Annotated in this window: 250 protein-coding genes, 10 pseudogenes, 3 riboswitches and 2 other annotated features (2 of these 265 running past the window's edge); of the genes and pseudogenes, 120 read left to right on the top strand and 140 right to left on the bottom strand. The window is 32.8% G+C overall.

Features of this window, described 5'->3' with window-relative positions:
• Positions 1 to 374: the 3' portion of a helix-turn-helix domain-containing protein gene (locus FH036_RS04555; protein WP_139895417.1), read on the top strand. The gene continues 721 nt to the left of window position 1, outside the view; 374 of the gene's 1,095 nt are visible here — the last part of the coding sequence; its start codon lies beyond the left edge, outside the window; its stop codon occupies positions 372 to 374.
• Positions 375 to 388: 14 nt separating this feature from the next.
• Here FH036_RS04555 and FH036_RS04550 read toward each other — a convergent pair whose 3' ends face one another.
• On the bottom strand, positions 389 to 2,080 hold the full coding sequence (locus FH036_RS04550; protein ID WP_139895416.1) for a M3 family oligoendopeptidase: 1,692 nt from the start codon (positions 2,078 to 2,080) through the stop codon (positions 389 to 391).
• 169 nt (positions 2,081 to 2,249) lie between these two features.
• On the opposite strand from FH036_RS04550, the gene FH036_RS04545 reads away from it, so the two are divergent.
• The 3 genes and pseudogenes from FH036_RS04545 to FH036_RS04535 all read left to right on the top strand — a co-directional run bounded on the left by FH036_RS04545 (position 2,250) and on the right by FH036_RS04535 (position 4,643).
• Positions 2,250 to 2,843, top strand: a complete 594-nt coding sequence (locus FH036_RS04545; protein ID WP_139895415.1) for a DUF4030 domain-containing protein — start codon at positions 2,250 to 2,252, stop codon at positions 2,841 to 2,843.
• Positions 2,844 to 2,913: 70 nt separating this feature from the next.
• Positions 2,914 to 4,284 (top strand): annotated as a pseudogene (locus tag FH036_RS04540) (aminotransferase-like domain-containing protein).
• A gap of 20 nt (positions 4,285 to 4,304) precedes the next feature.
• On the top strand, positions 4,305 to 4,643 hold the full coding sequence (locus FH036_RS04535; RefSeq protein ID WP_139895414.1) for a carboxypeptidase regulatory-like domain-containing protein: 339 nt from the start codon (positions 4,305 to 4,307) through the stop codon (positions 4,641 to 4,643).
• A gap of 128 nt (positions 4,644 to 4,771) precedes the next feature.
• Here FH036_RS04535 and FH036_RS04530 read toward each other — a convergent pair whose 3' ends face one another.
• Both FH036_RS04530 and FH036_RS04525 read right to left on the bottom strand, forming a co-directional pair.
• Positions 4,772 to 6,202 (bottom strand): 4-hydroxyphenylacetate 3-hydroxylase family protein, encoded by a 1,431-nt coding sequence (locus tag FH036_RS04530; RefSeq protein WP_138321959.1) that lies wholly within the window; start codon positions 6,200 to 6,202, stop codon positions 4,772 to 4,774.
• Between the two features lie 18 nt (positions 6,203 to 6,220).
• The gene (locus tag FH036_RS04525) at positions 6,221 to 6,664 is read right to left on the bottom strand and encodes a cysteine dioxygenase (protein ID WP_001176001.1); all 444 of its coding nucleotides are present in this window, start codon (positions 6,662 to 6,664) and stop codon (positions 6,221 to 6,223) included.
• Between the two features lie 201 nt (positions 6,665 to 6,865).
• Here FH036_RS04525 and FH036_RS04520 point away from each other — a divergent pair, with 201 nt between their 5' ends.
• The 5 genes from FH036_RS04520 to FH036_RS04505 all read left to right on the top strand — a co-directional run bounded on the left by FH036_RS04520 (position 6,866) and on the right by FH036_RS04505 (position 9,654).
• Positions 6,866 to 7,066, top strand: a complete 201-nt coding sequence (locus FH036_RS04520) for a hypothetical protein (protein ID WP_000279697.1) — start codon at positions 6,866 to 6,868, stop codon at positions 7,064 to 7,066.
• A 346-nt stretch (positions 7,067 to 7,412) separates the two neighbouring features.
• Entirely contained in the window at positions 7,413 to 7,580 is a 168-nt protein-coding gene (locus tag FH036_RS26975) for a hypothetical protein (protein WP_000343607.1), read from the top strand.
• Between the two features lie 213 nt (positions 7,581 to 7,793).
• On the top strand, positions 7,794 to 8,291 hold the full coding sequence (locus tag FH036_RS04515; RefSeq protein ID WP_001055961.1) for a DUF421 domain-containing protein: 498 nt from the start codon (positions 7,794 to 7,796) through the stop codon (positions 8,289 to 8,291).
• A 233-nt stretch (positions 8,292 to 8,524) separates the two neighbouring features.
• Positions 8,525 to 9,154, top strand: coding sequence for a class I SAM-dependent methyltransferase (locus FH036_RS04510; RefSeq protein ID WP_139895413.1), 630 nt, complete (start codon positions 8,525 to 8,527; stop codon positions 9,152 to 9,154).
• A 218-nt stretch (positions 9,155 to 9,372) separates the two neighbouring features.
• Positions 9,373 to 9,654: a hypothetical protein gene (locus FH036_RS04505; RefSeq protein ID WP_000600372.1), complete on the top strand. Its 282-nt coding sequence runs from the start codon at positions 9,373 to 9,375 to the stop codon at positions 9,652 to 9,654.
• Positions 9,655 to 9,763: 109 nt separating this feature from the next.
• Here the strand turns inward: FH036_RS04505 and FH036_RS04500 are convergent, their stop codons facing one another.
• Positions 9,764 to 10,174: a hypothetical protein gene (locus FH036_RS04500; protein WP_044792396.1), complete on the bottom strand. Its 411-nt coding sequence runs from the start codon at positions 10,172 to 10,174 to the stop codon at positions 9,764 to 9,766.
• A gap of 568 nt (positions 10,175 to 10,742) precedes the next feature.
• Here FH036_RS04500 and FH036_RS04495 point away from each other — a divergent pair.
• Entirely contained in the window at positions 10,743 to 12,221 is a 1,479-nt protein-coding gene (locus FH036_RS04495; RefSeq protein WP_139895412.1) for a UDP-N-acetylmuramoyl-L-alanyl-D-glutamate--2,6-diaminopimelate ligase, read from the top strand.
• Between the two features lie 148 nt (positions 12,222 to 12,369).
• On the opposite strand, the gene FH036_RS04490 is transcribed toward FH036_RS04495, so the two are convergent.
• Positions 12,370 to 13,071, bottom strand: coding sequence for a class I SAM-dependent methyltransferase (locus FH036_RS04490; RefSeq protein WP_139895411.1), 702 nt, complete (start codon positions 13,069 to 13,071; stop codon positions 12,370 to 12,372).
• Positions 13,068 to 13,970: an SMP-30/gluconolactonase/LRE family protein gene (locus tag FH036_RS04485; RefSeq protein WP_139895410.1), complete on the bottom strand. Its 903-nt coding sequence runs from the start codon at positions 13,968 to 13,970 to the stop codon at positions 13,068 to 13,070. Before FH036_RS04485 ends, FH036_RS04490 begins: the two co-directional genes overlap by 4 nt.
• 142 nt (positions 13,971 to 14,112) lie before the next feature.
• Here FH036_RS04485 and FH036_RS04480 point away from each other — a divergent pair, with 142 nt between their 5' ends.
• The gene (locus FH036_RS04480) at positions 14,113 to 14,283 is read left to right on the top strand and encodes a DUF2197 domain-containing protein (RefSeq protein WP_000551046.1); all 171 of its coding nucleotides are present in this window, start codon (positions 14,113 to 14,115) and stop codon (positions 14,281 to 14,283) included.
• A gap of 72 nt (positions 14,284 to 14,355) precedes the next feature.
• Positions 14,356 to 14,612: a binding site (T-box leader), on the top strand.
• An 83-nt stretch (positions 14,613 to 14,695) separates the two neighbouring features.
• Positions 14,696 to 16,249, top strand: a complete 1,554-nt coding sequence (gene lysS, locus FH036_RS04475) for a lysine--tRNA ligase (RefSeq protein ID WP_139895409.1) — start codon at positions 14,696 to 14,698, stop codon at positions 16,247 to 16,249.
• Positions 16,250 to 16,308: 59 nt separating this feature from the next.
• Here the strand turns inward: lysS and FH036_RS04470 are convergent, their stop codons facing one another.
• Positions 16,309 to 16,737 carry a cell wall hydrolase gene (locus FH036_RS04470; RefSeq protein WP_001128420.1) on the bottom strand — a complete coding sequence of 143 codons (429 nt, stop codon included), beginning with the start codon at positions 16,735 to 16,737 and terminating at the stop codon, positions 16,309 to 16,311.
• A gap of 156 nt (positions 16,738 to 16,893) precedes the next feature.
• Between FH036_RS04470 and FH036_RS04465 the strand changes: the two genes are divergently transcribed.
• The 3 genes from FH036_RS04465 to FH036_RS04455 all read left to right on the top strand — a co-directional run bounded on the left by FH036_RS04465 (position 16,894) and on the right by FH036_RS04455 (position 19,616).
• Positions 16,894 to 17,808 carry an acetamidase/formamidase family protein gene (locus tag FH036_RS04465; RefSeq protein WP_139895408.1) on the top strand — a complete coding sequence of 305 codons (915 nt, stop codon included), beginning with the start codon at positions 16,894 to 16,896 and terminating at the stop codon, positions 17,806 to 17,808.
• A 120-nt stretch (positions 17,809 to 17,928) separates the two neighbouring features.
• Positions 17,929 to 18,636 carry a response regulator transcription factor gene (locus tag FH036_RS04460; protein ID WP_000238967.1) on the top strand — a complete coding sequence of 236 codons (708 nt, stop codon included), beginning with the start codon at positions 17,929 to 17,931 and terminating at the stop codon, positions 18,634 to 18,636.
• Positions 18,633 to 19,616, top strand: a complete 984-nt coding sequence (locus FH036_RS04455) for a sensor histidine kinase (RefSeq protein WP_014481678.1) — start codon at positions 18,633 to 18,635, stop codon at positions 19,614 to 19,616. The genes FH036_RS04460 and FH036_RS04455 overlap by 4 nt, the downstream gene beginning before the upstream one ends.
• Positions 19,617 to 19,918: 302 nt before the next feature.
• Here the strand turns inward: FH036_RS04455 and FH036_RS04445 are convergent, their stop codons facing one another.
• Entirely contained in the window at positions 19,919 to 20,545 is a 627-nt protein-coding gene (locus tag FH036_RS04445) for a DUF6518 family protein (protein ID WP_000376251.1), read from the bottom strand.
• A 531-nt stretch (positions 20,546 to 21,076) separates the two neighbouring features.
• Between FH036_RS04445 and abc-f the strand changes: the two genes are divergently transcribed.
• From abc-f to FH036_RS04415, 6 genes are all read left to right on the top strand, one after another.
• Positions 21,077 to 22,705: a ribosomal protection-like ABC-F family protein gene (gene abc-f / locus FH036_RS04440; RefSeq protein WP_139895407.1), complete on the top strand. Its 1,629-nt coding sequence runs from the start codon at positions 21,077 to 21,079 to the stop codon at positions 22,703 to 22,705.
• 20 nt (positions 22,706 to 22,725) lie between these two features.
• A complete protein-coding gene (locus FH036_RS04435) occupies positions 22,726 to 23,319 on the top strand; it encodes a GNAT family N-acetyltransferase (RefSeq protein WP_139895406.1) in 594 nt (197 codons plus the stop codon).
• A gap of 439 nt (positions 23,320 to 23,758) precedes the next feature.
• On the top strand, positions 23,759 to 24,295 hold the full coding sequence (locus FH036_RS04430; RefSeq protein WP_139895464.1) for a DUF3267 domain-containing protein: 537 nt from the start codon (positions 23,759 to 23,761) through the stop codon (positions 24,293 to 24,295).
• A gap of 314 nt (positions 24,296 to 24,609) precedes the next feature.
• On the top strand, positions 24,610 to 25,380 hold the full coding sequence (locus FH036_RS04425) for an ABC transporter ATP-binding protein (protein WP_070806108.1): 771 nt from the start codon (positions 24,610 to 24,612) through the stop codon (positions 25,378 to 25,380).
• Positions 25,355 to 27,289 carry an ABC transporter permease gene (locus FH036_RS04420; protein ID WP_000144185.1) on the top strand — a complete coding sequence of 645 codons (1,935 nt, stop codon included), beginning with the start codon at positions 25,355 to 25,357 and terminating at the stop codon, positions 27,287 to 27,289. The genes FH036_RS04425 and FH036_RS04420 overlap by 26 nt, the downstream gene beginning before the upstream one ends.
• A 67-nt stretch (positions 27,290 to 27,356) precedes the next feature.
• Positions 27,357 to 28,028, top strand: a complete 672-nt coding sequence (locus FH036_RS04415; RefSeq protein WP_044792391.1) for a lipoprotein BA_5634 family protein — start codon at positions 27,357 to 27,359, stop codon at positions 28,026 to 28,028.
• A gap of 74 nt (positions 28,029 to 28,102) precedes the next feature.
• Here FH036_RS04415 and FH036_RS04410 read toward each other — a convergent pair whose 3' ends face one another.
• Positions 28,103 to 28,444 (bottom strand): DUF3914 domain-containing protein, encoded by a 342-nt coding sequence (locus FH036_RS04410; RefSeq protein WP_044792390.1) that lies wholly within the window; start codon positions 28,442 to 28,444, stop codon positions 28,103 to 28,105.
• 254 nt (positions 28,445 to 28,698) lie between these two features.
• On the opposite strand from FH036_RS04410, the gene FH036_RS04405 reads away from it, so the two are divergent.
• The 13 genes and pseudogenes from FH036_RS04405 to FH036_RS04350 all read left to right on the top strand — a co-directional run bounded on the left by FH036_RS04405 (position 28,699) and on the right by FH036_RS04350 (position 40,931).
• A complete protein-coding gene (locus FH036_RS04405; protein WP_044792388.1) occupies positions 28,699 to 29,940 on the top strand; it encodes an esterase/lipase family protein in 1,242 nt (413 codons plus the stop codon).
• An 87-nt stretch (positions 29,941 to 30,027) separates the two neighbouring features.
• On the top strand, positions 30,028 to 31,071 hold the full coding sequence (locus FH036_RS04400; RefSeq protein ID WP_044792386.1) for a homoserine dehydrogenase: 1,044 nt from the start codon (positions 30,028 to 30,030) through the stop codon (positions 31,069 to 31,071).
• Positions 31,072 to 31,192: 121 nt separating this feature from the next.
• Complete coding sequence (gene pdxR, locus FH036_RS04395) at positions 31,193 to 32,641, top strand: MocR-like pyridoxine biosynthesis transcription factor PdxR (protein ID WP_044792384.1); 1,449 nt, start codon at positions 31,193 to 31,195, stop codon at positions 32,639 to 32,641.
• Positions 32,642 to 32,645: 4 nt separating this feature from the next.
• Positions 32,646 to 33,560 (top strand): D-alanine--D-alanine ligase, encoded by a 915-nt coding sequence (gene ddlB, locus FH036_RS04390; RefSeq protein WP_044792457.1) that lies wholly within the window; start codon positions 32,646 to 32,648, stop codon positions 33,558 to 33,560.
• A 72-nt stretch (positions 33,561 to 33,632) separates the two neighbouring features.
• Positions 33,633 to 33,738: riboswitch (TPP riboswitch) on the top strand.
• A 123-nt stretch (positions 33,739 to 33,861) separates the two neighbouring features.
• Complete coding sequence (gene tenA / locus FH036_RS04385) at positions 33,862 to 34,551, top strand: thiaminase II (RefSeq protein WP_044792383.1); 690 nt, start codon at positions 33,862 to 33,864, stop codon at positions 34,549 to 34,551.
• A gap of 314 nt (positions 34,552 to 34,865) precedes the next feature.
• Positions 34,866 to 34,988: pseudogene (locus FH036_RS04380) on the top strand (N-acetylmuramoyl-L-alanine amidase C-terminal domain-containing protein); the annotation flags it as partial.
• Between the two features lie 239 nt (positions 34,989 to 35,227).
• A complete protein-coding gene (locus FH036_RS04375) occupies positions 35,228 to 35,539 on the top strand; it encodes a heterocycloanthracin/sonorensin family bacteriocin (RefSeq protein WP_070806115.1) in 312 nt (103 codons plus the stop codon).
• Positions 35,540 to 35,555: 16 nt separating this feature from the next.
• Positions 35,556 to 35,663 (top strand): annotated as a pseudogene (locus FH036_RS27615) (site-specific integrase); the annotation flags it as partial.
• Between the two features lie 233 nt (positions 35,664 to 35,896).
• The gene (locus FH036_RS04370; RefSeq protein ID WP_172801685.1) at positions 35,897 to 36,376 is read left to right on the top strand and encodes a homoserine dehydrogenase; all 480 of its coding nucleotides are present in this window, start codon (positions 35,897 to 35,899) and stop codon (positions 36,374 to 36,376) included.
• Positions 36,377 to 36,675: 299 nt separating this feature from the next.
• Positions 36,676 to 39,063: an RNaseH domain-containing protein gene (locus FH036_RS04365; RefSeq protein WP_139895405.1), complete on the top strand. Its 2,388-nt coding sequence runs from the start codon at positions 36,676 to 36,678 to the stop codon at positions 39,061 to 39,063.
• A 211-nt stretch (positions 39,064 to 39,274) separates the two neighbouring features.
• Positions 39,275 to 40,045 carry a DUF3959 family protein gene (locus FH036_RS04360; RefSeq protein WP_139895404.1) on the top strand — a complete coding sequence of 257 codons (771 nt, stop codon included), beginning with the start codon at positions 39,275 to 39,277 and terminating at the stop codon, positions 40,043 to 40,045.
• A 133-nt stretch (positions 40,046 to 40,178) separates the two neighbouring features.
• Positions 40,179 to 40,595 carry a DUF3995 domain-containing protein gene (locus FH036_RS04355; protein WP_044792300.1) on the top strand — a complete coding sequence of 139 codons (417 nt, stop codon included), beginning with the start codon at positions 40,179 to 40,181 and terminating at the stop codon, positions 40,593 to 40,595.
• Positions 40,596 to 40,727: 132 nt separating this feature from the next.
• Positions 40,728 to 40,931, top strand: coding sequence for a hypothetical protein (locus FH036_RS04350; RefSeq protein ID WP_000878375.1), 204 nt, complete (start codon positions 40,728 to 40,730; stop codon positions 40,929 to 40,931).
• A gap of 243 nt (positions 40,932 to 41,174) precedes the next feature.
• Here FH036_RS04350 and FH036_RS04345 read toward each other — a convergent pair whose 3' ends face one another.
• Complete coding sequence (locus tag FH036_RS04345; protein WP_000416564.1) at positions 41,175 to 41,387, bottom strand: hypothetical protein; 213 nt, start codon at positions 41,385 to 41,387, stop codon at positions 41,175 to 41,177.
• Positions 41,388 to 41,564: 177 nt separating this feature from the next.
• Here FH036_RS04345 and FH036_RS04340 point away from each other — a divergent pair, with 177 nt between their 5' ends.
• The 6 genes from FH036_RS04340 (at position 41,565) to FH036_RS04315 (ending at position 46,916) form a co-directional block, all read left to right on the top strand.
• Positions 41,565 to 42,569 (top strand): DUF1835 domain-containing protein, encoded by a 1,005-nt coding sequence (locus tag FH036_RS04340; RefSeq protein ID WP_044792298.1) that lies wholly within the window; start codon positions 41,565 to 41,567, stop codon positions 42,567 to 42,569.
• A 147-nt stretch (positions 42,570 to 42,716) separates the two neighbouring features.
• Complete coding sequence (locus tag FH036_RS04335; RefSeq protein ID WP_044792297.1) at positions 42,717 to 43,121, top strand: hypothetical protein; 405 nt, start codon at positions 42,717 to 42,719, stop codon at positions 43,119 to 43,121.
• Between the two features lie 159 nt (positions 43,122 to 43,280).
• On the top strand, positions 43,281 to 44,516 hold the full coding sequence (gene cypA / locus FH036_RS04330) for a cytochrome P450 (RefSeq protein WP_000062102.1): 1,236 nt from the start codon (positions 43,281 to 43,283) through the stop codon (positions 44,514 to 44,516).
• 268 nt (positions 44,517 to 44,784) lie between these two features.
• Positions 44,785 to 46,068 (top strand): MFS transporter, encoded by a 1,284-nt coding sequence (locus tag FH036_RS04325; RefSeq protein WP_139895403.1) that lies wholly within the window; start codon positions 44,785 to 44,787, stop codon positions 46,066 to 46,068.
• Complete coding sequence (locus tag FH036_RS04320; RefSeq protein ID WP_139895402.1) at positions 46,058 to 46,690, top strand: Vat family streptogramin A O-acetyltransferase; 633 nt, start codon at positions 46,058 to 46,060, stop codon at positions 46,688 to 46,690. Before FH036_RS04325 ends, FH036_RS04320 begins: the two co-directional genes overlap by 11 nt.
• Before the next feature lie 70 nt (positions 46,691 to 46,760).
• Complete coding sequence (locus FH036_RS04315) at positions 46,761 to 46,916, top strand: DUF1540 domain-containing protein (protein WP_000046091.1); 156 nt, start codon at positions 46,761 to 46,763, stop codon at positions 46,914 to 46,916.
• A gap of 204 nt (positions 46,917 to 47,120) precedes the next feature.
• On the opposite strand, the pseudogene FH036_RS04310 reads toward FH036_RS04315, so the two are convergent.
• Positions 47,121 to 47,641 (bottom strand): annotated as a pseudogene (locus FH036_RS04310) (DinB family protein).
• Positions 47,642 to 47,846: 205 nt separating this feature from the next.
• Between FH036_RS04310 and FH036_RS04305 the strand changes: the two are divergent.
• The 7 genes and pseudogenes from FH036_RS04305 (at position 47,847) to FH036_RS04275 (ending at position 56,198) form a co-directional block, all read left to right on the top strand.
• Positions 47,847 to 48,149, top strand: a complete 303-nt coding sequence (locus FH036_RS04305) for a hypothetical protein (RefSeq protein ID WP_139895401.1) — start codon at positions 47,847 to 47,849, stop codon at positions 48,147 to 48,149.
• 7 nt (positions 48,150 to 48,156) lie between these two features.
• A pseudogene (locus FH036_RS04300) lies at positions 48,157 to 48,365 on the top strand (cytochrome P450); the annotation flags it as partial.
• Between the two features lie 113 nt (positions 48,366 to 48,478).
• On the top strand, positions 48,479 to 49,057 hold the full coding sequence (locus tag FH036_RS04295) for a cysteine dioxygenase family protein (protein WP_139895400.1): 579 nt from the start codon (positions 48,479 to 48,481) through the stop codon (positions 49,055 to 49,057).
• A 163-nt stretch (positions 49,058 to 49,220) separates the two neighbouring features.
• Positions 49,221 to 50,072, top strand: coding sequence for a Cof-type HAD-IIB family hydrolase (locus FH036_RS04290; protein ID WP_044792291.1), 852 nt, complete (start codon positions 49,221 to 49,223; stop codon positions 50,070 to 50,072).
• A gap of 474 nt (positions 50,073 to 50,546) precedes the next feature.
• On the top strand, positions 50,547 to 52,334 hold the full coding sequence (locus FH036_RS04285) for an ATP-binding protein (RefSeq protein WP_000994088.1): 1,788 nt from the start codon (positions 50,547 to 50,549) through the stop codon (positions 52,332 to 52,334).
• 222 nt (positions 52,335 to 52,556) lie between these two features.
• Complete coding sequence (locus FH036_RS04280; protein ID WP_139895399.1) at positions 52,557 to 54,683, top strand: peptidoglycan D,D-transpeptidase FtsI family protein; 2,127 nt, start codon at positions 52,557 to 52,559, stop codon at positions 54,681 to 54,683.
• A gap of 336 nt (positions 54,684 to 55,019) precedes the next feature.
• Complete coding sequence (locus FH036_RS04275; protein ID WP_139895398.1) at positions 55,020 to 56,198, top strand: macrolide family glycosyltransferase; 1,179 nt, start codon at positions 55,020 to 55,022, stop codon at positions 56,196 to 56,198.
• 49 nt (positions 56,199 to 56,247) lie between these two features.
• Here FH036_RS04275 and FH036_RS04270 read toward each other — a convergent pair whose 3' ends face one another.
• Positions 56,248 to 56,928 carry an aspartate/glutamate racemase family protein gene (locus FH036_RS04270; RefSeq protein WP_139895397.1) on the bottom strand — a complete coding sequence of 227 codons (681 nt, stop codon included), beginning with the start codon at positions 56,926 to 56,928 and terminating at the stop codon, positions 56,248 to 56,250.
• A gap of 153 nt (positions 56,929 to 57,081) precedes the next feature.
• Positions 57,082 to 57,197: riboswitch (SAM riboswitch) on the top strand.
• Positions 57,198 to 57,336: 139 nt separating this feature from the next.
• On the opposite strand from FH036_RS04270, the gene FH036_RS04265 reads away from it, so the two are divergent.
• The 4 genes from FH036_RS04265 to FH036_RS04250 all read left to right on the top strand — a co-directional run bounded on the left by FH036_RS04265 (position 57,337) and on the right by FH036_RS04250 (position 60,632).
• On the top strand, positions 57,337 to 57,885 hold the full coding sequence (locus FH036_RS04265; protein WP_001038202.1) for an ECF-type riboflavin transporter substrate-binding protein: 549 nt from the start codon (positions 57,337 to 57,339) through the stop codon (positions 57,883 to 57,885).
• A gap of 10 nt (positions 57,886 to 57,895) precedes the next feature.
• Entirely contained in the window at positions 57,896 to 59,596 is a 1,701-nt protein-coding gene (locus tag FH036_RS04260; protein ID WP_139895396.1) for an ABC transporter ATP-binding protein, read from the top strand.
• Positions 59,589 to 60,389 (top strand): energy-coupling factor transporter transmembrane component T family protein, encoded by an 801-nt coding sequence (locus FH036_RS04255; RefSeq protein ID WP_000287573.1) that lies wholly within the window; start codon positions 59,589 to 59,591, stop codon positions 60,387 to 60,389. Before FH036_RS04260 ends, FH036_RS04255 begins: the two co-directional genes overlap by 8 nt.
• Before the next feature lie 135 nt (positions 60,390 to 60,524).
• Entirely contained in the window at positions 60,525 to 60,632 is a 108-nt protein-coding gene (locus FH036_RS04250) for a YjcZ family sporulation protein (RefSeq protein WP_000120182.1), read from the top strand.
• 92 nt (positions 60,633 to 60,724) lie between these two features.
• On the opposite strand, the gene FH036_RS04245 is transcribed toward FH036_RS04250, so the two are convergent.
• Both FH036_RS04245 and FH036_RS04240 read right to left on the bottom strand, forming a co-directional pair.
• Positions 60,725 to 61,993, bottom strand: coding sequence for a sensor histidine kinase (locus FH036_RS04245; RefSeq protein ID WP_001012267.1), 1,269 nt, complete (start codon positions 61,991 to 61,993; stop codon positions 60,725 to 60,727).
• 106 nt (positions 61,994 to 62,099) lie between these two features.
• Entirely contained in the window at positions 62,100 to 62,963 is an 864-nt protein-coding gene (locus tag FH036_RS04240; RefSeq protein WP_000651949.1) for a protein kinase family protein, read from the bottom strand.
• Between the two features lie 128 nt (positions 62,964 to 63,091).
• Between FH036_RS04240 and FH036_RS04235 the strand changes: the two genes are divergently transcribed.
• The 10 genes and pseudogenes from FH036_RS04235 (at position 63,092) to FH036_RS04190 (ending at position 73,946) form a co-directional block, all read left to right on the top strand.
• On the top strand, positions 63,092 to 63,604 hold the full coding sequence (locus FH036_RS04235; protein WP_000437687.1) for a GrpB family protein: 513 nt from the start codon (positions 63,092 to 63,094) through the stop codon (positions 63,602 to 63,604).
• Between the two features lie 167 nt (positions 63,605 to 63,771).
• Complete coding sequence (locus FH036_RS04230) at positions 63,772 to 64,761, top strand: zinc-binding dehydrogenase (RefSeq protein WP_044792280.1); 990 nt, start codon at positions 63,772 to 63,774, stop codon at positions 64,759 to 64,761.
• A 261-nt stretch (positions 64,762 to 65,022) separates the two neighbouring features.
• Positions 65,023 to 65,622 (top strand): undecaprenyl-diphosphatase, encoded by a 600-nt coding sequence (locus FH036_RS04225; protein ID WP_001104981.1) that lies wholly within the window; start codon positions 65,023 to 65,025, stop codon positions 65,620 to 65,622.
• Positions 65,623 to 65,933: 311 nt separating this feature from the next.
• Positions 65,934 to 68,072, top strand: coding sequence for a penicillin-binding protein (locus FH036_RS04220; RefSeq protein WP_139895395.1), 2,139 nt, complete (start codon positions 65,934 to 65,936; stop codon positions 68,070 to 68,072).
• Positions 68,073 to 68,141: 69 nt separating this feature from the next.
• A pseudogene (locus FH036_RS04215) lies at positions 68,142 to 68,831 on the top strand (SDR family NAD(P)-dependent oxidoreductase); the annotation flags it as partial.
• A gap of 54 nt (positions 68,832 to 68,885) precedes the next feature.
• Positions 68,886 to 69,144: a binding site (T-box leader), on the top strand.
• A gap of 65 nt (positions 69,145 to 69,209) precedes the next feature.
• On the top strand, positions 69,210 to 70,448 hold the full coding sequence (locus tag FH036_RS04210) for an MFS transporter (protein ID WP_044792278.1): 1,239 nt from the start codon (positions 69,210 to 69,212) through the stop codon (positions 70,446 to 70,448).
• A gap of 111 nt (positions 70,449 to 70,559) precedes the next feature.
• Complete coding sequence (locus tag FH036_RS04205) at positions 70,560 to 71,582, top strand: serine hydrolase domain-containing protein (RefSeq protein ID WP_044792276.1); 1,023 nt, start codon at positions 70,560 to 70,562, stop codon at positions 71,580 to 71,582.
• 4 nt (positions 71,583 to 71,586) lie between these two features.
• Positions 71,587 to 72,180 carry a GNAT family N-acetyltransferase gene (locus FH036_RS04200; RefSeq protein WP_044792275.1) on the top strand — a complete coding sequence of 198 codons (594 nt, stop codon included), beginning with the start codon at positions 71,587 to 71,589 and terminating at the stop codon, positions 72,178 to 72,180.
• Positions 72,181 to 72,433: 253 nt separating this feature from the next.
• Complete coding sequence (locus FH036_RS04195) at positions 72,434 to 72,940, top strand: DUF3189 family protein (RefSeq protein ID WP_044792273.1); 507 nt, start codon at positions 72,434 to 72,436, stop codon at positions 72,938 to 72,940.
• 199 nt (positions 72,941 to 73,139) lie between these two features.
• Positions 73,140 to 73,946 (top strand): DegV family protein, encoded by an 807-nt coding sequence (locus FH036_RS04190; RefSeq protein WP_000831948.1) that lies wholly within the window; start codon positions 73,140 to 73,142, stop codon positions 73,944 to 73,946.
• A gap of 118 nt (positions 73,947 to 74,064) precedes the next feature.
• On the opposite strand, the gene FH036_RS04185 is transcribed toward FH036_RS04190, so the two are convergent.
• Positions 74,065 to 74,637, bottom strand: coding sequence for a DJ-1/PfpI family protein (locus tag FH036_RS04185; RefSeq protein WP_000684452.1), 573 nt, complete (start codon positions 74,635 to 74,637; stop codon positions 74,065 to 74,067).
• A 528-nt stretch (positions 74,638 to 75,165) separates the two neighbouring features.
• Here FH036_RS04185 and FH036_RS04180 point away from each other — a divergent pair.
• Both FH036_RS04180 and FH036_RS04175 read left to right on the top strand, forming a co-directional pair.
• Positions 75,166 to 76,113, top strand: coding sequence for a DUF7018 domain-containing (lipo)protein (locus tag FH036_RS04180; RefSeq protein ID WP_139895394.1), 948 nt, complete (start codon positions 75,166 to 75,168; stop codon positions 76,111 to 76,113).
• A gap of 399 nt (positions 76,114 to 76,512) precedes the next feature.
• A complete protein-coding gene (locus FH036_RS04175; protein ID WP_139895462.1) occupies positions 76,513 to 77,730 on the top strand; it encodes a MerR family transcriptional regulator in 1,218 nt (405 codons plus the stop codon).
• Positions 77,731 to 77,817: 87 nt separating this feature from the next.
• Here FH036_RS04175 and FH036_RS04170 read toward each other — a convergent pair whose 3' ends face one another.
• Positions 77,818 to 79,002, bottom strand: coding sequence for an MFS transporter (locus FH036_RS04170; protein WP_139895393.1), 1,185 nt, complete (start codon positions 79,000 to 79,002; stop codon positions 77,818 to 77,820).
• 58 nt (positions 79,003 to 79,060) lie between these two features.
• Positions 79,061 to 79,160, bottom strand: a riboswitch (purine riboswitch).
• Positions 79,161 to 79,405: 245 nt separating this feature from the next.
• Here FH036_RS04170 and FH036_RS04165 point away from each other — a divergent pair.
• Positions 79,406 to 80,701 (top strand): MFS transporter, encoded by a 1,296-nt coding sequence (locus tag FH036_RS04165; protein ID WP_001257236.1) that lies wholly within the window; start codon positions 79,406 to 79,408, stop codon positions 80,699 to 80,701.
• A gap of 138 nt (positions 80,702 to 80,839) precedes the next feature.
• Here the strand turns inward: FH036_RS04165 and FH036_RS04160 are convergent, their stop codons facing one another.
• Positions 80,840 to 81,538, bottom strand: a complete 699-nt coding sequence (locus tag FH036_RS04160; RefSeq protein WP_000035797.1) for a hypothetical protein — start codon at positions 81,536 to 81,538, stop codon at positions 80,840 to 80,842.
• A 509-nt stretch (positions 81,539 to 82,047) separates the two neighbouring features.
• Between FH036_RS04160 and FH036_RS04155 the strand changes: the two genes are divergently transcribed.
• The 3 genes from FH036_RS04155 (at position 82,048) to FH036_RS04145 (ending at position 84,200) form a co-directional block, all read left to right on the top strand.
• Positions 82,048 to 82,848 carry a GNAT family N-acetyltransferase gene (locus FH036_RS04155; RefSeq protein ID WP_001009624.1) on the top strand — a complete coding sequence of 267 codons (801 nt, stop codon included), beginning with the start codon at positions 82,048 to 82,050 and terminating at the stop codon, positions 82,846 to 82,848.
• A 45-nt stretch (positions 82,849 to 82,893) separates the two neighbouring features.
• The gene (locus tag FH036_RS04150) at positions 82,894 to 83,757 is read left to right on the top strand and encodes a glycerophosphodiester phosphodiesterase (RefSeq protein ID WP_000725538.1); all 864 of its coding nucleotides are present in this window, start codon (positions 82,894 to 82,896) and stop codon (positions 83,755 to 83,757) included.
• A 95-nt stretch (positions 83,758 to 83,852) separates the two neighbouring features.
• Positions 83,853 to 84,200 (top strand): VOC family protein, encoded by a 348-nt coding sequence (locus tag FH036_RS04145; RefSeq protein ID WP_139895392.1) that lies wholly within the window; start codon positions 83,853 to 83,855, stop codon positions 84,198 to 84,200.
• A gap of 156 nt (positions 84,201 to 84,356) precedes the next feature.
• Here FH036_RS04145 and FH036_RS04140 read toward each other — a convergent pair whose 3' ends face one another.
• The gene (locus tag FH036_RS04140; protein WP_000021743.1) at positions 84,357 to 84,818 is read right to left on the bottom strand and encodes a DUF2306 domain-containing protein; all 462 of its coding nucleotides are present in this window, start codon (positions 84,816 to 84,818) and stop codon (positions 84,357 to 84,359) included.
• Positions 84,819 to 84,991: 173 nt separating this feature from the next.
• Here FH036_RS04140 and FH036_RS04135 point away from each other — a divergent pair, with 173 nt between their 5' ends.
• Positions 84,992 to 85,522 carry a DUF4269 domain-containing protein gene (locus tag FH036_RS04135; RefSeq protein WP_139895391.1) on the top strand — a complete coding sequence of 177 codons (531 nt, stop codon included), beginning with the start codon at positions 84,992 to 84,994 and terminating at the stop codon, positions 85,520 to 85,522.
• A 44-nt stretch (positions 85,523 to 85,566) separates the two neighbouring features.
• Here FH036_RS04135 and norG read toward each other — a convergent pair whose 3' ends face one another.
• Positions 85,567 to 87,003 carry an efflux pump transcription regulator NorG gene (gene norG / locus FH036_RS04130; protein WP_483861236.1) on the bottom strand — a complete coding sequence of 479 codons (1,437 nt, stop codon included), beginning with the start codon at positions 87,001 to 87,003 and terminating at the stop codon, positions 85,567 to 85,569.
• A 145-nt stretch (positions 87,004 to 87,148) separates the two neighbouring features.
• On the opposite strand from norG, the gene FH036_RS04125 reads away from it, so the two are divergent.
• From FH036_RS04125 to FH036_RS04075, 13 genes and pseudogenes are all read left to right on the top strand, one after another.
• On the top strand, positions 87,149 to 88,060 hold the full coding sequence (locus tag FH036_RS04125) for a DMT family transporter (RefSeq protein WP_044792263.1): 912 nt from the start codon (positions 87,149 to 87,151) through the stop codon (positions 88,058 to 88,060).
• 108 nt (positions 88,061 to 88,168) lie between these two features.
• The gene (locus tag FH036_RS04120; protein ID WP_139895389.1) at positions 88,169 to 88,627 is read left to right on the top strand and encodes a GNAT family N-acetyltransferase; all 459 of its coding nucleotides are present in this window, start codon (positions 88,169 to 88,171) and stop codon (positions 88,625 to 88,627) included.
• A gap of 30 nt (positions 88,628 to 88,657) precedes the next feature.
• The gene (gene cutA / locus FH036_RS04115; protein WP_139895388.1) at positions 88,658 to 88,996 is read left to right on the top strand and encodes a divalent cation tolerance protein CutA; all 339 of its coding nucleotides are present in this window, start codon (positions 88,658 to 88,660) and stop codon (positions 88,994 to 88,996) included.
• A gap of 25 nt (positions 88,997 to 89,021) precedes the next feature.
• A complete protein-coding gene (locus FH036_RS04110; protein WP_139895387.1) occupies positions 89,022 to 89,468 on the top strand; it encodes an NUDIX domain-containing protein in 447 nt (148 codons plus the stop codon).
• Positions 89,469 to 89,667: 199 nt separating this feature from the next.
• Positions 89,668 to 89,934, top strand: a complete 267-nt coding sequence (locus tag FH036_RS04105; protein ID WP_001071384.1) for a heterocycloanthracin/sonorensin family bacteriocin — start codon at positions 89,668 to 89,670, stop codon at positions 89,932 to 89,934.
• A gap of 101 nt (positions 89,935 to 90,035) precedes the next feature.
• The gene (locus tag FH036_RS04100) at positions 90,036 to 91,052 is read left to right on the top strand and encodes a serine hydrolase domain-containing protein (RefSeq protein WP_139895386.1); all 1,017 of its coding nucleotides are present in this window, start codon (positions 90,036 to 90,038) and stop codon (positions 91,050 to 91,052) included.
• 31 nt (positions 91,053 to 91,083) lie between these two features.
• Entirely contained in the window at positions 91,084 to 91,227 is a 144-nt protein-coding gene (locus FH036_RS26970) for a hypothetical protein (RefSeq protein ID WP_180358371.1), read from the top strand.
• A 284-nt stretch (positions 91,228 to 91,511) separates the two neighbouring features.
• Complete coding sequence (locus FH036_RS04095; protein WP_138321927.1) at positions 91,512 to 92,720, top strand: L-lactate MFS transporter; 1,209 nt, start codon at positions 91,512 to 91,514, stop codon at positions 92,718 to 92,720.
• Between the two features lie 16 nt (positions 92,721 to 92,736).
• A pseudogene (locus FH036_RS27610) lies at positions 92,737 to 92,817 on the top strand (cadmium resistance transporter); the annotation flags it as partial.
• A gap of 314 nt (positions 92,818 to 93,131) precedes the next feature.
• Positions 93,132 to 93,575: an NUDIX hydrolase gene (locus FH036_RS04090; protein WP_000757633.1), complete on the top strand. Its 444-nt coding sequence runs from the start codon at positions 93,132 to 93,134 to the stop codon at positions 93,573 to 93,575.
• 30 nt (positions 93,576 to 93,605) lie between these two features.
• The gene (dnaN, locus tag FH036_RS04085; protein ID WP_139895385.1) at positions 93,606 to 94,736 is read left to right on the top strand and encodes a DNA polymerase III subunit beta; all 1,131 of its coding nucleotides are present in this window, start codon (positions 93,606 to 93,608) and stop codon (positions 94,734 to 94,736) included.
• A gap of 22 nt (positions 94,737 to 94,758) precedes the next feature.
• A complete protein-coding gene (locus FH036_RS04080; protein ID WP_139895384.1) occupies positions 94,759 to 95,271 on the top strand; it encodes an NUDIX hydrolase in 513 nt (170 codons plus the stop codon).
• Positions 95,272 to 95,368: 97 nt separating this feature from the next.
• Positions 95,369 to 96,307 carry a hypothetical protein gene (locus tag FH036_RS04075; protein WP_044792252.1) on the top strand — a complete coding sequence of 313 codons (939 nt, stop codon included), beginning with the start codon at positions 95,369 to 95,371 and terminating at the stop codon, positions 96,305 to 96,307.
• Between the two features lie 60 nt (positions 96,308 to 96,367).
• On the opposite strand, the gene FH036_RS04070 is transcribed toward FH036_RS04075, so the two are convergent.
• Positions 96,368 to 96,838 (bottom strand): MBL fold metallo-hydrolase, encoded by a 471-nt coding sequence (locus FH036_RS04070; RefSeq protein WP_139895383.1) that lies wholly within the window; start codon positions 96,836 to 96,838, stop codon positions 96,368 to 96,370.
• A gap of 296 nt (positions 96,839 to 97,134) precedes the next feature.
• Between FH036_RS04070 and FH036_RS04065 the strand changes: the two genes are divergently transcribed.
• Complete coding sequence (locus FH036_RS04065; RefSeq protein ID WP_130983707.1) at positions 97,135 to 97,905, top strand: LAGLIDADG family homing endonuclease; 771 nt, start codon at positions 97,135 to 97,137, stop codon at positions 97,903 to 97,905.
• Positions 97,906 to 98,727: 822 nt separating this feature from the next.
• On the opposite strand, the gene FH036_RS04060 is transcribed toward FH036_RS04065, so the two are convergent.
• The 6 genes from FH036_RS04060 to FH036_RS04035 form a co-directional block, all read right to left on the bottom strand.
• A complete protein-coding gene (locus FH036_RS04060) occupies positions 98,728 to 99,543 on the bottom strand; it encodes a YwqG family protein (protein ID WP_044792249.1) in 816 nt (271 codons plus the stop codon).
• 78 nt (positions 99,544 to 99,621) lie between these two features.
• Positions 99,622 to 100,029 carry a DnaJ family domain-containing protein gene (locus FH036_RS04055; RefSeq protein ID WP_139895382.1) on the bottom strand — a complete coding sequence of 136 codons (408 nt, stop codon included), beginning with the start codon at positions 100,027 to 100,029 and terminating at the stop codon, positions 99,622 to 99,624.
• A 21-nt stretch (positions 100,030 to 100,050) separates the two neighbouring features.
• Positions 100,051 to 101,247, bottom strand: coding sequence for an alpha/beta hydrolase-fold protein (locus FH036_RS04050; RefSeq protein ID WP_139895381.1), 1,197 nt, complete (start codon positions 101,245 to 101,247; stop codon positions 100,051 to 100,053).
• An 88-nt stretch (positions 101,248 to 101,335) separates the two neighbouring features.
• On the bottom strand, positions 101,336 to 101,701 hold the full coding sequence (locus FH036_RS04045) for a hypothetical protein (protein WP_000432682.1): 366 nt from the start codon (positions 101,699 to 101,701) through the stop codon (positions 101,336 to 101,338).
• A gap of 258 nt (positions 101,702 to 101,959) precedes the next feature.
• Positions 101,960 to 102,331 carry a YxiJ-like family protein gene (locus tag FH036_RS04040; RefSeq protein WP_138321918.1) on the bottom strand — a complete coding sequence of 124 codons (372 nt, stop codon included), beginning with the start codon at positions 102,329 to 102,331 and terminating at the stop codon, positions 101,960 to 101,962.
• Between the two features lie 12 nt (positions 102,332 to 102,343).
• Positions 102,344 to 103,195, bottom strand: coding sequence for a patatin-like phospholipase family protein (locus FH036_RS04035; RefSeq protein WP_070806167.1), 852 nt, complete (start codon positions 103,193 to 103,195; stop codon positions 102,344 to 102,346).
• A 179-nt stretch (positions 103,196 to 103,374) separates the two neighbouring features.
• Between FH036_RS04035 and FH036_RS04030 the strand changes: the two genes are divergently transcribed.
• Entirely contained in the window at positions 103,375 to 103,752 is a 378-nt protein-coding gene (locus FH036_RS04030) for a PH domain-containing protein (protein WP_000522462.1), read from the top strand.
• A 121-nt stretch (positions 103,753 to 103,873) separates the two neighbouring features.
• Here the strand turns inward: FH036_RS04030 and FH036_RS04025 are convergent, their stop codons facing one another.
• The 5 genes from FH036_RS04025 to FH036_RS04005 all read right to left on the bottom strand — a co-directional run bounded on the left by FH036_RS04025 (position 103,874) and on the right by FH036_RS04005 (position 107,662).
• Entirely contained in the window at positions 103,874 to 104,347 is a 474-nt protein-coding gene (locus tag FH036_RS04025; RefSeq protein WP_070806168.1) for a GNAT family N-acetyltransferase, read from the bottom strand.
• 1 nt (position 104,348) lies between these two features.
• On the bottom strand, positions 104,349 to 104,870 hold the full coding sequence (locus FH036_RS04020; protein ID WP_000999075.1) for a YfiT family bacillithiol transferase: 522 nt from the start codon (positions 104,868 to 104,870) through the stop codon (positions 104,349 to 104,351).
• 16 nt (positions 104,871 to 104,886) lie between these two features.
• Positions 104,887 to 105,414 (bottom strand): GNAT family N-acetyltransferase, encoded by a 528-nt coding sequence (locus FH036_RS04015; protein WP_044792242.1) that lies wholly within the window; start codon positions 105,412 to 105,414, stop codon positions 104,887 to 104,889.
• Positions 105,415 to 105,477: 63 nt separating this feature from the next.
• Positions 105,478 to 106,800 (bottom strand): FAD-dependent oxidoreductase, encoded by a 1,323-nt coding sequence (locus FH036_RS04010; protein WP_070806169.1) that lies wholly within the window; start codon positions 106,798 to 106,800, stop codon positions 105,478 to 105,480.
• A gap of 82 nt (positions 106,801 to 106,882) precedes the next feature.
• The gene (locus tag FH036_RS04005; RefSeq protein WP_070806170.1) at positions 106,883 to 107,662 is read right to left on the bottom strand and encodes an undecaprenyl-diphosphate phosphatase; all 780 of its coding nucleotides are present in this window, start codon (positions 107,660 to 107,662) and stop codon (positions 106,883 to 106,885) included.
• A gap of 132 nt (positions 107,663 to 107,794) precedes the next feature.
• On the opposite strand from FH036_RS04005, the gene FH036_RS04000 reads away from it, so the two are divergent.
• Positions 107,795 to 108,001 (top strand): hypothetical protein, encoded by a 207-nt coding sequence (locus tag FH036_RS04000; protein ID WP_070806171.1) that lies wholly within the window; start codon positions 107,795 to 107,797, stop codon positions 107,999 to 108,001.
• Between the two features lie 51 nt (positions 108,002 to 108,052).
• Here the strand turns inward: FH036_RS04000 and FH036_RS03995 are convergent, their stop codons facing one another.
• The 4 genes from FH036_RS03995 to FH036_RS03980 form a co-directional block, all read right to left on the bottom strand.
• Positions 108,053 to 108,433 (bottom strand): nucleotide excision repair endonuclease, encoded by a 381-nt coding sequence (locus FH036_RS03995; protein WP_001048949.1) that lies wholly within the window; start codon positions 108,431 to 108,433, stop codon positions 108,053 to 108,055.
• 77 nt (positions 108,434 to 108,510) lie between these two features.
• A complete protein-coding gene (locus tag FH036_RS03990) occupies positions 108,511 to 109,074 on the bottom strand; it encodes a GNAT family N-acetyltransferase (RefSeq protein ID WP_000282935.1) in 564 nt (187 codons plus the stop codon).
• Between the two features lie 27 nt (positions 109,075 to 109,101).
• Positions 109,102 to 109,674 (bottom strand): hypothetical protein, encoded by a 573-nt coding sequence (locus tag FH036_RS03985; RefSeq protein WP_001079215.1) that lies wholly within the window; start codon positions 109,672 to 109,674, stop codon positions 109,102 to 109,104.
• 181 nt (positions 109,675 to 109,855) lie between these two features.
• On the bottom strand, positions 109,856 to 111,286 hold the full coding sequence (locus FH036_RS03980; RefSeq protein WP_044792235.1) for a PQQ-dependent sugar dehydrogenase: 1,431 nt from the start codon (positions 111,284 to 111,286) through the stop codon (positions 109,856 to 109,858).
• 137 nt (positions 111,287 to 111,423) lie between these two features.
• Here FH036_RS03980 and FH036_RS03975 point away from each other — a divergent pair, with 137 nt between their 5' ends.
• Together FH036_RS03975 and FH036_RS03970 are read left to right on the top strand one after the other, a co-directional pair.
• Entirely contained in the window at positions 111,424 to 111,681 is a 258-nt protein-coding gene (locus FH036_RS03975) for a hypothetical protein (RefSeq protein WP_044792233.1), read from the top strand.
• 91 nt (positions 111,682 to 111,772) lie between these two features.
• Positions 111,773 to 111,952 carry a hypothetical protein gene (locus FH036_RS03970; RefSeq protein WP_000026319.1) on the top strand — a complete coding sequence of 60 codons (180 nt, stop codon included), beginning with the start codon at positions 111,773 to 111,775 and terminating at the stop codon, positions 111,950 to 111,952.
• Positions 111,953 to 112,063: 111 nt separating this feature from the next.
• Here the strand turns inward: FH036_RS03970 and FH036_RS03965 are convergent, their stop codons facing one another.
• From FH036_RS03965 to FH036_RS03930, 8 genes are all read right to left on the bottom strand, one after another.
• Positions 112,064 to 112,726: a protein kinase family protein gene (locus FH036_RS03965; RefSeq protein ID WP_029438549.1), complete on the bottom strand. Its 663-nt coding sequence runs from the start codon at positions 112,724 to 112,726 to the stop codon at positions 112,064 to 112,066.
• A 307-nt stretch (positions 112,727 to 113,033) separates the two neighbouring features.
• Complete coding sequence (locus FH036_RS03960; RefSeq protein WP_139895380.1) at positions 113,034 to 113,399, bottom strand: NUDIX hydrolase; 366 nt, start codon at positions 113,397 to 113,399, stop codon at positions 113,034 to 113,036.
• A gap of 203 nt (positions 113,400 to 113,602) precedes the next feature.
• Positions 113,603 to 114,718 carry an NAD(P)/FAD-dependent oxidoreductase gene (locus FH036_RS03955; protein ID WP_000844373.1) on the bottom strand — a complete coding sequence of 372 codons (1,116 nt, stop codon included), beginning with the start codon at positions 114,716 to 114,718 and terminating at the stop codon, positions 113,603 to 113,605.
• A 125-nt stretch (positions 114,719 to 114,843) separates the two neighbouring features.
• Positions 114,844 to 115,497 (bottom strand): YdeI/OmpD-associated family protein, encoded by a 654-nt coding sequence (locus tag FH036_RS03950; protein WP_139895379.1) that lies wholly within the window; start codon positions 115,495 to 115,497, stop codon positions 114,844 to 114,846.
• A 156-nt stretch (positions 115,498 to 115,653) separates the two neighbouring features.
• Positions 115,654 to 116,421, bottom strand: a complete 768-nt coding sequence (locus tag FH036_RS03945; protein ID WP_070806173.1) for an arylamine N-acetyltransferase family protein — start codon at positions 116,419 to 116,421, stop codon at positions 115,654 to 115,656.
• A gap of 138 nt (positions 116,422 to 116,559) precedes the next feature.
• A complete protein-coding gene (locus FH036_RS03940) occupies positions 116,560 to 117,063 on the bottom strand; it encodes a MepB family protein (RefSeq protein WP_139895378.1) in 504 nt (167 codons plus the stop codon).
• A gap of 109 nt (positions 117,064 to 117,172) precedes the next feature.
• A complete protein-coding gene (locus tag FH036_RS03935) occupies positions 117,173 to 117,541 on the bottom strand; it encodes a DUF4180 domain-containing protein (RefSeq protein ID WP_000403460.1) in 369 nt (122 codons plus the stop codon).
• Between the two features lie 136 nt (positions 117,542 to 117,677).
• A complete protein-coding gene (locus tag FH036_RS03930) occupies positions 117,678 to 118,370 on the bottom strand; it encodes an HAD family hydrolase (protein WP_000120531.1) in 693 nt (230 codons plus the stop codon).
• Positions 118,371 to 118,634: 264 nt separating this feature from the next.
• Between FH036_RS03930 and FH036_RS03925 the strand changes: the two genes are divergently transcribed.
• Entirely contained in the window at positions 118,635 to 119,171 is a 537-nt protein-coding gene (locus tag FH036_RS03925; protein WP_001167120.1) for a DinB family protein, read from the top strand.
• 505 nt (positions 119,172 to 119,676) lie between these two features.
• Positions 119,677 to 120,009: a DUF1904 family protein gene (locus FH036_RS03920; RefSeq protein WP_001120954.1), complete on the top strand. Its 333-nt coding sequence runs from the start codon at positions 119,677 to 119,679 to the stop codon at positions 120,007 to 120,009.
• Positions 120,010 to 120,440: 431 nt separating this feature from the next.
• On the opposite strand, the gene FH036_RS03915 is transcribed toward FH036_RS03920, so the two are convergent.
• The 4 genes from FH036_RS03915 to FH036_RS03895 all read right to left on the bottom strand — a co-directional run bounded on the left by FH036_RS03915 (position 120,441) and on the right by FH036_RS03895 (position 127,086).
• Positions 120,441 to 121,040 carry an undecaprenyl-diphosphatase gene (locus FH036_RS03915; protein WP_139895377.1) on the bottom strand — a complete coding sequence of 200 codons (600 nt, stop codon included), beginning with the start codon at positions 121,038 to 121,040 and terminating at the stop codon, positions 120,441 to 120,443.
• Between the two features lie 404 nt (positions 121,041 to 121,444).
• Positions 121,445 to 124,015 (bottom strand): type I pullulanase, encoded by a 2,571-nt coding sequence (pulA, locus tag FH036_RS03905; protein WP_139895376.1) that lies wholly within the window; start codon positions 124,013 to 124,015, stop codon positions 121,445 to 121,447.
• A gap of 484 nt (positions 124,016 to 124,499) precedes the next feature.
• Positions 124,500 to 126,203 (bottom strand): M4 family metallopeptidase, encoded by a 1,704-nt coding sequence (locus tag FH036_RS03900; RefSeq protein WP_000791433.1) that lies wholly within the window; start codon positions 126,201 to 126,203, stop codon positions 124,500 to 124,502.
• 382 nt (positions 126,204 to 126,585) lie between these two features.
• Complete coding sequence (locus tag FH036_RS03895) at positions 126,586 to 127,086, bottom strand: AraC family transcriptional regulator (RefSeq protein WP_139895375.1); 501 nt, start codon at positions 127,084 to 127,086, stop codon at positions 126,586 to 126,588.
• A gap of 179 nt (positions 127,087 to 127,265) precedes the next feature.
• On the opposite strand from FH036_RS03895, the pseudogene FH036_RS03890 reads away from it, so the two are divergent.
• A pseudogene (locus FH036_RS03890) lies at positions 127,266 to 127,451 on the top strand (VOC family protein); the annotation flags it as partial.
• Positions 127,452 to 127,805: 354 nt separating this feature from the next.
• Positions 127,806 to 129,110, top strand: a complete 1,305-nt coding sequence (secY, locus tag FH036_RS03885; protein ID WP_000490140.1) for a preprotein translocase subunit SecY — start codon at positions 127,806 to 127,808, stop codon at positions 129,108 to 129,110.
• Between the two features lie 18 nt (positions 129,111 to 129,128).
• On the opposite strand, the gene FH036_RS03880 is transcribed toward secY, so the two are convergent.
• Positions 129,129 to 130,154, bottom strand: coding sequence for a DnaA N-terminal domain-containing protein (locus FH036_RS03880; RefSeq protein WP_000700981.1), 1,026 nt, complete (start codon positions 130,152 to 130,154; stop codon positions 129,129 to 129,131).
• Between the two features lie 134 nt (positions 130,155 to 130,288).
• Positions 130,289 to 131,206: a DMT family transporter gene (locus tag FH036_RS03875; RefSeq protein WP_139895374.1), complete on the bottom strand. Its 918-nt coding sequence runs from the start codon at positions 131,204 to 131,206 to the stop codon at positions 130,289 to 130,291.
• 146 nt (positions 131,207 to 131,352) lie between these two features.
• Between FH036_RS03875 and pdxR (FH036_RS03870) the strand changes: the two genes are divergently transcribed.
• Positions 131,353 to 132,786, top strand: a complete 1,434-nt coding sequence (gene pdxR / locus FH036_RS03870; RefSeq protein WP_000706758.1) for a MocR-like pyridoxine biosynthesis transcription factor PdxR — start codon at positions 131,353 to 131,355, stop codon at positions 132,784 to 132,786.
• Between the two features lie 318 nt (positions 132,787 to 133,104).
• Positions 133,105 to 133,968: a BCA family alpha/beta fold macrolide esterase gene (mleBCA, locus tag FH036_RS03865; RefSeq protein WP_138321911.1), complete on the top strand. Its 864-nt coding sequence runs from the start codon at positions 133,105 to 133,107 to the stop codon at positions 133,966 to 133,968.
• A 110-nt stretch (positions 133,969 to 134,078) separates the two neighbouring features.
• Here the strand turns inward: mleBCA and FH036_RS03860 are convergent, their stop codons facing one another.
• Both FH036_RS03860 and FH036_RS03855 read right to left on the bottom strand, forming a co-directional pair.
• Positions 134,079 to 134,414 carry a hypothetical protein gene (locus tag FH036_RS03860; protein ID WP_001257749.1) on the bottom strand — a complete coding sequence of 112 codons (336 nt, stop codon included), beginning with the start codon at positions 134,412 to 134,414 and terminating at the stop codon, positions 134,079 to 134,081.
• Positions 134,415 to 134,425: 11 nt separating this feature from the next.
• Positions 134,426 to 135,595: a ParM/StbA family protein gene (locus FH036_RS03855; protein ID WP_000025610.1), complete on the bottom strand. Its 1,170-nt coding sequence runs from the start codon at positions 135,593 to 135,595 to the stop codon at positions 134,426 to 134,428.
• Between the two features lie 209 nt (positions 135,596 to 135,804).
• Here FH036_RS03855 and FH036_RS03850 point away from each other — a divergent pair, with 209 nt between their 5' ends.
• Entirely contained in the window at positions 135,805 to 136,209 is a 405-nt protein-coding gene (locus FH036_RS03850) for a DUF2178 domain-containing protein (protein ID WP_001080323.1), read from the top strand.
• 44 nt (positions 136,210 to 136,253) lie between these two features.
• Here FH036_RS03850 and FH036_RS03845 read toward each other — a convergent pair whose 3' ends face one another.
• The 7 genes from FH036_RS03845 to sleB all read right to left on the bottom strand — a co-directional run bounded on the left by FH036_RS03845 (position 136,254) and on the right by sleB (position 141,729).
• Positions 136,254 to 136,790 (bottom strand): DUF1697 domain-containing protein, encoded by a 537-nt coding sequence (locus FH036_RS03845; RefSeq protein WP_000158236.1) that lies wholly within the window; start codon positions 136,788 to 136,790, stop codon positions 136,254 to 136,256.
• Between the two features lie 16 nt (positions 136,791 to 136,806).
• The gene (locus tag FH036_RS03840; RefSeq protein ID WP_044792212.1) at positions 136,807 to 137,874 is read right to left on the bottom strand and encodes an aromatic acid exporter family protein; all 1,068 of its coding nucleotides are present in this window, start codon (positions 137,872 to 137,874) and stop codon (positions 136,807 to 136,809) included.
• 104 nt (positions 137,875 to 137,978) lie between these two features.
• Positions 137,979 to 138,476, bottom strand: a complete 498-nt coding sequence (locus tag FH036_RS03835; protein ID WP_044792210.1) for a GNAT family N-acetyltransferase — start codon at positions 138,474 to 138,476, stop codon at positions 137,979 to 137,981.
• A 25-nt stretch (positions 138,477 to 138,501) separates the two neighbouring features.
• Entirely contained in the window at positions 138,502 to 138,858 is a 357-nt protein-coding gene (locus FH036_RS03830) for a hypothetical protein (protein ID WP_000976535.1), read from the bottom strand.
• A gap of 112 nt (positions 138,859 to 138,970) precedes the next feature.
• Positions 138,971 to 139,567: a YhcN/YlaJ family sporulation lipoprotein gene (locus FH036_RS03825; RefSeq protein ID WP_139895373.1), complete on the bottom strand. Its 597-nt coding sequence runs from the start codon at positions 139,565 to 139,567 to the stop codon at positions 138,971 to 138,973.
• A gap of 26 nt (positions 139,568 to 139,593) precedes the next feature.
• The gene (gene ypeB, locus FH036_RS03820; protein WP_044792207.1) at positions 139,594 to 140,934 is read right to left on the bottom strand and encodes a germination protein YpeB; all 1,341 of its coding nucleotides are present in this window, start codon (positions 140,932 to 140,934) and stop codon (positions 139,594 to 139,596) included.
• A gap of 15 nt (positions 140,935 to 140,949) precedes the next feature.
• Positions 140,950 to 141,729 carry a spore cortex-lytic enzyme gene (gene sleB, locus FH036_RS03815; RefSeq protein WP_139895372.1) on the bottom strand — a complete coding sequence of 260 codons (780 nt, stop codon included), beginning with the start codon at positions 141,727 to 141,729 and terminating at the stop codon, positions 140,950 to 140,952.
• A 144-nt stretch (positions 141,730 to 141,873) separates the two neighbouring features.
• On the opposite strand from sleB, the gene FH036_RS03810 reads away from it, so the two are divergent.
• Complete coding sequence (locus tag FH036_RS03810) at positions 141,874 to 142,206, top strand: DUF3889 domain-containing protein (protein ID WP_139895371.1); 333 nt, start codon at positions 141,874 to 141,876, stop codon at positions 142,204 to 142,206.
• A gap of 27 nt (positions 142,207 to 142,233) precedes the next feature.
• On the opposite strand, the gene FH036_RS03805 is transcribed toward FH036_RS03810, so the two are convergent.
• The 5 genes from FH036_RS03805 to kynU all read right to left on the bottom strand — a co-directional run bounded on the left by FH036_RS03805 (position 142,234) and on the right by kynU (position 146,711).
• Complete coding sequence (locus tag FH036_RS03805; protein ID WP_070806192.1) at positions 142,234 to 142,869, bottom strand: Pr6Pr family membrane protein; 636 nt, start codon at positions 142,867 to 142,869, stop codon at positions 142,234 to 142,236.
• A 16-nt stretch (positions 142,870 to 142,885) separates the two neighbouring features.
• The gene (locus FH036_RS03800; protein ID WP_139895461.1) at positions 142,886 to 143,803 is read right to left on the bottom strand and encodes a serine hydrolase domain-containing protein; all 918 of its coding nucleotides are present in this window, start codon (positions 143,801 to 143,803) and stop codon (positions 142,886 to 142,888) included.
• A gap of 116 nt (positions 143,804 to 143,919) precedes the next feature.
• Complete coding sequence (kynA, locus tag FH036_RS03795) at positions 143,920 to 144,759, bottom strand: tryptophan 2,3-dioxygenase (RefSeq protein ID WP_139895370.1); 840 nt, start codon at positions 144,757 to 144,759, stop codon at positions 143,920 to 143,922.
• A 33-nt stretch (positions 144,760 to 144,792) separates the two neighbouring features.
• The gene (kynB, locus tag FH036_RS03790; protein ID WP_000858053.1) at positions 144,793 to 145,422 is read right to left on the bottom strand and encodes an arylformamidase; all 630 of its coding nucleotides are present in this window, start codon (positions 145,420 to 145,422) and stop codon (positions 144,793 to 144,795) included.
• Between the two features lie 2 nt (positions 145,423 to 145,424).
• Positions 145,425 to 146,711: a kynureninase gene (gene kynU, locus FH036_RS03785; RefSeq protein WP_044792197.1), complete on the bottom strand. Its 1,287-nt coding sequence runs from the start codon at positions 146,709 to 146,711 to the stop codon at positions 145,425 to 145,427.
• Positions 146,712 to 146,870: 159 nt separating this feature from the next.
• Here kynU and FH036_RS03780 point away from each other — a divergent pair, with 159 nt between their 5' ends.
• Positions 146,871 to 147,482, top strand: a complete 612-nt coding sequence (locus FH036_RS03780; protein WP_000799594.1) for a TetR/AcrR family transcriptional regulator — start codon at positions 146,871 to 146,873, stop codon at positions 147,480 to 147,482.
• Between the two features lie 150 nt (positions 147,483 to 147,632).
• Here FH036_RS03780 and FH036_RS03775 read toward each other — a convergent pair whose 3' ends face one another.
• The 8 genes from FH036_RS03775 to FH036_RS03745 form a co-directional block, all read right to left on the bottom strand.
• A complete protein-coding gene (locus tag FH036_RS03775) occupies positions 147,633 to 148,091 on the bottom strand; it encodes an SRPBCC family protein (RefSeq protein ID WP_000006424.1) in 459 nt (152 codons plus the stop codon).
• A gap of 152 nt (positions 148,092 to 148,243) precedes the next feature.
• A complete protein-coding gene (locus tag FH036_RS03770; RefSeq protein WP_138321903.1) occupies positions 148,244 to 148,477 on the bottom strand; it encodes a YczI family protein in 234 nt (77 codons plus the stop codon).
• A 136-nt stretch (positions 148,478 to 148,613) separates the two neighbouring features.
• The gene (locus FH036_RS03765) at positions 148,614 to 148,871 is read right to left on the bottom strand and encodes a DUF3977 family protein (protein WP_000873851.1); all 258 of its coding nucleotides are present in this window, start codon (positions 148,869 to 148,871) and stop codon (positions 148,614 to 148,616) included.
• Positions 148,872 to 148,983: 112 nt separating this feature from the next.
• Complete coding sequence (locus FH036_RS03760; protein WP_138321902.1) at positions 148,984 to 150,834, bottom strand: sigma-54-dependent Fis family transcriptional regulator; 1,851 nt, start codon at positions 150,832 to 150,834, stop codon at positions 148,984 to 148,986.
• Positions 150,835 to 150,957: 123 nt separating this feature from the next.
• Positions 150,958 to 151,125 carry a hypothetical protein gene (locus FH036_RS26965; RefSeq protein WP_078383688.1) on the bottom strand — a complete coding sequence of 56 codons (168 nt, stop codon included), beginning with the start codon at positions 151,123 to 151,125 and terminating at the stop codon, positions 150,958 to 150,960.
• A gap of 23 nt (positions 151,126 to 151,148) precedes the next feature.
• The gene (locus FH036_RS03755; protein WP_000499968.1) at positions 151,149 to 151,487 is read right to left on the bottom strand and encodes an NIPSNAP family protein; all 339 of its coding nucleotides are present in this window, start codon (positions 151,485 to 151,487) and stop codon (positions 151,149 to 151,151) included.
• Positions 151,488 to 151,514: 27 nt separating this feature from the next.
• Positions 151,515 to 152,057 carry a GNAT family N-acetyltransferase gene (locus FH036_RS03750; protein WP_000584319.1) on the bottom strand — a complete coding sequence of 181 codons (543 nt, stop codon included), beginning with the start codon at positions 152,055 to 152,057 and terminating at the stop codon, positions 151,515 to 151,517.
• Positions 152,058 to 152,069: 12 nt separating this feature from the next.
• On the bottom strand, positions 152,070 to 152,840 hold the full coding sequence (locus FH036_RS03745) for a DeoR/GlpR family DNA-binding transcription regulator (RefSeq protein ID WP_000493628.1): 771 nt from the start codon (positions 152,838 to 152,840) through the stop codon (positions 152,070 to 152,072).
• Between the two features lie 250 nt (positions 152,841 to 153,090).
• Between FH036_RS03745 and FH036_RS03740 the strand changes: the two genes are divergently transcribed.
• A complete protein-coding gene (locus FH036_RS03740) occupies positions 153,091 to 153,582 on the top strand; it encodes a hypothetical protein (RefSeq protein ID WP_139895369.1) in 492 nt (163 codons plus the stop codon).
• 40 nt (positions 153,583 to 153,622) lie between these two features.
• On the opposite strand, the gene FH036_RS03735 is transcribed toward FH036_RS03740, so the two are convergent.
• Positions 153,623 to 154,279 (bottom strand): DUF4085 family protein, encoded by a 657-nt coding sequence (locus FH036_RS03735; RefSeq protein WP_139895368.1) that lies wholly within the window; start codon positions 154,277 to 154,279, stop codon positions 153,623 to 153,625.
• A gap of 221 nt (positions 154,280 to 154,500) precedes the next feature.
• Between FH036_RS03735 and FH036_RS03730 the strand changes: the two genes are divergently transcribed.
• Positions 154,501 to 155,097, top strand: coding sequence for a hypothetical protein (locus tag FH036_RS03730; protein ID WP_139895367.1), 597 nt, complete (start codon positions 154,501 to 154,503; stop codon positions 155,095 to 155,097).
• Between the two features lie 82 nt (positions 155,098 to 155,179).
• Here the strand turns inward: FH036_RS03730 and lpdA are convergent, their stop codons facing one another.
• From lpdA to FH036_RS03705, 5 genes are all read right to left on the bottom strand, one after another.
• Positions 155,180 to 156,559: a dihydrolipoyl dehydrogenase gene (gene lpdA, locus FH036_RS03725; protein ID WP_139895366.1), complete on the bottom strand. Its 1,380-nt coding sequence runs from the start codon at positions 156,557 to 156,559 to the stop codon at positions 155,180 to 155,182.
• 15 nt (positions 156,560 to 156,574) lie between these two features.
• Positions 156,575 to 157,774, bottom strand: a complete 1,200-nt coding sequence (locus tag FH036_RS03720; RefSeq protein WP_000257751.1) for a dihydrolipoamide acetyltransferase family protein — start codon at positions 157,772 to 157,774, stop codon at positions 156,575 to 156,577.
• Positions 157,775 to 157,801: 27 nt separating this feature from the next.
• The gene (gene acoB, locus FH036_RS03715; protein ID WP_000198904.1) at positions 157,802 to 158,836 is read right to left on the bottom strand and encodes an acetoin:2,6-dichlorophenolindophenol oxidoreductase subunit beta; all 1,035 of its coding nucleotides are present in this window, start codon (positions 158,834 to 158,836) and stop codon (positions 157,802 to 157,804) included.
• A 17-nt stretch (positions 158,837 to 158,853) separates the two neighbouring features.
• Positions 158,854 to 159,852 carry an acetoin:2,6-dichlorophenolindophenol oxidoreductase subunit alpha gene (acoA, locus tag FH036_RS03710; RefSeq protein ID WP_000921306.1) on the bottom strand — a complete coding sequence of 333 codons (999 nt, stop codon included), beginning with the start codon at positions 159,850 to 159,852 and terminating at the stop codon, positions 158,854 to 158,856.
• Positions 159,853 to 160,021: 169 nt separating this feature from the next.
• Positions 160,022 to 160,501, bottom strand: a complete 480-nt coding sequence (locus FH036_RS03705; RefSeq protein WP_000951609.1) for a DinB family protein — start codon at positions 160,499 to 160,501, stop codon at positions 160,022 to 160,024.
• A 185-nt stretch (positions 160,502 to 160,686) separates the two neighbouring features.
• Between FH036_RS03705 and FH036_RS03700 the strand changes: the two genes are divergently transcribed.
• Both FH036_RS03700 and FH036_RS03695 read left to right on the top strand, forming a co-directional pair.
• Complete coding sequence (locus FH036_RS03700; RefSeq protein ID WP_218976260.1) at positions 160,687 to 161,532, top strand: oxidoreductase; 846 nt, start codon at positions 160,687 to 160,689, stop codon at positions 161,530 to 161,532.
• Positions 161,533 to 161,573: 41 nt separating this feature from the next.
• On the top strand, positions 161,574 to 162,080 hold the full coding sequence (locus tag FH036_RS03695; RefSeq protein WP_139895364.1) for a GrpB family protein: 507 nt from the start codon (positions 161,574 to 161,576) through the stop codon (positions 162,078 to 162,080).
• Positions 162,081 to 162,315: 235 nt separating this feature from the next.
• Here FH036_RS03695 and FH036_RS03690 read toward each other — a convergent pair whose 3' ends face one another.
• From FH036_RS03690 to FH036_RS03655, 8 genes are all read right to left on the bottom strand, one after another.
• Positions 162,316 to 162,696, bottom strand: coding sequence for a DUF4181 domain-containing protein (locus FH036_RS03690; RefSeq protein WP_000381558.1), 381 nt, complete (start codon positions 162,694 to 162,696; stop codon positions 162,316 to 162,318).
• Between the two features lie 19 nt (positions 162,697 to 162,715).
• Entirely contained in the window at positions 162,716 to 163,156 is a 441-nt protein-coding gene (locus FH036_RS03685; RefSeq protein WP_001082140.1) for an NUDIX domain-containing protein, read from the bottom strand.
• Between the two features lie 35 nt (positions 163,157 to 163,191).
• Positions 163,192 to 163,530, bottom strand: a complete 339-nt coding sequence (locus FH036_RS03680) for a DUF4181 domain-containing protein (protein WP_163262524.1) — start codon at positions 163,528 to 163,530, stop codon at positions 163,192 to 163,194.
• Positions 163,531 to 163,571: 41 nt separating this feature from the next.
• Positions 163,572 to 164,408: a PP2C family serine/threonine-protein phosphatase gene (locus tag FH036_RS03675; RefSeq protein ID WP_052587761.1), complete on the bottom strand. Its 837-nt coding sequence runs from the start codon at positions 164,406 to 164,408 to the stop codon at positions 163,572 to 163,574.
• The gene (locus FH036_RS03670; RefSeq protein WP_139895460.1) at positions 164,392 to 164,883 is read right to left on the bottom strand and encodes an HIT family protein; all 492 of its coding nucleotides are present in this window, start codon (positions 164,881 to 164,883) and stop codon (positions 164,392 to 164,394) included. Before FH036_RS03670 ends, FH036_RS03675 begins: the two co-directional genes overlap by 17 nt.
• Positions 164,884 to 164,983: 100 nt before the next feature.
• A complete protein-coding gene (locus tag FH036_RS03665) occupies positions 164,984 to 165,151 on the bottom strand; it encodes a glycine zipper domain-containing protein (protein ID WP_044792184.1) in 168 nt (55 codons plus the stop codon).
• 296 nt (positions 165,152 to 165,447) lie between these two features.
• A complete protein-coding gene (locus FH036_RS03660) occupies positions 165,448 to 166,284 on the bottom strand; it encodes an ABC transporter permease (RefSeq protein WP_001084764.1) in 837 nt (278 codons plus the stop codon).
• The gene (locus FH036_RS03655) at positions 166,277 to 167,482 is read right to left on the bottom strand and encodes a quaternary amine ABC transporter ATP-binding protein (RefSeq protein WP_000370624.1); all 1,206 of its coding nucleotides are present in this window, start codon (positions 167,480 to 167,482) and stop codon (positions 166,277 to 166,279) included. The genes FH036_RS03660 and FH036_RS03655 overlap by 8 nt, the downstream gene beginning before the upstream one ends.
• Before the next feature lie 170 nt (positions 167,483 to 167,652).
• Here FH036_RS03655 and FH036_RS03650 point away from each other — a divergent pair, with 170 nt between their 5' ends.
• Positions 167,653 to 168,510, top strand: coding sequence for a glycine betaine ABC transporter substrate-binding protein (locus FH036_RS03650; protein WP_001227646.1), 858 nt, complete (start codon positions 167,653 to 167,655; stop codon positions 168,508 to 168,510).
• A gap of 45 nt (positions 168,511 to 168,555) precedes the next feature.
• On the opposite strand, the gene clpP is transcribed toward FH036_RS03650, so the two are convergent.
• A complete protein-coding gene (gene clpP / locus FH036_RS03645) occupies positions 168,556 to 169,137 on the bottom strand; it encodes an ATP-dependent Clp endopeptidase proteolytic subunit ClpP (RefSeq protein ID WP_000991625.1) in 582 nt (193 codons plus the stop codon).
• Positions 169,138 to 169,158: 21 nt separating this feature from the next.
• A complete protein-coding gene (locus FH036_RS03640) occupies positions 169,159 to 169,845 on the bottom strand; it encodes an RNA polymerase subunit sigma-70 (RefSeq protein WP_000337496.1) in 687 nt (228 codons plus the stop codon).
• Positions 169,846 to 169,988: 143 nt separating this feature from the next.
• Between FH036_RS03640 and FH036_RS03635 the strand changes: the two genes are divergently transcribed.
• From FH036_RS03635 to FH036_RS03625, 3 genes are all read left to right on the top strand, one after another.
• A complete protein-coding gene (locus FH036_RS03635; protein ID WP_001125377.1) occupies positions 169,989 to 170,309 on the top strand; it encodes a 2Fe-2S iron-sulfur cluster-binding protein in 321 nt (106 codons plus the stop codon).
• Between the two features lie 4 nt (positions 170,310 to 170,313).
• Positions 170,314 to 170,976, top strand: a complete 663-nt coding sequence (rpiA, locus tag FH036_RS03630; RefSeq protein ID WP_139895363.1) for a ribose 5-phosphate isomerase A — start codon at positions 170,314 to 170,316, stop codon at positions 170,974 to 170,976.
• 107 nt (positions 170,977 to 171,083) lie between these two features.
• Positions 171,084 to 171,518, top strand: coding sequence for a GNAT family N-acetyltransferase (locus FH036_RS03625; RefSeq protein WP_000555718.1), 435 nt, complete (start codon positions 171,084 to 171,086; stop codon positions 171,516 to 171,518).
• A 130-nt stretch (positions 171,519 to 171,648) separates the two neighbouring features.
• On the opposite strand, the gene FH036_RS03620 is transcribed toward FH036_RS03625, so the two are convergent.
• The 9 genes from FH036_RS03620 to FH036_RS03580 form a co-directional block, all read right to left on the bottom strand.
• Positions 171,649 to 173,016, bottom strand: a complete 1,368-nt coding sequence (locus FH036_RS03620; protein ID WP_139895362.1) for a lytic polysaccharide monooxygenase — start codon at positions 173,014 to 173,016, stop codon at positions 171,649 to 171,651.
• 356 nt (positions 173,017 to 173,372) lie between these two features.
• The gene (locus tag FH036_RS03615) at positions 173,373 to 174,566 is read right to left on the bottom strand and encodes a macrolide family glycosyltransferase (protein WP_000124898.1); all 1,194 of its coding nucleotides are present in this window, start codon (positions 174,564 to 174,566) and stop codon (positions 173,373 to 173,375) included.
• A 55-nt stretch (positions 174,567 to 174,621) separates the two neighbouring features.
• On the bottom strand, positions 174,622 to 175,266 hold the full coding sequence (locus FH036_RS03610; RefSeq protein WP_373995678.1) for a formylglycine-generating enzyme family protein: 645 nt from the start codon (positions 175,264 to 175,266) through the stop codon (positions 174,622 to 174,624).
• A gap of 65 nt (positions 175,267 to 175,331) precedes the next feature.
• Positions 175,332 to 175,850, bottom strand: a complete 519-nt coding sequence (locus FH036_RS03605) for a DNA topology modulation protein (RefSeq protein ID WP_000720549.1) — start codon at positions 175,848 to 175,850, stop codon at positions 175,332 to 175,334.
• A complete protein-coding gene (locus FH036_RS03600; RefSeq protein ID WP_139895360.1) occupies positions 175,847 to 176,773 on the bottom strand; it encodes a phosphotransferase enzyme family protein in 927 nt (308 codons plus the stop codon). Before FH036_RS03600 ends, FH036_RS03605 begins: the two co-directional genes overlap by 4 nt.
• 15 nt (positions 176,774 to 176,788) lie before the next feature.
• A complete protein-coding gene (locus tag FH036_RS03595; protein ID WP_139895359.1) occupies positions 176,789 to 177,184 on the bottom strand; it encodes a ribosomal maturation YjgA family protein in 396 nt (131 codons plus the stop codon).
• Positions 177,185 to 177,249: 65 nt separating this feature from the next.
• A complete protein-coding gene (locus FH036_RS03590; protein ID WP_139895358.1) occupies positions 177,250 to 177,957 on the bottom strand; it encodes a class I SAM-dependent methyltransferase in 708 nt (235 codons plus the stop codon).
• Between the two features lie 21 nt (positions 177,958 to 177,978).
• Entirely contained in the window at positions 177,979 to 178,332 is a 354-nt protein-coding gene (locus tag FH036_RS03585; RefSeq protein ID WP_000562184.1) for an MmcQ/YjbR family DNA-binding protein, read from the bottom strand.
• A 15-nt stretch (positions 178,333 to 178,347) separates the two neighbouring features.
• Positions 178,348 to 178,752: a GNAT family N-acetyltransferase gene (locus tag FH036_RS03580; RefSeq protein WP_044792171.1), complete on the bottom strand. Its 405-nt coding sequence runs from the start codon at positions 178,750 to 178,752 to the stop codon at positions 178,348 to 178,350.
• A gap of 253 nt (positions 178,753 to 179,005) precedes the next feature.
• Here FH036_RS03580 and FH036_RS03575 point away from each other — a divergent pair, with 253 nt between their 5' ends.
• Together FH036_RS03575 and FH036_RS03570 are read left to right on the top strand one after the other, a co-directional pair.
• Positions 179,006 to 180,391, top strand: a complete 1,386-nt coding sequence (locus FH036_RS03575) for an S-layer homology domain-containing protein (protein WP_139895357.1) — start codon at positions 179,006 to 179,008, stop codon at positions 180,389 to 180,391.
• Between the two features lie 2 nt (positions 180,392 to 180,393).
• Positions 180,394 to 180,606, top strand: coding sequence for a DUF3006 domain-containing protein (locus FH036_RS03570; protein ID WP_000820164.1), 213 nt, complete (start codon positions 180,394 to 180,396; stop codon positions 180,604 to 180,606).
• A gap of 141 nt (positions 180,607 to 180,747) precedes the next feature.
• Here the strand turns inward: FH036_RS03570 and FH036_RS03565 are convergent, their stop codons facing one another.
• The 8 genes from FH036_RS03565 to FH036_RS03530 form a co-directional block, all read right to left on the bottom strand.
• The gene (locus tag FH036_RS03565) at positions 180,748 to 181,164 is read right to left on the bottom strand and encodes a GNAT family N-acetyltransferase (protein ID WP_044792169.1); all 417 of its coding nucleotides are present in this window, start codon (positions 181,162 to 181,164) and stop codon (positions 180,748 to 180,750) included.
• Between the two features lie 26 nt (positions 181,165 to 181,190).
• On the bottom strand, positions 181,191 to 181,553 hold the full coding sequence (locus FH036_RS03560) for a hypothetical protein (RefSeq protein WP_000828022.1): 363 nt from the start codon (positions 181,551 to 181,553) through the stop codon (positions 181,191 to 181,193).
• Positions 181,550 to 182,326 (bottom strand): serine hydrolase, encoded by a 777-nt coding sequence (locus FH036_RS03555; protein WP_139895356.1) that lies wholly within the window; start codon positions 182,324 to 182,326, stop codon positions 181,550 to 181,552. Before FH036_RS03555 ends, FH036_RS03560 begins: the two co-directional genes overlap by 4 nt.
• Positions 182,327 to 182,479: 153 nt before the next feature.
• Positions 182,480 to 182,992: a GNAT family N-acetyltransferase gene (locus tag FH036_RS03550; protein ID WP_000617502.1), complete on the bottom strand. Its 513-nt coding sequence runs from the start codon at positions 182,990 to 182,992 to the stop codon at positions 182,480 to 182,482.
• Between the two features lie 34 nt (positions 182,993 to 183,026).
• Positions 183,027 to 184,037, bottom strand: coding sequence for an HAAS signaling domain-containing protein (locus FH036_RS03545; protein ID WP_139895355.1), 1,011 nt, complete (start codon positions 184,035 to 184,037; stop codon positions 183,027 to 183,029).
• Positions 184,024 to 184,371 (bottom strand): PadR family transcriptional regulator, encoded by a 348-nt coding sequence (locus tag FH036_RS03540; RefSeq protein WP_000339349.1) that lies wholly within the window; start codon positions 184,369 to 184,371, stop codon positions 184,024 to 184,026. Before FH036_RS03540 ends, FH036_RS03545 begins: the two co-directional genes overlap by 14 nt.
• Positions 184,372 to 184,531: 160 nt before the next feature.
• Complete coding sequence (locus tag FH036_RS03535) at positions 184,532 to 184,864, bottom strand: DUF952 domain-containing protein (RefSeq protein ID WP_044792161.1); 333 nt, start codon at positions 184,862 to 184,864, stop codon at positions 184,532 to 184,534.
• An 82-nt stretch (positions 184,865 to 184,946) separates the two neighbouring features.
• Positions 184,947 to 187,022: a HelD family protein gene (locus FH036_RS03530; protein ID WP_139895354.1), complete on the bottom strand. Its 2,076-nt coding sequence runs from the start codon at positions 187,020 to 187,022 to the stop codon at positions 184,947 to 184,949.
• Positions 187,023 to 187,387: 365 nt separating this feature from the next.
• Here FH036_RS03530 and FH036_RS03525 point away from each other — a divergent pair, with 365 nt between their 5' ends.
• Complete coding sequence (locus FH036_RS03525; protein WP_000127500.1) at positions 187,388 to 188,242, top strand: CPBP family glutamic-type intramembrane protease; 855 nt, start codon at positions 187,388 to 187,390, stop codon at positions 188,240 to 188,242.
• 40 nt (positions 188,243 to 188,282) lie between these two features.
• On the opposite strand, the gene FH036_RS03520 is transcribed toward FH036_RS03525, so the two are convergent.
• The 3 genes from FH036_RS03520 to recQ all read right to left on the bottom strand — a co-directional run bounded on the left by FH036_RS03520 (position 188,283) and on the right by recQ (position 191,731).
• The gene (locus FH036_RS03520; protein ID WP_044792157.1) at positions 188,283 to 189,020 is read right to left on the bottom strand and encodes a class I SAM-dependent methyltransferase; all 738 of its coding nucleotides are present in this window, start codon (positions 189,018 to 189,020) and stop codon (positions 188,283 to 188,285) included.
• 184 nt (positions 189,021 to 189,204) lie between these two features.
• Positions 189,205 to 189,588, bottom strand: a complete 384-nt coding sequence (locus FH036_RS03515) for a gamma-glutamylcyclotransferase family protein (RefSeq protein ID WP_044792156.1) — start codon at positions 189,586 to 189,588, stop codon at positions 189,205 to 189,207.
• Positions 189,589 to 189,613: 25 nt separating this feature from the next.
• Positions 189,614 to 191,731 (bottom strand): DNA helicase RecQ, encoded by a 2,118-nt coding sequence (recQ, locus tag FH036_RS03510; RefSeq protein ID WP_070806230.1) that lies wholly within the window; start codon positions 191,729 to 191,731, stop codon positions 189,614 to 189,616.
• Between the two features lie 1,074 nt (positions 191,732 to 192,805).
• On the opposite strand from recQ, the gene FH036_RS03505 reads away from it, so the two are divergent.
• The 3 genes from FH036_RS03505 to FH036_RS03495 all read left to right on the top strand — a co-directional run bounded on the left by FH036_RS03505 (position 192,806) and on the right by FH036_RS03495 (position 194,500).
• Positions 192,806 to 193,429, top strand: a complete 624-nt coding sequence (locus FH036_RS03505) for an acetylglutamate kinase (protein ID WP_070806231.1) — start codon at positions 192,806 to 192,808, stop codon at positions 193,427 to 193,429.
• Between the two features lie 128 nt (positions 193,430 to 193,557).
• The gene (locus tag FH036_RS03500; RefSeq protein ID WP_000606237.1) at positions 193,558 to 193,914 is read left to right on the top strand and encodes a hypothetical protein; all 357 of its coding nucleotides are present in this window, start codon (positions 193,558 to 193,560) and stop codon (positions 193,912 to 193,914) included.
• 133 nt (positions 193,915 to 194,047) lie between these two features.
• Positions 194,048 to 194,500 carry a hypothetical protein gene (locus FH036_RS03495; protein WP_138321887.1) on the top strand — a complete coding sequence of 151 codons (453 nt, stop codon included), beginning with the start codon at positions 194,048 to 194,050 and terminating at the stop codon, positions 194,498 to 194,500.
• A gap of 391 nt (positions 194,501 to 194,891) precedes the next feature.
• Here the strand turns inward: FH036_RS03495 and FH036_RS03490 are convergent, their stop codons facing one another.
• From FH036_RS03490 to FH036_RS03480, 3 genes are all read right to left on the bottom strand, one after another.
• Positions 194,892 to 195,722, bottom strand: a complete 831-nt coding sequence (locus FH036_RS03490; protein ID WP_000540603.1) for a GH25 family lysozyme — start codon at positions 195,720 to 195,722, stop codon at positions 194,892 to 194,894.
• A 425-nt stretch (positions 195,723 to 196,147) separates the two neighbouring features.
• The gene (locus FH036_RS03485; RefSeq protein ID WP_000135293.1) at positions 196,148 to 196,882 is read right to left on the bottom strand and encodes an N-acetylmuramoyl-L-alanine amidase; all 735 of its coding nucleotides are present in this window, start codon (positions 196,880 to 196,882) and stop codon (positions 196,148 to 196,150) included.
• A 239-nt stretch (positions 196,883 to 197,121) separates the two neighbouring features.
• On the bottom strand, positions 197,122 to 197,571 hold the full coding sequence (locus FH036_RS03480) for a DUF6884 domain-containing protein (protein ID WP_000532994.1): 450 nt from the start codon (positions 197,569 to 197,571) through the stop codon (positions 197,122 to 197,124).
• A 294-nt stretch (positions 197,572 to 197,865) separates the two neighbouring features.
• Between FH036_RS03480 and FH036_RS03475 the strand changes: the two genes are divergently transcribed.
• Positions 197,866 to 198,063 (top strand): DUF4017 family protein, encoded by a 198-nt coding sequence (locus FH036_RS03475; protein ID WP_000789867.1) that lies wholly within the window; start codon positions 197,866 to 197,868, stop codon positions 198,061 to 198,063.
• Between the two features lie 18 nt (positions 198,064 to 198,081).
• Here FH036_RS03475 and FH036_RS03470 read toward each other — a convergent pair whose 3' ends face one another.
• The 4 genes from FH036_RS03470 to FH036_RS03455 all read right to left on the bottom strand — a co-directional run bounded on the left by FH036_RS03470 (position 198,082) and on the right by FH036_RS03455 (position 202,318).
• Positions 198,082 to 199,728: a M3 family oligoendopeptidase gene (locus FH036_RS03470; protein ID WP_139895353.1), complete on the bottom strand. Its 1,647-nt coding sequence runs from the start codon at positions 199,726 to 199,728 to the stop codon at positions 198,082 to 198,084.
• Between the two features lie 105 nt (positions 199,729 to 199,833).
• Positions 199,834 to 200,763 (bottom strand): manganese-dependent inorganic pyrophosphatase, encoded by a 930-nt coding sequence (ppaC, locus tag FH036_RS03465; RefSeq protein ID WP_000416850.1) that lies wholly within the window; start codon positions 200,761 to 200,763, stop codon positions 199,834 to 199,836.
• Positions 200,764 to 200,924: 161 nt separating this feature from the next.
• The gene (locus FH036_RS03460; protein ID WP_000850065.1) at positions 200,925 to 201,590 is read right to left on the bottom strand and encodes a lytic polysaccharide monooxygenase; all 666 of its coding nucleotides are present in this window, start codon (positions 201,588 to 201,590) and stop codon (positions 200,925 to 200,927) included.
• Positions 201,591 to 201,814: 224 nt separating this feature from the next.
• The gene (locus FH036_RS03455; RefSeq protein WP_139895352.1) at positions 201,815 to 202,318 is read right to left on the bottom strand and encodes a GNAT family N-acetyltransferase; all 504 of its coding nucleotides are present in this window, start codon (positions 202,316 to 202,318) and stop codon (positions 201,815 to 201,817) included.
• Between the two features lie 105 nt (positions 202,319 to 202,423).
• Between FH036_RS03455 and FH036_RS03450 the strand changes: the two genes are divergently transcribed.
• A complete protein-coding gene (locus FH036_RS03450) occupies positions 202,424 to 203,065 on the top strand; it encodes an HD domain-containing protein (RefSeq protein ID WP_000875267.1) in 642 nt (213 codons plus the stop codon).
• A 66-nt stretch (positions 203,066 to 203,131) separates the two neighbouring features.
• Here FH036_RS03450 and FH036_RS03445 read toward each other — a convergent pair whose 3' ends face one another.
• The 7 genes from FH036_RS03445 to FH036_RS03415 form a co-directional block, all read right to left on the bottom strand.
• Positions 203,132 to 203,572, bottom strand: a complete 441-nt coding sequence (locus FH036_RS03445; protein WP_162837647.1) for a carboxymuconolactone decarboxylase — start codon at positions 203,570 to 203,572, stop codon at positions 203,132 to 203,134.
• Positions 203,573 to 203,602: 30 nt separating this feature from the next.
• Positions 203,603 to 205,093 carry an alanine/glycine:cation symporter family protein gene (locus FH036_RS03440; RefSeq protein WP_139895351.1) on the bottom strand — a complete coding sequence of 497 codons (1,491 nt, stop codon included), beginning with the start codon at positions 205,091 to 205,093 and terminating at the stop codon, positions 203,603 to 203,605.
• A gap of 107 nt (positions 205,094 to 205,200) precedes the next feature.
• Positions 205,201 to 206,685 (bottom strand): aldehyde dehydrogenase family protein, encoded by a 1,485-nt coding sequence (locus FH036_RS03435; protein WP_139895350.1) that lies wholly within the window; start codon positions 206,683 to 206,685, stop codon positions 205,201 to 205,203.
• 18 nt (positions 206,686 to 206,703) lie between these two features.
• Positions 206,704 to 207,600 carry a 4-hydroxy-tetrahydrodipicolinate synthase gene (gene dapA, locus FH036_RS03430; protein ID WP_139895349.1) on the bottom strand — a complete coding sequence of 299 codons (897 nt, stop codon included), beginning with the start codon at positions 207,598 to 207,600 and terminating at the stop codon, positions 206,704 to 206,706.
• A 50-nt stretch (positions 207,601 to 207,650) separates the two neighbouring features.
• The gene (locus FH036_RS03425; RefSeq protein WP_138321880.1) at positions 207,651 to 208,592 is read right to left on the bottom strand and encodes a proline racemase family protein; all 942 of its coding nucleotides are present in this window, start codon (positions 208,590 to 208,592) and stop codon (positions 207,651 to 207,653) included.
• On the bottom strand, positions 208,589 to 209,626 hold the full coding sequence (locus FH036_RS03420; protein ID WP_139895348.1) for a proline racemase family protein: 1,038 nt from the start codon (positions 209,624 to 209,626) through the stop codon (positions 208,589 to 208,591). The genes FH036_RS03425 and FH036_RS03420 overlap by 4 nt, the downstream gene beginning before the upstream one ends.
• The gene (locus tag FH036_RS03415; RefSeq protein ID WP_139895347.1) at positions 209,623 to 210,798 is read right to left on the bottom strand and encodes an NAD(P)/FAD-dependent oxidoreductase; all 1,176 of its coding nucleotides are present in this window, start codon (positions 210,796 to 210,798) and stop codon (positions 209,623 to 209,625) included. Before FH036_RS03415 ends, FH036_RS03420 begins: the two co-directional genes overlap by 4 nt.
• A 180-nt stretch (positions 210,799 to 210,978) precedes the next feature.
• Between FH036_RS03415 and FH036_RS03410 the strand changes: the two genes are divergently transcribed.
• From FH036_RS03410 to FH036_RS03395, 4 genes are all read left to right on the top strand, one after another.
• On the top strand, positions 210,979 to 212,640 hold the full coding sequence (locus FH036_RS03410; protein ID WP_139895346.1) for a sigma-54 interaction domain-containing protein: 1,662 nt from the start codon (positions 210,979 to 210,981) through the stop codon (positions 212,638 to 212,640).
• 73 nt (positions 212,641 to 212,713) lie between these two features.
• The gene (locus FH036_RS03405; protein WP_098669746.1) at positions 212,714 to 212,986 is read left to right on the top strand and encodes a (2Fe-2S)-binding protein; all 273 of its coding nucleotides are present in this window, start codon (positions 212,714 to 212,716) and stop codon (positions 212,984 to 212,986) included.
• On the top strand, positions 212,983 to 213,315 hold the full coding sequence (locus FH036_RS03400; RefSeq protein WP_139895345.1) for a (2Fe-2S)-binding protein: 333 nt from the start codon (positions 212,983 to 212,985) through the stop codon (positions 213,313 to 213,315). Before FH036_RS03405 ends, FH036_RS03400 begins: the two co-directional genes overlap by 4 nt.
• Positions 213,312 to 214,547 carry an NAD(P)/FAD-dependent oxidoreductase gene (locus tag FH036_RS03395; RefSeq protein ID WP_139895344.1) on the top strand — a complete coding sequence of 412 codons (1,236 nt, stop codon included), beginning with the start codon at positions 213,312 to 213,314 and terminating at the stop codon, positions 214,545 to 214,547. Before FH036_RS03400 ends, FH036_RS03395 begins: the two co-directional genes overlap by 4 nt.
• 24 nt (positions 214,548 to 214,571) lie before the next feature.
• On the opposite strand, the gene FH036_RS03390 is transcribed toward FH036_RS03395, so the two are convergent.
• The gene (locus tag FH036_RS03390) at positions 214,572 to 214,880 is read right to left on the bottom strand and encodes a YxcD family protein (RefSeq protein WP_000447750.1); all 309 of its coding nucleotides are present in this window, start codon (positions 214,878 to 214,880) and stop codon (positions 214,572 to 214,574) included.
• Entirely contained in the window at positions 214,868 to 215,317 is a 450-nt protein-coding gene (locus tag FH036_RS03385) for a hypothetical protein (RefSeq protein ID WP_139895343.1), read from the bottom strand. Before FH036_RS03385 ends, FH036_RS03390 begins: the two co-directional genes overlap by 13 nt.
• A 259-nt stretch (positions 215,318 to 215,576) precedes the next feature.
• Between FH036_RS03385 and FH036_RS03380 the strand changes: the two genes are divergently transcribed.
• On the top strand, positions 215,577 to 216,341 hold the full coding sequence (locus FH036_RS03380; protein WP_000447235.1) for a DUF1836 domain-containing protein: 765 nt from the start codon (positions 215,577 to 215,579) through the stop codon (positions 216,339 to 216,341).
• A gap of 174 nt (positions 216,342 to 216,515) precedes the next feature.
• Here FH036_RS03380 and FH036_RS03375 read toward each other — a convergent pair whose 3' ends face one another.
• The 3 genes and pseudogenes from FH036_RS03375 to FH036_RS26960 all read right to left on the bottom strand — a co-directional run bounded on the left by FH036_RS03375 (position 216,516) and on the right by FH036_RS26960 (position 217,563).
• Positions 216,516 to 217,013 carry a GNAT family N-acetyltransferase gene (locus tag FH036_RS03375; protein WP_000262121.1) on the bottom strand — a complete coding sequence of 166 codons (498 nt, stop codon included), beginning with the start codon at positions 217,011 to 217,013 and terminating at the stop codon, positions 216,516 to 216,518.
• Between the two features lie 18 nt (positions 217,014 to 217,031).
• Positions 217,032 to 217,457, bottom strand: a pseudogene (locus FH036_RS03370) (HD domain-containing protein); the annotation flags it as partial.
• Positions 217,405 to 217,563: a hypothetical protein gene (locus FH036_RS26960; protein WP_164860971.1), complete on the bottom strand. Its 159-nt coding sequence runs from the start codon at positions 217,561 to 217,563 to the stop codon at positions 217,405 to 217,407. The gene FH036_RS26960 and the pseudogene FH036_RS03370, both read right to left, overlap by 53 nt.
• Before the next feature lie 269 nt (positions 217,564 to 217,832).
• Between FH036_RS26960 and uptA the strand changes: the two genes are divergently transcribed.
• Complete coding sequence (gene uptA / locus FH036_RS03365) at positions 217,833 to 218,438, top strand: undecaprenyl phosphate transporter UptA (protein ID WP_139895342.1); 606 nt, start codon at positions 217,833 to 217,835, stop codon at positions 218,436 to 218,438.
• A gap of 34 nt (positions 218,439 to 218,472) precedes the next feature.
• Here uptA and FH036_RS03360 read toward each other — a convergent pair whose 3' ends face one another.
• Positions 218,473 to 218,961: a DinB family protein gene (locus FH036_RS03360; RefSeq protein WP_000711952.1), complete on the bottom strand. Its 489-nt coding sequence runs from the start codon at positions 218,959 to 218,961 to the stop codon at positions 218,473 to 218,475.
• Between the two features lie 140 nt (positions 218,962 to 219,101).
• Between FH036_RS03360 and FH036_RS03355 the strand changes: the two genes are divergently transcribed.
• The gene (locus FH036_RS03355) at positions 219,102 to 219,326 is read left to right on the top strand and encodes a hypothetical protein (protein ID WP_000558704.1); all 225 of its coding nucleotides are present in this window, start codon (positions 219,102 to 219,104) and stop codon (positions 219,324 to 219,326) included.
• Positions 219,327 to 219,361: 35 nt separating this feature from the next.
• Here FH036_RS03355 and dltD read toward each other — a convergent pair whose 3' ends face one another.
• The 9 genes and pseudogenes from dltD to FH036_RS27340 form a co-directional block, all read right to left on the bottom strand.
• Positions 219,362 to 220,543 carry a D-alanyl-lipoteichoic acid biosynthesis protein DltD gene (gene dltD / locus FH036_RS03350; RefSeq protein WP_139895341.1) on the bottom strand — a complete coding sequence of 394 codons (1,182 nt, stop codon included), beginning with the start codon at positions 220,541 to 220,543 and terminating at the stop codon, positions 219,362 to 219,364.
• A 266-nt stretch (positions 220,544 to 220,809) separates the two neighbouring features.
• The gene (locus FH036_RS03345; protein ID WP_138321875.1) at positions 220,810 to 221,337 is read right to left on the bottom strand and encodes a GNAT family N-acetyltransferase; all 528 of its coding nucleotides are present in this window, start codon (positions 221,335 to 221,337) and stop codon (positions 220,810 to 220,812) included.
• 117 nt (positions 221,338 to 221,454) lie between these two features.
• On the bottom strand, positions 221,455 to 223,077 hold the full coding sequence (locus tag FH036_RS03340; protein WP_139895340.1) for a peptide ABC transporter substrate-binding protein: 1,623 nt from the start codon (positions 223,075 to 223,077) through the stop codon (positions 221,455 to 221,457).
• Between the two features lie 20 nt (positions 223,078 to 223,097).
• On the bottom strand, positions 223,098 to 224,099 hold the full coding sequence (locus tag FH036_RS03335) for a C40 family peptidase (protein ID WP_000755453.1): 1,002 nt from the start codon (positions 224,097 to 224,099) through the stop codon (positions 223,098 to 223,100).
• 39 nt (positions 224,100 to 224,138) lie between these two features.
• Positions 224,139 to 225,200 (bottom strand): dipeptide epimerase, encoded by a 1,062-nt coding sequence (locus FH036_RS03330; protein ID WP_139895339.1) that lies wholly within the window; start codon positions 225,198 to 225,200, stop codon positions 224,139 to 224,141.
• 143 nt (positions 225,201 to 225,343) lie between these two features.
• Positions 225,344 to 225,670: a DUF3870 domain-containing protein gene (locus FH036_RS03325; protein WP_000271328.1), complete on the bottom strand. Its 327-nt coding sequence runs from the start codon at positions 225,668 to 225,670 to the stop codon at positions 225,344 to 225,346.
• Positions 225,671 to 225,929: 259 nt separating this feature from the next.
• Complete coding sequence (locus FH036_RS03315; RefSeq protein WP_001228722.1) at positions 225,930 to 226,286, bottom strand: FtsB family cell division protein; 357 nt, start codon at positions 226,284 to 226,286, stop codon at positions 225,930 to 225,932.
• A gap of 388 nt (positions 226,287 to 226,674) precedes the next feature.
• Entirely contained in the window at positions 226,675 to 227,271 is a 597-nt protein-coding gene (locus FH036_RS03310; RefSeq protein ID WP_139895338.1) for a DJ-1/PfpI family protein, read from the bottom strand.
• Positions 227,268 to 227,354, bottom strand: a pseudogene (locus tag FH036_RS27340) (ankyrin repeat domain-containing protein); the annotation flags it as partial. The gene FH036_RS03310 and the pseudogene FH036_RS27340, both read right to left, overlap by 4 nt.
• A 152-nt stretch (positions 227,355 to 227,506) precedes the next feature.
• Between FH036_RS27340 and FH036_RS03300 the strand changes: the two are divergent.
• Entirely contained in the window at positions 227,507 to 227,905 is a 399-nt protein-coding gene (locus FH036_RS03300; protein WP_044792122.1) for a cytidine deaminase, read from the top strand.
• Between the two features lie 256 nt (positions 227,906 to 228,161).
• Here FH036_RS03300 and FH036_RS03295 read toward each other — a convergent pair whose 3' ends face one another.
• From FH036_RS03295 to FH036_RS03285, 3 genes are all read right to left on the bottom strand, one after another.
• The gene (locus FH036_RS03295; protein ID WP_000789033.1) at positions 228,162 to 228,392 is read right to left on the bottom strand and encodes a hypothetical protein; all 231 of its coding nucleotides are present in this window, start codon (positions 228,390 to 228,392) and stop codon (positions 228,162 to 228,164) included.
• Positions 228,393 to 228,595: 203 nt separating this feature from the next.
• Positions 228,596 to 228,859, bottom strand: coding sequence for a hypothetical protein (locus tag FH036_RS03290; RefSeq protein ID WP_098222009.1), 264 nt, complete (start codon positions 228,857 to 228,859; stop codon positions 228,596 to 228,598).
• A gap of 203 nt (positions 228,860 to 229,062) precedes the next feature.
• Positions 229,063 to 229,827: a class I SAM-dependent methyltransferase gene (locus FH036_RS03285; RefSeq protein WP_139895337.1), complete on the bottom strand. Its 765-nt coding sequence runs from the start codon at positions 229,825 to 229,827 to the stop codon at positions 229,063 to 229,065.
• A gap of 205 nt (positions 229,828 to 230,032) precedes the next feature.
• Here FH036_RS03285 and FH036_RS03280 point away from each other — a divergent pair, with 205 nt between their 5' ends.
• Positions 230,033 to 230,311, top strand: coding sequence for a hypothetical protein (locus FH036_RS03280; protein WP_139895336.1), 279 nt, complete (start codon positions 230,033 to 230,035; stop codon positions 230,309 to 230,311).
• 57 nt (positions 230,312 to 230,368) lie between these two features.
• Here FH036_RS03280 and FH036_RS03275 read toward each other — a convergent pair whose 3' ends face one another.
• Positions 230,369 to 230,686: the 3' portion of a Xaa-Pro dipeptidyl-peptidase gene (locus FH036_RS03275; RefSeq protein ID WP_044792117.1), read on the bottom strand. It continues 1,476 nt past the right edge of the window; 318 of the gene's 1,794 nt are visible here — the last part of the coding sequence; its start codon lies beyond the right edge, outside the window; it ends in the stop codon at positions 230,369 to 230,371.

Here is a 230,686-nt window from a genome sequence, read left to right as displayed (position 1 = left end):
CAATACTTTCATACCTTGAACAGTCTTATTATGAAGGGAAAGTATATTTGAATAGCTTCAGAGAGGATGAATTTAAAGTAAGTCAAACTGAAATAAAGTTAGAAAACTATCACTCTGCATATAAAGAAGTGCTCGTGAATCATGAAAAACCATCTGTTGAAACATTGCCAGTAATGTATCAGGCCATAGACTTATTTTTAGAAATGCTAAAAGAAGATAATGCTGTAATGAAATTTATCTCTAAAAATAAAGATTTATCAACTCAAGAATTATTAACGAAGTTGTTTCATCTTTTTCCTACAATCGGATATGGAGATACTCAGTACATAGAGCTGATTAATAAAATAAAGAAGAAAGCTGAACCTAAAATATAGGTGTAGTTTTCTTCTTATAATTGCTCAAGTAATTCTAATTCTTTTTCTACAAATGCCATTAGTTCCTTAATTGTTTCGCTAGAAAAATCAAAACGAATACCGGCTGCTTCATACACTTCTTTTATAGATTGCGAGCTTCCTAGTGATAATGCCTTTTTATAATTTTCTAGTGCTTGCTTGGGATCCTCTTTATATTGTTTATACATTTGTAATGCACCAAGTTGGGCGATCGCATATTCAATATAATAAAATGGTACTTCAAAAATATGGAGTACAGGTAACCAACTCGTTGCTATCCAGTTTTCGTAGCCATCAATATGTATGGCGTTAGACTGATAATGTTTTTGAAGTTGTAAGTATTTTTCATTTCTTTCTTCAGAAGTATGAGTTGGATTTTCATACAGCCAGTGCTGAAATTGATCGACAATAAGCATAACAGGTAAATATGAAATAACATCTTTAAAGTAGTTAATTTTTGCTTGTTTTAAATCTTTTTTGTCTGTATAGAAGCTATTCCAATAATTAAGCGAGAATAACTCCATTGTCATACTAGCTAGTTCAGCTGTTTCAGCTGGAATTTCTATATACTGTCGTAATTTTAATGGTTTTATAAGTTCGTTATGAATACTATGACCCATTTCATGTATAAAAGTGATAATATCATCTTGTGTATAATTTAAGTTCATAAAAATAAATGATAATTGTGAAGCTGGTAAGTACTCACAAAAGCCTCCAGATGCTTTTCCTTTGCGGCTTGTTAAATCAAGACAATTATGTTTATACATTCGGTTTAAAAGTGCTGAAAATTTAACATCTAGTTTATTAAAGATATGAGTGCTCTTTTCAATTAAATCATTTTCATTTGCAATTGGTTTAAGTACTTTTTGATCTGGAGTTACAGCTGATACATCCCACGGGCGAAGCGTATTGACTTGTAGTTTCTCTTTTTTCTCTAGTAATATTTTATCTTTAAGTGGCACAACATACTTGCGTATGGATTCAGCTAGTTCATAGCAATCCTTCGCTGAATAATCAAAACGTTCGTATTTCTTGAACATATAATCACGATAATTCTCTAGTTGAATATTTTTTGCTTTTTGATGGCGAATTTCAATTAATTGATTTAATATGTTTTGGAGTTCTTTTTCAACAGATAAAAATTGTTCGGAAATAATGGTTTTTGCCTTTTTACGGATGTCACGATTCGAATCTTGTAAATAGGATTGTAATTCTGTTATCGTTTTTTCTTCTCCGTCCCAAATTCCACTTAATCCTCCAGTGATTTCAAAATACTCTGTGACTAATTTGTCTTCCTTTATTTCTAATTCGATATTTTCCTCACAAAATAACTTTTGAGCATTTTTTATTTTTGTATCTAATAAACCATATACGTTAGAATCTAATTCCATTCGAAAAGGTGACTCTAAATATTTATTATCCAATAAATTTTGGTACCGTTTTAAAAGTGGCTTTACAAATTGTTGATCATGTTCAAAAGTATCTTTTATTTTTTCATCATCCGTATTACATTGAAAGGCGATATAATGTGATCTTAATTGTTCTTCGACTTCCCAAATCACTTTTGACTGCTCTTTTAACCAGTTTTCAAGGTCTAGTTTTGAAGAAATCATTTTATTTAATAAAGTCGAAAGTGTTTTTTCCAATTGTAGTACATTACTAATATCAATCGTATTTACACGTTGCATGACATATCCCTCACTTTTTATTTATTCATGAAGATATTCTATTTATTAATTATAATTTCCTTTTTAAGAGGAGAAAATGTGAAAAAATGTTAAATTTTAAAATTATAGAAGGTATTTATATGTGAAAGTAAAAGTTTATCGTAAATGAAAATTTACGGAGGGAAGTGCAATGAAAAGAGGAAAGAAGTTGATTGTATTTTTATTTTCAATTGCTTTATTGTGTGCTTGTGAGCCTGAAATGGAAGAATCCAAAAGTGAAGATTCTATAGTTATGGATATTGCTACAGCAGCGGTAAAGGAGGAATCTTTTTTTAGTGCTGTTAAATGGGATGAAAAAGCAAGAATAGTAGATTTAGAGATTGCTGATAGCGAAAATGCTAATGAAATAAAAAAAGAAATTAATAAAAGATTGCAAATTCAAGGCATTATGTCTTATAAAGTAAATATATCTCAAAGAAACAAGGAGATTGTAAATGCAGAACATAGATGGGAGTTAGTTTTTGGACAGATATTTGATGACGTATTCAGAAAAAATGGATATGAAGGGTTTGGGATTCAGCAAATAAATTATAAAAAGAATCAACCTGTTGCTATTGATATAAAAACTAAGATTAGCGATGATGAAGTAAGAACGAGGGAACTTGGGCAGAAAATAGAAAAAGAGATTGAAGGTGTACTTAAAACAGAAGCAGTAAAGAAATGGATTGAAAATGATTCATATGCTATTGGGATTTACGATATAGATAATCGAAAAATTAACTAATTGAGGAATGAATGCTATATGGATGAAAAATCGATGTAATTAAATACAAAATTGCTGAAGGAGGTGTAAAATGTATAAGTATTTACATATTTTAAATGATATAGAAAAAATGATTCAACATGGAGAGATAAAAGAAGGATAGAAATTACCATCAATACGGTCACTCGTAGCGCAATATGAATGCAATAAGGCAACAGTTATACGTGCGCTTCATGAATTAGAAAAGCGTCACATTATATATTCTGTCCCTCAAAGTGGATACTACGTTGTTAAGAAATCTGGGAGTACTATAGAAAATAAAGAGATAATTGATTTCGCTTCTTCAGCACCAGATCCTGATGTTTTCCCGTATTTAGATTTTCAGCATTGTATGAATAAGGCAATCGATACTTATAAAAATGATTTGTTCGTATACGGAACACCGAAAGGGTTACCATCTTTAATTCCAGTCATTCAAAAACAGTTGGCAAATTATCAAGTGTTCACGAAAGAAGACAATATTTTTATAACGTCAGGTGTGCAGCAGGCACTTGCAATATTAACTTCTATACCATTTTCAAATGAAAATGAAACAATATTAGTTGAACAGCCAACGTATCATTTATATATAGAATATCTAGAAATAAATAAAGTTCCTGTAATCGGTATTAAACGTACGAATGAAGGTATTGATTTAAATGAATTGGAGCGTATTTTTCGAACTGGTAAAATAAAATTCTTTTATACAATACCGAGATATCATCATCCACTTGGAACCTCTTATTCTAAAGATGAGAAAGAAAAAATTGTACTATTGGCTAAGAAATACAATGTATTTATAGTAGAAGATGATTATTTAGCAGATCTAGAAACAGATTCAAAAGCCGATCCGTTATATAGCTTGGATCATAGTAATCATGTCATATATTTGAAAAGTTATTCTAAAATTATTTTTCCGGGTTTACGAGTTGGTGTAGCAGTTATTCCACCGATTATTTCGAGTGCTTTCCATACATATAAAAAAATTTTAGATATAGATAGCCCAATGATATCCCAAGCTGCTTTAGAAATTTATATAAAGAGTGGCATGTTCGAACGCCATAAAAATAAAATTAAATCTTCCTATAATAATAGATCAAAAAAACTAGCAGAAGCATTAGAAAGAATGCAGAGTGAAAACCCGCTTTTATTCACATATAAAAAGCAAAATACAATTGGAATCCATACTTGTTTAGAAGTACATAAAACAAGTATTTCGGACATGTTGATACAAAGACTAAGTGAAATGCAAATCAGTGTTGATACGATTGATAAAAATTATTTGAAAGGTTTTCCGAAACAAAGACTATTAAAGTTGAACGTATCGAATGTAAAGGAAGATAGGATTGAGGAAGGAATTCGTAAAGTAGTGGAGGAAATCAAACAAGTGGAACGTCTAAATTTTCAATTTAAAAAAGAATAAATTGAATTAGGAGGTTTGTTGTGAGGCACAACATGATTCTCTTGTTTGTGTGTATCACTGCAATAATTGGGGCTATAGTTGTGACTAATTATTATAAAAAAGATGATCAATGCATTGCCGTTGGTAAGTATTCAAGAGGTATTATCATAGATCAAAATAACGAACCTATATTTAATGTGAAAATTTATGAAGATTCTATTAAAGGTAAGGAACGCAGTATTTCAAATGCAGAAGGTGAATTTGAAATACTAGATGGGGTATGTGGTGAGATTGTTTTACAATTCGTTACTCCAGATGGAGAAATCTATACGAGGAAATATGATAGGAAGCATATACCAAAAGTTATAAAGCTTAATTAGAAACATAAAGGTGAATAAGATGAAACCATTACGGAGAAAAGTAGCAGTTGTGGCCGGAGCAATTATATATATAACTGGATAATTATATATTTTTTAAGAGCACTCTTAGCAAAGGGTGCTCTTTTTCATCATAAATATTTACTTAGCATCTTTTTAAAGTGATTTTTATCATAATTTACATATTGTGTAGCTGTATTTCGTATGGGATCTCCCGCGTAAAATCTTTCGTATAATTCGTGTCTTGATCCTAATGGGCTTCCAATAATATCCCAGGCTAACTTAAATAATTTTGTGCGTTGTTCGGCATCTATATTTGTTCCTTTAAAGTGCTTTTTTAATAAATCAGCTATTGGACTCTGGAAATCAATCGAGCTTGAAGGAAGTTGAATGAAGCCACCTGCTCCAATTAATTGTAAAATTTCTATTGCACGGGGATAGTATTTAGAACCAAGATTCCTTGCAGTCTCGATATATTTAAAGTTTGGTAAATAAGTTTTTGTTTCATTTGTAGTACCTTCAACTTCTGCAGCAATTAAAAGTGCGCGAATTGTTTCGATTTGCATAATTAATTCTCCAAGTTTTTCTTGAATATGCAAATAAGTGTGGGCTCCAATTGCTTCAGCAATTTCAAAAGCAATCGCAGTTATAAATTCTAGCTTTATTAGTAATCGTACTATAGCTTGATGATAAGCTAAACTACTAGAAGCTGTATCTGATTTTATAGCCCAAATTGCTTCTGGATTGTTATAAAGTAAAACACGTTCCCAAGGGACAAATACATTATCGAAGATTAATAGTGCATCCATTTCATCATACTGTGAGCTAATAGGGGAATCAACTGTGCTTGAAGTTGTATTCGCATATGGTTCTCTACAAACCATATGTAATCCTGGAGAATTGGCTGCCACGATAAGAAAGTGAGCTAAATCTTTTTGAGCGTCAGTCAGTTTTGTTAATGGGTAGATTAATAAATCATTTGAATAAGGAGAAGCAGTTCCTATCATTTTCGCACCACTTAAATAAATTCCATCAGAAGTTTCCTTTGTAACTCTTAGCAACCCTAAGTCATTTGCATTTAACATTGATTCTGTTGAGCGATTTATTTGTGGATCACGTTGGACTACACTTAAAAACAAGTGATTATCCCTAGCTTTTTCGTAATAAGATGCGATTTTATTTGGAAACTGTGCATCGAACTTTTTATAAAAATCTCTTGATACGTACCAGCCAGTAAGTCTCGATCTTGCGTAATCAGATAGTCTACTCATTACACCGTCTGTAGCATAACTCCATGTTTCAAATGCAGTTCTTCTCATTAATAATTCATTATAGGAATTGGGAACTAAAAATGATTTATGAACAAAGTCTTTCGTTTTTGGGCTCACATATCCAATAGAATCTCTCTGTTTGGGATCATCAAATAACGAAAATAAATTAGAAATGGTACATAGTGTCCCCGCAAAATTGTTGTCTGTAGTTACATCTACTTTTTTTCCATAGAGCCAAACATTTCGACCATCTTGTAAGCTCTTTATATAGTGATCCTTTAAATTTTGCATATTTCCTCCTTTTAAAGACTACTCATATATTTGTACATCTTTTAATGGTGGTGAATATACGTGGAATGTTATTGCTGTTGAATCTGTACCATTATACATTTTATGCACAGTATCTTTTTTTACGGTGAAAATATTTCCCTCTGTAAACTCTTCAATCCGTTCGCTATTTTTTTCGTACGTAATATTTTGTAGCGTACCATTGACTATTAATATACATCCTATAGATATTCCATGATCATGAATAAGAGTCTTTGCTTTGCTAGGGAAATTTAATACTAAAATCTCCACAAATTCAGACTTATAGATAACATTTCTTCCGTATTCAAGGTTAAGTGGTGAAGTAATAAAAGGAGATATTTTATGAAGTGTAATATTTAATGATTGAATAGCGGATATTAGATTTGCCGTATCGTAGTCAAATAAGTTATGAAACGCTTTTTTTATGTTATGAATCAATTGCATGTAAAACTTCCTCCTAAGCATGTACATTAAAAGAAAAAGTATATAGAGCGTAGTGAATTACATAATATTGTATTGAAACATTTAAAAAAAGTGACTTCTTTTACTTAGGAAAATCATTTGATTTGAAAATTATGGTAATTAATTCCGTTAACATGATATGCTTGAACTATATACTTTTTTATTGGAAAGGTGATGAAATGAATGGCAGTTCTTTTAGTGGAAAATCTATATCAAATGTCTATTGTTTTACTAATCTTATGTTCATTTTGTTTTTATAGATATTTAAAGAAAATAAAAAGGGAAAGAAAACTTACAGGTTTTGAAATTACGATGTATATCGTGACGCAACTTGCGTATTTCATTTGGGCGGCAACAACTTTTTTGAAAATGTTATCAGAATAGTAATCGTAATGTATGGTTAATTGTTTTATTAAATGCTGGGCAGAAATGTACAATAAATAAAGGCAAAGGACAAGGATAGGCTTATCTATTAGGTAAATAAATATAGTCGTTATCTAAATCGATTACAATATCACTTATAACGTCTTTACAAAAAGAGCGGGGAATACGTTCATAATTATGTCAAACACAAAACAGATCGATAAATGACCAGGTACAACGAGTTGTGTAAACAAAGAAGAGGTTTTGCTTTTCCAATATGTACAAATAGTATATATAGTATATTATCTTTCTTAATGTACATATTAAGTAAAATGTTTCATATCATGTACATAAAAGGCGGGGTAATATGGATGAAAAAAAGAAAAATGAAGAATTGATTAAATTTAAGAAACAATGGTTTAATGAAGATAATCAACCAGTAGCTGGAATAGAGTTAGCTTTACCGCCTGATATAGGCAGCATGTTAGACTCCAAATCAGTTGATGATGAAAGTGTAGAAAGTAATAATGAATAAGTTTAATCTATATGCATCCATTCGGGTGCTTTTTATTTTTTTGACAATGGAAGATGGATTATCAAATCCTTATTGAAAAAAGGTTGATTAAAATAGGTTCTTTTTCAGTATATGTAAGTTTGATTTTTACAAAAAAGTTTAATTAAAATACATTTAGAATGCTATATGAAATGGGAATGCTAGTAACATTCACCATTAAAGGGTTGGGCTATTATGAATATGATTTTTGAAAGCATTATTTTAATTTTAACTGGAATTATTGCATTAAAAATGACAGGTAGTAAATCTGTTAGCCAAATGACAAGAGCTGAAATCATTATAGTAGTATCAATTGCACGTATCATTGTAGAACCGGTATTAAGTAGGAAAGTAGTCCCATCTATATTTGCAGCTGCAATATTTGCGTGCGTACTTCTTATCATTCATTTCTTTGAATTGAAATCAAAGAAGATGGAACAATTCCTAAATGGCAGTAGCATTATAATAGTAGAAAATGGAGAGATTGTAAAAGAGAATTTGATGAAGGCGAAAATGTCGGAACAACAACTATATATGCAACTAAGAGAAAAAGGGATTCATGATTTAAAAAGTTTACAGCAAGTTACAGCTGAACCAAATGGGCGGATTGGTTACCAATTAATAGAGAAAGCTCAGCCAATCACTTTAGAAGTGTTAGAAAAAGTAATAGATCAGTACAATATAAAAAGATAATTTCTTATGTGAAATGCCAATATACAATTGAAGTATTGGCATTTTTTATTTTTCTAAATGTAAAAGTTAATATTTAGAATAGATATTCAGCCAATCTTTAAATTAGATATAGGCTTATTAATATGATATATTCAATGGACCTATAGTGCATGTGGTGAAAAAAGCAGCGTTAAAATGAATAGGTCTTTCATGTGATATTAAACATGAGATAAAAATAAGGAGATAGAAATATAATGGAATTTTGGGAATCAAGTTTTATTGAGAAACAAACGATGTGGGGGTTTGAACCTACAGAATCTGCAATTTTGACAAAAGATTTTTTTCTAGAAAAGAATGTTAAGGATATATTAATTCCGGGTATTGGATATGGCAGAAACGCAAAGGTGTTTATCGATAATGATATAAATGTAACAGGGATTGAAATTTCAAAAACAGCTATTGATTTAGCAACACAAAATGGATTGGGGGATATTGGTATATATCACGGCTCGGTAAACGAAATGCCTTTTGATAATAAATCTTATGATGGGATATTTAGTCATGCTCTTCTTCATTTGTTAAGTGAGCAGGAAAGAGTGAAATTTATTAAAGATTGTTATAATCAGTTAAAACCTGGTGGATATATGGTTTTTACAACTGTTTCTAAAAAGGCTCCAATGTATGGCAAAGGAAAACAGTTGGATAAAGATTATTATGAGATAATGGAAGGTGTAAAAATGTTCTTCTATGATTCTGAATCTATAAAACAAGGTTTTGAAAAATATGGATTAGTACAAGTTTCGGAAATTGATGAACCAAATAAAAACATGGCAAATAAACCTGCAATTAATTTCTTAATGATAAAATGTAGAAAAGACCTGTGAAAAATTAGTATATATTAATTGTATATTCTGCATAAATAATAAAGGCAAACATACTAGGAATTATAAATGAACTAGAAGTCTGAATAAAGATAAATCTAGAGAAACAAGATTAGATAGCGCTTAAAATACGGGGAAATACAGTGATAAAATTAGAAACAAAATGTGTTTAATATTTTTTGTGGAGTTTTAATGTCAGAAAAAGAAGAAGAGGAGAAAATATGATTTTAGGGATTTCATATTTTGATATTTTTTGTATTATAAGTATTGTCTTGTTTTTTTTCGCTTTCTGGAGATTGAATGCTTGGTATAATAAGAAACATAATGTCCCTAAAGTTTTTCAATGGTTTCCTAGAAGGTGGGGGAAAAGAAAAGTTTCAGAGCATTTATCTCAACTAAATAAAAAGTTAAAAGCTGAAGGGAAAGGGATTTGGGTTACAATCTATGCTATAGATTTGTATATCGTAACTATTCCTTGTACAGTAAAAAAATATAAATCTTAATACATATATGTTTATAGAAGCGACTGTTTCTTTTAAAAGATACGATCGCTTCTATAAATTTGTCAATGTAATGCAATTAAGTGATGTATCGTTATCTCAAAGTATCGCTTTAAATACTTTTAATGAGTTTTATCCCCTCAACAAAGAAAAGTACTAAGTGTACAGTGTTCATTACAAACCATAACATGAGCTTTGAGTTCTTCACAGTTTTCAACTGATTTGATTTTGTATTAGACAATTCTATCTTTAAAGACATTAATATAATAGTATTAGACATAAAACCTAACAATATAAATCCGAATAAAGGTAAGTTTGTAATAGCGCCTATTATCATAATTCCTATGTATATTATAGTTAGCTTCTTAATATACTGTGTATCTTCTTTTAATTTATCTATATTTTTGGTTTTGAACCAGTTTCTTACTATTCTTACAAAAACAATAATTTGAAATACTAGGACAATTATACTTACAAAGAGAAGGAACAAAGTTCTTAAATTATTTTCCATTAAACCATTCATTTCATATGTACCCCTTTTATTTATGTTTATAGTATGAAAATGTAATTTTTATAGAACCTGCATGTGATTAGTAACGGTACTAGTTCTCTATTTTCATGTTACTCTATCCTTGTTAATTATGGAAAAGGACAAATCTAAGCATTTAACTGTTAGAATGGTATACCCTTTATATATTTTAGGTTAATTTTGATTGTTTGCATATAATTTTATATTTTAAAAATAGTTTTGGCTTATCTTTTTTAGGCTATTTGCAATGAGTTGAATAACCTTTATTCTAAAACAGTAATTAATAAAATTATTTAGTGTTAATATAAATTCTTAGATATTGATTGTGCACAAATAAAAAGGACAAGCATATAATATAAATACCTTTTAACTTTAAGTAACCTTAACTTTCGTTAATAGGGTATCTCAAAATCCCCAAAAGAGCACTTGCGGAAACAAGTGCTCTTTTATTTTTTGTTTATTTAAGATGAATAAATTTCTTTAAACCCGTATGGGATTTTAAGCCATTATTTTATATAAAGTGGTAAAATAAATAGGGGAAATGTTTAAGGGGGCGGGAGATTTGAAACTAAAAGAGCTGGCGAATTTGTTATTGATTAAAGAAACTATTGGCAATATGGATGTAGAAATTACAGGGTTAGAAATGGATTCTAGAAAGATAACTGATGGAGATCTATTTATATGTGTATCAGGTATCGATGGTTTTCTTGAAGATCGACATCAATTTGTTGAAGATGCAGTGAAGAATGGTGCTGTAGCGTTAATTGTAGAAAGGGATGTAAATATTGAGATACCTAAAATAATTGTTAAAGATGCTAGGTATGCTATGGCAGTTATTGCGTCACACTTCTATGGTTATCCATCTAATAAAATGAAGCTAATTGGAATTACAGGTACAAATGGAAAAACAACTACTTCCTATTTACTTGAAAAAATTTTAAGTGATTATGGATATCATACGGGGCTCATGGGGAATAACGGAGTGAAAGTTGGTTCAAAATGGTACCCTACTGATATTAATACGCAAGAACCTCCAACACTTCAACGGAATTTGCAAATGATGAAAAATCAAAATGCAGATTATTGTGTTATGGAAGTTACGTCACAAGGGTTACATATGGAAAGAGTTAAAGGGTGTAACTTTAAAATAGCTGTTTTCACAAATTTAACACAAGATCATTTAGATTATCATGGAACATTTGATGAATATAAGCATGTAAAAAGTCTTCTTTTTGCGAGATTAGGAAATGATTTATCTACTATAGATAAAAAAATAGCTGTTTTGAATGCAGATGATCCGTCGGTAGAATACTTTAAAAAAATTACTTCAGCCGAGGTTATCACATATGGAATACATAATGGAGCAGATGTTCAAGCGAAGAACATAACTTTAAGCCCAAAAGGAATTCGTTTTTTAGTTTCGTCCTTTAATGGAGAAATAGAGGTTAACCTTAATCTTGTAGGTCGTTTTAATGTTTATAATGCATTAGCAGCAATAACAGTTGCAATGGTTGAAGGTATTCCGCTTACAAACATTTGTGATAGCTTATCTAACTTAAATAGTATTGAAGGTAGAATGGAAATTATAGATGAAAATCAAGATTTTCTTGTAATAGTGGACTATGCTCATACACCAGATGCGTTAGAAAATGTTCTCTCTACAATTAGCGAGTTTGCAAAAGGTAAAGTTATTACTGTTTTCGGTTGTGGTGGGGATAGAGACGCAAAAAAACGATCTATAATGGGTGGAATTGCTGGAAGTTATAGCGATTTTGTTTTTATTACTTCTGACAATCCACGTTCGGAAGATCCGCAGGCAATAATGAAAGATATTGAAAAAGGATTTTTGCAAAATAATAATTTGAATTATAAAGTAGAAGTAAATCGTGAACTTGCAATAAATCACGCAATAAACATGGCATCTTCTAATGATATTGTTTTGATTGCAGGGAAAGGGCATGAAACGTATCAAATTTTAAAAGATTCAACTATTCATTTTGATGATAAAGAAAAAGCTCGACAAGCAATTATTAATAAATGAATGAATTCAATTACTAGCTGAATAGTATTTCTAATAAAAATAATGTTTTAGATGAAGTAATAACGAAGCAATTTTTTGAAGAATTTATAATTGAAAGGTAAGGGTGTTTCTCTGAATATATGAGGGAAAAACCTTACCTTTTATAGTTTTATTTCTGAACAACAAACGTAATAGCATTTGTTTTTAATTGAATATGCCTTTCATCGCGAACAATATTATAAACTAATTCTTTTATTTCAACTTTAATTTCTTTCCATTCCTTATAAATAGTTTTTAATAGATGTATCATATCTTCAGTAGGAAAGTTAATTTCAATTAAAGCATCTAATTCTTCATTTGTATGTAAGTCAATTTCTTGTATGTTCGAATTAATAATTAAACAATTCATACCGTCGCTTTTTGTACCTTCTTTCATAGAATGGAGCACGTTTTTTAAATCTTCTTCTGATTGAACATGCTCTAAACTGGATACTGCAACGATATAATCATAAGTATTAGGTTGGATATAGTAGTTTTCGATTGCTGCTTGTTCTATTTTAATATTATTAATTACACCATATTCTTTACTATAAGTTTGTAATTTTGTTAAAGCAGAATCAAGTAAATCCACACATGTAACAGTACCACTCGCATTTTGAATCTTTTGGGCAATGGGAATACTATTTCTTCCAACGCCAGAGCCGAGATCAAGTACTTGCAAGTTGTTGTTTCCTTCAAAATAATCCATCAAATCCATAACTGTTTTAACCGGCTTGTACAGCCAAGAACCAGTTTCAAATAGTTTATATTGTTCATAGCAAAGGTCATGATATTTCTTTTCTTCTTGTCTAATGTAATCGATACGATTCATAGTGTTTCAGCTCCAATATTATTATTGCAAAATGAATGGGTAGGACAACCTTTTACATTTGTTTGAATTCGAAAAATACCACCAGCATGTGGATATTGCTTTAATTCGTCATCCGTCATTCTTGTTCTGGCTGTTGTAACATATAGGTCGGTTAAATTAGGCCCTCCAAATGTACAAGATGTTACATATAGCGCTGGAATCGGGATACTTAATATTTGTTCACCAGTTGAAGGGTTCCATCTAGTAATTTTTGAACCTCCCCAATGCGCAATCCATAAACAACCTTCTTCATCAATTGTCATACCATCAGGTAAACCTTCATTCTCAGAGAAAAGGATTACATCGCTTGGATTGCAAATTTCTCCAGTACTTATATCATAATGAAAACGAACTACTTTTTTAGTAGGTGTATCGATATAGTAAAGGTATGTATGGTCAGGTGACCAAGCAATTCCATTTGATGTATTTACATGTGAAACTTTTTTCTCTACGCTCCAATTATTATTTAAACAATACAAGGAGCCAGCAGCATTAATACCGTATGTATCTGTAGTACCTGCCCAAAAACGTCCTGCCGGATCGCATTTTCCATCATTAAAACGATTTTTAAATAAATGTGGTTCAGGGTCAAAAATATGTGTCAGTTTTTCTGTTTTGATATTAATAGAATAAAAGCCATTTTCCATAGCTAGGAGTAGTACGTCATCTAAATATGGAACAACACAGCCAATTTGTTGATCGAGAGCAATTACTCGGTTTGTATTAGCGGTAGGACTAAATATGCATAATTGTTTCTCCACAATATCAACCCAGTATAAAAGTTGCTTTTTTTCATCCCAACATGGTCCTTCGGCTAAAATTGCTTTCGCATCTACAACTAATTCTATATTACTGTCCAAGATGTTCACCTCGCTTTATAAGATATTTATATAATTCGATAAGAATGAAGATAAACCTTTTAGTCAGAGGATATTAAGATTTGTACTATAGAAATTTGCTTTTCTTAAGTGATTAAAAAAATGTATATACCTGGAGAGGAAAATGCATATGATGTTTTATGAAATTGTTTGTTTTTCTTGTAAAAATATATTTCGTGTTTATGAAGGCAGTGAAAAATATAAGCGATTTAAAGAGAAACCAAAAGGGGTATATTGTTGTGATGAGTGTAGTCATAAAATTCAATTAGAGGCGATAAAGAATTTTTTTAGATAAGTATACGTTTTTGATTCGGAAAAGTTTGACAATAAAACTTTTTTAAATTATCATATGAAAAAACTAATATGTAAAATGGCATGGAAGAGAAGAGTAGTTAAGAAAGAATACGTACAGAGAGCTCTGGTAGCTGAGAAAGAGCAGTATACATCTTAATGAAAAAAGACTTGGAGCTGCGCAAGGAACTAATTTATTTAGGGATGGTGCGACGGGATCTCCCGTTATAGAGATAGGGTATAAGCATATTTTGCCGTACCTGAAGAGGTTAATATGGCGACATATTAACAAACTGAGGTGGTACCACGAAGCTAATAACTCTCGTCCTCAAGATGAATAATCTTGGGGGTGGGAGTTTTTTTAGTGCAAAAAAATGAAAATGTGAGAACAAAAATATAATTGAGGTGAGTAGTATATGCATTGGGCGTATGAAGTAGCACACGAATTAATTAGAAAACATCCAAACAAAGAAACTTTTGTTTGCGCATCTGGAATTAGTCCATCTGGTTCTGTTCATATTGGGAACTTTCGTGAAATCGTAACGACTTATTTTGTTGTAAGGGCGCTTCAAGATTTAGGGAAAAAGACTCGTTTTATATTTTCATGGGATGATTACGACAGATTTAGAAAAGTCCCTAAAAATGTTGATTCATCTTTTGTAAAGTATATCGGAATGCCATACTGTGATATACCAGATCCGTATGGATGTCATAATTCATATGCCGAGCATTTTGAAAAAGAGTTTGAGGAATCGCTTCAAGTATTTGGGATTGAAGTGGAATTCATATATCAACATGCTGAATATAGAAGTGGAAGATATAACAAAAACATATTGGAGGCTTTATATAAAAGAAAAGAAATATATGATATTTTAATGAGTTTTAAAACGGGAGAGTGTAGTGAAGAAGAGCGAGAGGGCTTTTATCCGGTTACATTATATTGTGAGAAATGCGGGAAAGATGCGACAACGATTACACATTTTGATGAAGTATTAAAAACAGTTCGGTATGAATGTGAATGCGGAAATCAAACTGAATTATCGGTATTAAATACAAATGAAATGAAACTGAATTGGAAAATCGATTGGCCGATGAGATGGATGATAGAGGATGTTGTTTTTGAGCCGGGCGGAAGAGATCATTCATCAGAAACGGGTAGTTATAATGTATCAAAAGAAATTGCGAGAAAAATATTCAATCGTGAAGCGCCTCATTACATTGCTTACGATTTTATTGGAATTAAAGGGCATCATGAAAAAATGTCTAGTTCCTCAGGGAATAGTATTACACCTAGCGAGTTGCTAAAAGTGTATTTGCCCGAAGTGATTCTATTTATGTTTGCAAAATATAGACCAGACGTAGCGTTTCATATCGGTCTTGATGAAGATGTGATTCGCAATTATACAGAGTATGAACGATTGAAAGATAGTTATGAAAATAAAACGCTCAAAAATGAAGATTTATTTGATGCAATTAAACTTTCTAGAGTTGATAGCGGATTTAAAGAATATCCGAAATTTAATCAAGTAGCAGGAACGTTGCCGTTATTAAATTTTGACTCATTTATTTTACAGGAGATATTAGAGAAAATAGATAGGAGCTATGCGTTAGATGAAATGAGAGCGATAAGTAATCGTGCAGAGCATTGGATAAGAAACTTTCAACCTGAAAAATTAATGGCGGTAAATCAGGAGAAAAATACAGAGTTTTATAACACATTAGAGGAAAGGCAAAAAAAATGGCTAGTAGAAGTTTGTAAAATACTGCGTTCAAATAAAGATTATTCAAACATAATGGAGCAATTTTATTCGATCTGTCATCATGAAAATAAAAAAATAATGAAAGAAAATCAAAAACAATTATTCACTATTATATATAAACTCATTATGAATCAATCAAATGGTCCTCGTATACCATTATTAATACATGTGGTAGGTATAGAAAAAACCATTGCATTATTAGAGTGCTAAAACAAAGTTAAAAGTAACGCAAATACCCACAGTTCTAAGTACTTGCGTTGCAAATTTTACTACCGTGAATACAATTTCGGACATTCGTCGCCACTAGGTTCATAAAAACAATGACTTTTAAACTGTCCTACAAACGGCTGGTTATACCATTGGGGCGGACAAGCTCCAACTGGACGGAAATACCAAAGAGCCCATCTTGCTGGCCAGCGCCACTCACCTTGTAAAACTTTTCGTGCGATTTCTTTTTCTGATTCACGAGCACGTTGATAAAAATATCCGTATTGTACAGCTTCAAATCCACCTGGGCTTTGATACACTGCATCACGTACGGTACGGAGTTGTTTAAAGTCTAAACAATCACAAAATACACGATTTACCACTACGCAGCCAACAAGTTGTTCACCTTGTCGACCTTCGCCTTCAGCTTCAGCACGCATTAAACGAGCTAGTAAATCAACATCGCTTTCGTTATATGGAATAAGGGGCATAGTGATACCACCTTTCTTTACCTGTTATAGTAAAGAGTGTATGTATGAAAATAAGCTAGGTGCTTTTCTATATGTAAATTTATTAATTTTTAACAGGAGCTTTTACGAAGAAAGCTAATTAGTAATTGTAGGTCAATATAAAAAGGGAGAGATAAAATGTTTCGAATTCAGAAAGAACATATCATTTACGCAATGTCACCCGAAAATAAACCATGTATAGAAGTGGAAATTGGGAGTCGCCTTATATTTGAAACATATGATTGCTTTGAAAATCAAATTGATTCTGAAGATGTTGTGTTCCAAGAATTAGATTGGAACCGGATTAATCCAGCGACTGGTCCAGTATATATTAATGGTGCAGAACCTGGTGACATATTAGTTGTTACGATTGAAAAGATAAAAATTGTAGAGCAAGGTGTTTTAACTACAGGTACGAATCTTGGTGTAATGGGTGAAGAGCTACATGAAAATACAGTGAAAATTGTCCCAATACATAATAAACATGTATTGTTTTCGAATGAACTACAAATCCCAATTAATCCAATGATCGGTGTAATTGGTACTGCACCGAAAGAAGAGAGTATTTCATGTGGCACACCGCATGATCACGGCGGGAATATGGACTGTAAAGAGATAAAAGAAGGGACAACATTATTATTACCTGTAAATGTTCCTGGTGCTTTATTAGCATTAGGTGACTTACACGCAGCGATGGGTGATGGTGAAATTGGTGTTAGTGGAGTAGAGGTTGCTGGTGAGGTGACGGTAACAGTTCAGATTATAAAAGGAAAGAAATGGCCACTGCCAATGGCTATTCAAAAAGAAAAAGTAATGACGATTGCTTCAGAGAAATTGCTAGATGATGCAGCGAATCGTGCTGTGCGTAATATGGTGACATTTTTACATGAAGAATTAGAAATGTCTAAAGCTGATGCCACGCTTTTATTATCAGCTGCCGGCGATTTAAAAGTTTGTCAAGTTGTGGACCCGCTTAAAACGGCACGAATGGAACTAAGTTTGGACTATGTGGAGAAGCTAGGTTTTAATTTGAGTAAATTTCATATTAAGTAAGAATAATAGAAGAAGGATGCTTTTGTATAAAAGTATCCTTTTTAAATTTACGGATTAAATAAAAAAAGGTATTATTTATATAATTGCATATAAGATTGCGGATCGAAAAAGGAGTAAATAATGGTTAAAATTATGATTGTAGAAGATGATTTGAAAATAGCAGAATTATTATCAACACATGTTGCGAAATACGGGTATGAAGGAATTATTGTATCGGATTTTCAAAATGTATTAAATATTTTTTTAGAAGAACAACCAGAGTTAGTTTTATTAGATATTAATTTACCGAGTTTTGATGGGTATTATTGGTGTCGTCAAATTCGCGGAGTTTCTACATGTCCGATATTATTTATTTCAGCCCGTGAAGGTACGATGGATCAAGTTATGGCGTTAGAAAACGGTGGAGATGATTTCATTTCAAAGCCCTTTCATTACGAGGTTGTAATGGCTAAAATTCGAAGTCATTTAAGACGTGCTTACGGAGATTATGCACCAAAAGTAGAAGAACGAATGGTTGAGCAACATGGTCTTTGTTTATATCCTGAAAGGCTTGTATTGAAGCTTAAGAATCAAGAAATTGATGTAACGAGAAATGAAGCTATTTTATTAGAAATGTTAATGAAAAATTATCCGCGTGTTGTGAGTAGAGAAGTGTTATTAAATAAATTATGGGATAGCGAATCCTATGTTGATGATAATACATTAAGTGTAAATACAACACGTGTGAGAAAAAAGTTAAAAACGTTACATATTGAGGATGCGATTGAAACGATTCGTAGTGTTGGATATAGATTGCATATTACTTGGGATACTGGTATGGAAAAATGATAAAGCTGTTTATACGTGATCATATACCACTTATTTGCTTTACAGCAATCCAACTACTAGCCATATTCCTCGTATATTGGTTTGATGGGCATAAGCATATCGCGACGGCATTGTATGCAATGTTTTTAGGTGCCTTTTTTATGGTAGGCTATTTAGTATTTCGTTACTTTACTCATCGTACTTTCTATGAACGATTAGCAAACCCGATGCAATCTTTAGATGAATCGGTTCAAAAATCTGATTTTGCAGCTATATCTGCTGCTCTTCAAGACTTGCTTGAGGTACAATATCGCCATTATCAAAATCAACTCCACATACAAGAGAGAAAAAATAATGATCATTTAACTTTTATGAATCAGTGGATTCATCAAATGAAAACACCTTTATCTGTAATAGAATTAATTACACAGGATGAAGTGGATCCACGTTTTGAAAGTATAAATGAGGAAACAGATAGGCTGAAAAAGGGGCTAGAGATGGCACTGTATGTCGCACGTTTAGAAGCATTTACACAAGATTTTTATGTGGAAAGAGTACAATTACATAAAATAGTGAATGATTCTGTGCATGAACATAAACGCTTCTTTATCCGGAATTTTGTATATCCAGAGCTTAAAATTGATAAGGACATTACAGTAGAAAGTGATGCGAAATGGTTACAATTTTTAATTGGACAAATACTATCAAATGCGATTAAATATTCATCTGGTAGTCGAGAGAAGATTAAAGTGAAAGCTTGTAAGGAAGGTAATAATGTTATACTTGAAATTGCTGATAACGGTGTAGGCATACCGAAGCAAGATTTGCCAAGAGTGTTTAAACCTTTCTTTACAGGAGAAAATGGTAGAGATTTTAAAGAATCAACTGGAATGGGGCTATATCTCGTATATGAAATTACGAAGCAATTAGGACATAATGTAGAAATCCATTCAGAAGTTGGTAAAGGTACTGTTGTACGTATTAAATTTTTTAATGTGTAAAAATAAGTAATCTAGGCTAAAGAACTTTGGAGTTAAGTTTTTTAGCCTTTTTGTATAGCGGTTATATGAAATGGTAAAACGTCATATTAGTATGTATAATGACACACTAATAAATACGATTGTTAAATTTGAAGGATTTAATAAAAAGCTGATAAATATTTTTGTAAGAAAAAAGCCACCCCCTTTGAAAGAGATAGCTTCATGGATCTATCCTATGTATAAGTGTAATGTTCGAATACGTGATATGTTTTGTGGACTATAATACAATTAGTCTTTTGTTTTTTCATGATACAGTATTGTAATTAAGTAAACAAACTTAATAATTTATACCCAATTAATCCTAAAATAGTGATAGGAATCATCATTAAGAAAGAAGACACACGATAAGCATTAGAGCGTTCTAATACAAGAATCAAGATAATTCCGACTATCACTTCCGTATATCCAACAGGTAACATGTGACTGTAATCTTCAAAGTTTAATAGAATGTGAAGTCCGTCCGTTACAAAAACTCCACTTAAAAGTGCGCTTCCGAATTTATGAAGTGGATTTGTAGTATCTTTCCATAGAAAACCTGCAATTCCAAAGATCGTTCCTCCTATACATGCACATACAATCCATACAGATATAAAATAAATAGAGTGAGCTACATTTTTAATAACTATTGCATAACCATAATAGCCTAATACCATACCGAGTAGTGCAAGGATACCAGAAAGCATAGCTGTACGCTTAGAATAACTAAGGCTAGCCACGAAAAAGGATGGAACTAACCAAACGCTTCCTAAGTTAGCTAATGAATGCCAATTTCCTGGAAGTATACCTTGCCCCAATTTCGTTAGTATACCAACAAGTATCCCTACTATAATCGGGAGGATAAAAATCCTTACAAACATATTTAACTTTGTGATTTCTAATGTCCTGTCCATAAATTCAATCCTTACATTAATATTTTCTGTAAAGATATAATAGCTTATTACAAGGGGATAATCAATAAAAATTTATCGAAAAACAATAAGTGATTATTGGATAACGAATAAGATTTTGTTTTTATATAAAATTTATTACTGGGGAAACCTAAAGGACGTATTACAATCAATGTAATTTGTGCTTATTCAACATGAAGTTAAGGAATGATAAATAAATTTAAAAAAAAGCAATCTTTTTAACAGCACATATAATTACATTTACTCATACAGTACTAGTATGGTACAATATGGTTATTAACGACGGAAAGGAATGATGGGTGGACGATGATTAACTAATCTTATTTTTAAATGTTGAAATTCAATACATTTCAATTTCTAAAAAATAGGATTAGTCTGCCCAATTTCCATACAACGGTATTGCTATTTATGTTGCGCAATAGCTTATTTGGGTATAAATATTTTAACGACTAATCCTGCCAAATTTATTTGGGAGGATTTTTTTATTCTCCCTTAATGAAAGGGATCGGTATTATGAAAGAACTATTAAAATTAAATGATGTTTATGTTGAAATAAAGGAAAATATGTTGTTAGAGAAAATGAATGTGACAGTAAAACAAGGGGATGTTATCGGATTAATTGGTAAAAATGGTGCCGGTAAATCAACGTTACTTCAATTAATAAATGGGAAGATTGAGCCTTCAAAAGGTACTGTTGAATGGATGCAAATGAACATGACAACAGCATATGTTGAACAAGAAAAAGAATCTTTTGTTAGTAAGGATATAATTGCAAAAGAAGCAGAACTTCTTGCGAAATGGGGCGTGCCAACGAATGATTTTCTTACTTTAAGTGGTGGTGAAAAGCTAAAAGTTCGATTAGCAAAAGGATTTGCTAAAAATCCTAATGTCTTAATATTAGACGAACCGACAAATCATCTAGATGAGATGAGTACGGAATTTCTTATTAAACAAATAAAAAATATGAAAGGTACAGTTATCGTCGTATCGCATGATCGATATTTTTTAGATGTTGTCGCGACTAGAATATGGTCAATTGAGGATAAGAAATTAATTGATCATAGCGGGAATTATACGAGTTATATGAAAGCACGTGAGCATAAAAGAATGACGCAGCAGCGTGAATATGAAAAACAACAAAAGAAGATAGAACAAGTAGAAACTCATATAAAAGAATTAAGCTCATGGTCACAAAAGGCACATGCGCAGTCCACAAAACAAGAAGGTGTGAAAGAGTTTTATCGTGTAAAGGCGAAGCGAATGGATGCGCAAGTAAAATCGAAACGAAAACGTCTTGAAAAAGAGCTTGAGAAAACGAAAGTTGAACGTGTGAAAGAAGATTATTCGGTTGAATTTTCTATTCAAGCGAATAAAAAAGTAGGGAAACGTTTTTTAGAAGTAAAACAATTACGGAAAGAATTTAATAATCGGATATTATTTGAAAACGTTAATTTTACAATTCAGCACGGTGAGAAGATTGCGATTGTTGGCCCAAACGGTAGCGGGAAAACAACTTTATTGAAGATGATCATGGGAAACGAAACTGCTGAAGGAGAAGTATGGATTTCACCTTCAGCAAACATCGGTTATTTAACACAAGAAGTATTTGATTTACCACTTGATAAAACACCAGAAGATTTATTTTATAAAGAGACATTTGAAGAAAGAGGAAAAGTCCAAAATTTAATGAAACATTTAGGGTTTGAATCTTCCCAATGGAAAGAGCCGATTCGATATATGAGTATGGGTGAACGAGTGAAATGTAAGCTAATGGCTTATATTTTAGATGAAAAAGATGTACTTATTTTAGATGAACCGACGAATCACCTTGATCTTCCTTCACGTGAACAGCTTGAAAATACTTTAGCTGAGTATAACGGAACGCTCGTTATCGTTTCTCACGATCGATATTTTCTGGAGAAAACAACTAATACAAAGCTTGTGTTTGTAAACAATACAATACAAAAGCAGCTCGAAGAACCTACGAAAACAAGAGATGAAATTGAAGAGCTACGTTTAACACTAGAAACAGAGAGGCAAGAAGTATTAGGTAAATTAAGCTTTTTAACTTCTAAAGACAAAGAATATAAAGAACTGGATGAACGGTTTATGGAACTTACGAAGCAGATTAAGGAGCTTTAATGTAAGTAAGGGTGATTAACATGGGAAAAGAGAGTTTGCCTAAGTTATTTAGAATAGATTGTGGAGATATATACCTGCGAGAGTTTACGATTACAGATGCAGAGAGTATTTATAACATATCCAATCAACCGGAAATAGAAAAGTTTTTGCCAGACTGGAAATCAACAAAAGAACAAAGGATTAATTGGGTTGTAAATTATGAAATACCAGAAAATAAAGCGTTTCTTCATGCAGTGAGAACTACGACTAACATAGATGATCACATATTAAAACTAGGAATATTTAAGAAAACCACAAATGAATTTATTGGATGGTGCTGCACAGGTATGAAAGATGAACTCCCTGCACCGAACAGAGAAATTATGTATGCAGTTTCAAGTGAATATCATAATAATGGTTATGCAACGAAAGCAACGAAAGGACTGATTAACTATTTGTTTGAAAAAACGAATGTAGATCTCCTTAACGCAATTGCTTTAATTAACAATGTAGCATCAAATAAAGTTATTGAAAAATGTAGATTTACTTATTTGGGTCAACAGACGATAGAAAATCAAATTTATAACCATTATATATTGAGTAAATCCGAATGGATAAAAAATAGTGCTCTGTAAAAGGAATTGAAACAAAATTATAAAAAAGCTTAGAGTTAAAACTCTAAGCTTTTTTACATTCATATTATAGCTGTTAACATATGAAAGCTACAATTGAGATGACTTATCGATGGAATTGCTTTTCGCCAAAACAGTGGCATCAAGCTGTAAATGTGATAACCATAAAAAAATCATTTACGAAAAGGGGATTGGAATGTTTTGTCGAATGCATAAAACTATAGAAATACCAATTTTTTACTTTAATTATCCTGCAAGTGAATTTCTTTAAGCACAAGTAGAAGAATGCAAGGGGAGAGTGGGATGGTATAAGGAAGAATTCTATCTTAGTCAAAAAAATATATTGTGGTAAGTCTAGTGAGAAAGGGGCATATAAAACTTACGGTTGAGTGCTAGTGGGATAAAATGTTTAATCTATGAAATAGTCTAAATGAAGGAGGAGATGTATATCATTATTTGGTTTCGCCACTTACCACAGATAAGTATGGATTTTTCAGAATGGACGCCTTTTATACAGAGTAATTGGTACCGAAAACATTATATGCAGTTTGTATATTTACTTCAGATAATCATTTTTATGATACCTTATTTTTTTGAAACAGGTTTCACTCATATTAATATATTTTATCTTATCATAATAGGTATCTTTGTCTTCATCATTCACGAATGTCTACATATTTTTGTCATAAGTAAAAAAGGTGATGTTAGCTTAACATTTAGTGGAATATTCTTTTGGTTAAATACAAATGCAATCTTATCTAAAATGAGATTTTGGATCTTTATGAGCCTACCCATTGTTGTATTATCAGTAGTTCCTGCCGTGATGTCGTTCTTTGTATCAGGAAATATCAAATCAATCATGTTATTTATATGTTGGTTAAACACATTCATTTCGGCTTCAGATATTTACAATTCAATATTAATTGCAATTAAACCGAAGAACGCTGTTTTTTGCAATGGCTATTATCAAGTGAAATAGTATTTTATTTGTACCTAAAATATGCTTCAACTAAATACAATAGTTAAAGATATAATATTTGAAAGTAAAAAGGCCGATAAAGCAATCGGTCTTTTATTATTATTATAAAGATTAGAAAATAGTATTGTATTTCAAACCACTATGCAAATATTATAAAATAGTTATACATCGATTATAGTATAAAACTAGTTTTATTATCAGTTTTTTTAGAAATCTTACAAGCGTGTAAGATAAATGAAAGACGAATCAATATGAACTGTAAGACAATTCATTTACACTCTGTTATGAGACGTGCAAATGAAGGGAGAATATACATGGAAATTTTACATGCAAAAAGTATTAGTAAAGTATATAAAGGGAAAGTACCTTATAAGGCATTAGTTGATATTGATTTATCAATTCAAGAAGGTGAATTTGTAGGGATTATGGGGCCATCTGGTAGTGGGAAAACAACGTTATTAAATATGGTATCTACTATTGATTCTCCATCATCGGGAGAAATTTTAATAAATGGCACAAATCCTTTCCAATTATCATCAGAAGATTTAGCGTTATTCCGCAGAAAACAATTAGGATTTGTTTTTCAATCATTTAATCTTCTTAGCACACTTACTGTAAAAGAAAACATCGTATTGCCAATGACTTTAGATGGTGTTTCTGTGAAAGAAATGAACAAACGAGTGGAAGAAATTGCAGAGAAATTAAACATTACAGAAATATTAAGTAAAAGAACGTTTGAAATATCAGGGGGACAAGCTCAAAGAACAGCAATCGCTCGCGCAATCGTTCATAAGCCGCAATTATTACTCGCAGATGAACCTACAGGGAATTTAGACTCTAAATCTTCAAATGATGTAATGGAGATGCTTGATACTCTAAATAAACAAGAAAAAGCTACGATGATGTTAGTTACTCATGATCCGTATGCAGCGAGTTTTTGCAGCCGAGTAATCTTTATTAAAGATGGTCAACTATATAACGAAATTTATTGCGGTGAAAGCAGGCAAGCGTTTTATCAAAAGATTATGGATGTCCTTTCTTTGTTAGGAGGGAAAAGGCATGACTTTTCGTCAGTTCGCATTTAATAATATTTTTCGTAATAAGCGTACATATGCAGGTCATTTTTTAAGTAGTGCATTTTCAATTATGATTTTCTTTACGTATGCACTTTTATTATTTCATCCTGATCTACAAGGGGAGTTGAAATCGACAAGTACAACAATCAGTGCATTTGGTACATTAGGATTTAAAGTTTCACAAGGGTTGATATTTGTATTTTCATTTTTCTTTATTTTATATTCAGTTAGTTCGTTTTTAAAAACACGTAAGAAAGAATTTGGCATTTTAATGATGCAAGGTATGTCAATGAGACAGCTTAAGAAGTTATTGTTAATTGAAAATATGCTAATTGGACTTGGTTCCATTTGTATAGGTATTCTTATTGGACTCATATTTTCTAAACTAGTTTTGTTAATAAGCGCAAGTGTATTAATGATTAGTAACGGCTTGCCTTTTTATATACCAGTACAGGCTGTATTATTAACAATCATTACATTTCTGTTCTTATTTTTAATTGTTTCGCTAGTAACATTTAAAATGATAAAAGTTACAGAGCTAGTGGAACTGATTCAAGCAGGAGAAAAGCCAAAACCTGAACCAAAATCGTCAATTTTATTATCAATTTTTTCTTTATTTAGTATAGGGTATGGCTATATGTTAGTATTTCGCTTTATCCCAAATCATAGTTTTATTCTGCTAGGCATAGGAGTATTCCTGGTGATTATTGGAACGTACTTTTTATATACACAGTGTAGCGTTTATATATTGCATCTTGCTAAAAGGAGAGAAACTTTCTTTTTAAAGAGAACAAATATACTAACATTTTCAGAATTAATTTATCGTATGAAAGATAATGCAACGATGTTTTTTATAGTATCTATTATTTCAGCAGTAGCTTTTACAGCAATTGGCACGACAGCTGCTCTTGGAAATAAAGATTTAGTAAGAATGACGAATCCGTATACATTACTATACATGGCTCCTGAAAACAACAAAATAGCGGATAAACATCTCTCTATTATAAAAAAACATCTGGCTGATGCTAATATTCCGTATCGAATGGCTTCATCTTCATATATATATACGGAAAGTAATGTATATGTAATGAAATTAAGTGAATATAACGAACTTGCGAGAGCGCTAGGGTATCAACAAGAAACGATTGAAAAAGAAGATGAAATGTTATTAATTCCTGGAATGGTATCACAAAAACAAGAATTTAAAAATGGTGATTATAAGAAGGATATTGAAGTCATTCAAGGCGATTGGACAAAGACATTTCATGTGAAAAAAACTGTCGATAATTTAGTTTTACCTCATGATACGGAAGGAATATATATTGCTATTCAAGATCATGTATATGACGGAATTCCACTTAATAGTGGTCCAGATAATGAAGATATTATTCAATATCGTACATACGGATTTGTTGTAGAAGATTGGATAAAAACGAAAGAGGTTTCAAACCAATTAAATAATATATTTAATCAAGATCCTAGAGATATACATTTTGAATTTAGAGCACTAACAATAGAGTTACTAAGTGCAAAACAAACGAATGGATTATTACTTATGGCTAGTGTTTTAGTCGGAATTGTTTTCTTCACATTTGCTGCTAGTTTTATTTATTTTCGATTATATACTGATTTGGACCGCGATCAACAGCAGTATAAAATGATTTCGAAAATGGGGTTAAGTAAACGGGAGCTAAAGAAAGTCGTAACGAGACAGTTATTATTAATGTTCTTTTTACCAATTATCATTGCAGTAATACATACTGTAGTAGCTTATACTGCATTACAACAATTAGTCGATTTTTCTATTCTAAATAGCTCTATCGTCATTTTAATTTCATTTATATGTATACAAGTTTTATATTTCTTTATAACTCGTTGGCGTTATTTACAAAAGCTTTATAAAACGATGGAACAATAGAGAATTTAAGCAAGTAAGCTTGCAGAAAAGCATGTATAAACCAATTTGAGTTATGAAAGGAACTGTAATGAAAAAAACATTATCTATTTTTATATTAAGTATATTATTGTTAATAAGTTTAAGCGCATGCTCTAAAAATGAAAACAGATTTCCAGCTAACGGTGTATTAATCATTGGAGATGAAAATAATACTTTATCAATTATGAATCGTTATCAGGAAATTACGAAAGAAAATGAAGTGTTTTCTGTGAAAACGGGTACATTTGGAAATGGACAAGTTTTAATTTTAAATGAATCTACAGCACAAGCGTTGATTAAAACAAAGATTTTTCGTGAAAGAGAGAACGGATCCAAATTTAGACCTATAGATACGTTACCTAAGTTACCAAAAGAAGGCTCGATTTTGTTGGCACAAGAAGATGAAAAAAATTTAAAAAGTATTCAATTAGAAGGAAAGGAGTTTGCTGTTAAATACGGTAGTGATGCTTGGATAGGTAACACTCGTAAATATCCAACACAAGCGTATGTAATTGTAGCAAAAGATAGTGTGTATAAAGAATTAAAAGCAAATGAAACGAAAATGCATCTTCTCCACCTGAACAAGTCTTTAGGTGATGAAAAACCTAAAATGTCAACAGATAATACATTAATAAATGAAAAAGTAAAAGTAGAAAAGTTAATTAAAGATCATCAAGGGGAAGTATCATTTCAGTTTGTAACGATTGGAGAAAAATCTTAAAAAAGAGTTCGAGGTTGATAGAAATTTTATCAATCTCGAACTCTTTTTACTTTAGAGCATTCATAAAACATAGATTACATTACTTCATTTAATCGAGTCTCACTTGTTTCTTCAATCGCATTTGAATTTTGAACTGAATTATTTTGTGCTTCTTTTTCTTTACGAGCCTTTTGTAGCATTTCAAGTATAATCCATAAAGGAACACCTTTATTTTTTAGCATCTTCCATAAATCTAATTCATTAAATTTATGCTCAGGCTGTTTCATTTCTTTTTCGGATGAACGAATATCGAACTTGATAGGATCATTTACTTTCTTACTTTCAAGTTTAGTAGAAGAGATAGTATTATGCTCAAGATTAGATGGAGTTATTTTAGTAGGTTGAGACAATGTATGAATATTTGATCCGATTTGCATGATTTTTCCTCCTTTTCAAGCAATGAGATTAGTTTTCTTATGGTTATTAAATCTTTTTAACATGAGGAAACTATATCTAATTATAAATTCAAATAAACAGATTTACAAGTTGTATTGTAAAAAGTAAATATTTATCAACATTTGTATATGTTTTCTATATATACAACGTATATAAAATACTTTACATTATGTTTAAGTTATTAAAGCATGCTGTAAATTTAAAAAATGTAAACGTTTTATTAGGGGGAGGAAGTATGGGGAAGTTATTTTTAAAAATATGTTTTTTTGTATTGATGACTGTATGTTCATTCGCCACGAAAGTAATATACGCTGAAGAGAGTCAACAAAATAATTATCCGATCATTTTAGTAAACGGATTTGCCGGATGGGGTAGAGAGGAAATGCTAGGGGTTAAATATTGGGGGGGTGTTCATGATATACAGGAAGATTTGAAACGCAATGGTTATACAGTTCATACCGCAGCCGTTGGGCCAGTTTCTAGTAATTGGGATCGTGCATGTGAATTATATGCCCAAATTAACGGTGGAACAGTAGACTACGGTGCCGCACATGCTGAGAAACATGGACATAATCGTTTTGGAAGAACTTATAGTGGTTTCATGCCGAGTTGGAGTGAAACAAATAAAGTACATTTAGTCGGACATAGCATGGGTGGACAAACGATTAGAACATTGGTACAGCTATTAAAAGAAGGCAGTTTTGAAGAAAAAAATTATGTGAAAAATCACCCAAACAACAAAATATCACCACTATTTGAGGGCGAGAAATCATATGTTCATAGTGTTACAACATTAGCAACCCCTCACAACGGTACAACACTTGCGGATGGTAGTCTTCTACTACCGTTCGTTAAAGATTTACTCATTACAGCTGCAAGTTTAGGAGGAAACAGTAATTTATCATTATATGATTTCAAATTGGATCAATGGGGGTTAAAGAAGAATGCTGGAGAGTCCTCTTTACAATATACTGATCGTATTTTAAATAGTTCAATTTGGAAAAATACAAAAGATATAAGTCAATGGGATTTAAGTACTGATGGTGCAAAGGAGTTAAATACTTGGGTAAAGACGCAACCGAATGTGTATTACTTATCCTATAGTGGACATGCATCACAAGCGGCACCTATAACAGGTTTACATTTGCCTCATATAACGATGAATAAAGTGTTAATGGGGAATGCATTTTTCTTAGGCTCTTATGCGAGATATGAAGAAAACCGCCCATTAATTAATACTTCTTGGTGGCAAAATGATGGTGTAGTAAATACAAATTCTATGATTGCACCATCATCTAATGCAACTGTAAATAATAATGAGTCATTACAGATTGGAAAATGGAATCATATCGAAATGAAAGCAAATTGGGACCATCTCGACATGGTGGGATTAAGTATTTCAGACACGTTAGGTTTTTCTAACATTCAAGAGTTTTATAGAACAATTGCTGAAAAGCTATTACGTTTACCGAAATAGGTAATAATAAAGCGCTCTCGATGGAATTCGGGGGCGCTTTATATTATATTGAAAGAGGGATTTGGTAGAAAAATATGGGGGGATATTATGAAAATTAAAGTTGTATTATCAGGATATGGAACAGTAGGAAGAGAGTTTATAAAATTACTACATGAAAAATGTTCATATATATATGAAACATATGGTATAGAGTTAGTTGTAAGTGGCGTATTAGGTAGAAATGTTGCAATACATAATGAGGATGGGTTATCTATTCAGAACTTATTAATGTATGGTAGCAGTAGCGCAGCAATTGAGAAGTATATAGAATATCATCCGAAGGAACGTGCAACAGATAACATAAGTGGTACAGTGCTGGTAGAATCAACAGTTACAAACCTTAAAGATGGAAATCCAGGGAAACAATATATAAAACAAGCGATTGAGAAACAAATGGATATAGTAGCTATTTCAAAAGGTGCGCTTGTTACAAACTGGAGAGAAATAAATGAAGCAGCAAAAATTGCGAATGTACGAATTCGATATAGTGGTGCAACTGCGGCCGCATTACCGACACTTGATATTGGTCAATTTAGTTTAGCTGGTTGCCATGTTGAAAAAATAGAAGGAATATTAAACGGGACAACAAATTATATTCTTACGAAAATGAATGAGGAAGCTATTACGTTTGAAGAAGCACTGAAAGAAGCGCAACGTAAAGGAATTGCTGAAACGAACCCAATATTAGATGTAAGTGGTTCTGATAGTGCGTGTAAATTGTTACTTTTGACAAACAGTTTAATGGGAACAGAGCATATGCTTACAGATATACATATAAAAGGAATTGAACATGTTACAAAACAACAAATTCGAAATGCTAAGGAACAAAATAAATTTATTAAATTAATTGCATCAGCATATAAAGATGAGGATGGCAATGTGAATTTAAATGTTGAACCGTGCGAAATAGATAAAGATCATGCGCTAGCAAATGTAAATGGGACAGAAAAAGGGATTACGTTCTTTACAGATACGATGGGCCAAGTTACTACAATTGGTGGTGCATCAAATCCACGCGGAGCCGCAGCAGCAGCTTTAAAAGATATAATTAATTTATATCGTAAAGATTTGTCACGTATTAACGGGGAGTAAAGTTACTAATTGATTAAAGTTGTATTTTATAAAACCGTACCGCCCTTTATAAAAAATACATATGTAGTGGACCTTTTGAGAATGAAATAATTATGCAAAAATGATTGCAGGGGGTAAGGAATTGTTTAAAGATTTTAAAGTTGTGAAAGATCGTCCCGTTTATATTCAATTAAAAGATTATTTAAAGAAGATGATTATGAAAGGGCATTTGCTCGGGGATCAAAAAATTCCTTCAACAAGGGAACTAAGTGAATTACTTAGTGTAAGCAGAAACACTGTACTCGCTGCTTATGCAGATTTAGAGCAAGAAGGGCTCATTTATGCAGTTAAAGGAAAAGGAAATTTTGTTGCGAAGGTTGATATATCGAACACTTCGTCTGTTGAAATAGATTGGAAAAATAAACTTAATACAGTTACTTTATTAGCGGATGAATTAGATTTAATGAAACATGGTGTTCGTTGGGAAAAAGGAATGATTGTTTTTAACAGCATTGCTCCGGACGAAAAGCTATTTGATGTGGAAAATTTCAAAAGAGCTTTTCTTACTCGTATGTCCATTGAAGGTGATGTCGTATTAAATTACGGATACGCAAAAGGCTATAGACCGTTAATGAAATATCTACTTCATTATATGGAAATGAAAGGTGTAGATATTTCGAACAAAGATATTTTAATTACAAATGGATTTACAGAAGGATTAGACATTGTAATATCCTCGTTATCAAAGAAATCAGGTCGAGTTATTTGTGAGAATCCAACTCACCATGCTGCGCTGAAGCTATTCCGCTTACATGGCCTTGAAGTTCATGGTATTGATATGAATGAAGATGGTATTGATACGAATCAAGTTGAAAAAAGCTTGCGTGAAAAAGAGTTTGATTTTGCGTATTTAATTCCTTCCTATCATAATCCAACCGGCATTGTGACGAGTTCAGAGAAAAGAACGGAACTGATGAGATTATTTTCAAAATATAAGATTCCTATTATAGAAGATGGATTTAATGAAGAGTTACGTTATTCAGGTTCACATTTAGCACCATTATTAACTTTTGCTGGTGCTGGTAATAATGTGATTTATATTAGTAGCTTTTCAAAGGTACTTTTCCCTGGCTTACGTGTAGGTTGGATCATTGCAGATAAAGAACTAATTCATTATTTAGAAAGTGTGAAAAGAGCAAGAACAATTCACACATCTACTTTAGATCAAGCTGTTCTGTTTCAATATTTACATGAAGGATATTTTGAAAAATATTTAAAAAAGGCAAGATCTGTTTATAAGAAAAAATATGAGTTAGCTGTTGGGATGTGTAACGAGTACATTCCGTTTCAAAGAATGACTGGTGATGGTGGACTTCATTTATTTATAGAGTTAGAAGAAAAAATTCATGCTCGTACACTTTTACAAAAATGTTATGAGCAAGGGGTTACTTTTTCTCCTGGAGATGTGTTTTATTCTGATGGAAGAGGAGCGAACACGTTTCGATTAGGATTTTCACGTTTGAAAGAAGACGAAATAGTTCGTGGAATTAAAATAATTGGTGATACAATAAAAAATGAAATTTGGAGTTGAGGAAATGAGAGTTGGCGTTATTATGGGAGGAGTATCCTCTGAAAAACAAGTATCAATTATGACTGGAAATGAAATGATTGCAAATTTAGATAAAAATAAATATGAAATAGTACCAATTACGTTAAATGAAAAAATGGATTTAATTGAAAAAGCGAAAGACATTGATTTTGCGCTGCTCGCATTACACGGAAAATACGGAGAAGATGGGACTGTTCAAGGAACGCTTGAAAGTTTAGGTATTCCTTATAGCGGGAGTAATATGTTATCTAGCGGTATATGTATGGATAAAAATATTTCGAAAAAGATTTTACGTTATGAAGGAATAGAAACACCAGATTGGATTGAACTTACAAAAATGGAGGATCTAAATGTTGATGAATTAGATAAGTTAGGATTTCCATTAGTGGTAAAACCAAACTCTGGTGGTTCGAGTGTGGGGGTAAAGATTGTCTATGATAAAGACGAACTAATTTCAATGCTGGAAACTGTGTTCGAATGGGATTCTGAAGTAGTAATAGAAAAGTACATTAAAGGTGATGAGATTACATGTTCCATTTTTGATGGAAAACAGTTACCTATCATTTCAATTCGACATGCGGCTGAGTTCTTTGATTACAATGCGAAATATGATGATACTAGTACAATTGAAGAAGTTATTGAACTTCCAGCTGAACTTAAGGAACGTGTAAACAAAGCGTCACTGGCTTGCTATAAAGCATTGAAATGCAGCGTTTATGCAAGGGTGGATATGATGGTGAAGGATGGTATTCCATATGTAATGGAGATTAATACATTACCAGGGATGACGCAAGCGAGTTTACTACCAAAAAGTGCAGCTGCAGCGGGAATTGAATATAGTAAACTATTAGATATGATTATTGAAACTTCATTGAGAGTAAGAAAAGAAGAAGGGTTTTAAGCAATGGTATCATGAATATTTTTGACAGTAACAAGAAGTATGTTATGATGAATACGATACGAAAATAAAATATTTATCCACTAGGGGGGCCTTTTATAGGCTGAGATCAAATTGGAATTTGAGACTCTTAGTACCTGATCTGGTTAATGCCAGCGTAGGGAAGTGGGAAAGACATTGCTGTTTCATGTATAAATACTGTCAATTTCACTTTCTTTACGCCTGTAAAGAAAGTTTTTTTATTATAAAGCGTTAATTGCTGTGGATAAATACTTATATGAAATGAATTATTGGAGGAAATAAAATGACTTTTTCACAATCATTACGTAAAGAAGTAGATTCAATTTGGGAAGCTAGTTTTCATCATCCTTTTGTAAAAAAACTCGGTGAAGGAACGTTAGATTTAGCTAATTTTCGCTATTACGTGCTTCAAGATTCATATTATTTAAGTCACTTTGCTAGAGTACAAACTTTAGGAGCTGCAAAAGCACTGGAATTAGAAACGACAGCTCGTATGGCACACCATGCCCAAAATACATATGAGGCGGAATTATCTTTACATGAGAATTTTGCGAAGAAATTAGGGATAACACAAGAAGAAAAAGATACTTTTATCCCTGCTCCAACTGCATATGCATATACTTCACATATGTACCGTGCTGCGTATGAAGGACATTTAGGCGATATTATTGCAGCCATTTTACCTTGCTATTGGTTGTATTATGAAATTGGTGAGCGTTTAAAAGAGTGCCAGCCAGAAGAGCCGATTTATAACGAATGGATTTCTGCTTATGGATCTGATTGGTTCCGAACATTAGTCGAAGAGCAAATTACAAGGTTAGATACTATCGCTGAAAAAGTAACTGAATCAGACCGTAAGCGAATGAAACAACATTTTATTATTAGTAGTCAATATGAATATTCATTTTGGGAAATGGCTTATACTTTAGAAAAGTGGCCAGTGGATACAGACGTAAAAGATGTAATTGGATAAAAATGAAAGTAACATTATAGATAGGTATGGATAATGCCTATCTATATATTTTTTCTTGCTAGATTTGCGTAAAGTTGATAGTGTTACGGATACGGCAAAATGTCATATCGATAAGTTAGTTAAGTTAATTTTTTGCGCATTAACTGGTTAAACTTCTGCCACATTTATCCCGCTTTAATGGGCAGTAAGAGCCCCACCGCAAAATTCAACGAAAGCAAAGAAGTTAGGCGGGGATCAACTGCCCATAAAAGTCCGATTGGTGAGGGCTGATAATCAGTGGGGATGAAGAAACCCCCCACTGATTAAAGTTTCACTTTATATTACAAACAAACGGATTAACATATTTCGTTACTGCTCCAACTTCAGATGAACAGCGTAATGGAATGAAATTCTACCTTGAACATAAAGGGTACGGCATCATGGTTATTGAGAAATGAATTGAACTTAGTAAGCATGAAGATATAACACTAGAATTCAAATTTTATAATTTCTATTTATAAAAATGAGCCCATAGTAAAAATAGGTACATAAACAAGGTGCATCATCTAGTGATAAGTCATACTTTGTTGGTGTATGAATTGAACTTAGTTTATAGCGCTATTTCTACTTAGATTTAACGAACAGAGATATAGGAAAGCATCGATGAGGTTTTATTTTATAAACGGAGGTTATGAAAATGAATCAGTTTCAACAAGAACTACAAGCGTTAAGCCTTAATGATTACCGGTCTGGAGATATTGTGTATTGGGATCAGCAAAACCAATATCCATATTACTATATTGAAGATGCTGCTCGTCGCTGTGGAGGTTGTGGTCGCTGTGGAGGTTGTGGTCGTTGTGGCGGTTGTGCAGGTCGCTGTGGTGGATTCCGTTGTTTTGGTTGCTTCGGTTGTTTTGGTTGTTTTAGTTGTGGAGGTTGTGGCAGCTGTGGTAGTTGCTCTAATTGTTTTAATGGTACTTCTGATGCTATTGTAATATATGAATATTGACTACATTTATTAATAAAAAACATTAGCTTTATACATGTACATGCCGACAAAGAATATAGCTATCGCTAATGGATATATAGGTGTAAATCAAGATGAGATAGATAAAGCAATGACTAGATTTTAAATCTAATTATTGTTTTTTTTTCTTATGATTTTACCATCAAATATCTGTCTAATTTAAGGAGTGATTTCTTTTAGTTAGTGTGTAGGTCATGAAATGATTACAATTGTGTAAGATTAATGTAATGTTTATCGATAGTAAATTAAGATACTTTAGTGTATTTTAAATAGGATTAAAAAGTACTGTTTATCTATAGAATAATGGGTAAATAATATTTAATTAGGAAGTGTATTAAAATGATTGAATTTAAATCTATTATCCATTCTTACAAACTAAAGAGAAAAATAGCTAAGGATTTATACGGAAAAAGAGATGAATTGACAATGTTATTAAATGAACTTAATTACATGAAAAGTACTGTAACATCTGAAAAGAAGAAAGATAATATATTATCTCGTTTAGAATTAATTTATCAAAATATGAAATTAGATAAGCTGTATCCTCTTCCAGTTGCTTGTAATAGTAAATTATTGGAACGATTAGAAAAAGAATCTCTACATACTATTGAGGATGGTGTAAACTGTCTACATTACATGTTAGATATGAATTATGAGAAAATAAAACAATATGGATCGAATACAAGTAGGTCATTTGTTCCGTTATCGCAGTCTTCCATTTGTCTTGCTGATTGTATTTGTTTAACAGGATTTGTATTAGGTTTACTAGGAGCAATTTCATTTGGAGGATTCATATTATCCTTATGTTCAATTACATAATGGTTCATATTTTTAAGAAGAGCACCGACTTAAGGTGTTCTTTTTTAGTTTTATTGTAAAGTTATTGTAAATGATAAATACATTAAGTTATTTATATTGTATAATTTGTATGTATTGAAATATTGTTTTAAGGGGGCTGTATATGATAATTACTTTTTATTTTAAAATGAGCTGTTTCAATAATATATGATTCGGAGAAATGTTTTTTACTTTTCTTTTAAATACTTGATTTAAATGGATTAGAGCAAGTGCTAGTTTTTTGACAATCAAGACAAATAAAGAAAGGAAGTAATGATTTTATGAACAAACTAAGACTGTTAACATTTGAAAATATAATAGAACCTCTTTTAAACGAAAGCGTATCATTTATATATTTTCCTATTGAATGGCTCGATATTGTAGAGATACATTATAAGACATTTTTATTAACGAGTAAGTTGAAACGATTGAATGAAAGATTATATGATATGTTTTCTGATATATTATTTATTCAGCATAATCCATATGTACTAAATGAAAATACACCATGGATTGTATGTAAAGAACCTATTAGAAAAGAACAACTTGATTATATTTTTCAAAGTTGGTATGAGATTATTCATGATTGGAAACCTAATAAATTAATAGAATCGCCAAAATATGAATGGCATTACGATTCAATTTCTAATTTAACAGTACTACATGATAAGGAAGTATATTCTAAATGGGTGCCCGCTTTAATTTCACATATTTTTTGTGAACGTCCTGTACAATTAGAAAATATAAATGAAGAAGATATATATTTTTCTCCTCTTAGATCACAAAATATTTGTGAGGCGATGTCAGAGCCTATTAAAGATGAAAAAACACAAGACTATTTCGCCTATGTATTTCGGTTCGAATATATAACGCGCGGAGGAGAGAACATTCCATTATTAAATGTTTCAATAGGAATTCGGAGGTTTTATCAAGAATATAACTATCCAGACATTCCTTTGCTATTAAGACGAAAACGGGGCATGATATTAATTTCTACCCCAGAATTTGCATCGAATAATAAGAAATTACGATTTGTAAAACTAAAAGTTCAGCAGGCTACAAACGGCATAAAATGGATTAAGATATTTAGAAATTTAAAAGATGATTTTCGTATAGGTGGAGAAGTTGAATTAGATCATATTCTTCAATATCCGAAAGATTATATGCTAGGAGCAAATCTTAGGGTACTTCTTCCATACAATGAGAGAATATATAAAGTTCAAGGTACTAAAATAAGATCTGGTATAAAAGCAAAAGAAAGAGAGTATCTATTTAAAGGGTTTCAGCAAAAATTTTCTTATTTCACATTACTACCGGAATGTGAAAAGATGGAAATAGGCAATGAGAAAGAAGTATTCCCTTTAATTGCACCAAAAGGATTAGAGACTATAACGCTAGAAATATGGTCTGAAAAAATATCTCTGGGAGTAGAACAAGCGTTATTTGAAAGTGAAATGGTGTTAGCTCAAATCAGTGAGTCATCATATATATTAAATGCAGATTCTCCAGTGTTGTTAAAAATAGTAAGATGTAATATTGAAAAGGTATTGCAAAATCCATATAAAATGCAATATTGCCAGAAGTATAAAACGAATTTAGTAGAGGATGTTATGAAAGCGGTTTATGCTACTGCAGGTGAGCGTAATGATGCGACATTGGCGTTAATTGCAATGAAAAATTGTGATGGACGTGAAAAAATTGATCCAAAGCAAATTGTTAGAGAAGGATTTGCACGAACAAACCGTATTTCAGCATTTATTAATTTATTTATAGGCCAAAGTGTGTCTCGTAAAACGATTATAAATGGTATTTTGAGTTTATTAGAACAAAAAGGATTTTTAAAACGTAGTTGGAATAAGATAAATTTACCTTGTACATATGTTAATTTATCAATTGAACGAATCTCGAAATTTGATTTCTTACCCATTTTTTCAAAAATAAAAGGAAAAGAAATTTCATATAAATTATATGGGAATATAGAGTGGCAAACGATTGATCGTTTATTATTAAATGTAGATAAACATAACACCTTTTTGCCGCAGCCTTCAAAAAGAAATGATATGGGTATTCAATTTAAACAATTTGTTTCTGAAACATTAGCGGAAATTTTACAACCTGCAAAAGAGCAAAATGAGCAAGTATACTTCATTATAGATGCGAATGTAAGAAAACATTGGATAAAAGAGTTACAAAATGAAAAAATTGATATAGATACTTTCCCTGACATTGTTCCAGATGTGCTAAAGGTTCCAAACTTAAATGCTGTAAGAATAAATACATCTTTTGATGTACCCAAATACGGTGTGATAGAATGTGATGACGTATTAGATAGTACGAGTTTATATATAGATCAAAAGGGAATGTATTATAGCACTGGTGAGTATCTGTGTAATGATAGTGAAACATTGCATCGATATATACTTGAAATATTACCTCTAGGTGTAAAAGCTGTTGAAAGGAACTATATTGCCAAAATGGTACATTACATGTGCTGTAATTCAAGTATGCTTTTGGAAAAGAATATACACATGCCATATTCTATGCATATGGCGAAAGTAATAAAGAGCTATATGACGGATATAGATGCAAGAGAGTTTAAAGAGTTTGATGATGAATTGGATGTAGATATTATAAAAATAGAAAAGAAAGATTCAATTATTCTACTTTAAATAATAATAATAGACAAATCCTGTTCATTATATAGGTCAGGATTTGTCATTTTTTCATGTAAATAAGGATATCTTTTGTCATGTATCTTCTCTTTTACATATTTACTTTATTTCCATACAGGATTAAGATGTTTTTTAGAAATGAAAAACTACACCATGTGGAAAAGCAATATGAATGAATTCAAAAGAAATTTGAAAGGAATGAGGAATTGTGAAGAAATTAGATGTGCTATTCATGCTATTAAGCGGCCTCTTTCCAGTTGCAGGAATTATGAAACAAATCCCACTTGAACAATCTTTATATATTGGAGGCCTTTTATTTTTCACCAGTTTCGGTAGTTATTTTGCGAAAAAAATATATTCACGTATATGTAGTTGGATAGCTTATGCGCCATTTATAACATTACTGCTAGTAATTTGGCATCAAGATATTTCAACAAGTTCAATTATAGCGAACGCGAAAATTGCCGCTTGTGTCGCTTTAATTCCATGTTTATTCCGTTTTCGTACATATGGACTTACTTTCGGTTTATTCGCATTATGGGCCGCTTTATTATGGGATATTAAAGAAGTGCAGTCGTTAGTCATACTTGAACGTATGTCGAGTTTAATGACAAGTCATTTCAAATATCTTATGCTTTTAGTTGGTGGACTTATATTAGGTGGATTAATTGCTATGTTATTACACCGTAAAGAAGAGGATTATAAAGAAAATATAACTTTATTTCAACAAAAAAAGAAACGTAAAAAGCGATCATTTAAGATTCCGATCCCAAGATTACCGAAATTTAAGTTAAAATTATTTAAGTTCGGTGGAAAAGTATCGAAACAAAAAACGCCTGAAAAAATACGTGAGCATAATTACGAAGAACCAACTGCAGTTGCAACATATGAAATGACAGAGCAAATACCTCAATATAAAGAAGAGACTGCTCAAGGACAAACGAGGATGGAACGTCGTAGAAATCGGTATAATGCATAATAAAGTTAAAACCCCTTAATCAATTTTAAGAAAAATCATTAAGGGGTTTTATGTTATTAAAAATAGATTGCTAAGGTGAAATTTATAGCATACTCTAAAGTTGAGGGCTTAAATAAAATAATAGGAGGACAAAATGCTTATTATTACATATATTTCTGTCTGTATATTATTTTTAGTTAGCTTTTTACATGTTTATTGGGCTTTTGGAGGTAAGTGGGCGACAAATAGTGTCATTCCAACAAAAGCTGGAGAAAAGGCATTTACACCAGGTACAGGGATGACTTTGTTCATTGCGTTATTACTAAGTATGGCCGCAATAATTTTATTACAACAAACAAATATTATTCATTTCGCATTTCCTAATATTATTGTTCAAATGGGATCCTGGGTTTGTATGGTTGTTTTTTTTATAAGAGTAATAGGTGAATTTCATTATTTTGGTATCTTCAAACGAAAAAAAGATACGCGTTTTGCTAGAATGGATACTGTTTTATTTATACCACTTTGTGCATTTCTATCTTTATCATTTTTACTCGCAATTATAATGTGAATAAAAAATAGTATCAGCTTTTTTCATATTAAATATAAACGTAAATTGGCAAGTGTAAAATCTAGTATTAAATAAAAAGGATGTAAGCGCCTTTTTATCGAATTATAGATTATTATGAAAGGCGGGTGCACGATGAAGTATGTAAAAGTCAGTATGAATGGCGGAAGTGAACATAAATTCTCGATGACTTTAGAACGGTTTGAAGAACTTATTACAACAGAGAATGGACTATTAGAAAATAAATTAGTTAGTATTGAAAATGTAATGATTAATCCTACTAATATATCTTCTGTAGTTGAAAAAATTGGTGTACCGGCTAAGTTTATGGAAGCTTAAAAATCGGTACATAAAAAAACATCCACGGGGGATGTTTTTTTATGTATAAATATGTTAATTGTACAAGGAATTTATGAGGAGAATTTATAGTGATACTTCGTACATGCACAAAAAATAAGTACAAGCATATATTAGATAGTGGGACAAGACCTTCGTGTCCTACTTAATACTCAGAAAAACCTCTATCACATGAGAGCATCTGATTGCAGGGTGCTCTTTTTTTATCCCACTTTATCCGGATCTTTAACTTTTAATTTTAAACATATCTTTGATGCTCATAAATATTAAAAATAAAATAATAGCAAAAATTAAGTTAGATAAATAGAAATCTTGATGAAATATTAATTCAAAGATGACATCAAAAGCAAATAAAAAGGCGATAGTAGGTAATATACAAATAAATATAAATCTCCAATTTTTTAGATAATGTTTATAATTAGGAAATACTTTCTCCATAAACATAGCTCCTATATTTTTTATTTTCTATATAATTATACATTTAAATAAAAGGATTTACAAAAGGTTATTTAGCAATCTTTCTAATACATGATTTGACTAAAAAACTTTTAAAGAGTAACACTTAAATGATACACTATAATCCACGTTATTTTTGAAATGAATTGAGGGGTTTACATGATAGATAAAATTAAAAATGCTGTAGAGGATATGCACGAAGATGAAGCAAAACATTTACTTCAAAGTATTCTAATCCAATTAAATTTATTAGAAGAAAAGTATAGTGAAGATACTATTAAAAATTTGATGGATATTTCTAAGCAACTAACGAGTAATACATCTTATAAAAGAAATGTAAAAGAAGTCTCACACGTACATATTGCATTTGATGATTCAACAGCTGGATGTTTAAAGCATATGCTTGGTCAAGAAGAACGATTGGAAGAGATGGTTGTTGCTTTTTCTGAATTCTTTTCAATTGGGCCGATAAATAAGTTACATATGAATGAAGGGCAACTAGCAAGACAGGAATGGTTAGTAAACAACTTAACTGCTTATGAAAATTATTTTGAAGAAGAGTATTTACCAAGGTTTTTAGAAACTATGGAAGAACTATACGCTATTCCTAGTGAAACGCCTATTACAATTTGGAAAGCCGATAACGCACATGAACATGTAGGTCTATGTTTTTTGATGGCACAGTTAAAAGATAAGAAAAACATTCGAGTTATAAATACATCTGAAGCAAGTAACGAAATATTAAAACTAGAATATGCGATTCGTGGAACGGGAGAGTTAGCACCTGAAAGTTTAGCTCTAATTCAAAAAAGTTTTGTAGAATCTCCGTATTTAACTGTAGAGAATCGTACGCAGTTTGAAAATGAGTGGGATAGTCTATCGAAAAGTACGGAATTTTTAAGAGTTTGGACAGACAATGAAGTGCGTTCTGTACAAGAAGATTATTTTGATCAATTTATTATTGAATGCGCGAAAAGTATAGGTGCTGATCGAGAATTCCTAAAAGCCCCTAGAGTAATTGGTGAAGCGCTAGGTCATGTAGAGCAGTTAGTTGGCGATACGTTTTTAGAATATCGCTTAAAAGAATTAATTAAACAAGAAGTATTTGAATTTGAAGGTTCATTAGATGAAATGCGTTTCTATAGTGTGAAATTAAGAAAATAATACATCTATTTCGTTTATGAAGAAGCTCGTATTTTTAAATACGAGCTTTATTTTTTGTTGAATTTAGGCTATACATAAGCTTCCTATAGAGCAATTATCACATATGAATGTTAAAGGTACTGAATGAAAAGTAGGTGATTTGTTAATATGTATAACCAGCAAAATTATTCATATGATCAAGGGATGTATTATAATCCACAAAACTACGGGTATGAACCTGTAAATGAAGTGAGAGATATGGAACAAGAAGATTATAGACCAGATGATGCGGAAGATGCTCCAACGTCACCACCACCATCTCAAGCTCCATCCTTACCATCCACATTTGCTTCTCCAGCACAACCAGGAAATATGAAATCATGGATGTGTAACTGTCTAGGAAGATGGGGCTTTTTACGTTTACATCGTCCAGGGCCTTTCGGGAGAGATTTATGGTTCTTTCCGACTGAAGTGAGAAGAAACGGAGTATCAGGTTACACTTGGCAAGGTGGTCGTCGTCGTAAAGTAAGTTACCGCTATCAACAAATTAGTAATTTTATGTGCTTCGCATAAAGAAAAGTGAGAGAGTAGAAAGATTTTACTCCCTCACTTTTTTATTTTTCAATATATGAAGTAAGATTTTGATTAAAAATTTACAATTTTCACGTTTTTATTAGAGTATAATGCATATGTTGGTTCGTTTTCAAAAACAAATGAGAGTGAGGGAATACGATGTCAATGAAAAATAAAGTTGGGCTAAGAATAGAGGATGGGATCAATTTAGCTTCAGCTCAGTTTAAAGAAGATGCATATGAAATTTATAAAGAATCTCGAAAAATGCAACCTATCTTATTTGTGAATAAAACTGAATTAGGTGCAGAGTGGCTTATTACAAGATATGAAGATGCTTTACCACTATTAAAAGATAATCGCTTAAAAAAAGATCCGGCCAATGTATTTTCTCAAGATACATTGAATGTCTTTCTTACTGTTGACAATAGTGATTATTTAACGACACACATGCTAAATTCAGATCCACCTAACCATAATCGTTTACGATCACTCGTACAAAAAGCTTTTACACCGAAGATGATCGCGCAATTGGAAGGAAGAATAAGGGATATTGCAGATGATTTGTTAAATGAAGTCGAGCGCAAAGGTTCATTAAATCTTGTTGATGATTACTCGTTTCCTTTACCGATTATTGTAATAAGTGAAATGCTCGGCATTCCAAAAGAAGATCAAGCGAAATTTAGAATTTGGTCCCATGCTGTCATTGCTTACCCAGAAACGCCAGAGGAAATAAAAGAAACCGAAAAGCAACTATCTGAATTTATTACATATCTCCAATATTTAGTTGATGTTAAAAGACAAGAACCAAAAGAGGACTTGGTGAGTGCTTTAATACTTGCAGAAAGTGAAGGTCATAAACTTAGCGCTCGGGAACTATATTCAATGATAATGTTACTAATTGTGGCGGGACACGAAACAACGGTAAATTTAATTACAAATACGGTATTAGCGCTTCTTGAAAACCCGGACCAATTACAGTTATTAAAAGAAAATCCAAAATTAATTGATGTAGCTATTGAGGAAGGATTACGCTATTATTCTCCAGTTGAGGTTACAACTTCAAGATGGGCAGATGAACCTTTTCAAATTCACGATCGAACAATTGAAAAAGGGGATATGGTTGTCATTGCATTAGCTTCGGCGAACCGTGATGAAACAGTATTTGAGAATCCAGAAGTATTTGATATTACTCGGGAGAATAATCGTCATATTGCATTTGGCCATGGGAGCCATTTCTGCTTAGGCGCTCCACTTGCTAGGCTGGAAGCAAAGATTGCTATTACTACTTTGTTTAATCGAATGCCTGATTTGCAAATAAAAGGAAGTCGTGAAGAAATTAAATGGCAAGGTAATTATTTAATGCGTTCTTTAGAGGAATTACCATTAACATTCTAGAATATTTATTGTAAGACATGCATACATCGAAAATACTTTACATAGAGTATGTATGTGTTATTTAAATTCGAAACGGAAGGGTGAAAACATCCCAATGATCAACTAATTCTATTTGTAAGAGATCTTCGTTAAAAAACGAAATATTCTTCTGAATAGGATTAGTCTGTACATTTATAGAAAAGGGATGTATTTCGCTTTGCGAAAAATATAGTCTTTTCATATGATTTGTGCTGCCTCCTGTTCAGAACATGAAATAGGGGGCTTTTTTATGTCGACAAATGTAGAAACGAAACAAAATAATGGGGTATCACAAGTATTAAAAAATCGGTTTGTTCAAGGGATTTTAGCATCAGCATTATTTTTACAAATTGGAATATGGGTTCGGAACTTTGCGGTATTACTTTACGTAATGGAAATGACAAAAGGTGATGCTTTTGCTATTTCGATGATTTCAGTGGCGGAGTTTGCTCCAATTTTCATCTTTTCCTTTATTGGTGGAACGTTTGCTGATAGGTGGAAGCCGAAGAGGACTATGATATGGTGTGAAACTTTAAGTTCTTTATCAGTATTTGCAGTATTAATTACTCTAATGTTTGGAACGTGGAAAATCGTGTTTTTTGTCACACTTATTTCTGCAATCCTTTCGCAATTTTCTCAGCCATCTGGCATGAAATTGTTTAAACAGCATTTATCGGCAGAACAAATTCAATTAGCAATGTCTATTTATCAAACAATATTTGCGATATTTATGGTGTTAGGACCGATTCTTGGAACATTTATTTTTCATAGTTTTGGAATTTATATTTCAATCATTATTACAGGTATCGCTTTTTTACTTGCAGCAGCTGTGTTGTTATTTCTTCCGAAAGATCTTGAGAATGATAATGAGAAGAAAGAAATCACTATATTACAGGAAATGCTTGATGGTATTAAATATGTGAAAAAGAAAAAAGCATTAACTTTGCTAGGGCTTTGTTTTATGGCAGCAGGACTAGGAATTGGTTTAATTCAGCCGTTAGGTATTTTTATTGTAACTGAGCAGTTAGGATTATCAAAAGAGAGTTTACAATGGTTACTAACAGTAAATGGTGCAGGAATGATTGTTGGCGGTGCTTTAGCGATGGTGTTTGCAAAAAACGTTGCGCCGCAAAAGATGTTAATTATCGGTATGCTTGGTCAGGCAATCGGCATCGGTATTATAGGTTATTCCACCAATTTATGGGTAACACTCACAGCACAACTTTTTAGCGGTTTAGCTCTTCCTTGTATTCAAATAGGTATTAATACGCTCATTATTCAAAATAGTGATACTGATTTTATCGGTCGTGTAAATGGCATTTTAAGTCCGCTATTCACCGGTTCAATGGTAGTAACAATGAGTATTGCTGGTTCATTAAAAGAAATGTTCTCATTAAGTACGATGTATGAAGGCACAGCTTTACTATTTATAATTGGATTATTATTTATTTTACCTATATACAATTTAAAGCCAGTAATAGCGGTAGAAAGTGAAATAAACAGTAAAGGAAGTGCTGTGCAACATGAATCCTAATCCAAATGTTAAATATCCCATTGAAGGAAATAAAAATGTTCACTTTATAAAAAATACAATAACGAAAGCTAATATACTCGCCGGAGATTATTCATATTATGATGCGAAAGATGGAGAAACATTTGAAGATCGAGTATTACATCATTATGAATTTCTTGGAGATCGCCTTATCATTGGAAAGTTTTGTTGTATTGCAAATGGAGTTACCTTTATTATGAACGGAGCGAATCATCGGATGGATGGATTTTCGGCATATCCATTTAATATATTTAGAAATGGGTGGGAGAAGTATACACCTAATTTGTCTGATTTACCATACAAAGGAGATACAGTTATAGGAAATGACGTTTGGATTGGTATGGATACAACGATTATGCCTGGGATAAACATAGGTGATGGTGCAATCATTGCTGCTAAATCTGTTGTGACTAGGGATGTCGCACCATATACAATTGTTGGTGGAAACCCTGCAAATAAAATAAAGGAACGATTTACAAATACAATAATAGAAGAATTATTGCAAATTCAATGGTGGCATTTTGACATTGAAAAAATAACTGAAAATATAGGTGCTATTGTACAAGGAGATATAGGGCCATTAAGAAAGCTAAAAAGGGAATAAAAAATGCATAACAAAAAGTATCATACCTCCGAATTTTGTTAATGATAATAGAACGAGGAGGTGTGATACTATGGCACAAGACGTTTTATGTGAAGTAAACAACTGTAAATTTTGGGCAAACGGCAATAAATGTAGTGCAGATGCAATTTATGTAGTAAGTCATAAAGGGAAACAAGCATCTACTACGGAAGAAACAGATTGCAAAACTTTCGATCCAGAAGTATAAATTTTTGAAGGGTAGCCAAATCGTGGTTGCCCTTTTATTAATTATAGTATTGATAATAAATCTCATTTTCATTCATTATTTTTAACTTTTCTTTTAATTTTTTCATATTTTCTTCATAAGTGATGTAATTGGGGGCAGTTCATAGTTATCATTTGACTCTTCTAGTGACTTTCTCAAGTAAAGCACCCTTTGGTTGAATAAGATTTATTTATTCATTCCCATCAATCGCTTAATTGTTCTTATTTGTCCACGATGATTAATTTCGTCTTCCATAACGTGAAACCACAAGTAGTAATTATTATAAGGCACACCATTATCCCACTTGTTTTCCTCGAATAACCAGCTATCTTGTTTTGATTTCAGATATGTTAGTGTATTTTCTCTAACTTGTGATAATTCATTCAAATAATAATCTAAAGATTGCTTTTTATTCCTTCCCTTGCTTTGTCTCCAAGTTCTAAAGAAATTCGCCACTTTAGATATTCACTTTCAGTTAAATCTCTTTTTTCAAACGAGATAACTTGATGAACAAACTTCATCGCTGCAATATGTGATAAGAGAGAACCAATAGTGTTTGAACTACCGTTTGGTAAGAAATCTAAATCACTTTGGTTTAAATTGGAGATTTCGCTCAATGTAACATCTCTTGTATGTTCAAGCATTGTTACAAGCTCTCCAATCCTATTTGAATAGTTTTTTCTTGAAATTATTCTATAATCTATCATATATATCCCTCCAATTCATGTAAAATAATGGTATAATTTAATTGAATATAAAGAAAAAGGAAACCTGTTTTTATCAGTGTTACCTTATCCAAGACTAAATTTAACCCATACATCATTTTTTTGATGTAGCTCTTGAAGATAAAAACTATTTAATTTTCAAGGAACAGTTATTAACTTAAAACTTATTATACGAGGAGGGTGTATCATGAAAAAAATATGCTTTGTATTAATTGTCGACGCTGGTATAAATTATGGTTCAATATTCTCTCTACCATTTTTAAGGAATCAGGATGATTGGAAGGAATATTTTTCTAAGTATTATGATGTTTCAATTAATTATATTAGGGATAAAAACTCAGTTGACTATTTGGTAGTTCCCAAACCGTGTCCACCTTTTGATAATGAAAATAATCTTCCAATAATTGAAGTACCAGCAATCTTATTTATGGAAAAGGATTTTGAAAAAATAAAGACTTGTATAGACAATTATTTTTCTAATAACTCATAAAGAAAATATAGGAAATGAAAAGCATTTAACATTTGGTAAAGGTGCTCACTTTTGCTTAGGGCACCACTTGCACGTTTAGAAGCTGAGATTGCATTAAGAACTTTCATAAATGCCTTTGAAAAAATAGAGTTATCTCCATCGTTCAATTTAGAAAAATGTCTATTGGAAAATGAACAAACGTTAAATTACTTACCTATTCTTTTGAAAACTAGGTAAATCGCTCAGCAAGGTGCAAATTTACTGTACCTTGTTTTTTTATTTCTCAATTGTAAAATTTTAGTTGGTTATTTAGTATGGAAGTGTGTGAATAAGAGTAGAGGAGGATGCTTATGTTAACGTGTAATGGAAGTAAGACGTTCCAAACATTTATTAAAGCTGTAACGGATTTAATAAATAGTAATTTGTTAGAAGATCAAATTGTTTGTGGGATTGAAAAATTACTAGAAGAACTTTTAGAAAAGAAAACATGGCTTCCGTTAGAAAAGCAGAAGGCGAATTCGGCTCAATATGCACGACACTTATTATATGAAGATCCTTTAAATCGTTTTGAAGTATTAGCTCTTGTATGGAAAGATGGACAATCGACTCCTTTGCATGATCATGATGGCACATGGGGAGTAGAAGGCGTATTTACAGGAAGAATAATGGTGCAGAACTTTATAAAAACGAAGCAACTTGAAAATTCACTTGTTTATTTAACTCATACAGGAAGTCTTTATTTGGGAGAAGGAGAAACAGATAAAGTCATTCCACCAGCTGATTGTCATATCCTTGAAATAGCCAAAAATGAAAGCGTTGTAACTATTCACGTTTACGGAAAACGTTTAGAAAAGTTTAAAGTATATATCCCAACTAAAGAAAAGAATGTATACACGTGTGAGACAAAATATATTTGTTATAATTCATAGTTTAAAATCCAAAGCTCTTGCTTTGGATTTTATTTATAATTATTTCTTGACCTGAAACGCTTTTCATAAATTATAAATAAGGAGTACTTTACGAGATCAGTATGAAAACGATACCTTTCATTTAATTTGAGCTCGTGTATATATAGAAAGTGGTGAAGAAATAATGAAATTAATCGCAATTGATTTAGATGGAACTCTTCTTTCGGGGAACAAAATGATTAGTAACGAGAATGCAGAAGCAATTCGAAAATGTCAGGAAGCTGGCCATGTTGTAGCAATTTGTACAGGACGTTCTATTGTCGATATTGAACGATTGTTGTTAGAAGTTAATTTGAAGTGTCCAATTATTGCCGAAAATGGTGCGCTTATATATAATGATAAAAAAATGATGAAGAGATATCCAATTCAAAATATGCAGGCACTCGAGATTGTGAATTATCTTGAAGAAAATGGATTGTATTATCAGCTTTATACTAATAAAGGTGTGTACGTACCGGAATATGGAGTAGAGAGTGTACGTAATGAAATCGCTTATGTGAAAAATTCAAATGAAAATATCGATTTGAAAGAGTTGGAAACGATCGCAGCATTATACCTTGAACATACAGCATTTCTTAGTGCAGAAAGTTGTAAACCAATTGTAGAAACAGATATACATGTTCATAAGCTTTTACCATTTTCTTATGACATGGAAAAATTAAAAAAGTTAAAAGAAACGTTTCTGCATAATACGGATTTAGCAATTACATCTTCATATTGGCATAATTTAGAGATTAATCATCGAGACGCTCAAAAAGGAAATGGACTATATACTTTAGCGGAACATTTAAATATTCCAGTTGAAAATACTGTAGCGATAGGTGATGGGCTAAACGATGTATCCATGATGGAAAAAGCAAACCTATCAATTGCAATGGGGAACGCAGTCGAAGAAATAAAAGCGATGTGTCAATATGAAACTTTGACTAATGAAGAACATGGTGTTGCACATGCTTTATATAAATATGTAATGTAATATAAAAAGAAAAAAAGAATCTAAATAGATTCTTTTTTTCTTTTTATTAGGGGTAAGGTATTCTATGAGATTCATAGAAGCCTTATTACATTTTATTATATAGAATATATTGGAATAAATGTTTATATTTTTCATAGTAATTGTGAAAATTTTATGAACTTTACATTTAATCCATTTTTATAATACAACTAATGCGTATGAATTCATGACAAAGCTTAACAAATGTAAGGAGCTAAGGAGAGTTTGTGCAACATAAAAGATCATGATTGGCACAGCTAATAATTAATCGGAGATGAAAAAACTTACTAATTAGAGTTTCAATTTTGCACGGATATATTTTTTGTTTTTAATTGAAAAATAAAATTTGTTCGAATAATTATTCTTCAGCTATATACCTACAGGCACATTCTTCGTATAATGGAGAAGTATGAATTTAAAATTTGTATGAATTTTACATATTGAGGTGAAAAAGGAATGAATGCGCGGCTAATGGAACTTATTGATGTGAGTACAATAGAAACCATGGCAGAACAATTTTATCAATTAACCAACATATCACATCAACTTCTTGATGCTGAAAAAGAATGTATATTTTCATTTGGAATAAATGAAAAGAAAATATGTAAACTTCCCAAACTTGAAATCCCCATTTTTTTATACAATCAATATTTAGGATCTTTTGTTGTATGGTCTCAGAAAAGCGAAATTTTCAATTGCCAAAAATACTTTGAAATGCTTTCAAATTTAATTATAGATGGAGTAATGAAAGGATTTCAAAATAAAAATACAACGTTACTTACTCGAAAAGAGGAGGAACTACATACAATCTTACAAAACATGCCTGTTATGGTTGATGCACTTGATTATAATGGAGATTTTGTTTTGTGGAATCGCGAATGTGAAATTGTGACAGGCTATACTGCGGAAGAGGTAATTGGAAATCCAAACGCACTTCGATTACTGTATCCGGATCATGATTATCGTCACGAGATACAAAAGAAATTTTTGACTCGTGGAAAGAACTTTAGAGACTGGGAAATGCGTTTAACTTGTAAAAATGGTGAAATTAAAACGATAATGTGGTCCAATATATCAGAACAGTTTCCTGTAAGTGGATTTAGTTATTGGGCTGTTGGTGTGGATATTACACATTTAAAAGCAATAGAAGAGAAATTAAAACAACAAACGTCTGAATTAGAAGTAATTTTTCAGGCTTTACCAGATTTATGTTTCTTAACGGAAGATGATGGAACAATTATTGATTATAAAGCAGGATCCCCTACAAAATTTTACGTACCCGCAGAAACTTTTATGGGAAAAAAGTTTTACGAAGTATTACCATCTACAGTAGCAAAAAAATTTCAAGAAGCAATTTGTCAAGTGAAAGAAAAAGGGACAAATGTAATTGTGGAATATCCACTTACAATTAATGAAAGTATCGATTTCTTCGAAGCTAGATGTTTACCGTTATTGCATGATAAAATTATGATTATTGTACGTGATATTACAGAGCGGAAAAAGACAGAAGAATTGCTAAATAAATCAGATACACTTGCAGCAATTGGTCAATTAGCAGCTGGTGTTGCTCATGAAGTTAGGAATCCATTAACAGTCATTAAAGGCTTTATACAGCTATTTCAAATTAATAAAGAAGATCAAGAAAAATATTTTGATCTAATGCTTTCTGAAATTGAAAGAATAGAAGCGATTCTTCAAGAATTTTTGTCGATTGCTAAAACAGATGAACTAAGCACGGAAAAGAAAAATCTTTATCAAATATTTAAAAATGTCGTTTCGTTAATAAATACAAAAGCAATTATGACAAATATTCAAGTTGAATTATATACAGATTCTAAAGATATAATCATTGAATGCTCAGAAAATCAACTGAAACAAGTATTTATTAACATTTTGCAAAATTCAATCGAAGCTATGCCAGATGGTGGGAGAATTTCAATTCACATAAAAGAAATAGGCAAAGATGGTATCATTATTAGTGTAATTGATAAAGGAATAGGAATACCTGAAGAACGAATTAAAAGATTAGGTGAACCTTTTTATAGTACGAAAGAAAAAGGTACCGGTATTGGATTGATGTTAAGTTATAAAATTATTGAAAGTCATCAAGGGAATATAAGTATTATGAGTGAGGTTGGCGTCGGAACAACAGTAACGATTTATTTGCCAAAATTTCAGAGTAAAAAGCCTTTATCAAATTATGATGATAGATTTGAATCGATACGTCCAATTATTAACTCTTAAATTATTAAATACCCAATAACCAAAAGCTAAGCTTTTGGTTATTGGGTATTTTTGTATTTAATTTAGAAAACTTTACCTTTTCTTTAGATTTGCTTTAATTTCTATTAAGTTTTTATCAATATATTAGTATTTGTGCAAAGTAATGTATAGAAAATGTGCATTACTTTTAATATATAGATTCAATTATTAATAGAAATACAGTAAGGAGGAGATTATGACAAGGTGAAAAAACAAGAGAAAAAAAGCGGTAGAGCAGTACCGATGCGGTTAAACATTTTATTCTTATGTGTATTTATATTGTTTTCTGCCATGATTATACAATTAGGTAAAGTACAAATTATCGATGGTGAGACGTATAAAAATGAAGTGGAGAAGAGAGAAAATGCAACCGTAAGCCTTTCTGTGCCGCGGGGAAAAATATTTGACCGAGAAGGGAATCCAGTAGTTGATAATAAGTCTTTACGTACAATTACATATACAAAGATGAAAGGTGTAAAATCAGAAGAAATATTAAAAACAGCAAGACAACTTGCAGACATAATTGAAATACCACAAGAAGATATAGACAAGCTAACTGAGACGGATAAGAAAGATTTTTGGATGCAATTAAATCCGAAACTAACTGAAAAATTAGTATCTAAAAAAGAAATAAATAAGTTCAGAGATAAAGATATTACCGGAAAAAATTTAGATAAAAAAATTGAAGAGTTAAAAAGAAAACGAGTTACAGATAAAAATCTTCAGGATTTAACAGATAAAGATATAAAAGTGCTAGCTATTAAAAGTAAAATGACTTCTGGTTATCAAATGGCTCCACAAATTATTAAAAAAGACGTTAGTGAAAAGGAATTTACTATAATTAGTGAAGGTTTAGCAAATCTCCCAGGTGTAGACGTGTCGGTTGATTGGGAGAGAGTGTATGTGAATGATGGATTATTCCGATCCGTTCTTGGAAATGTTTCTAATTCTGATGAAGGATTACCAAGTGAACGATTAGATTATTACTTAGTACGTGATTATAGCCGAAATGATAGGGTTGGAAAAAGTTATATCGAGCAGCAATATGAAGATGTACTTCATGGTACAAAAAAAGAAGTAAGAAGCGTTGCAGATAAACAAGGTACTACAATTAGAACGGAAACAATTTCGGAGGGAAAGAGCGGTAAGAACTTAACTTTAACAATAGATATGGAATTACAGAAAAAAGTAGAAGAAAGTATAGAAAAAATATTAAAAGCATATAAAGGATCAGAATCCATGTTGGACCGTGCTTTCGTTGTAATGATGAATCCGAAAAACGGACAAGTATTATCAATGGCTGGGAAAAGACTTGTAGAAAAAGACGGGAAAACAGAAATTGAAGACTATGCATTAGGTACAATGACTAGTTCATATGAGCTGGGATCAACAGTTAAAGGTGCCACCGTTTTAACTGGATTTGAAACGAAAGCTATAACACCAGGTACTTATTTTTATGATGCACCTATGAAGTTTAAAGGTACTAGGGAGAAGAAATCTTGGAAAGAGTTTGGAAACATTGATGATTTAAGAGCGTTACAAGTCTCTTCAAACGTTTATATGTTTCATACAGCATTAAAAATTGCAGGTGTGGATTATGTGAAAAATAGTTCATTAAATATTAAACAGGAATACTTTAATAAAATGAGGTACTATTTCAGACAATTCGGATTAGGTGTTCCAACGGGTATCGATTTACCGAATGAAACAGCTGGACAAATTGGTAAAAAAGATAATCAACCTGGGTTTTTATTAGACTACTCAATTGGCCAGTATGACACATATACACCACTCCAGCTCGTACAGTATATTTCAACAATTGCAAACGGTGGATATCGAATGAAGCCACAAATTGTTCAAGAGGTAAGAGAGCAAACGTCGCAAAAAGATGAGATTGGTAAAGTGGTACATGCAGTAGAGCCAATCGTTCTAAATAAAATAGATATGAAAGAGGAATATATAAATCAAGTAAAAGAAGGATTTAGAAAGGTATTCCAAGAAGGTGATGGAACAGGAGTAAGGGCGTTCCAAAAAGCCTCTTATAAACCAGCAGGTAAAACAGGGACAGCACAGACAGTTTACGGTGGAGAAAGTGATATCGGAAGAAATGAAAAGGGTGAAAGAAGAAAATGTTATAATTTAACGTTAGCAGGGTATGCGCCATATGATAATCCAGAAGTAGCATTCTCTGTAGTTGTGCCGTGGGTTATGAATGATAAATCTGGTATTAACTCTGATATTGGAAAAGAAGTTTTAGATGCTTATTTTGAATTGAAAAACAAGAGATTGACTGGAGAAAATTTACAAATAGATAGCTCTCAAGAAGGTTAAAACATATGAAATAATATAGAAACTAGAGTCATTTAATTTAGGGATAGATTCAAAATGGGTGATAGAAAGGTAAAATCATTCTATCAATTGTTCACGTTTTATAAAATAAATCATATATTGATAGCATAGGACAAGCTGAAAAGCTTATTCTAACCTCACAGAACACTCCTTATCACGGTTTGGCATCTACTTATGTAGATGCCTTTTTTAATTAAATAACTGATAATTATTTATCAATCTAAAGTAGCAAGTATATTAGGACTATTAGGGGAAGAGTGACGGTAATTATTACAGTATGATTATTAAGAGCGTTGAAATGTAAGGAGTGAGAAAGAAGTGCTAAATATTTTAATGATTAATTTTCCAGCAGAGGGACATGTAAATCCTACATTAAGTTTAGTCAAAGCCTTTACTGAACGGGGGGATCACGTACACTATATTACAACAGAACACTTTAAAGGCAGAATTGAAGATTTGGGAGCTACTGTATATACCCATCCAGATTTATTAAAGGATATTTCTATTGATACTGAAACTTCATATGGACTGAACTCTTTCTTTCATGTACATGTTCAAACTTCTTTATATATATTAGAAATTACGAAACAATTATGTGACAGCATACATTTTGATTTCGTAATGTATGATATATTTGGTGCTGGAGAGTTAGTAAAGGAGTATTTACAAATTCCAGGCATAGTTTCTTCTCCTATATTTTTAATTCCTACTGAATTTTTGGAGACTTTACCTTTTCATCCTAATGCAGAAATACCATTCCAACCTGATGAAATTTCTGAACAGTTACTATATCAAATGGAACATGAATTTGGAGTAAAGCCTAAAAACAATCTTCAATTTATGCATAACAAGGGAGATATTACTCTTGTGTACACAAGTCGTTACTTCCAACCTAATAGCGATTTGTTTGGAGAAAATAACATTTTTATTGGACCAAGTATTTCAAAGCGTAAAACAAATGTAGAGTTTCCACTTGAATTGCTTAAAGGTAAGAAAGTTATTTATATTTCAATGGGGACGCTGCTTGAAGGACTTGAACCATTCTTTAATATGTGTATTGATACTTTCTCAGATTTTAAAGGGGTAGTTGTAATGGCAATTGGTGATAGAAATGACCGTTCTAAAATTAAGGAAGCGCCAAACAATTTTATAATTACTTCATACGTACCTCAATCAGAAATATTAAATGAAGCAGATGTTTTTATTACACATGGCGGCATGAACAGTGTACACGACGCTATTTATTTTAATGTCCCATTTGTCATCATTCCACACGATAAAGACCAGCCAATGATAGCACAAAGATTAACTGAGCTTGAAGCAGCGCATCGGTTATTGAAAGAGAATGTTAATGTGCAAACGTTAAAAGAAGCGGTAACCGATGTTCTTTCAAATGAAAAGTATAAGCATGGAATACGAAAACTGAAAGATAGTTTTTTAGATTGTGGTGGTTCAAATGAAGCAATCACAGTGATTACATCTCTTTTAAATAAATAGTGTGTGTAATATAAAAGCATAGAGGCGGCACCTTTATGCTTTTATATGATTATCCCGCAAACTGCACAGCAGTATTTGCATGTAAAAAAGCGGTATCAAAAACAGGAACAGTAAGGTCGTTTTGGGAAATGAGCAACGGTATTTCGGTGCAACCTAGCAGTATACCTTCTGCGCCATTTTGAATTAATGATTTTGTAATTTGTAATAGTTTTTCTTTGGATGTTTCTGAAATAATTCCTTTACTTAATTCATTTAAAATAACATGATGGATAAAATTTCTTTCCTCTTCATTTGGAATGATTGTCTCAATGTTATAGTGTGCTAGACGTGATTTATAGAAGTCTTGTTCCATCGTTTGTTTCGTACCCAATAATCCGATACGCTTTATATTCTGTTCTACCATTTCTTTAGCACTTACATCACCGATGTGAAGAAGTGGAATGGATATTGCACTTTCTACTTCTTCAGCAAATAAATGGACCGTATTGGAACACATTAATAAACATTCAGCTCCGGATTTTTCAACCTTCTTTGCAACTGCGACTAATGCATTTTTCACTTCTTCATATTGATGATTTTGTAATAAAGTAGTTACTTCACCAAAGTCCATGCTATATAAAACAAGCTTTGCATTTTGATCATATTGAGAGAGTGTAAGTGTATTAATATGTTTATAATATAATGATGTAGATTCCCAACTTAGTCCGCCAATTAAACCGATTACTTTCATCGTACATTCCTCCCGTAACTATGTTAAATGTATTATTCCATAATTCCGATAAGAATACAATGATTTAAATGTGCTGTTGAACAAAAAATAAAAATAATTAGAAAAGTATTGAAATTTACAATTCTTAATGCCATAATACGAATTACAAATTAATACTTATCCAGAGAGGTGGAGGGAACGGCCCTATGAAACCTCAGCAACCCCTATGTAAATGTATAGGAAGGTGCTAATTCCGCAGAGGACACGATGTGTTTTTTGAAAGATAAGAGGATTCTTGAACGTGAAAGAAAATGACCTCTTATGTAAGAGGTCATTTTTTGTTGTATAGAAAGGGAGTGTCGATGCATAATTCATTTTCAAAATAAATATAGAGTAATAAAAGTTGACTCATATGAGAGGAGAATTGTAATGAACAAATTATCAACAAAGTTAGTAGTAGCAATCGGAATTGGAGCAGCATTGTACGGCATATTAGGACTTTGGGGCTTTTCTATTGCACCAAATACATTTATTAAACCTGCGTTAGCTATTTTAACCGTTTTTGGAGCGTTATTCGGTCCAGTGGCAGGACTGTTAATAGGGCTTATCGGTCATACCGTAACAGATACAATCGCTGGATGGGGTATTTGGTGGGGATGGGTTATTAGTTCAGGCATTATCGGTTTTGCAATGGGACTCATTCAAAAAAGAGTTGGATTTAGTGTGAAAAACGGGACGTATAATAAAGGCGATATTTCTTATTTAGCTATTACTGGGTTAATTGGTATCGTCATTGCTATTATATTTGCGGGTGCATTCGATATTATTGTCATGGGAGAACCGTTTGACAAAATTGTAATACAAGTATTAGGTGCAACAATTGCTGATGTTATCGTATTTTTAGTTCTTGGATTGCCAATTACAATAGGCCTAGCTAAATCGAATAAGAAACATACACAATTAAAAATTGAAAAGTAGGGATGTTAACATGCAACCAATTATTTCTTTTGAACAATTCAGCTTTCAATATAAGCATGCGGCGCAGCCTACTGTTAAAAACGTTACATTTCATATATATCCCGGAGAAAAAGTGCTAATTGCTGGACGAAGTGGTTCAGGAAAATCAACGTTAGCTCATTGTATCAATGGGCTAATCCCGTTTTCTTATGAAGGGACTAGTACTGGTACTATTTTGATTGACGGAAAAGACCCGAGGAAAGGGAGTATTTTTGAACAGAGTAAACAGGTTGGAACAATTTTGCAAGATCAAGATGCACAATTTATTGGTCTTACAGTAGAAGAAGATGTAGCTTTTTATTTAGAAAATGAATGTGTAAATCAGGATGAAATGAAAAAGATTGTCTCGGAGTCATTAAAAAAGGTAGGGATGCATACTTTTCATAAACAAAGTCCTCATGAATTATCAGGAGGGCAAAAACAAACTGTTTCTTTAGCGGGTTTGTTAACAACAAATGCTCCTATATTATTGTTCGATGAACCGTTAGCAAATTTAGATCCAGCTAGCAGCTTACATACAATTGAACTTATTAAAAATATACATAAGCAATATAATAAAACAATTGTAATTATTGAACATCGAATAGAAGAAATGTTAAATCTGGATTTAGATAAGATCATTTTAATTGATGAAGGGGAAATTGTTGCGATAGGGACACCAGATGAGATTTTAGCGTCAAATATATTACCCTCAATCGGATTAAGAGAACCTATGTACATAGAAGGATTAAAGAGATTGCAATTTGATAGTAATAATGACGTAATATACCCACTTGAAAATCTTCAAAGGGAAAATGTTAGTGGAGTAATAAATGAGTGGATGGAGAAGCAAACTTTTTGTAAAGATACTCCTACAAAAAAAGAATTATTGAAAGTAGAGGATTTGTCATTCTCATATCCTAATAAACAAAAAGTATTAGACAATATAAATTTCTCTCTATATAAAGGGGAAATAGTAGCACTTCTAGGCCATAATGGAGCTGGAAAATCAACATTAGCTCATAGTCTTATAGGGATAAATAAAACAAAAAATGATAGGATTTTAATTGATGGAGTAAATATCAATTCTTGGTCTATTCGTAAACGCGGTGAAGTTATATCTTATGTGATGCAAAATCCAAATCATATGATTACACAAGCTACTGTAATGGAAGAGATTTCATTTTCATTAAAATTAAAAAAATTTTCGAAGGAAGAAATTAAGCTTAGAGCAGAGGAAACATTAAAAATTTGTGGCTTGTTTCCATTTCGAAATTGGCCAATTCAGGCATTAAGTTATGGGCAAAAAAAGAGATTAACGATTGCATCTGTACTAACAACAAATCCAAAACTTATTATTTTAGATGAGCCGACAGCCGGACAAGATCATTATCATTATAAACAATTTATGACGTTTATTAGAAAACTAGCTGCAAAGGGAATGTCTTTTATTTTCATCACACACGATATGAATCTCGCATTAGAATATGCGGACAGAGCAATAGTTCTACATGAAGGGGAAATTATTGCGAATCATACCGCGTCTACTGTATTAGGGCATCCAGAAACATTAAAAAGAGCGAACTTAAAGGAGAGTTCTTTATTTAAACTCGTTAAATTTAGTGGTATTGCAAATCCTGAAAGATTTATGGAACTTTATTTTGATGTTATTAGGAGGGAGGAAGGTGTATAGTACATATTTTCATCGCATGGACGGAGCAGTGAAATTGTTGTTATTTATTTTTTGTATGACACTTACTTTTTTATTTTTTGATTTTCGCGTATTGTTATTTTTATTGTTCATTGGGTGTATCGGACTTGTAGTTGCTAAAATTCCATTTCGTAAAATTTTTATTGTTTTTACTGTTATATTTACATTTAGTTTATTAAATTCTGTCATGATCTTATTTATTACACCAACCCATGGATCTGAATTAATTGGATCGTATACTTCATTTATGTATATTGGATATGCAACAATTACATACGAAACATTATTTTATGCAGCTACACTTTCGTTAAAGTATTTTACGTTATTACCATTTACACTTATTTTTATTTATACGACTGATCCAAGCAAATTTGTGAGTAGCATAAGTAAATTTCGAATTCATTATAAAATTACTTATGCGATAAATATTGCATTACGTTATATACCTGATATTCAGTCCGAATATAAAGTTATTAAACATGCCCAAGAGGCGAGAGGAGTAGCTTTTGAAAAAGGAGAAGCAAGTTTATGGATTCGCATGCAAAACCGTGTCTTAATTTTCTGGCCTTTAATTATTCATTCTTTAGAGAGAATCGATACAGTTTCAAACGCAATGGATTTAAGAGGGTTTGGAAAGAAGGATACACGTACGTGGTTCTATACAAATAAAGCGAAAAGCCAGGATTTCATTGCTTTATTTGTAGGTGTTTTTATTTTAATTGCTGCAGTATATGTAAAGTTACATGTATTTCAAAATTTTTGGTATCCATTTTAAAGCACTCTCAAATGAGTGCTTTTACTTATTTTTATATAGACATGCTCAAAAAAGGGATATTTACATAATGTATAATACGAACCAGTTAAAATGATCAACTACCTATTAGTTTTCAAACCAAAAGGAGGAGAAAATATGAGTTACGGTGGTTCTTGTGGTTTTGGTGGAGGTTTCGCTTTATTAGTTGTGTTATTTATTTTATTAATTATCGTTGGATGCAGCTGCTGGGGCGGAGGTTACTAATTTTTAATTAGTCTCCACAAATGTAAAACTAAAAAACATAGAAGATACTTATGTATCGAAACAAATAAAAAAGGAGCATAATTGCTCCTTTTTTATTTGTTGTTAGATGCGTTTGTATTACATTTCGGAAATGTAATTGTCAAAGTAGTACCTTTATTTATAACGCTTCGGATTTTCAAATTACCTTGCATCGTTTCAATAATCTTAACAGCAACCATTGTACCTAAACCTGTACCTTTCGTTTTTGTACTAAAATACGGTTCGCCAAATCGATTTATTTGCTCTTGTGACATACCAATTCCGCTATCTTCAATTCGTATGATAACTTTATTATTACTAATAGAAGAGGAGATATTTAAAGTACCGCCATTAGGCATTGCTTCAATACCATTTTTTAATAAGTTTAAAAAACATTGCTGAAAGTGCTGTTTATTACCAACTATTGTTGCCGTAGAGAAATCTTTTGTAATATGGATCGTATTCATATTACATAAAGGTAAGATCATATTAATAACTCGATTTAATTCTTGTTCTACTGAAATCTCATCTAATTTTTCTGAAGCAGGTTTGGCAAACGTTAAATAATCATCAATAATTCCTTGGGCGTGATGTAATTCTTCCAGTATATGCTTAATATACTCGTCTCTTGATTCTGGAGTTAAATTTGGTGTTTTTAAAAGTTGTGTAAATCCTTTTACAACAGTTAAGGGATTTCTTACTTCGTGCGATATACTAGCAGCGAGTTGGCTAACAATCTCCATTTTTTCCATTTTAATTAACTTCGATCGCATGCATACTGCATCTTTTAAAACTTCATTAAAATAAACTACAAACAACATTAAAACGGTTGGTAATATTATGAAATAAATGATGTACAAATTATTCACTTCAAAATCTGATAAAGTTAATACAATTACAGTTGTAAATATTGCTAAGAAAAATGTTAAAAACATTGCATAAGCTACTTTAATTTTTCTATTATACGTATTAAATTTTGCGGATGCGAATGCTGTAATGATAAACATTGTTCCATACACTACTATTGTTAACATACTAAATCCATAAAATGAAAATCTTGTAATTAATAAAATAGCAAACAATGTTATACCGACAGGGAAGCCACCATAAAGCGTACCTACTATAACCGGTATTTGTCTTAAATCATGAATACAATTTTCATCCATATAGATAGGATAGCGCATACATAAAATAAGAGGGATACTTGTACAAAGTATAATAAGTAGTTTTTTATATTTCTTCACATAGCGCCCGCTATCATATATAAAATAAAAAATAAATATACTACTTAAAATGTATAAAAGATTATTTAACACGTGTTGATTGATATACACAAAGTTCATAATATTTGCCTCGTTATTTTTAATTTCCTTTTCATATATATTATCATGATAATAGTATAAACTATATATTTGTTTGAATAATATAGATTTATATCTTTTTAGTATTTTACACGTTTACCCACTCTTCATAAAATTCTTCAACTGATGCATATCGTTCGGTTCGGTTTTCATTTACAGCGCGATACGCTATTTCATATAAATCCCTACTTGCTTCCCATTTTGTAAAGGAGCGATCTTTTCCACCACCTAAAATCGCGAAAGCCATTGCCCCCATATTAAATACATTTGTTCTCGAATCAATTATAGCGTTTAGCTCGAATTCTTCAGGAGACATAAAACGTGAGGAACCCCATAATCTTCCCATTTTATTTACGTATGGTTTTTTAGAATATAAATCAATATCACAAATTTTTGTTTCATTTGTATTAAAATTATACATAATACTACCATCATAAAAATCTATCGCTACATAGTTTTTCTTTTCGACATATGTATGGAAAGAAAAAATGGAATTTAAGGATTGAACTCGTTTTCTAACAGGTAAATGTTTAAATTTATAAAATGGAGAGTTTGGATTTTTATATTTTTCAGGAGGCGGGAAACTCCAGTGCGAATGAAGACATTCACCATCAAACCAATCGAAAATTAATACATATCCAGATTGAACTGGAAAGTGTTCAATTAGTTTTATAAGCGAGTTGTGTTTTAATTCCTCGTATAGGAAAACTGAATTTTTCAAACGTTCAATAGCGTCGTTTATTGTTCCTTCGTATGCAATTGTTTGTGCTCCTGCGTATTTAATGAATTTCTTATGCCCATTTTTTTCTACACCAAAGCTTATATTACCTGAATCTTGTTGGTCAAAAACCGCAAATACGGTTCCTAATTTCAATAGCCAATCAAAATTATGATGTTCTTTTAACTGGAATGTAACTTGATTCAACTGAATTTCAACTGGAATATCTTTCATATTATACCTCGCATTTATTATAATTAAGTTATATATTTCAGTATTCGACACATTTTGTAAAAATCCTATGTGAATCACATGAAATTTATATAAATATAATAATAAATAATTATAAAAAGGTGGATAAAATGGAACAACAAATCGTTATTAAACCATATGAAAAAGAGTGGCACGAAGAGTATTTAATAGAAAAAGAGAAATTTATTTCTTTATTCGGGGAAGATTGTATTGCTATTGAACATATAGGGAGCACATCTGTACAAGGGTTAGGAGCGAAACCTTTAATTGATATGATGATTGGCGTAACAGATTTGCAAATTATCAAAAAGTGGATTGAAGATTTATTAAAAATTGGATATGAGTATGTTCCAAAAGAAACACCTAATTGGCGTTTTTTTAGAAAGGGAAAATGGAGAGCGGGTACTCATCATTTACATGTCTATATTTATAATAGTGACGAATGGAAAAACAATCTTTTATTTCGAGACTTTCTAATAAAGCATGAATGGGCACGTAAAGAATATAGAGAACTAAAAGAGAGACTTGCAGCTACATATCCTTTTGATCGTGTTTCTTATACAAATGCAAAAGCACCATTTATTCAAAAGATATTAGAATTAGCTAAAACTCAAAAGAATTAACATTACAGATTTTTATCTGAAAAAATTTAAAAAATCCCTTCCTACGTTATTTATAGGGAGGGATTTTTTCTTTTGTCATAACGATATACATCTAATTATTGGAGACAGATTAGTTTATTTATTTCGATATTTCTAGTACATTGAAAATATTAAGGGGGAATGAAGCAATGAAAGCAATTTTACATCAATATAAAAAAGGGGTAGAGGGGTTAGAATATAAATTTTTATCTGAAACAAACCCTAATGCCGGGGAAGTAAAAGTAAAGTTAAAAGCAGCAGGATTAAATCATAGGGATTTATTTATTATAAACAATAGAAAAGAAATGGATCTACCGTTAGTAATAGGGTCAGATGGTGCAGGTATTGTTACAGAAATAGGAGAAGGTGTTTCAGCTGATTTATTACAAGCCGAGGTTATTATTAATCCTAGTATTGGATGGGAGAATATTGCCGAAGTACCAGAATTACCAGAGGTGTTAGGGGGACCAAAAGATGGAACGTTTGCTGAATATGTAATAGTGCCCGCTGAAAATGTAGTAGGAAAACCGTCATATCTTACTTGGGAAGAGTCTGGCGTTTTGGCTTTATCGGCACTGACTGCATATAGAGCGCTTTTTACAAAGGGTAGATTGAAGTGTGGAGAACATGTTTTAATTCCGGGGATAGGCGGCGGTGTAGCGACATTTGCCATGTTATTTGCGAAAGCAATTGGCGCAAAAGTAAGTGTTACTTCAAGGGTAGAGAACAAAAGAAAGTTTGCCGAAACATATGGCGTAGATTTTTCTTTTAATAGTTCCGGAAATTGGGAAGAGAGTTTATGCGGAGAAAAAGTAGATTTAATAATCGATAGTATAGGTCCAGCAACATTCTTAAAATACTTTGATGTATTAAAACCAAATGGGAGAATTGTTAATTTTGGTGCAAGCTCCGGAGATAAAATTGAATTACCTTTACGAGCGTTATTTTATAATCAAATCGATATTATGGGGACATCTATGGGTAGCAGTGAAGAATTTAATGAAATGATTAAGTTTATAGAGAAATATAAGATCAAACCAATTATGGATAAAGTTTATTCGTTGGAAGAAGCGATTCAAGCGTTAAGACGTATGGAGCAGGGAGAACAGTTCGGTAATATCGCTCTACGTATGGAATAAAAATATGATTTAATAACCTATGTTTTTATATGTATATGTTATGTAATATATACACTTGTAGTTAGTGGGTTATATGATTTTAAAGGTTTTTCCATCATATATATTTTTAATGCGTGTAAATAGTTACATAATTGTCAAATGAAAAATAGTAACATGAATAAAGTGAAAATCTAAATGTGTGTAAATGTTGTATACTGTGTAAATCAAGTAAACTTGTATCTTAATTTCAAGCGAAATAAGAAATTATAAGGAGAGAGTAATTTGAATTACGCAGTATTTCAATGGATAAACAATTTAGCAGGTACATCTGTACTCTTAGATAAGGTAATGATTGCTATTACAAATAGTGCTGCATATGTGGCTATTCTATTCATGCTTATCTTATGGTTTCATAACGGAAAGAAAGAGAATGCGATAAGAAAACAATATACAGTGTTGTATACGACACTTTCAGTAATAATTGCATTGCTAGTAAATGTTTTTATTCATTTAGTATACTATCATCCACGTCCTTTTGTATCATATGATGTGAATCAATTAGTACCCCATGCAGAAAACTCATCCTTTGTTAGTGATCATTCTGTACTTGTATTATCGATTGCATTCATGTTTATTCTTAGAGGAGAAAAGTTAAGATATGTTGCACTTTTGTGGGCAGTATTAGTTTGTATATCACGTTTGTATGTAGGTGTTCATTTTCCTTTAGATGTAATGGGTGCGGCTGTAATAACGATTTTAACAAGCTGTTTATTATTGCAGAAAAAACGTATATTTGAACCAATAGCAAAACTTGTTTTCAAAATGTATGCATTCGTAGCGAAACGAATTCGTTTTTTAGAGAAATATAACCATGTAGCTTAAATTTCATAACTAGCCTTTTATAGCTTAGGAGAAAATCCCCCTTTGGAAATTCAGAGGAGGATTTTTTGTTGTATACAAGTGAATAGATTACTTGCAATAACAATTTGAGTGTTATGCAAAAGGAATGAATATTCTTAAATTTCACGTACTGTATTTTAAGTATTTAAATAACTGACAATAACTATAACTAGTTTCACACTGTTTTAAAGGAATTCATACGAAAACTTCGAAACATATAGTATTGAAAGTAAAAATTACATATTTTAAAGCACATCCTTGCATGTATCAATTAAAAAAGAAAGGAGCGAAATATGCATAAACTTCAAACGAATAAAGGCGCGCGGTATTTTATGATTGCTTTTATTGTTTTGTTTCTTATTATGCTTTTGCGTTTTTTCTATATTCAAGCAGTAGGAGTCGTGCATAATGTGAATGTAAAGGATTTAGCAAATGAACAACATAATAAAAATGGTGTTTTGGAAGCGAATCGTGGTACGATTTATGATCAAACTGGAAAAGTGCTCGTTCAAGATTCAACAACGTATCGTGTTGTTGTGAATTTGAAAGGTAATGGCAAATTGAAAAATAAAGATGAAACCGCAGCGCAATTAGCTGATGCGCTTGAAATTAATAAAGAAGATGTGTTAAAGAATTTCCATGAAGGGCGTACGCAAGTTGAAATCGGAAAAGTTGGCCGGAATTTGTCTCGGGAAAAGAAAGAACAAATTAAAAAATTGAAAATCCCAGGTGTTTCTTTTATGCCTGAGAAAGCAAGAGTGTATCCAAATGAAGATTTTGCATCTTATATACTTGGTTTTGCTAGACCAGACGATAAAGGAAATACAGAAGGGAAGTTTGGACTTGAAAAAAGTTTAGATAAATATTTGCGCTCGACAAATGGGAATATAGAATATGTGGGAGCGCGAGGAGGTATCCCGCTTACAAATGATATAGGAAAAATAGAACCCGCTAAACATGGAAATAACGTATATCTTACGCTCGATAAACAAATTAATAGTTTTTTAGAAGAAGCGATGAATAAGGCGCAAGAGCATTATGACCCTTCTATGCTAGTAGGTATTATAGCGGATCCCAAGACGGGGAAAGTTTTAGCTATGTCTAGTAAACCTAGTTTTAATCCTAATAAAGGGGATATTGAATACTTTTTAAATGATCCAATCGCAAATGCATATGAACCAGGTTCAACGATGAAAGTATTTACGTTAGCTGCTGCAATCAATGAAGGTGTATATAACGGGAAAGAATATTTTCAATCCGGCAAGTATTCAGTAGGTTCAGCGGATATAAAAGATCATAATGGTGGGTTTGGATGGGGATCTATAACATTTGATGAAGGTTTTGAAAGGTCATCAAACGTAGCTTTTTCTATTTTAGAAGATCAGTTATTAAAACCAAATAAATTTAAGCAATATATGAATAAATTTGGTTTTAACCAAAAAACGGGAATAGATTTACCTGGTGAAAGTAAAAATACTTTATTATTAAATACACAAATTCAACAAGTAACAACTTCTTTCGGACAAGGTTCTACAGTAACTCCAATTCAATTAATCCAAGCTGCAACCGCTATAGCAAATGACGGGAAAATGATGCAACCATATATCGTTGACAAAGTTGTAAATCCAACAAATAAGCAAGTTATTATGGAAAATCAACCGAAAGAAGTTGGCAATCCGATAAAAAAAGAGACTGCGGACAAGGTAAGAGACTTAATGGAGCGTGTTATTACGTCTTCAAAAGGTACAGGTACAATGTATAAAGTGGATGGTTATCCAATAGGAGGTAAGACAGGAACAGCGCAAATTCCGAATCCTGAAAATGGACGATATATGGAAGGAAAAGAAAATTATATTTTTTCATTTTTAGGTATGGCTCCAATTGATGATCCGGAGTTAATTGTATACTTGGCAATTAAACAACCAAAGTTAAAGGGAGACGAGTATGGAGCTCAGCCGCTTGCTGAAATATTTAAACCAGTTGTGAAAAATAGCCTTGAATATTTAAAGGTGAAACCATACACAGAAAAACAAATGGCCGATGCAACGAAAAAATCCCAATTAAAAGTGCAAAACTATGTGAATCAATCCATAGATACGGTAGAGAATAAGGTGAAAAAAGAGAAACTCCAGCCGATAATTTTAGGAGAAAGAAAAATAAAAAAACAATATCCGCAGTCTGGTGAAGTAATGAGTGAAGGTGATCGTATATTTTTATTAGGAAACAACGGAACAATGCCCAATTTACAAGGTTGGTCAATGCGTGATGTTATGTATTTTTCTAAACTATTAAAATTAGATTTAAAAACTTCAGGTACGGGATATGTAACAAATCAAAGTATTGAAAAAGGACAAGCTATACAAGAAGGCGATGCATTAGAACTAAAATTAGAACCACCGTTACAACCGTTAGCAGAGGCAAATACAAATTAATTCAGGAAATATGAAGGGTCTATATATAATAGACTCTTTTTTTTAATGATTCAAGTAATTTCACGCACCGTAATTTTTATAAAAAATAATAATCAACTAGCTAGGTTTGAATATTTAGATGTTACTAACGCTGAATCCGTAGAGGAACTTATTATAAAAATAGTTAATGAGTTTGGTAGAATTGATTATATGTTTAATAATGCTGGAATTGCTATGTATGGAGAAGTATTCGATATGTCTTTAGATAATTGGAAACATATTATTGAAATAAATTTATTAGGAGTAATTTACGGGACACAATTGGCTTACCAATTCATGAAAAAACAAGGATTTGGTCATATCATTAATACTGCGTCTGCAACAGGTTTAGGACCTGCTCCACTTTGTACCGCGTACGCAACAACAAAACATGCTATCGTCGGTTTAACAACGTCATTACATTATGAGGCAGAAGAATACGGTGTAAATGTAAGTGTACTTTGTCCAACTTTTGTAGATACACCCATATTTGAAAAATCAATTGCAATTCATATGAATAAGGGCCAAATTATAAAACAACTAAAAACAAATAAGCCGATTTCAGCAGACAAGTTTGCTGAAATTGCACTGAAAGCTATTCATAAAAATAAATTAGTTATATGTCCAATGCCGTTTAAAAAAACAATGGACGTATTCTTTACCTTATTTCCTTATCTTCATAAAAAGCTAATGCGTTTCATATGCCGAATTGGTCGAAAAGCAAAAATGACCCAACTATAAATATCTGATTATTTTTTATTTACAGTTAAATACAAATGTGATAATATGGAAAAATCAAATGCAGTGAAGAGAAGAGTAAATAAAATGAATTTTTCACAGAGAGCTCCATTTAGCTGAAAAGGAGTAAAAATTCTTTATTGAACCAAGCCTCTGAGCAGCGCATCGGAACCTATAATTAGGGGGTGGTGTGACGGGAGCTCCCGTTATAGAGCTATGGTATAAGCATGAATTAGAATGCAGTACCAGATAAGGTTAATATGGTGACATATTAACAAACTAGGGTGGCACCGCGATGATAAATCTCGTCCCTAAGACTAAAAGTCTTGGGGGTGGGATTTTTTTATTGGTTTAAAACACTTTGGAAAGCGGGGGCCTAAAATGAAAAACGTACTTAAAGATTGGAAATATCCTTTATTACTACTGTCCGGGGTTGGTATTGCAAATTTAGGGGCATGGATTTACTTAATAGCACTGAATGTACTTGTCTATAATATGGGCGGCTCAGCCCTAGCTGTTGCTACTTTATATGTAATTAAACCATTAGCTACTCTATTTACAAACGCTTGGTCAGGAAGTATGATTGATCGTTTAAATAAACGGAAATTAATGATTCACCTCGATATATATCGCGCGGTATGTATCGCTATTTTACCTTTACTTCCATCACTTTGGATCGTTTATGTATTTGTATTCTTTATTAGTATGGCAAATGCAATGTATGAGCCAACTGCGATGACGTATATGACGAAATTAATACCAGTTGAACAAAGACAACGTTTCAACTCATTGCGTAGTTTAATAGGGTCTGGTGCCTCTGTAATTGGTCCATCGATAGCGGGAGCATTGTTAATAGCAAGTACACCAGAGTTTGCTATATATATGAATGCTATAGCATTTCTTTTATCAGGAGTAATTACATTGCTGCTACCTAATCTTGATAAAAAATCTGATAGTCATACATCAAATGACACATTATCTTTAGCTGTACTAAAAAAAGATTGGAACATCGTTTTAAATTTTAGTAAAAAATCTTTGTATATTGTTTTCGTGTACTTCTTATTCCAAGGGATGATGGTGTTAGTTGCCGCAAATGATTCACTTGAATTGTCATTTGCGAAAGAAGTTTTATTGTTAACAGATAGTGAATATGGCTTTTTAGTTAGTATTGCTGGAGCTGGATTTATTTTAGGAGCAATTACAAATACAATTTTATCAAAAAAACTAATACCTTCATTGTTAATTGGGATAGGATCATTATTCATTGCAATCGGTTATATAATTTATGCTTTTTCAAATGAGTTTTTAATAGCTGCTATCGGATTTTTTATTTTATCTTTCTCTATGGCATATGCAAATACAGGGTTTAATACCTTTTATCAAAATAATGTCCCTGTCCATATAATGGGACGGATTGGGAGCATATATGGATTATTTATTGCAGGTATCACCATTTTAATTACGATTTTGTTTGGAGTTGCCACTCAATTTATTTCTATACAACTTGTGGTTATTGTAGGTTCTTTAGTAATGTTATTGATTACTATCATCTTGTGTGTGTTTACTTTATTGCCATCACATTCTAAAGTGCATTCTTCTGAGTCAATACATTCGAAATAATTCTCTTAGTTTTGATTTGAATCTTACGATGTTCAATAGGAGGGTTATCCCTCCTATATATGGAAATATAAAAAAGGAGAACAAAATTGATAAACGAGGGTGATTTTTGTAATGAAAACAAAAAATCAAATAGATAACATTGTAAAAGAAACAGATCGTCATATAGATTTCTCTGGGGTAATTTTAGTGAAAGAAAAAAAGGGCATAGTTTATGAAGAAGCGTTTGGTTATGCAAATCGAAATGAGTGTATAAACAATACGCTACAAACTAGGTTTGGAATTGCCTCCGGCTGTAAAATATTCACAGCAATTGGCATTTGTCAACTTGTTGAAAGAGGTGTAATTACTTTTCATACAAAGTTAAAAGATTGTTTAAGTATTAAATTTTCAAATTTCAATGAAGATATTACAATACATCACCTTCTGACACATAGTTCGGGTATTCCGGATTATTTTGATGAAAGTATTTTGGGTAACTTTGAGGATCTTTGGAAAGAAACTCCTATGTATCTATTAAAAAATTTAAAAGACTTTTTACCATTATTTCAAAACAGAGATATGATGTTTGCGCCTGGAAGTAAGTTTCACTACAACAATGCTGGTTTTATCATACTGGGGTTAATAATCGAAGAACAGACAGGACTTAAATTTACGGAGTATATAGAAACAAATATATTTAAACTAATTGGTATGAATGATTCTGGCTATTTTTCTTTAGATAGATTACCAAAGCAGACAGCTCTCGGATATATAAAAGATGAAATTAGCCAGACATGGAGAACAAATGCTTACTCTATTCCGATAAAAGGTGGTTCTGATGGTGGAGCTTTTATTACTGCGCCAGACATGATGAAGTTTTGGGAAGCGTTATTTAACTATGAAATCATAAGCCAAGAATATACAAAAATACTTTTAACTCCTCACATCCAAGTAAATAGTTATCAATCTTACGGCTATGGAATATGGATTGAAATAAGAGAAAACAAGATATTCAAATATCATGTAATGGGATATGATCCAGGCGTCAGTTTTCGCTCGGCCGTATATCCAGACTTAGAGATTACATTAGTTATTCCGTCAAATAAAGGAGCAGGACCCGAAAAATTAATGATAGAAATAGAAGGAGCTTTTTAATTATATGGATATAGAAATTAGATCGTATAGAAAAGAGGATGAAACCGGTTGGGTACGTTGCCGTGTGTTATCTTTTCTAGATACAGCATATTACGATAATGTATTTAGAGAGAAAGAAAAATATGAAAATCCTGCTATTGAATTAGTAGCTGTATATGAAAATCAAATTGTGGGTTTAATAGATATTGAATACGAATTAGAAGAACGTACAGTTTGTTCAAGAGGGACAGGTCTTGGCGGTATGATTTGGCATATTGCAGTTCATCCGGATTTCCGTAGAATGAAAATTGGTAATCAACTATTAAAGGAAGCGGAGAAGTTAGCGAATGAACGTAACCTAAATCGCCTAGAAGCATGGACTAGGGATAATCTATGGGTACATGGATGGTATGAAAAGAACGGTTTTGTAAACGTAGACTCCTATTTACACGTATATAGCGATCATACTGACGAGATGAAAGGTGTAATGAAAAGTAATATAGATCAGTTATATCCAGTTCAAACATTTGCTCATTATACAGGTGAAAATAAAGAAGAGATAAGAAAACAATTTAAACGGGTTCATGATTGTTTTTGTTTTGAAAAGTATTTTAATTAACAATTCATACTGGTTTAAGAATATATTTATTTTGAATAAAAATGATAAAAGACGTACGAGTCAAAAGTACGTCTTTTTACTTTATAAATAAGCTTATGGCTATTACATGGTGTAACATAATAAATAGACAATAGTATAATTGGAAATGAATAATACATTAATAAAAAAGTATAAATACATTCATCCCTTGTTTATCAATGCTGTGAACGGTAATACTAAATAACATTGAACTTTTATAACAAGGGATGATTATATGATATTCATTTACACGGATTTCGGCGGAACGCATTCAACTGCACTTGCAGCAGCTTATCATTTAAATAAATTACCAATGGATCGTAAGCTAACAAAAGAAGAAATATTAAATGTGGATTACTTTAATAAATTGAAAACTGAAGATATGGGGAAAATTATTTTTCATGGAGTAGATGAAAATGGTAACCCGGTTTATACGATTGGATGCGGCGCATCAAAAATCGTTGTACCTGCGATGAAGCATTTAGGAGAGATTCTGCAAAAACATTATCAAAGTCATGAAAAGATTGTTTTTTCTAATACATCACCAACAGTACCTTTACCAATGACTTTTGGCGGTCTGTTTTCTAGAAGGTTTCACATCGACTTTATCGGTGTACCATTACTCGTATGGGGTGCAAAACTTAGCTGTGATAATGTACAAAGACTTGTTAGTTATACGAAAGAAGCCGGACGATTAACAAATGATTATGTTGTGATTTTAGATAATGAAACTTTTAAATAACGTAAGATAAAAGGAAAATCAAGCAAATTTCTTGATTTTCTTTTTAATTTGTGAAAAAGACAAGAAATATTCACATTTATCATCTATCTACTATAGCCAAAACAATAAAGTCCTGTTACTATTACAGGGATATTCTCTTTTCATAACATAAATATATAGAAAAATTAGAAAAGAGGAATTGAATTAAGGGAGGAACAACATGAAGCGTGTTGCTTGGATTACTGATAGTACAACTGCGAGTTTTACAACAGAAGGAGATAACTTTGTTATCCCAATTGAAGTTATTATTGATGGTGTGTCGTACAAAGATTGTGAAGAAGGTGTGCGTGAGCGCGTTTATAATGCTTTAAACGAAGGTAAAACTGTCACTACATCACAACCTAACATAGGGGAAATGGTAGAGTTATTTTCGAAATGCAAAGAAGAATATGAAGAAGGATTTGCAGTTGCTATTAGCGGAAAAGTAAGTGGAACCTATCAAAATATGAAGTTAGCTGCAGAAATGGCAGGTTTCCCATTAACGGTATTAGATAGTGAAACAACAAGTTATCCAATGGACGAACTAATTAGAAAAGCAAAATCGTTATACAATGATGGTATGACTTTACAAGATATACACAAAACATTAGTAGATGAAAAAAGAAGACCTTTCCACGTATTCCCGAAAAGTTTAAAAGGCCTTTATGCAAGTGGACGTGTAAAGGGAGTTCAATTTTTACTTGGAAGTTTATTAAGTGTCAACTTAATATTAGAAGTAAAAGGCGGAGAGCTTTTACTTGAAAAGAAAGTTCGTAAAATCCAAAAATGTCGAGAATACATTAAAAATGAACTTGAAAAAGAATTACCAAAAGTACTTCACATGTTTCATGCTAACGATAAAGATGGAGCTGAAGAATGGATTTCAGATATTAGACAAGCATTCCCTGAAATGGATTTCAAATTATATCCATTACCAATTTCATTTGCGGTACATGCAGGTGAAGGTACAATAGCAATTAGTTATTAAGAAGAAAACCTGTGAATAATTCACGGGTTTTTTATTTGAAAATGGGGACACACCATGTCTACATTAAGCAAAAGAATTCATTTTATCGTTTCGAGGACTAACGGATCACTCGACTTGATTAAAAATATAAACCTTTGCCTACTGGTTGAACAGTTTCTAGTACGATTTCAACCATTTCTTCATTAATTAGAGTTCTTATAATCCAAGCTGAGAGTTCTTGAGCAGCAAAACAACCCGCAGCAGTTGAAATGTTTCCTTCGTTTACGAAACTTTTTTCAATAACGTCTACACCAAATTCTTTAAGTTGTTCTACTGCAGATGGATATGTAGTTGCTTTTTTTCCAACTAGCAATTTTTTAGCTCCTAATAGTAGTGAACCAGAACACATAGATCCTATTAATTGTCTTTGAGGATCTACATGAATGCTATTAATATATTCTTGGTTTTTATATAAATCTTGTACACCTTTACCGCTTGCAAATATTACAGCGTCAGCAGAAGGAAGATCAGATATACTTGCTGTCATGGGAATACGTAAGCCAGACATGGATATATGAGTTTTTTCCGTTCCTAAAAGCTGGACATCCCAATTAGAAATACCGCCAACTAAACGTACACGATTTAATAAATCCCATGGTAGGAAAACATCAATATCAGTAAAGTTATCGAAACAGACTATTGCAATTTTCATTTTCTAATCCCTCATTCCGTATGTATGTCCCCTTATTTATAATATAAACTTCTCCTTTTTATGTTCTATATTACGTTATAAATTCCTGTATATTCCATGCGTATGAAAAAGATATTAGCGGTTTTAAACTTCTCTAACATAAAAATAATAAAAATTTTCCTGGGTTTCTATCGATTTGTTGTACTCAACTAAAGTTTGTAACAATAACTCGTAAGTATTTGCAGATGAGAATCTTTAAAATTATCGAGGAAATAGATGTAATTCATCATACACACAACTAGAAATAAAAGCGTCATCCTTTTTTATACATTGACAGATATAAACACGTTTTTTCATTTTTAGGGGGGGATTATATAAATAGCGAGCAATTAATAAACCCTATAATTTTTGTAAAATAATTTTGACGTTTTTATTTTTTCACTATAAAATAATATTCGTTCATCCAAATTTAACCAACAGTATATAAAAAGATATATCTTTTTATATGCTTAGGTATGTATGTTTTAGTTTTAAGGGGGAAGGGTTAATATGAAAGTAAAGAAACTAGTTACGCTTGCAGTACCATTTATGCTATTAGTAGGTTGTGGATCGGAGAAAACAGATGCAAAACCGAATGAAAAAGTGGAATCAAAAGGAGAAACAAAAGAGAAGTTATCGAAAGACAAATATCCTGAGCGTATAACCGCTATATCTACTGAATTCTTGCAGAAAGTCACTGAAATGTCTGAAATAGCAAAAGATAGAACAACCAGTGATAAAGAAGTATCTATGAAAATATTAGCACAATTAAAGGATATACAGAAAACCATTAAGAAGTTTGATACTATTGAACCGCCAGTAGAGTATCAAGAAGCTCATAAAGACATATTAAAAGCAGTAGATTGTTATAAAGAATCATATTCGATTCAAGAAGAAATTTTAACATCGGATAAGAAAACAGACGAGAAAATACTTAAGGATAAAGCAGATAGGTCAAAAGAGTTAGTAAAAAAAGGTTCTGAACTTTGGGCATCCGGTTACAAACCAATTCAAGATGCGATAGTAGGTAAATCGAATGAAAATAAGGATAACTCAGAATCTAAAACTGACAGTCCGTCAACTTCTGATACTTCTACTTTTAGTAATAAAGATGTGCAACTATCAATAAGTGGTAAAGAGTTAGTAGGAGAATGGGGTAGCTATGAAGGTTCTGAATTCATTAAAGCAGTTGAGTTCCGTGAGGATGGTACATATATCGCTTATGATGACAAAGGTAAAACACCTTATGAGCAAAACCACATGGAAGGAAGTTGGTACTATACTCAAGAAAAAAAACAAGTTTCTTTAACAGCGAAAGAAGTTGTAAAAGATGGGAATAAGATTGATACAAGTCAGTTAAAGGTAGCAATAGACTACAATGTTGAGTCATTTAAAGATGGTTCGTTCAAGATGACAGACGTAAAGGGAAACAGTCTACAAGCAGTAAAACGTAAGTAATTTATGCTATTTGATTATAATTAATTCAAAAAAGACATTTACTTTTTCAGTAAGTGCCTTTTTTATATTAAGAAATAAATCTGCTTTCTCTTTAATTTTATAAAGCTAAAATAACTATGAACAGTATTTCCTCTTATTCCTTTTAAGAATTTTAACCTTTCCATTTTAGCATCTCATGTCCTATAAGTAGTAACACTGCTCCAATGGTTAAATACAAATAATGTTATGGTGTCCGTATATATGGAAATTTAATTAAACAAAAGGATTATACACCTATAAAATAAGTGACATTCAAATATCCCATACATAACGTAAATAATGTTGTTTAAAAAGTTTAAAGGTTTTTTTAATATAAAAATAGAAATCTGTATAAAAAAATATATAAATGGTAGTGATACAATGAAAATAGGTAAATTTGGAGAATTAAATAACATAAGTATTGATACAATAAGACATTACATGGATCTTGGTCTCATTATTCCTGAAAAAAAGGGAAGGCACTATTTTTTTGACGAGTATTGTCAAACCGATTTAGAGCTTATATTACAATACAAAGAGCTAGGATTTAGCTTGAATGAAATTAAAGAACTATTTTTTTATAAAAATTTAGCGAAATCTATGAATTACGAAAAAGATACTTTTTACCAATCTTTATTTAAACTGAAATATGACAAGGTGGAACAGGAAATAAAACTTTTGGAGAAGAAACGGGATAAATTAAAAGAAGTGTTACATGATTTATTATTAACAAATGAAACTTCCAATACAATGATAGGGATAGATTTAAGTGTACTACATTTACTGACATGTTCTAAGTGTAGCAAAAAATTAATTCTTCAAGATGGAATTATTAATAACAATCAAATTATTGAAGGAAAGTTAATTTGTAATTGTGGAGAAGAATACATTATTACTTTAGGAATTATATCTGCTGGTAAATTATTTAAAGCAAATGAGCAAACGTCACTTGAAAATATTATTTCGGATTATATTCATGAAACTGATAATGCATATTTGGAAAATATGCATAGAGAAGGGGAATGGGCGAAAAAGAAACTAATACATTTAGATTTAAATAACAAATTAATACTAGATATAGGATCAGGACTTGGGTTCTTTTTGAGGAGCATTTATGAAGAACTACCCGAAGATTGCCTATATATCGCAGTGGATCGAGATTTCAATAAACTTTTATTTTTAAAAGATGTATTAGCGAGAAAAAATCCGAGAAGAAATATTCTCTTTATCTGTGCGGATTTTTTGAACATCCCTATTCAAAATCGGTCAGTAGATATTGTAATTGATCACTCTGGTACGAGCAATTATAGTTTTGAGCATGAGAATTTTTTACTTCACGAATTAAATCCACTTTTTAAAACGGATTGTTATTTATTAAGTTTATTTATTTTATTTAAAAATTTCAGCTTAAATAGCCAAATTACAAATAACTTTCGAGCAAATTTTACACGTTCAAAAGTAACAAAAGAAATCCAAAATCTACAGTTTCAATTCATAGATGAAAGTACTTCAAATTATTTGAAACGAGGTGGAAAGTACGAGGATTTCTTTGTTCAAGGAGAAGAGATTTATACATATTCATTTTTCGGAAAAAGATAAGATTAACCTCAACATAAAAAGTCTGGCTATAAAACCGGACTTTTTATGTTGATTTATACTTTTTTTGATTAAAAGAAAAGGAGAATGTTAATCTACATATTTAGCACTTACATGACAGTCTCTTGTCGGTATATGTCTAGTAAGAGAAAAGATAGCCAAACCTAAAGATAATAAAACTAGAGATCCACCAACCCAGGCCATATTGGCGACATTATGTACTTGTTTTAATGCTATACCTCCAACTGCAGAGCCGAGTGAAATTCCTATTTGTAGGGCTGAATTATTAAAACTTTGCTGTATATCTGACGTATCTGGGGCAGTTTGGATTAAATAACTTTGTTGAGGTGGTGCAAGCCCCCAACTCAAAGCAGCCCAAACTATCATAACAGGAATAAACAGGATAATAGAAACTGCCGTGAATGGTAATATAAATAAGATTAGAGCAAATAAAGTAATAACTATCACAATACTTTTTGGAGCGCCTATTTTATCTGATAAAACACCACCGAACGCTCCGCCACTTACTGCAGCTATACCAAACACTAAATAAAATATGCTAATCCAATAAGGGCTTAGGTGAAACTTATCTTCTAAAAAAGGAGTAAAATAAGCATATAAAGTATAGTGTCCCGCTAACATAAACATGGTAGCTAGATGAGCAGCGCCTAGTTTTGGACTACACACGGCCTTTAATTGAATAGATAGAGGAGTTCGGTTTTCCTCTCCAGGTATTTTCTCTAAAAATACTGAGATTAAGATGATGGATCCCAATGATAAAATAGCAATACATAAAAAAATAACTCTCCAGCCAAATGTGTTTGAAATTAAAATCCCTAGTGGTACTCCTAGAACAAGTGAAGAGCTAATACCCATATAAATTAATCCTAATGCTTTTGCTCGGTAAGAGGGATGAACAATCTTTGCTGCAATTGTAAGGGAAAGTACTACAACTAAAGCTGTACTCATAGCAGTTAAAATTCTTGCTATCATCATAAAAGTAAAGTTTGGACTGAAATACGTAAGTATATTACCAATTAGAAAAATATAAAGTGAAATAACATACAATTTTTTTCTTTCCACTTTACTTGTGAAAATTAATAATGCAGGACCTGCTATTGCATAAGTAAAGGCGAAAATTGTAATTAATTGCCCAGCGGAACTTAATGAAACATTAAAATCTTTAGCGATGTCTGGCAATATTCCTCCAACAATAAGCTCTACAAGTCCTACTGCTATTGTTGCTAGAGCTAATATAAATACTTTGAAATTCATTTTATGTATTCCCTTCTCGTCATTATTTACCGTAGAACAAAAAAACTCCTGACTACAAACGCTATAATACGCATTTTGTAGTCAGGAGTTATTGGTTCCTGGTAGAGACCCCCAAGCCATATTCTTGGAGTTATACATGATTCTCATATGTAATTAATCAATGTAATAGAAGATACCATATTAAATTCTATATTTCAATAAAAAATTTTGTATTTGTACACGTAATCCTATTATTTATTTTTACCAACATAGAGAACGACAAAAATCTTTAGTTGATAAAGATGGGGTTAACCCTATCTTTTATTTATTTTCCCTTAAAACTTTTCAAATTGTACATATTGCTATTGGGTTGACCCAAGAACTTACAATGTACGTAACATATAGTTAGGCAGGGGGAAAAGTGATGAGAAGTTTACGATTACATATAGAAAATAAAAAAAGCAACCAAGAACTAAAAAATATTTGTCTCTATTCCATTGGGAAAACAGTATCAATACTCGGTAGCTCTATTTATAGTTTCGCATTAGGATTATATGTTTTACAAATCACCGGATCTGCGTTGAATTTCGCGATTACGCTCATTTTAGGAACAATTCCTATGATTGTTTTGAATCCATTTGCTGGTGTCATTGCTGATAAAGTTGATAAAAAGAAACTCGTCGTTTGTATGGATCTACTTAGTGGCTGCTCATTAATAACTGTTTATGTAGTAAGCAGCCACTATGGATTAAACTTATTCATCATTTATACTACAACCTTTCTTATGACGGTATTTACAACCTTTTTTGGAATAGGGTTAGAAGCTGCGAAACCGAATATCGTCTCTAAAGAGAGGCTTATGAGTATTAATTCTATAAGTAAAATTATCGATTCTGTATCTTTAATTCTTGGCCCTATGTTAGGTGGTATCGTTTTTTCAATATTTAATATTAAAACTTTTATAATTATAAACGGTATTTCTTTTATTCTTTCAGGGATAGCATTACTATTTATTCATTTTAGACTGTTCGAGTACAACATAAATGAGCGAAATTCAAAAAGAGAAGTTAATTTTATTAAAGATATAAAAGAGGGGTTTTCTTACTTACTTGAAAAGGAAAGCTTAAAGAATACGTTTCATATTTTAATTTCGTTTAATTTCTTCTTAGGCTTTGCTGTAACTGTTCCATTGCCATATATTATTAACACAGTACTCAATCTTGGTTCTAAGCAATTTGGTATCATTCAAGGGACTTTTCCAGTAGGGATGATAATCGGTGCAATTGTAGTAAAAAAGATAACTGATCGTTTTTCTTACTCTTATCTTTTGAAAAAACTAAGTTCTATGTTGTCAGTTTTTATGATTATTTTAGGAATTCCAGTTTTATTCAAAAGTTTTGAAGTGAATGATTTAGTATTCGTTATTACGTATTGTTTTGTTATGATCTTTTTAGGGTTTATTATAGCGCTAATTGATATTCCTTTAATTTATTTCATGCAAAATGAGATTCCCGATGAATACAGGGGAAGGGTTCTCAGTATTGGAATAAGTATAGGTAAAATGATGCTCCCTATAGCAATGGCACTATCCGGTCTATTATTAAATTATATCCCAGCGTACACCATTCCAATTGTAGGGGGATTCTTATATTTAATAGTAATTAAAGTTTCATCAAATCGTTTCATATTAGAGGTTCATTCGAAAGATTATAGTGCTTAATAGATTCTTAGATTATTTTTAGAATGGATACTGCTACTTCTTTCAAGCTAAGAAAAACAAATACTATAAAACGAAAATTTATTTGGTAAATCGGTTTCATAAATTATAAAAAGCGCAGGATCATCATCCTGCGCTTTTCTATCGTAATTCAGCTGTTTTTCTTATCACAATCTTATCAATATCATCTTCTTCATCACCAATAAATAACCCACGTTCTTTTAAATACGCCTCAAAATATAAATCTGCTTCTGCACGTTCATCATATGGTTTTACAGATAGAACGAAACCTAATTTGTTTTGTTCCTCTAAATGAGAAGTGGAAATGTATGCCGGTACATTGTGGCGTAAAAAGAGTTCTTTAACCGGAATAATCATATCTTTCATTAATTTTGTTAACATACCCATTTCAAACTCGAAATTAAATCGATCTATACTACATAAATCAGCGAATACTACACCAATAAAACCTGTATTATATACTTCTTGATATTCTACTTCCTCGTTACCGTAAAAATTCTTTTCGATTAAATAATTTATAAAGTAAGCAACACCGTCACTTTGTTCAAAAGGCTTCGTTGAAAGAACAAAGCCGATTTTCTTTTGTTTATGTAAATACACACAAGACATATATGCTGAAATGTTATGTTCTTTAAATAGAGAACTCGTTGCTCCAGAGAGACCATCTAGTACGTGATGCACAATTTGAAGTTTTTTACGAGCGAAATAATAGGATTTCTTTTGTAACTCCAATGTATCAATAAAGACAGAGCCGATAAAGCCTGTATTTGAAATGATAGGTGTTTGCTTTTTTCTTCCTCTGCGCTTTGCTTGAGCCATTGTAAAAATCATCCCTTCATGTACAATTAAAATAAAAAAAGAACGTTTGTTCGTATATTTATATTTTACTATTAAAACGCTCTAAAGTAAAGGGTTTTTGACGAAAAAACAACAAAAAAGACACCTATAAAAGGTGCCTTAAACGTTGTAGGGAAGAGGGTTCATCCCAACTATTTATATTATGATACAGAAACGATCTCTTCCGTATCTTCTACATCTAAATGACAGTCCATTGTACGAACATCTTGATCTTCATGACTTCCGAAATAAATAGTAATTTTCATATGTATCGCTCCTTTATTCTAGGAATACCTAAAATAATTACTAGTAATGTTAATATTTATTATATACCACTTTTTTCATTCCGACAACGTTATATCATATTTAATTCTTTTAGAAGACAAAGTGTGATTTATAGAGATATTTTTATAGAAATAGGTATATTTCTTATATGTTATATTTAATACTGAAAGATTCGAATTTGAATTTTTATGAAAGGGGCAAAATGAATGAATTTTAAAAAGTTACTAATAGATAATTTTACATATAAAACTTCATATATTGCGCGGCAGGCACAGGGAATGAATGTGAAAGAAACGAAGGATTACATTGCTGTCGACTGTGGTTTACCTGCAGATACATTTAATATCATTACTTTACTAAACAATAATGTAACAGAAGGGATCGAGAAATTATATAAAGAGGTAAACAACTATAATCAAAAGAAATTTCCAATGAGTGTTTGGTTTTGGGATGATAGGTACGAGCAGACTATAAAAAGCGAATTAATAAAACTGGACTTAAAAGAAGCAGAACAAAATATTGCAATGGTCGCAGAATTAAATACAATTCATCCGACAATAAACATGCCAGAAGGTTTTACAATACAAAAAGCATCTTCACCAGAACAAATTAAAAAGTTTGGAGAAACGTTAGCTAATTTGTTTGGTTCATCAGAGGAAGGTATACATGTACAAGCATTCTACAATCAAACTGCTTCTTTCGACTTATGGAATAGTGGGAATATGAACCTGTACTTAGGACTTTATAAAGATGAAGTCATATCGGTTGGTTCATTAGTATGTACAAAAGATAGTATTGGTATTTATGATATAGCAACGAAAGAAGAAATGAGAGGAAAAGGATTTGGCTCTACTATGTTTCATTACTTGCTGCAAGAAGCAAAGGAATTAAACGTTGCTCAATGCGTATTACAAGCTTCACCTGATGGGATTACTATTTATAAAAAGGCTGGTTTTCAATCTGTTGGACAAATGACGGTATTTGAAAATCGACATTTATTTGAATAAATTATCCAAGCCAAATTGCTTTCATGTAGGGGTTAATACATCATTATGAAAAAGATATATATCGTTACAATCATTTGTACATTTATAGTAATAGGTACTTTTGTTTTTCATAAAGTAAATGAACTTAAGTACACAAAAGCTATTAATCAATCGAATTATATAAAAAACATTGCACATAGAGGGGCTTCGGCGTATGCACCGGAACATACAATTGTTGCGTATAAATTGGGACAACAATTAAAAGGCGATTATATAGAAATAGATCTTCAAATGACAAAAGATGGACATTTAGTAGCTATGCATGATGAAACAGTAAATCGTACTACAAACGGTACAGGGCTAGTTAAGGAACATACATTAGAAGAATTAAAGAGATTAAATGCAGGTTCTTTTTTTAATGAAAAACATCCAACTTTAGCAAAGAAAGAATATGAAAATGCTAAAGTTCCAACACTAGAAGAAGTAATTGAAGTGTTTGGGCATGACGCGAACTATTATATTGAAACCAAATCACCTGATGAATATCCAGGAATGGAAGAAAAGTTATTGGAAATTATCAATCACTATGAAATACCGGATAAAGTTATTATTCAATCATTTAGTGAAGAAAGTCTGCAAAAGGTTCATAGTTTAAATGTTAATATACCTCTAGTACAATTATTATCCTACAAAAAGGTAGTTCAATTAACTGAATCAGAGATAAAAAAGTATAAAACATACTGCATTGGTCTTGGTATGAACTACAAATATATTGATGCAGCTTATGTAAAGAAAATAAAGAAACATGGATTAGAAGTTCATCCATTTACTGTAGATAATGAAACAGACATGAAAAAGCTAATTTTATGGGGCGTTGACGGGATGTTTACGAATTATCCGGATCGATTATATTCATTATTAAAGTCTTAATTAAAGATATTATTTTTAATGTAATAGTTTATAGAGGTTTCCGAGTAATATATAATTAAATTAATCTATTTAAACTAAAGAGGAGTGTAAGTAGGATGAATATATTAGCTGTTGTTCCACGCCTCTATGTTTCAGACTTACAAACTCATCTAGAATTTTACAAAATACTATTGGAACAAGAAACACCACATGAATTTCAAATGAATGGAACGCATGTGATTAGATTTACAAATTTACTTTTAATTGAAGAATTAAATGAAACAATTAAGAATCATGTTGCTGCAACGATTATAATTGATGATCTCAACGAAGTAAGAAAACTAATCTTAAACTATAACGGCGTAATGATTACTGAACCAATACAAGTACCCACAGGTATAAAAATGATAGTTCGTCATCCAGATGGTAATATCATTGAATATATAGAGCCGACATTGAAATGAAATCCGAAAAAGAATCCAATAAAAGTATTGGATTCTTTTTATTTAGCTGTAAGTGACTAACTTAAAGCAGTACAATTTTGAATTTATTAATAAAATATTACATTGAGTATAATTTTTTATAATAATCATCAGAAAGTAACGAAAATGTAATGAATTTTAACTACGCTTTTTATATTTTTTTGATACACTGGCTACGAGAGGAATACCGATTAATGTAGGTAAAAACCAAAACCATATAGGCGGCAATAAATTAATAATTGGAATATGAATACCGATGTTTACTAATAACGCGGTAACGGCACCAATATAAGAACCTAACATACCTCTAATATGGTGATGAAGCCAATTTTTCCAACGTTTTTTTCGTGCAAGGTAGCCATAAATCGCAAATGAATAAGAGAAAATTGCTACATAAAATAAATATGCGATTTTATCCCAGTTTATAATGGATAGTATAATTGCAGTAAGGGTGATCACAACATAGGATGCATGATATATTTCACCCCATTCCGTATGTTTTCCTTTCTTCTTTTGAGCAACCATCGCTACAATACCGGTAATTAAGCATATTGTTCCAAATAATATGTGGATGGTTAAAAGAATGTTAAAAATGCTCATAATAATTCCTCCTTTTTTATTTTTATAGTATTGCAGTATAGGAGAAAAGTTGAAAAACATCGTTTGTTCGTCTTAATATATTGAAATAAAGGTACTCTTAGAACAAATTTAAACGGACAAATTTTCTTGAATTTAGTGAAACACGTATTACGTGAAATGAAGGAGAGACTTCCATGTTTACATCTATTACATATTTACAATCAGGGAATGACAAGCAACAAAAAGTGTATGATGTTTTGAACAAACTAAATATAATGGAGGATTTAGCTTTGTATAGTCCCGTACTTTGTGGGACAATCCCTATAAGAATTGATACGCTTCAATCTGACTTAGATATAGTAATGGAAGTACATAACTTTGATGTTTTTGAACAAGAAATGAGATCTTTATATGGTTCTTATGAAGGGTTCAAAATAAAAAAGAAAAAAATTAAAAATACTGAATCGATAAAGGTAAATTTTAAATTTGAAGGTTTTGAATTTGAATTATTTGCTCAGCCTAAGCCAGTTCGTAACCAAAATGCATATAGACATATGATAGTAGAGCACATGTTATTAATGCAGCATCCTCATATAAGGGAAGAAATTCTTCTCTTAAAAGAGAACGGTTTAAAAACAGAACCTGCTTTTGCTCAAGTATTAAACATTGACGGGGATCCTTATGAAGGACTTATTGTGTTGGGGCAGGAAATGCGGTTGTGGTAAATAAAATACACAAAAACTCCTCTATAGAAAAAGAGGAGTTTTTGTTATGCCGTTAGCTTACGAATTAATTCACTCAACAATTTAACCCCGTTAGTCATTTGCTCTGGAGAAGCATATCCATATGATAAACGAATGTATCGATCTGATTCTTCTTCATAGATACGTCCCGGGTTTAAAAGAACTCCTTTTGATAGCGCCTCTGAAAATAATTTCTTCATCGGAATGCTAGGTATTACCTTTAGCCATATAAAAAATCCACCACTAGGTATATCCCAGGTGGCAATATCTGCACAATACTTATGTAAAGCTTGTATCATGATTTGTCTTCGTTCTTTTAATTGAATTCTTACATTTGCTACATGTTCTTCATAAAAACCTTTTTTTATCCATTCAGCAGCAACTCTTTGGGATAAAGAGCTTGATCCATAGTCTGTTTGCATTTTTATATCTGACAATCTTTCAATAACTGGTTCAGGTCCAATAATCCACCCAATTCTAAGTCCTGGGCTAAGTGTTTTAGATAGGCTCCCAATATATAATACATGTCCATGTTTATCTATCGACTTTAAAGGAGCTGGAGGTGGTTCATCAATCCATAACTCGCGGTAAATATCATCTTCAATAATAGGTAACTGGTCCTTTTCACATATTTTTATTATTTCTTTTCTTCGTTCTTGAGACATTAATATCCCAGTTGGGTTTTGAAAACTAGGGATAGAATATAAAATGTTTTTCTTTTTACTATATTTAATGCGTTTTAATAATTCGTTAGGTAAAACACCGTGATGATCCATAGCTATACCAGATAAATTTATATTTGCTGATTGAAATACATGAAGCGAATATAAGTAAGAAGGTTGTTCAAGTAAAACGGTGGACTCTCTATGTAAAAGACCAATTGATATTAATTGTAATGCTTGTAATGCACCCGAGACGATTAATATAGAACTCGGTGATGCATGTATTCCAAATGATTTTACGTATTTACTTATTGCTTTACGTAACGGATAAAACCCTTTTTGTTCCTCATATCCAAAATAATCTAATTCCTCACTTACTTTTTTCATAATGGACTGCATCGTTTCTAGCGGAAAAAGATGAGGAGCAAGTTCGCCTTTACTAAGATGGATAAGTTTGTTATTTGCTTCTGCTTCATTTATTTCTCGTACCATTAACTTGCTTGGTTTATGAATACCGGCTTTTACATATTCACTCCAATCGGGCGGGGGATTCGTCGCTAATAGTGACCATGTATTATTCGTTACAATTGTTCCTGCTCCAATTTTCCCTTGAATCAATCCATCAGCCATAAGTTCATCTAGTGCAGTTATTACAGTACTACGATTTACTTGAAATAATTTCGCTAACTGCCTTTGACTAGGGGTCTTACTTCCAATTGGCCATTCTCCATTTTCAATTTTTTCTTTCATATAATCTACTATTTGCCGATACTTAGGCAGTTTTTTACTAGTTGTCATCAAAAAACTCCTTCGTTCACTTGAAAAATACCAAGTGGTTGGTTTTTACGATAATAAACTGGTTGAAGACATTGTATCAACTATTACATATGATGAAAAGAAATAATTGGTAATTATAAAGTGGTTGGTTTGAAGGGGGAGAGAAAACATGAATTATAAAAAATGGGATTATCGAATTATATGTGCTCATTCTTTTACAATTTTAATTTGGGGAACGGCCTTTCCGGCAATTCGTATGGGTCTTGAATCTTACACACCTGAACATCTTACTTTACTTCGTTTGTTAATTGCTTCATTCATACTTCTTTTGTTTTCGTTTATATACAAACTACGATTACCTGATCTAAAAGATATTCCAGCGATTTTTTTATTTGGTGCTTTAGGATTTACTTTTTATCACATTGCACTAAACTATGGTGAAAAAACAGTAAATGCTGGATCGGCAAGTTTAATCGTTTCCGTCACACCTATAGTAACGGCAATTCTTGCTTTTGTTTTTTTGAATGAAAAAATGAAATTAAATGGATGGATCGGTGGTGTAATTAGCTTTATAGGAATTGCTTTCATATCATTTAGTCAAGGGGGTTCTATTCAATTTAATAGCGGGGGATTATTTATATTATTAGCAGCCGTTTCAGAAAGCCTATTTTTCGTTTTTCAAACATCTTACTTAAAAAAGTACGGCTTCTTACCATTTACCATATATACAATTTTATCTAGTACGGTATGTATGCTTATTTTCTTACCAGGAATGTATCAAGAAATACTAGTAGCTCCTCTTGAAGTGAATTTGAGCGTTATATATTTAGGTTTATTCCCAACAGTACTCCCGTATATTGCATTGGCCTATATTATATCTCATACTGGCGCTTCCGAGGCAACAAGTTCTTTATATTTAACGCCAGTAATTGCGTGTTTTATAGCTTGGGTATGGTTAGGTGAAGTACCTACTTTTATTTCGGTAGTTGGTGGAGTAATTACTATACTTGGAGTTTTAATAGCGCATGTATCATTAAAGAAAGATACTCGAAGTGAAATGTACAGCGATATAACTGGATAGATTTTTTAGAAGTGATAATTCAACACATTTCTTAAAATTAAGAAACAGGGAATTATTTTACTGCGTTGAATATATAAATACATTCTTTTTATAAAGGAGCTTACCATATTGAATATCCAGTTAAAGGTTGTTACGAGAGAGAATTGGGAAGATGCTTTAAAGCTGCAAGTTAAAGATAATCAGATGAAATTTGTTCCATCTGTAGCAGTTTCACTTGCTAAGGTATATATAAAACCAGATGGTGAAAATGTAGAATATATACCATTTGCGATATACAACGGCGATCTAATGGTCGGTTTTGTTATGCATGCTGTTATAAAAGAGACAGCAGATATGTATTGGATAAATGGATTTATTATCGATCAAAAGCAGCAAGGTAACGGTTATGGAAAAGCGGCATTACAAGAAAGTATACACTTAATAAAAAATACGTTTAAGGCGTGTAAAGAAATTAGATTAACAGTACATAAAGATAATATCTCTGCAAAGAAACTATATGAAAGTTCCGGTTTTCAGTCATTGGGACATGATTATGATGGCGAGCAAGTATATCGCTTATTCGTTTAATTATTATGTAGCAAAGGTGTGAAATGAATTATGCAATTTACTGAAGTCAAAATTGAAGTATTTATCCCTGAAGAATACATTGAAATACTGAGGAATGAGTTAAATAAACTTGGTGCTTGTAAAACGGGAGAATATGATCATTGTCTGTCCTATAGTTCTGTGAAAGGATACTGGAGACCGTTAAAAGGTGCATCACCTTTTAACGGGGAAATTGGTCAGATTTGTGAAGGGCAAGAATATAAAATTGAAATAAAGTGTAAACGAGAACTTGTAAAAAATGCTCTTGAAGTTATCAATAAAATTCATCCGTATGAAACACCTATGATTTATATTATCCCGATATTAAATGACTATTTTAATCAAATATAAAGTAAATGAATGGGAGGAATAACAATTGGAAAATAAATTTCATCATATTGTTCGAGCTGTTATGGTAAAGGATAAAAAATTGTTAGTGGCAGAATATATTGGCCATCATTATTTTTTACCAGGTGGTCATGTTGAAGTTGGCGAATCGGCTGAGAATGCATTAATAAGAGAACTACGAGAAGAAATCGGAGTAAATTGTAGTATAAAACAATTTTTAGGAGTCATAGAAAACAAATGGCAAGATCAAGAAGTTCTTCACCATGAAATCAATCATATTTTTGAGATAGATTCACAAGAGTTACACATTGATTTCATACCAAAATCTAAAGAATCCCATTTAGCGTTTCACTGGATAGATTATAATCAAGAAGCTTTACATACGTATAAAATCATGCCCGCACCTTCAGTTAAAGAGTTACTAGAAAGAAAGTTAAGTGATGAACTATTAAACTGTTGGATTAGCAATTTTTAAACGCCTCTATCAATAGTAAATCCGTCTGCCAAAAGGAAAGTAAGAAAATAGGCTAAAAAACAAGGTACATCACCTAGAGTAATTTCATATTTTGTTGATGTACGCATTTAGTCTATAGCCTTGTTTCTACTTTGGTTGCAAAAATATATTACTTTTCATATTTGAGCGGAATTTACATTTATAAATGGAGGGTTTCATAATGAATCAGTTTCAACAAGAATTACAATCATTGAACCTTAATGATTATCAAACTGGTAATGTTGTGTATTGGGATCAACAACAAAATCAATATCCATACTACTACATTCAAGACGATGCACGTCGTTGCGGTGGATGCGGAGGTTGTGGTGGACGCTGTGGCGGATGTGGCGGCAGATGTGGTGGTTGTGCAGGTCGTTGCGGCGGATGCATAGGATGCGCTGGATGTTTCGGTTGTTTTAACTGCTGGAACTGGTGGATCATTTAAGTATAGAACATCAAAGATATTTTGCTTGAAGGAAAGGTGTGAAAACTATTTTGCACTTTTCTTTCAAGCTGTAGTTTTTATGTGTATTAAGGGGGATTTATTTGTATACATATGATAAGTTGATTTCTTGGGTAGAGAATATAAAAGAACAAAACCATAGCTCTGCAGCAGCGCTTTGCATAATGAAAGATAACAAAATTGTACTGGAGCATTATAGTGGCTATCACTCAAATACATCTACAAGTAAGAAAGTAACAGCATCTTCACAATTTAATGTTGCTTCTGCGAGAAAAAGTTATTTAGGATTAATGATAGCGTATGCACTTTACGAGGGGAAAATAAACTCTATTGATGATGAAGCGGTAAAATATTTTAAAGACTTTGATCCTGTATTGCTCGGTAAAACAACGATAAAACATTTAGTAACACATTCGCACGGATTAGAAGAAACGAATGACGGGACAATTTTTCGTGAATTTGAACCGGGGCAAGGATGGGCGTATAGAGATATTAATGTAAGAATGATGACACGTCTTATTTATCAGCTATATAACAAAAGTTTTCCTGAATTGTTAAAAGAGCGTGTGTTTAAACCTGCTAATTTCCAAGAAACAGGATGGAGAATACAGCAAGATGACAATTTAGTTGCAGTTGTTGATGATCCAAATAAAGACGCAATTAGTGAAATTGGTACAGTAGATGACGGTACTGAAAAAAATCTATTTGTCTCCGCTAGAGAATTTGCACAGTGGGGCAACCTTCATTTAAATCAAGGTATGATAGATGATAAACAAATTGTTCCAAAAGAAGTTATAAAAATCGCTACGAGTTTGCAGAGTCCAACATATGTAAATAAAGAGCTACCACAAAATGGCTTGTTTTGGTTCGTTCAAAATGAACCTGCACAATTAAGTGAACTAGGCGAACGTGTACCAAAAGGCTCGTATCAAATATTAGGAATTACGGGACCAACTATATTAGTAATACCTGCATATAATGTAGTAGTTGCAAAAATGTACAATAAAAGATACAACTACGGCGGTGACAATTATTTATATTATTTACATGAATTTAGCAATTTAGTCGTTGATACATTTCGTAACAGTAATAGGGCATAATTACTCCTATAACAAAAAGGAGTGATTGAAAGTGAAAGATAAAGTGAACAAAAATAAAAAGCAAAATATAAAAGATGTAAATACAGAGCAAAATGCGATCTATAGCGATCCAAAAGATGCAGCTAATATGCAAACGGTACCGCAGTCGAAAGATTTTGATGAAATTGAATATTAATTTTTCGTTTATCCGACCATATGATGAATCAAAAATACATCTTAAGTCCCATCACATGATTGAAAAATTTTGGTACTCTATATACATAAGCATTTGAAAATGTCTTATCTTAACAAAGCTTTCTTTAAGTAAATCTAATATAACCTGCAGAAAGACACTTCATAATGGAGTGTCTTTTTGTGTACATGAATTCAATTTCCATTTTTCATGCAGTATCTTGCTTTTTATGATGGTTATACTAACTGTGAAACTTCATGTCACGATAAAAGAAGGGGACAGTTAGTATGAAACAAACTTCTACAAATCCGTTACTAATTGTTCTAGGTACAATCATTGTTCAAATTGGCCTTGGAACAATTTATACATGGAGTTTATTTAATCAGCCCCTTGTAAGTAAGTTTGGATGGAACCTTAATTCAGTTGCTATAACTTTCTCCATTACAAGCTTCTCTTTATCATTTTCAACATTATTTGCAGGAAAGTTACAGCAAAAATTAGGGCTTCGAAAACTCATCGCTACTGCAGGGATTGTGCTGGGACTCGGTTTAATACTTAGTTCGCAAGTTTCTTCCTTACCATTACTATATTTATTAGCCGGAGTCGTAGTTGGTTATGCAGATGGGACTGCTTATATTACATCACTATCTAATTTAATTAAATGGTTTCCGAATCGGAAAGGGCTTATTTCAGGTATATCTGTATCAGCATATGGAATGGGCAGCTTAATCTTTAGATATATAAACGGAAATCTTATCGACAGCCTTGGTGTATCACAAGCCTTTTTATATTGGGGCATTATCGTTTTGCTTTTAGTATTAATTGGATCGTTCTTCTTACGCGAGGCAATTGTAAGTAATGCTGTAACTGAAACATTACACAATGACTATACTCCGCGTGAAATGATGAGAACGAAACAAGTATATCTTTTGTTTTTTATGCTATTTACGTCGTGTATGGGTGGTCTATATTTAATCGGTATGGTAAAAGATATCGGAGTGCAGCTCGTTGGACTTAGCGCAGCAACTGCCGCTAACGCCGTTGCAATGATTGCAATTTTTAATACAGTAGGTCGTATTGTTCTTGGAACGTTATCAGATAAAATAGGTCGAATGAAAATCGTTTCTGCAACGTTTATTATTATTGGATTGTCAGTCTTTACTTTAAGTTACATTCCTCTAAATTATGGAATTTATTTTACTTGTGTAGCAAGTGTCGCCTTTTGTTTCGGTGGTAATATCACTATATTCCCAGCAATTGTCGGGGATTTCTTCGGATTAAAAAACCATAGTACAAATTACGGGATTGTATATCAAGGTTTCGGGTTTGGTGCACTTGCAGGAGCATTCATTGGAGCGTTACTTGGTGGATTTCGACCGACCTTTATTATAATCGGTGTTTTAAGCGTTATTTCCTTCATCATTTCGATATTAATTCGTCCACCTAAAGCAGAGAAGAAAAAAGAAACACAACATTTATATCGGAAAGTAGCTTAATTTTAAAAAGAGTCCTCATAATATCGTTCCAATCGTTCTAATTGGTTTAGGAATGTTCATTCTTTTTCGCAGTAATACAATAGAATTATTTTACTAATACGTTCAAACTAACGGAAGTTTTAATTAAAAAGAATCAAACGCGGTAAAAAGCCGTACTACAAATAAAATGTAGTACGGCTTTTTACAATTTTAGTGAAATGAAACAGTGCACTACGACTATTAAGTAGAGCATACGTTGAATAATTACTTTCAAAATACGTTCTTTTTATTTAGAAATGAAGGGGGATCAATTAATTACCTTTACTAAGGATAGATAAATGAAATACTCTATTAATTTTTTTATATTTTAAAACGATTAAATGGTAGAATGCAACAAAGATAGAAAATTCCCATTATTAGAGGTGGACTTAGATGAAGAAAGTAAATGTTACATATGCACTTTTATACGATAAAACAAACGAAAAGATCTTAATGGTTAAAAACAAAGGGAAGAATGGTTCTTATTACACACTACCAGGTGGCGCGGTTAAATTGGGAGAAACGTTAGAAGAGGCAGTCATTCGGGAAGTGAAAGAAGAAACCGGTCTACATATAACTGTAAAGGGTATTTGTTACATTAGCGAAGCTTTTTTCGAGGAGAGAGGACACCATGCAATATTCTTTAATTTTTTAGGTGAAATAATCGGTGGGGAAACAAATATAACAAGGCCAAAAGAAATTGAAGAGATTACTTGGATGGAATTACATAGAGCAGAACCGCATTTACGAATACCAGAACACTTATTAAATATATTACAAAGGAAAGAAACAGTACCTTACTTTTTTAACGGAACAATCATTCATCAATCTTCATAAAACTATCATTTCATGTAAGGCGGGGAAAAAATGGAGTTTATCGTTAATCATAAACATTTCACTCAAGCACTTTCAGAAGTAAGTAAAGCCATAGCTACCAAAGCTATAATTCCTATACTATCCGGTATAAAAATAACTGCAGATCAATCTGGAATTACTTTAATCGCAAGTAATTCAAATATTTTCATCGAAAAATTCATCCCTAGTTCCATGGATGACGAACAAATTACGACTACCTTAAAAGCAGGAACAATTGTTGTACCTGCAAAATACTTCATTGAAATTATAAAGAAAATGCCAAGCGATATAGTAATAAAAAGTAAGAATAAGCAAACAATTACCATACAATCAGAAGAAATCACATTAAACTTAAATGGCTTTCCAGCGAATGAATTTCCTAACGTACCACAAATAGACGATCATGCAGAAATACAAATAAAAACAAAACAATTGATTGATGCGTTTAAACAAACAGTCTTTGCAGTAGCGAAAAATGAATCTAGACCCGTTCTTACCGGAGTGCATATCGAGTTAGACTACAATAAATTAATATGCGCTGCAACTGACTCTCATAGACTAGCTATACGTGAAACATTAATTTCTACTAATGTGAAAGCGAATTGTATTGTACCAAGTGCAACCATTAATGAACTTTTAAAATTAATGAACAGCAATTTAGAATTCGTTTCTATTTATCTATCAGAAAGCCACATTATTTTTACATTCGGCACAACTACATTATATTCAAGATTAATTGAAGGGAAATATCCTAATATATCTAGTTTAATTCCAAATGAATTTCAAACAGTCATTAACATAGATAGACAAAGAATGTTACAAGGGGTAGATCGATCAAGCTTATTAGCAAGTGAATGGGCAAATAACAATGTTAACTTAGAAATTGTAAATGAATCTACAATTAAAGTTTCTTCTAATGCTTCTCAGATTGGAAAAATATCTGAGACACAACAGATAGATGCAATTCAAGGTGAAAAACAATTCAATATATCTTTCGATGGACGATTTATGTTGGATGCTTTAAGGGCAATAAAAGAAGAAACGGTTACTTTAAGTTTCAGCGGTTCTATGAGACCGATATTAGTTGAAGCAGGGACACACTCTGCAGCAATCCATCTTATATCTCCAGTAAGAGCTTATTAAAAACGGAGGAAGGAATCACATTATGTACAAGCACACTTTATGTTTTATAAAAAGAAATGAAGAGATACTTATGTTAAATAGAGAATATGATCCGGTAAAAGGATTATGGAATAGTGTAGGAGGAAAGATAGAAAAGGGCGAAACACCTTTAGAAAATGCGATTCGTGAAATAAAGGAAGAGACTAATATAAAAGTTACGTATGACCAAATTCAATTTAAAGGCATTATTACATGGGAGGATTCTTCATATTCTGGCGGTATGTATGTTTATCTAGTAGAGTTACTTCATGAATTTACATATCACACTCCAAAAAAAGTCTCAGAAGGAATTTTAGATTGGAAAGAGGTTTCTTGGATTCTTAGTGACTATAATTACGGCGTAGGAGAGATGATCCCTAAATTTTTAGTTGAAGTGCTCCACAATGAATTAATATTAGAGCATAATTTTATTTTATCTAATCATAAATTAATAGATTATAGGAATAAAGAATTAGCTAAGCAGGACAACTCTATAGATAATATAATTCCATTATAAAAAGTAAGAATCTTAATCTATCATACACAGCAAAATAATTATCACCTAAATATAAAAGCCATAGATTATTCGAAGAGTAGCTAAGGAGAAAATTTATATGAGGATGAGTGTGATGAAGAAAATAAGTACTTTACTTATAGGTATCGTTCTAATTACTATTGCTTTTTATCAATACAACAAAAAAGAAGGTTTAGCTAAAAATGATAAGGTGTATGTAGAAGACTTTAAAGGTAAAAATGATTCAAACAAAATACAATCTGCTATTAATAAAGCAGAATCTAGTAAAATTAAAACAGTATTGCTTGATGATAAGAAGTATAAAATCACGTCACCAATCGTAGTGAAACAGGGTGTAAAGTTATTATTTGGTTATGGAACACAATTTGTTGTTGAAGGTAATTTTAGAGTTCTAGAATTAGAAAAAAACGCTTCTATTGAAGGAGCTTATATAGCTATAGATGATCCTACATTTAATTCTGAAGTTATATATTTAGACGGAAAAAATAAGTATTATAACACTTGGCACAAAACAAAAATAAAAGATATAAATATTATCAATTGGACAGAAACGAATAAAGGTACCGGCATTTCTTTGTATTCTGGTGGGAAGGAAAATGAAATTTCATTTATTAATTTTGAAAATATAAAAGTTGTAGGAATGGAAACTGGGGTGAAATTAGTAGCAAAGAAACCACAATCTGGACATGCATGGATAAATGCCAACCGTTTTATGAACTTCTCTCTCGAAGATTGTGTAAATATGATTTATATGGATAGTAATGTAACAACGCCAAATGAAATTAGTGGTAACCTATTTACAAACCTTCAAATACAACCTACAAATAAAACGAAAAGTATTGCAAAGGTAAGTGGACAGCATAACGAGTTCAATGGAATGGTGTGGGATTTACAAAAAATCAATCACGAAAACGAACTCGTTGAACTAACTGATAAGAGTATAAATACAGTGATTGAAATGTCCAGTGTACCAGCAAATAGAATTTTAGATAGCGGGAAAGCAAATATAGTGAAATAAGTTTAAATACAGAAAAAGAGCGAATTCCTTATAAGAGAGTTCGCTCTTTTTTATTTATAATTAAATTTCTCTCCACCAAGCTGATGATGGATAATCTGTAGATTTTAACGTAATAGATTCGCCAATTTGAGGCGTTGTAATTTTAACTTCTAAACGTTTGGCTTCTTTCGTAACACGTTCTATTGGGTCACTCCATTCGTGTAATGCTAATGTAAAAGCACCCCAATGAATCGGAAGAAGGAGTTCTCCTTTAACATCCATATGAGCTTGTACCGTTTCTTCAGGCAACATATGAATCGCAGACCACCTCGGATCATATTGCCCACATTCCATTTTTAATAGTGAAGCAGAGTGCCCAAACCATGTCACACTCTCTAAAGACTCATTATTTTTATCCGATAAAACAATAGGTAAATTCTTTATAGGACGCAGCTTAGTTTTCATTTTAAAGTAATCCGTCATTAAACCTATAATATCTTTCGGTTTAAAACTTACATCAGTATGAATTTGATTTATATATTTCTTTTTCATTCGTTCTCCTTTTTACGTTTAACAATATACGTATGTTGTTATTGTAGCTATCTGCAGTTTAAACGAAATCATTTTACCTTTCACCTTAAATACAGTACATTTCATAAATTTGTCAAATTCATTATTTGTGTATATAAAATGTAAATCCTACAGCAGCAGATAAAAGGAATATGAAGTAAATGTAAATTGTTTTAATTTAGTAAAGTTCTTCTTATAAGCAACAAAGAACATATGTTTCGTTATATGTTATAGAAGAAAATATGTCTCTAATTATTAAAGGGAAGGAGAGGATGTAAGTGCAAATAGAGAGAAAAAAGAAATCAAAATGTAAACTATCAAAACCTGAAATCATTCATCTGTATGCGGAAGGGAAGGGTACCTCAGAAATCGCTATGCTTGCTAACGTATCTGCAAGGTATATTCGTATGGTTCTATCAGACAGCAACGTGCCAAGGCGCGCTATAGGGAGCTGGAAGAGAAAGTATGACATAACAGAAGATTATTTTAAAACGTGGTCAAATAATATGGCTTATATATTAGGATTTATAGCAGCAGATGGTGTCATACAAAAAGAAAATCAATGTGTGAGTATATCTCAAAAAGAAAGTTACATTTTAGAAGATATAAAACAAGAACTAAACACCAGCCAGCCACTGTATCAAAATAAAAAAACAGGCGTATATATGCTAAATATTAATAGCAAAACAATAAAAGACGACCTTATGAACATACACGGAATTAATCCATGTAAATCTTTTAACATCGAATTTCCATACGTGCCAGAAGAATATTTACATCATTTTGTTCGTGGGTATTTTGATGGGGACGGTCATGTGAACTCCCATAAATATTTCGTTAGCTTTGTTGGAGGATCATATAATTTTATGAATTCTTTTAAAGGTATCCTTGAGGATAATAAATTCCGATTGAGTTTTGTTGACAAAGAAAAACAATATCGTATATATCTAAGTGGTAAAAATAATGTTAATAAATTTTCACGGTGGATTTATAAAGATAAAGGTTTGTATTTAAAGCGTAAATACAATATTTTTCAAGAAAAAGAATAATTGTAATGATAATCGAATAATACGCGAGCAAGTTCAATTAAAAAATTTAAATTCACGATGAAGTATTAATCGAAATCAAAGTAATTGCTATAGCAAACTAATTATAAATATAGTTTGGTCAATCTAAAAACAACTTGTTTAATTATTAATTCTAAACAAGTTGTTTTTAATTTTGTTAATTTACATTATAGACAAGAAAATAAATTTCAAATTCCACAGCTATCAAATCACACCAATTCAAAAATAATGAACTAATCACTATAATCAATAAAGAAAAGGGGAGTGTAAAACACGAAACTAACATATAATAAGTTTATTACTTTTTACTAGTTGACATAATATATATTATAGGCAGTTATAAAAACAAAGCAATAACAGGTATCAAAAACCAAGTAAACTATACTTAATGAGACGAAACAGAGATTTTTAGTGAGATTCACATAAAATCGTATTTAAACGCATTTATACAGTTTTTTATCGTTTTTTAGTTATAAATTTATCACAGCAAATCTTAATTGATGATTGATTAAGATTTAACGAATCAAAAACATTTTTGATCAGTAATAATTTTTATGCGGAAAAATCTTTTTTACAAAATATAAATTAATAATTTTATTTTAGGTTTTACTTTATAAATTTATTGCTATTTACACACGTTTTACAACTTTACATTATTTCTTGTTATTTCTGTTATTTACGCTTGACTTTTATTATTCCTATTATTTTACACTCTAGTTAACATAACGTTTATTTTTAACATAAAAAAATCTCCCTCACCTTCAGGAAGATTTTTTAGCTTGCTAGTATTTCATTTATATCTTTTTAGTAGCAATCCCAGTTGTAAATAACATTGGAAAAATCTAGATTTAACAAATCTTCTTTTTTAATAAAGAAATTAGCAACACCAGAATCTCCCCACATAATATTTAATGAATCATCTGTATCGATTTGCAGCAATAACATGTCATGTTGCTGGTATTTTTCTTCCCATTCTCTTGGATCTGTCTGTGTGAAAAATGGATAACCGCCTATTTTATGCCCTTGACAAACATATATATCGTCATACAGTTCTCCTAATTCTGTATTATTTTCTTCATCAACAATTTCTTCCCAATCAATTTCCTCACTAAACATCTTTTCAAATCGATAATCACTTGATGTTATGGGTTGATAACTTAATTCAAACCGTAGTTTAGCTGCTTCAGGTATGATAAAGTCCTCTAATTCTAAAGTATTTAAATAACTAAAATCAGTAATAACCTTATTCAAATCTTCTGTAATTGTAGAATGATAAATAATCCGAAAGTCTTTTTGGATTGTTGGATAATCAAAATCTGCTCCATAAAGCTCATCATCTGCACTTACGAAAAACTGTAACATTCCCTCTTGAGGCATATATTCAACATGTGGCATTTCTTCAAAGTTTAACTGCGCAAGTAACATCATAGGTTGTCCATTTGAATCTTTAGGATGCTCTTGATCTATAGGTACATACGGATAACCACCAAACTTACTCTCAAAAAGAGTTGTCTCAGCCAATGTTCCAGACACTTTAACAAACGGTTTTACACTTTCTTCTAAAATAGTACGATACTGCTCTAGTTCTTTCGGAATTTGAAGTTGATACGTATTCTTCATTACATTTGCCTCCCTTTCATAATGAATTGAAAATGCCTTACTTAATTATATAGCAAGAGATGGCTTCTTTGAAAATTGTTAAAAGTCCGTTTTCACCCTTGTTTTTTGCGCACTTGGTGGACAAAGTAGATTATGTTCTAATACCTTTTTATTAATAGTTCGAATTAAATCCGCTGCTTCTGCAGTATTTGTATTTTCTTTTAGCTTTTCTTTTAAATTATCAATTTCCTTTGAAAGCTCAATCCACCTAGGTAAAACATAATTATTCTTTAACGTTCTATAAAGTTGCTTTTCAGGATTGTACGAAAGGTCGTTATCTAAATTAAGAGGCTTGCCTTTACCAGGCATATTATCAAAAGACCCTTTCTTTTCTGCTTCCTTCACGATAGAACTAATATGATCCTCATACGTATAGGACCAAACTTTCTCATCTTTTACTAAAATCTCTTGCTTTTTTAGTTTTTTATCTAGTTCTTCTTGATTCATAGAATCTCTCCTCTTTATATTTTATAGTAGCGTTTTTGTACGTTTCAATGCTTTCAACCCATCAAATAACTTTTCTCGCCACCAAACACCGTCATGGCCGCCTTGAAACTCTTCACAAGTAATTTGGTATTCTTTTTCTTTTAAAGCTTTATATAGGCGTCTATTAGCCGTTAAAAGAGGTTTGTTTTCAAGTTCGCCTGCTGCTAAATAAAATTGAGGCTGTGTCGCATTTGAATCTATAGATGAAATTTGATTTTCAATCCAAGGAATTTGATTTTCATATCCATCCTTTTTCCAATGTACAGATCCAGACATAGACAACACGTTCCCGAAAATGTGTGGATTTTGAAGCGCTGCATAACAAGCTGCTAGGCCACCAAGACTGAAACCGGCAATTGTTATATGTTTTACTTCTTGATGCACACGATACTTCGCCTGAATCCACGGAAGTAATTCCTCTGTTAAAAATGCATTCATTTTATCGTTATAAGTTAGCTCTTCTAGCCGATTAACTGGATCTATAGCAACAGCGATACAAGATGGGATTTCTTTTTCGTAAATTAAATAATTAAGTGTTTTTGTGATTGAAAGGTCATTAATGAATGAATTCCCATCAAATACAATGAGAAGTTCTTGAAGATGTGAAGTGCGAGAATAATCATGAGGCGTATAAATATAAATTTTACGTGTGTTATTTAAAATCGAACTATAAAAAGAATATGTTTCAATCTTTCCGGATGGATAATCATTTGAAGGAAAACGACTGCTATACTGCACTTCCATACCTATTTTTAACATAGACGCTTTATTGGCACCTTCTCCAAATATATTTTCATTGAATTGATCTAGTTGGTACTGTTCACTACGCTTTATCCAATCATTTTCGAAAAAATCATTTACTGTAAAATAATAAGTTGAAATAAAACTCTTATCCGTCCTAAACGTTACATACCAAATATCTGTCTGTAACAACCGTTGTAGTTGATTTACAGACAGATCCCAACCAGGAAAACTACCGAATATATAAACATTTTCAGTTTTTCGATCCCCTAACCATATATACGTTATAAGCTTATACTGATTATCTGCAGGGCATTGTTCTATTAGTGGCGTGTGATTTGACTTTATTTCATGCAAAAAAGTATAAAGAGCTTTTTCGTTTCCATTCTTTAATTGATTTTTAAGCTTCTCTAACTTAGGACTGATTATTGTAGTCACCTCTCTTTCTCCTTTGTAGTATTCTATATGTAGTTTTTTCATTAGAATCCCTATATAAAAGTAGTCGTAAGTTATTTGTTTAGCGAAGTTATTTATTAGAAAAATAATCAATTGCCTGAATAGAAAGTTCTAATGATTTTATTCTTCTTTCTAAAAGTGTTCTTTGAGGACTCCCAAGCTTTGACTTAACATAAATCTTTTCAATTGATGGAAGCAAACCAATTAGAACATTTCGAGCGTCTGCTAAATCCTCTTGCGTGTAATGATGGGTTTCTTGATTCCAAATACTTTCTAACATAGCTAAGCCGATACTAGCTGCTTTGAGTCTTTTTTTCACTAAAGTAGTGTTTGAGCCTTTTTGAGTCATCTGTGATAAGGCATTTTCTAGTTTACGGATTGTTGACTGTAAAGATTTAATTGATTCTACTTTATCTACATTTGATACGTTTTCCATATTAAACCTGTCCCTTCCTTGTTTCTAAATTAGTTTTCTTGATATTTGATAATACCATTTAGAAGCGAATTTTACTCGAAATATTTGAGTGGACATGAATTTAAAGGGAAACAGCTAACAAACCTCTCTCTCCTCCCTCACACCTATTCTATATGTACTTCTTTTTTCTCGTTAAAATACCTACATGGATAAGTTGTAAATATTGTATATTTTATGAACAAAAAACGTACAAGCAGCATCACTTGTACGTTTTAATTTTTATTCAGTAAGATAATAAAGTAATAGCTTACGGGTCTTTTCATAATTCATGAAATCTCTATATAAAATGGGATACTTCATAATCTCTGTTTCTAGAAAACAATATTGTGGAAACCATTCAAAAAACGATTTCCTTAGCCATTTTATTTGATTAAACACAATCTCCTGTTCATTATTATTAAGCACGTAACTTAAAGTACCTGCTGTATGCATCCAATAATAATTTAAATCAGCGCTTATACAATCATCTTCTGTAAACATAGTATTAAAATCTTTTCGTATTTTTCGAATGTCACAATTCGGAAACGGTTTATAAAGTGGACTATGCATTTTCTGCAATTCCTTAAAAATAATTTGTTTTCCTAACTTCAACTTTCCACCCCTTTACTTCTCTATCCAACTTAATAATTTTTCATAATGATATTGAGCATCTGTATAACCAAGATTATATAAATTAACGAGCTTTTCTTTACTTCTTTCTATTCCGCTTATTGGAAGCTGTACGCTAGGCTGAATAATATAAAAGTTGTCTTTTTGTTTTATTTGATGCATATAAGATATCGTCTCATTATAAAAACGATAATGTTCTACTAAAGATTGTGCGATATTCGGATATTTCCTATATAAAATTTTAGCTAGGCCTGAAAATTTATTACGTTGCTTCTCATATCCTTCTGGTTTTGTCATAATTACAACGTTCTTTTCATAACCATCAGTTTGCGCTTTTAACACCGGTATAGGATCTATAATCCCTCCATCTAGTAATTTGCGATTATCATATTCTACAGCAGGCGCTATAAACGGTACTGAGCTAGATGCACGAATGATTTTTAAAATATCATTTCCGTGTTCTGCTTTATTATAATAAATAGCTTGTCCCGATTCGCAATCAGTCGTCCCTATAACAAACTGTTCATTTGAGTTTAAGAAAGTTTGAAAATCAAATGGGACAATTTTATTAGGTACTTCATCAAATAAAAAGTCCATTCCGAATAATTCACGTTTTCGAATTAAATTTCGATAAGATATATAACGGTGATCTGCAACTAACTCTGTATTTACTTTTTTATTTCTCCCTTTTTGACGTGACAAATACGTTGCTCCCATACAAGCTCCAGCGGATACGCCAACTACATAAGGAAAGAATAAGTTCTTTTCCATAAAATATTCGAGTACGCCTGCCGTATATAAACCTTTCATTCCTCCGCCTTCTAATACTAAACCGATATTTTTCATGCTATATCCCTCTGCTTCTTTTTTCTTACTTTTATATTAGCATAAGATATTAAGACGAGGTTATATAAAAGGATTACAACAATAGCCAGAAACTACTAATGTAATATCATAACTTCACACTGAGTTGCATGGTACAATATAAGTAACACATTCCACAAATAATGGAGGAGGAATTTCCTATGGGTTTATTTAGCGGTATTTTAGGAAATGCATCAAATGCGAGTACAGAAAGTGTAGAACGTGATTTAGAGAAGATTATGTTAGACGATGAGAAAGTTGAACATGCTTATAAATTAATTCGTGATTTAATCGTATTTACAAATCGTCGTCTTATTTTAGTAGATAAACAAGGAATATCAGGTAAAAAAACAGAATACCATTCTATCCCTTATAAAAGCATTACACAATTCAGCATTGAAACAGCTGGGCATTTTGATTTGGATGCTGAACTTAAAATTTGGGTATCTAGTTTGAGCGCCCCAATTACGAAAGAATTTAAAGGTGACGATAGTGTTTTAAGCATTCAAAAAGCGTTAGTAACATATACGACAAAATAACGTCTTTCCGTATGTTTATTCATTTCCGAAATTACTAACCCGATTATTTTGGAAGAATATTCATCAATTTTGTATATTTAATCTAAAATAACAGAAAAAGGTAAAGCGTATTTTAAATGCTTTACCTTTCTTTTTTGTAATAAATAAGTGTAGTTTTATCATTTAATTTCTTTATTACTTCTGTTCTTTTATACCCCATCTTTTCGTATAGAAAACAATTTCTTTCTTCTTCTAAAATCGTAGCAAGTTCAAAGCTTCGTGCTTCTGGAAACATCTCTTCAATTAAAATAAGTACCTGCTGAGCAATTCCTTTCCCTTGATAGACTGGATGAATAAACATTGGACTAATCCAAAATTTATAAGGTAGTTCTTTTTTGGATATACATATCGCTCCAACAAGGTTAGAATCTATTATCATTTTATAATAGTTACTGCTGGGATTATTTATCCTCAAAATCGTTTTTTCAATAGATTCATTTGCTGGGTTTGTTTCGTAGTCTTTATATTTATGTAATAAAGGGCTAAATGAGTCTATTTGCATCTGAAATATAACTTCTGCGTCGGTTTCTTTCGCTTTCTCTAAATGCATCTCCATGTTACCAATTTAGTCGCTTTCTTAATGAAGTTATATGAGCTGTATGATGACGTCCGTGCCATGCGTATAGTCCTATTGCAGCAGCAAGTTTTGTTTCACCAGTATCTGGATGGTTAAATGTCTTTTCTAGATCTTCAAGTTCTAAGGAATATAAAAGGTTAACCCATCTTTTATGTAATGACTCTAACATTACTAGTGAAACATCTACTGGTAATTTAGAATCAGGTAATTCTGCCCACTTCTCTTCTTTATATGGTTTAATCGTTGGATTCTTTTCTGTTAGTGCTAATTTAAAACGTATGTAGCTATTCATATGGCTGTCAACAACGTGATGGACTACTTGACGAACTGTCCATCCACCAACGCGGTACGGTGTGTCTAACTGCTTCTGATCTAAATCTTTGATAGCCTTCGTTAGTTCATTAGGTAAATCTTCAATTTCTTGAATCCATGTATCTATCATTTCTTCCGTTATAGGACGTTTGTATGTAAATTGTCCAATTGGATAACGTAAATCATTCATGAATAAATCCCCCTTCTTATAAGCGCGAAGTATTTCTCCAAATATAATGTAAAAAATTCACCTGTTCCCCATTCAATTGTACAGATGTTGTATCTGCTTCGTTTTGATAAGAAGAAAACCCGCTTTTTTCTAGTACAATTTGTGATGCAAGATTATTAGAAGTTGTTTTAGCATGAACCTCATTAATTTCATTATTTTTTGCTACGTCTAAAATTAATTTTACGGCTGCAGTTGCAACTCCTTTTTTAGTAAATTTTTCTCCGACCCGATAACCTAACGAACTGATTCGAGTCTCCGAATCTATATCTACTAAATTTATTCTCCCTACAATTTCATTTTCTTCGTTACGAATTAAATAAAAATAAGATTCTCCATCCGCCTGTTCTATTAATAAATTATCTAGTAGTTTTTGGAAATATTCAAAATCAAAATATTGCGAGCCACGATTAGGTACCATTGTTTCAAAAAAAGACTTATTCGTAAGTTCAAACGTAAATAAATCCTTAGCATCGTGTTTCTTTAATTGTTCTATGTATATTTTCATCTCGATTACCCCTCCTATATCTACTAACTGCTATATATTCGTTTTTAATCAACTACTTTCCTGCTATTTCTTTTGTTTTAGTAACACAGCAAGTAGTACTTTTGGATGAAATAGGTGAAATGGACTACGAATTAAATTCATCACTCGTACTAACCGAATATAAACATCAGAATTACTTGCGGATAGTCGATATATTTGTTTTGTATACCATAGCTGAAATTTTTGTTTTGTAGTTAATGCTGTCTGTAGCTCCGGGTGACGCGATATTTCCGTTGTTGTCATATCCCAAGGGGTTTCTATTATAGTAGCTGCCTTTTTATAAAATTGTTGTGTAAATGTTTTATCAAGTTGTTTTCTACCTTGCAGAAGTAATTGCAACTGGTGAGCTTCCATAGCAGCAACGGAAACACCTTGACCGAAAACAGGATCAAAACGACAGTGTGCATCTCCAACTACTAACAATCTTTCGGGTAGATTATCCACTAAATCAAATCGCCTACGTACTTGATATGGAATTTTGTACGTTTTGGTATGTGAAATGGCTTCAGCTTTATTTAGAAAATCAGTAACATTAGAGATTGATAGGTTTTCAGCAAAATTATAAAATTCTTCATCTGTTTGTGGTGCTTTTTTATTTGCATATCCACTGAAAGTAACAAAATAACGATTATCCTCAATCGTTTGAATAAGAACGCCATACGGATTGTCAGGGAAACTTGGAGACATTAGCGTATTACAGTAATCTAATTTCTCATTTTCTTTAAGTTTAAACATTCTAGTTGTGTAAAATAAATCAATACGTGCTTTCTCTTCCTGCACTTCGATATTACATTCGCGTAACCATGCTATACTTTTTGAACCGAATCCACTTGCATCAACAACAATATCTGCATGTATTTCTTCTTGTGTGTCTGTCTCTAAACATTTCACTTTTACACCACATACTTTGTTAGCTTTTCTGTCTACTATTAACCCTTCCACTAGTGTTTTAAATTTACTAGTGATATTTGAAATTTGATGTATTCGTTTTTGAATATGCCATTCTAGCAAAGGACGACTTTGTTGAATCATATGTACTTCCCCTATGAACGGCTGTTTCCATAAACCAAATTGATGCCATTTTAAATCACGAGTAAAGTTATGTACGACACTACCTGCTTCTATTAATTCATTCGTAATATTAGGAAACAATTCCTCAATGGCGTTTTCTCCACCTTTTAATAACACATGAGGATGATTACTTTGTGGGACTCTTTTTCTCGAAGACTTTCCATCCCATCTTTCACCGGCTTCTATAATGATTACTTCTTTAAAAGCAGTTGATAATGCTTTTGCTGCGAGCTTTCCTGCAATACTTCCGCCAATAACGATAGCTTTATTAAACATATTTTCCTCCTTAATAAAAAGAGATCCTGTCTTTTATGAATGAAACAGGATCTTAAACTAATTAATTTCTTTACTATTATAATTAAAACACATGAGTATATTGCAACGTTATAATTAAAATACCTAATCCCCATACGTAATACGCAAATACTTTTAAAGAGTGACGTTTTAAGTATTGAATCATCCATGAAACAGCTATGTAACCAAAAAATGCTGCTGATAAAGTTCCGACAATTAAAGATGTACTAGAAATAGATTCTGCTTTCCCTTGAAAAACATCTGCAAATTGCAAAATAATAGCTCCGACAATGGCTGGTGTTGATAATAAAAAAGAAAAGTAAGCAGCAGTTTCGCGGTCTAACTTTCTCCATAATGCAGCGACGATTGTCATTCCAGAACGAGAAATTGCCGGAAAAATAGCAGCCGCTTGAAATGAACCAATGATAAATGCATCTTTATATGTAATGTTGACCATTTTTTTACGGCCATTCTTTTGTTTATCCGCCATGTAGAGAAAGAATCCTGTCACTAAAAACTCCCAACCAATCGTAATACCTGTTTTTGAAATATCCTCAAAAAAGTCTTTAAATAACAATCCGATTACAACTGCGGGTATCGTCCCGACAATAAGTAGTAGCATTAGTTTTGAAAATGGATTTTTAATTAAATATATAAATTCTTTTTTGTAATAAATAAACACAGCAAGTAAAGTCCCAATGTGCAGCATCGTATCTAAAAACAATCCTGCTTCATCTAATTGAAACAAATGCCTTCCTAAATAAAGATGACCTGTACTACTTATCGGTAAAAACTCTGTTAAACCTTGTATGATCCCTAATATAAAAGCTTCTAACCAATTCATGATGGTCCCCTTTCTTGTTTGCTTGTACCAATATATGAAGGTTAAATTTTCGATATGAAAAAAACTATATTTCTCTATGAATTTACTTTTAATTCATGGATATATATGTAAAAAGAGGTAAGGAGGCTTACTATGCGGAAACATACAAAATTCGGCAATGTATTACTGTGGGTAGGACCTATCCTCGTGTTTGTAGGGTTATGTATGACAAATGTTATTTCTGATATTCCTTTCTTTTTTGGAAAACATAAAACAATTGGAATTGTACTTATATGTATAGGTGTAGTTTGTTTTATTGCTGCTAATCATTTAAAAAAAGGAGGCAAATATGAGGAATAATTCTAAATAAAGAACAATCCCAGTATATGTACTAGGATTGTTTTTTATTACTTATTTATAGAATACTTTATCAACGTTATATTTTGCTTTGTATTCATTAATGATATATGTTTCGTAAATTTCTCTTTCTGTTGGATCTTCTACGATACATGCATCAATGCGGTATACTTCGTCACGGTGATTTTTAATTGGCGAAACGTTATCTTCGAAATGCTTCTTAATACGTTGTCTAATTTTACGAGCTTTACCTACGAAAAGAAGTTCGTCATTAATATTGTAAAACATAAAAATGCCGCCTTTATCTCGTGGGAACAAGTGGAAATCGATAAAACCATTGATTGGCGTAATTCTTGGCTCGTCTCCTCTAATAACTTGTTTACGTTCAGTAATTGTAACATCAACTTCAGGGATACTAATTTTAATCAAGTTCATTCACGTCCTCTTTTATTATAAAGGTAAATAATAGCATACATATGTAAGAAAAGCTACGTTCAGAGGCATTTTTCATTTTATAATTTAAATATTATAGGGGCATCATGTAAACTCTTCTTCCAAATCATATGATCACTTGATTCTCCCCAATAATCCTTCAGTACATAACTAGGCTCTCCAAACTTCTTCGTCCATATACTTTGCGCTTTTTTGTATCCACTATCTAAACAGTACTCTGTTATACCTTTGCTAAGTAACGTAAGAAATATTGCATTTAGTAGTAAACTCCCGATACCCTTTTTTTGATACTCCGGCAGTATAAAAACAGTTCCTATTTCATACAAATCCTTAAGTACACCGCCTGTACAACTATTAATTAATGTACTTGCTGGACCAACTTCGATTGTACCAATGATTTTATCGTTATTTGTATCTATTGCTAATAAAAAGTAACGTTTTTCTCCATTACTATCAAAATCTGTTTTTAAATATTGCTTTTTCGTGTTAATTTCATTTTCTATGTCATCCGATAATTGTGATAAACCTTCGTCTTTAAAGGTATTCGTAATAACTATACGAAAAAATGAGTGAAGTTCCTCTAAATCATCCGAATTCGGTCTCCTAATTTCAACGTTATACATGTTTTAAATCTCCATTCTATGCAATTGTTAAAACAATACTTTATATAACCTATTCAACAATATTCTACAAAGCCCTGCATAGATCCAGCAGTATAGAAAGCTCAGTATAAATATTGATAAAATAATTTTTATATCCATAGTTGTATGAATAGTAGGACCAAGCACGGGAAAGCGAAAAATATCTAGAACAATCGTAATTCCTATAAGTAGACAAATCGCAGAAAAGGAAATTACCCAAATTCTCCTCTTGAATTGTATAAAGGAAAGCCCTAAGGCTATACCTAATAAGCCTGTAGTAAATGGAAAAACAATTAGTTCACTTGGCTCAATAATAAATAATAGGAGGATAGTAAGGAGATAAGAAAGTACTCCCTCACGAATAGAGTAGCAAATAGCCAAAAAAATTGGTAACGTCGCAAAAGGGCTAATAAATAACCCTATACCAGGAATTAAGTTACCTGCTGCTTGAAACATGGTGGCCAAAGCACTCATTAAAGCGGTAATGACTACTTTATTTGCTAGGGATAATTTTCTTTTATGAACAAAGTCCCCATTATTCTCTATCATAAGTTGACACCAATAACGTACAAATCGATTCATCAAAATACCCCCTAAAGATATCTCATTCATCACTTTCTATCTTATTCATACACTAGTGGTTTATGAGCTGCTTTCTACTTGTTATGAGTTACTATACAATAAAAGGCTTTTAGGGGGAGAACTTGTACGTTTTAAAACAAAGGGAATTCCTTGTATGATTAAACTACGAGTGTATATCGTATTAAGGGATAATTTCAAAAATGGTACCTTTGTTAAAATCAGTTACTTTCATAGAACCGTAAACTCCTAAATATAACCTAGTTTGATCCAAATTTGTTCCTAAACTCATATAATAAGCTGCTTGCGTACCAAAATCATAATCAGTTTCAATAACATGAAAACCAGTATGTTTACCATCTGTACCTGCTTTAGTATATGCTAATACACCTTTAACTGGCGGCCGAGACTCTTCTTTTCTAGCAAGGTCGGTAAACACAACGCTACCATTTAAATTCGGGATTGCAGTTCCCATATATGGCTGAACTCCTGTTAGAGAAGTCCCGCCAAACTTATCTGGTCTCGGGTCTTTATGAAAATAACTAATGAGTGGCTGAATTCGCTTCGTTGATGTTTCTATTGTTTCATTATAATAAACCATTGTTCTCTCATCCAAAGTAGGATTTTCAGAACAGTGTTTTATAAAAGAAGTAGGCAATTCTCCTTCCCATCCTCTCCAACCAAAATTAATAAATCCATCTTGATTTGAAGTGAGTCTCATTACATGTATTTGAACAAGTTCGGTAACCGGTATTGGTTTATATTGAACAAATGAAAAAATAGACTCTACAATATCCTGTCCGACATTACCTACATATTTAATATACTGATTATAAAACCTTTGGAATGAAATACCGGTTATATTACGAATACCTTTCGCAATTACTGTAAGTGTTTCTTGTATAGATAGAGGAAGTTCATTAAAGCGTGTAACGACTGGAGGATTATTTATGAATGTATTTTTACTTACATCGATTTCAATAATTTTACCTGCTATTTCTAAATCATCTTGGCTTAAATTGAACGGATCATAACCCGAGCCACCATCTCCATTTGTAAAAACAAGTTTCCCCGTCTCTGGAGAAAAGTTTAAAGTATTTACCCCATTATGATTAAAAAATGGGCGTTTTATATTAAGTAATGTTCTACGTTTTTGAGGTTGACCGTTTGATTGTAAAATCCATTCTTCGATTGTATCGATATGATCATATTGCGTATCTCTATTTGTCCACTTTAAGTTTAACGTTTTTGGGTCACAAGGATTCGGTTTAAATTGTTCAGAAAGTGCACCTGGCCCTTGGGTTCCAGCGACAGAATAATGAAGATAAAATAAACCGTTTTGATAAAATTGTGGATGAAATGCTAGTCCAAGCAACCCTCGTTCATCATAACCACTACTAGAAACGCCTTCTTCAGATGTACCTAAATTTATAATTCGTTGACGAATATTTAAAAATGTTTTTATGACGCCATCTCCTATGTGAAAAACCTCTCCTAATTGCGTTGCGATAAATAGCTTTTCAGCCGATTCACCTGGAAGAATTGCTGTTTTTATTACAGTGGGTAAATTTATGTTATGAACAATGGGTCGTAAACGAACTTTAACTTTTGTCAATTAACTTTACACCCCTTTATATTCTTTTTAATAGAAGAATATGTTTAGAGTAATCTTATTAGTATCAAATAAGTCGCATTCCTTTTTATTACAATTTTGTATATAATATAATTATAGATAAATTAGGGGGCTACCTTATGACACTATTGCTACAAATCATCTTACCACTTATAGTTGCACTATATTTATTTACCCTCTATTGTAATACAGCTATTGGAAAAGCCGCTTTTCTTTTAGCAGTCATTATTGGAATTTATGGATTAGAGAACATTTTTCAACATGCTCATCTAACAGATCATGTTATTTATCCATATTGGGGCAGTTTAAAGGCAGTTATTATCGTTTTATTAGTCGTATTTCTATTTAAAAAAGGTGGTTTAACAGGAGAAACCTGATTTGTAATACTGTACATATTTTCTAGTTAAATTGCTTTCATTTTACAAAATAAGAAATGTTTATGTGAAAACAAAAAGGAAGGTGTTACATATGTCCATAAATATTATCTCGATAGTATCTATAATAATTTGGATTGTGTTGATTACAGAACTGATAAAACCTTCAAAAGAACAGAATGGACGAAAAATAATAATGTTATTAACTGCTGGTTGCGCATCAACATTTATTTTAACAGTTTCATTTATTCAAAATATCTCGTTTTGGAATTGATAGTGATATAACTAGCAAAAATATGTATACATAAAAAAGATTAGGACCGTACATATTAGACATATCTAAAATGTACGGTCCTTTTGTTTACTAGTGGTCCACTTATAAGTATTACAATTCGAATTTCTTTTTAAGTTTCTTATATTTTCTATACGAACGTCTAACAATGTTTAACATAAAATACGGTATTTTAACAGGGAAAGGTAGTTTATAAATGAAAGGCAAATAAAATGTAAAATATGCCTTTTCTAAGTCTCTCCATTTACTATCTTCTTTTGCTTTTAAGAAATCAGATACATCGACTACATAACCTCTTCCTTTTTCCATCATCACATTTTTTCCGTGAACATCACAAGGAGTTAATCCTTGTTTCCTTGCATACTCTAAAGCTTTATTTATATCAAGAATCACCTGCTTAGGAATTTTAATCCCCTTATGGATCGCATCGTATAAGGTAATTTCTTTTAAACGTTTCAATACTATGAAATTTTCTCCTTTATAAATAAGCTTTGAATAAGAAGGATGATTTCCGATTCTTCGGTATACTTCTGACTCTTTTTCAATTCCTTCTCCTTCGCGCGCGTAAACTTTTACTACCCAATCTTTGAATTCTCTGTGCATGAATACTGCGGCATAATTACCTTTCCCTAAACACTTCCAAAGTCTAGGAATATCTTTAACTACTACAGGCTCGAATTCATCCTCACTTCTTATGATTACCTCTTTTAATAATTCGTCCTTTATCAATCCCACAAAACTATTTATACTCATCATTTCCACTCCGGTTTTGCTAAAAGTGGGCCTGCCCACATTTTAGCGAAAATATACACTAAGCGAATTTTAGCATAAAACGAGTCATCTTTCTTCTTAAAATAAAAAATGACTCGTTCTATTTGAACTGTTGAATACTTAATATGTATTCCGTTATTCATAGTCAACAACCGTGCAACATAAAAATATTTCTAACTATTTTCATTTTTCCAGAGGCAACTGTATAGAAAAAACTTGCTACATATGAAGAATAGCAAGTTTTTTTAATTGTTCAATTCTTGTTCCACTAACGTCTTTGCTAATGCTTTTACTATTTTAATAGTCTTTTGTTTAATTCCCACAATGCTGTTTTGTTGCTATCCCATTTCAAAAACTTTACTGCCTCCTCAAAGCATAACCATTTATAATGTAAGTGTTCTTCAGATAATGAGATGTTTTTGGTAGGTACTTTAACTCCAAAAGAAAATTCTTTTATTACATAAACCTCATCTCCCCAAAGGAATCCTCCAACTACATCCTCTACTGGTAGTGAAGACACAGAATCTAATTGTATATATGGACATTCTCTTGAAATACCAGCTTCTTCAAATGCTTCCCGTTTTGCTGATTCAATAGGAATTTCACCATTATCAATTTTTATATAAGGAAATATTAATACTTGATATGGTGCTCTCATTGCTTAACCTCCTCTCGAAAATAAGCTTTAAACACATATGAATAAAGAGCCGACATCATAATTCTACATTAATAATGCAAGTTTATGGTGTCGGCTCTTTATTTTTAAAGAATTTCATTTTTCATAAACAGTCTTACTCTTAACGGAGAAAAAACTACTTATTTCCTATCGAATTTGCTTAGTGTATTTTTTCATACCCGATGTTATTCAATTGCGCCAGCAACGTCATAATCATTTAAATCTAAATCAATTGGTTGTCCCAGCGCTAACTTAGCAAGTTCTGATCCTAAATATGGACCAGCAGTTAAACCTGAAGCTCCTAATCCGTTCGCAACGAGAATACCGTCGAAGTTAGGAAGTGGTCCGATAACAGGTAAGAATCCTGGAGTAAACGGTCTAAATCCAACTCTCGTCTCAAGCATAGTAGCATCTTCTAAGCCAGGTGCAACTGTTAATGCTTTATGGAATACTTCATGTAAACCACCAGCCGTTACACGGTGATCGAAACCAGTATCATTCTCATGTGTTGCACCAATTACGACATGGCCATTGTCAAATGTTAAAATGTATTGATCATTTGGCGGCATAACAACTGGCATATTTTCTGTTGCTGTATTTTCCATTTGCAAGTGAACAATTTGTCCTTTTTGGAACGTAACTAAGAAATTAATTCCTAAAGGGCTTAAGATTTCGTTCGCCCATGCACCTGCCGTTACAATAACCTTCTCTGCTAAAATTGTTTCATCTTTTACTTTAACTCCCGTAATTTGACTACCTTCACGGACTAATACTGCATTGCCTTTTATAAAAGTTGCACCATGTTTTTTCGCAGCACTTATTAATGCATTACGTAATAACCTTCCATTTACTCGTGCAGCACCACTAACATGAACAGAACTATATTCTTCTGATAATGCTGGGAATAATTTTTTCGTTTCTTCAGCTGATAAACGAGTAATTTCACCAATCTCTGGTGCATCTTCACGGCGCTTATAAGCTCGCTCTTCCATTTGATTTAGTTTTTTCTCATCAGTATGTAAACTAATTGCACCTACACGGTTATAACCTGTATCCGTTTCACCGTCTTCTTCTAATTGCTGAATTAACGAAGAATAGTAACGTGCACCGCCTTTAACGATTTTATACCATGCTTTATTACGACGTTGTGAAAGCCATGGACAGACAATACCTGCTGCTGCATCTGTTGCTTGACCTACTTGTTGACGATCCACGATAGTAACGTTCACGCCAGCCTTAGCAAGATGATAAGCAGTAGACGCTCCTAAAATTCCAGCTCCAACTACAATATACGATTTCATTTCAAACACCTTTTCTCTTTTACTAATTATATAAATATAAGAACATCCCTTAGTATAATGGAAGAAATACTTTTTTCAATGTACTCATCGCAATTAATTGTTGCATCATTGTGACTTTCCTAATCTTATTTTTTCTTTTTGCGGAATAAATCAATTGTTTTATAGCCTTGTGATAGAACCTCAATCATCTTTTCAAAACGTTTTTCACGTGTTTTTTCTTGTTTGACAGAAAACAGATTACGTGCCCAATCTTTTTTGTATCCAGGTGTTAAACTTTGATAAAACTTAAGTTCATTTGGGTGATTAGCTAATAAAGCTTCAACATCTTGAATTCGATCTGCATAATCAGCTACACATTGGCTCATTGCAGGCGTTTTTGTCGCTTTTTTCTTCTCACGCTTTAAACCTACAACAGTAAAGATGTCATCCATACTTACCATTCGCGCAAATTTAATATCGCTTTCTCCCACATATCCATCTTCTCCAACGTTTAATGCTGGAAACATCTTATCACGGTGAATAAACGTACTGTAGCGAGAATTACCCTTTTTCGGATATGCGAAGAATATGTATCCTTTTTCAATTAATAATTCTTTATTACTAATAATATAATTCGTTTGTTTCACCATTTCATCCAGTGTTTCTACAAAAATAAAAATGGCATCGTGTTCTTTTGAAAATACAGTTTCTTTTCCTGTAAAAACTTCGTAATCACTTGGTTCATTAATAACAACCATATTCGTATACTTATTAAGTTTCAATTTATCGATAATTGACATGAAGATCTTCCTTTACATTCAAAATTCATTGTTTATACTTTTTCATACTGTTCTAGTGTATTATATCTATTAAGAAAATCAAACTTTAATAGTTGTTTTAAATTAAATTAATAAAATAGCCGGTTCTTATTCAGAACCGGCTAGCTATTCGCGTTATCATAACTCAATAGCAAATAAAGTATATAAAAGCTCTCTATATTGCTCTTCTGTAATTTCACGTTTCGTTTTTTCACCATGAACTATTTCAGTGAAACTAGTATTGGTTAAAGAGACATGACCAGATTCCGTTAATTTGGCTGCAATTGGTCCTTTATTAAAAATAGATTTCTCATCTTCTACTACTCTTTTTTGAACATCATTCACTACTGCCTCATCAATGATACGATTATAAAAAGCATGACATACTTTCCACTCACCGTTCGTATCTTTTCTTTCTAGAACGTAATTCCCTTTACTCGTATCTTTTCGTCTCACTCGATACGTACCATTTTTAGAAGAAACAGCCTCACCATTAAAAGGTACAGGGACTAGAGGTACTAATGAAGCAATACCTACATCAATTACGTATCGTACGTTATCATAATTTAGAATAATCGTTATATGTCCATTCTCAAGTGCCCATGCGTTTATATCATTTTTATATACGGTACCTAATGCGAGTTGTACATCATAACCACAATCTTTTAAAAAGTAGTACAAAAGCGTATTTAATTCATAACAAAGTCCGCCGCGGGATGTACTTAAAATTTTATTCTGTAAATTTTCCATAGTAATTGTATTCGTGTTACTTGCTATAACATCTAAATTCTCAAATGGTATAGTGTGTGCAAATGCAAAAAGAATTGTATTTAATTCTTCAAACTTCACTTCAGTACGCTTTGCAAGATTCAATCTTGTAAAAAGCTTATGTTGTAGACTTGTCATAGTCAGCACCCCTTAAAATGTATAAGTTAAACTAGTATATGCTGATTGTAATTTTGATGGGGTACTGAAACAATGTACATTTCGTTTAACTGTACCGGTACAAAAAGTCTAACTAACAAGATTACTTAAGATAAGAAGCTACGAATACAAATGTAATAGTTTGTCTATAGGTAAATTATTATGATCGCTTAAATCAACAAAATACTGAAGCTGCCACATTTGGCTCTTTTTAGCTTGGTTGCTAACAGGGGTATCCCAGATCGGATAAATCCTCATAGCCATCTTGCCTTTTTGATTTTGTGTTCTCAAGATTTTTTCCTTAAGAAGAATCTCTTTAGGGAAGATAAATTGTCCTAGTTTATTATCATCTATACAAGTGATAACTAATAAGTCAGGAGCAGCGTCATAAGAAAACGCTCGATTCTGCATATTGTCATCTTTCTCCCAAAAAGAAACAAATTGACCAATTTTATTAGGAGTAATTTTGGATTTTCTAAAACGAATGGTTTTGTTATTTAAGTGAAATAAATATCCTGCATATTCTGTGTTTTGCTTTTCTTCTTTTACATTCGCAATCAGTAAATTGTTAGGTTTGTAAATTATGTTGTTTAAGTTTTGTATCGCATCATTAAAATTGTTCAAAAAAAACTCCCCCTTTATTCAGTTCTTAGTTTACCACAAACGTCAGTTCTTCTATATCGTATATAATCATGAACTAAGTGAAATCGGGGGATTTAGCAGGATATACTTATTACTTTAATGTACTTAGTTTTTCAATTGCTTGTTGTTCAGTTGCTAAGTAAAAAATATCTTTACCTTTATTACATTCATAAATAAAATCCTTTAAGCTTTTACTAGTATACATAGAGAAATCTCCAACAATAGCAAATTTCACCTTGTAGTTTATAAACTTTTGAAGAATATCGCCCGCAAGACGTGTTTTTAGATCAAAGAAATCTTCACTTATTAAAGATTTATGGATAATAATATGCTTCGCATCTACCTCATATTGAACAGTTGCCATAGTATCTAATGCAGATTGAACATCGGATATTAATACCTTATCATTTCTAATGACCGCAATATTGATTCCATCGATTACTACTTTCTTTATTTCCATAGTCTCACCCCTTTATAATTTACACAGTATAAGTAAAATTGTTTTACAAAACTTCGTATGAATCATAGATTAAATTAGCCGCAGCTATTAAAATCGCATCTATTTTTTATTACTAATACGGTCAATGAAATTAATTTTACTTGTTAAAAAAATATTGTGGCGTAACATAACTTAACAAGCTATCCAAAGTGTTAATCTCGGCATATGGTTGTATTTTGGTAGTATTCTTGATTTTCTGAGGGTTAAACCACACACCTTTTATATTTACATTTTGAGGACCAGCAATATCCTTTTCTAAGTCATCCCCAACAAATAAAGTATTTTCCGGTTGTAAATTTAGCTTATTTAATGCTAGTTCGAATATACGTTTATCCGGTTTACTAAATCCCACTTCTTCAGAAATAATGATCGTATCAAAGTAATTGTTTAAATTTGTGTTAATTATTTTAGCCTTTTGCCTCTGCGTTGAGCCATTTGTTATAATTCCAACTTCAAAGTGCTTCTTTATATGATTTAAGAAATGGATTGTATTCTGGTCTATTGAAAAACATTTTGGGAAGTTTTCATTCCAAAAATCTTGGATATAATTGCGTGGCAATCTATACTTCGGCGGGAATTCATCAAACAACAATTCTAAAACTATCGTTTTATCACTCATGCCATATTCTCTTTTATCAAATTCTTTGAATTTCTGTAGCATATTGTTTTTGATTGTATCACTAACATCCTCATAACACTTTTCCAAAAGTAATAAAAACAGATTATCTACTGCCTTATCCCTATTAAGTAACGTATCATCTAAATCAAACAGCATAGCTTTATAACTCATCAAATAAATTCACAACCTTCCTATATTTCCTAGTTATAATCAAAAGTAATCAAAAAAACAATTCATCTCAAAGAACTTCTAATAGAACGATATTCTAAGAGTTAAATCAAAAACCCTTTTTCTATTTGTTAATTGATGTAAAAGTACACAATTTTAACTAAGTTAGTAGGTGAATTTTTTAATTGTAATTTCGAACTTTCAGATTAATTTGAAAGTCTTTTGTGATAAGCTGTACTTAAAGATTAAATATAAAGGATGATTCGTATGCAAATTAGACCAAAGGCAAGTGAATATAACTCTTATTATGCAACGTATGTTAACTTAGTATCAGACGGAAATATCATACAAATTTTAGCACAACAAATAGAGGAAACGAGTCTTTTATTAAAAGAGATTTCTGATAGTGAGGGACTTTTCCGATATGCTCCTACTAAATGGAGTATAAAAGAAGTAATCGGCCATATTGCGGATACAGAACGTGTTATGGCGTATCGCTTGTTATCTATTGCTCGAGGCGAGACAGCAGAACTTCCAGGCTATAACGATGATATGTACGTTCTTAAAGCAGCTTTTGATAAGCAATCTATGCAAGATCTTCTTGAGAATTTAATAGTTGTTCGCCAATCTACCTTGCATTTACTGAAAAGCTTAGATAAAGACACTTGGTTACAAAAAGGATATGCGAACAAATCTGAAGTTACAGTTCGTGCATTAGCATACATCATAGCTGGACATGAGCTTCATCATCTACAAATTATAAAAGAACGTTATCTAGGTTCTAATGCATATCCAGTAAGTTAATACTTGAAGAAAAAGAGTCCCATTTATATAGGACTCTTTTTCGCTATTTGTAAAATTCACCACATAAGATACAAACTAGCCCTTATAAGGGTACCGTCGCATATCCATTAACTTAAGAATTCAGAATTACCCCAAAACAAAAAAATGCACTTTTTGTTACAAGTTAACACAAAATTTCGTTCTGAAGGTACTAAAAAATTTAGCTTGATAGTGATCGGATAGCGTCAGGATTTTGCGCTTTTACAAAGTTAAAGATAAAAAGTCTTTTGTATCAATATTTTTTAGTTCGTTCCAATAGAGGAAAGCCTATTGAGACAAGGCTAATATAACGTGGAATAAGGCTTTTGAATGTCTCCTATGACTTATTTCAAAATTCAATCCGCCTTTTCGGGACGGGGCCCCATTCTGAAGAATGTCATTGAAATGTATCAATAGATTCTAGTGCAGCAAAATAAATTGTGCTATGATGTGAACAAATATAAAGCTATTTAACGGAGGGGTTCACATGCCGCATGTTGTGTTTCGTGGAATTACTACTGAACAATTAAAACACATAAGCAAGCCATTAGTAGAAGAGCTCGCAGAGATTTGTGAGTGTGGTACGGATAATTTTACGTTGGAACTACCAAGTTCTACGTTTGTATTTAATGGAGAAGAAATAGAAGCGTTTCCTCTTATTGAAGTGAAATGGTTCGAGCGTGGACAGGAAATTCGTGATCGATTTGCCAAGGCCATTACTACATATGTAATGGATTTTGGACTTCCAGAAGTAGAGGTTGTTTTTACGGTTTTCACAGAGTCAGCGTATTATATTAACGGGAAGCATTGCGCAAGTTAGATCTATTCGAAAGATTTTTGTAACCATTAAAAGGGGTAGAACCACATCACTATCAAGGTAATAAGACAAAATCTCCCCTAAAAAGAAAAAGGCGTTATTCTTTCTGAGAAATCATAGGAAAGGATAACGCCTTTATATCAATATGACGGTATCCTATATGAAAAATTAACATCGTTCCAAATTTATATATTGGGATCACGCCACCTGTCTATCCACTGAAGAAAATAAGTTACCTCAAAAACGATAAAAATACACTTCGGTGCTAACTAAATGTTTTGCGATATGGCCTTCATTGTTATCTAAATAGTAGGTAATAAACTGTTTTATTACCTAGACGTACTACCTATTCCTTTTCATCTTCATGGATGTAAATAAGTGCATTTAACATTCAACTTGTGGAGAATAGTAATGAGGGTGATAAAGGTCTATACTCACAATCCTTTTGATTTGTTTTTGGATGGTAAAACATGTTTCTCTACTCTTTCATATTGAGTAAGTAATTGCCTAATAAAAGATAATTTCGGTACTAACCAATGCGAAAATACCGCTGAAATACATCCTATTAAAGCCCCTACTGCAACATCAAAAGGATAATGAACCCCTACCCAAATACGAGAGATCGCTACACAAAGTGCAAGTATAAGCCATAGCCATCCAGTTTTTTTACGAACAAGCCAAAACGAAAAACAAATTGAAAAAAAGAGAATCGTATGGTCACTAGGAAATGAATTATCTACAGCATGGTCGACAAGTTTATTAACATCAGGCAATACTGCAAACGGTTGATAATTTAGATGGAATTTCCCTGCTATTTTCCCGATTACCTCAGCAATTACAAAAGCAACCATCGCTTGAATAACCATCATTCTACTTTTTCTGGACCTAGTAAACCAATAAGCTAAAATAATTAAAGCAAACATATATACCATATATTCTGCCAAAAATACGATGGCCGGGTTTAGGAATGAATATTGTTTACCTAAATCATTAATGGCTCGAAAAATATCGATATTGAATTGAGAAAAAGACATTTCAAATCCCTCCTTATTAGTAAGGTGTCTTACTGATTGCCATATACTTTTATTACATGGATAGTGTTGGTTATTGTCCACCATCTAAAAATACCAACCTCTTATGACACCGCTTTCCTCTTTTTCACTTTAATAAAAAAAGAAAAAGGAAAACATCGAACTTTCTTACAATCATTCATGCATTCTTACAGTTTTGTCATTTTCTCGTCACTTTGAAAATAGATTCATCGTCTAGCCTTTTGCTATATTCACAACCACAGAAAGAATAATTACACATAAAAAAGAGAAGAACCTTGGTGAGTTCTTCTCTTTTTTATTTATTAATTTGTAATATAATTACAGTATGTGAAATTATATCATTTTGATTTAAAAAGCGAAGTAAAAATACCCTTCACTCTTGGCATTTATTTAATCGGTTTCTCTGTTTTTAAAACTAAAGAACTTAACGCAGGAACTTTAATTTTATTATCATGAATAACATAAAGTGGTTTACTTCCCGCCTGCTTCCCGTCTACTAGTACTTTCCAAGGACCTTTCGATGGAAGCGAGATTTCAACGGATTCCCTATTTGCATTATGAGCCACTATAAAGTATTCATTTTTATTTCCTTTGCCCTTTCCATCTATTGAATAAGCTACTACATTTTTGGGAGTATCAATAAAAGATACTTGTTTTTTTATTTGTTCTGCAGATGTCATTCTAAAGGATGGGTACTTTTTGCGTAATTCTATTAAGCCCTTCATATAATCTACTTCATTATTAAACGCAGCACGGCGCAACCAGTCCATCTGGTTAATTGAATCCGGAGATTTGTAACTGTTATGATCACCATATTTCGTGCGCATAAACTCTTGTCCCGCATGTAAGAATGGAATACCTTGTGATGTTAATAAAATCGAAGAAGATAATTTATGCATTTGTTTTCGCACTTCTTCACTGTCACCTGAATTAGTCAACTCAAGTTTATCCCATAATGTATGATTATCATGCGCTTCCACATAAGTTAGCACCTGCTCTGGATCTTGATAAGTCGACTTATTTCTATCATAGTCAATGCCTGCCATAATCCCTTTTTTAATACGGGCTTCCATGTTTTCCTTTCCATTTACAAAGCCATTTTCTTTCTCCTCAAATACACTACCTTTTAATCCATCACGTATATTATCGTTAAAATGAGCAATTCCTTTCATTTTCTCCGCATTTTTTTGATTTGCTTTCAACTCTGCTGCAAGAGGTGTATTTAAATCCCAGCCTTCTCCATGCAATATAATGGAAGGATCGATTTGATTAACAGCTTTACGTATTTCATTCATCGTTTCATAATCATGAATACCCATTAAATCAAAACGGAATCCATCTAAATTGTATTCTTTTGCCCAATATGTGACCGAATCCACCATAAATTTTCGCATCATTTTTCGTTCTGAAGCTGTATCATTTCCTACTCCTGTTCCATTTGCAAATGTTCCATCTTCATTATAACGATAATAATAACCTGGAACTAACTTATGGAAATTAGATTCAGCAGCATTATACATATGGTTATAAACTACATCCATAACAACACGAAGATTATTATCATGTAGTGTTTGAATCATTTGTTTTAATTCAATGATTCGAACAGTTGGCTCGTATGGATTTGTAGAATAGGACCCCTCTGGAACGTTAAAGTTTTTTGGGTCATATCCCCAGTTATATTGTGGTTCGTTTACATTCTCTTCATTTACTGAAGCATAATCAAATATCGGTAAAAGCTGAACGTGTGTAACACCAAGATCTTTTATATGATCAAGTCCTGTTTTTACACTTTCTGGCCCTTTTGTTCCTTTTTCTGTTACACCTAAATACTTCCCTTTCTGTTTAATACCACTTTCAGGGTGAATGGAAAGATCGCGTACATGTAACTCATAAATAATAGCATCTTCCGGATTTTTTAATTTAGGCTTTTTGTTAGTGTTCCATTTTTTCGGATTTGTTTCTTCTAAATCAACAATCGCACCTTTATCTCCATTTACAGAAGCAGCACGTGCATAAGGATCAACGGCCTCTGTCCACTTATCACCAATTTTCACCTTATACGTATAATAGAGACCTTTTTGATTCCCTTTAAGTTCTGCTTTCCAGGTGCCCTTTTCACCTTGTTGCATATTTATTTCAGTACCGATTTTATCGTTCCATTTTTTATATGTAACTAACTTCGCTTCACTCGCAGTAGGAGCCCATACACGGAACTTTGTATGTTGCGCGGTATATGTATTTCCTAAATCGTTACCACCATAATAAAATAAATGATCAAATTCCTCGCTACGAATGACTTTACCAATTTCAGTATTCGTATCAGCTAAGTTTTCTATTTTAACTTTGTATGTTTGTTTTAAATCAATTTTCTGTTCTGTAATTATTTTCACCTTATTCGTAATATCTCCACTGTTTATATCATAAGGAGTAATACTCTTAATTTTAATGCCTTCCATTTCAATTTTCTTTTCCTTAATATGAAACGGGACATTCGTCGTTACAGTAATTTCATGGAAACTATCAATAGTTGCTTTTTGAATTGAGAGATCCGATGAAGGCTTAGCGTTATATACTTTTTCATCACCAGAAAAAACCCATACTTCAGCACGACCGTCCTTTATATTTTCAATCCAACGATCGCCACCATCTTTTTCCCACTCATTTGTACGAATAATAAATCCTAAACGGTTATAATCACCATCTATATTAATCTTTGCGTACTTTCCAAATTCATCTTCACCAGTAAATTCATATGATTTTCCATTTGCATTTTCTCCCCATATCCAAAGGTTCCAGTCTTTTGTATTTCCAGACTGCTCTTTGTAATGAATGATAACTTCAGTTGTTTTCGAATTTGAAACTGCCTTCACATTCTGAAAGGAGAAAACAGATGATAACATAACGATTAAAGTAAGTAATAAAACTGTTTTGTTAATTAATCTTTTTGTAATTTGCACCACATACACCCTTTCTTTAAATAGTACGAACGATTTATTATGCCCGTACTACATTACACAATTTAAATTAATCTAGAAATCTCTTTTGCTTCCCCCCTGTATTGGTTATTTTCACATATGTATTTCAATGATCTTTCCAATGCGAAAACGTTTGCATTAATTATTAAAAAAATAGTTTATTTGTGTCTTCATATATTTGTAAATACAAAAAGATCAGGGAAATTATTTTAAAGCAACCGTTTGTTATCGCTTTCATTTTATAGCACTTTCCGTTAAGAGGTCAATATATTATTAATTTTCTGTTTTTACATACTATAACCTTACATATTTGACGTAACTTTTAAAGATATCCTCCCTAATTATTGCTAAGTAAGTATATTTTCACTAATGCATAATTACGTAAAAAAACAGCTAATGTCCTTTTAAGGATGTTAGCTGTTTTTTCATAATGTAATAATATATGAATAAGAACTATATTTCTAACTTACTTAATTTTTGCTGCATCAAATGCCTTTTGTACCGCTTGAACTTCAGCTGAATTCGCACCATATTTATTAGTCGCCACTCGAATACATGCTGATCTCAATTCTTTGAAATTAGAAGTCATGTTTAACTCATCTGTATTGGCGTAATAGAAGATATCAAACATTTTATCTTCACCAATTCCTTTAACAGTTACACCGTTATGAGTTCCGCCTTTTGCGATGAGATACGCAACTTTATTAATAATGCTTGAATTAAAATGAACGCCACCTTGATCCCATCCATTAAAATCATTAAATTCACTGTAATCATCTGGATAAGGTACTCCAAGTGAAGATGGAACAGAAGCTGGGTTTTCCATATCACGGAAGACAGATCCAGTTTGTTCTCCCATCGTCCAGTTAAAGCTTCCATTATTTACGTATTTCTCAATAGATGTTCCCATAATATCAGATAGTGCCTCATTAATCGCACCAGATTCACCGTAATATTCAAGATTAGATTCACTAGAAGTAACAGCATGTGTAAATTCATGCCCAGCTACGTCATATGCTTTGACGATAGGATCTCCATATACAAGCATACTACCATTATTAGCACTTAACGCATTCTGCCAATTTTTCGGATCATTCGTATCTCCAGAATCCCAAGCGTGTACAACTGAAACTACCTTTTGTCCCTTATTATCAAAGCTATTACGATTGTATTTATCTTTATAAAAATCAAACACTTTTGTTGCTAAGTAATGGGCACTTACTGCTTTTGGATCGTTAAAGGTTGTCGAAGTACTAGTTGCTAATGTACCAGGATAATAGCTTTCTTCTTTCGTAATATCTCTGTAATTCACATCATATGTTTCAATTCCTTGCCCTCTTGTATAATCAGCAAGAGCATATTTGCCATTACTTTGTTTAGAAATACCAAATGAACGAGAGATCCCTAAATCATCTTTTCCAGTTCCCGTTAATGATGTAAGACTGCTTTTTTTACTTTTCTTTAAGGCTCCAACTAGTTTTTCGCTTGCTTTCAAGTTAGACTCTTGTACCATATTTTTTAACATATCACCATTTTGTGCATTTACTAAATATGTTCCGGAAACATATTTTGGTGTTGCCGCTTCAAATGTAACCTGGTATGCATTGCTAGCCTGTCCATTATTTTCATCAACAAAAATAACTTCCTTAACTTCTGGCTCCGAAATAAAATTGATATCGTTCCCGTACTTCGTATAAATATATTGTTTCGCTTCATCTTTTGATAGATTGATAGGCTTTTTCAATTCTTCTTGTTTTAAATTTTGCGCGCTATCGCCTGAAACACTTTTAATAACACCGTTATGATCTACGTGTGCAGTTAATTGATGGCCATATACTTCTTTTCCTTCATATGTTTGCTGTATACGTACAAGTGTAGTCCCATCATATGAACCACGTTTTTGAAGAACTTTATAATCTACTCCTGTTTCTCCATTGACTTGCTTTGGAGAAAGAGCTTGTTCTGTTTTCTCCTTCAGAGCATCTTTTACTACATTCTCTGGTGCCTTTTGTGACGGTTGTGTAAGTTCACCTGAACGGAATGATTCCTCCTGAATTTGAACTTGTAGTTGATCTGTTTCCTCTGCATGACCTACTCCGTATGGTGCTACTGCTGTTAAAGCTAAACCTGTTGTTAATGCTACCTTAGTTAACGTCTTTTTGTTTTTCATTTTTTCACCTCGTATAATTTTGAAATAGAAAGCTTGTACAAAGTATACTTGCTGTTCTTGTCGAAAAAAAGGGAAAATACACAATTTATGTAACATTATGCAAAATTACATAATATAAGGACGATGATTCAAATTAAGAACAACTTATATAAGTGCATGAATTTCAATAAAAAAAGAGCACTTTAAGGTGCTCTTCAAATACAATTATAAATTATGCATTGTGTCATTTATTAGTATATGCTCGTCTCATTTAATTGTTTATTTAATGTTTTCTCTACCCAATAATCTTTTAAAAATATATCATCCAATACGCCGGTATCCTCCGTTACTGTTTGATTAGCAAATAAAAAATATAGTAAAGATAATGCTAGATAGAAACATACTACTTATTTGCATTCATATTTATTGGTACTTTTTTAATTGGCACAAATAAATCAACCTTTAACTTTCCTTCTAAATCTTCTGCAACATTATTTAAGCAAAACTCTAAATTATCTCTATCATAATCTGCATCATACTCACTATTTGGTAGCCACTCTGCGTACATGTATTGATACACTACACTTAATTTATGAGGTTCATCATAGAATTCGTATAGAGCGTATAGACCTCCATCTACACTTTTAAATTGCACACCCTCATGTTGTTCTTTTTCAAAGTTTTCAGGTATGGTCACGCAAGCATCATGTCGGCACATATGGCTTGCAACAAGTTCAGGATTATCTAATGAGATTCCGATAAATGATTGCTCCGGTGGATAAAGTTTATTTTCAATAGACCAGTTCAATAACTTCCCCCAATGATCTTGTGGTTCAAAGTAACTACCAGTTCTTCTTATGAATGCCACTTCTAATGGTCGTAATTCTTTTACAACTACTTTCATTTATATCATCCCCTTATTAAGTATCTATTCAATTTATTTATCTTTCAATTTGATAAATCCCTTTTAAATAAACAAATTTCTTAATTGCATAAATCTTAATTGAAATAAGATTATTTACTACTAAAGTTGTATGTACTTTCATACTTTTACTCGATTCTATATTCTTTTTTAACAGCTATAGTAATGAATCTATTGCACCTTTTGTCCGTCCACATCAAGGTAATGCATCTGTTTATTTTATTGATCCAGATGGTAATAGCTTAGAACTTATTTGTCATATTATTGTACCTAATGCACTAAAACATATAACTAATAAATTATCCTTTAAAGATTGGGAGAAACTATTAGCTGACACATTCGAATGAATATTAGCTATAAATCATAATGTCTCACCTTTATTTTTATAACATGTATAACAATCCCTAATAATAATGTCCTATCAATTTATCATTAAATAAATGTAAAAAATGACCCTATTTATTCATTTTTCATGCGTATGTATGTACATTTGTTAATTTATTCGATATATTATGTGTATTGAATGATTACGAAAAGCTTATAGGTCGCTAAAAAACACCTTATATTTTTATATCCATGAAAACTACAAAATGTATAAAATTCCATTTGTCAAATGAATTTAATGCGGAAGGAGGTTTGTGGTTACTTCATCGGGATATAATAATCAGTTTTAAACTGATAAAAATATAGGAGGCGACATTATGTTTCGTACGATTTCAAATTTCATGAGAGTAGCTGAGATAAGAAGGAAAATCCTTTTTACATTAGCGATGTTAATCGTTTTTCGAATTGGCACGTTTATTCCAGTTCCTCATACTAACGCAGAGGTATTAAAAGTACAAGATCAAGCTAACGTTTTAGGTATGCTAAACGTATTTGGTGGAGGAGCATTGCAACACTTCTCAATCTTTGCTGTAGGTATTACACCATATATTACAGCTTCCATCATAGTACAATTACTACAAATGGACGTCATACCTAAATTTTCGGAATGGGCAAAGCAAGGAGAAATGGGCCGTAAGAAATCAGCTCAATTTACTCGATACTTTACAATCATTCTCGCATTCATACAAGCCATTGGGATGTCTTATGGCTTTAATAATATAGCAGGTGGACAATTAATAACAGATCAAAGCTGGACTACATACTTATTTATTGCGACAGTTTTAACTGCAGGTACTGCATTTTTACTTTGGTTAGGCGAACAAATTACCGCTAATGGAGTAGGTAATGGTATTTCAATGATTATCTTTGCAGGACTTGTAGCAGCGATTCCAAATGTTGCGAATCAAATTTATTTACAACAATTTCAAAATGCAGGCGATCAATTATTCATGCACATCATAAAAATGGTCTTAATTGGTCTTATAATTTTAGCGATAGTTGTTGGGGTTATTTACATTCAACAAGCTGTGCGTAAAATACCGATTCAATATGCAAAAGCTGTTTCAGGAAACAATCAATATCAAGGAGCAAAAAACACTCATTTACCTCTAAAAGTAAATAGTGCTGGTGTAATTCCAGTCATCTTTGCTTCCGCATTTTTAATGACGCCGCGTACAATTGCGCAGCTCTTCCCTGATTCAAGCGTATCAAAATGGTTAGTTGCAAACCTTGATTTCGCACATCCAATTGGAATGACACTTTATGTCGGTCTTATCGTTGCTTTCACATACTTCTATGCATTCATTCAAGTAAATCCTGAGCAAATGGCAGAGAATTTGAAAAAGCAAAATGGATATGTACCTGGTATTCGTCCTGGTAAATCAACAGAACAATATGTAACGAAAATTTTATACCGTTTAACATTTATCGGTGCAATTTTCTTAGGTGCAATTTCAATTTTACCGCTTGTATTCACAAAGATTGCTACATTACCACCTTCTGCACAAATTGGTGGTACAAGCTTACTGATCATTGTCGGTGTGGCACTTGAAACAATGAAAACGTTAGAAAGTCAGCTTGTAAAACGTCATTATAAAGGGTTTATAAAAAAAGCGAATTAAGTAAAAAAACACAGTTGGTTATTTTTCCAACTGTGTTTTTAATTCTACTGCATCTAATTTTTCTACTAATGTACCAATGACCTTTTCCAAGTTCATTATTTTTTCTTCTAACGCTCGAATACGTTTATTGCTCTCATCTACATCATTATATTTCAAACTGTTATTAGAGACTTTGAACTGCTCTCCTAATTCGGAAGTGATATCTTCAATTGTTGATTTTTCATTATTACTGGTTGTATTTGATTTTAATTCAAATTGAATTTCATATGTATTTCCAGTTAACTCTTTAGCTATTTGCGAAATTAAATCTTTATAAGACTTTTTAACCCACTCTTGTTGGAATTCGTTTTCAAAATAAATGATTAATGAATCTTCATTTATTCTAGCTGTCGTTTCTTTGACCCAAGTTTCATATGACGGTCTCGAAATTTTCAATTGCATTTTATCTTTTATTTTATTCCAAATTGTTTTTGATTCATCTTGTCCGGAAGTACGTTGATTATTTTTCACATGATGAACCTGTGCTTTAGAAGTAGCGCTTGATCCTATTTCGAACCAAATTTGATATTCTTCATCAGTAATTTTCTGTACGGTACTTGAAATTATATTTTTATACTCCCCTTCAAGCAAATCACGATGAAACGCATCTTCACAAAAGATTATTACTTTATTATCTTCTATCGTAGCGTTTGTATTTCTAATCCATGTCATAAATGTTTTCTCTGCTATTTTAGGTCTTAATGCTTTCTTTACTTCATCCCAGCTACTAAGCTTTTCTTTTTGGACATCTTTCAAGTTAGATAGTTCGCCATTACATAGATCAAACTGAATTTCAAACGTCGTATTAAACATTTCTCTTAATGTATTAAATACTAATTCTTTATAATGAGATTCTAACCAGTCACGTGCAAATTCATTTGGACAATAAATTGTTAATATATCATCCTCTAAATAAACAGTAGTATTCGTAAACCAAGTTTCATATGATGGTTTTGAAATTTGCGGCCGAATTTTTTCCTTTACTTCAGTCCAATTTATTTTCATAATAACTCCCCTCTTCTTACAGATCTCTTTCATATAGCTTAATAATATTACGCCTTTCCAATAAATAAAGTCAATCCGTATCATGAATAAAATGAAAGCAGCCCTCTTTTATACAAGGCTGCTTCTTTATACAACTACATTTCCTTCTCAAATAATCTCCCTTGTTTGAAATATGTACGGAGTGTGGATCGATTAGCTAAAAATACACCAACCAAAATGAAACAAGCACCTATTCCCATTATAGGATTTAAAGGCTCTCCTAATATGATGTATCCAACTATAATAGCAATTAATGGTGAGACATATAACCAGGTTGACGGGAATACAGGATTTGTTTTTGATAAGAGCCAATAATATAATCCGTGCCCACCAATTGATCCGATAAAGATAAGATATAAAATAGGCCACTGTACACTCCATGAAGCTAATACAGTTACATGCGGTTGTTCTACTATGATGGAGACGATTAGTAGTAACACTCCTCCATAAAACATTTGAATACCATTTATGAGAAATGGCGATACACTTTGTAAATCCGAAAGTATTTCTTTTGAGCGAATTGAGCCTATTCCGTAAAATAACTCTCCTATTATTAATACAAAACAAGCAATACTCCATATGAAACTTATTTCTTGGTGAATTCCAGGTAAAGAAACAAAAACAACACCTATTAGTGCAATAATTAAAGCAAGAAGTTGCTCCTTTTGTAATTTTGTCTTATTTCTCTTTGCCTGTAATAACAAAATCATCATCGGTCCCGTAGCAGATAACACAGCAGCTAACCCTGAAGAAATATATTGTTCTGCCCAATATAATGTTGCGAATGTCATAAATGTTAAGCAAAAACCAGCATATATAATTCGTCTTGAAAATATGTGTGGCATAATTTTTTTTCGTTTTATCTTAAATATAATCATTAAGATTACTCCTGCTAAAAAGAAACGAATTCCCGCTGAAAATAATGGGGGCGCTCCTGCTTCAATTCCGATTTTTATCGTTAAAAATGTTGTTCCGAAAATAATACATACTAAAATATAATTAAAAATGACCATTACTCTTCCTCCTTTTTACTCTTAACATGAGTATAGAAGGTATAGTGTATAACAGTGTATCTTTGTATATAACAGTTACCTAAAATTATAGTTGATTCTCTTTATATTTTTCGCTTAAATTAAATAAAAACGAAAAAGGTGAAACCATGAAGATTGTACTGCGTAAAGAATCCAACATACCGTATTACAAGCAAATATATATGCAAATCGTTGAAAGAATACAAAGTGGCATGCTTTCGCATGGTGACTCACTTCCATCTTTACGCTCTATGGCGGAAGATTTACAGATTAGCCTATTAACTGTTCGTAAGGCGTATAAACAGCTAGAAAAGAAAGAATATATACGCATCCAGCAAGGTAAAGGTGCTTATATACATAAACATGTAAAGAAAGATTCCAAACCAATTCCGTATAAATGGCAACAAACGAAAACGATTAATGTTATGCGATCTCAATATGCAATGAATCAGCACCGGAAATATTACGATTTTTCACAAGCGATTTTGTATCCACGTCTATTGCCAAATCCATTCTTGGCAGACGAAATGCATAAAATACTTAATAAAGACCAGATGATCCTAGCAACATATGGGCCAGTTCAAGGAGATTATGAACTACGAGTTGAAATAGCAAATTACTTAAATGAACATCAAAAATTAGTGACAGACCCATCCCAGTTATTAATTACAAGCGGCGCACAACAAGGAATTGATTTAATTGCTCAAACACTATTAAAACCTGGTGATATTGTATTAGTGGAAAGTCCGTGTTATAGTGCTGCACTTGATATTTTTATCAATAAAGGGGCTCAAATTATACCTGTTTCTCTAGATAATCACGGGGTTCGATCCGATTTAATCGATGATATTTGTCAAAGTAAAAATCCCGTTTTATTGTATACGAATCCAACGTTCCAGAACCCAACAGGTACCGTAATGAGTAAAGAACGGAGAATGGAACTTATAGAATTGGCACAGCTATATGAGTTTTTTATCATTGAAGATGATTCTTTCGGTGAAATATATTTTGAGGGTGCGACTGTTCCCCCTCCTATTAAAAATTTTGATACAAACGGCCACGTACTATATATAAAAGGATTTAGTAAAACGTTAGCACCAGGACTGCGTATCGCATCGCTTATTGCTGATGGCCCTATTTTCGAATGGTTATATGCTGTAAAAGGTTCAATGGATATCGGTAGTCCTTTATTAACACAAAAAGCACTTCTACCGTTTTTACGTGCAGAACGTATGAAACATCATTTAGAAAAATTACGTACGGCTTTACAAATTAGACGTGATATAACGATTGATATGTTATCACCACTTAAAGAAATGCACTTTGAAATACCAAATGGCGGCTTTAATTTATGGATTACTCTTCCTGATTCGATAGATCCCTTTACCTTATTACAAAAAGCAAATGAAGTAGATGTGTCTTTTTTACCAGGTACAGCTTGTCTATTAAATCCCGAAACAAATAATAATCATTTAAGAATTAGCTATTCAATGTTAAATGAAAAAGATATGATAAGTGGATTAGAGAGATTACATGATACAATGCGAAAGTTTATGCTATAAAAAACCTGATTTTATCCCTTTTACTTTTTGAATTGGTTCATGAACAATTGAAACTGAAACACCACCAGGTTTTAAAACTTGTTTTTCTTTTCATTCTTCAACACTATCATATTGATCTATAACAATTGCTTTCAATTCCTCATCTCCTTGCTGTTTATTGTAATAACATACAAATATTTCTCAATTTTTTTTGCCTTGAATTATCATAAACTTATTTTTGGGGGTAATTACGCAAAAAACAAAGCAAATCTAACACACAACTTAGAGTCATTCAAAATTTTATGTTTAATTACATTCAAAAGAAATGGAGAGAACTCTATGACTGAAAAGATATTTAAAATAAACGGGATTGATATATGTACAGAAAGCTTTGGAAACCCTAAAAATCCAGCTATTTTATTAATTATGGGTGCTACGTGTTCAATGGTTTATTGGGATGAAGAATTTTGTGAACAGTTGGCTAACACGGGGAAATTTGTTATTCGTTTTGATAACCGTGATGTCGGACGCTCTGTCGCATATGAACCAGGAACTTCCAATTATACCGTTACAAATATGGCTGAAGATGCAATTGGGGTATTAGATGCTTATCATATTGATAAGGCGCATCTATTTGGTATGTCATTAGGTGGTATGATTGCTCAAATCGCTGCTGTAAAACATCCCGAAAGAGTTTTAACGTTAACATTACTAGCTACAAGTATAATAGGCTCTGACAATAACACGCGCGATTTACCACCGATGGATGAAAGAATTTTAACACATCACGCAAATGGCAAGCATTTAGATTGGACAAATGAAAATATTGTAGCAGAATATTTAGTTTCAGGGTCCCGTCTATTATGCGGGTCCAAACGCACATTTGATGAAAAAAGAGTCTATAATCAAGTAAAACAAGAAATTGAACGAGCTAACAATTTATTAAGCATGTTTAATCACGCTTTACTTCAAGGCGATGATGCATATGAAGGGGTGCTTCACTCCATACAAGCACCTACATTAGTCATTCACGGAACAGACGATACCGCACTCCCTTTTGAACATGGCCTTGCACTTATTGATGAGATTCCTAACTCAGCTCTATTAACTCTTGAAGGCGCCGGACATGAGATTCATCCTGATGACTGGGAAGACATCATTCATACTGTTACTGAACATACAGCTAAAATAATAGAAAAATAATGAATAGGAGGGGCACGCCGCAATTTGTGTCCCCCCTATCTTTACATGTAAAAAAGCCCATCACTGTATCCGTATGTATAGTGATGGGCAATACTTATATTTTTCTATGTTTAAAAAAACGGACAATCTAATTGATCAACAGCTTCCCATGATTTTTTTTTAATATTTTCGGTGGATTTATTAGCATCTAGTGGTACGTTTTTAAAAGGATTTACTTCGACTTTTAATAAAGATGATGGTTCCACGTATAATGAGAAAACATGGCTACTTGGTATAGCTTTTGCCACATCAATATCTCCTACTTGTTTAAAAAGTTGCTGCGCAGCAAAGAAAAAGAAGTTGGTTGGATTTGATTGTTTATTCAGCCATGCAAGCATTTCAGGTGATACTGATTTATGAATATTGATTTTCACTCGATCACCACGTTTATATCGCCTAGATCGCATACTTCCACCAACTAACTTATCGTTAAGTTTGTAAATCCTAACTCTTTTTGCTTATGCTCTCTATATTTCGGTGAACAAGTGTAGACTAATAATCCACGTGCATTTGTAAATAATGGATTATCTACAAAAATTACATTTGTTAAACGCCCTTTTTGTTTTAAAATCATTTTCAGGCTATTTTTTATGATAACTGCGCCTCCGCCATAAATAAATACATATGGATCGTCTTTCATATCATCAATTTTGTTTATAATATCCGTTGCAACGCGCGCTGCTAAACCTAATAACGCTGGTTGTGATTCCTCAACTAATAATGCATTTCTAGGGTGTTTATCATTTAAATAAATTTGATTGAATTCTGTAATGCTATCAATCGTCTTTGTTGGATATTTCCGGTTCCATCTCGTAATAATTTGTAGTAACGTTTCTTTCACACCATATGATAAACCCTTACTTAATTGTGGTCTAAAATTAACACCTAATGAAACGACTTCTTCTGTCGTCCCTGCTCCAATATCAAAAGATAATAGTGTTTTATCAACAAAATCAATTTCTGAAACTTTATTTTGTTCACATTCTATTTTATGTTTCACAACATTTCCTTCTTCATCATATACAATGCCCCACGTCCCAGAAGCACCCTCAGGTAGACATTTGCAATATTCGATTGAAATATTAATTGTAACATCACGTCCGTTTGGATAATGGAACACAACTTTATGATTCCCCATATAACGTTTTGCATTTTCCGCCGCTATTTCTTGTGTAATAAGCTGCATAGGGAGAGCAACAGATAAATCATATCGAATGTTAATATGGCTAGAAGTTGGGCTTTGACGCATAGCACTTACGGCTAAACCAGATAGAATTGTAATAACCATTAACTCATCAGTTGACTTATTCGATTTCTTCTCAACCTCAGTACCTTTTAATTGATCTTGAATGACTTTTTCTCCAACGATATACCGCACATTATTTAACATTAACGATGGAGAACTAATGGTCACGTCAATGTGATTTTCTAATTCAGATAATGAAACATCTTCCTCATCTAAGAGTCCTGTAGGCTCTCCTATATATAAAGCATATATACTCGGAATAAAAATAGGATCTTGCCCTTTCACCATTAACTTCAAACCATTATTTCCTGCATCAGCACCAGCTTTTAAAAGAATAGACATAACTACCCCCTAAATTAATCTGACATCCCTTCCAAATATATGCGAGCCCATTCTTTTACATTCAAATGTAATGTAATTTTTTATTAACCGTACATACAAAATATTATTTTCTCGGCTCTATGTGTAAAAAGTATTTGACATTAAACTTTTCCAATTTTATACTATAGTTGTAAAGAGTTTTTTACAACAGTGGAGGTGCCATTTTTCATATGAATCGCAAAAAATTCATTTTAATAACAATCGTTTTATCATTACTTGGAGTGCTTATACACGGGGCTTATAAATACATCGCTGAAGGTGCGATTTTAGGTGGAACAATTTTCACAAGCGCTTTAATACTTAGCTACCTTATCAATCATATTACATGGGGAGATTCCCACGGTGTATCAGAAGAAAGTCAGGATGAAATGGGACAACAAATTACATATAAAAGCTCTAAAATTGCATATTTTACGCTCATAGTTGTAATGTTCCTTATATTACTCTTCTCTGAAGGGTTTTCTATGGGAGCTAATTTAAATGGGATTAAAAACTTCCCTCTTTTTATTGCACTGTGCTCTTCATTCTTTATTTACCCTATTGTCGAACTTATAGTCGCAAAACAATATAAATAAAAAGATGAGATTTTATTTATACAGAAAATCTCATCTTTTTATATTTACATCCCCTCAACTATCGCTTTTAATTTATTCACAGTCCGCCAATTTCTTACTGTAGCTGGTGTATGCAACTTCTGAAACTGGTTCATTAATTTAGAGTTTCGAATGCTATTTTTGAAAAATAAATACACAACTTTTTCATGAATACAACAATCTTCAATCTCATTTTTTTGCATAAGTAGCTGATCTTTTTCTGTTTTAGAAAGTTCATGTGCTAAGAAGGCAATATGTATACTTTCGCCTTCTCGCAATGAATTGACTTCATAGGGGCATCTTTTTGTAATGTTTATAAATTCCTCATGTGTTCTTAACATAACCGGAACATCAAAACCAAAAACGTTTTTAATTTCAGACTGTATTCGTTCCTTTAGAAATGTTATATCTTCCTCAGATTTGAATACGATATTCCCACTTTGAATATATGTTTTCACTTGTTTCAACCCTATTGATTCAAACGCTTGTTTTAAATCAGCCATTTTGATTATCTTATGCCCGCCTACATTGATTCCTCTTAGTAATGCAATATAAATTGTCATAGCAATCCTCCACATTTTAATGAACTGAACAATTGAGTTGATTTTCACCCTCATATTTCTCAGATATTTGTTTTAATTCCTCTAACATATCATGTATAGATAATACTTCAAATAAAATGATAGATTTGCTTGAAAAATGATGATGATATTGATTCGGTTTACAATGTGCTAAATCATTTTTATTAGTCCAAAATTGCTTATCTAATTCATCAATCAGTTTAAAATGTTCCTCATCTATTTTTTCACAATGATTTCTTAATATAGAAATTATAGAATGAATTGTTCGTCGCAAAATTTCTTTTTCATTTTGTGACCAATCACATGTTTCAATTGGTGCTCGAGCTAAATTATCTATATGATAAATAATTTGCTGTAATAAATGAAGTTGCTTTTGTACAAGTAAAAAACTTCTCATTTCTTTTTTTGTATGTCGATGGTATTTCCAATCTTTTTGCTCATATTGAACAAATTGTACTGCTTTATGTAATAATACAGTTAATTTAGAAAGAGTATAGGTTGTCTCCTTTTTTATAACTTTCCCATCCATTAACGCAGTAAGCCATTCCTCCATAACATTTGCCGTTTTAACAAATAGCTCCTCTGTACATCCCGAAATTGTTTTAACATAGTGTGGTGGCAAAATAAAAAAATTGACTACAGTAGACACTATAATACCAGTAGATGTAGTAGCTAATCGAATTAAAAATGCAGTAAAATAATGATCTGCCGTAATGGGAATCATTGCAACAGCAGTTAAAGTTGCGACTAACGTTCCAGCGTGTAGCCTTAGTTTTTGACATGTAACGATTGTAAACATTGCCGCTAACGCATAAGAAAGCGCCTGATGACCTAGGAAAAATGTGAAAGTCATTGCATACGCTGATCCAATTGTTGAAGCTGGAAAGCGAACCAGTCCTTTTTTTATAGAATCTGTTGCAGTTGGCTCAATCGTTACAATTGCGGTGATAACAGCAAATATAGTTGGAATATTGAAAAATTCACAAACTAGAACTGTAAGAAAAACCGCAATTCCTGTTTTTATCACCCTTCCACCAATAATATTCCATTTTCTAACTTGATTCATTTTGTATTTCCTTCATTTCTATTTCTTTTATTTATATATTCTATATTATATATCTTTCTAAATAAAAAACTTACTACTTTTGTACAAGAGTAAGTTTTTTCTCGTTATTTTATGATAGGTAAATGCATTATGATTTGTTGACCAATTGGTCCCATTCTTCTAAAACCTTTATCTTGGAAACCAACTTTTTCATATAAATTTTGTGCTGGAATATTTTTTTCATTCACAGCAAGTACAACTTCATTTTTTATCGGAAAATAACGTTGTACAAACTCTTGTAATAATGCCAGTGATTTTTTAGCATATCCTTTCCTTTGCCTATTGTGATTTATAGAAAATGAAGTTAAAAGTAAAGCGTTCTCATTTTCTGTGAATTCCTGTACTCTATCTCCCGTTTGCAATGCAAAAAGACCAACAGGTACCCCATTGTAATCTAAAATAACAATGACATTTTTTGTACGATCATTTTTTGCTTTTTTCAATAATTCAGCTGGGTCCGACGTAAATTGAACTTGTTCACTTGGTAAAGTAAATGTTTCTATAACTTCTTTATATTCCTCTTTATACGGAACTAATTGAATCTCCCCTGTATGTATGTCCATGCTAAACTCTCCCATTTTCAACTTATTAGCTTAAACCTTGCTGCATTTTAGAATGTACTTTTCCATCTAAAAAGGTAATTTCAACTAATGCAGTTGGATTGCTTCCCTTCCAAGCAAAAATTTGCTTAATTTGTGTAGAATGTTCTACACCTTCTTCTATGAGTAAATCCCCTTCAAAACCAATTAAATCTTTTACTTCTTTATAAGTCATTCCTTCATTTATATTTAAAAAATGATTTATATTGATAGATTCTTTCTTCTGATTTTCCATTACAGTAGAAGAAGTCGCTGTGTGCTTTTTTACTTCTTTCTTCTGTTCACACGCTGTCATACTGAAACCTAAGCATAAACTACATAATATTAATGTGCTTTTTTTCATCATAACAGTTGTCCCTCCCATAATAATTAAACCATATATTCCCTTAAAAATAAACTGAATATTTAATATTATATTGAAAAACCCTGCACAATTTAGTACAGGGTTAAGGTTATCTTTATTTATTCAAATGATTATTTGATTGATCATTCCGTTCTTTTCTTAGTTCTTGTTCTTCATCTTTTGGTAATTGTTTATCATTATCTTGAATTGGATTCGTTTCTTTATTTTCAATCATGTCATTTGGAACTTGTGGCATTACACGGCCAACAATTGCTGCTAACTCATCCAGTATACCTTCGCCTGTTTTTCCTTTTTTAATTTGCTTTCCAATTTGTTTCAGTCGTTCGTACGTATCAACATCTGCTACAACAACTGCATTAGCACCATCAGGATCGTTTTTCAAACTTTCTGCAACAGAGTATTTAATGGATTCAACACGAGTTCGATCAAGTTTCGCTTTTACATCAATTCCTACGATAGCATATTTCCCAACTACTACCGCTGTCGCATCATTCACACCTGGCACACTTGCTGCTAAAGATGCTAGATGGTCCGCCGCTTTTTCATTTGGCTTATTTGACTTGTTCGTATAATTAACATTTTTCATCGAAACATTTTTTTGCTCTGGCTTTTCGTTTGGACTATCTTTTTTTCCAATACTGCATCCAGTTATAAAAAAACAAACCATCAATAGATATATTAAGATTTTCATTATTCTCACCACTTTACCATTAAAGTTTAATCATAAATTTTTTCAACAGCTTGCATTTTCTTCACTTTTTCTTCTGCTCCGCTATTTGCATTAATGAAAATTTGGTACGTATCTTTCCCTAAAGTACCTACAAATTCATAACAAAGTACTTCGTTATGCAAATCATTTACTACCATTGCTTTTCGCTCTTCCATTACCTTTACATCAGGGTTTATTTTCTTTCTTGCTTCTGCTGCAGTTAGCTTTGCCGAAGGGATTGTTCGTTTTTGATGTGATGCTAAATATTCTTTCGCCGAAAATCCGACGATAGAACCGTCATCTAAAGCAATTTTCATTTGAATTGCCTCTGGATAAATTCGTACGCCATTCTCATTTACTACATACGTAAATACTCCAACATTATCATATTGTGAGCTATCATAAAGCTCCATATTATGAAACTTATGGTCCTTTAAGAATTTCAAACCTTTACTTCCTGCATCGTTTAAACTAATTTTCTGTTCTTTAATTTCTCGATTATTCATAACCCAAATTGGATATCCGCCTTTTCCGGTAATATCCATATAAAACTCATTATTCGTTGCCTCGTCTTTAATTTTCACACTATAGAAAGATTCTTTCGCACCTTTTCCACTTTTCTCGACTTCTACTTTTTCATTTCCTTTTAAATTCAAGAACGATTTTGCGATTTTCGCCGCTTCATCTTTTGAAATTGCTTTTCCTTCTGCTTCAAATCCACCTTTTTTATTTTTTTGTGCACTTGTAAAGGTAGGTCCGAAGTTTGTAGATGAATACGATGTTACATTTTTTTCTACTGTCTTTAGTCCGTCAATAATTGTATTGTCGGCAGGATCACGATTGGATGCGAGTGCCATCTCAACATCCATCCAGCGTAAATTGTTTTTCAAAACAAGATGTTGCACTTTTCTTAGTTCATCTTGTATATTTCCGGCATTTGAGTATAAAGTTTGCAACGTTTTGTATTCTTGATCATTTAACGGCTCTTTTTCTAAATCACGAATAGCTGCACGGTAACTAAAATCACCGATATTCGCTAAAAATTCTTCCGTTTTATTAAAAGGCATTAACGTTAAAGGAAGTTGCCCTACATCTGAACGAGCTTCAGATGTTAATCTCCATACATCTGCTAATGCAGGTGATAAAGATGCACGTGAATTCATGGCAAGCGTTGTGCCAATTTTATCGTGCAATAAATCTACCTCGTACGCTAAATCGTGAAACGCACGTTGATAGCTATTTTCAGCCCGAATTAATACTGCATTCTTCTCTTGATGCTCTTTATAGCCCCAGTACCCTGTGCCGACTACACCGATTGTTAATAATACGATTATAATACCTCGTAACATAGTTCCACCTCCGCTCTATTTACAGAAAATATGTTTCCCGATCTTTTTAATTTGTGGACGAGTCCAAATCCATTTACTTGTTGCAGTATCTGGATTGAAATAATACAATGCGTTTCCTGTTGGATCCCATCCATTAATTGCATCTAATACAGCTTTTTTCGCTGTTTCATTTGGTGTTAAATATATTTGTCCGTCTGCTACCGCTGTAAATGCTCTTGGCTCAAAAATCACACCCGAAACAGTATTTGGAAATGATGCACTTGTAACACGATTTAAAATAACTGCAGCGACTGCAACTTGTCCTAAGTACGGCTCACCACGAGATTCTCCATATACTGCGTTTGCCATAAGCTGAATGTCGTTTTGGGAATAACCATTTGGAACACTTGTCCCTTTATTTTGAGGTGGTTTATTTTCTTGTGCTGTACCACCACTATTTCCTTTATTCGTTGTCGTTCCTTTATTAGCAATTGACTTATCATACTTCGTTGCCTTCACGAGCATTTGCTTCGTTTTAGCTCCGGCTAAACCATCAACAGGTAAACCGAATTTCTCTTGAAAATTTCGAAGTGCCCAGTATGTACCCCAGCCGAAAACACCATCCACTTTTCCTGTATAAAATCCGTTATATTTCAAACGAGATTGCAGTTCAATGACATCTTCGCCAGATGCTCCTCTTTGAATGACTTGATTAGAAAAGGCTTCTACATTTTTTAGTTGTATACTACTGACCATGAAAGACAGTCCTATGAACGCAAGCAAAACTGCTATTTTAAAAACAGCTTTTTGGCGCATAATTTTCCCTCCTTAATTACGGAAATGATTTCTTGGTTATGTTTTGTAAAAGGCTCGCTTTTATGTAAAGAAGACAAAAAAATCCAAACTAATATCGTTGAAAAAGTATGTAAACAATATAAAAAAAGGTAAAAGGAGTTCATTATGAAAAAATTGTTAAAGCGTGTCGCACTCGTTATTCTGTTCCTAACAATATGTTCAAATGTATATACAGGCTCATCAATTGTTCATGCGCAGCCGCCGTATGCGAAATGGGGTAAACTTGCTGTAGAAAAGACGAAAGAACAATACCCAAAAGCAGAGATTATTGATTACCTTCATATAGGTAGAAAACCAAAAACCGTTCAAATAACAGTTGAAAAATTTAAATTATGGCTACGCGAGGATGGAAAAGAATATGGTATTTTTGTTGATGTAGAGTTTGAAACGAAGACGGAGAAATTTATTAAAATGTCGTTTCAGAAAACGAGTAGATAAAATGAAAGAAACCCGGCTGTTATGAATTTAAACAGCCGGGTTTCTTTCATTTCTAAAATTTCGATTCCCTAAAAATTTTACCAATATACAAATAGCGCCAATTACAACTGCTATACCTATACTGTATAAAAGTACTCTACCATATCCACCTATTCTCGGATCTAAAAACGGATAAGGATACCAATTCGCGATTGGACCACGTATTAAGCTATATAAAACATAAAAAAACGGGAATAAGAGCCAACTTGCGGCTTGTTTCCAAGTGATTTTCTTACTAGGCGGATTTAAAATCCAATCTAAAAGCATTGCGATTGGCATGATATAATGTAACACCGTATTTACCCATGGTATTGCGGTTTGAAGTGATTCTTCTAACCCTCTTAATAATAAAAAATAAATGAGTCCAGTCGTAAGTATGTATACAGTTGCTGCACCACGAAGTATACCAAACTGTTCTGATCGACCAAATGTAGCTGTTCCGATACTACTTAAAAGGAGAATACATGCAACTAAAATGTTACTTTCGATAGTGAAGAAACTAAAAAAGTTAACTGGATTGAACGGTTTCACTTGTGCCCGTATTATAAATTGCGTAATGATTGCACTAAATGCTAGAAGGCTTAAACATAGTCTAAATAGTGATAATGTTTTTACATCCCCCATACAGTCCCTCCTCTTCTCATACAAACTTATAATTCTCCTGTACATGCTCGATAAATAACTTTAATGGAACGAGCCCACGTTTAGGCATATGACTACTTATTACAGCAATGACCTCTAACTGCGGAATGATAACGATGTATTGCCCGCCATATCCCATAGCAAAGTACATACAGTACGGTATGTGAAATCTTTCGTTATTCAATACCCACCAGTGATATCCATATGCCCCGACATGTTCATACGTTTTAAATAGAGGTGTACTTGATTCTTCTAACCATTTCGATGATACAATTTCATTCCCTTGCCAATACCCATTCTGTAAACATAATATTCCTAACTTTAATAAATCTTTAGACTTCATTTTCATTCCGAAGCCGCCGACATGTATTCCTTGCGGATCTTGCTGCCACTCATATTCGGTAATTTCTAATGGATCAAATACATATTTTTTCGCAAACTGTTCTGTCGGCATTCCAGTAGCTTTTTGGATAATGTAACTAAGTAAATGCGAAGAACCTGAGTTATAATTCATTTTTGTAGCCGGTTCTTCAATTATTGGTTTTTCTAATATGTACTGCACCCAGTTATCCGATTCTACAAAATCATTTGGGAAAACGACCCCATTCCCAAACTCCTTCCAATCTTCTCCTGTAGTCATAGTTAATAAATGATATAGAGACAAATCCTGCTTTTCCTCAGATACATTTTCAATCCACTCTGTAATCGGTGTATGTATATCATTTATATATCCTTTATCGATTGCAATACCTATTAATATAGATACAATGCTTTTTGTAATCGAATTTATTTTATATAAATTACTTGCACATTCGGATGTTTTATAATACTCGGTTGTTAATTCTCCTTTTTGATAAACAAGAAATGTATTCACTTTTTTCTTTTCAAATTTATTTTCTAGCTGCTTGAAATCCAATACTTTACCTCCAATTAAATCATTACTTAATTTATTATATCTTGTAGCTTTCATTAAAACATACTTGGGTTCAAATAAAAAACAAACCTGCCAGTAATGAACTGACAGGTTTGTTTTTATAATTTCGTACGAACATTCCAAAGCTCTGGGAAGAAGCTTTGATCAAGTACTCGTTTTAAATAAGATACACCAGAAGAGCCACCTGTTCCCATTTTATGTCCGATAATGCGTTCTACTGTTTTCATATGACGGAAACGCCATTGTTGTAGCCAATCTTCAATATCGATTAATTTTTCAGCAAGCTGATATAAATTCCAATATTTTTTCACATCCGCATACACTTCAAGCCATGCTGCTTCTACTGTTGCATCTTCTTCGTATGGCTGTGTAATATCACGATTTAACACATCTTTATGAATTGGGAATCCTTCTTTTACAAGAGCTTGAATTGCGACATCATACAAACTTGGTGCATGTAGCGCTGTATGAAGTCGAGCGTGTAATTCTGGATCTTTTTCATAAATTTTTAAGGCATGCGGCGTTTTATAACCAAGTGCATACTCAATCATACGATATTGATACGATTGAAAACCTGAAGCTTGACCGAGCGAGTCACGAAACTCAATGTACTCGGATGGTGTTAATGTCGCAAGAATATCCCAAGATTGAATAATTTGAGACTGAATTTTTGATACACGTGCTAACATTTTAAAAGCTGGTTGTAATTTGTCTTGTTTAATAGATTCAATTGCTGCGTTTAACTCATGTAAAATAAGCTTCATCCAAAGTTCGCTTGCTTGGTGAATAACGATGAACAACATTTCATCATGGTGGTCTGATAATCTCTTTTGAGAAGATAGTAAACTATCTAATTGTAAATATTCCCCGTACGTCATATTCTCTTTAAAGTCCGTATGAATCCCTTTTTCCATAATTACCTTTTCATTTTCTTTCATATTAGCAAAACGCCCCTTTATATATATTTCTACTTATATTGGTCTAATAACTGCTCGAACTGGACTTCCATCTGCATCTGATAAGGCAAGTGGTAATGCGATCAATTCATAATCACCGTCTGCTACGTGATCTAGTACGACATTTTCTAAAATGTGTATACCATGTTTAAACAATTGATGATGCGCTGCTAATTCTTTATCATCTAATGGATCAACTGATGGTACATCCACTCCGATTAAACGTATACCTTTTTCTGAAAGAAATGGTGCTATATCCGCACGTAAATGTGGGATTACATCTGGGAATTCATTCGCTTTACCATGTGAAGATGTGCGTAACAACAAGCGTTCTACTCCTTCTAAATGAAATTTCTCTAATTCCTTTTTCCCAATGCTTTCAAGATTAGAAACATCAATGATTCGCGTAGGTCCGACATAAACTTGAATATCTAAATCGAACACTTTCTTTCCATCATTATCAAAATGAAACGGTGCATCAATATGAGTACCTGTATGAATACTCATCGTTAACTTTCCGACATTTACTGAACCACTCTCTTCTTTTGACCATGAAACTTCATACGAGAACGGTGTATCCCCTGGCCAAGTAGCAATATCATTATTTAGAGGTTGTGAAATATCAATCCACTCTGATGTTTTCATACTTATGCCACAACCTCTCGCTTATTTTCAAATTGCTTATACTCTTCATCTTTCATAATTTTCTTTAAAATCATAACAGACTGCCATACTTCTTCGTACGTATTATATAAAGCAACTGGCGCAAGTCTCACTCCATTTGGCGCTCTAAAATCTGGAATTACTCCATTTGCTTTTAACGCTTTACATATACGTGCTGCTTCTGCATGCTCTAAATAAATATGCCCGCCTCGTTTTTCATCCTCTAATGGATTTCCAATTGTAAATCCAAAATCACTTAATTCATGAGCAATTAAATTAAGCATGTATCTTGTAATATGTAAAGATTTTTCACGTAAACGTTCTATACCAGCCTCTTTAAACATTTCAAGAGAACCGATTAACGGCGCTGTACTTAATACGTGAGGGGTACCAATTTGATATGCACCTGCATGGTCTGCTGCAGTTAATGTATGTTCCATATCAAACTGCTTATCTTTTCTAGAACTAAACCAGCCAGACAAGCCTGGAAGTCTATTACAATGTTTTTTATTTACATAAAGGCCAGCAACACCACCAGGTCCTGCGTTTAAGTATTTATAATTACACCAAATAGCGAAATCAACATCCCATTCTTTGAAATGATGCGGAATAGAACCGATTGAGTGACATAAATCGAACCCGATATGAATACCACGCTTATGCGCTTCCGCTGTTAAACGTTTCATATCAAGAATTTGGCCGCTTCTATACAGTACAGAAGGCAATAAAATTAAAGCGACATCATCTGTCATCGCATGAATAATATCATCTTCAGAAAGTGTTCTACCATCTCGGCTCTTCACTCGTACTAAATGCTCATCTGGATCTAGGCCCTTTAAACGAATTTGACTTTGAAGTGCATATATATCTGACGGAAATGTTAATTCATCTGCAAGAATTTTTGTGCGTATTCCTTTCGGCTCATAGAAAGTTGCGATTACTTGATGAATATTCGTTGTCGTGGAACCGGTTACAATAGTTTCTTCTGGTAAAGCTCCAATAAGAGGTGCAGTCAATTCACCTAATTTTTCCGAAAGGAAAAACCACGGATGCTCACCCTCGGTCCAGCCGTCAATGCCATACTCTTTCCATGAATCTAGCAACGTAAGTAACGATTTCTCTGCTCTTTTTGAAAGTAGCCCTAATGAGTTTCCATCTAAATATATTGTTCCTTCTTTTTTATAAAATTCAGTTTGAAAATCTTTCAGTTCATCATGTTTATCACATTCAAGCGCATACTCATAAGTTGGTTGAAATGGTTCTTTATACATGGTGTCACCTTCTCTTAATTTTCTTTTTATTCTAACTAATTGAAATATATCACCTTAGTTGATATAACGTCAATGATATTATGTCAGTTGACTTTATATATGAATTTCTTTTACAATACAGTTATATTTTCAGATATTTCAGTATAAAGAGGTGATTCTTTGAAAAACACTACTCTTTCATCAAGAAAACACCGCTCCTTAGAAACTAAAAAGAAACTTTTACATTCCGGCTACATTGTTTTTATTAATAATGGATTTCAGAAAACAACCATTACACAAATTATTAAACACGCTGAAACCGGTTATGGCACGGCATATGTATACTTTAAAAACAAAGATGATCTTCTCATCGTTTTAATGGAAGATGTTATGAATCAATTTTATAATATCGCTGAGCGCTCTTTTTCGCCTCAAACGACAGAAGAAGCACGTACAATGATCCAAAATCAAGTTAAAGCATTTCTACAATTAGCAGAGAAAGAACGAGCAATTTTACAAGTTGTAGAAGAAGCAATTGGGTTATCAAAAGAGATACGTCAAAAATGGGACGAGATACGGGAACGCTTTATAAACAGTATTACGCAAGATATTACATACTCTCAAGAAAGTGGGTTAGCACATTCTAAATTGAATAAAGAAATTGTAGCACGTGCTTGGTTTGCGATGAATGAGATGTTTCTTTGGACGATTGTGCAAAATGATAAAAAGATCAACCTAGAAGAAATTGTGCATACATTGACGAAAATGTATACGACTGGTTTATATAAATAGCACACCTTCAATACATAAGGTGTGCTATTTTTGTATTGATAAAGAAATGTATGAAAAAGCTATTGAGGTTTTCAATAAAAAATCTTTAAACAGTAAAAGCGTTACTCATGAGATTGAGTAACGCTTTTACCTTCATACATATCTTTAATATTAATCTTCTTTATGATAAGCAGCTTCTACACATTCTGCTAGACGCTCAATTTGTTCCATAGTTAAACCTCGTGAAATCCAGCCTGTTAACTTATACATAATTTTATAGTAAAGATTACTAGGTTCATATTCTGAAATTAATGTCAGTGCTGTACCCTCCTCATCTTCTTCTAACATATAAGTCATTGCCGAATAACCTTGCTTCATTTCACTGCCAAGTGAAATAATATGGGGTGCATCGTATTCAAGAATTTCTACTTCTGCCTCCAATATTTTCTTACCGACTTTTTGAACAGAAATATATTTATCTCCTACACGTGGATTCTCTTTATCTATATTTGAAGGATAGCGATTTTCTATCATAAATGTATTCCATTCTTTTATTTTTTCATCTTCTATTATGTAGTCACATACAACATCCATTGGTGCTTTTATTACTATTTCAATTGCAAAACTCATTATACTGCCCCTCTCAAATACCCTATCCATTTCTATTTAACTAAATCATTATGCCATATTTTATATAGTGAAATACAAGTGGAATTTTAATTTTTATTACGAGAATATTTATCGTAATAAGGAAAGCATGAATAAGTCATTTAAATACTTATTCATGCCAAATATTTTACTAACGATACAACAATTAAATATAGCGCAACGAGTAGTAAAACGATACCCACACTTCTATTTTCTTTATTTTTAAAATTTTGCACCCCTAAACTACCTAACATAAACCCTAAAAGCGTTTGTAAAATTAACATACTCAGTTCCGAAGTATCATTCCAACTATAAATAGAATACCCCATTATAATAATTGCAAGTAAAACAGTTACGATCCTATTCATACGCAAATCCTCCCTTTTTAAAAAGAAACCGCTAAGTTTCCTTAGCGGTTTTATTAACAATTTATATTTATAAAAAGTGCTTTTCATGAATTTGATATAAGTCAAAAGAATTTCCTGGTCAATATAACTTCGCACGTTAGCCCACTTTTTCTTTATCCAGTCTACTCACAATTCCAAAAATAAATTTATATTCAATCCTCCTTTTTTTAACCTTTTTAAACCCTTCTTTCGTATCTAAAATTAAACACGTTTTTCGAAACCACACTCGTACATATAAAGACTCAAAATAAATAGGTTTTATAATTCCTCGTTCTTCAAATTCAGTTCCATCTTTATTTTCAGTTTCTGTTCGAACGAACCACCTATTTCCAATACCAATTTCAATATACTTCACATAAGTCCCCCTTTCGGAAATTTATTTTCAACTATTTTATTATTTCCCCGGTAAGCGCACATTCCGACAGAACATGAGCCCACAAAGAAAAAGTAGATTACAAAAATCTACTTTATAACTTATATTTTTGCATTCGTTTATAAAATGTACTTCGAGGTACATCTAACAGTTTTGCAGCTAACGAAACATTTCCGTTCGTCTTTTCTAGCGCTTCAATCATGCTATCACGCTGTATTTTTTCACGGAAATTTAATGTTTTCTCTGTTTTATTTTCTGCTTGCAATTCAAAATGAGGTTGATTTCCCATCATTGTTTGTAATAAAAAAGAGATTTGTTTTTCGCATATTTCTCGTCCTTGCGACAAAATGTAAATGCGTTCTAATACATTTAATAATTCTCGAATATTTCCGGGCCATGTATGCTGTGAAAACTGATTACAAATGCTCTTCGGAAATGCAACATTCCAATTCTTTCGTTCACAAAAATGTTGTATGAAGTAAGGAATATCCTCTTTTCTTTCTATTAACGATGGAACATATAGTGGATAAACATGTAAACGATAATATAAATCTTGGCGGAACTTGCCTTCCTCAACTAATCGCAATAAATCTTTATGTGTCGCAGTAATAATACGAATATTTACTGGTATCTCTTTTGAACTGCCAATTGGGGTTACTGTTCGTTCTTGTAAAACACGCAATAATGCGACTTGCATCTCTGGCGGCACTTCACCAATTTCATCTAAAAATATTGTCCCTCCGTCTGCTTGTTCGAATTTCCCTTTATATCCGTGGCGCCGCGCACCTGTAAATGCACCTTCAGCATAACCGAACAATTCACTTTCCATTAATTCTTTCGGTAATGAACCACAGTTAACAGCTATAAAAGGGCCATTTTTTCTTGGACTATTTTCATGAATCGCTCTCGCTACATATTCTTTCCCTACACCTGTTTCACCACAAACATATACACTTGCGTCAGTTGGTGATACGAGCTTAATTTCTTCTAAAGTATGTTGAAATGCACTGCTTGTCCCAATTACTCCAGGAAAAGTGATGCCATTTATAAATGGGGACGTTGAAAATGATTTTACTTGTTTATTTCCCTTTACATAAATACATTTCCCAATCATTCTATTATTACTGTATACTGGAACTTCTAATTTAGTTTTCAATCCATAGTGCATTAAATCTTCAAGTTTCATCCGTGACCAATTACATACTCGTTCCCGAACCCTCTTGCTTGCAGAAACGATAACATTACGATGATTACAAATTACAACTTGTTCATCACTGTCAATTACATCTAAAAAACGATGGATTAAATGTAATTCATTTTGATGCACTCGAATACTACATTCACGTTCAATCGCATGTGCAATCGAAGTTACCATCCCGAGCATATACGGATGGGAAAATTCAATGGGACAAGAGAAATCTAGAACTCCAATTAATTTCCCGTCATCATTATGAATGGGAGCAGCCGCACAGCTCCAGCTATGAGATGCGACAGAATAATGCTCTGTACCACTTATCATAATAGCCTCTTCAATCTCAAGCGCTGTTCCTATCGCATTTGTACCAACAGCTGCTTCCGTCCATTTCACACCTTCAATGAAGTTAATATGTTTTGCTCGTTTCAATGTTTGTTCATTTCCACTTAACGATAGAACATAACCATCTGGATCAATTAATAATGCCAACATTTGCAGTTCATCAATGGTTTTTCTCATATTTTGTATTTGAGGTATTGCTATATCGAGGAAGATTTCACTCTTTTTCTTTTGATCTTGAAAAACTTTAGAAGACAAAATTTTCTGACCTTTATTCATATGAGGATTCACATTTGCTTGTTTACATCGATGCCATGACTCTGAAATTCTCTCGTTCATACGGTTCGAATCAAGGACCCCTTCATCAACAAACTTTTTCCATGTATGTAAGTAAAACGGTGAAGCTAACATTGTATCATCTCCCTATTCATTGTTTTGGAGATCTGTAAAAACATACCTTTATTATAAAACTGAATAAAAGCGTTTTCAATAAAACTAGAAAGACGACACAAATATGTTAATAATTTGAATATCTTAATGCACTTCTTTATTCTTTTTTAGTAGCACTATGTTTTGTATAATGGACGCAAAGAAAATACATAACCAAAACCACATTTGTGGATTACCGTTTATAAAGAAAATAATTACGGCTATTGCAAATAAAATTGTGGATGCTACACTAAAATATAATTTTGTTTTCATTCCCACTATCTCTCACCTCTCTATCACTTTACAGTACATACTAACTCTTCGTTTTTCATCTCTACTATGTACTCCTGTAAAACATATTCCCTTCCGCCATGTTTTTCATACCATTCATGTATTTTTCTAATATGCTTCTCGTCATTTCTAATCTTTGATTCTATTTCTTTATACTGTTCATAACTATCATATTCCCATATGGCAAACACTTCAGTCGTACCATTCTTATTATCTTTCATCCAGCGTCCTATTAGCCTAGAGCCATGCTTTAACTGATTAGGTAAGTTCGTATGATTGAAATGATCATTAAAAATTTTAATAAATTCATTTTTTACTATATAGTACTTTCTTCTATAAAACATACATTTCCACCTCTTTAATGAACAGACTCAAATACACCTTCCCATTACAACCGTATTATAATACTTCCCATCCGACAGCCTTTTATCATTTTTTAAAATACCTTCTACTTCAAAACCTAATTTTTTATATAGCTGAATGGCTTTTTCGTTTGTCTCTAATACTTGTAATGATATCTTTTTAATCTCATTTTCATCAGCCCAATGAATAGATTGTTGCATGAGACTCTTCCCGATTCCATATCCCCAAAACTCTCTTAAAATACAAACGCCAAACTCTACTTTATGGGATAATCTTTTCAAATTTGACCCTTCACATCTTGAAAACCCTACGATTTGGTTGTGCACTTCTGCAACTAAAAAGAGATTCTTCACCTCTTCACTATCTGCTTTTATTATTTTTTGAAAACCTATTTTATCTATAAATCCCTCTCCAGCTTCTCTATCCATATTTTCAGTTTCGCCATCGATCTGAACTCTAATCTTCGATAATTGCTCCGCATCCGTTTCAGCTGCTGAACGAATTGTGTAAGTTAATCCATTTATGTGAAACTCTTGTTCTTTTATAATCATTTTAAACTCCTTTTAAATGCAATCTATTGATGCTATCAAAATTTCTTTGCCTTGTTTCTCAAATTGTTGAATTATTTCTTTAGGAGCTTCTTCATCTGTTATTATAAGTTCAATTTCTCTCAGTGACTCTCCTTTTATAAAGCAATCTCTTCCAAGTTTAGTATGCGGAGCTAAACAAATATTTCTTCTAGCAATTTTACTTACTGTTTTTCCAAAATAAGCAACTTCCGGCGTGGCAGTACTTATACCATCCAATGAAATGCCGCCACCTGTAGAGAAATACAAATCAATAGACAATCTATTGATCATTTCAGAGGCAAGTGTATCTGTCATATTTCCTGATGATTTCACCTTTCCACCAATTAAATATGTTTCTACATTCTTATACTCCCTTAACTTACTAGCAATTTCTAAAGCATTCGTAATCACTGTAAATGATGTTTCAGGTAAATATTTTAACATGGCATAATGGATAGAAGCTCCACCAATAAAAACGGAATCTCCTTCTTGTATGTAGGATGCAGCAACTTTCGCAATCGCTTCTTCACCTAGTGAACTATCACGATAACATTTCGATGGTTCAGCAGTTAAATTTCTTACTCTAGTAAGTTCGATTGCACCTCCATGTGTTCTTTTTAACAAGCCATCCTTCTCCATAATAGACAAATCTCTTCTTATAGAATCAATAGACATATCGAAACTTTCCGCAAGATCTTTAGCAATTACCCTTCCGTTTTTCTTAAGTAATTCTAAAATTTTCTCTCTGCGCTCTTCAGTAAACATGTATCCACCGCCGTCATTGAAGATTCTGAAACTTTATCTTTATTTTAATTATATGCATGTCTCTTCCGTGTTACAATATTTTTAATTCTTGTTCACTCTGTTTTATTCAGCTTTCTCCCTCTTTCTATTCCATTAACTTGACAACAAAATAAATGCATATTTGCATATTCTGCAAATATGCTTCCATTTCCTTTCCTATTCATGTAAAATTATTCCTATGTTTTACTTTTTAATACAGAAAGGAATTATTATGAAATCTATAATGAAAGTAACTTGTACAGCATTATTATTTACAGGACTTATGGCAGGATGTAGTGGGAATACTGCACCGAAACAAGAAAAGAGCGCTCTTGAAAAGAATGCAATGCACTATGGGGAAATAGTTAAAAATGAATACTATAGAGCAACTGTTGAAAATGCTAAATTCGAAAAAATAGACAAAGAGTGGCGTCTCACAGCTCGTGTTACTATAAATAACGCTCGTGCTGACGGACAAACGATAGATCTTTCAGAAATAAAATATTTCATAAAAGATGAAAAAACGGGTGAAAAATACGAAGGTGAAGTTATACAAAATGAAAATGCTAAAAAGGTTCCATCTGAGTTTTCTTTAACTACCGACATTGTATTTAATATGAAAACTTCACCAAAAGATTTAAATAATATGTATTTATACATAGATAGCAAATCTGCGCCGTTAACAGATACATATTGGAAACTTGATAATTTAGCAACTAAATAAAAAACAGTCAAATAAGACTGTTTTTTGTTTGTAAAGTTTACTAGTTACCTATCTTAAGCAATACATCTTTTGCACAAATCGTCACTTCTTCAAATGGGCAATCAAATAAAACACCCAATTCAAATCCTTCATGAATAAGATCTATTTCATGACATAACCACCAAGCACCTTCAAAATTTTCCGGGATAGAACATTTCGTTACTCCTGTAAAAGTTGCTTGTAGTTTATCAAATTCACTGAAAGTACCACTGCAATCTAAAGTTATAATTAGCGTAGCTTCTGATTTTTTCTCCACTGATTTGACTACACTGTCATGTAGTGAGTATTCATGTAGTTGAACGACATTCTGCGCGAGCTTTTCTTTTATAGAATTATAATTATCTATATAGGCTTGCTCTAAATCATTCATTCTTTTCTCATAATCTTTTGTCCACTCAAGCATAAGTCTCTTTAATTTTTCCGTTGGGTATTCTGAATTAATTGTATTGTCATGAATGTATGGATGCAGTGATTTAGGGAGGAACTTTAATAAATCTTCTTTCTTTTCTTCCACGTCTTCTCTTAAACTTTGCTTATAATCCATTCCTACCTTTTCGCTCTCTCGCAACATCTCTTCCCATTCTTCTACTGTTTCTGGGAAATTTAAAAAACCAGATACTTGCATTTCTTTATACCAATCTTTATTAAAATACTTCAAAAACTTTCCCCCTAAAATATTTTAAGATCTAACAAAAGCGATATATCTATTTATTATATCATTCCAATAACTATTTTTTCTAAAGAAAAAATGCAAAACTATAAATATTCCGCCTTTTATTTCTAAAACTTCAGAATATTTACAATAGTTGATAATTAGAATACATTTTACTAGTACAAATATTCACCTGTACAAAAATCTAAACAAAAAGGGATGGTTATATGTTGAAGAAATTAGTAGCAGGGACATTAGTAGCTGGATTTGCATTAACTGGGGGATTAGGTGCAGTAAGCGCTGAAGAAAAAAGTAACACAATTAAGTCTTTTGATTATTTAAAAGTGGATGAACAGAATGTTAATTCTCTTACAAAATTAAGTGATCAAGATAAGAAAGACATCCAAATTACTATGGTATTACCAGAGCAAAATGAAAATGGAGATTGGCTAGCTTATGGTTTTACTAGCCGCGAAACATTAGATGCTTATATTGAAAAGGATAAAAAAGTACTTAAAAATAAAATTAATCCTTTAGGTAGCGGTGCTGGTAGTACTGATTTTTATGAACATAAAGATAAAGGTGGCCAATATATTTACTGGAGCAGCGGCTTTAAAAACTTACCATCTAGCTGGAACGACAGAATTTCCTCTGTAAGTACAGCATCGCCTTCAGCAAGTTATTCAACGACACTTTGGGAGCATACTTCTACACAAGGCTATGGAAAAGGTGTTATATTTAAACATGCTGATTGGTACGGTAAAACTGCTAATTTAGCTGCTGATTGGAACGATATTACTTCAGCGATTGACGTAAAAAAATAATAGGATATTCAATTTTTTCTGTAAAAATGCAAACCACTATTCTCTTATTCATTTAGAGAATAGTGGTTTATTATATTTTCATTTAAGCATGTACAGCATGTCCTAAAGCTTGCAATAACGCTTCATGAATCGCTTCAGATAAAGTAGGGTGCGCTGCAATATAATCTCTCATAATATCGGCAGTAACTTCCGTATGAATCATTACAGTTCCTTGACCAATTAGTTCTGTTGCACGAGGACCAATAATAGAAATTCCAACAATTTCTTGATATTTAGGTTCCACAATAACTTTTACTTTCCCCGTTTGTTCTCCAATAATAAGCGCTTTTCCATTTGCTGTAAAAGGAAATTCTCCCATTTGTATGTCACCGTACTGCTCTCTTGCATCTTTTTCTGTTAAACCGACACTAGCAATTTCTGGAGCGGTATAAATACAGCGAGGTACAGCATGGTAGTTTACTTTTACATCTTCTCCACTCGCGTGTAATGCTGCCGTCGTTCCTTCATGGAAGGCAACGTGAGCAAGCTGGATTCCACCAATCACATCGCCTGCTGCATAAATATGTGATACATTGGTTTGCATATGTTCATTCACAGAAATTCCTTTATTTGAATATTGAATGCCTGCTTTTTCTAAATTTAATTGTTGTACACGTGGTTTTCGGCCGACAGAAACGAGAATAAATTCTGGATTAACTTCTTGGATACTTCCTTCATATTCAAATGAAGCCTGCTTCTTATAATTATTTAATCCTTTTAAAGCTGCTCCTGTAAATATTTCTACACCATCATTTTCTAGTTTCCCTCTTAAAATGTGTGAGATATCTTCATCTTCACCTGGTAATAATTGCGGTGCCATTTCAACAATCGTAACTTTTGTTCCAAGGCGACTATAAATACTTGCAAACTCGCATCCTATTACACCACCGCCAACGATTAATAATGATTTTGGTATATAATCTATGGACATTGCATGGCTGCTATTTAAAATCCACTTTCCGTCAAATGGAGCAAAGGGTAATGCAGTCGGTTCTGAACCTGTCGCTATAATGAACTGATCTCCATCTACTACATCTTCTTTATTACCGTTTGTAACTCGAACACGGTGATCCGTTTCAAATTTCGCTTTACCTTGTATAACTTTTATTTTATTTTTCTTCATTAAATATTGAATTCCTTGGACGAGCTGCGTTACGATTTGTGATTTCCTCGCCTGCATTTGCTTCCAATCAATTGATATACTTCCATTATTGAGTGTAACTCCATAATGATTCGCTTTTCTCACAATGTCATGCACTTCCGCACTTTCTAACAATGATTTTGTAGGCATACACCCAACATTTAAACAAGTCCCGCCAAGATCAGCTTCATCAATAAGAGTGACATCTTTTCCATTTTGAGCTGCGGTAATTGCCGCTACATAGCCAGCAGGTCCGCCACCAATAACGACTAGTTTACTCATTCTCTCACCTTCTCTTTATAAAAGAATTGTTACAGGTTCTTCTAAATAACGTTTAATTGTGCGTAAAAATGCAGCTGCTGGTGCACCATCTAATACACGATGATCGAATGTTAAACTTAAAGGTAACATACTGCCTTTTTTTATTTTCTTCCCTTTATATACTGGAACATGTTCAATTGCACCTACACCTAAAATACCAGTTTCAGGTGTATTTAATACTGGCGTAAAATATTCAATACCGAAGCTACCTAAATTACTAATTGTAAAGGTTGTCCCTTGCATATCATCACTACTTAAACTACCTTCTCTTGCTTTTTGTGCAACGTTTTTAATTTGTTTAGATAACTCTACTACAGATAGATTATTAGCAAAGCGAATAGCTGGAACGACTAATCCTTTTTCTAATGCGACTGCCATGCCTAAATGAACATGTTCAAATTGATGAATTGTATCATCCATATAAGCACTGTTCATTTCTTTATGCTCTCCAAGCGCTAATACAACAGCACGAGAAACGAAATCCGTAATAGTTAGTTTGTTATCGTATCGTTTTTGTACAACTGACGCTATTTCTTTATGTAAAGCAACTAAATCTGTAACATCTACTTTCATCGTTAATGTTAATTGCGCACTATTTTGTAAACTTGCATGCATACGGTTTGCGATTGCTTTCCGCATACCAGTAACAGGAATTACTTTACTTTCTTCTTGTTCAAGTACTTCTGGAATTGTTACTCTTTCTTCAATCGCTTTTAATACGTCTACTTTTGTAATCCTTCCGCCAGGGCCTGTACCAACTAATGCTTTGATATCTAGATTTTCAGACTTTGCAATTTTCTTCGCTACAGGTGAAATTTTGATTCTTTTCTTCGCCACTTCTTTCGCATATGGTTCTGGATGTTGGACCTTTTTAGGCTCTAGATTAGGTGCTTTTTCTTCTACAACATTTATACTTTCATTGATTTCTACTTTTTCGTTCAGCTTACCGATATAGCAAATGACAGTGCCAGGTGGAACTCCCTCATCTTCACTTACAGCTATATCAAGAACAGTTCCATCCGCTGGTGCTTCTATTTCAGTTTCGATTTTTTCCGAATTAATACTAGCAATTAGTTCACCTTTTGATACATGATCGCCTGCTTTAATATTCCAGCTCGTAATAATACCTTCTTTCATCGCCATACCTAACTTCGGCATTACAACTTCTACAGCCATATTTCTCTCTCCCTTCTCATCGTTTCATTACACATGTAATAAAGATTGGTCTCCAATCATTTCTGATACAGTTTCAATTACTTTCTCCGGCGTTGGTAAATATAACTTTTCAAGTGGTGGTGAGAACGGAACTGGTGTATGTGGTGCTGTAATTCGTTTAATTGGTGCATCTAACAAATCGAATCCTTTATCCGCTACAAGTGCCGCAATATCCGTTGCGATACTACATCTTGGATTTGCTTCATCAATAACAATAAGGCGATTTGTTTTTTCAACTGATGCTAAAATCGTATCTTCATCCAGTGGTGATAAAGAACGTGGATCAATTACTTCTACTTCAAGTCCTTTTTTCGATAATTGCTCAGCAGCTACAAGTGCTGTATGAACTTGTTTTCCAATGGCGACGATTGTTACATCAGAACCTTCTCGTTTAATATCTGCTTTACCTAATGGAATTGTATAATACCCTTCCGGCACTTCACCTTTCATATTGTAGAGTGTTTTATCTTCAAAGAAGATTACTGGATCATCATCTTCAATTGCCGCTAATAGTAAACCTTTTGCATCATACGGAGTAGAAGGAACGACAACTTTAATTCCTGGAATGCTCGTAAATAACGCATACAAACTTTGTGAATGTTGTGCAGCTGCGCTAAAACCTGCACCATGCATCGTACGTACTGTAACTGGCACTTTCGCTTTACCACCGAACATATAGCGGAACTTTGCACCTTGGTTTAATACTTGATCAAGACAACTACCGATAAAATCATTAAACATTAATTCAGCAATCGGACGTAGTCCTGTTGCCGCAGCTGCCATTGCCGCTCCCATGTAACCCGCTTCTGAAATTGGTGTATCTAAAATACGATTTCGGCCAAATTCTTGTACAAGGCCTTTCGTAACACCAAGAACACCGCCCCATGCTTCATCATCTTGCAAGTGATCAACTTGTGCACCACCTGCAACGTCTTCTCCTATTAAAATTACGTTTTCATCACGACGCATTGAGATTTTCATCGCTTCATTAATTGCAGTTGACATACTTACTGTTCTAGTCATTATTTTTCACCCTCCTCTTATTTGTAAGAAACGTATACATCTTTTAATAACTCTTCATCCTCTGGATATGGACTATTTTCACTAAATTCAATTGATTTTTGAACCGCTTCATCTACTGCCTTTTCCATATCTACAAGCTCAGATTCGGTTAATAAAGCTTCATGAATTAAATGCTTACGGAAATTCACAATCGCATCTTTTTCATTTAAATGTTCTTCTTTTTCTTCTGAAGTTTTATACGTTTGTGCTTCACCTTCGAAATGACCGTAATTACGATATGTCATACATTCAATTATTGTTGGACCACCGCCATTACGCGCACGTTCTACTGCTTCTTCAGCAGCTTTATATACAGCTAGCAGATCTTTTCCATCCACTTGAACACCTGGAATGTTATAAGCTTTTGCACGATCCGCAATAGAATCACAACTTGAAGCATATTCAAATGTCGTTGCTTCACCGTAACCGTTATTTTCAGCGATAAAAATAACTGGTAACTTCCAAATCGCCGCTAAGTTAACCCCTTCATGAAACGTTCCTTCATTATTTGCTCCATCACCGAAGAAACAAACACTTACATCTTTCGTTCCTTTATATTTAGCTGTTAATGCCGATCCGCAAGCAAGCGGGAAACCACCGCCTACAATACCATTTGCACCAAGCATTCCTTTATCTAAATCAGCAATATGCATGGATCCGCCTTTACCTTTACATAATCCTGTCGCTTTCCCGAAAAGTTCAGCCATCATACCGTTTAAATCACAACCTTTTGCGATACAATGCCCATGGCCTCTATGCGTACTTGTAATACTGTCACTATCCGTTAAGTGAGCACATACACCAACTGCTACCGCTTCTTCCCCAGCGTATAAATGAACGAAACCTGGCAGAACGCCTTGCGCGAATAATTCATGCACCTTATCTTCAAACTTACGAATCTCTAACATTTTTTCGTACATCCAGCGAGCTTGTTCTTTCGTAATTCCATTCCCTTTACTTTCAGTTGTTTTTAACATGTTCAGCCCTCCTATTTTCTTGTTCATCTTTTATATAGCAAGTACCGTGCCAATTTCCAATCCTTGATTTAATAGGTTTTCTCTCTATGTTGAAAATAAAAAAGTGGACAAAATGAGACATTAGTCTCGTTTTGTCCACTTTTGTTCACCTAATTTGAAAATTATTATCTTATTCACCATCAAAACTCTTCTGTAATTTTCGGATGTAAATAATTTGACCGATATGATATGCATTATGAGTAGTTACATTGGCTAGCACTTCCCACCACTTTGCAGAAACAGGAAATCCCACTACATCGCTTTCAACCTTTTCTTCATTTATGAGATTTTGCCATAGTAACAGTTTCTCTAGTAGTTTTTCTCGTAATTCATCGAAAGTTTGATTATTTGAAAGCATAAAACTTTTGTTATTATCTCCGATAGCAGGCACAGCATTCACATTCGATTCTTTATATCTAGTTTGCCACGTAGAATTCCAATACAATAAATGTTGTACAATTTCAGCTATACTGTTACTCTCTTCATTCGGTTTCCAGAAAGCTTCCCTCTCAGATAAACCCTTAACTGCATCTGAAAACGGAATATACCAACTAGGATCGTTTGCATTCGCTAATAACTGATCTGCTAATACATCTTTCACATGGGCCATCTCTCTTCCCTCATTTCATAAACGTATTCATACTCACTTCTCTATATACGATAAGTCCGTATAATTCCCTCTTTAAAAACCATAGAATATAGAATTAACATGAATAGCTTTCAAAGAAAGTATAAGAATAATAGATTTTCTTATCATAACTCGTTATGATAAAAGAAAAAGAAAGCTGGCAGAAAATGAATAAACAAATCGCGGTTATTACAGGAGCTTCAAGTGGATTCGGACTATTAACTACACTCGAACTCGCAAAAAAAGATTATTTAGTTATCGCAACAATGAGAAACCTTGAAAAACAAGGAAACTTATTATCTCAAGTTACTCAACTCAACTTACAGCAAAACATAAAAATTCAACAATTAGATGTAACCGATCAAAACTCTTTACATAACTTTCAATTATTTTTAAAAGAAATAAACAAAGTGGACCTCCTCATTAATAATGCAGGATATGCAAATGGTGGCTTTGTAGAAGAAATTCCAGTAGAGGAATACCGTAAACAATTTGAAACGAATCTTTTTGGTGCTATTTCAATCACTCAGCTTGTTTTACCATATATGAGAGAACAAAAAAGCGGAAAAATTATTAATATAAGCAGCATTAGTGGTCAAGTTGGATTCCCTGGTCTATCTCCTTACGTTTCTTCAAAACATGCATTAGAAGGATGGAGCGAATCCCTTCGTTTAGAAGTAAAACCGTTCGGAATAAATGTTGCTTTAGTGGAACCTGGTTCTTATAACACGAATATATGGGAAGTTGGTAAACAATTAGCAGAAAATCAATCTGAAACTACCTCTCCATACAAAGAATATATGGATAAAATACAAAAACATATTAATAGCGGCAGTGATACATTTGGTAATCCGATAGATGTTGCTAATAAAATTGTAGAAATTGCTGAGTCTAAGCGTACGAATTTACGTTATCCAATCGGTAAAGGTGTAAAATTTATGATCTTTGCAAAGAAAATTCTTCCTTGGAGATTGTGGGAATACCTTGTTTGGAGAAGCTTTAAGAAGATGTAATTCCCTTTATTAAAAACCATTTTGAAAGAGGTGCTAATTAAATGTTAGGTTTACCCTATGGTAAAGTGTTTTTAATTCCGTGGACTGAAGAGTGGGCAATTGAATTTATAAAGGAGAAACAATTCATTGAGGAACAAATTGGCGAACATATTTTAGCGATACACCATATTGGTAGTACTTCTATTCCACATTTAAGTGCAAAGCCCATTATTGATATAGCAATTGAATTAGAAAATTATAGGGATGGTATATATTGTATTAAAAAGTTAGAACTACTAAACTATAAATATAGAAAAGATGTATTGCCTGAACGATATTATTTTAATAAAGGTGAACCAAGAACTCATCAAATTCATATGTATGAACAAAGGAATAAACATTTAATAGAACAATTACAATTTCGTGATTACTTAATAAACAATAAAACTGCTCGTATACAGTATGAACAATTAAAGATTCAACTTTCACAAGCTAATCCTAATGATAAACATCAATATGCAGAGGATAAAACAAATTTCGTTACATCTATTTTAGCTAAAATAAAGTGAAACTTTAATCAGTGGGGGTTTTGTTCATCCCCCACTGATTATTAGTTGAACCAATCGGGCTTTTACGGGCAGTTGATCCCCCACCTAACTTCTTTGCTTCCGCTGAATTTTGAGGTGAGGATCTTACTGCCCGTTAATGCGGGATAAATGCTTAAATAAATAAGAAACCATTTAGCAGTAGATGGTTTCTTATTTATTGGTTATTTCATTATTTGTGCTATTATTAATGAATTTATTATGTAGCAGGTGGAACGAAATAAAATAGTATCGAGAGCATCAATATAAAAGAAACCATTCCCGTTATCGAAAGTATATATTCTTTTGATTCTCTATCATATTTCCATTCCATCCATGCTCTTAAAGTCCATGATATTCCTAAATAAGTGAACATGGCATAAGCCATTTTAGCGTTTTCAAATTTAAACATATAATAACAACTACTTATTACATAAATAATAATAAGACCTATTTCTAATTTTACATGTAAACTATTCACATGCTTATAACCAAAGAAGCCTCTTTTCTCCATATTTAATTTTCTTCTTAAAAACTGTTCTAAAAAGTAACCACCTATACCCAGTCCAATAATAATAATTAAAATTGTAGAGGTATCCATTGTTATCCCTCCAATTACTTTATATATTTTTAGAAACAAAGTGGACTATATTATGGTTATTCTCTTCTAAATAACTTACAATTCCTTCAGGATATGTTGGCTTCTCCTTTAATTCCTCTATGCTCTTCCATATTAATATAATATTCTCATGTTCTTTATGCCTTATTTCATTTGTAACCATCTCTTGAACAGTTCCCCAATGTATCAATGTACAATGATGTCCTTTTTCGTTGTTCCACTCGAAAATATACTCATTTACAACAGCTAGCTCTTGGACATCAATTTTCAAATCGTATTCTTCCATTAATTCTCGTATTATCGCTTCTTTTGCTGGTTCACCAAATTCAATAGAGCCTCCTGGAAAACGATAAAATGATTCATTTTCATCGCATTGAACGAGCACTTTTGAGTTATCTCCATTATAAATAATAACTTCTACACGTAATACAGATCTATTCATTATTTCCCTCCTTTAAATATTTAATTGAAAATTTATTAAAGAAAGAAATATATAATTAATCCTGTTATTATTAGCGCTGTAGCTGCAAATAATGAAATCAAGAACTCGCGCGATTCCTTATCATATTTCCACTCCATATATGATTGAAATCCATATAACGTGATAAAAAACAAAAGAGGTACATACCCCATAAATATACGGTTTGGAAAAAAAGCACTTATCGCAATAACAACTATATATGAGAAAATAATAATTCTATTCCCCCATTTATGTGTTTTATTCACATATTGATTATCCCATCCCTTTTGTTTCGGGATGTTTAATCTTTTTCTTGCTATTTTTTCAAAAACGAATATACATAGTACCCATAAAATTAATAGAGTTATTTTGGTAATTGACAGAAAACCCTCTCCTTTTATTTTCTTACTTTTATTTTCTCTGGCTGATCACTCGGATAAGTAGCCTTTCCTTTATTATCAATGTCCCAACTAATAATTGTCGCACTGTCGCGTCCGAATTGATGATGAACGTGCTCTAATACATGATGAACACTTTCTTCAAGTTTTATATTATTTCTATTCATATCACTATACAGATTTACAGGAGTTTCATACCGACGTTCCCCGCATTCTAATACTCCATCTGTCACCATTACAATTCGATTCTTTCCATTACGTAATTCACGAATCCCTGATGAATAGCACGGAACAGGTAAATCAAAAGTATTTACGTTACCAATCCATTCGTAAAAATGACGTTGATTTAGTGCGTATTGTCCTAATTTGTGTAATTCATCATGAAATACATACACTAAACAGTCTCCAATAGATAGCCACCATATATAATTTTCTTTTCTTACACATAGTAAGCAAGCTGTTTCACCTTTAATTCTTTGACACTTTTCCTTAAATGAAGAAGATTGAAAGATAGTAAGAATATGATTTTCAATAGATCGAAATACTATATCAATTGATTCATTCATCATTTCTTTTATATTTTCATATTCTTTTTGAATTGTATTTACTACTAAATCAACACTTTCTGCACTATTATGTCCATCTAATATAGCTGCAAATTCCCAATCACCATTTGACCAAACTAACGCACCATCTTCGTTCTTTTTTGCTCCGGCACTAATATTCCCACCATATGTACCGAGCACGATGTCACCATATTGTTTTACTGAAACTTCGTCTAAACACATTTCACTACTTCCAACCCATGAATGTTGTCTATTATTTGTTGTATGCATATTCACTCACCATATACTTTCGTAATCTTTCGCATAGTTTTTTGATTTTTTCTGCGTCACCATAAGGCGCACCGTTCCATTTCGCTACTTCAGTCGGTGACCAAAACTCTTTTGGTGTATTTTCATAACGTGGTATGATGTGCATATGCATATGTGATACACCATTTCCTGAAACAAAAGTGTAAATATGTTCCGCACCTTCACTTTCTTTTAGCGCTTTACTTACTCTACTTGTTATAAGTCCGAACCTTTTCGCTTCTTCATCTGTTAGTTCAGCGAGGCCAGGTACATGCCTTTTTATATCTATCATTACATAACCCAAGTATGTTTCTTCACTATCCCAGTGGACATGTCCAACGTAAACCAGTTCATCTTCGTAAATAGCTCCACCTGGAACTATAATATTTCCTTTATGCTTTTCACAAATAAAACAGTTTAGTTTTACTTGAACGTTTGTTGACATATTCATCACCATCCTTTTCATATATAATATCATAAAAAAAGGAAAAACAGGATTTATATTCCGAAGATTCACTCTTTTGATACAGCAATTTTTGAAATGAATTTAAACCTCATTATTTCTTCAAAACCACAACTCCAATTACAATCCCAATCACAATTCCGATTACTAAATTATTTGTAAAATAACCTTGGACTACACCGATTACAACCCCTATACCGACGCCTATTGCCAAGGCATCATTGCTTTTTTTCTTTTTAGACAAAATAGCATCTCCTCTCATAATTTCTTCCAAAATAATATCTATTTACATGACTTCACTGTCTCCTAATATATTCGCTATTCCACTTAATAATTTCCAAAAAATGTACTTTATTACTTATACTTTTCCACCACATAATCCTCTTCTTAAGAAGAGATTTTCAAGTCGCTATTAAACAAACATATCGTTATTCATCGAAGAATTAAATCAATGAAATAAAAAAACAAGTTTTTGCGTCAGCTGACGGTTCTGTTATCGTTCGAATATAATCTATTCAAACAAAAAACACACTTTGTATAATAAAGTGTGTTTTCTTGTTATCTTCTTTTTTGGTGAAATCCTTGTGTAATACGATCTAATATAATCGCAATGACAACAATGGCTAGTCCCGCTTCAAATCCCATCCCGATATTAACTTGTGTCACAGAGCGGTATACATCAACTCCAAGACCTGGAGCTCCTACAAGCGATGCTGTTACTACCATTGATAAAGAGAGCATAATACTTTGGTTCACACCAGCCATGATCGTTCCAGTTGCGAGTGGTAATTGTACTTTAAATAATTTTTGTGATGCGGTAGAGCCAAACGCATTCGCTGCTTCTATTAAATCTTCTGGAACTTGTCTAATTCCTAAGTCAGTAAAACGAATTGTCGGTGGCATTGCAAAGATTACCGATGCAATAATCCCAGGTACTACTCCTACTCCGAAAAATGTAATCGCGGGAATAAGATATACGAAAGCCGGCATTGTTTGCATAAAATCTAACGTTGGTTTTAAAAATTTTGAGAAACGCTCATTTTGAGATGCTAATATCCCAATTGGAATTCCGACAATAATTGAAATAATAACGGAAGTAAGTACGAGTGATAATGTTTGCATCGTTTGTGCCCAGTAGTTAATATTTAAAATAAATAATAACCCGATCAGTGTAAAAATGACTAAAGATACTTTTCTCGTTGTGTACCAAATGAGGAAACAAAGGATGATAATCATCAATATGGCTGGTATTATTGTTAAAAAATTAGTGAGTAAATCAACGAATCCGCCGATAATATAAGAGAATCCTCGGAATAAGCCTTCAAAGTGCTCATATAAACTTGCAACAAATGAGTCGACCCATTCCCCTAAAGGAATACGTGGTATACTATTCATCGTCTTTCACCTCTTCTTCAATATTACCTGCAAGAGCTTGAATGACACTTTCACGTTTAATAATTCCTCTTAACCTTTTCTTCTCATCAATTACTGGTAACGGATATTTCATCTCCGCCATTTTCGCATAAGTTTCTTCCAGTAAAGTATCTAAATACACGTGCGGAATATCGGTAAGTAATAAATCAGCAATCGGCCATTGCTTTTGTACTGCTTTACTCGCATCATCTGCCGTTAATATTCCTAAAAACTCATATTTTTTGTTAACAACATAAACTGTAGAAACTCCGGCATTTCTCATAATTTGAAGTGCTACACGTGGTCCACGGTCTATTAATAACGTCTCTGGTCGTTTTAATATAGATTCCGCCGTTATTACTTTTCCTAAATTCACATCCGCCACGAATTTCTCTACAAATTCATTCGCAGGACTCATCATAATTTCTTCTGGCGTTCCAATTTGGACAACTTCTCCATCTTTCATTAACGCAATTCGATCACCAATTCGAAGGGCTTCATCTAAATCATGCGTAATAAAAATAATTGTTTTTTCCATTTTATCTTGTAATTCTAACAGTTCATCTTGCATTTCTTTTCGAATCAGTGGATCTAATGCACTAAATGACTCATCCATAAGTAAAACATCCGGATTATTCGTAAGCGCTCTTGCAATGCCGACACGCTGTTGCATACCACCACTCAGTTGACTTGGATAATTATCTTTATGATGGTCTAATCCAACTAACTTCAAGGACTCTAACGCTTTTCTCTCTCGTTCCTCTACTGGAACTCCTTGTATTTCCAACCCATATGCAACATTTTGCAAAACGGTACGATGAGGGAATAGAGCGAATTTCTGAAACACCATGCTCATCTTCGTTCTTCTCACTCTTCGCAACTCTTCTTTTCCCATCGTTGCGATATCCTCTCCATCTATGTATATATGCCCCGCTGTTGGTCTAATCAGTTGGTTTAACATACGAACTAATGTCGATTTCCCGCTACCAGACAATCCCATAATAACGAAAATTTCTCCCGTATATACTTCGAACGTCGCCTTTTTTACGCCAACGTTCATTCCTGTCTCTTTCAAAATTTCCGATTTACTTTTTCCTTCTTTTAATAAGGTAAGCGCTCTTTGCGGGTGTTTCCCAAATACTTTTGTTACGTTTTCAACACGTACCTTTGTATTATCCATGTCACTACTCCTTTTCTACCCATCTATTCACATAGTGTTGCGATTTTGCAAAGAAATATTACATAAAAATAACATTTATAAGATTTCTTTAAAATTCTTTTTTCCGTTCATAATAAGAATGCTTACTTATACATTTATTTAAAAAGCAAACGTTTCTTAGGAGGTTTTTAATGAGAAAGAAAATATGGCTCATATGCCTTGCATTATTTATTACTATGATTTTCTCTTCATGTAATGCAACAAATGCAAATTCGAAAGGAAAAATTAAACTAGGTGTAACAAGTTGGAAAGAAAACATTGCAACTGCAAATATGTGGAAGGTACTACTAGAACAAAAAGGCTACAAAGTTGAACTCATGTATTTAGAAAAAGCGGCAATTTGGACTGGTGTTGCTCGCGGTGATGTTGATGCTAATTTAGAAGTATGGCTACCCGTTACGGATAAACCACTAAATGATCGTTATAAAGATGATATTGTCTTAAAATCAAAATGGTACGAAGGAACCGGACTAGGTTTAGTTGTTCCTTCTTATGTGAAAAACATAAACAGCATTGAAGATTTAAATGCACATAAAGATGAACTCGATAATAAAATTGTCGGAATTGAACCTGGCAGCAGTCTTATGAATTTAACGAATAAAGCGATGAAGGAATATGATATAAAGCTAAAACTTGTCCAGTCTTCTGAAGCTGCTTTGATGAGTGAACTAAAAAAAGCATATACGAAAAAGAAACCAATCGCTGTTACGCTTTGGAATCCACATTGGGGTTTTTCAGAATTTGACTTAAAATATTTAAAAGACCCTAAGAAAGTATATGGTGAAAAAGATGACATTTATTACTCCGTTCGTAAAGGTTTCGAAAAAGATCATCCAGATATCATAAAATACTTTGATAAATGGAAAATGAACGATGAACAGCTTGGTACATTAATGGTCGAGTTAAATAAAACGAAAGATCCCGAAGAAGCGGCGCGAAAATGGATTAAAAAGAATCAAACGTTAGTCGATGAATGGATAAAAGATTAATAAAACAGGCTAGAGAATATACTTTACTCTCTAGCCTGTTTTCTGCTATTTTTTCGTAACAACATCATCTACAATCCCATATGCCTTTGCTTCTTCTGCAGTCATAAAATAATCTCTTTCTGTATCATGTGCTACTCTTTCAATCGGTTGCCCTGTTTTTTCTGCAATCATTTTATTAATATCATGTTTTAACTTTAAAATTCTTTTTGCTGTGATTTCAATTTCCGTTGCTTGCCCTTGTGCACCACCAAGCGGCTGATGAATCATAATTTCACTATTTGGGAGTGCAAACCGTTTTCCTTTTGCACCTGATAATAATAGCAATGCACCAAATGATGCTGCAAAGCCCATGCATAGCGTTTGCACGTCTGGTTTAATTAAATTCATCGTATCCAATATGGCAAAACCTGCTGTCGTTGATCCGCCTGGACTATTAATGTATAAAAATATATCTTTCTCTGCATCTTCTGCTTCTAAAAATAATAATTGAGCTACGACACTACTCGCTACTTGATCATTTATTTCTGAACCGATAATAACAATACGGTCTTTTAATAACCTTGAGTATATATCATAGGAACGTTCTCCTAATTTCGTTTGTTCTACAACATATGGAATTGCATTCATTTTAAATCCCTCCAATAATTGTTATGCTGCTAAAAGCATACAACTGTAGGAAGAAGGTTGTTTCACATTAAATAATAAGACTGGCTGTTTAGATGGTAACTTAGTAAAATCTATTGTTGGAAGCAGTTTCGTTAATAATTCCGGTCTCTCTTCTCGAATAGACGTTACTACAACTTCCATATCGTCTGTGAATTCAACTATCTCTACCCCTTCTTCACTTACAGTTTTCAACCTATTTCTACTCCGAAACAAAGAAGCTTTTACTGCCCCTTCCGATACGGAACATACTTTAGCAATATCAGCGATACTATATTGAAAAACATCTTTTAATAATAAAATTGCGGATTGCTGTACATTTAATGAAGATAATACTTTCCCTACCATTTCATGCAAATCTGCAATTTTTTCATGGGGTTCTTCAAAAGTAATTTGGTCTCTTATTTTTTCATGAACTGATTTTGACTTTATTTGATCTAACCAACGATTTCTAGCTATTTTATATACGAGCGTCATACAAATATCTTTATTACTATATTTTTGAAGTACTTTACAAACTGTTTCTTGGGCAAGATCTTCGCCATCCCATTTATTTTTCGTTAAAAATGTACAGTATCTTTTCAACTCTCCGTATTGCTCAATTAAAAAAGTTATATTTGAATGATTCATATCGATATGATTTTTCAAAATATGAGTTACTTTTGTGCACAAAATAACCACTCCTTTTCAGCGCTTACTTAATTAACGATTCAACAAATAAAAAAGTTACGGGGCATATAAAAAAATTATGTTTATGTTCAATAATTCGCGGTCATAAATATGTTATGTACAATTTTACGTGAGGAGGAACAAATTTGCCAAAATTAACAATTGAAGGTGCGGGAACTTTTGATGTAAAAGAAGGCACAAAATTAGTATTAGCAATTGAAGATAACGGTGTAAACATACTCCATCGTTGCGGCGGAAAAGCACGTTGCACAACTTGTAGAGTAGAAATTATAGCCGGTGATTTTTGTGAAGCGAGTGCGAATGAAAAAAATGCGATGACAGAAAAAGGAATTGAAGATCATTTACGATTATCTTGTCAAATGCGTGTACATAAGGATATAGTAGTTCGTCCAGTACTTACAGCTGAAAGTTCAGGTCTTGATGCTGGGCCGCGTCCGGCGGAGTAAAGCGATGAATTTAAAACAGCTCGCTGGTGAATATGCTGCTTACTTTGTAAATGATGGCATGAAGATTGGGCTTGGTACAGGTTCTACTGTATATTGGACAATACAAAAATTAGGTGAGCGTGTAAAAGAAGGATTATCATTTCAAGCTGTACCGACATCAAAGGAAACTGAAGCATTAGCAAAGCAACTAAATATCCCCCTAATTTCGTTAAACGACGTACAAAGTCTTGATCTTACAATTGATGGAGCGGATGAAATTGATTCAAATTTACAACTTATAAAAGGAGGCGGTGGCGCATTACTTCGCGAAAAAATCGTTGCCTCTTCCTCTAAAGAACTACTTATCATTGCTGATGAATCGAAACTCGTAACGCATTTAGGTACTTTCCCATTACCTGTTGAAATTATACCTTTTTCATGGAAACAAACCGAAAGGAAAATTCAATCTTTAGGTTGTCAAACAACGTTACGCTTAAAAAATAATGAAACGTTTATAACCGATAATAATAACATGATTATCGATTGTATATTCCCTAATCATATACCTACTCCTTCCGATTTACACAAAAGATTAAAAATGATTACTGGTGTAGTTGAAACCGGATTGTTTGTTAATATGACTAGTAAGGCGATTATTGGAACAAAAAACGGGATACAGGAATTATAATGAACGCTGACTCTTACAGTCAGCTTTTTTATATTTTCTCGTTATTACGTAACGTTATGATATACTATGAAAACAAAAGCACATTACACTAGAAAGGATTGAACAATTTGCACTCCAAACTCATAACAGAACTTACAGATTTAGAAACTGCCTTTCATATTCGAAAAGAAGTATTTGTAAAAGAACAAAATGTTCCACTTGAAGATGAATTCGATATGTTTGATGAAATCGGGGAGAAATGTAAACATATTTTAGTTTATTATAACAATCTTCCTGTTGGTACAGGTCGCATACGATTTGTTGATGGAACTGGAAAATTAGAACGTATTTGTATTTTAAAAGACTATCGTAAATACGGTTTAGGAAAAGTAATTATTCAAACGTTAGAAGAAATTGCTCGTGAAAAAGAATCTACAAAAGTAAAACTACACGGTCAAACACAGGCTGAAGGATTTTATAAAAAACTAGGTTATCAAACCTCTTCTGATGTATTTATGGAAGATGGCATTCCGCATATACTTATGACGAAAATGTTATCATAATAAAAAAGGCAGTATATGAAACTACTTTATGTATTCATATACTGCCCTTTTTTATTTATAGAAAAATGAATTCTCAAGATGTCCTTTTGCATCAAAGCCCATTATCTCTTAGTTCATACCAAGGTAAATCTTACACTGTTTTCCATAATGATAAGGCATAAATCCAGTTTGGATCCCCATTTCCTTTATAACTTTGGACTGCTTCATATACTTTTCCCTCGTGTAGAACTTTATCTCCCTTTTCATATGCTTTCTTTGCATCCCATTCTTCATATGAAACGCTTTCAGTTTTTGTAGTAATTATGAATATATCACTCTGTACAGATTCATTTCCAGCTACATCAACAGCTTTCACTACATATTTATAAGTAGTATTAGAGAGTAAATATTTATCCATATAAGAAGTCGTATTGGATGTTGCAATTTTTTCCATTGATCCTTTTGTTTCTCTATAAATATCGTAATGGTCTACACCAATATTATCGTCAGAAGGACTCCACATTAGATCCACACTTGACGCTGTCGTTCCCATACTATGTAATCCTTTTGGTTGTGTTGGTGCTTCTGTATCAGGAGCCTCAACTGTTGTTTTCACTGTAAGCGTTGCACTTTCTTTCGATACATTTCCAGCTGTGTCAATTGCTTTTACAGTATAAGAGTATTCTGTACTTGGTTGTAATTTTTTATCAATAAAATGAGTTCCTGTTGCTGTATCAACCATCTCTCCGTTACGGAAAATTTGATATCCTTTTACCCCTATATTATCCGTAGAAGCGTTCCAAGCTAGTTCTATACTATTCGCTGTTATTTTTTGTGCCTGAATTCCATTTGGAATACTTGGGGCTTCTGTATCTGGTTTCACATCATTGATGAGATTAACATCAATTACATTATAAAATGCATTTGCAGTATCAGCTACATCCCATACTGCTAAAATTACATGATATCCACTTCTATCAGTAGGTACATTGATTTTGTGAGTTAAATGATTTGAGGCTGCAGAACCATCATGTTGCACAGTTCCAATTGGTTCAAAATCTGCTCTTGTGAGCGCTTTATTTGGATTCCATCCTTTTTTTGTAATATAGTAATGCCATTTGCTCGTTAAGTGAGGCGCTGTATATTTCCACGTAAATGTATTTTCCCCGCCTGTAATTGTATTTTTAAACCAACGATCGGCAGTTTGTTGATCTAAAATACCACCAAACTTACCACCTGCAGAAGCGATTTGACCATCAACTGGGCCAGTTTGCGGGAACCCTTTTGGAGCTTCCAAACTTTGTGGTTCATACATAACACTTCCGCAGTTTACATTTAGTGCACCATAAGTTGGACTACATAAAGCAGATCGGCTGCTCGGCTTTTCAACAAAACCGTGCGCGTATGCGTTTTGAGGAATAAGTGTCGTGCCAATAATTCCGGCTGTTAATGCTACAGCTCCTAAACTTTTTTTGTTCATTTTCATATTTTGTAGTTGTTTTAAAAAGCGATTCTTCATGTTCCTGTCCCCTTCTTGTTATAATTCGTAGTGTAATGTGGGCTTCGATGTAAAAGAATAACAAGAGACAATCTTGTAACGATGTATGTGTGTGTTATGCATACACCGCAGTGAAAATATATTTCATTTCTTGTGAAACATTTCACTTGATGAATATATCATGACATAGAAATCATCAAATTATGTGCAGAAGTTGTGCAGAAATGATGAAAGCATTAGTAACACGTAAAACTATGGTCCGAATTTACAAAACAGAATATTTAACATTTCAAAACAACGAATTCTCCGCTTCATATAAAAAAGAGTGTCTATTTCATTTCATATAGACACTCTTCTCATGTTTACTTTTCTATTTATTATTGACCTATAAATGTAAAAATCTCATCAGCAGCTTCCTGATAGCCACCAGATTTTCGGAAAGATTCCTTCAAATTCAATACAACTTCTTTATATGATGGATTATTTAATACAAGTTCTACACTTTCACGTAATTGTTCTTCAGTTAATTCTTTCATAGACAACTTAATCCCAGCCCCTAGATTCTCCACTTGCTTTGCGATTACTGGCTGATCTGCACTTTGCGGAATTACAATGAGTGGAATCCCGTTATATAGCCCTTCATGTGTACTGTTCATTCCACCATGTGTAATAAACAACTTTGTATATGCAAGTAGTTTCGTTTGTGATACATAGTTTTTCACAATGAAGTTTTTAGGAATTTCACCTAAATCACTTATGTTCGTTTTATTACCAATAGACATCACAATAGTATGCTCGCTATTCTCGAACGCCTTCATACAAAGTTTATAAAAATCAAGCGCTTCATTAAAAACAGTGCCTAGCGAAATGTAAATCGGGCTTTTTTCTTCAATTGAAGTAAAATCAAAGTCTTCATTTTTTACTTGTGCAGGGATGGATGGACCTACAAATTTAAATGTTTCATTAAACATATCTCCAAAAGGCTGGAACTCTTTTATTGTATATACAATAGTAAGTGACGCTGGATTACAGAAAACTTCATATGGTGAGTTTATTTCAACACTATACTTTTCCGCAACCTCCTTAGTTAATCTTTCAAAATCATTATGTATCCTCTCCTGAACTTTCACTGGGATACTTTTAGACAAGTGATCTAACATTTGTTGAAATGATTTTTCATCTTGTGCAAAAGATGTACAGGAATTTATTGCCGGAAGCTTTAAAATTTGAGCAATTATACGGCCACAGCCAAACATCGAATCATGAATCATATAATCAAAATGTTCTCCTTCAATTTGTTCAAGAACACTTGGTATAATAACATCTGCTGTATGTAGAAGGCCATTTATTCTTTCCTGCAAATAATTTCGGCCACCGGAAAGAAATGCTTTTATAAACCTTTGGTCGTCAATTGTTCTTACAATAGCCCCTGTTTTTTCAATACGTTCTCTGAAAGCTTCTATTGAAAAATAAACTACCTCTTCCCCACGCGAAACTAATTCTTCTACAACTTGCAACGTTGGATTTATATGTCCTTCTGATCCAGCATTAATGAATAAAACACGTGCCACTTAAAACACTCCTTACTTTAAATCTTATCTATATTATTTTGCTCTTATAATTTTTCTAAATGGACTTAGCGAGCCTAAATCCAAGGTCATCTATGTAAAATGTTGGATGACTACGGCGACGACAAGTCGCGCCACAACCTCTAGCTTCTTCAGCCCAGCTACCGCCTCGGAAAATTCGGTATGATCCATATACCTTTTCATCATACAAATCATAGCACCATTCCCAAACGTTGCCTAACATATCATACAAGCCCCATGCATTTGGCTCTTTTTTACCGACTTCATGAATACGTCCATCTGAATTTTCATTATACCAAGCAATCTCTTTCAGTTCACCGTATATGTATCCAGTAGTTCCTGCTTTACACGCATATTGCCACTCTGCTTCTGAAGGTAATCGGTACCCATTTGAATCTAAATTACAACTAACAATTTGACCACCATCATTAATAGAATAATATTCTTTTAATCCCGCTTTTTTTGACAGTAAATTACAAAACATAATGGCATCATTCCATGAGATATTTACAACTGGTTTATTTTTATCTTTGAATAGATTTGATGTATGATTCGTAATCGCATCATATAATTCCATCGTTACAACATACTTTGCAAGAAGAAACGAATTAACTTGGACTTTCCATTCTTTCTTTATTCGATCATCTCTTAATTCTACTTTTCCTGCTGGAATTTTCACCATATTAGAATCAACTAGCCTAATAAATCTATCCAATTCTATACCCCCAGGTTATTTCTTTTTATAATCTAACCATTTATAGCATTGTACTTCTCTAAAAATAGTCTTACTTCATTTGTAGATTTTAAAATAATAACATCTTTATCCTTACTCAATTGATTTAACTTCTTTAAAATTGTAGGTCGCTTCGTCTTAGGATATTCCCATATCCATTTAAAAAATTGCAAATCAAATCTTTCCTTACATCCCGCGCCCATATCCGGTCTTGTTTTATTCCGATATTGTATAACTCTTTTAAAAGCACGATAAGCACATATCGTTCTATGAATATCAAGAAAAATAATTGTATCAGCTGCGTTCATTCTTATATCCATTGTCCCACCATAATTCCCATCAATAATCCACTCATCTTCTTTAACTAATTCATTTTGAACCGTTCTTTGCTCCTCTTTCGGTACCCCTTCCCAATTCGGTTTCCAAAATAACGCATCAAGATGATGTACTTTAATATTTAATTTATTTCCTAACTGCCTTGCTAGTGTAGATTTTCCTGAACCACCAGAACCTATTAATATAATTTTTTTCATTTTCGTGCGATCCTTTCTATTGACTCTTCAATAGCCTCTTTATTAGCAAAAATCCAGAAAAACATCTCTTCATTTAACTTTAATAAATCTTTTAACTGAACAAAATAAGTAATAAAGATAACTTGAATCGAAAGCATGATATACCAAATAGACTGTAGTTCTTCTTTCATTAAAATGTTTTGTTTATTATATCCTTCAAAGATTGTGCTGATAATATGTTGCCACTTCCCTCTTAATACTTCATCACTATATAACTCACTCAAAATACTCGTACAGCAATAGCATAAATCGAATACTCTTACATTACTTTCTAATAGTTCAAAATCTATAAAACCTTGAAATTCATTATCTTTAAAGATTACATTGGATAAGTGCATATCACGATGAATAATTTGCTCTCGTAATGGGTGAACTATTTCTTTGAAAGCTGTATGTATTTGATTCATTTTTCGAATTACATCCTGATGAACATACTCATTCTTTTCTAAAATAGGTAAAGCCCATCCGTATACTACTTTATACAAATCTCTTTTTACTAACTCATTATTATTCACCGAATTAAGTGCTTGATGTAAATTAGCTATTTCTTCTCCAATTGTACTTCCTAGCTCCTTCAGATTTTCTGTATCTTTTATTTCAAGTCCACTTCCAGCAATATATTTGTACAAACAATAATACTTCTCTTTATAAAATACATACTTTTTACTATTACTCGTTTTCACTAATTTTTGTACTTTAACCCCTTTTTCCTCAAGCTGTTCTAATACATGTATTTCAACTAATAGTTGTTTTATCGATCCCTTTTCCTTCAAAATATAGGATTTATTATTACAATGAATCTTTGTTACGTTTGCTTTTATTTCAGTAGCTGTGACATCTTTATCTTCAAACCAAAAATTCACAATTTCTAATATATCCTCCATAATAAATACCTCCATTTAAAATCGCTTATTCGTCCTTAATATAAACTCAAAAAGAAATCCTACCCCAACACCAATTGTATAAGCAACTAAATCACTCCACAAAAATCCATAACCTAATACGAGTCCACCTAAAGTCGTTGCACGAATACTATCTATCCATTCAGCATGATACAATTGGCTCACTTCAATCCCGTAGCAAAACATTAAACTAATAAAAGCCAATTTCTTCGTCACTATTTTAGGAAATAAAAATCCAAATCCAATGAAAATCATTAACGCCCATAAAGCATCACCTAAATAATCATTTAATAGAGCCGGCAGCGCAAAAGCAAATTTTCTTGAACTAAGCCCTAAAATAATAACAAGGATTGTAAACATTGCGTATAGTAATCTATTTCGTTTCGTATTCATTTCAAAACTCCTAATTCATCATTTATAACTGCAAAATAGCTAGTAAAATATAATCATTTTACTAGCTATTTATTAACTGCTTTAACAATAAGAAAATGTGGATTTGTATTTAAATAGTAATAAGATTTTTCATTTACTTCTTTCATCTTTTCAACTGGCCTCGGTTCAACCATTTTTTCTAACACAAAATAATTTGTTGTTTCATTAATAATATCTTGAAGTGACCTTCTAAAAAATTCAACTTCAATTGTAATGTTTGGTTTAACCCAAGTATCTACTAATAATTGTTTTTCGAAATAATTTTTACAAGTAAACTTTGTAAAGTCCATAAAAGGATGATGAATGGAGTATATAAATTCTCCACCTGGCTTCAGTACTCGACGAAACTCCTGAAATACTTGATTCCAATTTTGTAAATAATGAAGAGTTAACGAACTTACAATTACATCAAAAGTATGATCTTCAAACGGTAATACTTCTTGCAAGTCATGACAAAGAAACGTTGCTTTATCCCCCATACTTTCCTTTGCAGCTTTTACCATTTCATAACTTACGTCAATTGCAGTAACATTTGCTCCTCTTTCTACAAATTGAGAAGTATACCATCCAGCTGCACATCCGGCATCTAGTATACTCTTCCCTTCTAATTTCTTTGGAACCATCTCCATCATCGCTGGTCTTTCATAATAGCTGTTATATGGATTTGCCACATCTAGATTTTCTTTATATGTACTCGCTAATTTATCATATGTATCTTTGATCGTGTCTTTCAATACATCCACCCCTTATACATATTAATCTAATAACTCTTGCTGCTTTTTCTTTGAAAATGACTGCAGAACTAAATCATACGACCAATCAATCATCTTATTAATTTGCACCTGTTCCACATCTTTATGTATATACACCGTATTCCAATGTTTTTTATTCATATGATAACCCGGAATGATTGTTTCTGGATACTCTTCTCTTAATCTTAGCGCAAGTTCTGGATCACATTTTAATGTTATTGCCGCTTTTTCGCCTTCTTCATGGTTCAATATCGCAAATATTTTATTATTAAGCCTCATACATGTTGCATTCCAACCATCAGGAGAATCTTCTGTCGCTTTTCTTTTCGATAAACAATACGCTCTTGTCGCAATCATTCTAATTGTCACCTCTTATTCTTTCACTATTTGATTACGGTGCATCACAATTTGTTGCGTCACTTGAAATTGCTGTTGACCATAAAACTTTATAAGTTTCTCTCCACAAAATAGGCTCACAATATTGATATGAGATATCTCTTCAAGCAACATTGTAAGCATCTTCTCACCAATACTTTTATTTCTTACACTCTCATGGACAACAACATCTTCTAAGTACGCTCGAAAAACACCATCTGAAACAACTCTAGCAAAACCAATTAACTCATTTTCTTTCCATACCCCAATTGCTATACTGTTTTTTAACATTTTTTGAATATCGATTTCTTTTCTTTCTGGCCACCAACCGACAGAATCGTAAAGCCTCTTTAATTTTTCTGAACAAATTGGTTTCTCATCTTGTAATTTATATGTATACATTTTCTTTCTCCCATTTAACATGATATAAATTATTATAAATGATTTTATAAATTTATAATATGGATTTTACAATTGCAATATAAACAATTCTCTAATACCTTTCCTATCTCCTCTGTTAAGTTAGATTATTTCAAATTAACGAATTTATGGAAATACAAAACAACTAATAAAATATTTACCTATTAAACTTTGAATTACTTGTAAGAAATGGTAAAGTTAATAAGGTAAAAAATACATTAAGTGAGGCGATTTTTTGAAAAAGTTTAGTTTATTACTAACGGCATTTGTCATGATTTTAACATTGTTCATTCCAAATCTTACAAGTGCTAAAGCTTTCCCAGATGTCCAATCTAATCATTGGGCAATTAAGGAAATTAACTATTTATCGGATAAAGGTATCATTAATGGTACGCCAGAAGGAACTTTTAAACCGGGTGATGATGTAACTCGTGGACAAATGGCCTTAATGCTAGATTTATCATTAAAATTAGAAAAACCATCTAGCTATAATCATATTTTTTCCGATGTAGCCAAAGGTATCTATTACTATGATTCTGTACATAAGTTAGCACATAATAACATTGTACAACGTGAAACAAACTATTTCCCTGACCGTTCATTAACTCGTGCAGAAATGGCAGTAGTTTTAGTTAAAACTTTTAATTTGCAACCTACAGGTGCAGACGTCAATTTCCCTGATGTTCCATCTACTCATTGGGGTTACAATTTTGTCAAAATTTTAGCTCAAAATAATATTACAGCTGGGTTTCCTGATGGCACATTTGGTCCAGACGTAAAAGTAACTCGTGAACAGTTCGCTGCATTTTTAGCTCGTGTATTAGAACCTAGTTTCCGTCCGGCTCTTCCTAAGCCTAAAGGAGAGTTAGAAGTTCATTATATAAATGTCGGACAAGGTGATGCGACGTTTATTAAATCTCCAAGTGGAGAAACGATTCTTATTGATGGCGGAAATAACGGGAAAGGTAAAGTAGTAGCAAACTATTTAAAAGGATTAGGATTCCAAACTATCGATTATATGATTGCCACTCATCCTGATGCTGATCATGTAGGTGGATTAGATGAAGTACTTTATGCTATGAAAGTAAAAAACGTTTACGCACCTAAAGTAAGTCATACGACACAAACGTTTAAAGACTTTTTAACTGCAGTAGCTAACAAAGGGTTAACTATTAAAGAAGCGAAGTCTGGAGTAACTTTACCAATCAATGGTTTAAACTCACAATTTTTAGCTCCTGTTAAAGAATACGGTAACGATCTAAATGAGTGGAGTGCTGTATTAAAAGTAACACATGGCAGCAAATCTTTCTTATTTACTGGTGATGCTGAATCTAAAAGTGAAAAAGATATGGTTGCAACGTATGGTTCCGGCCTAAAATCCGATGTATTAAAACCTGGCCATCACGGAAGTAAGACATCTTCTTCTCAGCCATTTTTAGATGCAGTGAAACCAAGTATCGCTGTAATCAGTGCAGGTGCAGGTAACCGATATGGCCATCCTACTCAAGAAACTTTAGCAAAGTTAAATGCAATGTCTGTTAAGGTATATAGAACTGATTTAAATGGAACTGTAATTATTAATAGTGATGGTTCTAACATTTCTGTAAGAACGGAGAGATAATTATGAAGAGAGGTATTATTGACCGTTTTGAAGGCGAACTAGCAGTTATTGAAGTGAATAACGTAACAATTGATGTACCTAAATCCAAACTCCCTTCCACTGCAAAAGAGGGTGATGTTCTTATAATAGAGGATGATACGTATACAATTGATAAGGATGAAACAGATAAAAGAAGACGTGAAATACAAGATTTAATGAATAAGCTATTTGAATAGTAAAAAAAGAAAATCCTTGTAATACGAATCGAACTATTTCTTCGCATAATTGCATCAGATTGATTAGTTTCTATAAACTAAAAAAAGCATCGCCTTATTGGCGATGCTTTTAAAAAACACTTTTCTCGCAAAACACGAATACTATAACCTCTTCTCTAAAAAGTGTTGACTATGCCCTTTAGGATGATCTTCAACAACACCATATTCTCGGTAGCCATGCTTTTTATAAAACTCTGGCGCTTGAAAACTAAATGAATCTAATAATATTAATCTACAACCTTTTTCCTTCGCAATATCTTCAATTTTATGTAATAGTTGACTACCATAACCATCATGACGAACTGAATCATCAACCCATAAAAAATCTATATGAAGATGATAAAAATACATCGTTCCTGTTACCCCGCCAAAGATTTTCCCAGCCTCATCTTTCAGAACAAAACTTACTTGTTCCATCGGCTGTTTTGCTTCATCTGTTAAAATAGACATGTTATATTGAATGACTTTATTCTTTATATATTCTCCTTCTATGCGAGTACCATTCTCTATGCGTTTCATATATCTCTTCCTTTCAACTTAGTAAGCTACCTCTCATTTTTACTTTTCCTTTTTAACATACTAATAAATACGAAACCACCATAAATAACAAAGCATGAAAAGCCAATTATACCTGGTACAGAAACATAGCCTATTCTTATGTAACTTATAACTGCAAAAGAAGCGATAGACAGTAAAATAGATGGCCAAAATAAAAGAGCTGTTTTTCTTCGTCTCTCTTTCTTCTCAGAAACACGTGTACCAAAAAGTAATACAATACAAATGAGGATCGCTGCAAAATAAATAGTATCTAATGACAAATTGTGATCGTATAGTGCGATACCCACTTCAAGAGCAATAATCGTTACAATTAACATAATGATTGTTGATGTCTTTAAGTTTCTTTTCAATTACTCACTCCTAGCATGCTTTCACTATATTCTTTGTATATGTACTTCAAAGCTACTGCAAAAGCTTCATCTACCTCTTTATTTTCACGTCGATTAGGTAAATCTTTTCCCCCAATAACATAAAGAAACGGGAATTTGTTAAATATTCCTATTATACCAATATTTATTGCAGCTGAAGATAGTCCACCTGTCATATGAGCTAAGTGATATGAATGTATTCCTTCATATTCACCTTGCTGTCTTACCATGCCGCCAATAATTGGTTCCCATAATTCTGCTTCTGATTTATAACCTTGAAAAATATGTACTAAAAGTGAAAGAACTTCATTTAATTCTCCAACATTTTTCTCATCTCTAGCGTCCTCTTGTATATGAATTTTTGAAAAATACGTTTGGACATACATTTTCACAGCATCCCATCCACCACAGTACATTACAACTGACTGTGCAACGTAACTATCATGACATGCTATCATCACTTCTACTGCTTTACTAAGTGTTAAATTCCTTCTTCCTTGTATATGTGGATACAACTGCGCACTATCTTCATTTGGATTAAATTTAACATGATGAAGTATATCATGCCAATTACGTTTATTTTCCTTCACCATTTGCGCTACTACAAATCCGATTACTACTTTTGCTGCCGATGCTAACGGAATATTTAATTCACTATTATATGAAGCAACCATACGATTACTTTTTGCAGAATAAATTGCTATCCCAACATGATCAGATTGTCTCTCTTTCATTTTTTGAATGACAGTTTCCATTTTCATTCCTCATTTCATATCGTTTTATCACCTTTAATCATTCAATCTAGAATGTAAAACCCCCTTTTTTGCAGATTAAATAGGCTTTTACAATAAAAAAGGTAGCATGAATTACTCCTTGCTACCTAAAAGATACATGTTTACGAAAAATCTCTATTCTTCTAAAGGATTTTTAGGACCATTAAGCTCCAATTGATAAAAAGCTAAATCTAGCCATTTATTAAACTTATAACCAGCCTTTTTAATCGTCCCAGCATGAACAAATCCATAGTTTTCATGTAAGGCAATACTTTTCTCGTTTTCCGCATCAATTCCAGCAATTAAAGTCATATATTCTCTTTCTTTGGCAATTGTGATCAATGCTCTCATCAAAGAAGTTCCAATCCCACATTTTCTATATTCCTTATCAACATACACAGAATGCTCAATTGAATATTTGTAGGCAGGCCAAGCTCTAAACGGACCGAATGTCGCAAATCCCACTACTTTATTATCTAGTTCGTATACAAAAATCGGATAACCATCAGCCTTTTTTTGTTCATACCAATCTATTCTATTTTCAAGGGTTACGGGTTTATACGTATATACAGCAGTTGTATTCAGTATCGCATCATTATAAATATCTAAAATGTATATTACATCTTTTTCCGTTGCTTCCCTTATCATCGTTTTCTTCCTTTCATATACGTTCTCTTTTTAACTACCTATTTGTTACACGAACACTAGCTTTTCGAAAGCCATCATAAATGTTTAATGCAGCAGATAAAACGTAAATGAGAATACCCCCACTAATTAGCCACTTTTTAAGTTCTTCCGGAGAAATAGTGAACACATTTGCCACAAACGTAATAAATCCATCGGTAAATATGTGCGGATTTACTACAATTATAATGAATACTATCGTTCCAGCTATTTGGAGAATAGTATTCCCGATTGCCAATCTTTTCGTCCATTGTCCCTGTACTAACTTATAAAGAGATATCGCTATTTCAAAAATAATTATCATCACAACGATTGGCCAATACTGAAGTAACACATCTTGATTAAACGTTGGCGCGACAAACTTCAATCCACTTCCCGTACCACTGTATACGCCAACGAGATGATTCGCATAAAAATAAAGTGTAGCCCATATTGCCGTCCACATTAACCCTCCAAAAACTTCAAACTTGGAGATTGCTTTTTTCTTCGGAATATGCGAAATGTTTTTCAAATCATCTGGCGTCCACTTTTTTAAACTTGTCGTCAACGGCTCGGTATCTTTGTTTTTATCCGTTCTTTCTAAAATAGCAAAAACGAGTGTTAACCAGAAAAATACATGGAAGGCTACTTCAAAAATTTCTCCAATGCCTTTACCTATTACTTGTAAAATAACATTTAATACAGCTTGATCACCAGTATAACTTAAAAAATTTTCTGCAACCATTGCAATGAGTGCAATAACAACTGCAATTGGAATGATCATTTTTAATAATGTCGTATATACATCAAAATAACGCGGTCCAATTAAATGCATCGGTCTATCCAAATATCCATTAGCTAATGAAACCGGACTCCCCAATTTTTCAAGAACCCTTTTTTCATCATCTTCATTATAATCATCAGGCAACATATCCTCAATTGTTGACCGTAGCTCAAGAATAATATCTTCACGATTTTTTTCAGGTAATCTCTTCGCTACTTCCTCCACATAAATATCAATCAAATTCATTCTTGTCCTCCTCCTTTAATAAGTTATAAAGTTCTTTCGAATCCTTTATCCATTCCTTTCTCAACTGCTGGAATATTTCTAATCCGTATTCAGTTAAAACATAATATTTACGAGGTCTACTCTCTGTTTTATCCCAACTACTCGTCACTAGCTCTTGCTTTTCTAACCGGCGAAGTAGTGGATATAAAGTACTTTGATCGATTACGATTCCTGATTTCTCTAATAATTGGACAAGTGAATATCCATACTGCGGCGTTCTTAATTGGCTTAAAACTGCTAATGTTAATGTGCCTCTTCTTAGTTCAGTAATTAACGAATTTAATAAAGCATCCATGTATTCACCTCATTTTCATTACTATATGTCATACAGTATATGTTTTATACTATGTGTCGTACAGTATTAGTGTGACAAAAACAACAATATTTTACCAAAAAACGGATAATAAAAAGCACAAATTTGTAATTTGTGCTTTTCTAGCTTACTTATAACACGCTTAACTTTGTAACTCTGGTAATATAAATTCCCCTTTTTCCTTAAGCAATGGAACAACATCTATAATCGCATCTATATTAATTGCTCCGTAAACATGCGGATATTCTTGGCCGTTAGAAGCAAGTTCATATTTTATTTCTGCTTTTAACAGAGTTAGATCAATTGTTAGTAATAAAACTTCTTCTTCATGACTAAAATGTTTTTCTGCGACTTTTAAAGCTTGTTCAAAAAACGAACAATGAATAAATCCCTCTTCTTTTAATGAGGCTTCATTAATTTCTCCATTTATCTTTGCGATTCCCCAGTTTCTTTTCGTTATTACTTTTGTAATCATTGTTATTCTCTCCACGAACCTTTATATGGAAAAACAAGAGGTCCTTCTTTTGGTTACTAGAAAAGCCTCTTGCGTTTCATTTTTATTTTAATCCGTTAATTAAAGGCGATGCTTCCCCACTATGGAAAATCCATAAATCATGAAGTGATCTCGTACATCCGACATATAGTAACTTTGCATCGTGTTTTGTATTTTTGTAATGTTCTTCATCAACATCAATTAGTAGAACAGCGTCAAATTCTAGCCCTTTTGCCAAGTATACAGGTACTACTGAAATACCACCTTCATATTTACTTTGATCTGCTTCAATGACGTTTACAGCTACTCCTGCCTTTTTTAATTTCTCATATATATCGCGACATTCATCGTCTGTTCTTCCTATTACCGCAATTGTTTTCACATCATCATTTTGTAAATGTTTTAACGTCTTCATAATCTCATTAAATTGATCTTCTGCTTGAATTACTTTGACCTCTTCACCACTACGAAAAACTGGTGTCGCAAGCCCTACTGGAATCTCGGCGTTTTTAATTATTTCGTTCGCAAATTCAATAATTTCTTTTGTAGAACGATAGCTCCTCGTCAGTTCATAATAGCCTGTTTCTTGGAATACTTCCTTAAAAGCACTCCAATCTTCAATCCCTTGGTAATCATAAATCGCTTGAGATAAATCACCTAATATAGTGAAAGAATTACCTAATGTAATTTCTTTTAATACATAAACTTGGAATGGTGAGAAATCTTGCGCTTCATCAATAACGACGTGATGAAATTTCTGCCCGATTTCAATACCTGTTATGCGATGATGTATGTAAATTAAAGCGGGTAAATCTTCTACATACACTTCTTTTTTACGACAACTCTTCTCAGTTTCTTTCACAAGTTCCTCGGGTAATACTTCGAGTATTTCTTTGCTTTTCAATATTGAACTATATATTGAAAGCGAGCTCATTTTCGGCCAAAACTTCATATAACTGTTCAATCTCTTTGTCGCTTCTTTTTTTAATAATTTCTTCTCGTTTGTTTCGCCATACTTTTTTAGTTCAATTTCAATCCAGCGCTTCATTCGGCCAACTAAACGTTCTCTTCTTTTCTTTAATGGATAATGTTTATACTCAACTTGCATCCATTTTTTTATATCTTCCACTGGAATAACAGCTTTATCCCATGCCTCAAAATTACTTGTTGGCACTAGTTCTTTTTCAAATTGAACCATTTGCTCTTCAATAAAGGACTTAAATTCTAGCGTACCTTTCAATTTACCAAGCATAACCTTTCTTTCATCACGATTAATAGAAAATGCTTCTTTCAACTTTTCTTCTGTCTGCTTCAGTTTCACCGAATCATCTAACGTACGTAATGCCCAGTCCGGAAATGTTGTTTGACTAATATTCCCGACACCTAATTCAGGAAGCACACTCGAAATATAGTCTAAAAACAAACTATTCGGAGCGAATACAATCATTCTTTCAGCTTCTAGCTGCTCACGATATTCATAAATTAAAAAAGCAAGGCGATGTAAAGCGATCGTTGTTTTACCGCTCCCTGCAACCCCTTGAATTAATAATGGCAAGTTTCTTTCCGCACGAATAATATCATTTTGCTCCGATTGTATCGTCGAAACAATATCCTTTAGTTTATTATCTTTATTCTCACCTAATCGATATAGAAGAAAATCATCGGCATGCGAGACATCTTCATTTCCTTTTACATATGTATCAACAACACGTTCTAATTCTCTTTTTCGAATAGAGATATTTCGCTTTAAATAAATATCACCCTCTACTAATCCATCTGGCGATTGATAAAATGCTAGTTCATCACCGCCGGTAAATGAATAAAACATACTTGCGACCGGTGCCCGCCAATCAATTACAATTGGCTTCATCGTATCTTTATCTGAAACACCAACTTTACCAATGTAAATCGGCATAACTTCTTCCTTGCCATCCTCTTGAAAATCTAATCTACCAAAGTACGGTTCTTGTACCCCAATACGTAAGTTTTGTATATTAGACTCCCTCATACTTTCAAGAATTTGCTCTTTAAAATCATCGCCGTAATAAACTGGAATTTCTTCAAGCTGTTCTAATTGATCATCCATCGTACGTAATGTATCTTTCATTTTTTGTAACTCTTCTTCAAAAATGTTGTTCATTTGATGATTCCCTCCTGTCCGTTCTAATTTTTCAGTCGAAATATAATTGTATTAAAAATCCAATTATAAAGTCAAGGACTTAATTTGTTTTTTCTGAAAAAACTTACTTTTCACCTTTCTAATATTGAAATTCCAATGAGATTTTTACATGATAAGAATATATAACATCTAAATCATACAACTACACATATAATAAAGTGGTTTATACAAAAGCCGCTATTTTCTATTGATTAAAAGGACTTTATACTATCTAACTAAGTTTCCCTTACATACTCTCCAGCTTCTTTTCTAGTTATCTATTATTTCATTGATAAAACACCCAAGGTCACAAAAGTCAAAAATAAGAGTAAAGGAGTCTATTGAAAATGACTGCTACCAAAAGAAAAACCCTTAAGTTACATTTACTTATTTTTGTGTTCATTGTATTGGCAAGTGGCTGGATTGGCGTAATTCTAGATTCTTTTCTAACAGATCAGCCTGAAGGAAACTCTTTAGGCATGGGACTGTGGCTAATATTACCTTTCCTCTCATGTATTTTCCTTAGAGTTATTAGCCGAGATTGGAATGATTTTAGTATAAAACTAAATTTGAAGGCAAACTTTAAATGGTACTTCGTTGCGATACTAATTTATCCGTTCGTTACAGTAATAACGATAAGTTTAGCACTTATTTTTGGAGTAGCTAACATAACTAGTTTTGAAATATATTCGTTATTGTCACTCATATTCATGTCTACTATTGGTAACTTTATTAAAAATATTTTTGAAGAGTTTTCATGGCGCGGTTATTTAACTCCTAAGCTCATTGAACTAAAGTTAAACGATTGGTTTATTTATATTATTTCTGGTTTAGTTTGGGCTCTTTGGCATGCCGCTTATTATTTAGTTTTTTTACCAAATGAATATTTCGAATCTATTTCAAGGTTACATATGCTTTTATCAGGCTGTCTACTTATGGTTTCTTGGTCTATTATGTATGTTGAAATATATAGACTTACAAAGTCAGTATGGCCATGCGTTATCATGCATGCAATTGAAGATGCCGTTCCTACTGTTTTAGTTACAATAACAGGGATTATTACACTTACTAACAGCAGTGATTTTTGGTTAAACCCTATTAGCGGAGTCGTTGCTACTATTATATTTCTTGGAATTGGGATCGTACTAAGATCTATAAGAATTAAAAACGAACGAAAGTTAAATACGAAAAACAGTCAATGATTTACACTATAAAAGCACAAAAAGAGTAAGGAATTAATCCCTACTCTTTTTTTACTTTTATTCGATATGATAAACATTCATTTAAAGACGCTTGCTCTTTATATTTCCTCTCTTCAAAGTCATACGCTCCTCCTGGGAAAATCCCAACTATACTGAAACCAGCCTCTGCACATAAATTACTAATCTCATCTATCGTATAGCAACGTAAAGATTGTGTCACGATATCATTTGAAGAATCCTTTTCCCACCAGTGGTCCAGCATCCTAGCATTTTCACTATCATATTCATATTTTCGCATTGCAGAATAAATCGGCATTTCTTGTCCATTTGCTTTTTCCCAATATAATGGTTGATAAATATCAATAAGTGCACACCCATCATCTTTCAACCAATTATGGATTCGTTTTAATAAAACCAATTGTTCTTCATCTGTCCCTACACCAAATCCATCTAAATAACTAACAACATCAAACTTTTCTTCAAAGTTAATTTCATAAAAATCAGCGCAATGAATCTCAATATCACTAGTAGAATGTTCTTTAGCAAACATAACTAACTCTGGTACAAGCTCAACAGTAGTCATTTTTACATCCAAATTAGACATCGCTCTTGCAAAACCACCATTTCCAGCTCCTAGTTCTAACATCGTTTGAAATGGATATCCAATTTGTTCTTGTACTTCTTTCGCAACTTCCTGCAACCAATTTTCATTTTTTATATCATAGCTTAGTAATTCAAATTGTTTTTTATAAAATTCTTTTACATTTAATTCGTTCATTATTATTCTCCTCCTGTACGTTATTTTTCTACTACAGGTGAGAAACTAAATTTCTGATACCCATGAAAAATCCTCCTTTTGATTTCCCTATATTTACATTTTATCTAAATAATAAGAATTTTTAAAGTACCAAAAATAAAAGAGCAGATAATGGACAATTCCACTATCTGCTCTATGGCTGCTATTATTTCCCTTGTTGATACTTCAACCAATCACCAGAAATGATAACTTTCTTTAGCATATTTTTATCTTGAGCGATATACACATATGCCTCTATTTCCCTATCACCATCAAATACTATTTGTGTGATTCGTTCATATAAATCCGTCTCTGCATTACCTGTATATTCTTCTAGTTCGTCTAACTTACGCAATATGTCATCATTTACTTCATAAACTTCTCCATACACCTTTTCTTCATTCGAATAAGTCATCGCCGGATACCCTTCGTTTGTATCAAATAATTCCCCATACGTCCATACTTCGTCTGCAATGCATATTGCACCTTGCATATAATGAGCATTCGTTTGCTCTTTTCTTAGCGTGCCATATACAAAAACGTGATGCATAAATCCCTATCCCCTTTACATGTCACTACTTTCTAATTTGTAAATAAGCACGAATCATAAAGTAACTCACTTCATTCGGAAGTTGTTCCTTGATCGATTTCAGACCACCATCAGCATTCTGCACAGCAGTTTCAATCAGTTGTTCGTATTCTGCAGGAACAAAACTGTTCCAGTCTACTTCCATTCCATCTTCAAAACAACGAATTAAATGATTTTCAATCGTTTGTCTTGATAATCCACGTTCTTTCGCAATTTCATCTAGATTAATACCTTGTTTATACATTTCATACGTTTCCAAATGAGAATTTGCTGAAGCTTTCCCTGATTTCTTCCGTTCTGTCACCACTTCTGTTTTAATAGTTTCAGCATAGTTTGGGTTTTCATCAATAAAGTGCTGAACTGCTTGTAAGAAGTGCGAACCATACTTCACAAGTTTGTGTTCACCAATCCCTTTCACAGTTAAAAGTTCAGAATCGCTTTGCGGCATTTTTGCGCACATATCTTTCAACGTTTGGTCAGAGAAAATAACGAATGGAGGTACCCCTTCTCCTTGCGCAATTTCTTTACGTACTTCGCGAAGTACTTCAAATAAAGGATGATCTTGAACGATTTGTCTTGTCTCTACTCGTTCTTTACGTAAAACATTCTCTTTACCAAGTAACACTTCTTTCCCTTTTTCCGTTACTTTTAGTGTCGGGTAAGTACCATGTTCAACTGCAATTAGCTCGTCTGAAATTAAAAACTCAATAAATTCACTCACTTCTTTTACACTACGATTTGATAAAAGTCCGTAAGTTGGCAAAGTATGAAAATTAAATTCAATGACTTTCTTATTTTTAGATCCAGTTAGTACTTGTGCAATCATTTGTTTACCAAATCGTTGGTTCGTCCTAATCATACAAGATAAAACCATTTGCGATTCTCTCGTCACATCGATACTTTCTCGGTCGTCTGTACAATTACCGCAGCGGCCACAATCTTCTTTTGGTTCTTCTCCAAAGTATTGCAAAATAAATGATTGTAAACATTGTTCTGTATGACAGTAGTCAGTCATATTTTGCAGTTTTTCAAGTTCATTTGAAAAACGAGACTCTCCTGTCGATTGATCAATTAAAAAGCGTTGTACTTGTACATCTTGAGAAGAATAAAGCAATATACATGCACTATCTAATCCGTCACGGCCAGCACGTCCTGCTTCTTGGTAATAACTTTCCATATTTTTTGGAAGTTGATAATGGATAACGTAACGAATATTCGATTTATCAATACCCATCCCAAACGCAGATGTGGCTACCATTACACTCACTTCATCACGTAAAAAGAGTTCTTGTTGCTCATTTCGATCGTTATCACTCATACCGGCATGATATTTTGATACAGAAACTCCCGCTTTCATTAAATCCTCATACAACTGATCAACTACTTTTCTAGTAGCTGCATATATAATCCCAGATTCCTTTTGATTTTGACGAATATAATCCGCTAAATATGCATTACGATCTTGTCCTTTAATAACAGAAAATGATAAGTTCTCGCGCTCAAACGTTGTCATAATCGTGTTTTCTTGATTAATCCCAAGCGTGTTGCAAATATCATCACGAACTTGTGGTGTTGCCGTAGCAGTTAATGCTAATACGAGCGGTTTTTCTGGAAGATAATCTAATATACGGTGTATATGTAAATAGCTCGGACGGAAATCATGTCCCCACTGCGAAATACAGTGCGCCTCATCAATGGCAATCATCGGGATTTTCATATCGATCAGTTGGTCAACAAATTCCATTGAATCAAGTCGCTCTGGCGCTACATAAAGTAACTTATAATGGCCCTGTTTCGCTAATTGAATTCGTTGATTCGCTTCTGTAATCGAAATAGAACTATTAATATATGTAGCTGAAATACCATTTTGTACTAATGTATCTACTTGGTCTTTCATAAGTGATATTAAAGGCGATATAACTAACGTTGTTCCTTCAAATACTAATGCGGGAATTTGATAACAAATTGACTTACCACCACCTGTAGGCATAATACAAACTGTATCTTTCCCATCTAATACATTTTTAATTGTTTCATCTTGTCCTCTTCGGAATGACGAATAACCGAAATAAGACGCTAAAAGTTCTTGTGCTTTTGTAAACAAAAAAGAGTCACCTGCTTTTCTTTATCTTTCATCTACTCCTATTATATCATCTCTTATGCGTCATGAAAGTGATGAATACATGACTAACGTCTTGCTTTTTCATTATTTTATGCTTCTTTACGTTTTAGAAATTGATTAACAACTATAACGAATTTCTAAATAAATACACATTTTATTAATTCTCCTTGAATACTACTAATCTTATACATATGAATTCAGGAGGTTACTATATGAAGCACCATAATATTAGTTTCATCAAACAGAAAGGCGTATCGAACCAACCCCAATTCTCAAATAATGAAGCGTGGAAATATGAATCATACTATAAGTACCAACCATTATTTTCTTATAGAAAGCTTTTTCATTTTCTTTCTCAACTTTTTAAACGTTAATACACGTGCGAAATAGATCGTTCATAATCATTTTCTCAATATGAACCTTATAGACTTAATACAATACAGTTGTTAACATATGAAATATTCTGTTTGATAACCCCCTTAAGTTGACCTGCTTATATAAGCGGGTCTTTTATTATTATTATATATTTCATAACACTATTAGATGTAATTATAAATCTTATCGCCATTTTATAATCTTAATCCACTCACTACAAATGGTGATAATCACAAAAGGTAAAATATAAATGCTTAACATTTAATTATCTAATTCTTTTTTCTCAATACACAAAACGAATTTCACTTGTTACTATAAAGGTACTCCAGATGAGTTTTTGCTCATCGACATTATCTAGTGAAAGGGATCTGCCGCGGGAAGCAGGTCCCTTTCACTTTATTAAAGACTCACTTTCAATTGGACACATTTACCAGGTTTTTTTAATAGAATTTTATGATAATATTACGTAGTCGAGTCCGACATCTCGGCAATACCCTTTTGAGGCTCTGCAACTTCCCTTGCAGAGCCTCTTTTACTTTATATTCAATTTATTTATATATAACGCAATAAAATTCCTCATCTTTTTCCATATCAATTTCTGAAAATAAACGAGGACACGTAACTAATTATAAATTCCCATCATACTTTGAGTTATACATGTTCAAAGGAGTGTTACCGTTTATGTATTCTTATTGGCAATCGTATTACTCCCCCTATCATAACCATTATCTACACTTTGATACATCTGTACGTAATTACAGAATTAGTAAAAATGAGAACTTTTTAAAAGGTTATATGCGTTCCTTATGGGAACAACATGTCGCTTGGACGAGATTAGCTATTATAAGTATTGTCTTTCATTTACCAGACGTAAACGTTACAGTTAAACGGCTTCTTCAAAATGCAACACATATGGGACTATCTCTTGAACCATTCTATGGTGAAGATGCAGTAAAAAAATATAGTGCATTAATTAAAGACCACTTAGTAATTGCAGCAGATCTTGTTAAAGCCGCAAAAGCTGGTGACCAAAACGCAGCTGTCGCTATAGAGAAAAAATGGTACGCTAACGGTGATGAAATTGTAGCGTTTCTTACTAGCATCAACCCATATATACAAAAAGAAGAATTTACACAAATGTTTTATGAACATCTAGCATTAACAAAAGCAGAAGCACTGGCATTTCTAAATAAAGATTATGAAGCAGGAGTAAAATTGTACGATAAAATTGAAAAAGAAGCTTTAGAAATGTCCGACATGATAACAAACGCAATCGTACAGCAATTCCCGCAAGTATTTCAATAACAATAAGCCGATTTGAAAACCAAATCGGCTTATCGAACTTTCTAGCAATGATATTTCACCTATCCTCTTTACATTTAACGTATATCGATATATTTTATTAATATCCGTTTTTTATAGGAGGAAATAGTTTGATTAACGCCATTGGTCTCGTATTTATACTTACAAATAAACATGAGAAAAAGAAGAAAGTTTATCTAAATGAAAAATTCGCATTAATAGACATTATTGATTCTAAAGAAGTAATTGATGATGAAGGAAACTCACTAGTAGAACTAACATGTAAATACAGTATATATTTAGATGAAAAATACTACTGTAAATCTCTTGATGATTATACTGGACAAGTCTTTCCTTTCTTAAGTGCTAAAATAGGAAAAGGAATTCTCAGAAACTTAAATTATTATTTTTCTTACGTTGATGTATACGATAAAAAACCACCGGTTAAAGAAATTAGACCACTTATGAAACAAGTAACGAACAGATAGCAAAAAATACAAAAAAGAAAGCATCTAACTCTGGATGTTTTCTTTTTTATTGAAAACTCATCAAATTTCATCCTCTTCTAAAAGTATGTATCCAAGCATATTTTAAATTAAAAACATTGGAGGATTAGACTGAATGAAATACTCAGAAACTATTGTAAGTAAACGACTACGAACGCTTAAAATGACGGGTATATTTTCCATGCTAGTATTAATAGCATGGATTGGATATACAAAATTACTTTATGAAAACGGATTTCTTCAAGAAAAAAAGAATTCAGTAGAAGTAATGAATACTAGCATTACAGGAGAAATAGAGCAGCTTTTTCATATCAACTTACAAGGCTATCGAAAAACGAACCTTGATGCTGTTATAGAAGCAAGTAAAACAGGTCCAAGCGAACTATCCCTAATTGAACTAGTCAACAAATCCTGCTCGCGAGATTGCATAGGCGAACCAGTCACATATGTAAACTCAAACAATGGATATATCTTTTATAAGGAATCTAATGGAACTAATGTAGCTATAACGATTAAAAAGAAAGACACATGGTTAATTGTAAAGAAATCTGTTCAACATGGAATATAATCACCCCAAAAAAGAGTACGTATCGTACTCCTTTTTATTATTAATACCCTTCCTCTTCATGCCTACAATGGCATTTCGCTTTTGTTTTACAATGACATTTTTCACACTCACACTTCGGTTTCTCTTTGCAACAACACTCGTGAAAATCATTGCGTTTACATCCATATCTCCCAAACATCAAATCATCCCAAAATTTTTTACAATCTTGAAAATGTCCACAATGACAAGTATTTCTCATAAATATGCTTCCTCCTTGATAGAATGCATCATATTCTATGTTTGAAAGTATACAATGGCTTGTTTGTTAATCTATTTTCTCCATATTATAAGTAGAGTTAAAAGATTACATAAAAATAAAAAACCGTCACATGACGGCTTTTTATTTAGCAAACTATTCTTTTGTATAAAAATATTTAAGTCCTTTAGCATCTAACCACGCTGTCGCTCGATCTAATTCATTCCCTTGGCGATATGCTGTTTCAAATCTAACTAATCCTTGTTTATCTCCATATGAGATAATACGAGATTCATACCCAAGAGCATCCATCATTCCTAACATTTCTACTACTAATGCTGTACCAAATTCATACGTAACAACTTTACTAAATTTATTCACTATAATTCCAACTCCTTCTTGTTTTGTCGATTGTTCAATAGTTTGATTAGTAAACCAAACTAACGGTTTATTTCCCATTAACTTATTTAAATCACATTTTCCTATACCGGCTACATTCCCTGTTTCTGTGTATTGCCAAATATCACATGGGTAGGCTGGTTTGTTACCACCATAACGAGGAATCCATACAAAATCACAATTGACATTTGCCATTCCAAATGGATCATACATATGATGAGCAATATATAAACCAACCTTCTTAGCTCCTAATCTGCGTAATTCATCAATAAAAGCTTGTGCACCCACTCTCATATCGTTCATTGTTTTTACTTCTACGTCAGCTACCCAAACTGTGGCATTTTTATCACCACGGTTCCAAAAGTCTCTCGCCTCTATCCGTGCATCCTCTACTGAAACGAAACGACAGAACGCATAATTACCAAACGGAATATTTTTTGCTTTCATTGCTTGTACATAATTTTTATATAAAGGATCTATATAATTTGAACCATCTTGCACACGTGCAATTACAAAATCTAATTGTGGTGCTGCAATATCCCAGTTAATGTCGCCATTCCATTTCGAAATATCTACAATATAACCCATTATTTAACATCTCCTTTTTCATTATTATATTCAAAGCTTGTTTTTTTGCTATTATCATCTAATAAATAGTATGAGAAGTATTGTATTATTTAGTAATAATTTAAAATTCGGCTTATGTATTGAGAAAATAAAATATTATTACGGGTTTAATAAGTAAAGACTTACAAAGCTCTAAACTATAATCAGTAGGAGGCCACAAGCAGTACAATTCCCAGCTAATTTCTTAGCTTCATCCGAATTTTGAGGTATGAATTTTACTGCCCATTAAAGCGGGATACACAAAACCACCTTTCTGACAGGTGGTTTTGTGTACTACTTTACATATACATTATCCATATTTATAGTTACATAATTATTAATTACTTAATATATTTGTTAGCTAAAAATAAGACAATTTTTAGTTTTTAATCAAACTAATTTTCGTTTTATCTCAAGTACTCATAGTACCATTTACGTGCATCTAACCAAGCTGTAAATTTATCGATATTTCCGGACGGATAGCCATTCGTTATAGCATAACCAATGCCATCTTTCTGAACGACAATTTGTCCATCAATACCCGCATCAACCATCGCCTGAGCCAAAGCTTGTAAATTGCTAAATGCTACACCACCAGTTTTTACTTTGAGCAAGTCCGTTGCACCTCCTCCAGTTTGTCCTGTAAGAGCAAATACAATAGAATTAGCGATTTTATCAACATTCCATTTTGCCATGTCGGATTCATTATCAATAAATCCTAATTCAATAAGAATAGCCGGTGCCTTCGTTCCATTTAATACCGCTAAATCTGTACGTTGTTTCGCACCTCGATCACGCCATCCAATATCTTTTGCTAGTTGAGCTGATATTTTAGCCGCCAAATCTTTCTGATCATAATACAAAACCTCAACACCCTGTCCATTTCCATCACTTGCATTAAGATGAAAAGAAATAACTAAATCCACAGCATGGGAATTGCTATTCCGAATGATATTATTTAAATTTTGTGATTGAGTTGTCCCTACCTCGTCCGTATCGTCATAAACCGTGTGTCCTAGGGATCTTAACTTAGCCGCCACAGCATCTTTAACTTGCCTATCTAGAACGTGTTCTTTCCGATTCCCAAAATTAGCCCCTTGAACAATACTATTGTGTCCTCCATGCAAACTATATCTGGCCATTATTTATCAACATCTCCTTTCTTAATATCATATTCAAAACTTGTCTTATTGCTATTCCCTCTTACAATCTTAACTGTCCCCATACATCCTACATTTTCTAAAGGTGAAGGCAAATCGTTTTCGATATAAAAAGTGGTGACACGAACAAAAAGCATCACCTTTTTGGCGATGCTTAAAAACTCTATTTTACGTTTTAATTCCCTAAAAACAGTTTAAGCTCATGGTGACCGAAACTATACTTATATTTCCTCCTCTTCCTTCACTGCCTCTTTCAACCTCTGCAACATATATCCAATTCCTTTACATCCTTCTAACGGATATGTAATCATTTCTTCTGGATATAGCTTTGTTACTACTTTTTTATGCTTTTTCCCTGCAAGTAAGACGATTTCGTCAAACTGTAGTAAACTTTTATCTACCATCTGTTTTTGTAATTGCTCTATACTTATTACCTTATCGCTCTTTGAATCAAACGCAAGATCATAGTTTTCTAGTACAATATCATTTGGCCTTAAAAATCCATGCTTCGCCGATAATATAACCCAACTCTCAAAAAACATTGTTGCATATGCCTGACATGCTTTTCCGAACGGGCTAATATATACATCTTTTGCCTCCATCGGTCCGTAATCAGGATACTTATCCCAAATTTTCTTCTTTCCGCATGGAATTATGCATAACCTTCCCATATATTTCTTACCTCTTCTCCTGCATAAGTAATGTTAATTATTTTATACATTTTGCCCTCAACATGCTATATAATGATATTAAATATAAAAATTACATCTTTTACCATATGACCATCTTCTTTACTAATAATTCACTTTTTTAAGATTTGAACCCCCATTACCCTATTTAAACATAGTACCTTCTTGTAAATATTATAATACTATAAACAATAGTATATTTACTTTTCAAAGCCCTTAATAATAATTAAAATATATAAATAATAAAATATTATATCTTTAGAAGGAGGTGAACAAATGAAAAATATACTCCCTGCACTAGTACTCTATATTATAATTTGCATAATCGCTATGATCGCTCCATCATCCCAAGGCTATAATCATATTGGCTGGAAATTGTTTGTTGGGCAAGCGTATGCCCTACCTATTTTCCTAATTACAGCTATTATTACATTTTATATAAACAAGAAAAAATCTACGAATAAACAGTTATAAGGATAGCGAATGCTATCCTTATTTTAATTCATTGATTACATCCAAAATAACACTTGCAGTACTTTCTATCCTTTCTTCCGAAAAATCAAACGTGACACCTGTTTTTTCATATATTTCTTGTATAGATAAATTCCAATCTGCATTCGCACCTTCTTTAAAGAAAGCAATCGCTTTTTCTGGGTCTTCCCGGTAAATTTGAAACAATTGCATTGCTCCTATTTGTGCAATTGCATATTCAATTTTGTAAAAAGGAAACTGAACATAGTGAAATGACTCTATCCAACTTGCACCGATTTCATCCTCTAATCCTGCAAGGTCGACTGTTGAATATTGATATCTTTTGCATAGTTCGGCGTATTTCTTATCACGTTCTTCTGGTGTATGGTTTGGATTCGCATAGATCCAGTGCTGGAATACATCTCCTACAATTGACGACATTAATAAAGACAAAACACGATATATTTGTACGCGTTGCACTTCTTTATATTCATCCTCTTGCTTATAAAAAACATTCAGCTTATCCATTACTAATAACTCAAGACTGAGGGAATAAAGTTCAGCCACCTCTTCGCGCAGATATCTTTCCTGCATACTACTATCGTTTTTAAATTGTTTATAAAAATGAAATGCATGCCCCACTTCGTGTATAAGTGCATTAATTGCATAAAATGAAGGACTAAAATTAGAATACACAAAAACCTCTTTACTATGAGGCAAGGTAAAACAAATAGCTCCTGGTGCTTTATTTTCACGTTCTTCTACGTCAATGCATCCAGCTTTCCTTATATGAATAAATTTCTCATAAAAATATAAATCTGTCTTTCGAAATATTTCTTCCACACCATTTAATAAATCAATCACATTTTGGAATGGGACTTTTGGTAAACTACATGGAGAAAGATCCCAAGGGCGATACGTTTTTACACCGAGATTCTTTTTAGAAATACTTCCTAACTGTTTCCAAATTGGTACAACATACTTTTCTATAGATTCATGGAGCTTATAGCAATCATCAATACTGTAATCTCTGTTTTTTTGTTTAAAAGCATATTCTCTATAATTATTAAACCCTGCATTTAAAGCTATCTCATTCCGCAATTGTATAAGTTCATTCATAATACGATCCACTTCTGGTTTCACTGCACTCCTTGCTTCACATAAAGCGTACCAAGCTTTTTCGCGAATAGCTCTATTTAGGTTATCTAGCTTTGCTTTAACGTGTGCATACGTCTTTTGCTCGCCTTCCCAATTAATTGTTATGTTAGACATTATTTCTCTATACTTCGCAATGCACTTTTGCTCTTTAATAGAAAGAGCAATGTTTTTTTCATTAAACATTTTACTCTTTACAAATCTTGCTTTTTTCATAAATCCATATTTCTGCTCATCTAATAAGTCGGAAAACTGACACTCTCTAAATTTCTGGTCAAATTTTGCATTGTATCTTTTTAAAAGTGGCTGAATTGTATTTTGGTTATACATATGTAAATCACGTATATTACTATCGTTTGTATCTCTATACATGGAAATTAAACTATTTGTTATCTTCTCTTCTACTTCAGCGGTTACACGCAGTTCATCGAAAAGCCAATTTTCTAATTCTAAAACAGAAGTAATATTTCGCTCTAAAAGTAATTGTAATTTACTCTCCAAATCATTAAACATACACAACTCTCCTTTTAAAATTCTAATTTTCTGTTTTTTAGAGAAAGAAAAAGACAAGTAGCCAATCTGACTACTTGTCTTTTTGTTAAATCATACTCAATAATATTAAGCTTGGAATGCTTCTGTTAATACTGGTACGATTTGTTTTTTACGAGATACTACACCTTTTAATGTAGCAGTATTGTTTTCTAGAGATACATTGTATGCTTTCTCAACAACGTTTGCTGCTTTACCGATCGCAAGACCGACAGAATCGTTAGTTAAGATATCAGTTACAACGAATAAGAATAGGTCTAAACCTTTTTCTTCTACTACTGCAGAGATAACTTTTTCAAGTTCAGCTTGGTGTACAAGAACGTCATTTGTATCAACAGCGTTTACTTGTGCGATTTCAACTTTCGCATTACCCATTTGGAATTCTTTAGCGTCAAGAGAGATTAATTGCTCCATTGTTTTTCCGCTTAAGTCAGCACCAGCTTTTAACATTTCTAAGCCGTATTTGTCAGCATCTACACCAGCGATTTCCGCTAATTCACGAGCTGCTGCTACGTCTTGCTCTGTGCAAGTTGGAGATTTGAATAGTAAAGAATCTGAAATGATTGCAGATAACATTAAACCTGCAACTTCTTTACGAATTGTAACACCGTTTTCTTTGTACATTTTGTTTAAGATTGTAGCTGTACAACCAACTGGCTCACAACGGTAGTAAATAGGATCGCTTGTTTCAAAGTTAGCAATACGGTGATGATCAATAACTTCTAACACACGAACAGATTCGATATCGTTAGCACTTTGTTGACGCTCGTTATGGTCTACTAAAATAACGTTGTCCACTTCGTTTGCAACTGTCTCAACAAAACGCGGTCCTTCTACTTTAAAATAGTCTAACGCAAATTGAGTTTCACCGCTGATTTCGCCTAAACGTACAGGCTCAGCATTCATTCCTAATTCTTTTTTCAATTCTGCATAAGCAATTGCAGAACAAATTGCATCTGTATCTGGGTTTTTATGCCCGAAAACTAGTACTTTTTCCATGTTTTCCACCTCTTCATGAAAAGGATATCTTAAAGAAGCAAATATGACAATATTTAAAGCATAATTTTTTATAAATAATTGCACTTTCTTCTATATTTTTCATCGTTTTTCGTAAAAAAGATCATCTAAAATGAATTAGATGATCGAAATGTATACTTTATTTAAAATAAAGTAGGAACTTGTGCTACATGATTTAGCACGTTATTTGATGGTAAACCGTTATTTACAAGGTTAACATCTATAACTTGATAAAATGCATTTCCAGTATCCGCTATTTCCCACACAGCTAAAATAAGGTGATATCCATTTCTATCAGTAGGCACATTTGCTTCATGTGTTACGGAAGTTCCAGGTCTAGCTCCTCCATCATTTTTCACATAGAAAGGCACTAAATCTAAATCAGACCTCGTTAAAGGCTTGTTTGGATTCCAATCTTTTTTCGTAATATAATATTTCCACTCTTTCGTACTATGAGGTGCGGTTAGTTTCCACTTAAATGTATTCGTCCCGCCGTTTAACGTAACTTTTTTCCACCTATCAACTGTTTGAACGTCTAAAGCAGGGAAATGGCCAGCTCCTGCGATTTGTCCATCAGAAGGTCCTAATTGCGGGAATCCACCTATTCCTTCTACACTTTGCGGCTCATATTGAATCGGACCACAATTTACATTTACCCCTTGCTTACATAAATAAGAACGGCTCGCTGGTGATTCTACGTATCCATGAGCTGAAGCTTTTTCTGAAAAACCGAAAGTTAACAATCCTGTAAGTAATATCCCACCACTTAATATAACTTTCTTCACCTTCTGTAAACCTTTCGTTTTCATCTCGTCATCCCCTTTCCCATAATAAAGCGAAAATAACTATAGTTGCCTAGTCATCTTCTCTACATCCATTATAAGTCGAGGAACATTACGAAAAGAACCCTCTAAAAACTTTCTCAAATTCAATTAGCACATTAATTAAATTCAAATAACACCGCTAGGGAAATATAGACGGTGTTAAAAATCAAACTTTATTATTTTAAGCATGACAGCATTTTAATCATCACTTATAAAAATTTATAATAAATAACTGTGGCATCTAAATTACCATTTGGAGAAATTGCGTATTCTGGTATTTTTCCAGCTTCTTGATAATCTAATGATTTATACAATTTATTCGAAGGATCTCCTTCTCTAGTATCTAGCACTAAAAGAGTCCTGTTTTCTTGCTTCGCTCGTTCCTCTGCTTTTTGCATAAGTGAACGTCCAATGCCATTACGTCTAAAGTTTGGATGAGTCATTAACTTACAAATTTCAGCTCTATGAATCCCATTAGGCTTTGTAACTAAATGTAATTGAATACTCCCTGCCACTTCATTATTTATTTTAGCAACATATAAGATCACTTCTGGTGCTAAAACAGTTTCCCAATATTTCGCTGATTCTTTTTGATCCAGTGGAGGTAAAAAACCAATTGACGCCCCATCATTTACAACCGTTTTCAAAAGTTCAGAAAGCTCTTCCATATCATCATTTATTTTCTTAATCTCTTCAATTACTAAATTTCGCATTACTAATCCCCCTTTTGTTTCATTGTACCAATTTTTAAAGCAGGAATAATGATATACTAAGATGAAATTCTTTAAAACATGATTTTTTAGGGAAAGGATAACGATATGAAATATATAGTAGATAGAACATATGCAAAAGAATTACTCGAATGGGCATATGAACAAAACCCCGGTCCTTGGTTTGAACATTCAATAAATGTTGCTCAGGCAACTGAAAACATAATTATAGAACTTATTAAAAATGGGTATAACCTAGATGCTGATATAGCATATAATGCTGCCCTTTTGCATGATATTGGAAGATACAAAGGTTTTACCAAATCGGTCATTCATTCCTATGATGGTTATATGTATATGAATGATTTAGGGTATACAGGAAACGCTGTTATTTGTGTTACACACTCATTCCCATGCAAAAATGAACATATAGATATCGCAGCGGAGTGGAGTCTCGTTCCTGACCATATGAGAATCCAATTAGTTGAAATATTGAATGAACATTGTAACTACGATTTATACAATAAAGTAATTACTCTTTGTGATGCTCTTGCTGACGCGGATGGTTTTACTACGCTGGAAAGAAGATTGATTTCCGTTGGTTTACGTCACGGTACAACGTCTCATACATCATTACATTGGAAAGGGTTTTATGCAATTAAGAAAGAATTAGAAGCTTTAATCAGTAAAAGCATATACACAGTTCTTCCTGATGTAGAGAATTCGATTTATGAAGAAATAAAATATTAAAATGAATACAAATGTAATTTCACATAAAAAACGTTTTAAACATAAAGTTTAAAACGTTTTTTCTATTCAATGCTTTTGATTTTTCAGTTCTGTTAAACACTCTTGCACTAAAGTTACCGCTTGACTCATTGCAGCTCCACCAGCAAATGCTGCTGATACACCACACGCTTCCAGAATTTCTTTATCTGAACACCCTTGATCAAGACACCCTTTTGTATGATAAACGGTACAATATTCATCTTGCGTTGCTAGACTAATTCCTAATGCAATAAGTTGTTTTTCCCTTTTTGTTAAAGAACCCTCTTGAAAACAAGCTTGCGTGAATGCATTATATGTTTCAGCAATTTCAGGAATTTGGTTTGTAAAACTACCGATACCTTCTTTATAATGATGTAGAACGTCATTTACTGAACTATGATGTTGTTCGTGTTCCATCTTATTATTACCTCCATTCAAATTATCTGTACCTACTGTAGTATGTGATGAAAAGAAGGCAATATACCTCATTCGATAGAACGAATATTCAGTTTATTTAAACTACAGTTTCAGACTATCATCCACTACCGCTTGTTCTTTAGAGTTTTTTCTTGCAACCTCTTTACTTCTTTCCTCCCAAAATGTTAAACCTTCAATTCCTACATTTTTAGGATCAAATACTGGATCTTTCCCTTCTTTTTTCTGCGCTTCATAATCTTTTAACACTTTTAATGCGATTTTACTTAATAGTAGAATCGCAATTAAGTTTAACCATGCCATACTACCAATTCCTAAATCCCCAAGATTCCATAAAAGCGACGCTGATTCTATGCTACCGATGTAAACCATAATTAAAAATCCAATTTTCAAAACTGGTTTTAACCAGCTATATTTAAGCTCACGATCTAAATAAGTAAGTGTCGTTTCAGCGATATAGTAGTATGCGAGTAAAGTTGTAAATGCGAAGAAGAAAATTGCGATTGAAATGAATAATGGACCAAACCCAGTCATAACAGTTTCAACTGCTTGTTGTGTATAGATTGGACCAGCATCGACATTCCCTATATTTTTTACAATAGCGCTTTTCCCTTCCGGTATAACATTATACATACCTGTTATTAAAATCATAAGAGCTGTTGCTGTACAAACAACAATTGTATCGATATATACAGAAAACGCTTGAACTAATCCTTGTTTTGCAGGATGGGATACTTCAGCAGCAGCGGAGCTATACGTCGCTTCTCCAACACCAGCAACATTCGAAAATACAGCACGCTTTACGCCCCATGCGATTGCTGCACCGACAATTCCGCCAAACATTTCATTTACACCAAAAGCACTAGAGAAAATTAATGCAAACATACTTGGAATTTCTGTTACGTTCGCAATTAATACGATACATGTAACAATTACATAACCAATTGCCATAAATGGAACAAGCATTTGCGAAACACCAGCAATTCTCTTTACGCCACCAAGAATGATTGCTGCTAATAATATGACTAACAATATACCAGTTATATATTTGCTAATACCATTAGAGTTTTCGAATCCAACTGCGATACTACTAGATTGAATACCTGGTAATAAAACACCATATGAAAGTGTTACAACGACTGCTACAATGATTGCAAACCATTTCATGTTTAAGCCTTTTTCAATGAAATACGGTGTACCACCGCGATATTCATTTCCAACTTTACTTTTATATATTTGAGATAATGTTGATTCGACAAAGGCACTAGCTGCTCCTAAAAGAGCCATTACCCACATCCAAAATACAGCTCCAGGTCCACCAAAAGCGATAGCTGTTGCGACCCCAGCAATATTACCTATTCCAACCCTACCTGATAAAGCTAAACAAAATGCTTGAAAGGATGATATTCCCGTTTCTGAGCTCTTCCCTTCAAATAATAGTTTAATCATCTCTTTAAAATAACGAATTTGTAGAAAACGAGTTGCAATTGTAAAATACACGCCTGCCCCTAATGCAAAAACAACTAACCCAATACTCCATACTTGCCCTACTAACCACTCTACTAACTGCTCCATCCAAATCCCCCTTATCATTCTTTTGAAAGCTATTTTATATATAAGAAAACGGACAACTATTATTAAAACTTCCAGTTGTCCGTCTATCTCATTATTTCATCTCTCTATTACTTTATATTTACCCAAACACTTTTCACTTCTGTGTAATTATCAAGCGCATATGAACCTAACTCACGACCGATACCAGATTGTTTAAATCCACCAAATGGTGCCGCTGCATTTTCTAAGTTATAATCATTAATCCATACCGTTCCTGCCTTTAATTTATTGGCAACTTGATGTCCTGTTTTAATATTTTGTGTCCATACGCCTGCAGCGAGTCCGTAAGAAGAGCGATTTGCTCTTTCGATTACTTCTTCCGTTGAATCAAATGGAAGTACAACGACAACTGGACCGAAGATTTCTTCCTTAACTATCGTCATATCGTCAGTAACATCTATGAATACTGTTGGCTGTACAAAATAACCTTTTTCAAATGCACGTTCACCACCAGCAGCAATAGTAGCGCCTTCAGCTTTTCCTTGTTCAATGTAATGTAGTACACGCTCTTGTTGCTTTTTAGATATGAGTGGACCCATTTCCGTTTCCTTCTCCATACCTGCTCCAAGTTTCACGTTATTCGCCATTTTTACTAGTTCATTTACGACTGTTTCGTAATGTTTTCGGTGAACGAATACGCGAGATCCAGCACTACAATTTTGGCCGTGATTATACATAATACCTTGGAATGCACCGTTAATCGCTTCTTCTAAATCAGCATCTTCTAAAATGATATTTGGTGATTTACCACCAAGTTCTAATGTTACATGTTTAATTGTTTCTGCAGATTGACGCATAATATATTTTCCTGTAACTGTTGAACCTGTGAAGGCTACCTTATCAATATCATGATGGTTTACAATTGCAGCTCCCGTTTCAGGGCCGAAACCTGGCACAAAGTTTACAACACCATCTGGAAAACCTGCTTCTTTAAAAAGTTTCGCTGCATATAATAAGGATAAAGGAGTTTGCTCTGCTGGTTTTAATACGATCGTACAACCTGTTGCTAGTGCAGCTCCCATTTTCCAAGAAGACATAACGAGCGGAAAATTCCAAGGAATAATTTGTCCTACAACGCCAACAGGTTCATGGCGTGTGTAATTTAAATAATCTTTTGAAATCGGAATGGTTTGTCCGATAATTTTCGTAGCCCACCCCGCATAATAGCGGTAATTTTCTACAGTCGCTGCAATATCATCATCCAGTGCTACTTGATATGGTTTCCCGTTATCTAAAGCTTCTAACTGCGCCAATTCTTCTCCATGCTCTTCAATTAAGTCTGCTAATTTATAAATAAGATGTGCTCTTTCAGCAGTAGTCATTTCTGCCCAAGGTCCTGATTCAAATGCAGATCGTGCCGCTTTAACTGCCGTATCAATATCCTCTTCTTGTGCTTCATAAACAACTGCAAGAACATCTTCTGTTGCTGGATTATATGTTTCAAACGTCTTTCCGCTAATTGAAGGAACAAATTCACCATTAATAAACATTTTAATCTCTTCGTCTAAAAACGCTTTCACTTTTGGCTTCAGCTCAATATTTGTCGTTAACATATACGCTCTCCTCCTTATTTAAACAGCTGCATGAGCTGCAATTTTTGAAATAATCATTTGAAGCTTTTGATCTTCTTCTTCAGTTAATCTGAGTCTCGGATAGCGAGAAGGCCCCCCAGCTTGCCCGTGTAATTCCATTGAGCGTTTCACGATTTGTACATATTTTCCGGACCCTTCAAGAAACTCACAAAGAGGTAAAATCGCATCGTTTATTTCCCAAGCTTTTTCTAATTCACCATTTTGGAAATGCTCATACATTTTCGTAACAAGTCCCGGTACGATATTTCCTGCTACTGAAACCCATCCCGTTGCACCAACTAAATAAGATTCCATAACTAAATCTTCAGATCCACAGAATACTTGAAAAGCACCTTCGCCTTGTCTTACTAAATCTCTCGCTTTTCGAATATCTCCGCTAGATTCTTTAATATGTGTAACATTTTCACACTCTTTTCCAATACGTAGCATGAGTTCTGTACTCATATCAACACCAGATGTAAACGGGTTATTGTATAACATAATTGGTATATTTACAGCGTTTGAGATTTCTTTAAAGTGAAAATAAATTTCCTCTTCTTTTGGCTTACAATAGTATGAGTTAATAATTAATGCACAGTCCGCTCCGTGCGCTTCCGCATGTTTCGTATATTCAATCGTCTCTTTCGTCGTCTCCGCAGCAGTCCCAACAATAACCGGAATACGGCCATCCACTTCTTTTAATACTGTTTCTACCATTTTAAATCGTTCTTCTTTTGATAAACTCACAAACTCTCCTGTACTTCCATTAATAATAATGCCAGCTACTTTTTGATTAATAAAATAATTTATGTTTTGCTTTACACCGTTCCAATTAATTTCTTGAAGCTCATCCATCGGTGTGATTAATACTGGAAATGCCCCTTTAATATTTTTCATATTTACCTCTCCCTTTAATATTTTTCATATTTACCTCTCCCTTTACTATTTTATTTTAATAAAAATCCTGTCGGAAACGGATCTGTAGGATCTAATAGAAACGTCTGCATCCCTGTAATAAATCCTCTACTTTCAAAACGGAAAATGTAACCTATTTCTTCCTTCTTCACTTTTTCAACAGTTATAAAGCTATTACATATACTTTCATTTATAAAAGGTTTATCCACTATATAATTATTTTTAAATAACGCGTGAACATAAGACACAATAGTAGAAACAAAACCTGGCGATCGTACGATAAAGTTATCTTCATGAAAGGTAATCGACTTTATATGGTTCTTTTCTTTTTGCGAAGAATCTACTAAAATAAGCCTTTTTATTAACGACTGTTTTTGTATAGCTTGTAGTGTACTTTCTCCCCATTTTTTCAATTCAGAAATGTTTTCAATATGAATTTCTGGTGAATACGCATCTTTTTCTACAACTGCGTATACTTTATCTGCCTGTATGAGAGAGTAACTTATATGTTCAACTTGTAAATTTTTCTCAATCATATAACATACTTTACTTTCAAACGAAACAGATACAACTTCATCATTCTCTACATGCGCATGGACTAAAAATATGCCAGATAACGTTTCGATTTTGTATTGATTCGTCTCTCTCTTTTTTAAATATCCGCTTTCTAGTAACATCGTTATGACTGCGACAATACCTCCGTAATGAAGAGGTATTGACCCTTCATGATTAAAAAATAATACAGCTGCATCGATTTCAGGATGAATAGAAGGAACGACGATACATCCATTTAAACCGATAAAACCACGCGGTTCATTTAATAAAAGCTGCATTTCTTCTGCTAATTCACCTGAAAATTGTTCGTTTAATTGTTCTAAATTGTAGTAGTACTTGCATGGTACATCTTTTATTACACGGAATGCCTCGCCATTTACGTGTACGTCTACTGCTGTATACATTTTTTGAATGTTCATTTTACATCCTCCGTTTCATGTTCCATCGGCGGAATTAGCAAAAATCCTTCTTTCAGTGGATCCTTTTCATTGTAAAAAAATTTATGCATCCCCATAAGCCAAGCTGAACCTGTAATTTTCGTTACGACAGCTTCCATATTTGCAACATTTGTCGTATTTATAACGCACCCTTTAAATAAAGAACCAACGATACTCTCATGAACAAACTCTTCATCAATCTCAATTTTTTGGTTCGCATATAATACCGCTAACTTCGCTGATGTTCCTGTACCACATGGAGAACGATCAATTCCTCCAGGCGGAACGACAACTGTATTTTTCACATGCGCACTTTCATGTGTAGGATCTGTATAAAACTCGACATGGGTTAATCCTCTAATAAACGAATGCTCTGGATGAATGATTTCAAATTTCTCATTAATGATATTTCTTATATGAATTGCCTTATCTATGATTGTAGATGCGTTTTCTGGTACTAACTCTAACCCTACTGATTTCGCATCGATAATGGCATAAAAGTTCCCTCCATACGCAATATCAGCCTCTACAGTTCCAATGTTCTCGACGTCTACCGTGATATGTTTCAATACAAAAGCTGGTATGTTACAAAAGGAGACTTCTTTCGCTTTTCCATCTTGAACAAAGATATCCACTTCAACTAAGCCAGCTGGCGTATCTAACTTTAACGAAGTAATCGGTTCAACTACCGGAATTAAACCTGATTCAATTAAAGCTGTACATACACCAATTGTATCGTGACCGCACATCGGTAAATATCCGCCTGTCTCTATGTATATAACACCAATATCGGCATCAGGGTGACATGGATCTGTTAATAGTGCTCCGGACATTACATCATGACCACGCGGTTCATTCATTAACAATTTGCGAATCCAGTCATACTCCTTTTTCATATGTAACATTTTCTCTGCCATCGTCTCTCCAAGTAACTTAGGTAGTCCGCTAATCAATGTTCTCGTTGGATTCCCACCCGTATGTGTATCAATCGTCGTAAAGACTCTTTGTGACCTCATCCGTTTAACACCCTTTCTGTAAAACGACTCAAACGAAGTGGTTCAATAGGAATGATTGTTTCTTTTTCATTTAATAACTCTTCAATCACTTTCCCTGTAACTGCGGCAAGACTAATGCCATCCCCTTCATGCCCTGCTGCAATAAAGTAATTCGGGATATGTTCCACACGTGAAATAATCGGCAAATGATCTTCTGTCCACGGACGTAACCCAGCATAGGAACGAATCACCATCATATCAACCATTTTTGGATAAAAGCGAATTGCTCTGTTCGCAATACATTTAATAACCTCGTTATTTATCCTCGTATGAAACCCTACAAATTCTCTACTACTACCAATTAAAAAATTTTGGCTTTCTGTGGGCTCAAATACGAGAGCTACTCCATATTTTTCAGTTAAAGCATCCACTTTTCGTTTTCCACCAAATTTAGAAATTAAATAACCAAATTCCATAACTTTACGACAACCAACGTGTTGTTGCCTTGAAGCTACAATAATATGCCCTTTTCTCGGTTCAATTGGGATATTTATATCCAACATTTGTCCGATTTTTGGAGCCCACACACCCGCTGCGTTCACCACTTGCTTCGCAGTAAACGTCCCATTTGTCGTTTCTACAATAAAGGAACCGTCTTTATCTCTTTTCATTTCTTTTACTTCCGTATGATTAAAAGCCTTCGTACCATATTTCTTCGATTCTGCAAGAAGTGAAAAAGCAAGAAGATATGGATTTACAGTCGAATCTGTTGCGCATTCTAACCCGCCTAATAAATCATCTGCAAAGAATGGCGATTCCGCTCTTATATCTTGCCTATCAAGCATTCGAAACGGTAAACCCGCTTCTTTTTGACGATTCACCCATTGCTGCGCTGCTTCCATTTCTTCGTCTGACTCACATACGAGAATACTTCCTGGCGCCCTATATTCAAATGAGTGCTCTAACTCTTCACTTAAATCCGTTACTAATTTTTGACTTACTAACGACATTTGACTATCAAACCCCGGGTCTTTATCAATAGCCAAAATATTTCCATCACAGCGTGAAGACGTCCCGCTGACAAATTCTCCTTTTTCAATGATTGTTACGTCTCTTCCGTATTTTGAAGTGTAATAAGCGATCGAGCAGCCAATAATACCACCGCCAATTATTAAAACGTCGCAGTGCCTCACAAAATACTCCTCCTTCCCCTAAACCTCTCACTTTCTTTTATGCAATTGACGTGCCAACTGTACATATATACAATTTTTACAAACAATATTTTTATTTGTAAAAATATTTTAAATTTATCGTAAATAAGTGTATTATTTTTTTATCACTGTCAAAATTTTTATACATAACAGGAGGACAATATGGCATTCTCATTTCCCACAATAAAAGAATTTCTAAAAACATTATCTATTGATCATACATATAGCACTCAACACATTGAACAAGTTGACGAAAAATTTTATTACCGACCTTCTACTACAGAAGAATATAATTGTGCAGTTATATATGAAGATGATTCGTTCACCACTTTAATCGACGGGGTTTCCAATGAACTAGCTGTTATCATAATGAACCGAAATAAAGAGCCAATATGCTGTATAACGGCACAGCAAATCATTCCGTTTCTTGTTAAGTCTTACAATGAACTCCAATCTTTTTACAACACCGTAATACAAACTACTGATTCTTCTGTTACAGTCATCGATGATAAAGAACGTGTCCGTACCTGGACAGATGGCGCCGAAAAGATTTTTTCAGTCAAGCATAATGAAATTATCGGACAACCTATCACTCGCTTTTTTGACTATAAAGATTTGGAAATTTTACAATCATTACATGACGGAAAAAGCATAATTGCTCAGTTCCATCAGCCCCGTCCAGATCTGTTCGTATTAATTAATTCAAACCCAGTGTATTGTAACGATGAAATTATTGGAGCCGTCGTTTCAGAAACTGATGTTACGAATCAAGTTGCTTTAAATGAAAAACTATTTAATATGTCACATGAAATGCACCGTTTAGAACAAGAGGTCGCAAAGTATAAAGATGAATCAGACCCTTTCCTTGCGATGAATGGAAAGAGCCCTGTTATACAAAGAACGATACAATTAGCTAGAAAAGTTTGTTCGGTGAAATCAACTGTTTTAATACTCGGCGAAAGTGGTGTTGGAAAAGAAGTATTTGCGAAAGCGATTCATGATGCAAGTGAAGCAGCTAAAGCTCCGTTCATTTCAATTAACTGCGGCGCCATTCCAGAAGCATTATTTGAAAGTGAATTATTCGGCTATGAGCGCGGGGCATTTTCTGGTGCAAATAGTAAAGGTAAGAAAGGTAAAATAGAGCTCGCACAAGGTGGCACATTATTTCTTGATGAAATAGGAGAAATGCCGCTCGATATGCAAGTAAAGCTTTTGCGTGTACTACAAGAAAGAAAATATTACCGAGTTGGTGGAGAAAAAGAAATAAAGATTGATTTCCGTATTATCGCTGCTACAAATCGTGATTTACAAGAAGAAATGAGAAAAGGCACGTTCCGAGAAGATTTATACTATCGCCTAAATGTAGTTAGTTTGCATATTCCACCGCTACGCGAAAGACGTGAGGATATTATTGAATTAACTTATTCTTTCTTAAACCATTTTTCAATCAACTATAACAGACCAATTCGTGACTTACCTTCCAGCATTATGCATGAACTGCTTCATTACAATTGGCCAGGTAATATTCGCGAGCTTCGTAACGTTGTTGAAAGACTTGTCGTATTTGCGACTGACGGCATTATAAAACAAGAGTATTTACCATTTCATACAACTGAAACGTTAGAGAATCATACGGCTCATTCCCTATTACTCAGCAACAATAATACGATTCTCTCTTTGCAAGAAGAGATGGATGAACATGAGAAGAAAGTCATTGAGAGGGCTTTACGCATTTTGAATGGGAATAAATTAGAATGCGCAAAACAGCTCGGTGTTACGAGGGCTACCTTATATAACCGTTTAAAAAAACTTGGGTTACAATAACCGTTTCCCTCCTCTATATTGGCATAGTTTTTGCATAATAATTTGTGCAAACCGAACTAGAGGAGGAATACATATGACGAATAAAGATCATGTAATTGTTTGTCGATGTGAAGAAGTTACATACGGTCAACTTCAATCGACAATTGCTGAATATAATTGCTCGGCAAGAGAATTAAAACTAAGAACACGTGCTGGTATGGGATTTTGCGGTGGCCGCACATGTAGAATGATGATAGATCGAATGATTGAAAGTGCAAATCCTGACGTAACTACTAATGAAATTCCATTAAAATATCAACCACCAGTGCGTGCAGTTACCTTTGGAGCGGTAGGTGAAAATAAATGAATAGAATTACCCATCACCCTGTTTTAGGGAGTTTAAATAGTAGTAAACGTATCACTTTCCAATTTAACGGTCAACAATATGAGGCATATGAACATGAAACGATTGCGGCCGCTTTACTTGCAAACGGAATAAGAACTTTAAGAGTGCATGAAGACAGCGGGACGCCGCGAGGTATTTACTGTAATATCGGACATTGTTCTGAGTGCCGCGTCACAGTAAATAATCAAACGAACGTACGAGCATGCTTAACTGTTGTAGAAAAAGATATGATTGTTGATAGCGGCAAACAACATCCAAATATCGTGAGAGAGATGGTGAAAAAACGATGAACGATGTCATTATTATCGGTGCTGGACCAGCAGGTTTATCAGCCTCCATCTCTTGCGCTCGATTTGGTTTCAATGTACTTGTTATTGATGAATTTATGAAGCCTGGCGGAAGGTTGCTCGGTCAATTACATCAAGAACCTACTGGAGAATGGTGGAACGGCATAGAAGAATCAAAACGCCTTCACGAAGAAGCAAAATCACTTTCAGTTGATATTCGATGTGGTATTTCCGTCTATAATTTAGATAAAGATGAAAGCACTTGGTTCGTACATACGAATATCGGTACGTTAGAAGCACCGTTCGTTCTACTTGCTACTGGCGCTGCTGAATACTCCATTCCCCTTCCTGGTTGGACACTTCCAGGAGTTATGTCAATCGGGGCAGCCCAAGTAATGACAAATGTACACCGCGTTCAAGTTGGGAAAAAAGGAGTAATTATTGGTGCTAACATTTTGTCATTCGCTATTTTAAATGAATTACAATTAGCGGGAATTAAAGTGGAACATATCGTGCTTCCTGAAAAAAATGAATTAAGTCAAAAGGCTGGTGAACCAGAAGAAGTATTAAATTCTCTCTTACATGCTGCTCATCTTGCCCCGTCACCTTTATTACGTATAGGTAGTCGATTGATGAAATATAATTGGGCGAAACAAGCTGGATTAAACTTCTATCCAAATAAAGGTATGAACATAAACGGCACACCTCTTCACCTTCGAAAAGCAGCTCTTGAAATTATCGGAACAGATCAAGTTGAAGGTGTACGGGTTGCTAATATTGATACGAAAGGAAATATAGTAACTGGATCGGAACAAATATATGAGGCAGACTTCGTTTGTATTGCCGGCGGCTTATATCCTCTTGCTGAGCTGGCCGCTGTAGCTGGTTGTCCGTTCCGTTACATTCCGGAATTAGGCGGTCATGTTCCTCTCCATTCCGAAACAATGGAAACCCCTCTTCCCGGTTTATTTGTAGCTGGCAATATAATTGGCATTGAAAGTGGGAAAATTGCAATGGCACAAGGGACTGTTGCTGGATATTCAATTGTAAAACAAGCAAATAAAAAATCTCATTCGGTTGAACAACACTTACAACAAGCGATCCAACATGTACATGCCGTACGTCAACAAGCTGCTATACAATTTAACCCGAACATTGATGTTGGTAGACGAAAAATGAATGAAATTTGGCGTGATTATTCCCTTGCATATGCACATACTAAAAAGAGCTGTTGAGAGTAATCTCAACAGCTCTTTTTCCTACTCATCTGAGTTATTAAATTTCGCTAATGCGTAAATGCCTTCTTCATCATCTAATTCAAGTTGTAATCTTGCCGCAAATGAATTGACATTATATTCTCTGTCCAGTAATAAGCGTAGTGCTTCGATTAAGTTCGCTTGAATTAAAATTTGCTGGCGACCATTTACCTCTACTTCAGCAGAGAAACCGTAGTCATCGTCGTACATGAGTTCAACTAAAACTTCTTCTGGGCCAACTTGTCTTTTTTCAGCAATATATATGCAAAGCGCATTTATTAATTCTTGTTCAGAAATTTTTATTGTTTCCATGCTACTTCATCTTCCTTTTTCTTACGTTGATCTTTGAAGTATTTAAATGCACGAACTGCTAACATTACGATACCAGCCATTACTAACATATTTACCATAAACGCTAATACAGAACCAAGAGCTCCCATATTTGCAAATAAGCTACCCATTAGTAAACCACCGAGACCACCTAGTAATAAACCTTTCATAAAGCTTCCTTTATTACTTTTTGGTGCTGTATTTGTTGCTTTTGTTTTTGAATCTGGAGTCGTTTTTTGAGAATTTACATTTGAATCTTTTTTGTTTAAATCAACTTTTGATTTTTGACCTGAACTTGGTGTAAATGATTTTTTACCAGATTTGTAACTTTTCGCTGCTGCGTGGTCTACAAACATAAAGCTACTAGCACCAAAGATAACCATGAATGCTGTCATGACTGCTACAAGTTTTTTCAACATATTATATCCATTCTCCTTTTATATAGATATATGTGAAATCTACCTTTCTAGTAAATTCAGAATGATAGATTTGTTTTTAAAAACATTTTAAAGGTTCTTATGAACTTATTATATGAACTTTTGTCGAAATATGCAAGTATTATTTACTTCCGACAGTTTGGTGACAAAGGAAAAATTAAGCAAAACAGAATTGACTTTAAATGAAACAAAACATATTATAGGTTCATAAGAACTTTTTATTATTTTTGGAGGTGAAAAGATGGAAACATTTCATCTCACACGAAACGAAATGGCTACCCTTCTTCTATCATTAAGAGGATGGAATACGAAAAAGCCTCTCGGTATTTTACAAGAAGCATGGGCGAAGTCACATAAAAAAGATATTGAAAGCGGACAAAGCGTAACTGCTTTTATTACTACCGCACTTTCACCTATTTTTGAAAAACTAATTAAGATTGAAGATACGGACGTTGGTTTTTCATTAAATGAAATAGTTGCGCTTGGAAATCAAATTGAAAACACAAGTTTCTCAGTAACGGCCATGCAAAACTGGGTGAAACGAGATATAAAAGAAATGATTGGCTCTCCTCAAAAAGGAAAAAAATATTCAATTGAACAAGCAGCCTTACTATTCATTGTCGAAGATTTAAAAACAGCACTTGATTTTGAATCCATTCGTAAGCTATTACGCCTTATCGTAAATGACCCAGCCGATCGAAGTGATGACTTAATCAATCCTGTTCATTTATATGGAGCATACTCTTCCCTATTTGAAGAACTCAATCAAGGGAATTGCTTACAACTAAATGCAACAGATACAATCCATACAATTGAAAACATCGTAAAAGAAAGAGCTGATAAAATTGCAAGCAAGTTCGATCAAGTTAACAACGAACAACGCGAAGCAATTCGTAACGCCATTATTATCGCCACACTTTCTGTACATACCGCTTATGTACAAATGTTAGCGAAACGTTACGTAACAGCAACGTTATTTTTACAAAATTTAGATGTGAAACCGTAAAAAAACAAGCATCCCCCTATCTTATATGTAGAACTGGGAGATGCTTGTTTTTTATATCAATATAAGATGCAAAAATCGTTTACATATAAGTTTCATTTTTTATGTTTCATGTATTTTATTCACTCTCCCTAATTCACGCTATATTCAGAATTAAATGCACACGCTTTTTTCTTTCTATACTGTTTCCTCTTTCTTAACTCTACGCATTTCGTACACTTTCACTTCATTCTCCACATACAATTTTACTTTTTCAAATCCAGCTTTCTCATAACAACGAATCGCCCTCTTGTTATCTTCCCTAACTTGCAATAGAACTGCTTCTATATCAGGGTCTAAAAATGATTTATTAATAAAATACTTTGTAATCTCCGTCCCAAGCCCTTTTGAATATAACTTCGAAACGCCAATGAGAATAGAGTATTCCATCACATATGTATCATCATATTTCGTCTTTTTTAATCCGACCCTCCCTATTACTTCATCCTTCACTACTATTACATGATAACTTGCATAAGAACGCGACAATTTTTCAGTCCAGTACTCACGAAGCTCTTCGATTGTATATCGCTTAAATGGTTTTATATCCGCTATGTTATGTAATTCTTCATCGTTATACCATTCTAATATAACTGGTAAATCATCCATTTCTAAAAGACGTTCTTTCCAAACCATATTTCCACCTCATCCATTTTAAATTGAATATGCATATTCTTTTTTAGGTAACCTTACTATCTCTCGAATAAAAAGGGATTTTTCTACAATGTCCTCTAACTGCTCCTCACTATAGACGTAAATACCACCTACATATGAACTGTACACCTTTTTCTCAGTTATTATCGCTAAATTGTTGTTTTCCTTTTTAAAATCACCCTCTACTCCTTTTTGAAATGATAAACTTTTAGCACCTGAAAAATAAAGTTGAATTAACGCCACTAATTGTTTGTCCTCTGATTTTGCAAAGCACTGAATTTCATGTAAAATCATTTCATCTTGTAATGGAAGAAAGTCTTCTACTAATAAATCTTCTTTATAAAAGAAATTTTGTAATTCAGGAGTATAGAACTTAAGATTTTTTTCCATTACCTTTCGAAAAATGGATTGCAACAATATGTCCTTGTTGTTTAATACACGCCAACCTTTGAAATGCTTTTGTATCTATCAATTGAAGAATATATCTATCCTGAATAGATATTGGTCCATAAATCGGATCTGTAATATACATACATTCTCCTCCTATTTTTGTAAATTAAAGACCTATACAATTATACTTAATTTTCAGTCTATTATCATTAGTATATGAGAAATTTTTAATAACCTTTTCATTACCTCTTCAGGAAAACCGAGCTTACATACTTTACTTATAAGAGACATAAAAGAATTGAAATAGCAATCCTCTATACAAATAAGGTATAATCTACACATAGTGAATCTTTTATGTTATTAAGTATAAGGTTCACCTATTCAAAAATACATAAACTAGAAGGTGCAACAATGGTAAGTAGTTTTATTCATTCAGTATTAACGTTTTTTGAGGGATTAGGTTATTGGGGCATTATGCTTGGACTTATGATTGAGATTATCCCAAGTGAGATTGTCCTTGCTTATGCGGGATTCCTAGTATTCAATGGTAGTATCTCATTTGTGGGTGCAGTTGTATTCGGTACAATTGGCGGCGTTATTGCTCAAATCTTTATTTATTGGCTTGGACGATATGGTGGACGACCTATATTAGAACGATACGGAAAATATATTTTCATTCATAAAAAACATATTGATGCAGCTGAAGATTGGTTTAACCGTTACGGAACTGGTGTAATTTTCACTGCCCGCTTTATTCCAGTAGTGCGTCATGCGATTTCAATTCCTGCTGGCATTACAAAAATGCCATTATTACGTTTCACTACATTAACAGCACTTGCAATCATTCCTTGGTCTATCATTTTCATTTATTTAGGTGAAAAACTAGGTGAGAATTGGGAGAATATTAACGATGTTGCAGGACCGTATGTGAAATCGTTCGCAATAGGTGGCATCATACTTATTCTCTTATACTTCGTCATTAAAAAATGGACAAAAAAACGTAAAAAGCTTGCTTAAAATAATAAAAACCGCTAAAAATTCATTACGAATGTTAGCGGTTTTTATTATAGACTGGATTATGTATTAAAAATTGGATTATTTCTTCTTTGTGTTTTAAGTCATGATGAATGAGTGATGAAAAATAATGATTCAGCCTTACTTTTTTAATACCAATTTGAAAGTCATTATAAAAATTATCGGTAGGAATCCGCTCAATTTCGTCTACTAATTGTTTACGGGTATAGCTAAACTGGTTGATAAGCTCTTCTCTTAAAATTCCAGATCTCGCATATTTTATTGCTCCCTTATTCATTTCCTCAACATCTATTGGAACATTTGGTACAGATCGTCCACTTATAAAGTATGGAATTCTATGCTTTATTAAAAACGTATCCCAAACGATAAAATGTGAAATCACATCTGCAATTCCCCACGAACCATTTTTAAATGATCGAAGCCACATATCATCACTTAATCCCTTCAATGTTTGACACCATTCTATTATATTTAATTTTTCTTCCAAAATATTCTCTTTCTTCATTATTCAATCCTTTCTCGCACTTATAATTCATTCATATTAATATCTTCTAGAAATTGTATAAAAAGCCTTCATACTTATGTGGATAAGCTACAATTCACTCATTCATTTCGTATATTATCTCAAAAAGGAGTGATTCCCCTATGCATTGGCAACAAAAAATACAATACTTAATCGGACGCCCTATCGGCATTTCCTTCATTAATGGCCAAGGAACTTCTGGTGTATTATGTTCAGCACATGATGGTCAATTATATGTGTATGAATACCTTTACCAAGCGCAATTCGCAATGAAGCATTATGATTTTAGACAAATTCAAGATATACATGCCTTCCCGAATTGCCCACATCAAAATACTCTATACTAAAAAAGGAACAGCTTATAGCCGTTCCTTCTTCACGCTTATTTTTCACTATAAAAGTTTTGCACTGCTTCATCAAAGTAAATCCAGCCTTTCCAGCCTAAATGAATTGTATCTTTTAAGAAATACTTATCATATTCATGGCCAGAGAAATCAACTACTGGGTATCCTGCTTTCTCAACTTGTTCTCGAACTTTTTTATAATACACTTCACGGCGTTCTTTCGGGAAGCCAGTATAATCATACCAAGGCCCGTTTACAGGTACAGAAATAAAGAGTGGTTTGACATTTTTCTCTTTAAATAAATCTAAAATAATTTGCAAATCACCATATTCTGGTGATTCATCATATGTTTCATTTGCTCTAAAGTTTTTTAAACCTTTTAGTTTTTTCTTCAGATTATTCTTATGATAATAGGGATTTTCAATTCCGAATGTATTTGTAGTAGACTCAGCCTTCCCTTCTTGTTCTGCATGTTTACGTGCATCTACCCAAGAAATTGAACGTAATCCCATATTTGTTTTTTCTTTCATCGGTTCAATCTTAAATAAGGAGTTAAATAAATCTCTATGATCTAAAATATTTCGATGCATATAAGCAAGTGGTTTAACCAATCCTGCTTTTATGTTATGTTTCGTATCATTATATACAATACCTTCTAATGAATTTTTTAATATATCATCTTCTTGAACAACTGTATAATCTAAAAGTCGTTTCGCAATTTGCTTCTTCATTTCAAAATTTATTTTATCGTTAAAAATAAAATGATATGCTTGTTGCTTCGAGAAGTTGTTCGTAAAATCCCCTTGTGATACCCCAGTCTTTGTAAACCATTGTGGTGATAAAACAAAGACTACTTTTTTACCTTCTAACTCATCCATTGTAGATGTCATATTTAATATATGAGCTAAACTTTGTGTACCGCCAATCCCAATTAAATATGGCGTAAAACCAGCGGGATTTACTTTGAAATAATTAGACGGATGATATGCATCCATTCGTAAAAATTCAGATGAACCGTACATCGGTAAATACTGCGAATTCTCTAACATTTTCTGTTGCAAGAATACACTTTGTAATTTTTCTTTTTGTAAGGAAGTTGCCGCATCTTCTACTTTCTTATCACTAATAAGTGATACTAAACTTTTCGATGGAATGAGTATGATAATGAAAAAAAGTACACACGCTAAAATTATCGGACCAAAAGCATGCTTCATTTTCATCGTCTCTTCCTCTTTCTCTCGCTATTAAATTGTAACCCTTGTCTTTGACACGCCATCATTTCTCTCCTTTTTCTCTATACATGTTCCATTCTATTTATCTATTATATACATGTATGTATTTCTTTCCTTGTTCTATTAAGTCCTATATTTAGCACAAGAAAATGTTTCCATAGAAACACGTTAATTATACAAGATTCTACATACATTTCACACTGGAATTTGAGTAATAATTTTATTTTTAAACAGTTAAAAAACATAAAAAATGTCTATAATTTATCCAATGATGTCTTGAGTTCAAAGTACGATAATAAACGGACACTATGATCAACATCATGAGTATATGTGAAACCTAAATTTCGTAAAAGTTTTTTCGAATTCTCATTTTCTACTTTTACTCTAGCAATTATTCTTTTTTCATTCATCATCTCTTTTGCATATTGAATGGACGCCTTTGCTGCTTCTGACGCATAGCCATTTCCCCAATACTCCGGATCAAGTAAATACATAATTTCTATTTCACCTGTTTCATCTATTTTTCTTAAACCGCAATGTCCTAAAAGCTTCCCTGTATTTCTATTAACTAACAACCATACCCCAAAATCATAATGTTCCCAATGTGATATTAGTTGCATAATATAGTCCTTTGCTTCTCCCTTTGACATTCCCCTTGATTTAGCAAGCCATTTGCCAACAGCCTCTTCTTTTACTATGCTATAAAATTGTTCAACATCTTCTATAAGTGGCTTTCTCATAAATAACCTTTTTGTATATATTACTTTCTTTTCTTCAAACATAAAACTTCATTCCCCTCCAAAGTTTTATACAGTCTAGTAAATTATACCATGTACTATTTACCCGACTTTAACTAAAAAAACAGACTACCACAAACGTGGAGTCTGTTGTCTCATCCTTTATTTTTGTACATCTGCCCATTTTAAGCTTGTTGCTGGTCCAAATTGATGTACGTATAAATCTTTCACATATGGCTTTTGTAAGTACGATAATCCGCGCTGGAATACGGGAGCAATTACCGCATCATCCAGCAACATTTTTTCAGCATCTTGCAGTGCTTTCCAACGAGCTTTTTCATCATTACCTAATTCTGTTTTAATCTTCTTAATTAACGCATCATATTCTGGATTCGTATATTCAGTATTGTTCACACTGCTTCCAGAAAGAAATACTTCTAAGTAAGTCATTGGATCTGGATAATCCGGTAACCAGCGTGATAGTGACATTTCATATTCTTTCTTCTTCTCTAACGCTAGTTTTTGCGTATGCGGTTGTAATTTTACATTTACCTTTAAGCCTGGTAAGTTTTTCTCTAGCTCTTCTTTAATGTATTCTCCTACTTTTTTGAAGTTTTCTAAATCATAGTTTAATAACTCAAGCGTTACTTCATTTGTACCAGTCTCTTGCTTCGCCTTTTCCCAATATTCTTTCGCCTGTTTTACATCCGTTTTATTAAACTCACCTGCTGTACTTCTAAAATCTTTTTTATCTGGACCTTTTAAAAATCCTTTTGGCACGTAATAGTTTGCAGCAACCGATCCATCATTTAAAAATGAAGTCGCAAGTCCTTTCTTATCAAACACTGTACTTAGTGCAAGACGTGCATTTTTATTTTTAAGAATCGGCACATTTTCATTAAATCGGAAGAAGTACATAACTGGATCTGTATATTGTTTTAGCTCTTTATTATTTTTATATTTATCTACGAATTCTGTAGAAATGACAGCTCTATCAACTTTATCTGTTTCATATAAATTTACCGCAGTTGAAATTTCTTTAACAATTTGATAGTTTACTTCATCTAGCTTCACTTCTTTTTTATCCCAATACTTATCGTTTTTCTTCATCGTAAAACTAGCTTCATGCTTCCAATCAGATAATGTAAATGGCCCATTATATACCGTTTTATTTGCTTCTAATCCATATTTATCGCCTTGCTCTTTCGCATATTTCTCGTTAATTGGATAGAAGGACGGTAAAATAAGTAGTTTCGTAAAATACGGTACAGGATGTTCCAACTCTACAACGAACGTTTTATCATCCTTCGCTTTTACTCCTAATTCCTCTAACCCTAGTTGTTTCTTATTTATTTTCTCCGCATTTTTCACATCGTACGCAATGTATGCATATTGAGAAGCAGTATCCGGATTAATAAGCTGCTTCCAAGCATATACGTAATCTTGCGCTGTTACTGGATCTCCGTTAGACCACTTCGCATCACGCAAGTGGAATGTATATGTTTTCCCATCTTTACTCACTTCATATTTTTGTGCTCCAGCCTCAATCACTTCATCGTTTTTCGATAAGCGGAATAATCCTTCCATGACGTTATTTAAAACGTTAAATGATACTGCATCTGTTACTTTCCCTGAATTTAATGACGGAATTTCACCCGTTTCTAGTAACTGTAATACTTTCTTCTCATCTTTCGGCTTTGTCGTTGTTTTTTCTTTTGCGCAGCCAACTAAAATTGAAGAAACGAATAGAGTACTAACTAATGAGTAGCGAACAAATTTTTTCATTTGAAAACCCCCTCTATTTTTTAAGGTAAGTAACGACGAGCACCAGCGTATTCTTCTATATATCCAGGTGTATTTAACGGTATAATCTCTACTGATCTTTCAGCTCTTGGTGAGTGAATCATATTTCCGTCACCAATATACATTCCCACATGATGGACACTACCTTTCCCTTGATCATATGCAAAGAAGATTAAATCTCCTTTTTGTAAATTTTCTTTATCCACTGCAACTCCATTTCTCGATTGCGGACCAGAATCTCGTGGAATTGTAATACCGTGCGATTTATAAATCGTATGTGTAAATCCAGAGCAATCAAATCCGAAACCACTTGTACCAGCCCAAATGTACGGTAATCCTAAAAACATTTTCCCTGTGTTTATTAAATCATCGGCCGTCGGGGTTGGAATATCATTTTGAGAACGGTAAACCGTTCCATCATTTTTTCGTAGCCAAGCTTTCTGCCCATTTGGTAGCAACACGCGGTATGAAATCGTATCTTCACTAAGTAGCGGCAGTCGCGTATTATAGCTCACTTCAAGCGATTTATGTTTTTCAGAAGGATTTATATATAAAATGGCTGTCGGTTTTGTTACTAATACGAAAGGTTCATTTGTTTTATCTGCAAATTCTTGATTATATGTTAACTGTTTTTCAGGCATCCATCCTGGGTAGCCTTCTTCATTTCGAGGTGTTGGCTGACCATGGACTAACACTTTCACCCAATCCCCTTTTTTATCTACAACTGTTACTTCTTGGCCTAATAACGCTTGCGTTTCTAATTTATTTGCACTTGTTAACCAAAGTTTCTCATCAAGCGTCATCGATTTCGTCCACTTCCACAAATCAACTGGATTTGTAGCACTTGGTGCATCAATTGGCCGTAATGAATCAGGCGTGGTCCAAAGTGTTGCAGCAGATACATCGATAAAAGCCTTACTATCTTTCTTTTCTTCAGCATTTGCTGATGTAAACGATGAAAATATAAATAAAGTTGTTAAAAATGCAGTTCCTACTTTTTTCATACATATCCCCCTTAAAAGATAATTTACTAGTCTCTTCTCCTAAGATTTACTATTCACTGTCGATTGAAGGTTTACCTTTGATCCAGAATAAGTCATTCCTTCCGGTTCTTCCATTAACCAAAGCGGTGCATCAAGATCGAAGTAATGAATATTAGGATGTGCAGCAGCTAAATGTGCAACAGCGCTAACAGAAAGTGAAGATTCCATCATACTACCGACCATACATTTTACACCAGCTGCTTCTGCAATATCGGCAATACGCCACGCTTCGCGAATGCCACCACATTTCATTAATTTAATATTGATTAAGTCTGCATATCTTCCTTGCACAATTTTTAATGCATCACTCGCTGAAAATATGCTTTCATCTGCCATAATAGGCGTTTGTACATGATCTTTGACGTACTTTAATCCATCCCAATCTTTCGCATGAACAGGTTGTTCAATAAATTCAATATTTAAATTGCGATTTTCCATCTCTTTAATGATAGAAACTGCCTCTTTTGGATTCCACCCTTGATTTGCATCTAATCGTAACGTCGTATTTTTTGGTACGCTATTTCGAATCGCTTCAATACGTTCTAAGTCTAAGTGTGCAGATTTCCCCACTTTAATTTTTAAAGTTTGAAATCCTTTTTCTACATGTTGCTTTGCCTCTTTCGCCATAATGAACGGTTCATCTACACTTACAGTAATATCTGTGTGAATTTCTTTTTTTCCACCTAATAATGCGTAAAGTGGAACGTTATGATACTGACAATACACATCATATAAAGCGATATCTACCGCCGCTTTCGCACTTGGATTTCCAATACAACTCATTTGAATGTGCTGCAGAAACTGCTGAAATTGAATGATATCTTGACCAATTAAACTTGAACGCATCGGCCCTAAAATTGCTTCTTCAATCCCACTAGCGAAATCCCCTGTAATAACTGGTGTTGCAGCTGCAGCACCCTTGCCAATAATTCCTTCATCTGTATGAATATATACGTCTATACTTTCTATTTCGGTTACAGTACGAAGCGCGGTTTTAAACGGTGTATGAAGATTTACACGTCTACGATTTACTTTTACATCGGTAATTTTCATTTTGTTCATCCTTTCTTTATCTAGCAAAATAGAGCCTTAATTCTTAACTTTTTTGGATCAAAAGATCTCCGGTTGTGCTTACTTTCCATGTAGAAGGTACATGTGAAATAAAAAAATCCAGCCATAAGAAGATTCTTACGGCTGGATTTTGTCTATGAATGTGTAGACAAAGCAGCGATTTGATTATATTTTTTCTGTGCATCTTTTAATGCTACAAGTAGTGCTTTTTGAGACGAACCGAAATAACGATCTTTTATTTCCATTACTAATTCTGGGTCATTAATATTTTTATGTAGAAATAAATATTTAACGAATTGAGATGTTAATGCAATTGTCGCTGAGCAATCTGCATCTACAATTTCCCCAGTCTCCTTAACAAGTACAAACGCTACAAAATAGCTTTTAAACTTTTCGGTAATGGGATTATTTTGAGGTGCTTTCGCATCCCCTACGACATAAATTGTATTTGAAGCGTACACAGCTCTCTTCCTTTCTAATACGGGATAACGGTTTTCTTAATAGTCGTATGAGTGATAAACTCAACATGGATTAAAAAATGTATCCGCTTACCTTGTATTATAATACAATTGACAGAATTTTAACAACATTTATTTTCGTATATATTCCATAAGTACAAAAACAGCTCGAGCTCTTCATTTTTACAATATGTAATTGTTTCTTGTACCATGACATTCATACATGAAAAAACAGCTAGCTATTGCTAACTGTTCTATTACACTACTTCGGCAACACAAATATAGTTTCATTTGATTTAGAAAATTGATATTCTTTTCTCGCAAACTTTAAAATTTCTTCTTCATCGTCTGTTAAATTTTCTATGTTAGTCTTTAAAGAAGCCTTATCTTTCTTTAAAGAAACCAATTGTTTTTTTTGGTTCGTTATTGTATCTTTTTTTTCTACAATTATTTCTTGTTGTTTCGTTAAAATAAATTGAACGTACAAAGTAGCCGCCGCAATAAATATAAACATGAATATAAATCGCCTTAGTTTTTTCTTATTAATTGCTCGATTTTCATTAGACTGTGATAGTTGTTCTTGTATATTAGGAACATTTATTCGCTTGAGTTTCCTCATTATGAAATCCCCCTAACACATATATTTTCACTACCATCGGCATGATTTCTTATTAACTTTAATTCTATTCTTATAAAATAAGCTCCTTCACAAAAATATCTCACTAATTAACCAATTAAAGATAGCATTCGACGACATTTCTGTATTTTTGTTGCATTTTTTTATGTATACTGCCATAAAATAGTAGTTTCTGTTATTCTTTTTCTACTATTGTAGAAGAGTTTTTTTACATACAAAGTTCTCCTTGTTTTAACATGGTTACAAGGAGAAAAGAGATGCATTTTCGTACATTCAATAAAACTAGAATGACTGTTTAAGAGCTTAAGTTTAGAGCATAGATCATACCTATATACACTCAAAATAAGAAAAAAGCCCAATTTGGGCTTTTTTAATTTTGTAAATCAATATCATATTCCATATTTTTGGCCGTTTCTTCAGCAATCTCCACACCTAACAAATTTTTCACAATATGAAATGACATGTTAATACCAGCTGAAATTCCGGCTGATGTAATGATGTGCCCTTCATCTACAAATTTCACATTCTCCATTACTTCTACATTCGGAAAATCTTTTTTAAAAGTTTGAATACTAGCCCAATGCGTTGTGGCTTTTAAGCCATCCAGTAAACCGGCTTTTGCAAGTAATAACGCTCCAGTACAAACTGAAGTTATTAGTTTTACTTCTTTCATTTGCTGACGAATCCAATTGATTATAATATCATTTTTCACTTCATTTTCCCGTGCACCTTTACCACCTGGAATGATTAATATATCAACTGGTGGTAAATCTTCAATACTATAATCAGGCTTTACCTTTAATCCATTCCTTGCTGTAATCATTTCTCCATTTTGGCTAACTGTATAAACAGTAAATGGTTTCTCTTCATGTACTTTAGTGATAGAAAAAACTTCAAATGGCCCTGCAAAATCTAACACTTCCACCTCATTAAATAAAAATATCCCTACACTCCATTTATTCATCACACGTTCACTCCCTGTTGCAAATAATGTAAAAGGTGAGTATGACCTTTTTCTAAGGCTATATCATAGGCTGTTTTCTCATCATCACACTCTTCTATATGTTCTGTTGATTATTATATATTCCTTTTTAATTATAGTTTACATAATAATATTATCTATTTAATATCTATCTTTTATTTTAAATATTAAAATTTTTCGCTAAAATAATACTAATCATGTTTAGTATGAAGGAGAAATTATGTTACACGTAATACGTTTAAATAGTGAAGACTATGATTTAATTAAAGCGGCTGAAAAAGTAATCAAAAAAAACTATAAATATGGCTGTCATCATATCGGTTCAGCAGTACATGTTGAAGCGAATGTCGGAAGAATAACAGTATGTGGTGAAGCTATGGCAATTGGAAAATCTATTTCAGAAGGTTATCATGAATTTGATACCATTGTAGCAGTCGCTCACCCACACCCCCATGAAGATATAGAAAAATGTTGGGTTGTTGCTCCATGTGGTATGTGTCGAGAATTAATAAGTGATTACGGAAAAAATACGAACGTTATACTTTCTTATAATGGTGAACTTGTAAAATGTAACGTAATGGAATTATTACCTGAAAAGTATACAAGTGAAGTAGAATAATTATTCCAGTTTTCCATTCATCTTATAATATTATTCCAATAAAAAAAACAATCCGTTTTAAAAACGGATTGTTTTTTTTATTTCTGTTTTATGCAGTTTATTTTATTTTTCTATTTTTAAAATGATTAAATTATCATTAACAAAAATGAAATTAAAAATATTTGAGTTTATTTTATTTTTCATTTGAAAACAAAAATACATTTTCTCCTTACATTCGATAAATATTAATATAAACTCTCTAAAATCAGCAGTTTTATCATACCAATCTATAACAATTCTGTCTTCTTCCCTTACCTGTTTCCTTTAACACATATGATTTTAAAACAAGCGATGTTAATGAATCTGTTAATGTTTTATAAGATAAATTAGATAATGCTAATAGATCGTTCGTATATAACATTCTATGCTTCTCTAATAATAATAGTACTAATCGTTCAGACGGTTTTAATGCTTCATCACTTTCTAGTATAAAGTCTATATTTTTCATTTCTCTAATTATTACTCCTTATATAAAAAAATACTTACATAGCTAATTTAATATAAAAATAATACACAACAAAACTTGAGGTATATTGAAATAACACTGTTCCAAAACACTATTATACTATAACATAGAAAAAGCATTTCCCGAAATAGGAAATGCTTTTTCTATGTTACTTATTGGTTTCTTCTCAATTAATATGTTCTACCTTAAATATTTCTTGCAATATGCGGCTTACTATAATGACTTGTTCCACCGCCGCCTACTACTACTTTACCACCTTTTTCAAAAATTAATAGTTTACTTGAACCATCTGCAAGAAGTACTATGACTTCAGCATTATTACTTGTTGCTACATAAATTACATAACCACTTTTTGATATACACGTTTCCCAATTCGCATCAAATTCTGATCTTACTACACGATTGGAATACACTTGATTTTCAAATCTGTCTTGCTCTACGTTTTCCAAATTTATCACCCCTACCGCTCTAAAATATCATTTATAGAAAAATAACAGTCCTATTTAAAATAGTGACTGCCTTTAATATAAGTAGTATATGTAATTAGTAGAAAGATGCTTGGACAATGAAAACGCAATAACATGTAAGTAATATACAATTGAAATAAGGCAATCGATACTGTATCGATTGCCTTATTTTCATAAATATTTCTTTATTTTTCGTTTCGCACAGCTTCAAAAGTAAACATTTGATTTGCATTTGATGGTTCTTTTCCATAAACATAGTCAGCGGAGCAAGTAATGTTAGAGAAACCTATACTTTCTAACAGAAGTTTAAACTCTTCTATTCCATACCAGCGCAACGCGAAGCGTTGTAGTTCTGTTTGTACTAACTGTCCTTTACTCCATTTTTCATATTTTAAATAGGATAGAGTAACTTGGTTCAGCCAATCTATTTCAATTGATTTATTTTCTAATGTAATTCCGTCTCCGCTCGGCAAAGAAAAAGTCGATGTATGAATCTCTCCTGTTTTCCAGTCATGCGGAAGCATAATATCTACGATTAATCGCCCGCCTGGATTAAGATGTTCATGAAAACATTTCAATGCGTTTATCGAATCCGTACGATTTTCAATTAAACAAAAAGATCCAGTTGGAATGATAATTGCCTCATATTTATGTGGCAGTGAAAATTGTTGTAAGCTTCCTTCATATAAGTGAGGATGTAAGCTTCTCTCTTTACATCGTATGCGGCACGATTCTAGCATTTCAGGTGAATAATCTATCCCATCTACTGTAAAACCAGCTTCAAGAAGCGGGATAATGACGCGCCCTGATCCTACCGCTGCTTCGAGAATTCTTCCGGTGCATTTTTTTAAACGTTCTTCGTAATACTCAATATCACCATTTAAAGAATAACCGACAGGCTTAGTGAAATCATAAAGTTCCGTGCAAAGTTTACTATAAAAACTAAACATTTATTTTTTCCTCCGTTTTTTACGTACGGAAGATTTTCTTTCAACTAATCTTCCTGCACCTTTATTTTTAATAAAAATTCGAAAGAGCTGACTGTCATACTATATCACTCGCTTTCCATAGAATATAATTATATTGTATAATATTTCCTTTAAAATGCCAATGTAAATAATGAAAATTCAAACTCTTTACCAAAAGGAGGATATGATGAATTCATTAATTATGTTTCTTTTACTTCTTATTGCTTTTAATGCTCTAATTTTCTTTATAGCGAAGAAATATAGGCAAGTATGGAAAATATCTAGTGGTATTTTCATTCTTGCTGCCCCCATTGTTTTCTTCGCCACTTTGCAAACAATTGGCGAAAAAGTAGGCGATGGATTCGCTGGAGGTTTTGCGGCCCTTATATTTAGTGGCCTATTGATCATGAATGCAATTTTCTTATTGGTTGTAAGTATTTTTGTATCTACCAATAAAAATTCATAATAAACTCCCCCTTTCAAAATATAAAGAGCTTACTATACGGTAAGCTCTTTATACTATTTATTTCACAATTGGCAATGTCACTTCACTTAATTTTACTGTAAGCTTCGTGCCCGCTTTCGGTCTAATTGTATAATCATAGTCACTAGCCATTAAAACGACCCCTATTTGATGCCCAGCTTTAAAGACATAATCATCTGGCTGCATATCCCATGTAAATGTATAATCTTTGCCCGGTTGAATCGCCGTTGAATTTTCTATACTCTTTACGTTTTGTGGATCCATCCAGCCTCTCGTTACGATTTCCGGCTTCGTTCCTCCATAATCAACAAGTAAAGCAGTTAAATTTGATACAGATCGATCAATATTTCCTGTAAT

This window comes from Bacillus sp. CD3-5 (assembly GCF_006349665.1).
Classification (GTDB): Bacteria; Bacillota; Bacilli; order Bacillales; family Bacillaceae_G; genus Bacillus_A; species Bacillus_A paranthracis.
This window is presented reverse-complemented; position numbering and strand designations above follow the sequence as displayed.

What these genes read in the sequence shown, in the direction of transcription:
- FH036_RS03930 (WP_000120531.1), bottom strand. Translation starts at nt 118,370, where the DNA reads ATGAGTTATAAAGCTATGCTGTTTGATTTAGATGATACGTTACTTAAT.
- FH036_RS03460 (WP_000850065.1), bottom strand. Translation starts at nt 201,590, where the DNA reads ATGAAAACGAAAGGTTTACAGAAGGTGAAGAAAGTTATATTAAGTGGT.
- FH036_RS03755 (WP_000499968.1), bottom strand. Translation starts at nt 151,487, where the DNA reads ATGTTTTATAGAAGAAAGTACTATATAGTAAAAAATGAATTTATTAAA.
- FH036_RS03745 (WP_000493628.1), bottom strand. Translation starts at nt 152,840, where the DNA reads ATGTTTACTGAAGAGCGCAGAGAGAAAATTTTAGAATTACTTAAGAAA.
- FH036_RS04230 (WP_044792280.1), top strand. Translation starts at nt 63,772, where the DNA reads ATGAAAGCAATTTTACATCAATATAAAAAAGGGGTAGAGGGGTTAGAA.
- FH036_RS03555 (WP_139895356.1), bottom strand. Translation starts at nt 182,326, where the DNA reads ATGGAAACTGTCATTCAAAAAATGAAAGAGAGACAATCTGATCATGTT.
- clpP (WP_000991625.1), bottom strand. Translation starts at nt 169,137, where the DNA reads ATGAATGCAATTCCATATGTTGTAGAACAAACGAAATTAGGAGAACGT.
- FH036_RS04015 (WP_044792242.1), bottom strand. Translation starts at nt 105,414, where the DNA reads ATGAAAATATACATAGAACAATTAAAGAAACACGATGCTAAGGATTTA.
- FH036_RS03650 (WP_001227646.1), top strand. Translation starts at nt 167,653, where the DNA reads ATGAGAAAGAAAATATGGCTCATATGCCTTGCATTATTTATTACTATG.
- FH036_RS04250 (WP_000120182.1), top strand. Translation starts at nt 60,525, where the DNA reads ATGAGTTACGGTGGTTCTTGTGGTTTTGGTGGAGGTTTCGCTTTATTA.
- FH036_RS03300 (WP_044792122.1), top strand. Translation starts at nt 227,507, where the DNA reads ATGTTACACGTAATACGTTTAAATAGTGAAGACTATGATTTAATTAAA.
- lysS (WP_139895409.1), top strand. Translation starts at nt 14,696, where the DNA reads ATGCATTGGGCGTATGAAGTAGCACACGAATTAATTAGAAAACATCCA.
- FH036_RS04465 (WP_139895408.1), top strand. Translation starts at nt 16,894, where the DNA reads ATGTTTCGAATTCAGAAAGAACATATCATTTACGCAATGTCACCCGAA.
- FH036_RS04365 (WP_139895405.1), top strand. Translation starts at nt 36,676, where the DNA reads ATGAACAAACTAAGACTGTTAACATTTGAAAATATAATAGAACCTCTT.
- FH036_RS04105 (WP_001071384.1), top strand. Translation starts at nt 89,668, where the DNA reads ATGAATCAGTTTCAACAAGAATTACAATCATTGAACCTTAATGATTAT.
- FH036_RS03600 (WP_139895360.1), bottom strand. Translation starts at nt 176,773, where the DNA reads ATGGAGGATATATTAGAAATTGTGAATTTTTGGTTTGAAGATAAAGAT.
- FH036_RS03400 (WP_139895345.1), top strand. Translation starts at nt 212,983, where the DNA reads ATGAATAGAATTACCCATCACCCTGTTTTAGGGAGTTTAAATAGTAGT.
- FH036_RS03450 (WP_000875267.1), top strand. Translation starts at nt 202,424, where the DNA reads ATGAAATATATAGTAGATAGAACATATGCAAAAGAATTACTCGAATGG.
- FH036_RS03390 (WP_000447750.1), bottom strand. Translation starts at nt 214,880, where the DNA reads ATGGAAACAATAAAAATTTCTGAACAAGAATTAATAAATGCGCTTTGC.
- FH036_RS04370 (WP_172801685.1), top strand. Translation starts at nt 35,897, where the DNA reads ATGATTGAATTTAAATCTATTATCCATTCTTACAAACTAAAGAGAAAA.
- FH036_RS03950 (WP_139895379.1), bottom strand. Translation starts at nt 115,497, where the DNA reads ATGTCAATTATCGATAAATTGAAACTTAATAAGTATACGAATATGGTT.
- FH036_RS03565 (WP_044792169.1), bottom strand. Translation starts at nt 181,164, where the DNA reads ATGAAACGCATAGAGAATGGTACTCGCATAGAAGGAGAATATATAAAG.
- FH036_RS03730 (WP_139895367.1), top strand. Translation starts at nt 154,501, where the DNA reads ATGTTGAAGAAATTAGTAGCAGGGACATTAGTAGCTGGATTTGCATTA.
- FH036_RS03315 (WP_001228722.1), bottom strand. Translation starts at nt 226,286, where the DNA reads ATGAGGAAACTCAAGCGAATAAATGTTCCTAATATACAAGAACAACTA.
- FH036_RS03825 (WP_139895373.1), bottom strand. Translation starts at nt 139,567, where the DNA reads ATGAAAATCTTAATATATCTATTGATGGTTTGTTTTTTTATAACTGGA.
- FH036_RS03580 (WP_044792171.1), bottom strand. Translation starts at nt 178,752, where the DNA reads ATGTATACATATAAATTACAAGATGAGAAACCAATTTGTTCAGAAAAA.
- FH036_RS03660 (WP_001084764.1), bottom strand. Translation starts at nt 166,284, where the DNA reads ATGAATAGTATACCACGTATTCCTTTAGGGGAATGGGTCGACTCATTT.
- FH036_RS04195 (WP_044792273.1), top strand. Translation starts at nt 72,434, where the DNA reads ATGATATTCATTTACACGGATTTCGGCGGAACGCATTCAACTGCACTT.
- FH036_RS04075 (WP_044792252.1), top strand. Translation starts at nt 95,369, where the DNA reads ATGAGGATGAGTGTGATGAAGAAAATAAGTACTTTACTTATAGGTATC.
- FH036_RS03995 (WP_001048949.1), bottom strand. Translation starts at nt 108,433, where the DNA reads ATGAACTTGATTAAAATTAGTATCCCTGAAGTTGATGTTACAATTACT.
- FH036_RS03490 (WP_000540603.1), bottom strand. Translation starts at nt 195,722, where the DNA reads ATGGGTTATATTGTAGATATTTCGAAATGGAATGGCGACATTAACTGG.
- FH036_RS04175 (WP_139895462.1), top strand. Translation starts at nt 76,513, where the DNA reads ATGAAAATAGGTAAATTTGGAGAATTAAATAACATAAGTATTGATACA.
- FH036_RS03495 (WP_138321887.1), top strand. Translation starts at nt 194,048, where the DNA reads ATGAAATACTCAGAAACTATTGTAAGTAAACGACTACGAACGCTTAAA.
- pdxR (WP_000706758.1), top strand. Translation starts at nt 131,353, where the DNA reads ATGAAGATTGTACTGCGTAAAGAATCCAACATACCGTATTACAAGCAA.
- FH036_RS03685 (WP_001082140.1), bottom strand. Translation starts at nt 163,156, where the DNA reads ATGAATAGATCTGTATTACGTGTAGAAGTTATTATTTATAATGGAGAT.
- FH036_RS04430 (WP_139895464.1), top strand. Translation starts at nt 23,759, where the DNA reads ATGTATATCATTATTTGGTTTCGCCACTTACCACAGATAAGTATGGAT.
- lpdA (WP_139895366.1), bottom strand. Translation starts at nt 156,559, where the DNA reads ATGAGTAAACTAGTCGTTATTGGTGGCGGACCTGCTGGCTATGTAGCG.
- FH036_RS03550 (WP_000617502.1), bottom strand. Translation starts at nt 182,992, where the DNA reads ATGATAAGGGAAGCAACGGAAAAAGATGTAATATACATTTTAGATATT.
- FH036_RS03770 (WP_138321903.1), bottom strand. Translation starts at nt 148,477, where the DNA reads ATGAATAGGATCGTAACTGTTTTACTTGCAATTATTATAATGGGGTAT.
- FH036_RS04405 (WP_044792388.1), top strand. Translation starts at nt 28,699, where the DNA reads ATGGGGAAGTTATTTTTAAAAATATGTTTTTTTGTATTGATGACTGTA.
- FH036_RS03505 (WP_070806231.1), top strand. Translation starts at nt 192,806, where the DNA reads ATGTATTCTTATTGGCAATCGTATTACTCCCCCTATCATAACCATTAT.
- FH036_RS04165 (WP_001257236.1), top strand. Translation starts at nt 79,406, where the DNA reads ATGAGAAGTTTACGATTACATATAGAAAATAAAAAAAGCAACCAAGAA.
- ypeB (WP_044792207.1), bottom strand. Translation starts at nt 140,934, where the DNA reads ATGTTACGAGGTATTATAATCGTATTATTAACAATCGGTGTAGTCGGC.
- FH036_RS04335 (WP_044792297.1), top strand. Translation starts at nt 42,717, where the DNA reads ATGTATAACCAGCAAAATTATTCATATGATCAAGGGATGTATTATAAT.
- dltD (WP_139895341.1), bottom strand. Translation starts at nt 220,543, where the DNA reads ATGAAAATGAAGCATGCTTTTGGTCCGATAATTTTAGCGTGTGTACTT.
- FH036_RS03545 (WP_139895355.1), bottom strand. Translation starts at nt 184,037, where the DNA reads ATGAATTTGATTGATATTTATGTGGAGGAAGTAGCGAAGAGATTACCT.
- FH036_RS04205 (WP_044792276.1), top strand. Translation starts at nt 70,560, where the DNA reads ATGAAAACAAAAAATCAAATAGATAACATTGTAAAAGAAACAGATCGT.
- FH036_RS03655 (WP_000370624.1), bottom strand. Translation starts at nt 167,482, where the DNA reads ATGGATAATACAAAGGTACGTGTTGAAAACGTAACAAAAGTATTTGGG.
- FH036_RS03665 (WP_044792184.1), bottom strand. Translation starts at nt 165,151, where the DNA reads ATGAGAGGAGATGCTATTTTGTCTAAAAAGAAAAAAAGCAATGATGCC.
- FH036_RS03970 (WP_000026319.1), top strand. Translation starts at nt 111,773, where the DNA reads ATGTCCATAAATATTATCTCGATAGTATCTATAATAATTTGGATTGTG.
- FH036_RS03835 (WP_044792210.1), bottom strand. Translation starts at nt 138,476, where the DNA reads ATGGACATACATACAGGGGAGATTCAATTAGTTCCGTATAAAGAGGAA.
- FH036_RS04190 (WP_000831948.1), top strand. Translation starts at nt 73,140, where the DNA reads ATGAAGCGTGTTGCTTGGATTACTGATAGTACAACTGCGAGTTTTACA.
- FH036_RS03690 (WP_000381558.1), bottom strand. Translation starts at nt 162,696, where the DNA reads ATGGATACCTCTACAATTTTAATTATTATTATTGGACTGGGTATAGGT.
- sleB (WP_139895372.1), bottom strand. Translation starts at nt 141,729, where the DNA reads ATGCGCCAAAAAGCTGTTTTTAAAATAGCAGTTTTGCTTGCGTTCATA.
- FH036_RS04455 (WP_014481678.1), top strand. Translation starts at nt 18,633, where the DNA reads ATGATAAAGCTGTTTATACGTGATCATATACCACTTATTTGCTTTACA.
- FH036_RS03410 (WP_139895346.1), top strand. Translation starts at nt 210,979, where the DNA reads ATGGCATTCTCATTTCCCACAATAAAAGAATTTCTAAAAACATTATCT.
- FH036_RS03860 (WP_001257749.1), bottom strand. Translation starts at nt 134,414, where the DNA reads ATGCGATCTAGGCGATATAAACGTGGTGATCGAGTGAAAATCAATATT.
- FH036_RS04180 (WP_139895394.1), top strand. Translation starts at nt 75,166, where the DNA reads ATGAAAGTAAAGAAACTAGTTACGCTTGCAGTACCATTTATGCTATTA.
- FH036_RS03435 (WP_139895350.1), bottom strand. Translation starts at nt 206,685, where the DNA reads ATGTTAACGACAAATATTGAGCTGAAGCCAAAAGTGAAAGCGTTTTTA.
- FH036_RS04520 (WP_000279697.1), top strand. Translation starts at nt 6,866, where the DNA reads ATGGCAGTTCTTTTAGTGGAAAATCTATATCAAATGTCTATTGTTTTA.
- uptA (WP_139895342.1), top strand. Translation starts at nt 217,833, where the DNA reads ATGGTAAGTAGTTTTATTCATTCAGTATTAACGTTTTTTGAGGGATTA.
- FH036_RS03925 (WP_001167120.1), top strand. Translation starts at nt 118,635, where the DNA reads ATGCAAATTAGACCAAAGGCAAGTGAATATAACTCTTATTATGCAACG.
- FH036_RS04510 (WP_139895413.1), top strand. Translation starts at nt 8,525, where the DNA reads ATGGAATTTTGGGAATCAAGTTTTATTGAGAAACAAACGATGTGGGGG.
- FH036_RS04070 (WP_139895383.1), bottom strand. Translation starts at nt 96,838, where the DNA reads ATGAAAAAGAAATATATAAATCAAATTCATACTGATGTAAGTTTTAAA.
- FH036_RS04045 (WP_000432682.1), bottom strand. Translation starts at nt 101,701, where the DNA reads ATGGAAAACGTATCAAATGTAGATAAAGTAGAATCAATTAAATCTTTA.
- FH036_RS04220 (WP_139895395.1), top strand. Translation starts at nt 65,934, where the DNA reads ATGCATAAACTTCAAACGAATAAAGGCGCGCGGTATTTTATGATTGCT.
- FH036_RS03915 (WP_139895377.1), bottom strand. Translation starts at nt 121,040, where the DNA reads ATGTCTTTTTCTCAATTCAATATCGATATTTTTCGAGCCATTAATGAT.
- FH036_RS04325 (WP_139895403.1), top strand. Translation starts at nt 44,785, where the DNA reads ATGTCGACAAATGTAGAAACGAAACAAAATAATGGGGTATCACAAGTA.
- FH036_RS04470 (WP_001128420.1), bottom strand. Translation starts at nt 16,737, where the DNA reads ATGCCCCTTATTCCATATAACGAAAGCGATGTTGATTTACTAGCTCGT.
- acoB (WP_000198904.1), bottom strand. Translation starts at nt 158,836, where the DNA reads ATGACTAGAACAGTAAGTATGTCAACTGCAATTAATGAAGCGATGAAA.
- FH036_RS26975 (WP_000343607.1), top strand. Translation starts at nt 7,413, where the DNA reads ATGGATGAAAAAAAGAAAAATGAAGAATTGATTAAATTTAAGAAACAA.
- FH036_RS03675 (WP_052587761.1), bottom strand. Translation starts at nt 164,408, where the DNA reads ATGCATACAACAAATAATAGACAACATTCATGGGTTGGAAGTAGTGAA.
- FH036_RS04420 (WP_000144185.1), top strand. Translation starts at nt 25,355, where the DNA reads ATGACTTTTCGTCAGTTCGCATTTAATAATATTTTTCGTAATAAGCGT.
- FH036_RS04340 (WP_044792298.1), top strand. Translation starts at nt 41,565, where the DNA reads ATGATAGATAAAATTAAAAATGCTGTAGAGGATATGCACGAAGATGAA.
- FH036_RS04030 (WP_000522462.1), top strand. Translation starts at nt 103,375, where the DNA reads ATGGGTTTATTTAGCGGTATTTTAGGAAATGCATCAAATGCGAGTACA.
- FH036_RS04005 (WP_070806170.1), bottom strand. Translation starts at nt 107,662, where the DNA reads ATGAATTGGTTAGAAGCTTTTATATTAGGGATCATACAAGGTTTAACA.
- FH036_RS04210 (WP_044792278.1), top strand. Translation starts at nt 69,210, where the DNA reads ATGAAAAACGTACTTAAAGATTGGAAATATCCTTTATTACTACTGTCC.
- FH036_RS03480 (WP_000532994.1), bottom strand. Translation starts at nt 197,571, where the DNA reads ATGGGAAGGTTATGCATAATTCCATGCGGAAAGAAGAAAATTTGGGAT.
- FH036_RS03425 (WP_138321880.1), bottom strand. Translation starts at nt 208,592, where the DNA reads ATGAACATTCAAAAAATGTATACAGCAGTAGACGTACACGTAAATGGC.
- FH036_RS04020 (WP_000999075.1), bottom strand. Translation starts at nt 104,870, where the DNA reads ATGAATGATTTACGTTATCCAATTGGACAATTTACATACAAACGTCCT.
- FH036_RS04060 (WP_044792249.1), bottom strand. Translation starts at nt 99,543, where the DNA reads ATGAAGAATACGTATCAACTTCAAATTCCGAAAGAACTAGAGCAGTAT.
- FH036_RS03570 (WP_000820164.1), top strand. Translation starts at nt 180,394, where the DNA reads ATGAAGAGAGGTATTATTGACCGTTTTGAAGGCGAACTAGCAGTTATT.
- FH036_RS03960 (WP_139895380.1), bottom strand. Translation starts at nt 113,399, where the DNA reads ATGAGAGCACCATATCAAGTATTAATATTTCCTTATATAAAAATTGAT.
- FH036_RS04530 (WP_138321959.1), bottom strand. Translation starts at nt 6,202, where the DNA reads ATGCAAAATTTAAAGGATCACTATATAAAGAGCTTACAAGATGGTCGA.
- FH036_RS04260 (WP_139895396.1), top strand. Translation starts at nt 57,896, where the DNA reads ATGCAACCAATTATTTCTTTTGAACAATTCAGCTTTCAATATAAGCAT.
- FH036_RS04160 (WP_000035797.1), bottom strand. Translation starts at nt 81,538, where the DNA reads ATGGCTCAAGCAAAGCGCAGAGGAAGAAAAAAGCAAACACCTATCATT.
- FH036_RS04290 (WP_044792291.1), top strand. Translation starts at nt 49,221, where the DNA reads ATGAAATTAATCGCAATTGATTTAGATGGAACTCTTCTTTCGGGGAAC.
- FH036_RS03620 (WP_139895362.1), bottom strand. Translation starts at nt 173,016, where the DNA reads ATGAAGAATCGCTTTTTAAAACAACTACAAAATATGAAAATGAACAAA.
- FH036_RS04235 (WP_000437687.1), top strand. Translation starts at nt 63,092, where the DNA reads ATGGAACAACAAATCGTTATTAAACCATATGAAAAAGAGTGGCACGAA.
- FH036_RS26965 (WP_078383688.1), bottom strand. Translation starts at nt 151,125, where the DNA reads ATGAAAACAAAATTATATTTTAGTGTAGCATCCACAATTTTATTTGCA.
- FH036_RS03850 (WP_001080323.1), top strand. Translation starts at nt 135,805, where the DNA reads ATGAATCGCAAAAAATTCATTTTAATAACAATCGTTTTATCATTACTT.
- FH036_RS03985 (WP_001079215.1), bottom strand. Translation starts at nt 109,674, where the DNA reads ATGAATCGATTTGTACGTTATTGGTGTCAACTTATGATAGAGAATAAT.
- FH036_RS03605 (WP_000720549.1), bottom strand. Translation starts at nt 175,850, where the DNA reads ATGAAAAAAATTATATTAATAGGTTCTGGTGGTTCAGGAAAATCTACA.
- FH036_RS03975 (WP_044792233.1), top strand. Translation starts at nt 111,424, where the DNA reads ATGACACTATTGCTACAAATCATCTTACCACTTATAGTTGCACTATAT.
- abc-f (WP_139895407.1), top strand. Translation starts at nt 21,077, where the DNA reads ATGAAAGAACTATTAAAATTAAATGATGTTTATGTTGAAATAAAGGAA.
- ddlB (WP_044792457.1), top strand. Translation starts at nt 32,646, where the DNA reads ATGAGAGTTGGCGTTATTATGGGAGGAGTATCCTCTGAAAAACAAGTA.
- FH036_RS03420 (WP_139895348.1), bottom strand. Translation starts at nt 209,626, where the DNA reads ATGAGGTCACAAAGAGTCTTTACGACGATTGATACACATACGGGTGGG.
- FH036_RS04025 (WP_070806168.1), bottom strand. Translation starts at nt 104,347, where the DNA reads ATGGAGATGCATTTAGAGAAAGCGAAAGAAACCGACGCAGAAGTTATA.
- FH036_RS03455 (WP_139895352.1), bottom strand. Translation starts at nt 202,318, where the DNA reads ATGCGAAATTTAGTAATTGAAGAGATTAAGAAAATAAATGATGATATG.
- FH036_RS04410 (WP_044792390.1), bottom strand. Translation starts at nt 28,444, where the DNA reads ATGCAAATCGGATCAAATATTCATACATTGTCTCAACCTACTAAAATA.
- FH036_RS04090 (WP_000757633.1), top strand. Translation starts at nt 93,132, where the DNA reads ATGAAGAAAGTAAATGTTACATATGCACTTTTATACGATAAAACAAAC.
- FH036_RS03520 (WP_044792157.1), bottom strand. Translation starts at nt 189,020, where the DNA reads ATGAACGAATTAAATGTAAAAGAATTTTATAAAAAACAATTTGAATTA.
- acoA (WP_000921306.1), bottom strand. Translation starts at nt 159,852, where the DNA reads ATGTTAAAAACAACTGAAAGTAAAGGGAATGGAATTACGAAAGAACAA.
- FH036_RS04150 (WP_000725538.1), top strand. Translation starts at nt 82,894, where the DNA reads ATGAAAAAGATATATATCGTTACAATCATTTGTACATTTATAGTAATA.
- FH036_RS04125 (WP_044792263.1), top strand. Translation starts at nt 87,149, where the DNA reads ATGAATTATAAAAAATGGGATTATCGAATTATATGTGCTCATTCTTTT.
- FH036_RS04515 (WP_001055961.1), top strand. Translation starts at nt 7,794, where the DNA reads ATGAATATGATTTTTGAAAGCATTATTTTAATTTTAACTGGAATTATT.
- FH036_RS04240 (WP_000651949.1), bottom strand. Translation starts at nt 62,963, where the DNA reads ATGAAAGATATTCCAGTTGAAATTCAGTTGAATCAAGTTACATTCCAG.
- FH036_RS03395 (WP_139895344.1), top strand. Translation starts at nt 213,312, where the DNA reads ATGAACGATGTCATTATTATCGGTGCTGGACCAGCAGGTTTATCAGCC.
- FH036_RS04400 (WP_044792386.1), top strand. Translation starts at nt 30,028, where the DNA reads ATGAAAATTAAAGTTGTATTATCAGGATATGGAACAGTAGGAAGAGAG.
- FH036_RS03760 (WP_138321902.1), bottom strand. Translation starts at nt 150,834, where the DNA reads ATGTTAGCTTCACCGTTTTACTTACATACATGGAAAAAGTTTGTTGAT.
- mleBCA (WP_138321911.1), top strand. Translation starts at nt 133,105, where the DNA reads ATGACTGAAAAGATATTTAAAATAAACGGGATTGATATATGTACAGAA.
- FH036_RS03595 (WP_139895359.1), bottom strand. Translation starts at nt 177,184, where the DNA reads ATGAATACGAAACGAAATAGATTACTATACGCAATGTTTACAATCCTT.
- FH036_RS03945 (WP_070806173.1), bottom strand. Translation starts at nt 116,421, where the DNA reads ATGACAAGTCTACAACATAAGCTTTTTACAAGATTGAATCTTGCAAAG.
- FH036_RS03900 (WP_000791433.1), bottom strand. Translation starts at nt 126,203, where the DNA reads ATGAAAAACAAAAAGACGTTAACTAAGGTAGCATTAACAACAGGTTTA.
- FH036_RS03355 (WP_000558704.1), top strand. Translation starts at nt 219,102, where the DNA reads ATGCATTGGCAACAAAAAATACAATACTTAATCGGACGCCCTATCGGC.
- FH036_RS04285 (WP_000994088.1), top strand. Translation starts at nt 50,547, where the DNA reads ATGAATGCGCGGCTAATGGAACTTATTGATGTGAGTACAATAGAAACC.
- FH036_RS04265 (WP_001038202.1), top strand. Translation starts at nt 57,337, where the DNA reads ATGAACAAATTATCAACAAAGTTAGTAGTAGCAATCGGAATTGGAGCA.
- FH036_RS03740 (WP_139895369.1), top strand. Translation starts at nt 153,091, where the DNA reads ATGAAATCTATAATGAAAGTAACTTGTACAGCATTATTATTTACAGGA.
- FH036_RS03875 (WP_139895374.1), bottom strand. Translation starts at nt 131,206, where the DNA reads ATGGTCATTTTTAATTATATTTTAGTATGTATTATTTTCGGAACAACA.
- FH036_RS26960 (WP_164860971.1), bottom strand. Translation starts at nt 217,563, where the DNA reads ATGTATATTACAGATCCGATTTATGGACCAATATCTATTCAGGATAGA.
- FH036_RS03880 (WP_000700981.1), bottom strand. Translation starts at nt 130,154, where the DNA reads ATGAAAATAAATTGGACTGAAGTAAAGGAAAAAATTCGGCCGCAAATT.
- FH036_RS04135 (WP_139895391.1), top strand. Translation starts at nt 84,992, where the DNA reads ATGTTTACATCTATTACATATTTACAATCAGGGAATGACAAGCAACAA.
- FH036_RS03700 (WP_218976260.1), top strand. Translation starts at nt 160,687, where the DNA reads ATGAATAAACAAATCGCGGTTATTACAGGAGCTTCAAGTGGATTCGGA.
- cypA (WP_000062102.1), top strand. Translation starts at nt 43,281, where the DNA reads ATGTCAATGAAAAATAAAGTTGGGCTAAGAATAGAGGATGGGATCAAT.
- FH036_RS03830 (WP_000976535.1), bottom strand. Translation starts at nt 138,858, where the DNA reads ATGATGAAAAAAAGCACATTAATATTATGTAGTTTATGCTTAGGTTTC.
- FH036_RS03935 (WP_000403460.1), bottom strand. Translation starts at nt 117,541, where the DNA reads ATGGAAATAAAGAAAGTAGTAATCGATGGAATCAATATTGCGGTCATT.
- FH036_RS04435 (WP_139895406.1), top strand. Translation starts at nt 22,726, where the DNA reads ATGGGAAAAGAGAGTTTGCCTAAGTTATTTAGAATAGATTGTGGAGAT.
- FH036_RS03810 (WP_139895371.1), top strand. Translation starts at nt 141,874, where the DNA reads ATGAAAAAATTGTTAAAGCGTGTCGCACTCGTTATTCTGTTCCTAACA.
- FH036_RS03440 (WP_139895351.1), bottom strand. Translation starts at nt 205,093, where the DNA reads ATGGAGCAGTTAGTAGAGTGGTTAGTAGGGCAAGTATGGAGTATTGGG.
- FH036_RS03540 (WP_000339349.1), bottom strand. Translation starts at nt 184,371, where the DNA reads ATGGATGCTTTATTAAATTCGTTAATTACTGAACTAAGAAGAGGCACA.
- FH036_RS03335 (WP_000755453.1), bottom strand. Translation starts at nt 224,099, where the DNA reads ATGAAAAAAGTAGGAACTGCATTTTTAACAACTTTATTTATATTTTCA.
- FH036_RS04145 (WP_139895392.1), top strand. Translation starts at nt 83,853, where the DNA reads ATGAATATATTAGCTGTTGTTCCACGCCTCTATGTTTCAGACTTACAA.
- FH036_RS03775 (WP_000006424.1), bottom strand. Translation starts at nt 148,091, where the DNA reads ATGAGTTTTGCAATTGAAATAGTAATAAAAGCACCAATGGATGTTGTA.
- FH036_RS03585 (WP_000562184.1), bottom strand. Translation starts at nt 178,332, where the DNA reads ATGATTGCGACAAGAGCGTATTGTTTATCGAAAAGAAAAGCGACAGAA.
- FH036_RS03345 (WP_138321875.1), bottom strand. Translation starts at nt 221,337, where the DNA reads ATGTTTGAAGAAAAGAAAGTAATATATACAAAAAGGTTATTTATGAGA.
- FH036_RS03670 (WP_139895460.1), bottom strand. Translation starts at nt 164,883, where the DNA reads ATGGTGATGAATATGTCAACAAACGTTCAAGTAAAACTAAACTGTTTT.
- FH036_RS04270 (WP_139895397.1), bottom strand. Translation starts at nt 56,928, where the DNA reads ATGAAAGTAATCGGTTTAATTGGCGGACTAAGTTGGGAATCTACATCA.
- FH036_RS03845 (WP_000158236.1), bottom strand. Translation starts at nt 136,790, where the DNA reads ATGACAATTTATATTGCATTACTAAGAGGAATCAATGTAGGCGGGCAT.
- FH036_RS03895 (WP_139895375.1), bottom strand. Translation starts at nt 127,086, where the DNA reads ATGAAAGTAGTTGTAAAAGAATTACGACCATTAGAAGTGGCATTCATA.
- FH036_RS03920 (WP_001120954.1), top strand. Translation starts at nt 119,677, where the DNA reads ATGCCGCATGTTGTGTTTCGTGGAATTACTACTGAACAATTAAAACAC.
- FH036_RS04525 (WP_001176001.1), bottom strand. Translation starts at nt 6,664, where the DNA reads ATGCAATTGATTCATAACATAAAAAAAGCGTTTCATAACTTATTTGAC.
- FH036_RS04010 (WP_070806169.1), bottom strand. Translation starts at nt 106,800, where the DNA reads ATGTTTAATAAAGCTATCGTTATTGGCGGAAGTATTGCAGGAAAGCTC.
- FH036_RS04350 (WP_000878375.1), top strand. Translation starts at nt 40,728, where the DNA reads ATGAAGTATGTAAAAGTCAGTATGAATGGCGGAAGTGAACATAAATTC.
- FH036_RS03525 (WP_000127500.1), top strand. Translation starts at nt 187,388, where the DNA reads ATGACTGCTACCAAAAGAAAAACCCTTAAGTTACATTTACTTATTTTT.
- FH036_RS04245 (WP_001012267.1), bottom strand. Translation starts at nt 61,993, where the DNA reads ATGAACTTTGTGTATATCAATCAACACGTGTTAAATAATCTTTTATAC.
- kynA (WP_139895370.1), bottom strand. Translation starts at nt 144,759, where the DNA reads ATGAAAGAAAATGAAAAGGTAATTATGGAAAAAGGGATTCATACGGAC.
- FH036_RS03340 (WP_139895340.1), bottom strand. Translation starts at nt 223,077, where the DNA reads ATGAAAAAATTTGTTCGCTACTCATTAGTTAGTACTCTATTCGTTTCT.
- FH036_RS03705 (WP_000951609.1), bottom strand. Translation starts at nt 160,501, where the DNA reads ATGGCCCATGTGAAAGATGTATTAGCAGATCAGTTATTAGCGAATGCA.
- dnaN (WP_139895385.1), top strand. Translation starts at nt 93,606, where the DNA reads ATGGAGTTTATCGTTAATCATAAACATTTCACTCAAGCACTTTCAGAA.
- FH036_RS03990 (WP_000282935.1), bottom strand. Translation starts at nt 109,074, where the DNA reads ATGTATAACGTTGAAATTAGGAGACCGAATTCGGATGATTTAGAGGAA.
- FH036_RS03610 (WP_373995678.1), bottom strand. Translation starts at nt 175,266, where the DNA reads ATGGTGAAAATTCCAGCAGGAAAAGTAGAATTAAGAGATGATCGAATA.
- FH036_RS03475 (WP_000789867.1), top strand. Translation starts at nt 197,866, where the DNA reads ATGAAAAATATACTCCCTGCACTAGTACTCTATATTATAATTTGCATA.
- FH036_RS04095 (WP_138321927.1), top strand. Translation starts at nt 91,512, where the DNA reads ATGAAACAAACTTCTACAAATCCGTTACTAATTGTTCTAGGTACAATC.
- FH036_RS03380 (WP_000447235.1), top strand. Translation starts at nt 215,577, where the DNA reads ATGGAAACATTTCATCTCACACGAAACGAAATGGCTACCCTTCTTCTA.
- FH036_RS03280 (WP_139895336.1), top strand. Translation starts at nt 230,033, where the DNA reads ATGAATTCATTAATTATGTTTCTTTTACTTCTTATTGCTTTTAATGCT.
- FH036_RS03750 (WP_000584319.1), bottom strand. Translation starts at nt 152,057, where the DNA reads ATGATTATAAAAGAACAAGAGTTTCACATAAATGGATTAACTTACACA.
- FH036_RS03840 (WP_044792212.1), bottom strand. Translation starts at nt 137,874, where the DNA reads ATGAATCAAGTTAGAAAATGGAATATTATTGGTGGAAGGGTGATAAAA.
- FH036_RS04155 (WP_001009624.1), top strand. Translation starts at nt 82,048, where the DNA reads ATGAATTTTAAAAAGTTACTAATAGATAATTTTACATATAAAACTTCA.
- FH036_RS03285 (WP_139895337.1), bottom strand. Translation starts at nt 229,827, where the DNA reads ATGTTTAGTTTTTATAGTAAACTTTGCACGGAACTTTATGATTTCACT.
- FH036_RS03805 (WP_070806192.1), bottom strand. Translation starts at nt 142,869, where the DNA reads ATGGGGGATGTAAAAACATTATCACTATTTAGACTATGTTTAAGCCTT.
- tenA (WP_044792383.1), top strand. Translation starts at nt 33,862, where the DNA reads ATGACTTTTTCACAATCATTACGTAAAGAAGTAGATTCAATTTGGGAA.
- FH036_RS04200 (WP_044792275.1), top strand. Translation starts at nt 71,587, where the DNA reads ATGGATATAGAAATTAGATCGTATAGAAAAGAGGATGAAACCGGTTGG.
- FH036_RS04080 (WP_139895384.1), top strand. Translation starts at nt 94,759, where the DNA reads ATGTACAAGCACACTTTATGTTTTATAAAAAGAAATGAAGAGATACTT.
- FH036_RS04315 (WP_000046091.1), top strand. Translation starts at nt 46,761, where the DNA reads ATGGCACAAGACGTTTTATGTGAAGTAAACAACTGTAAATTTTGGGCA.
- FH036_RS04480 (WP_000551046.1), top strand. Translation starts at nt 14,113, where the DNA reads ATGCATATGATGTTTTATGAAATTGTTTGTTTTTCTTGTAAAAATATA.
- FH036_RS03535 (WP_044792161.1), bottom strand. Translation starts at nt 184,864, where the DNA reads ATGATTACAAAAGTAATAACGAAAAGAAACTGGGGAATCGCAAAGATA.
- FH036_RS03405 (WP_098669746.1), top strand. Translation starts at nt 212,714, where the DNA reads ATGACGAATAAAGATCATGTAATTGTTTGTCGATGTGAAGAAGTTACA.
- ppaC (WP_000416850.1), bottom strand. Translation starts at nt 200,763, where the DNA reads ATGGAAAAAGTACTAGTTTTCGGGCATAAAAACCCAGATACAGATGCA.
- FH036_RS04140 (WP_000021743.1), bottom strand. Translation starts at nt 84,818, where the DNA reads ATGAGCATTTTTAACATTCTTTTAACCATCCACATATTATTTGGAACA.
- FH036_RS04055 (WP_139895382.1), bottom strand. Translation starts at nt 100,029, where the DNA reads ATGAATCAAGAAGAACTAGATAAAAAACTAAAAAAGCAAGAGATTTTA.
- FH036_RS03720 (WP_000257751.1), bottom strand. Translation starts at nt 157,774, where the DNA reads ATGGCTGTAGAAGTTGTAATGCCGAAGTTAGGTATGGCGATGAAAGAA.
- FH036_RS03385 (WP_139895343.1), bottom strand. Translation starts at nt 215,317, where the DNA reads ATGTTGAAAAAACTTGTAGCAGTCATGACAGCATTCATGGTTATCTTT.
- FH036_RS03695 (WP_139895364.1), top strand. Translation starts at nt 161,574, where the DNA reads ATGTTAGGTTTACCCTATGGTAAAGTGTTTTTAATTCCGTGGACTGAA.
- FH036_RS04295 (WP_139895400.1), top strand. Translation starts at nt 48,479, where the DNA reads ATGTTAACGTGTAATGGAAGTAAGACGTTCCAAACATTTATTAAAGCT.
- FH036_RS03360 (WP_000711952.1), bottom strand. Translation starts at nt 218,961, where the DNA reads ATGAAGAAAGAGAATATTTTGGAAGAAAAATTAAATATAATAGAATGG.
- kynB (WP_000858053.1), bottom strand. Translation starts at nt 145,422, where the DNA reads ATGAAAACATCAGAGTGGATTGATATTTCACAACCTCTAAATAATGAT.
- FH036_RS04035 (WP_070806167.1), bottom strand. Translation starts at nt 103,195, where the DNA reads ATGAAAAATATCGGTTTAGTATTAGAAGGCGGAGGAATGAAAGGTTTA.
- FH036_RS03445 (WP_162837647.1), bottom strand. Translation starts at nt 203,572, where the DNA reads ATGAGGTATATTGCCTTCTTTTCATCACATACTACAGTAGGTACAGAT.
- FH036_RS04505 (WP_000600372.1), top strand. Translation starts at nt 9,373, where the DNA reads ATGATTTTAGGGATTTCATATTTTGATATTTTTTGTATTATAAGTATT.
- kynU (WP_044792197.1), bottom strand. Translation starts at nt 146,711, where the DNA reads ATGTATAAAGAACCATTTCAACCAACTTATGAGTATGCGCTTGAATGT.
- FH036_RS03955 (WP_000844373.1), bottom strand. Translation starts at nt 114,718, where the DNA reads ATGAAATCGTATATTGTAGTTGGAGCTGGAATTTTAGGAGCGTCTACT.
- FH036_RS03515 (WP_044792156.1), bottom strand. Translation starts at nt 189,588, where the DNA reads ATGCATCACGTTTTTGTATATGGCACGCTAAGAAAAGAGCAAACGAAT.
- FH036_RS04460 (WP_000238967.1), top strand. Translation starts at nt 17,929, where the DNA reads ATGGTTAAAATTATGATTGTAGAAGATGATTTGAAAATAGCAGAATTA.
- FH036_RS04490 (WP_139895411.1), bottom strand. Translation starts at nt 13,071, where the DNA reads ATGAATCGTATCGATTACATTAGACAAGAAGAAAAGAAATATCATGAC.
- rpiA (WP_139895363.1), top strand. Translation starts at nt 170,314, where the DNA reads ATGAATTTAAAACAGCTCGCTGGTGAATATGCTGCTTACTTTGTAAAT.
- FH036_RS04305 (WP_139895401.1), top strand. Translation starts at nt 47,847, where the DNA reads ATGAAAAAAATATGCTTTGTATTAATTGTCGACGCTGGTATAAATTAT.
- FH036_RS04320 (WP_139895402.1), top strand. Translation starts at nt 46,058, where the DNA reads ATGAATCCTAATCCAAATGTTAAATATCCCATTGAAGGAAATAAAAAT.
- FH036_RS03470 (WP_139895353.1), bottom strand. Translation starts at nt 199,728, where the DNA reads ATGTTTAATGATTTGGAGAGTAAATTACAATTACTTTTAGAGCGAAAT.
- dapA (WP_139895349.1), bottom strand. Translation starts at nt 207,600, where the DNA reads ATGAAAAATATTAAAGGGGCATTTCCAGTATTAATCACACCGATGGAT.
- cutA (WP_139895388.1), top strand. Translation starts at nt 88,658, where the DNA reads ATGCAATTTACTGAAGTCAAAATTGAAGTATTTATCCCTGAAGAATAC.
- FH036_RS04545 (WP_139895415.1), top strand. Translation starts at nt 2,250, where the DNA reads ATGAAAAGAGGAAAGAAGTTGATTGTATTTTTATTTTCAATTGCTTTA.
- FH036_RS03375 (WP_000262121.1), bottom strand. Translation starts at nt 217,013, where the DNA reads ATGGTTTGGAAAGAACGTCTTTTAGAAATGGATGATTTACCAGTTATA.
- FH036_RS04000 (WP_070806171.1), top strand. Translation starts at nt 107,795, where the DNA reads ATGCGGAAACATACAAAATTCGGCAATGTATTACTGTGGGTAGGACCT.
- FH036_RS03330 (WP_139895339.1), bottom strand. Translation starts at nt 225,200, where the DNA reads ATGAACAAAATGAAAATTACCGATGTAAAAGTAAATCGTAGACGTGTA.
- FH036_RS04415 (WP_044792391.1), top strand. Translation starts at nt 27,357, where the DNA reads ATGAAAAAAACATTATCTATTTTTATATTAAGTATATTATTGTTAATA.
- FH036_RS04185 (WP_000684452.1), bottom strand. Translation starts at nt 74,637, where the DNA reads ATGAAAATTGCAATAGTCTGTTTCGATAACTTTACTGATATTGATGTT.
- secY (WP_000490140.1), top strand. Translation starts at nt 127,806, where the DNA reads ATGTTTCGTACGATTTCAAATTTCATGAGAGTAGCTGAGATAAGAAGG.
- FH036_RS03965 (WP_029438549.1), bottom strand. Translation starts at nt 112,726, where the DNA reads ATGATGAGTATAAATAGTTTTGTGGGATTGATAAAGGACGAATTATTA.
- FH036_RS03485 (WP_000135293.1), bottom strand. Translation starts at nt 196,882, where the DNA reads ATGGCCAGATATAGTTTGCATGGAGGACACAATAGTATTGTTCAAGGG.
- FH036_RS04170 (WP_139895393.1), bottom strand. Translation starts at nt 79,002, where the DNA reads ATGAATTTCAAAGTATTTATATTAGCTCTAGCAACAATAGCAGTAGGA.
- FH036_RS04375 (WP_070806115.1), top strand. Translation starts at nt 35,228, where the DNA reads ATGAATCAGTTTCAACAAGAACTACAAGCGTTAAGCCTTAATGATTAC.
- FH036_RS04425 (WP_070806108.1), top strand. Translation starts at nt 24,610, where the DNA reads ATGGAAATTTTACATGCAAAAAGTATTAGTAAAGTATATAAAGGGAAA.
- FH036_RS04355 (WP_044792300.1), top strand. Translation starts at nt 40,179, where the DNA reads ATGCTTATTATTACATATATTTCTGTCTGTATATTATTTTTAGTTAGC.
- FH036_RS04550 (WP_139895416.1), bottom strand. Translation starts at nt 2,080, where the DNA reads ATGCAACGTGTAAATACGATTGATATTAGTAATGTACTACAATTGGAA.
- FH036_RS03295 (WP_000789033.1), bottom strand. Translation starts at nt 228,392, where the DNA reads ATGAAAAATATAGACTTTATACTAGAAAGTGATGAAGCATTAAAACCG.
- FH036_RS03855 (WP_000025610.1), bottom strand. Translation starts at nt 135,595, where the DNA reads ATGTCTATTCTTTTAAAAGCTGGTGCTGATGCAGGAAATAATGGTTTG.
- FH036_RS04445 (WP_000376251.1), bottom strand. Translation starts at nt 20,545, where the DNA reads ATGGACAGGACATTAGAAATCACAAAGTTAAATATGTTTGTAAGGATT.
- FH036_RS04345 (WP_000416564.1), bottom strand. Translation starts at nt 41,387, where the DNA reads ATGGAGAAAGTATTTCCTAATTATAAACATTATCTAAAAAATTGGAGA.
- FH036_RS04500 (WP_044792396.1), bottom strand. Translation starts at nt 10,174, where the DNA reads ATGAATGGTTTAATGGAAAATAATTTAAGAACTTTGTTCCTTCTCTTT.
- FH036_RS03530 (WP_139895354.1), bottom strand. Translation starts at nt 187,022, where the DNA reads ATGAACAACATTTTTGAAGAAGAGTTACAAAAAATGAAAGATACATTA.